This window comes from Pseudonocardia sp. DSM 110487 (genome assembly GCF_019468565.1).
GTDB lineage: Bacteria > Actinomycetota > Actinomycetes > Mycobacteriales > Pseudonocardiaceae > Pseudonocardia.
Map to the genome: position 1 here is coordinate 2,555,902 of NZ_CP080521.1, position 224,237 is coordinate 2,780,138.

At 71.5% G+C, this 224,237-nt stretch carries 221 protein-coding genes and 2 pseudogenes (2 of these 223 only partly in view); 115 read left to right on the forward strand and 108 right to left on the reverse strand.

What is annotated here, in order from left to right:
- A protein-coding gene (locus tag K1T35_RS11645; protein WP_220260177.1) for an AAA domain-containing protein crosses the window boundary here: on the forward strand, window positions 1-234 show its 3' end. Its footprint begins 2,658 nt before the window's first position; only the last 234 of its 2,892 coding nucleotides appear in the window; its start codon lies beyond the left edge, outside the window; the stop codon is at window positions 232-234.
- Here the strand turns inward: K1T35_RS11645 and K1T35_RS11650 are convergent.
- A complete protein-coding gene (locus K1T35_RS11650) occupies window positions 227-1,243 on the reverse strand; it encodes an ABC transporter substrate-binding protein (RefSeq protein ID WP_220260178.1) in 1,017 nt (338 codons plus the stop codon). The genes K1T35_RS11645 and K1T35_RS11650 overlap by 8 nt on opposite strands.
- A gap of 100 nt (window positions 1,244-1,343) precedes the next feature.
- Between K1T35_RS11650 and K1T35_RS11655 the strand changes: the two genes are divergently transcribed.
- The gene (locus tag K1T35_RS11655) at window positions 1,344-2,234 is read left to right on the forward strand and encodes an ABC transporter substrate-binding protein (RefSeq protein WP_220260179.1); all 891 of its coding nucleotides are present in this window, start codon (window positions 1,344-1,346) and stop codon (window positions 2,232-2,234) included.
- On the opposite strand, the gene K1T35_RS11660 is transcribed toward K1T35_RS11655, so the two are convergent.
- The gene (locus tag K1T35_RS11660; RefSeq protein ID WP_220260180.1) at window positions 2,210-2,932 is read right to left on the reverse strand and encodes a TIGR02206 family membrane protein; all 723 of its coding nucleotides are present in this window, start codon (window positions 2,930-2,932) and stop codon (window positions 2,210-2,212) included. The two genes, K1T35_RS11655 and K1T35_RS11660, sit on opposite strands and share 25 nt — an antisense overlap.
- Before the next feature lie 166 nt (window positions 2,933-3,098).
- Between K1T35_RS11660 and K1T35_RS11665 the strand changes: the two genes are divergently transcribed.
- The gene (locus K1T35_RS11665) at window positions 3,099-4,361 is read left to right on the forward strand and encodes a YeeE/YedE family protein (protein ID WP_220260181.1); all 1,263 of its coding nucleotides are present in this window, start codon (window positions 3,099-3,101) and stop codon (window positions 4,359-4,361) included.
- 59 nt (window positions 4,362-4,420) lie between these two features.
- Here K1T35_RS11665 and K1T35_RS11670 read toward each other — a convergent pair whose 3' ends face one another.
- On the reverse strand, window positions 4,421-6,040 hold the full coding sequence (locus K1T35_RS11670) for an MDR family MFS transporter (RefSeq protein WP_220260182.1): 1,620 nt from the start codon (window positions 6,038-6,040) through the stop codon (window positions 4,421-4,423).
- Between the two features lie 137 nt (window positions 6,041-6,177).
- Here K1T35_RS11670 and K1T35_RS49750 point away from each other — a divergent pair.
- A pseudogene (locus K1T35_RS49750) lies at window positions 6,178-6,738 on the forward strand (TetR/AcrR family transcriptional regulator); the annotation flags it as partial.
- A gap of 159 nt (window positions 6,739-6,897) precedes the next feature.
- A complete protein-coding gene (locus K1T35_RS48800) occupies window positions 6,898-7,140 on the forward strand; it encodes a transposase (RefSeq protein WP_255622581.1) in 243 nt (80 codons plus the stop codon).
- On the opposite strand, the gene K1T35_RS11680 is transcribed toward K1T35_RS48800, so the two are convergent.
- Complete coding sequence (locus K1T35_RS11680) at window positions 7,126-7,695, reverse strand: ABATE domain-containing protein (protein WP_220260184.1); 570 nt, start codon at window positions 7,693-7,695, stop codon at window positions 7,126-7,128. The two genes, K1T35_RS48800 and K1T35_RS11680, sit on opposite strands and share 15 nt — an antisense overlap.
- Before the next feature lie 52 nt (window positions 7,696-7,747).
- On the opposite strand from K1T35_RS11680, the gene K1T35_RS11685 reads away from it, so the two are divergent.
- Window positions 7,748-8,638, forward strand: a complete 891-nt coding sequence (locus K1T35_RS11685) for an alpha/beta fold hydrolase (protein ID WP_220260185.1) — start codon at window positions 7,748-7,750, stop codon at window positions 8,636-8,638.
- On the opposite strand, the gene K1T35_RS11690 is transcribed toward K1T35_RS11685, so the two are convergent.
- From K1T35_RS11690 to K1T35_RS11710, 5 genes are all read right to left on the reverse strand, one after another.
- Window positions 8,589-9,020, reverse strand: coding sequence for a hypothetical protein (locus K1T35_RS11690; RefSeq protein WP_220260186.1), 432 nt, complete (start codon window positions 9,018-9,020; stop codon window positions 8,589-8,591). The two genes, K1T35_RS11685 and K1T35_RS11690, sit on opposite strands and share 50 nt — an antisense overlap.
- The gene (locus K1T35_RS11695) at window positions 9,017-9,712 is read right to left on the reverse strand and encodes a hypothetical protein (RefSeq protein ID WP_220260187.1); all 696 of its coding nucleotides are present in this window, start codon (window positions 9,710-9,712) and stop codon (window positions 9,017-9,019) included. Before K1T35_RS11695 ends, K1T35_RS11690 begins: the two co-directional genes overlap by 4 nt.
- 8 nt (window positions 9,713-9,720) lie before the next feature.
- Window positions 9,721-10,749, reverse strand: a complete 1,029-nt coding sequence (locus tag K1T35_RS11700) for a hypothetical protein (protein ID WP_220260188.1) — start codon at window positions 10,747-10,749, stop codon at window positions 9,721-9,723.
- A gap of 176 nt (window positions 10,750-10,925) precedes the next feature.
- On the reverse strand, window positions 10,926-11,954 hold the full coding sequence (locus tag K1T35_RS11705) for a methyltransferase (RefSeq protein WP_220260189.1): 1,029 nt from the start codon (window positions 11,952-11,954) through the stop codon (window positions 10,926-10,928).
- Window positions 11,955-11,963: 9 nt separating this feature from the next.
- A complete protein-coding gene (locus K1T35_RS11710) occupies window positions 11,964-12,578 on the reverse strand; it encodes a hypothetical protein (RefSeq protein WP_220260190.1) in 615 nt (204 codons plus the stop codon).
- 259 nt (window positions 12,579-12,837) lie between these two features.
- Here K1T35_RS11710 and K1T35_RS11715 point away from each other — a divergent pair, with 259 nt between their 5' ends.
- Entirely contained in the window at window positions 12,838-14,544 is a 1,707-nt protein-coding gene (locus K1T35_RS11715) for an ATP-binding protein (protein WP_255621784.1), read from the forward strand.
- A 56-nt stretch (window positions 14,545-14,600) separates the two neighbouring features.
- Here the strand turns inward: K1T35_RS11715 and K1T35_RS11720 are convergent, their stop codons facing one another.
- On the reverse strand, window positions 14,601-14,975 hold the full coding sequence (locus tag K1T35_RS11720) for a VOC family protein (RefSeq protein ID WP_220260191.1): 375 nt from the start codon (window positions 14,973-14,975) through the stop codon (window positions 14,601-14,603).
- Window positions 14,976-15,151: 176 nt separating this feature from the next.
- Here K1T35_RS11720 and K1T35_RS11725 point away from each other — a divergent pair, with 176 nt between their 5' ends.
- The 7 genes from K1T35_RS11725 to K1T35_RS11755 all read left to right on the forward strand — a co-directional run bounded on the left by K1T35_RS11725 (window position 15,152) and on the right by K1T35_RS11755 (window position 24,603).
- Entirely contained in the window at window positions 15,152-15,625 is a 474-nt protein-coding gene (locus K1T35_RS11725) for a DUF6220 domain-containing protein (protein WP_220260192.1), read from the forward strand.
- A 4-nt stretch (window positions 15,626-15,629) separates the two neighbouring features.
- Window positions 15,630-17,111 (forward strand): multicopper oxidase family protein, encoded by a 1,482-nt coding sequence (locus K1T35_RS11730; RefSeq protein ID WP_255621785.1) that lies wholly within the window; start codon window positions 15,630-15,632, stop codon window positions 17,109-17,111.
- Between the two features lie 243 nt (window positions 17,112-17,354).
- Entirely contained in the window at window positions 17,355-18,512 is a 1,158-nt protein-coding gene (locus tag K1T35_RS11735; RefSeq protein ID WP_220260193.1) for an exonuclease SbcCD subunit D, read from the forward strand.
- The gene (locus tag K1T35_RS11740) at window positions 18,512-21,901 is read left to right on the forward strand and encodes an AAA family ATPase (RefSeq protein WP_220260194.1); all 3,390 of its coding nucleotides are present in this window, start codon (window positions 18,512-18,514) and stop codon (window positions 21,899-21,901) included. The genes K1T35_RS11735 and K1T35_RS11740 overlap by 1 nt, the downstream gene beginning before the upstream one ends.
- Before the next feature lie 163 nt (window positions 21,902-22,064).
- Window positions 22,065-23,024, forward strand: coding sequence for a hypothetical protein (locus tag K1T35_RS11745; protein WP_220260195.1), 960 nt, complete (start codon window positions 22,065-22,067; stop codon window positions 23,022-23,024).
- 73 nt (window positions 23,025-23,097) lie between these two features.
- The gene (locus tag K1T35_RS11750; RefSeq protein ID WP_220260196.1) at window positions 23,098-23,616 is read left to right on the forward strand and encodes a bifunctional nuclease family protein; all 519 of its coding nucleotides are present in this window, start codon (window positions 23,098-23,100) and stop codon (window positions 23,614-23,616) included.
- Between the two features lie 96 nt (window positions 23,617-23,712).
- Window positions 23,713-24,603, forward strand: a complete 891-nt coding sequence (locus tag K1T35_RS11755; protein ID WP_220260197.1) for a DUF4118 domain-containing protein — start codon at window positions 23,713-23,715, stop codon at window positions 24,601-24,603.
- Here K1T35_RS11755 and K1T35_RS11760 read toward each other — a convergent pair.
- From K1T35_RS11760 to K1T35_RS11795, 8 genes are read right to left on the reverse strand one after another with little or no spacing between them, the layout of a single operon-like run.
- Window positions 24,578-26,677, reverse strand: coding sequence for a hypothetical protein (locus K1T35_RS11760; protein WP_220260198.1), 2,100 nt, complete (start codon window positions 26,675-26,677; stop codon window positions 24,578-24,580). The genes K1T35_RS11755 and K1T35_RS11760 overlap by 26 nt on opposite strands.
- A gap of 7 nt (window positions 26,678-26,684) precedes the next feature.
- Window positions 26,685-27,494, reverse strand: coding sequence for a carbohydrate ABC transporter permease (locus K1T35_RS11765; protein WP_220260199.1), 810 nt, complete (start codon window positions 27,492-27,494; stop codon window positions 26,685-26,687).
- A 2-nt stretch (window positions 27,495-27,496) separates the two neighbouring features.
- The gene (locus K1T35_RS11770; RefSeq protein ID WP_220260200.1) at window positions 27,497-28,420 is read right to left on the reverse strand and encodes a carbohydrate ABC transporter permease; all 924 of its coding nucleotides are present in this window, start codon (window positions 28,418-28,420) and stop codon (window positions 27,497-27,499) included.
- Window positions 28,420-29,667 carry an ABC transporter substrate-binding protein gene (locus tag K1T35_RS11775; RefSeq protein WP_220260201.1) on the reverse strand — a complete coding sequence of 416 codons (1,248 nt, stop codon included), beginning with the start codon at window positions 29,665-29,667 and terminating at the stop codon, window positions 28,420-28,422. The genes K1T35_RS11770 and K1T35_RS11775 overlap by 1 nt, the downstream gene beginning before the upstream one ends.
- Complete coding sequence (locus K1T35_RS11780; protein WP_220260202.1) at window positions 29,664-31,442, reverse strand: class I mannose-6-phosphate isomerase; 1,779 nt, start codon at window positions 31,440-31,442, stop codon at window positions 29,664-29,666. Before K1T35_RS11780 ends, K1T35_RS11775 begins: the two co-directional genes overlap by 4 nt.
- Entirely contained in the window at window positions 31,435-32,316 is an 882-nt protein-coding gene (locus K1T35_RS11785; protein WP_220260203.1) for an ROK family protein, read from the reverse strand. Before K1T35_RS11785 ends, K1T35_RS11780 begins: the two co-directional genes overlap by 8 nt.
- A gap of 54 nt (window positions 32,317-32,370) precedes the next feature.
- The gene (locus tag K1T35_RS11790) at window positions 32,371-33,414 is read right to left on the reverse strand and encodes a LacI family DNA-binding transcriptional regulator (RefSeq protein WP_220260204.1); all 1,044 of its coding nucleotides are present in this window, start codon (window positions 33,412-33,414) and stop codon (window positions 32,371-32,373) included.
- A gap of 21 nt (window positions 33,415-33,435) precedes the next feature.
- The gene (locus K1T35_RS11795; RefSeq protein ID WP_255621786.1) at window positions 33,436-34,125 is read right to left on the reverse strand and encodes an SDR family oxidoreductase; all 690 of its coding nucleotides are present in this window, start codon (window positions 34,123-34,125) and stop codon (window positions 33,436-33,438) included.
- A gap of 71 nt (window positions 34,126-34,196) precedes the next feature.
- Here K1T35_RS11795 and K1T35_RS11800 point away from each other — a divergent pair, with 71 nt between their 5' ends.
- Both K1T35_RS11800 and K1T35_RS11805 read left to right on the forward strand, forming a co-directional pair.
- Window positions 34,197-34,790 carry a TetR/AcrR family transcriptional regulator gene (locus K1T35_RS11800; RefSeq protein ID WP_220260205.1) on the forward strand — a complete coding sequence of 198 codons (594 nt, stop codon included), beginning with the start codon at window positions 34,197-34,199 and terminating at the stop codon, window positions 34,788-34,790.
- 86 nt (window positions 34,791-34,876) lie between these two features.
- Window positions 34,877-35,695 carry an SAM-dependent methyltransferase gene (locus tag K1T35_RS11805; RefSeq protein ID WP_220260206.1) on the forward strand — a complete coding sequence of 273 codons (819 nt, stop codon included), beginning with the start codon at window positions 34,877-34,879 and terminating at the stop codon, window positions 35,693-35,695.
- A 573-nt stretch (window positions 35,696-36,268) separates the two neighbouring features.
- Here the strand turns inward: K1T35_RS11805 and K1T35_RS11810 are convergent.
- On the reverse strand, window positions 36,269-36,712 hold the full coding sequence (locus K1T35_RS11810) for a helix-turn-helix domain-containing protein (RefSeq protein WP_220260207.1): 444 nt from the start codon (window positions 36,710-36,712) through the stop codon (window positions 36,269-36,271).
- Between the two features lie 84 nt (window positions 36,713-36,796).
- On the opposite strand from K1T35_RS11810, the gene K1T35_RS11815 reads away from it, so the two are divergent.
- Window positions 36,797-38,002, forward strand: a complete 1,206-nt coding sequence (locus K1T35_RS11815) for an MFS transporter (protein ID WP_370645348.1) — start codon at window positions 36,797-36,799, stop codon at window positions 38,000-38,002.
- Between the two features lie 25 nt (window positions 38,003-38,027).
- Window positions 38,028-38,834: a DNA-formamidopyrimidine glycosylase family protein gene (locus K1T35_RS11820; RefSeq protein ID WP_220260208.1), complete on the forward strand. Its 807-nt coding sequence runs from the start codon at window positions 38,028-38,030 to the stop codon at window positions 38,832-38,834.
- Here K1T35_RS11820 and K1T35_RS11825 read toward each other — a convergent pair.
- Window positions 38,803-39,522, reverse strand: a complete 720-nt coding sequence (locus tag K1T35_RS11825; protein WP_220260209.1) for a TetR/AcrR family transcriptional regulator C-terminal domain-containing protein — start codon at window positions 39,520-39,522, stop codon at window positions 38,803-38,805. The two genes, K1T35_RS11820 and K1T35_RS11825, sit on opposite strands and share 32 nt — an antisense overlap.
- A 101-nt stretch (window positions 39,523-39,623) precedes the next feature.
- Here K1T35_RS11825 and K1T35_RS11830 point away from each other — a divergent pair, with 101 nt between their 5' ends.
- On the forward strand, window positions 39,624-41,054 hold the full coding sequence (locus K1T35_RS11830) for an MFS transporter (protein WP_220260210.1): 1,431 nt from the start codon (window positions 39,624-39,626) through the stop codon (window positions 41,052-41,054).
- Entirely contained in the window at window positions 41,051-42,007 is a 957-nt protein-coding gene (locus K1T35_RS11835; RefSeq protein ID WP_220260211.1) for an isopenicillin N synthase family oxygenase, read from the forward strand. The genes K1T35_RS11830 and K1T35_RS11835 overlap by 4 nt, the downstream gene beginning before the upstream one ends.
- Before the next feature lie 51 nt (window positions 42,008-42,058).
- On the opposite strand, the gene K1T35_RS11840 is transcribed toward K1T35_RS11835, so the two are convergent.
- The 3 genes from K1T35_RS11840 to K1T35_RS11850 form a co-directional block, all read right to left on the reverse strand.
- A complete protein-coding gene (locus K1T35_RS11840; RefSeq protein ID WP_220260212.1) occupies window positions 42,059-42,427 on the reverse strand; it encodes a hypothetical protein in 369 nt (122 codons plus the stop codon).
- Window positions 42,428-42,490: 63 nt separating this feature from the next.
- Window positions 42,491-43,441, reverse strand: coding sequence for an aminoglycoside phosphotransferase family protein (locus K1T35_RS11845; protein ID WP_255621790.1), 951 nt, complete (start codon window positions 43,439-43,441; stop codon window positions 42,491-42,493).
- A 41-nt stretch (window positions 43,442-43,482) separates the two neighbouring features.
- Window positions 43,483-46,065 (reverse strand): alpha-L-rhamnosidase, encoded by a 2,583-nt coding sequence (locus K1T35_RS11850; RefSeq protein WP_255621791.1) that lies wholly within the window; start codon window positions 46,063-46,065, stop codon window positions 43,483-43,485.
- A 102-nt stretch (window positions 46,066-46,167) separates the two neighbouring features.
- Here K1T35_RS11850 and K1T35_RS11855 point away from each other — a divergent pair, with 102 nt between their 5' ends.
- The 3 genes from K1T35_RS11855 to K1T35_RS11865 all read left to right on the forward strand — a co-directional run bounded on the left by K1T35_RS11855 (window position 46,168) and on the right by K1T35_RS11865 (window position 49,107).
- Window positions 46,168-46,998, forward strand: coding sequence for an NAD(P)-dependent oxidoreductase (locus K1T35_RS11855; RefSeq protein ID WP_220260213.1), 831 nt, complete (start codon window positions 46,168-46,170; stop codon window positions 46,996-46,998).
- Entirely contained in the window at window positions 46,995-48,455 is a 1,461-nt protein-coding gene (locus K1T35_RS11860; protein ID WP_220260214.1) for a DUF4038 domain-containing protein, read from the forward strand. The genes K1T35_RS11855 and K1T35_RS11860 overlap by 4 nt, the downstream gene beginning before the upstream one ends.
- A gap of 466 nt (window positions 48,456-48,921) precedes the next feature.
- Window positions 48,922-49,107, forward strand: coding sequence for a DUF5605 domain-containing protein (locus tag K1T35_RS11865; RefSeq protein ID WP_220260215.1), 186 nt, complete (start codon window positions 48,922-48,924; stop codon window positions 49,105-49,107).
- 13 nt (window positions 49,108-49,120) lie between these two features.
- Here the strand turns inward: K1T35_RS11865 and K1T35_RS11870 are convergent, their stop codons facing one another.
- From K1T35_RS11870 to K1T35_RS11880, 3 genes are read right to left on the reverse strand one after another with little or no spacing between them, the layout of a single operon-like run.
- A complete protein-coding gene (locus tag K1T35_RS11870) occupies window positions 49,121-49,966 on the reverse strand; it encodes an SDR family oxidoreductase (protein ID WP_220260216.1) in 846 nt (281 codons plus the stop codon).
- 10 nt (window positions 49,967-49,976) lie between these two features.
- Window positions 49,977-50,741, reverse strand: a complete 765-nt coding sequence (locus K1T35_RS11875) for an SDR family NAD(P)-dependent oxidoreductase (protein WP_220260217.1) — start codon at window positions 50,739-50,741, stop codon at window positions 49,977-49,979.
- A 19-nt stretch (window positions 50,742-50,760) separates the two neighbouring features.
- Window positions 50,761-51,609 carry an SDR family oxidoreductase gene (locus K1T35_RS11880; protein WP_220260218.1) on the reverse strand — a complete coding sequence of 283 codons (849 nt, stop codon included), beginning with the start codon at window positions 51,607-51,609 and terminating at the stop codon, window positions 50,761-50,763.
- 146 nt (window positions 51,610-51,755) lie between these two features.
- Between K1T35_RS11880 and K1T35_RS11885 the strand changes: the two genes are divergently transcribed.
- Together K1T35_RS11885 and K1T35_RS11890 are read left to right on the forward strand one after the other, a co-directional pair.
- Window positions 51,756-52,637, forward strand: coding sequence for a helix-turn-helix domain-containing protein (locus K1T35_RS11885; protein WP_220260219.1), 882 nt, complete (start codon window positions 51,756-51,758; stop codon window positions 52,635-52,637).
- Between the two features lie 251 nt (window positions 52,638-52,888).
- Complete coding sequence (locus K1T35_RS11890; protein WP_220262539.1) at window positions 52,889-53,107, forward strand: hypothetical protein; 219 nt, start codon at window positions 52,889-52,891, stop codon at window positions 53,105-53,107.
- Here K1T35_RS11890 and K1T35_RS11895 read toward each other — a convergent pair.
- Window positions 53,070-54,095: a LacI family DNA-binding transcriptional regulator gene (locus tag K1T35_RS11895; protein WP_220260220.1), complete on the reverse strand. Its 1,026-nt coding sequence runs from the start codon at window positions 54,093-54,095 to the stop codon at window positions 53,070-53,072. The genes K1T35_RS11890 and K1T35_RS11895 overlap by 38 nt on opposite strands.
- Before the next feature lie 125 nt (window positions 54,096-54,220).
- On the opposite strand from K1T35_RS11895, the gene K1T35_RS11900 reads away from it, so the two are divergent.
- From K1T35_RS11900 to K1T35_RS11915, 4 genes are read left to right on the forward strand one after another with little or no spacing between them, the layout of a single operon-like run.
- Window positions 54,221-55,564: an ABC transporter substrate-binding protein gene (locus tag K1T35_RS11900; RefSeq protein WP_220260221.1), complete on the forward strand. Its 1,344-nt coding sequence runs from the start codon at window positions 54,221-54,223 to the stop codon at window positions 55,562-55,564.
- A gap of 14 nt (window positions 55,565-55,578) precedes the next feature.
- Window positions 55,579-56,475 carry a carbohydrate ABC transporter permease gene (locus K1T35_RS11905; protein ID WP_220260222.1) on the forward strand — a complete coding sequence of 299 codons (897 nt, stop codon included), beginning with the start codon at window positions 55,579-55,581 and terminating at the stop codon, window positions 56,473-56,475.
- Window positions 56,472-57,398, forward strand: coding sequence for a carbohydrate ABC transporter permease (locus tag K1T35_RS11910; RefSeq protein WP_220260223.1), 927 nt, complete (start codon window positions 56,472-56,474; stop codon window positions 57,396-57,398). Before K1T35_RS11905 ends, K1T35_RS11910 begins: the two co-directional genes overlap by 4 nt.
- Entirely contained in the window at window positions 57,395-58,231 is an 837-nt protein-coding gene (locus K1T35_RS11915; RefSeq protein WP_220260224.1) for a sugar phosphate isomerase/epimerase, read from the forward strand. The genes K1T35_RS11910 and K1T35_RS11915 overlap by 4 nt, the downstream gene beginning before the upstream one ends.
- A gap of 15 nt (window positions 58,232-58,246) precedes the next feature.
- Here K1T35_RS11915 and K1T35_RS11920 read toward each other — a convergent pair whose 3' ends face one another.
- The 5 genes from K1T35_RS11920 to K1T35_RS11940 all read right to left on the reverse strand — a co-directional run bounded on the left by K1T35_RS11920 (window position 58,247) and on the right by K1T35_RS11940 (window position 63,031).
- Window positions 58,247-59,125 carry a TIGR01777 family oxidoreductase gene (locus tag K1T35_RS11920; RefSeq protein WP_220260225.1) on the reverse strand — a complete coding sequence of 293 codons (879 nt, stop codon included), beginning with the start codon at window positions 59,123-59,125 and terminating at the stop codon, window positions 58,247-58,249.
- Entirely contained in the window at window positions 59,122-59,577 is a 456-nt protein-coding gene (locus K1T35_RS11925; RefSeq protein WP_220260226.1) for a hypothetical protein, read from the reverse strand. The genes K1T35_RS11920 and K1T35_RS11925 overlap by 4 nt, the downstream gene beginning before the upstream one ends.
- A gap of 337 nt (window positions 59,578-59,914) precedes the next feature.
- A complete protein-coding gene (locus K1T35_RS11930) occupies window positions 59,915-60,817 on the reverse strand; it encodes a carbohydrate ABC transporter permease (RefSeq protein ID WP_220260227.1) in 903 nt (300 codons plus the stop codon).
- Between the two features lie 11 nt (window positions 60,818-60,828).
- A complete protein-coding gene (locus tag K1T35_RS11935) occupies window positions 60,829-61,710 on the reverse strand; it encodes a carbohydrate ABC transporter permease (protein WP_220260228.1) in 882 nt (293 codons plus the stop codon).
- A 1-nt stretch (window position 61,711) separates the two neighbouring features.
- Window positions 61,712-63,031, reverse strand: a complete 1,320-nt coding sequence (locus tag K1T35_RS11940) for an ABC transporter substrate-binding protein (RefSeq protein ID WP_220260229.1) — start codon at window positions 63,029-63,031, stop codon at window positions 61,712-61,714.
- 283 nt (window positions 63,032-63,314) lie between these two features.
- Here K1T35_RS11940 and K1T35_RS11945 point away from each other — a divergent pair, with 283 nt between their 5' ends.
- A complete protein-coding gene (locus K1T35_RS11945) occupies window positions 63,315-64,067 on the forward strand; it encodes an SDR family NAD(P)-dependent oxidoreductase (protein WP_220260230.1) in 753 nt (250 codons plus the stop codon).
- Between the two features lie 9 nt (window positions 64,068-64,076).
- Complete coding sequence (locus K1T35_RS11950; RefSeq protein WP_220260231.1) at window positions 64,077-64,484, forward strand: carboxymuconolactone decarboxylase family protein; 408 nt, start codon at window positions 64,077-64,079, stop codon at window positions 64,482-64,484.
- On the opposite strand, the gene K1T35_RS11955 is transcribed toward K1T35_RS11950, so the two are convergent.
- Window positions 64,430-65,332: an SMP-30/gluconolactonase/LRE family protein gene (locus K1T35_RS11955; RefSeq protein WP_220260232.1), complete on the reverse strand. Its 903-nt coding sequence runs from the start codon at window positions 65,330-65,332 to the stop codon at window positions 64,430-64,432. The two genes, K1T35_RS11950 and K1T35_RS11955, sit on opposite strands and share 55 nt — an antisense overlap.
- Before the next feature lie 61 nt (window positions 65,333-65,393).
- On the opposite strand from K1T35_RS11955, the gene K1T35_RS11960 reads away from it, so the two are divergent.
- Window positions 65,394-66,404: a LacI family DNA-binding transcriptional regulator gene (locus K1T35_RS11960; protein ID WP_220260233.1), complete on the forward strand. Its 1,011-nt coding sequence runs from the start codon at window positions 65,394-65,396 to the stop codon at window positions 66,402-66,404.
- A gap of 19 nt (window positions 66,405-66,423) precedes the next feature.
- Entirely contained in the window at window positions 66,424-67,389 is a 966-nt protein-coding gene (locus K1T35_RS11965) for a TauD/TfdA family dioxygenase (protein WP_220260234.1), read from the forward strand.
- Here K1T35_RS11965 and K1T35_RS11970 read toward each other — a convergent pair whose 3' ends face one another.
- Both K1T35_RS11970 and K1T35_RS11975 read right to left on the reverse strand, forming a co-directional pair.
- Complete coding sequence (locus tag K1T35_RS11970) at window positions 67,390-68,217, reverse strand: CPBP family intramembrane glutamic endopeptidase (RefSeq protein WP_220260235.1); 828 nt, start codon at window positions 68,215-68,217, stop codon at window positions 67,390-67,392.
- A 31-nt stretch (window positions 68,218-68,248) separates the two neighbouring features.
- On the reverse strand, window positions 68,249-69,151 hold the full coding sequence (locus tag K1T35_RS11975; protein ID WP_220260236.1) for an N-acetylmuramic acid 6-phosphate etherase: 903 nt from the start codon (window positions 69,149-69,151) through the stop codon (window positions 68,249-68,251).
- A gap of 114 nt (window positions 69,152-69,265) precedes the next feature.
- Here K1T35_RS11975 and K1T35_RS11980 point away from each other — a divergent pair, with 114 nt between their 5' ends.
- Genes K1T35_RS11980 through K1T35_RS12000 form a run of 5 tightly spaced genes read left to right on the forward strand, consistent with a single transcriptional unit; the run spans window position 69,266 to window position 75,041 of the window.
- Entirely contained in the window at window positions 69,266-70,600 is a 1,335-nt protein-coding gene (locus K1T35_RS11980; RefSeq protein ID WP_220260237.1) for an ABC transporter substrate-binding protein, read from the forward strand.
- Between the two features lie 25 nt (window positions 70,601-70,625).
- Window positions 70,626-71,489, forward strand: coding sequence for a carbohydrate ABC transporter permease (locus tag K1T35_RS11985; RefSeq protein ID WP_220260238.1), 864 nt, complete (start codon window positions 70,626-70,628; stop codon window positions 71,487-71,489).
- Window positions 71,486-72,307, forward strand: a complete 822-nt coding sequence (locus tag K1T35_RS11990) for a carbohydrate ABC transporter permease (protein WP_220260239.1) — start codon at window positions 71,486-71,488, stop codon at window positions 72,305-72,307. The genes K1T35_RS11985 and K1T35_RS11990 overlap by 4 nt, the downstream gene beginning before the upstream one ends.
- Complete coding sequence (locus K1T35_RS11995) at window positions 72,304-74,325, forward strand: alpha-N-acetylglucosaminidase (protein WP_220260240.1); 2,022 nt, start codon at window positions 72,304-72,306, stop codon at window positions 74,323-74,325. The genes K1T35_RS11990 and K1T35_RS11995 overlap by 4 nt, the downstream gene beginning before the upstream one ends.
- Before the next feature lie 5 nt (window positions 74,326-74,330).
- Window positions 74,331-75,041: a GntR family transcriptional regulator gene (locus K1T35_RS12000; protein ID WP_220260241.1), complete on the forward strand. Its 711-nt coding sequence runs from the start codon at window positions 74,331-74,333 to the stop codon at window positions 75,039-75,041.
- 555 nt (window positions 75,042-75,596) lie between these two features.
- Here K1T35_RS12000 and K1T35_RS12005 read toward each other — a convergent pair.
- The 4 genes from K1T35_RS12005 to K1T35_RS12020 all read right to left on the reverse strand — a co-directional run bounded on the left by K1T35_RS12005 (window position 75,597) and on the right by K1T35_RS12020 (window position 82,691).
- On the reverse strand, window positions 75,597-79,817 hold the full coding sequence (locus tag K1T35_RS12005) for an NACHT domain-containing NTPase (protein WP_220260242.1): 4,221 nt from the start codon (window positions 79,815-79,817) through the stop codon (window positions 75,597-75,599).
- A 595-nt stretch (window positions 79,818-80,412) separates the two neighbouring features.
- On the reverse strand, window positions 80,413-81,678 hold the full coding sequence (locus tag K1T35_RS12010; RefSeq protein WP_220260243.1) for a glucarate dehydratase family protein: 1,266 nt from the start codon (window positions 81,676-81,678) through the stop codon (window positions 80,413-80,415).
- A gap of 140 nt (window positions 81,679-81,818) precedes the next feature.
- Window positions 81,819-82,211, reverse strand: a complete 393-nt coding sequence (locus tag K1T35_RS12015) for a DUF805 domain-containing protein (protein ID WP_255621793.1) — start codon at window positions 82,209-82,211, stop codon at window positions 81,819-81,821.
- A 168-nt stretch (window positions 82,212-82,379) separates the two neighbouring features.
- Window positions 82,380-82,691 (reverse strand): ATP-binding domain-containing protein, encoded by a 312-nt coding sequence (locus K1T35_RS12020; RefSeq protein WP_255621794.1) that lies wholly within the window; start codon window positions 82,689-82,691, stop codon window positions 82,380-82,382.
- 87 nt (window positions 82,692-82,778) lie between these two features.
- On the opposite strand from K1T35_RS12020, the gene K1T35_RS12025 reads away from it, so the two are divergent.
- The gene (locus K1T35_RS12025) at window positions 82,779-83,297 is read left to right on the forward strand and encodes a pyridoxamine 5'-phosphate oxidase family protein (RefSeq protein ID WP_220260245.1); all 519 of its coding nucleotides are present in this window, start codon (window positions 82,779-82,781) and stop codon (window positions 83,295-83,297) included.
- Window positions 83,298-83,394: 97 nt separating this feature from the next.
- Here K1T35_RS12025 and recD read toward each other — a convergent pair whose 3' ends face one another.
- Genes recD through recC form a run of 3 tightly spaced genes read right to left on the reverse strand, consistent with a single transcriptional unit; the run spans window position 83,395 to window position 91,843 of the window.
- On the reverse strand, window positions 83,395-85,218 hold the full coding sequence (recD, locus tag K1T35_RS12030) for an exodeoxyribonuclease V subunit alpha (RefSeq protein ID WP_220260246.1): 1,824 nt from the start codon (window positions 85,216-85,218) through the stop codon (window positions 83,395-83,397).
- On the reverse strand, window positions 85,215-88,571 hold the full coding sequence (locus tag K1T35_RS12035) for a UvrD-helicase domain-containing protein (protein ID WP_220263336.1): 3,357 nt from the start codon (window positions 88,569-88,571) through the stop codon (window positions 85,215-85,217). The genes recD and K1T35_RS12035 overlap by 4 nt, the downstream gene beginning before the upstream one ends.
- The gene (gene recC, locus K1T35_RS12040) at window positions 88,568-91,843 is read right to left on the reverse strand and encodes an exodeoxyribonuclease V subunit gamma (protein ID WP_220260247.1); all 3,276 of its coding nucleotides are present in this window, start codon (window positions 91,841-91,843) and stop codon (window positions 88,568-88,570) included. The genes K1T35_RS12035 and recC overlap by 4 nt, the downstream gene beginning before the upstream one ends.
- Before the next feature lie 307 nt (window positions 91,844-92,150).
- On the opposite strand from recC, the gene K1T35_RS12045 reads away from it, so the two are divergent.
- The 4 genes from K1T35_RS12045 to K1T35_RS12060 all read left to right on the forward strand — a co-directional run bounded on the left by K1T35_RS12045 (window position 92,151) and on the right by K1T35_RS12060 (window position 96,033).
- Window positions 92,151-92,546 carry a hypothetical protein gene (locus K1T35_RS12045; RefSeq protein WP_220260248.1) on the forward strand — a complete coding sequence of 132 codons (396 nt, stop codon included), beginning with the start codon at window positions 92,151-92,153 and terminating at the stop codon, window positions 92,544-92,546.
- Window positions 92,547-92,603: 57 nt separating this feature from the next.
- Complete coding sequence (locus K1T35_RS12050; RefSeq protein WP_220260249.1) at window positions 92,604-93,425, forward strand: NmrA family NAD(P)-binding protein; 822 nt, start codon at window positions 92,604-92,606, stop codon at window positions 93,423-93,425.
- Window positions 93,426-93,651: 226 nt separating this feature from the next.
- Window positions 93,652-95,277: a phosphoglucomutase (alpha-D-glucose-1,6-bisphosphate-dependent) gene (gene pgm, locus K1T35_RS12055; RefSeq protein ID WP_220260250.1), complete on the forward strand. Its 1,626-nt coding sequence runs from the start codon at window positions 93,652-93,654 to the stop codon at window positions 95,275-95,277.
- 213 nt (window positions 95,278-95,490) lie between these two features.
- Complete coding sequence (locus K1T35_RS12060) at window positions 95,491-96,033, forward strand: RICIN domain-containing protein (protein ID WP_220260251.1); 543 nt, start codon at window positions 95,491-95,493, stop codon at window positions 96,031-96,033.
- Window positions 96,034-96,044: 11 nt separating this feature from the next.
- Here K1T35_RS12060 and K1T35_RS12065 read toward each other — a convergent pair whose 3' ends face one another.
- A complete protein-coding gene (locus K1T35_RS12065) occupies window positions 96,045-96,485 on the reverse strand; it encodes a helix-turn-helix domain-containing protein (RefSeq protein WP_220260252.1) in 441 nt (146 codons plus the stop codon).
- Between the two features lie 76 nt (window positions 96,486-96,561).
- On the opposite strand from K1T35_RS12065, the gene K1T35_RS12070 reads away from it, so the two are divergent.
- A complete protein-coding gene (locus K1T35_RS12070; RefSeq protein WP_220260254.1) occupies window positions 96,562-97,239 on the forward strand; it encodes a hypothetical protein in 678 nt (225 codons plus the stop codon).
- Here the strand turns inward: K1T35_RS12070 and K1T35_RS12075 are convergent.
- Window positions 97,223-97,699: a DUF2127 domain-containing protein gene (locus K1T35_RS12075; RefSeq protein ID WP_220260255.1), complete on the reverse strand. Its 477-nt coding sequence runs from the start codon at window positions 97,697-97,699 to the stop codon at window positions 97,223-97,225. The two genes, K1T35_RS12070 and K1T35_RS12075, sit on opposite strands and share 17 nt — an antisense overlap.
- Before the next feature lie 116 nt (window positions 97,700-97,815).
- Between K1T35_RS12075 and K1T35_RS12080 the strand changes: the two genes are divergently transcribed.
- On the forward strand, window positions 97,816-98,760 hold the full coding sequence (locus tag K1T35_RS12080) for a hypothetical protein (protein WP_220260256.1): 945 nt from the start codon (window positions 97,816-97,818) through the stop codon (window positions 98,758-98,760).
- Here K1T35_RS12080 and K1T35_RS12085 read toward each other — a convergent pair.
- Entirely contained in the window at window positions 98,714-99,733 is a 1,020-nt protein-coding gene (locus tag K1T35_RS12085) for an AraC family transcriptional regulator (RefSeq protein ID WP_220260257.1), read from the reverse strand. The genes K1T35_RS12080 and K1T35_RS12085 overlap by 47 nt on opposite strands.
- 145 nt (window positions 99,734-99,878) lie before the next feature.
- Between K1T35_RS12085 and K1T35_RS48805 the strand changes: the two genes are divergently transcribed.
- Together K1T35_RS48805 and K1T35_RS12090 are read left to right on the forward strand one after the other, a co-directional pair.
- Window positions 99,879-100,001 carry a hypothetical protein gene (locus K1T35_RS48805; RefSeq protein ID WP_255621795.1) on the forward strand — a complete coding sequence of 41 codons (123 nt, stop codon included), beginning with the start codon at window positions 99,879-99,881 and terminating at the stop codon, window positions 99,999-100,001.
- A 36-nt stretch (window positions 100,002-100,037) separates the two neighbouring features.
- Window positions 100,038-100,811 (forward strand): SDR family oxidoreductase, encoded by a 774-nt coding sequence (locus K1T35_RS12090; RefSeq protein ID WP_220260258.1) that lies wholly within the window; start codon window positions 100,038-100,040, stop codon window positions 100,809-100,811.
- Between the two features lie 35 nt (window positions 100,812-100,846).
- Here the strand turns inward: K1T35_RS12090 and K1T35_RS12095 are convergent, their stop codons facing one another.
- The 4 genes from K1T35_RS12095 to K1T35_RS12110 form a co-directional block, all read right to left on the reverse strand.
- Entirely contained in the window at window positions 100,847-101,614 is a 768-nt protein-coding gene (locus K1T35_RS12095; protein ID WP_220260259.1) for a hypothetical protein, read from the reverse strand.
- A 61-nt stretch (window positions 101,615-101,675) separates the two neighbouring features.
- Window positions 101,676-102,794, reverse strand: a complete 1,119-nt coding sequence (menC, locus tag K1T35_RS12100; protein WP_220260261.1) for an o-succinylbenzoate synthase — start codon at window positions 102,792-102,794, stop codon at window positions 101,676-101,678.
- Entirely contained in the window at window positions 102,795-103,445 is a 651-nt protein-coding gene (locus K1T35_RS12105; RefSeq protein ID WP_220260262.1) for a MurR/RpiR family transcriptional regulator, read from the reverse strand.
- Complete coding sequence (locus K1T35_RS12110; RefSeq protein ID WP_220260264.1) at window positions 103,442-104,182, reverse strand: GNAT family N-acetyltransferase; 741 nt, start codon at window positions 104,180-104,182, stop codon at window positions 103,442-103,444. Before K1T35_RS12110 ends, K1T35_RS12105 begins: the two co-directional genes overlap by 4 nt.
- A gap of 97 nt (window positions 104,183-104,279) precedes the next feature.
- Between K1T35_RS12110 and K1T35_RS12115 the strand changes: the two genes are divergently transcribed.
- Window positions 104,280-105,401 carry a M20/M25/M40 family metallo-hydrolase gene (locus tag K1T35_RS12115; RefSeq protein WP_220260266.1) on the forward strand — a complete coding sequence of 374 codons (1,122 nt, stop codon included), beginning with the start codon at window positions 104,280-104,282 and terminating at the stop codon, window positions 105,399-105,401.
- A 109-nt stretch (window positions 105,402-105,510) separates the two neighbouring features.
- Here the strand turns inward: K1T35_RS12115 and K1T35_RS12120 are convergent, their stop codons facing one another.
- Window positions 105,511-106,908 carry an MFS transporter gene (locus K1T35_RS12120; RefSeq protein ID WP_220260267.1) on the reverse strand — a complete coding sequence of 466 codons (1,398 nt, stop codon included), beginning with the start codon at window positions 106,906-106,908 and terminating at the stop codon, window positions 105,511-105,513.
- Between the two features lie 82 nt (window positions 106,909-106,990).
- On the opposite strand from K1T35_RS12120, the gene K1T35_RS12125 reads away from it, so the two are divergent.
- Window positions 106,991-107,551: an ABATE domain-containing protein gene (locus tag K1T35_RS12125; protein WP_220260268.1), complete on the forward strand. Its 561-nt coding sequence runs from the start codon at window positions 106,991-106,993 to the stop codon at window positions 107,549-107,551.
- 13 nt (window positions 107,552-107,564) lie between these two features.
- Here K1T35_RS12125 and K1T35_RS12130 read toward each other — a convergent pair whose 3' ends face one another.
- The 3 genes from K1T35_RS12130 to K1T35_RS12140 all read right to left on the reverse strand — a co-directional run bounded on the left by K1T35_RS12130 (window position 107,565) and on the right by K1T35_RS12140 (window position 110,217).
- Window positions 107,565-108,242, reverse strand: coding sequence for a DedA family protein (locus K1T35_RS12130; protein WP_220260269.1), 678 nt, complete (start codon window positions 108,240-108,242; stop codon window positions 107,565-107,567).
- A 126-nt stretch (window positions 108,243-108,368) separates the two neighbouring features.
- Window positions 108,369-109,301, reverse strand: a complete 933-nt coding sequence (locus K1T35_RS12135) for an AEC family transporter (RefSeq protein WP_220260270.1) — start codon at window positions 109,299-109,301, stop codon at window positions 108,369-108,371.
- Between the two features lie 34 nt (window positions 109,302-109,335).
- Window positions 109,336-110,217, reverse strand: coding sequence for an NAD(P)-dependent oxidoreductase (locus K1T35_RS12140; protein WP_220260271.1), 882 nt, complete (start codon window positions 110,215-110,217; stop codon window positions 109,336-109,338).
- 56 nt (window positions 110,218-110,273) lie between these two features.
- Between K1T35_RS12140 and K1T35_RS12145 the strand changes: the two genes are divergently transcribed.
- Window positions 110,274-110,948 (forward strand): TetR/AcrR family transcriptional regulator, encoded by a 675-nt coding sequence (locus tag K1T35_RS12145; protein ID WP_220260272.1) that lies wholly within the window; start codon window positions 110,274-110,276, stop codon window positions 110,946-110,948.
- A gap of 328 nt (window positions 110,949-111,276) precedes the next feature.
- Here K1T35_RS12145 and K1T35_RS12150 read toward each other — a convergent pair whose 3' ends face one another.
- A complete protein-coding gene (locus K1T35_RS12150; RefSeq protein WP_220260273.1) occupies window positions 111,277-111,666 on the reverse strand; it encodes a hypothetical protein in 390 nt (129 codons plus the stop codon).
- A gap of 319 nt (window positions 111,667-111,985) precedes the next feature.
- On the opposite strand from K1T35_RS12150, the gene K1T35_RS12155 reads away from it, so the two are divergent.
- Both K1T35_RS12155 and K1T35_RS12160 read left to right on the forward strand, forming a co-directional pair.
- Window positions 111,986-112,279, forward strand: coding sequence for a hypothetical protein (locus tag K1T35_RS12155; protein WP_220260274.1), 294 nt, complete (start codon window positions 111,986-111,988; stop codon window positions 112,277-112,279).
- Window positions 112,279-112,623, forward strand: coding sequence for a DoxX family protein (locus K1T35_RS12160; protein ID WP_220260275.1), 345 nt, complete (start codon window positions 112,279-112,281; stop codon window positions 112,621-112,623). The genes K1T35_RS12155 and K1T35_RS12160 overlap by 1 nt, the downstream gene beginning before the upstream one ends.
- Here K1T35_RS12160 and K1T35_RS12165 read toward each other — a convergent pair whose 3' ends face one another.
- Window positions 112,624-113,610 carry a LacI family DNA-binding transcriptional regulator gene (locus K1T35_RS12165; protein WP_255622582.1) on the reverse strand — a complete coding sequence of 329 codons (987 nt, stop codon included), beginning with the start codon at window positions 113,608-113,610 and terminating at the stop codon, window positions 112,624-112,626. It abuts the gene before it with no gap.
- Between the two features lie 111 nt (window positions 113,611-113,721).
- Here K1T35_RS12165 and K1T35_RS12170 point away from each other — a divergent pair, with 111 nt between their 5' ends.
- The 5 genes from K1T35_RS12170 to K1T35_RS12190 all read left to right on the forward strand — a co-directional run bounded on the left by K1T35_RS12170 (window position 113,722) and on the right by K1T35_RS12190 (window position 119,453).
- Window positions 113,722-115,026: an extracellular solute-binding protein gene (locus tag K1T35_RS12170; RefSeq protein WP_220260277.1), complete on the forward strand. Its 1,305-nt coding sequence runs from the start codon at window positions 113,722-113,724 to the stop codon at window positions 115,024-115,026.
- Complete coding sequence (locus tag K1T35_RS12175) at window positions 115,023-115,958, forward strand: carbohydrate ABC transporter permease (RefSeq protein WP_220260278.1); 936 nt, start codon at window positions 115,023-115,025, stop codon at window positions 115,956-115,958. Before K1T35_RS12170 ends, K1T35_RS12175 begins: the two co-directional genes overlap by 4 nt.
- Window positions 115,955-116,875, forward strand: coding sequence for a carbohydrate ABC transporter permease (locus K1T35_RS12180; protein ID WP_220260279.1), 921 nt, complete (start codon window positions 115,955-115,957; stop codon window positions 116,873-116,875). Before K1T35_RS12175 ends, K1T35_RS12180 begins: the two co-directional genes overlap by 4 nt.
- Window positions 116,876-116,888: 13 nt before the next feature.
- The gene (locus K1T35_RS12185; protein ID WP_370645351.1) at window positions 116,889-118,412 is read left to right on the forward strand and encodes an alpha-N-arabinofuranosidase; all 1,524 of its coding nucleotides are present in this window, start codon (window positions 116,889-116,891) and stop codon (window positions 118,410-118,412) included.
- A 114-nt stretch (window positions 118,413-118,526) separates the two neighbouring features.
- The gene (locus tag K1T35_RS12190; RefSeq protein WP_220260280.1) at window positions 118,527-119,453 is read left to right on the forward strand and encodes a LysR family transcriptional regulator; all 927 of its coding nucleotides are present in this window, start codon (window positions 118,527-118,529) and stop codon (window positions 119,451-119,453) included.
- A gap of 85 nt (window positions 119,454-119,538) precedes the next feature.
- Here the strand turns inward: K1T35_RS12190 and K1T35_RS12195 are convergent, their stop codons facing one another.
- Both K1T35_RS12195 and K1T35_RS12200 read right to left on the reverse strand, forming a co-directional pair.
- Entirely contained in the window at window positions 119,539-119,904 is a 366-nt protein-coding gene (locus tag K1T35_RS12195) for a RidA family protein (protein ID WP_220260281.1), read from the reverse strand.
- Between the two features lie 707 nt (window positions 119,905-120,611).
- Window positions 120,612-120,887 carry a DUF6247 family protein gene (locus tag K1T35_RS12200; RefSeq protein ID WP_255621798.1) on the reverse strand — a complete coding sequence of 92 codons (276 nt, stop codon included), beginning with the start codon at window positions 120,885-120,887 and terminating at the stop codon, window positions 120,612-120,614.
- Between the two features lie 51 nt (window positions 120,888-120,938).
- Here K1T35_RS12200 and K1T35_RS12205 point away from each other — a divergent pair, with 51 nt between their 5' ends.
- Window positions 120,939-121,442 (forward strand): carbonic anhydrase, encoded by a 504-nt coding sequence (locus tag K1T35_RS12205; protein ID WP_220260282.1) that lies wholly within the window; start codon window positions 120,939-120,941, stop codon window positions 121,440-121,442.
- Window positions 121,443-121,452: 10 nt separating this feature from the next.
- On the opposite strand, the gene K1T35_RS12210 is transcribed toward K1T35_RS12205, so the two are convergent.
- On the reverse strand, window positions 121,453-121,785 hold the full coding sequence (locus K1T35_RS12210; protein WP_220260283.1) for a hypothetical protein: 333 nt from the start codon (window positions 121,783-121,785) through the stop codon (window positions 121,453-121,455).
- 59 nt (window positions 121,786-121,844) lie between these two features.
- Entirely contained in the window at window positions 121,845-122,114 is a 270-nt protein-coding gene (locus K1T35_RS12215) for a hypothetical protein (RefSeq protein WP_220260284.1), read from the reverse strand.
- Window positions 122,115-122,337: 223 nt separating this feature from the next.
- Between K1T35_RS12215 and K1T35_RS12220 the strand changes: the two genes are divergently transcribed.
- Both K1T35_RS12220 and K1T35_RS12225 read left to right on the forward strand, forming a co-directional pair.
- Window positions 122,338-122,586: a hypothetical protein gene (locus K1T35_RS12220; RefSeq protein WP_220260285.1), complete on the forward strand. Its 249-nt coding sequence runs from the start codon at window positions 122,338-122,340 to the stop codon at window positions 122,584-122,586.
- Window positions 122,587-122,619: 33 nt separating this feature from the next.
- Window positions 122,620-122,838 (forward strand): hypothetical protein, encoded by a 219-nt coding sequence (locus K1T35_RS12225; RefSeq protein ID WP_220260286.1) that lies wholly within the window; start codon window positions 122,620-122,622, stop codon window positions 122,836-122,838.
- 87 nt (window positions 122,839-122,925) lie between these two features.
- Here the strand turns inward: K1T35_RS12225 and K1T35_RS12230 are convergent, their stop codons facing one another.
- Window positions 122,926-124,614, reverse strand: coding sequence for a hypothetical protein (locus K1T35_RS12230; RefSeq protein ID WP_220260287.1), 1,689 nt, complete (start codon window positions 124,612-124,614; stop codon window positions 122,926-122,928).
- A 213-nt stretch (window positions 124,615-124,827) separates the two neighbouring features.
- Between K1T35_RS12230 and K1T35_RS12235 the strand changes: the two genes are divergently transcribed.
- From K1T35_RS12235 to K1T35_RS12255, 5 genes are all read left to right on the forward strand, one after another.
- Entirely contained in the window at window positions 124,828-125,274 is a 447-nt protein-coding gene (locus tag K1T35_RS12235) for an excalibur calcium-binding domain-containing protein (protein WP_255621799.1), read from the forward strand.
- 127 nt (window positions 125,275-125,401) lie between these two features.
- Window positions 125,402-125,692 (forward strand): hypothetical protein, encoded by a 291-nt coding sequence (locus K1T35_RS12240; protein ID WP_220260289.1) that lies wholly within the window; start codon window positions 125,402-125,404, stop codon window positions 125,690-125,692.
- A 749-nt stretch (window positions 125,693-126,441) separates the two neighbouring features.
- On the forward strand, window positions 126,442-126,954 hold the full coding sequence (locus K1T35_RS12245; protein WP_220260290.1) for a MarR family winged helix-turn-helix transcriptional regulator: 513 nt from the start codon (window positions 126,442-126,444) through the stop codon (window positions 126,952-126,954).
- The gene (locus K1T35_RS12250) at window positions 126,951-127,835 is read left to right on the forward strand and encodes a DMT family transporter (protein WP_220260291.1); all 885 of its coding nucleotides are present in this window, start codon (window positions 126,951-126,953) and stop codon (window positions 127,833-127,835) included. The genes K1T35_RS12245 and K1T35_RS12250 overlap by 4 nt, the downstream gene beginning before the upstream one ends.
- A complete protein-coding gene (locus tag K1T35_RS12255) occupies window positions 127,832-128,437 on the forward strand; it encodes a DJ-1/PfpI family protein (protein WP_220260292.1) in 606 nt (201 codons plus the stop codon). The genes K1T35_RS12250 and K1T35_RS12255 overlap by 4 nt, the downstream gene beginning before the upstream one ends.
- Window positions 128,438-128,502: 65 nt before the next feature.
- On the opposite strand, the gene K1T35_RS12260 is transcribed toward K1T35_RS12255, so the two are convergent.
- On the reverse strand, window positions 128,503-129,534 hold the full coding sequence (locus K1T35_RS12260; RefSeq protein WP_220260293.1) for a LacI family DNA-binding transcriptional regulator: 1,032 nt from the start codon (window positions 129,532-129,534) through the stop codon (window positions 128,503-128,505).
- A gap of 95 nt (window positions 129,535-129,629) precedes the next feature.
- On the opposite strand from K1T35_RS12260, the gene K1T35_RS12265 reads away from it, so the two are divergent.
- Genes K1T35_RS12265 through K1T35_RS12300 form a run of 8 tightly spaced genes read left to right on the forward strand, consistent with a single transcriptional unit; the run spans window position 129,630 to window position 137,535 of the window.
- Window positions 129,630-130,850 carry an amino acid ABC transporter substrate-binding protein gene (locus tag K1T35_RS12265; protein ID WP_220260294.1) on the forward strand — a complete coding sequence of 407 codons (1,221 nt, stop codon included), beginning with the start codon at window positions 129,630-129,632 and terminating at the stop codon, window positions 130,848-130,850.
- The gene (locus tag K1T35_RS12270) at window positions 130,844-131,731 is read left to right on the forward strand and encodes a branched-chain amino acid ABC transporter permease (RefSeq protein WP_255621800.1); all 888 of its coding nucleotides are present in this window, start codon (window positions 130,844-130,846) and stop codon (window positions 131,729-131,731) included. The genes K1T35_RS12265 and K1T35_RS12270 overlap by 7 nt, the downstream gene beginning before the upstream one ends.
- 46 nt (window positions 131,732-131,777) lie before the next feature.
- Window positions 131,778-132,785, forward strand: coding sequence for a branched-chain amino acid ABC transporter permease (locus K1T35_RS12275; protein WP_255621801.1), 1,008 nt, complete (start codon window positions 131,778-131,780; stop codon window positions 132,783-132,785).
- Window positions 132,782-133,531 (forward strand): ABC transporter ATP-binding protein, encoded by a 750-nt coding sequence (locus K1T35_RS12280; protein WP_220260296.1) that lies wholly within the window; start codon window positions 132,782-132,784, stop codon window positions 133,529-133,531. The genes K1T35_RS12275 and K1T35_RS12280 overlap by 4 nt, the downstream gene beginning before the upstream one ends.
- A complete protein-coding gene (locus K1T35_RS12285) occupies window positions 133,524-134,282 on the forward strand; it encodes an ABC transporter ATP-binding protein (RefSeq protein WP_255621806.1) in 759 nt (252 codons plus the stop codon). Before K1T35_RS12280 ends, K1T35_RS12285 begins: the two co-directional genes overlap by 8 nt.
- 7 nt (window positions 134,283-134,289) lie before the next feature.
- The gene (locus tag K1T35_RS12290; protein ID WP_255621807.1) at window positions 134,290-135,417 is read left to right on the forward strand and encodes a Gfo/Idh/MocA family protein; all 1,128 of its coding nucleotides are present in this window, start codon (window positions 134,290-134,292) and stop codon (window positions 135,415-135,417) included.
- A gap of 58 nt (window positions 135,418-135,475) precedes the next feature.
- Window positions 135,476-136,645, forward strand: a complete 1,170-nt coding sequence (locus K1T35_RS12295) for a dihydrodipicolinate synthase family protein (protein WP_220260297.1) — start codon at window positions 135,476-135,478, stop codon at window positions 136,643-136,645.
- Window positions 136,642-137,535, forward strand: coding sequence for a sugar phosphate isomerase/epimerase (locus K1T35_RS12300; RefSeq protein ID WP_255621808.1), 894 nt, complete (start codon window positions 136,642-136,644; stop codon window positions 137,533-137,535). The genes K1T35_RS12295 and K1T35_RS12300 overlap by 4 nt, the downstream gene beginning before the upstream one ends.
- Before the next feature lie 75 nt (window positions 137,536-137,610).
- Here the strand turns inward: K1T35_RS12300 and K1T35_RS12305 are convergent, their stop codons facing one another.
- Together K1T35_RS12305 and K1T35_RS12310 are read right to left on the reverse strand one after the other, a co-directional pair.
- Window positions 137,611-137,961, reverse strand: a complete 351-nt coding sequence (locus K1T35_RS12305; RefSeq protein ID WP_220260298.1) for a VOC family protein — start codon at window positions 137,959-137,961, stop codon at window positions 137,611-137,613.
- Window positions 137,961-138,569: a class I SAM-dependent methyltransferase gene (locus tag K1T35_RS12310; protein WP_255621809.1), complete on the reverse strand. Its 609-nt coding sequence runs from the start codon at window positions 138,567-138,569 to the stop codon at window positions 137,961-137,963. Before K1T35_RS12310 ends, K1T35_RS12305 begins: the two co-directional genes overlap by 1 nt.
- 71 nt (window positions 138,570-138,640) lie before the next feature.
- On the opposite strand from K1T35_RS12310, the gene K1T35_RS12315 reads away from it, so the two are divergent.
- A complete protein-coding gene (locus tag K1T35_RS12315) occupies window positions 138,641-138,964 on the forward strand; it encodes a hypothetical protein (protein ID WP_220260299.1) in 324 nt (107 codons plus the stop codon).
- Here K1T35_RS12315 and K1T35_RS12320 read toward each other — a convergent pair whose 3' ends face one another.
- Genes K1T35_RS12320 through K1T35_RS12340 form a run of 5 tightly spaced genes read right to left on the reverse strand, consistent with a single transcriptional unit; the run spans window position 138,965 to window position 143,617 of the window.
- Complete coding sequence (locus K1T35_RS12320) at window positions 138,965-139,594, reverse strand: proteophosphoglycan 5 (protein WP_220260300.1); 630 nt, start codon at window positions 139,592-139,594, stop codon at window positions 138,965-138,967.
- A gap of 31 nt (window positions 139,595-139,625) precedes the next feature.
- Window positions 139,626-139,943, reverse strand: coding sequence for a hypothetical protein (locus tag K1T35_RS12325; protein WP_220260301.1), 318 nt, complete (start codon window positions 139,941-139,943; stop codon window positions 139,626-139,628).
- Window positions 139,940-141,373, reverse strand: coding sequence for an Nramp family divalent metal transporter (locus K1T35_RS12330; RefSeq protein WP_220260302.1), 1,434 nt, complete (start codon window positions 141,371-141,373; stop codon window positions 139,940-139,942). The genes K1T35_RS12325 and K1T35_RS12330 overlap by 4 nt, the downstream gene beginning before the upstream one ends.
- A gap of 28 nt (window positions 141,374-141,401) precedes the next feature.
- Window positions 141,402-142,277, reverse strand: a complete 876-nt coding sequence (locus K1T35_RS12335; RefSeq protein ID WP_255621810.1) for an NAD(P)-dependent oxidoreductase — start codon at window positions 142,275-142,277, stop codon at window positions 141,402-141,404.
- The gene (locus tag K1T35_RS12340; RefSeq protein WP_220260304.1) at window positions 142,274-143,617 is read right to left on the reverse strand and encodes an NAD(P)H-dependent oxidoreductase; all 1,344 of its coding nucleotides are present in this window, start codon (window positions 143,615-143,617) and stop codon (window positions 142,274-142,276) included. Before K1T35_RS12340 ends, K1T35_RS12335 begins: the two co-directional genes overlap by 4 nt.
- 112 nt (window positions 143,618-143,729) lie before the next feature.
- Between K1T35_RS12340 and K1T35_RS12345 the strand changes: the two genes are divergently transcribed.
- From K1T35_RS12345 to K1T35_RS12355, 3 genes are read left to right on the forward strand one after another with little or no spacing between them, the layout of a single operon-like run.
- Window positions 143,730-144,743: a LacI family DNA-binding transcriptional regulator gene (locus K1T35_RS12345; RefSeq protein WP_220260305.1), complete on the forward strand. Its 1,014-nt coding sequence runs from the start codon at window positions 143,730-143,732 to the stop codon at window positions 144,741-144,743.
- Between the two features lie 9 nt (window positions 144,744-144,752).
- Window positions 144,753-145,064: a putative quinol monooxygenase gene (locus tag K1T35_RS12350; protein WP_220260306.1), complete on the forward strand. Its 312-nt coding sequence runs from the start codon at window positions 144,753-144,755 to the stop codon at window positions 145,062-145,064.
- A gap of 45 nt (window positions 145,065-145,109) precedes the next feature.
- Window positions 145,110-146,078 (forward strand): NADPH:quinone oxidoreductase family protein, encoded by a 969-nt coding sequence (locus K1T35_RS12355; protein WP_220260307.1) that lies wholly within the window; start codon window positions 145,110-145,112, stop codon window positions 146,076-146,078.
- A 147-nt stretch (window positions 146,079-146,225) separates the two neighbouring features.
- On the opposite strand, the gene K1T35_RS12360 is transcribed toward K1T35_RS12355, so the two are convergent.
- The 3 genes from K1T35_RS12360 to K1T35_RS12370 all read right to left on the reverse strand — a co-directional run bounded on the left by K1T35_RS12360 (window position 146,226) and on the right by K1T35_RS12370 (window position 149,629).
- On the reverse strand, window positions 146,226-147,974 hold the full coding sequence (locus tag K1T35_RS12360) for a BCCT family transporter (protein ID WP_220260308.1): 1,749 nt from the start codon (window positions 147,972-147,974) through the stop codon (window positions 146,226-146,228).
- Window positions 147,975-148,151: 177 nt separating this feature from the next.
- Window positions 148,152-148,619, reverse strand: a complete 468-nt coding sequence (locus tag K1T35_RS12365) for a DUF4262 domain-containing protein (protein WP_220260309.1) — start codon at window positions 148,617-148,619, stop codon at window positions 148,152-148,154.
- 101 nt (window positions 148,620-148,720) lie between these two features.
- Complete coding sequence (locus tag K1T35_RS12370) at window positions 148,721-149,629, reverse strand: proteasome assembly chaperone family protein (RefSeq protein WP_220260310.1); 909 nt, start codon at window positions 149,627-149,629, stop codon at window positions 148,721-148,723.
- 128 nt (window positions 149,630-149,757) lie between these two features.
- Here K1T35_RS12370 and K1T35_RS12375 point away from each other — a divergent pair, with 128 nt between their 5' ends.
- Window positions 149,758-151,053, forward strand: a complete 1,296-nt coding sequence (locus tag K1T35_RS12375; protein ID WP_370645500.1) for a nitrate/nitrite transporter — start codon at window positions 149,758-149,760, stop codon at window positions 151,051-151,053.
- Here K1T35_RS12375 and K1T35_RS12380 read toward each other — a convergent pair.
- Both K1T35_RS12380 and K1T35_RS12385 read right to left on the reverse strand, forming a co-directional pair.
- Window positions 151,050-151,829, reverse strand: coding sequence for an alpha/beta fold hydrolase (locus K1T35_RS12380; protein ID WP_220260312.1), 780 nt, complete (start codon window positions 151,827-151,829; stop codon window positions 151,050-151,052). The genes K1T35_RS12375 and K1T35_RS12380 overlap by 4 nt on opposite strands.
- The gene (locus tag K1T35_RS12385) at window positions 151,829-152,206 is read right to left on the reverse strand and encodes a DUF1330 domain-containing protein (RefSeq protein WP_220260313.1); all 378 of its coding nucleotides are present in this window, start codon (window positions 152,204-152,206) and stop codon (window positions 151,829-151,831) included. The genes K1T35_RS12380 and K1T35_RS12385 overlap by 1 nt, the downstream gene beginning before the upstream one ends.
- Before the next feature lie 78 nt (window positions 152,207-152,284).
- Between K1T35_RS12385 and K1T35_RS12390 the strand changes: the two genes are divergently transcribed.
- Window positions 152,285-152,887 carry a TetR/AcrR family transcriptional regulator gene (locus tag K1T35_RS12390; protein ID WP_220260314.1) on the forward strand — a complete coding sequence of 201 codons (603 nt, stop codon included), beginning with the start codon at window positions 152,285-152,287 and terminating at the stop codon, window positions 152,885-152,887.
- A 74-nt stretch (window positions 152,888-152,961) separates the two neighbouring features.
- On the forward strand, window positions 152,962-153,912 hold the full coding sequence (locus K1T35_RS12395) for an AAA family ATPase (RefSeq protein WP_220260315.1): 951 nt from the start codon (window positions 152,962-152,964) through the stop codon (window positions 153,910-153,912).
- Window positions 153,913-153,970: 58 nt separating this feature from the next.
- Here the strand turns inward: K1T35_RS12395 and K1T35_RS12400 are convergent, their stop codons facing one another.
- On the reverse strand, window positions 153,971-154,657 hold the full coding sequence (locus tag K1T35_RS12400; RefSeq protein WP_255621813.1) for a PadR family transcriptional regulator: 687 nt from the start codon (window positions 154,655-154,657) through the stop codon (window positions 153,971-153,973).
- Between the two features lie 146 nt (window positions 154,658-154,803).
- On the opposite strand from K1T35_RS12400, the gene K1T35_RS12405 reads away from it, so the two are divergent.
- The gene (locus K1T35_RS12405) at window positions 154,804-154,974 is read left to right on the forward strand and encodes a hypothetical protein (protein WP_220260316.1); all 171 of its coding nucleotides are present in this window, start codon (window positions 154,804-154,806) and stop codon (window positions 154,972-154,974) included.
- A gap of 1 nt (window position 154,975) precedes the next feature.
- Here the strand turns inward: K1T35_RS12405 and K1T35_RS12410 are convergent, their stop codons facing one another.
- A complete protein-coding gene (locus tag K1T35_RS12410) occupies window positions 154,976-155,470 on the reverse strand; it encodes a hypothetical protein (protein WP_220260317.1) in 495 nt (164 codons plus the stop codon).
- A 208-nt stretch (window positions 155,471-155,678) separates the two neighbouring features.
- On the opposite strand from K1T35_RS12410, the gene K1T35_RS12415 reads away from it, so the two are divergent.
- Both K1T35_RS12415 and K1T35_RS12420 read left to right on the forward strand, forming a co-directional pair.
- Window positions 155,679-155,957, forward strand: a complete 279-nt coding sequence (locus K1T35_RS12415; RefSeq protein WP_255621814.1) for a YkvA family protein — start codon at window positions 155,679-155,681, stop codon at window positions 155,955-155,957.
- 62 nt (window positions 155,958-156,019) lie between these two features.
- A complete protein-coding gene (locus K1T35_RS12420; protein WP_220260318.1) occupies window positions 156,020-156,406 on the forward strand; it encodes a tautomerase family protein in 387 nt (128 codons plus the stop codon).
- A 19-nt stretch (window positions 156,407-156,425) separates the two neighbouring features.
- On the opposite strand, the gene K1T35_RS12425 is transcribed toward K1T35_RS12420, so the two are convergent.
- Window positions 156,426-158,126 (reverse strand): hypothetical protein, encoded by a 1,701-nt coding sequence (locus K1T35_RS12425; protein ID WP_220260319.1) that lies wholly within the window; start codon window positions 158,124-158,126, stop codon window positions 156,426-156,428.
- 232 nt (window positions 158,127-158,358) lie between these two features.
- Here K1T35_RS12425 and K1T35_RS12430 point away from each other — a divergent pair, with 232 nt between their 5' ends.
- Window positions 158,359-158,883 (forward strand): TrmH family RNA methyltransferase, encoded by a 525-nt coding sequence (locus tag K1T35_RS12430; protein ID WP_255621815.1) that lies wholly within the window; start codon window positions 158,359-158,361, stop codon window positions 158,881-158,883.
- 33 nt (window positions 158,884-158,916) lie between these two features.
- On the opposite strand, the gene K1T35_RS12435 is transcribed toward K1T35_RS12430, so the two are convergent.
- A complete protein-coding gene (locus tag K1T35_RS12435; RefSeq protein WP_255621816.1) occupies window positions 158,917-159,882 on the reverse strand; it encodes a sigma-70 family RNA polymerase sigma factor in 966 nt (321 codons plus the stop codon).
- Between the two features lie 18 nt (window positions 159,883-159,900).
- Between K1T35_RS12435 and K1T35_RS12440 the strand changes: the two genes are divergently transcribed.
- The 5 genes from K1T35_RS12440 to K1T35_RS12460 all read left to right on the forward strand — a co-directional run bounded on the left by K1T35_RS12440 (window position 159,901) and on the right by K1T35_RS12460 (window position 165,195).
- Window positions 159,901-160,467 carry a dihydrofolate reductase family protein gene (locus K1T35_RS12440; protein WP_220260320.1) on the forward strand — a complete coding sequence of 189 codons (567 nt, stop codon included), beginning with the start codon at window positions 159,901-159,903 and terminating at the stop codon, window positions 160,465-160,467.
- Window positions 160,468-160,532: 65 nt separating this feature from the next.
- Entirely contained in the window at window positions 160,533-161,942 is a 1,410-nt protein-coding gene (locus K1T35_RS12445) for a 3' terminal RNA ribose 2'-O-methyltransferase Hen1 (protein WP_220260321.1), read from the forward strand.
- Window positions 161,939-164,464: a polynucleotide kinase-phosphatase gene (locus K1T35_RS12450; RefSeq protein ID WP_220260322.1), complete on the forward strand. Its 2,526-nt coding sequence runs from the start codon at window positions 161,939-161,941 to the stop codon at window positions 164,462-164,464. The genes K1T35_RS12445 and K1T35_RS12450 overlap by 4 nt, the downstream gene beginning before the upstream one ends.
- 45 nt (window positions 164,465-164,509) lie before the next feature.
- Entirely contained in the window at window positions 164,510-164,788 is a 279-nt protein-coding gene (locus K1T35_RS12455) for a type II toxin-antitoxin system Phd/YefM family antitoxin (RefSeq protein ID WP_220260323.1), read from the forward strand.
- The gene (locus tag K1T35_RS12460) at window positions 164,785-165,195 is read left to right on the forward strand and encodes a PIN domain-containing protein (RefSeq protein WP_220260324.1); all 411 of its coding nucleotides are present in this window, start codon (window positions 164,785-164,787) and stop codon (window positions 165,193-165,195) included. The genes K1T35_RS12455 and K1T35_RS12460 overlap by 4 nt, the downstream gene beginning before the upstream one ends.
- On the opposite strand, the gene K1T35_RS12465 is transcribed toward K1T35_RS12460, so the two are convergent.
- On the reverse strand, window positions 165,192-166,034 hold the full coding sequence (locus tag K1T35_RS12465; protein WP_220260325.1) for an LLM class F420-dependent oxidoreductase: 843 nt from the start codon (window positions 166,032-166,034) through the stop codon (window positions 165,192-165,194). The genes K1T35_RS12460 and K1T35_RS12465 overlap by 4 nt on opposite strands.
- 65 nt (window positions 166,035-166,099) lie before the next feature.
- Between K1T35_RS12465 and K1T35_RS12470 the strand changes: the two genes are divergently transcribed.
- Window positions 166,100-166,993 carry a LysR family transcriptional regulator gene (locus K1T35_RS12470; RefSeq protein ID WP_220260326.1) on the forward strand — a complete coding sequence of 298 codons (894 nt, stop codon included), beginning with the start codon at window positions 166,100-166,102 and terminating at the stop codon, window positions 166,991-166,993.
- Here the strand turns inward: K1T35_RS12470 and K1T35_RS12475 are convergent.
- Complete coding sequence (locus tag K1T35_RS12475) at window positions 166,990-167,349, reverse strand: MerR family transcriptional regulator (RefSeq protein WP_220260327.1); 360 nt, start codon at window positions 167,347-167,349, stop codon at window positions 166,990-166,992. The genes K1T35_RS12470 and K1T35_RS12475 overlap by 4 nt on opposite strands.
- A gap of 64 nt (window positions 167,350-167,413) precedes the next feature.
- On the opposite strand from K1T35_RS12475, the gene K1T35_RS12480 reads away from it, so the two are divergent.
- On the forward strand, window positions 167,414-168,379 hold the full coding sequence (locus K1T35_RS12480) for an aldo/keto reductase (RefSeq protein WP_220260328.1): 966 nt from the start codon (window positions 167,414-167,416) through the stop codon (window positions 168,377-168,379).
- A gap of 38 nt (window positions 168,380-168,417) precedes the next feature.
- Here K1T35_RS12480 and K1T35_RS12485 read toward each other — a convergent pair whose 3' ends face one another.
- The 9 genes from K1T35_RS12485 to K1T35_RS49755 form a co-directional block, all read right to left on the reverse strand.
- Window positions 168,418-168,624 carry a hypothetical protein gene (locus K1T35_RS12485; RefSeq protein ID WP_220260329.1) on the reverse strand — a complete coding sequence of 69 codons (207 nt, stop codon included), beginning with the start codon at window positions 168,622-168,624 and terminating at the stop codon, window positions 168,418-168,420.
- A 115-nt stretch (window positions 168,625-168,739) separates the two neighbouring features.
- Window positions 168,740-169,660 carry a sulfite exporter TauE/SafE family protein gene (locus K1T35_RS12490; RefSeq protein ID WP_220260330.1) on the reverse strand — a complete coding sequence of 307 codons (921 nt, stop codon included), beginning with the start codon at window positions 169,658-169,660 and terminating at the stop codon, window positions 168,740-168,742.
- Between the two features lie 404 nt (window positions 169,661-170,064).
- Entirely contained in the window at window positions 170,065-170,916 is an 852-nt protein-coding gene (locus K1T35_RS12495; RefSeq protein WP_220260331.1) for a sirohydrochlorin chelatase, read from the reverse strand.
- A 9-nt stretch (window positions 170,917-170,925) separates the two neighbouring features.
- Window positions 170,926-172,224 carry a sulfate adenylyltransferase subunit 1 gene (locus tag K1T35_RS12500; RefSeq protein WP_255621817.1) on the reverse strand — a complete coding sequence of 433 codons (1,299 nt, stop codon included), beginning with the start codon at window positions 172,222-172,224 and terminating at the stop codon, window positions 170,926-170,928.
- Complete coding sequence (gene cysD, locus K1T35_RS12505) at window positions 172,208-173,131, reverse strand: sulfate adenylyltransferase subunit CysD (RefSeq protein WP_220260332.1); 924 nt, start codon at window positions 173,129-173,131, stop codon at window positions 172,208-172,210. The genes K1T35_RS12500 and cysD overlap by 17 nt, the downstream gene beginning before the upstream one ends.
- Complete coding sequence (locus K1T35_RS12510; protein WP_220260333.1) at window positions 173,128-173,829, reverse strand: phosphoadenylyl-sulfate reductase; 702 nt, start codon at window positions 173,827-173,829, stop codon at window positions 173,128-173,130. The genes cysD and K1T35_RS12510 overlap by 4 nt, the downstream gene beginning before the upstream one ends.
- Window positions 173,826-173,993: an Insertion element protein gene (locus K1T35_RS12515; RefSeq protein ID WP_220260334.1), complete on the reverse strand. Its 168-nt coding sequence runs from the start codon at window positions 173,991-173,993 to the stop codon at window positions 173,826-173,828. The genes K1T35_RS12510 and K1T35_RS12515 overlap by 4 nt, the downstream gene beginning before the upstream one ends.
- A gap of 6 nt (window positions 173,994-173,999) precedes the next feature.
- Window positions 174,000-175,685 carry a nitrite/sulfite reductase gene (locus tag K1T35_RS12520; RefSeq protein ID WP_220260335.1) on the reverse strand — a complete coding sequence of 562 codons (1,686 nt, stop codon included), beginning with the start codon at window positions 175,683-175,685 and terminating at the stop codon, window positions 174,000-174,002.
- Between the two features lie 91 nt (window positions 175,686-175,776).
- Window positions 175,777-175,860: a putative leader peptide gene (locus tag K1T35_RS49755; protein ID WP_370645501.1), complete on the reverse strand. Its 84-nt coding sequence runs from the start codon at window positions 175,858-175,860 to the stop codon at window positions 175,777-175,779.
- 122 nt (window positions 175,861-175,982) lie between these two features.
- Between K1T35_RS49755 and K1T35_RS12525 the strand changes: the two genes are divergently transcribed.
- The 6 genes from K1T35_RS12525 to K1T35_RS12550 all read left to right on the forward strand — a co-directional run bounded on the left by K1T35_RS12525 (window position 175,983) and on the right by K1T35_RS12550 (window position 180,390).
- Window positions 175,983-176,672 (forward strand): hypothetical protein, encoded by a 690-nt coding sequence (locus K1T35_RS12525; RefSeq protein ID WP_220260336.1) that lies wholly within the window; start codon window positions 175,983-175,985, stop codon window positions 176,670-176,672.
- A gap of 41 nt (window positions 176,673-176,713) precedes the next feature.
- On the forward strand, window positions 176,714-176,998 hold the full coding sequence (locus K1T35_RS12530; RefSeq protein WP_220260337.1) for a hypothetical protein: 285 nt from the start codon (window positions 176,714-176,716) through the stop codon (window positions 176,996-176,998).
- Window positions 176,905-177,756, forward strand: coding sequence for an amidohydrolase family protein (locus K1T35_RS12535; RefSeq protein ID WP_220260338.1), 852 nt, complete (start codon window positions 176,905-176,907; stop codon window positions 177,754-177,756). Before K1T35_RS12530 ends, K1T35_RS12535 begins: the two co-directional genes overlap by 94 nt.
- A gap of 97 nt (window positions 177,757-177,853) precedes the next feature.
- Window positions 177,854-179,023: a radical SAM family heme chaperone HemW gene (gene hemW / locus K1T35_RS12540; RefSeq protein ID WP_220260339.1), complete on the forward strand. Its 1,170-nt coding sequence runs from the start codon at window positions 177,854-177,856 to the stop codon at window positions 179,021-179,023.
- Between the two features lie 77 nt (window positions 179,024-179,100).
- Window positions 179,101-179,790, forward strand: coding sequence for a helix-turn-helix domain-containing protein (locus K1T35_RS12545; protein WP_220260340.1), 690 nt, complete (start codon window positions 179,101-179,103; stop codon window positions 179,788-179,790).
- 57 nt (window positions 179,791-179,847) lie between these two features.
- Window positions 179,848-180,390 (forward strand): dihydrofolate reductase family protein, encoded by a 543-nt coding sequence (locus K1T35_RS12550; RefSeq protein WP_220260341.1) that lies wholly within the window; start codon window positions 179,848-179,850, stop codon window positions 180,388-180,390.
- Window positions 180,391-180,479: 89 nt separating this feature from the next.
- Here the strand turns inward: K1T35_RS12550 and K1T35_RS12555 are convergent, their stop codons facing one another.
- The gene (locus tag K1T35_RS12555) at window positions 180,480-182,618 is read right to left on the reverse strand and encodes an HNH endonuclease signature motif containing protein (protein WP_220260342.1); all 2,139 of its coding nucleotides are present in this window, start codon (window positions 182,616-182,618) and stop codon (window positions 180,480-180,482) included.
- 190 nt (window positions 182,619-182,808) lie between these two features.
- On the opposite strand from K1T35_RS12555, the gene K1T35_RS12560 reads away from it, so the two are divergent.
- Window positions 182,809-184,029 carry a hypothetical protein gene (locus K1T35_RS12560; protein ID WP_220260343.1) on the forward strand — a complete coding sequence of 407 codons (1,221 nt, stop codon included), beginning with the start codon at window positions 182,809-182,811 and terminating at the stop codon, window positions 184,027-184,029.
- 152 nt (window positions 184,030-184,181) lie between these two features.
- Here the strand turns inward: K1T35_RS12560 and fdhD are convergent, their stop codons facing one another.
- The 7 genes from fdhD to K1T35_RS12595 form a co-directional block, all read right to left on the reverse strand.
- Window positions 184,182-185,030, reverse strand: a complete 849-nt coding sequence (fdhD, locus tag K1T35_RS12565; protein ID WP_220260344.1) for a formate dehydrogenase accessory sulfurtransferase FdhD — start codon at window positions 185,028-185,030, stop codon at window positions 184,182-184,184.
- The gene (locus K1T35_RS12570) at window positions 185,018-186,337 is read right to left on the reverse strand and encodes a molybdopterin molybdotransferase MoeA (RefSeq protein ID WP_220260345.1); all 1,320 of its coding nucleotides are present in this window, start codon (window positions 186,335-186,337) and stop codon (window positions 185,018-185,020) included. Before K1T35_RS12570 ends, fdhD begins: the two co-directional genes overlap by 13 nt.
- Entirely contained in the window at window positions 186,334-186,558 is a 225-nt protein-coding gene (locus K1T35_RS12575; RefSeq protein ID WP_220260346.1) for a formate dehydrogenase subunit delta, read from the reverse strand. Before K1T35_RS12575 ends, K1T35_RS12570 begins: the two co-directional genes overlap by 4 nt.
- Window positions 186,558-189,383 (reverse strand): formate dehydrogenase subunit alpha, encoded by a 2,826-nt coding sequence (gene fdhF, locus K1T35_RS12580; protein ID WP_220260347.1) that lies wholly within the window; start codon window positions 189,381-189,383, stop codon window positions 186,558-186,560. The genes K1T35_RS12575 and fdhF overlap by 1 nt, the downstream gene beginning before the upstream one ends.
- Complete coding sequence (locus K1T35_RS12585) at window positions 189,380-190,921, reverse strand: NADH-quinone oxidoreductase subunit NuoF (RefSeq protein ID WP_255621818.1); 1,542 nt, start codon at window positions 190,919-190,921, stop codon at window positions 189,380-189,382. Before K1T35_RS12585 ends, fdhF begins: the two co-directional genes overlap by 4 nt.
- Complete coding sequence (locus K1T35_RS12590) at window positions 190,918-191,403, reverse strand: formate dehydrogenase subunit gamma (protein WP_220260348.1); 486 nt, start codon at window positions 191,401-191,403, stop codon at window positions 190,918-190,920. Before K1T35_RS12590 ends, K1T35_RS12585 begins: the two co-directional genes overlap by 4 nt.
- 72 nt (window positions 191,404-191,475) lie before the next feature.
- Window positions 191,476-192,042 (reverse strand): ASCH domain-containing protein, encoded by a 567-nt coding sequence (locus K1T35_RS12595; RefSeq protein ID WP_220260349.1) that lies wholly within the window; start codon window positions 192,040-192,042, stop codon window positions 191,476-191,478.
- Between the two features lie 85 nt (window positions 192,043-192,127).
- Here K1T35_RS12595 and hrcA point away from each other — a divergent pair, with 85 nt between their 5' ends.
- The 8 genes from hrcA to K1T35_RS12635 all read left to right on the forward strand — a co-directional run bounded on the left by hrcA (window position 192,128) and on the right by K1T35_RS12635 (window position 201,938).
- Window positions 192,128-193,147, forward strand: coding sequence for a heat-inducible transcriptional repressor HrcA (gene hrcA, locus K1T35_RS12600; RefSeq protein WP_255621819.1), 1,020 nt, complete (start codon window positions 192,128-192,130; stop codon window positions 193,145-193,147).
- Between the two features lie 62 nt (window positions 193,148-193,209).
- A complete protein-coding gene (dnaJ, locus tag K1T35_RS12605; RefSeq protein ID WP_220262554.1) occupies window positions 193,210-194,367 on the forward strand; it encodes a molecular chaperone DnaJ in 1,158 nt (385 codons plus the stop codon).
- Window positions 194,364-195,152 carry an alpha/beta fold hydrolase gene (locus tag K1T35_RS12610; RefSeq protein WP_220260351.1) on the forward strand — a complete coding sequence of 263 codons (789 nt, stop codon included), beginning with the start codon at window positions 194,364-194,366 and terminating at the stop codon, window positions 195,150-195,152. Before dnaJ ends, K1T35_RS12610 begins: the two co-directional genes overlap by 4 nt.
- A gap of 25 nt (window positions 195,153-195,177) precedes the next feature.
- Complete coding sequence (locus tag K1T35_RS12615; protein ID WP_220260352.1) at window positions 195,178-195,915, forward strand: 16S rRNA (uracil(1498)-N(3))-methyltransferase; 738 nt, start codon at window positions 195,178-195,180, stop codon at window positions 195,913-195,915.
- A 196-nt stretch (window positions 195,916-196,111) separates the two neighbouring features.
- Window positions 196,112-196,864, forward strand: a complete 753-nt coding sequence (locus K1T35_RS12620; RefSeq protein WP_220260353.1) for a S9 family peptidase — start codon at window positions 196,112-196,114, stop codon at window positions 196,862-196,864.
- A 125-nt stretch (window positions 196,865-196,989) separates the two neighbouring features.
- Window positions 196,990-199,446 carry a protein kinase gene (locus K1T35_RS12625; protein ID WP_220260354.1) on the forward strand — a complete coding sequence of 819 codons (2,457 nt, stop codon included), beginning with the start codon at window positions 196,990-196,992 and terminating at the stop codon, window positions 199,444-199,446.
- 58 nt (window positions 199,447-199,504) lie between these two features.
- The gene (locus K1T35_RS12630) at window positions 199,505-200,278 is read left to right on the forward strand and encodes a cyclase family protein (RefSeq protein WP_220260355.1); all 774 of its coding nucleotides are present in this window, start codon (window positions 199,505-199,507) and stop codon (window positions 200,276-200,278) included.
- Between the two features lie 34 nt (window positions 200,279-200,312).
- Entirely contained in the window at window positions 200,313-201,938 is a 1,626-nt protein-coding gene (locus K1T35_RS12635) for a thiamine pyrophosphate-binding protein (protein ID WP_220260356.1), read from the forward strand.
- A 78-nt stretch (window positions 201,939-202,016) separates the two neighbouring features.
- On the opposite strand, the gene K1T35_RS12640 is transcribed toward K1T35_RS12635, so the two are convergent.
- Window positions 202,017-202,517, reverse strand: a complete 501-nt coding sequence (locus tag K1T35_RS12640; protein ID WP_255621820.1) for a DUF2269 domain-containing protein — start codon at window positions 202,515-202,517, stop codon at window positions 202,017-202,019.
- 339 nt (window positions 202,518-202,856) lie between these two features.
- Between K1T35_RS12640 and K1T35_RS12645 the strand changes: the two genes are divergently transcribed.
- Window positions 202,857-203,513: a response regulator transcription factor gene (locus K1T35_RS12645; protein ID WP_220260357.1), complete on the forward strand. Its 657-nt coding sequence runs from the start codon at window positions 202,857-202,859 to the stop codon at window positions 203,511-203,513.
- Window positions 203,514-203,554: 41 nt separating this feature from the next.
- Window positions 203,555-204,694 (forward strand): cell wall metabolism sensor histidine kinase WalK, encoded by a 1,140-nt coding sequence (locus tag K1T35_RS12650; RefSeq protein ID WP_220260358.1) that lies wholly within the window; start codon window positions 203,555-203,557, stop codon window positions 204,692-204,694.
- A 43-nt stretch (window positions 204,695-204,737) separates the two neighbouring features.
- On the opposite strand, the gene K1T35_RS12655 is transcribed toward K1T35_RS12650, so the two are convergent.
- Entirely contained in the window at window positions 204,738-205,256 is a 519-nt protein-coding gene (locus K1T35_RS12655) for a hypothetical protein (RefSeq protein WP_220260359.1), read from the reverse strand.
- Window positions 205,253-205,708 (reverse strand): MarR family winged helix-turn-helix transcriptional regulator, encoded by a 456-nt coding sequence (locus K1T35_RS12660; RefSeq protein WP_220260360.1) that lies wholly within the window; start codon window positions 205,706-205,708, stop codon window positions 205,253-205,255. Before K1T35_RS12660 ends, K1T35_RS12655 begins: the two co-directional genes overlap by 4 nt.
- A gap of 200 nt (window positions 205,709-205,908) precedes the next feature.
- Here K1T35_RS12660 and K1T35_RS12665 point away from each other — a divergent pair, with 200 nt between their 5' ends.
- Entirely contained in the window at window positions 205,909-207,501 is a 1,593-nt protein-coding gene (locus K1T35_RS12665) for an MFS transporter (protein WP_220260361.1), read from the forward strand.
- 77 nt (window positions 207,502-207,578) lie between these two features.
- Here K1T35_RS12665 and K1T35_RS12670 read toward each other — a convergent pair whose 3' ends face one another.
- From K1T35_RS12670 to K1T35_RS12700, 7 genes are all read right to left on the reverse strand, one after another.
- Window positions 207,579-208,478 carry a cyclopropane-fatty-acyl-phospholipid synthase family protein gene (locus K1T35_RS12670; protein ID WP_255621821.1) on the reverse strand — a complete coding sequence of 300 codons (900 nt, stop codon included), beginning with the start codon at window positions 208,476-208,478 and terminating at the stop codon, window positions 207,579-207,581.
- Between the two features lie 212 nt (window positions 208,479-208,690).
- Window positions 208,691-209,284, reverse strand: coding sequence for a hypothetical protein (locus K1T35_RS12675; protein WP_220260362.1), 594 nt, complete (start codon window positions 209,282-209,284; stop codon window positions 208,691-208,693).
- 109 nt (window positions 209,285-209,393) lie between these two features.
- A complete protein-coding gene (locus K1T35_RS12680; RefSeq protein ID WP_255621822.1) occupies window positions 209,394-209,813 on the reverse strand; it encodes a nuclear transport factor 2 family protein in 420 nt (139 codons plus the stop codon).
- Window positions 209,814-209,856: 43 nt separating this feature from the next.
- Window positions 209,857-210,690: a carbohydrate ABC transporter permease gene (locus K1T35_RS12685; RefSeq protein WP_220260363.1), complete on the reverse strand. Its 834-nt coding sequence runs from the start codon at window positions 210,688-210,690 to the stop codon at window positions 209,857-209,859.
- Window positions 210,687-211,562, reverse strand: a complete 876-nt coding sequence (locus K1T35_RS12690) for a carbohydrate ABC transporter permease (protein WP_220262558.1) — start codon at window positions 211,560-211,562, stop codon at window positions 210,687-210,689. The genes K1T35_RS12685 and K1T35_RS12690 overlap by 4 nt, the downstream gene beginning before the upstream one ends.
- Window positions 211,563-211,627: 65 nt before the next feature.
- On the reverse strand, window positions 211,628-212,935 hold the full coding sequence (locus K1T35_RS12695; RefSeq protein WP_220260364.1) for an ABC transporter substrate-binding protein: 1,308 nt from the start codon (window positions 212,933-212,935) through the stop codon (window positions 211,628-211,630).
- An 88-nt stretch (window positions 212,936-213,023) separates the two neighbouring features.
- Window positions 213,024-216,035 carry a glycoside hydrolase family 38 C-terminal domain-containing protein gene (locus tag K1T35_RS12700; RefSeq protein WP_220260365.1) on the reverse strand — a complete coding sequence of 1,004 codons (3,012 nt, stop codon included), beginning with the start codon at window positions 216,033-216,035 and terminating at the stop codon, window positions 213,024-213,026.
- A 132-nt stretch (window positions 216,036-216,167) separates the two neighbouring features.
- Here K1T35_RS12700 and K1T35_RS12705 point away from each other — a divergent pair, with 132 nt between their 5' ends.
- A complete protein-coding gene (locus tag K1T35_RS12705; protein ID WP_255621823.1) occupies window positions 216,168-217,226 on the forward strand; it encodes a PhoH family protein in 1,059 nt (352 codons plus the stop codon).
- Between the two features lie 30 nt (window positions 217,227-217,256).
- On the opposite strand, the pseudogene K1T35_RS12710 reads toward K1T35_RS12705, so the two are convergent.
- Window positions 217,257-218,263 (reverse strand): annotated as a pseudogene (locus K1T35_RS12710) (aldo/keto reductase).
- 101 nt (window positions 218,264-218,364) lie between these two features.
- Between K1T35_RS12710 and K1T35_RS12715 the strand changes: the two are divergent.
- Entirely contained in the window at window positions 218,365-219,213 is an 849-nt protein-coding gene (locus K1T35_RS12715) for a helix-turn-helix transcriptional regulator (protein ID WP_220260367.1), read from the forward strand.
- Here K1T35_RS12715 and K1T35_RS12720 read toward each other — a convergent pair.
- Window positions 219,203-220,162 (reverse strand): amidohydrolase family protein, encoded by a 960-nt coding sequence (locus K1T35_RS12720; RefSeq protein WP_220260368.1) that lies wholly within the window; start codon window positions 220,160-220,162, stop codon window positions 219,203-219,205. The two genes, K1T35_RS12715 and K1T35_RS12720, sit on opposite strands and share 11 nt — an antisense overlap.
- A gap of 91 nt (window positions 220,163-220,253) precedes the next feature.
- On the opposite strand from K1T35_RS12720, the gene K1T35_RS12725 reads away from it, so the two are divergent.
- The 4 genes from K1T35_RS12725 to K1T35_RS12740 form a co-directional block, all read left to right on the forward strand.
- On the forward strand, window positions 220,254-221,795 hold the full coding sequence (locus K1T35_RS12725) for a bifunctional 3-(3-hydroxy-phenyl)propionate/3-hydroxycinnamic acid hydroxylase (RefSeq protein ID WP_220260369.1): 1,542 nt from the start codon (window positions 220,254-220,256) through the stop codon (window positions 221,793-221,795).
- A 37-nt stretch (window positions 221,796-221,832) separates the two neighbouring features.
- A complete protein-coding gene (locus tag K1T35_RS12730) occupies window positions 221,833-223,053 on the forward strand; it encodes an MFS transporter (RefSeq protein WP_220260370.1) in 1,221 nt (406 codons plus the stop codon).
- Window positions 223,054-223,060: 7 nt separating this feature from the next.
- Window positions 223,061-223,861, forward strand: a complete 801-nt coding sequence (locus K1T35_RS12735) for an IclR family transcriptional regulator (protein ID WP_220260371.1) — start codon at window positions 223,061-223,063, stop codon at window positions 223,859-223,861.
- A gap of 96 nt (window positions 223,862-223,957) precedes the next feature.
- Window positions 223,958-224,237: the 5' end (the start) of an NDMA-dependent alcohol dehydrogenase gene (locus tag K1T35_RS12740; RefSeq protein ID WP_220260372.1), read on the forward strand. The gene runs 830 nt beyond the window's last position; 280 of the gene's 1,110 nt are visible here — the first part of the coding sequence; it begins with the start codon at window positions 223,958-223,960; the stop codon falls past the right edge of the window.

The window sequence follows — 224,237 nt, forward strand, 5'->3', positions numbered from 1 at the left end:
CTCCTCGGAGCAGGGGAGCGCACGATCGCGATGACCGGGACGGCGTTCGCCGGCCGACTGCTCGCCGAGCTGCAGGCGGAGTGGACCGGCGAGCCTCGGACGTGCGGCGGGTGCGGCGAGCCCCTGGAAGTCCGGCGGGGCGGTACCGCGGACGTCCAGTGGCAGTGCCCCGGATGCCACGTCGGCATCCCCGAGCAACGGCACGAGGCAGCGGCGAGCCCGGCGGTCAGCTGACGACGTCGTCCCGGGCGGCCGTCACCGTTGCGGCGAGGTCCTCGAGCACGGCGGCGAAGCCGCCTGCGGACAGGCGCGCCTCGGCGCTCCACCTCCCGACCTGGCCGGCCTGCACCGCGGGCAGTGCGATCCAGGTGGGGTAGGCGGTGAGCTGGTCGGGCTGCAGGCTGAACGCGCGGGTGTCGTGGAGGATGAGGTCCGCCGGGTACCGGCCGGCCTGCTCCCAGCTCAGGGTCTCGTAGTACTGCTCGCCGCCGTCGGGCTCCACGAGGTCCAGGCCGAGCGCGCGGAAGCTGAGCAGGTCCGGGAACTGGCTCGGCCGGGCGATCGACAGGCCTTCGGAGTCGGCGTAGGTCACCAGGACGCGCAGGTTCGGCTTGGCCGCGACGGCGGTCCGCGCGGCGGTGGTGGCCTGGTTGAGCCGCACCCTGGCGTTCATCAGCTCCGGGGTGTGGGTGTCGGCGCCGAGCAGCCGGGCGAACCGCTCGTAGCCCGCGACGATCTGCTCGGCCGGTGCGCCGTAGCCCTCGAGCGCCACGAGCGGCGCGATCCCCGTGACGCGGTCGACGGCGTCGTCCCCGATCACCCACATGACGTTCGGGCTGGTCATGCCCGTGACGACCAGGTCGGGCCGGAACGCGGCCAGCGCCTCGAAATCGAGGGCGTCGTAGCCCTCACCGGCCGATCCGACCGAGGTCAGATCGATGCCGCCGACTGTGCTGTCCGGGGAGCCGTCCTCGCGGCGCTGCGGCCCGAAGATCCCGACAGGGCGGACGCCGTAGTCCCAGAGGACCGCCGCTACGCCCGCGTACGCGACGACCCGCTCGGGGCGCCGCGGGAGTTCCACCTTCACCCCACGCGCATCGGTGAAGCTCCAGCCCGGTGCCGGGGCCGCGGGCGTGGCCGCCTCGTCGGAGCCGCAGGCGGGAAGGCCCAGCAGTGCGCCGAGGGCGGCCGAACCGGCGAACAACCGGCGCCGGCTGATGCCGGCGGCGTGCGTCGTGACCACGGGTGACCTCCGGGGTTCATGCTGGGTTGCCTACCCTAAGTTGCGGGAGCGATCATGGAAAGCCTGGAATTTAGTGACCTGTGGTAACTAATGTGGGAGCGTGACCTTGCTGCGACGTCGGACGCTGCTGGGATACGCAATCGGCGCGGTCGTCGCCGGCTGTGCCGGGCCTCCACCATCGGCGTCAGAGCGGACCGTCGATTCCGCGCACGGACCGATCGCGGTCCCCGAGCGCGCCGAACGGGTCGTCTGCCTGGATCTGTCCAAGATCCAGCGCATGCTGGACGTCGGTTGCGTGCCGATCGGTGTGCTCGACGGCTGGCAGCCGGTCGCCGAGCACGCCGCGTGGTACGCGTCCGTCGCGCGGACCGGCACCCAGTCCGCTCCCGACGTCGAGGCGATCGCCGCGCTGCGTCCCGACCTCGTACTCGGCAGCCCTCAGGGAGTCGACGACGCGCTCTACGGCCGTCTGTCCGCGCTCGCCCCGACCGTCGTGCTGGCGGCCCGCGGGCTCGGCGCGGGCTGGAAGGAACTGTCCGAGGCGGATGCCATTGCCGCGGGCCGGCAGGACGGCCTTGCGGCTGTCCGCGAGCGCTACCTGGGTCGGGTCGCCGAGCTGCGCACGACGCGTGCCGCGGCGCTGCGGGAGCGTTGGATCGGCTTCTACGGGATCCCCGGCGGTGCCTACGCCCTCCTGCCCGAGTCGGGCCCCGGCGTCGTGCTCACCGACCTCGGTGTTCCGCCGGTCGGGCAGGTGAGCGGGATCTTCCAGGAGGTGTCGTACGAGGAGCTCGGCCGCTACGCGGGCGCCGGCCTCGTGCTGCTCGATGCCCAGGCCGACGGCTCCCTCACGCCGCCGACCGCCGCGCTGCGTGCGCAGCCCACGTTCGCCTCACTCGCGGACAGGGCCGTGGCCGCCTCGCACCTGCTCGTCTTCTCCTACGGGGAGGCGCTCGCCCTGCTGGATCAGCTCGACGTCGCGCTGCGGTGAGTGGCCGACCGGGTCCACGGCCAGGTCAGCAACGCCCACGCGCCGAGCCCGACCACGAGTTCGACACCGAGGTACCACGGCCATTCCCCCATGAGATCGAGGAGCGAGGGATTGTCCGGCCTCCTGCTGACGAACAGGTAGTTGGTGCCGGCGGCCTCGTTGAACGCCAGCATCGCGAGACCCCAGGCGACCGTGACCGCGGCGGCGATGGCGAAGCCGCGCCAGGTCGGCCGCATCCCGGCCCACCAGGTCAGGTACACGGCCGCCCATACCACGAGCAGGTGCTGCCCCCAGAAGCTGACGAAGTCGATGCTCAGTGCCTCCGGGCCCTCGAGGGCCGGCGTGATGAGCGCCTGCGGGACCAGCGTGAGTCCCCAGTAGTAGGTCAGCGCGTAGGCCCAGTGCCGCTGGGACCACAGCGCGTAGGCGGCCGCCATCCAGGCGAGGTCCGAGATCTGGAACGGGAGCGAGTGCTCGATGTCGAACCGGGCAGGCGACAGGTCGTAGACCAGGATCGGAACGTGGAAGGCGACCAGAACGAGGGCGAGCACACGGCCGACCGTCCGGACGGCGGGCGTGCCCCGGTAGCGGGAGCCCAGCACGGCGAGGACGAGTACGCCAACGGCCAGGACGATCAGGACGATCCAGTGGGAGGCGCCGTAGGCGGCGAACGATCGCTGTGCCGCCAGCGGGTTCACCGATCCAGGCTAGTACCCCTGCGCCGGTGCGGTGAGCCGCGCGAGAAGTTAGCCTAGGCAAGTGATCCTCACGCGTCGGCGCCACGTCGACCACTGCACGCAGCGCGCGGCGGCCTGTCGACCCTGACGACCCGCCGGCCCACCCCTGCGTACCCGAGGTTTCGTCGTGACGACCACCGCCCCTGCTCGCTCCTTCCTCACCCCCGCGCCCACCTGCGCGGCCCCGCCCGTCCCCGATCCCGCCGCGCCGGGGCAGTGGCGCCCGCTCGCCTCGATCGGTGTGCTCGGCGCCGCGCTCATCACGTACGTCGGGCTGGCGCACGGCGCCCGGCAGGCCGTCCTGCTCGCGCTCGGCGTCGGGCTCGGTGTCGCCCTCTTCCACTCGCGTTTCGGCTTCACCTCGGCATGGCGCCAGCTCGTGGCCGTCGGCAACGGGGCGGGCCTGCGCGCGCACGCCGTGTTGCTCGGCACGACGGCCACGCTGTTCGCGCTGGTCATCGGCACGGGCACCGGACTGTTCGGCTCGGAGCCCGCGCCGTCGGCAGGGTCGCTCGGGGTGGGACTCGTGCTCGGCGCGTTCCTCTTCGGGATCGGGATGCAGCTCGGCGGGGCGTGCGCATCCGGCACGCTGTTCGCGGTCGGGTCCGGGCAGGGCACCGTCGTGCTCACGCTCTTCGGTTTCATCGCGGGCTCGGTGCTCTACACATGGGCCTACCCGCTGGTCGCCGACCTGCCTGCGTTGCCGGCCGTCGTGCTGTCCGAGCACATCGGCTGGTTCGGGTCGTGGGCCGTCACGATCGTGGCGCTGCTGGCCGTCGTCGCGATCAGCCGGGCCGTGCAGGCCCGCCGCAACCCGCCGCCCACCGGCGTGCCACCCACGGCGCGCGGCGTGGCCCGGATCCTGCGTGGTTCGTGGCCGATGTGGGTCGGCGCGGTGACGCTCGCCGTGCTCGGGGCCGGCGTGCTCGTGGTCTCGGGCGGCGCGTGGGGGATCACGAGCGCGTTCGCGCTGTGGGGTGCCAAGGCGTTGCAGGCGATCGGCCTGCACCCCGAGACGTGGGCCTACTGGCAGCAGCCCGCGCAGGCCAAGTCACTCGCCGGCCCGGTGCTCGCCGACAAGACCTCGCTCACCGACATCGGGATCATGATCGGCGCGGCAGTCGCGGCCACCGCCGGTGGCGCCTGGGTGATGCACCGCTCCATCCCGTGGCGCACGGCGCTGGCCGCCGTGATCGGCGGGATCGTCATGGGGATCGGCGCCCGGCTGGCGAGCGGCTGCAACATCGGCGCCTACCTGGCCGGCATCGCGTCGGGCAGCCTGTCCGGCTGGATCTGGGGCCTGGCGGCGCTGGCCGGCACGTGGGTGGGCCTGCGTGCAAGGCCCCTCTTCGGCCTGGCGAACCCGAAGCCGTCCGACTCGGTCTGCTGATTCCGACGAACGGCGCGTTCGTCGGAACCTATCCGACAAACGCGCCGCTCGTCGGAACGTCAGTGGGCGACGGGGCGGTCTGCGCCGTCTGAGGGCTTGCCGGAGCGTAGGAACAGCGCCAGGAACACGCCGACCAGCGTGAGCGAACCGGCGATGAAGAACCCGCTGCCGTAGGCGGAGGCCTGGACCTGCCCGGCCACCTCCTCGTACAGCGGGAGCACGCCGGTGAGCCCCTGCTGCTGCACCTCGGTGAGCTGTGGGCTCGATCCGGCTTCCAGCAGGGTGGACCGGTCGGCCATGTACTGCGCGCTGTTGTCCTGGACGAGCGCGGTCATCATGGCGAGGCCGAGCGCCGCGCTCACGCGCTGTACCAGGGTGTTGAACGCGCTGCCGCTGTCGGCGACCTCGGGCGGGAGGACCGAAAGGCCGCCGGTCATGATCGGCATCATCCCCAGTGCCATCCCGGTGGCCATGACGACCATCCCGAGGATGAGCTCGCCGCGGGTGATGTCGACGTTGATCCGGGACAGCAGCAGGATCCCGGTCCCGACCAGCGCCAGCCCGACGACGGCGGGTATCCGAGCGCCGATCTTGTCGTACAGCACCCCTGCGAACGGCATGAGCAGCATCATCGCGAGCGCCTGCGGCAGCAGGGTTATGCCGGTGTTCAACGGTGTCCAGCCCTGCGCGTCCTGCAGGAAGGACGGCACGTAGAACAGCACCGCGAACAGGCCGATCGACATCGCGCTGATCAGCATGAGCGAGTTGACGAACGGCCAGTACTTGAAGATCCGCACGTCGAGCACGGGGTGTTCGACGTGCAGCTCGACCACGATGAAGAGCGCCATGAACACGGCCGCGGCGATGAACAGCATCACGGTGCGGTAGTCGGTCCAGCCCCAATTGTCGCCCTCCTCGAGCGCCAGCAGCAGGGAGAACAGGCTGGCGGCGATGCAGAGGAACCCAATGAAGTCGAAGGGCTTGCTCTTCTCGGCCGGGAACTTCGTCAGCCAGAGGGCGGCCGCGATCGCGCCGAGGATGCCGACCGGCACGTTGATCAGGAAGATCATTCGCCAGTTGGTGTGCTCCACGAGGTAGCCGCCGAGCGTGGGCCCGATGCCCGGCGCGACGACGATGCCCAGCCCGTACATGCCCATGGCGGCGCCGAGCTTCTCCTTGGGCACGATGCGGAACAGGATGGTCATGCAGGTGACGGGGAGGACGCCGCCCGGGATCGCCTGCAGGATCCGGAACCCGATCAGCCCGCCCAGCCCGGTGGACACGGCGCACAGGAGCGACGCGATCGTGAAGAGCACGATCAGCGCGACGTAGAGGCGCTTGAGCCCGAACCGCGCACCCAGCCACGCACTGGCGGGCACCATGACGCCCTCGGTGAGGCTGTACGCGGTGCTGATCCACTGGACGCTCTCGATGCTGGCGCCGAGGTCCCTGCGGATCGACGGGATCGCGACGTTCACGATGCTGAGGTCGAGCACCGACATGAACATGCCCGTGATCAGCACGGCGAGCGGGAGACCCCACCCCGTCGCGGCGGGAGCGGGCGGCAGCGGATCCCCCACCGGGGTCTTCCGCGGCGGGGCCGGGCGGGAGTCGCCCGCGCGCCGCTCGTCCGCGCCGGCATCCGCGCGCACGAGCTCGTCGTCCAGCGACTTGGTCATGAACTTGCCCCTCGATACCGGAGGTGTTGCCGCGCGACACTGCCCGACAGATGCGGGGGTCATTCCCCGGTGAACTGCGGACACTGTACCCGCAGAATCGGAGGGGCTGCCACGCTTTGTTGATATAATCACGGATGATGTCTGCTCCCTCCGGCGCCCGCCCGGGCCTGCGCAGCGACGCCCGGCGCAACCGCCGTCGCCTGCTCGAATCCGCCCGCGAGGTGATGCGCGAGCAGGGCCTCGATGCCTCGCTCGGGGAGATCGCGCGCCGCGCCGGTGTGGGCAACGCCACTCTGTACCGGCACTTCCCGACGCGGGAGGCGCTGTGCGAGGCGGTCTTCGCGGAGTACGGCAGCGAGCTGGAGCGGATCCGTGAGCGGGTGCTGCGGATCCCCGACCCGTGGGACGCGCTGACGAGCTGGCTCGAGGAGAGCTGTACCGCGTTCGCCACCGACCAGGCGTTCGCGGACCTGGTCATGCGCGGGATGCCGCAGTCGCCCGCGCTCAACGACCTGTGCATGCGCGCGATCGGATTCGCCGAGACCCTCTTCCGCGACGCGCAACGCCGGGGTGCGATCCGCTCGGACGTCGAGCTGACCGACCTGATGGTCATCATGTACTCGTTGCAGCAGATGGTCGCCGCCACGGCACAGGTGGCTCCCGACGCGTGGCGGCGCCATCTGGCCATCACCCTCGACGGACTCCGCCCGCGCGCGGGCGCTGTCCTGCCGCCCGCCGCGATCACGTTCGAGCAGCTCCTCGCGCTCGGGGAGTGTCCGCAGCCGCGCCGCCCCATCGAGCACGTCTTCGATGCCGAGCCCCGTCTCCCGGTTGGCGAGGGTGAGCGCGGCCCTGCGATCAGCGACGAGCTGTGGGAGCTCATCGAGCCAGAACTCCCGTCGAGCGCAGGGCGCAGGGGACGGCCGTCGCGGGACCACCGCCAGACCCTCGAGGCCATCCTCTGGCGTTACCGCACGGGGTGCCCGTGGCGGGACCTGCCCGCCGAGTTCGGCCCGTGGCAGACGTTGTGGAAGCGCCACCACCGCTGGTCCGCCGACGGCGTGTACCAGCGGATGCTGGAGCGGCTAGTCCAGAGCTGACCGCCTGGCGTGGTGGCGGCTCGCCTTCGCCCGGTTGCCGCAGCGGCGCATCGAGCACCACTGCCGGTTGCGGCCGGGTGAGCGGTCGAGGAACCGCAGCCCGCACCGCTCGTGCGCGCAGACCCGCACCTGCTGCGCGACCGCACTGGCGGCGACCAGCGCGACGGCGTCGGCCGCGATGAGCGCCAGCGCGCGCTCCGCGCCGTCGGCGCCATGAGGAACCTCCGCGTGCACGCGGCCCGCCTCGTCGAGCCGGAGCCGAGCCGGTGGTGGGACGGCGCGGCGGCCCCACCCGTCGACCAGTGCGACGTCCTCGGGGCGCGGCCGATCGTTGCGGAGCACCCGGTCGAGGGCCTCGCGCAGCTCGCGCGCCCGCGCCAGCAGCTCGGCGTCCACCTGCGGAGAGCGGTCGACCAGCTCGGCCGCCTGCAGCCACTCCGCGAGGTCGGCCGGCGCGGCGAGCAGCTCGCGCGGCGTGGCCGACCAGCGCTCCCGCAGGGTGTTGACCAGGTCGAGGCACGGCCGACCCCCGTGCCAGATCCAGTCCTGTCGCATCCCGCCATCCTCCTGCTAGCTTCTAACCATCTTAGAGGGTTAGGAGGCCGGGATGGGGCAGGTAGCGGTCGTCAACGGGCTGCGGATCCACTACGAGCACGCCGGCTCGGGTCCGCCGGTCGTGCTGCTACACGGCTGGCCGCAGACTTCGCACTGCTGGCGGCACGTCATCCCGCGCCTCGCGGAGCGGCACACCGTGATCGCCCCCGACCTGCGCGGATACGGCCTCACCGACAAGCCGGTCGGTGGCTACGACAAGCGCACGATGGCCGTCGACGTGAGCGGGCTCGTCCGGGCCATGGGGTTCGAGCGGGTCGCCGTGGTCGGGCACGACAGGGGAGCCCGGGTGGCGCACCGGTGGGCGCTCGACCGTCCTGACGAGATCGACCGGCTCGTGCTGCTGGACATCGTCCCGACGCGGGCGATGTTCCGCCGTGACATGACCGTGGCCCGCGGCTACTGGCACTGGCTCTTCCACCTGCAGCCCGACCTGCCCGAGGTCCTGGTCGGCGACCGCGTCGAGGAGTACCTGCGGTGGTTCTTCGAGCGCTGGACGGTCGACCGCTCGGGAGTCGAGGAGGCCGTCGAGCACTACGTCACCGCGTTCCGCCGGCCGGGCGCGTTGCGCGCCGGGTTCGACGACTACCGGGCCACGTTCCCCGACGACATCCCGCACGACGACGCCGACGCCGAGCGGGGCAACCGGCTACGGGCGCCGCTGCTGGTGCTGTGGGGCGAGGCAGGCCTGCCGGCGGGTCTGCCCGTGGTGGAGGTCTGGGAGGAGTACGCCGACGACGTCCGGGGCGAGGTGCTGGCGGGGTGCGGGCACTTCGTGCCAGAGGAGCGGCCCGACCTGCTGGTCGAGCACCTGCTGGCGTTCCTCGGCGGCGGGGTCAGTTCGGAGCGCAGACCGTCCAGCGGTCTCGTTCCCGGCGCAGGCTGAGCGTTCCCGGTTCCCGTCCGGGTGTGGTGATGAGCGCCGTGGCGCTCTGCCCGTCGGGCGTGATCCGGACGTCGGTGACGTCGAATTCGGGCACCGCGGCGTCGACCGGTTGGGCAGCCGGGTCGTAGTCGTCGTCCTCGGTGATCCCGGTGGCTTCCTCCGTGCAGAGCAGATCGAGCAACACCGGATAGTCCTGCCGTTCGACCGAGGTGGCGAAGTCGGTGACGACACGGCGGATCTGGGCCTCGTCGGTGTTGCCGAGCCCGAGGTATACCCCGCCACCTGCGACGGCGATGAGCAGCACGGCAGCGGCGGCGACCATGCGGTTGCGCAGTCTCGATGGTGCCTGCTGTGCGATTTCCCGCCATGGCTGGGTGGTCATCCGAGATCGAACCTTTCCGCCATGAGCTGGTCGAGCTCGCGCCCGATGTCGGCCTTGACATCGATGTCGCCCTCGTAGACGAGCGCGACGCTTCCCTGTGGGAGTTCCGGCGATACGCAGTAGTGCAGCAGGCCGCTGTCCCGGGTGACGAACATCAGCTCGGTGGACGGGATGCGGCCGTCGTCGTCCCAGCCGGGGATCGGGCCGTCGAACCCGGCCCACGCGGCATAGGTGAGCATTCCGGCGGGGCGCGTGAGCCCGTAGGACTCTCCGTCGGGAGCGGTGAATCCGGCGTGCACGTCGACGAGGAACGTGCGCAGCGGTTCCGGAAGCGTCTCCCAGAAGACGGGACGGGACGCGCCGAAGCTCGCCGGATCCCACCCGATCCACGTGATCTGCTCACCGGTACGGGCCGCCGCGATGTAGGCGAGCGCCCAGTCGCCGCGCAACCGGCACACCCGCACGTCGATGAGGTTGTCGGTCAGGCCCCCGCCGAATGCCGGCACAGCGGCGAGGAATTCCGGGTTCCACAACGTCAACGCCGCCTCACGGCGATCCGCGTCCTGAGCTGCTTCCGCGATCGGTCGCCATGCGGGCGGCAGCTGCGCCAGCCCGGTGGTGCCGGGCGCGGGGAATTCGACCGGGCCGTCCCCGGCATCGGCCACGATCTTGTCGAGGTCGGGCTCGCTCATATCGCCTCCTAACGTTCTCCCTGGCTGTACACCAGGAAGGTGATGAGATCCCGCAGCTGAGCCCGCACCTCGTCCTCCAGCGCCCGCTGGTCGCGCTTCCATTGCGCGTCGGCCCATGGGATGTCGGCGGCGCTGCGGGAACTCTTCGCGACGTTGGCCCGTCCGGACAACCACTGCAGGTTCAGCGGCGCGTTGGCGACCGCGTACATGTTGTCCGGGCTCAGCAGGGTGAAGCCAGGCGTCTGCACCAGCTCGGCCAGCGAGATGATGTGGTCGGGCGATGCGTTGACGCTCCCGGTAGTGCGTCGACCCACGGTTGACCCGGGGTCGGCGGGGTCGGGATCGTCGGCCCGCGGACGCGGCACCCCGCGCAGCCGCACGTCCCCGATGTCTCCGGGATTCCTCTTGCGGAGGACGTCGTACATCGGTCTCACCGGCGAGCTCGCGTCGACCTGCCAACGGTCTCCCGGGGCGGGAGCAGGCGGCGGCATCCAGCCGGGACGCACGTTCCGCTTGGCCTCGTCGAGCTGCCGGCGGACGTTGTCGGGGGCGGTGGTCTGCACCGGCGGTCCGTCGGGTCCCGCACCGGCGAGTGCCGCGAGCGCCCGGGTGCGTGCGGCGTTCTGCAGGCAGATCTCGAGGTTTGCGACCGCGGTCTGCTGGGCCGAGTTCAGCTGTCCGGCTTCGGCGTCGTATGCCGCGGCCTGGGCAGCCTGCGCGGGCAGCCGGAACAGGTGCGGCCGCGCGTTGTGGGCATCGATCCGCTGCTTGACCGCGAGCAGTGCCGCGTGCTGCGCCTGGCATTCCGGCGGCGGTACGAACTCCGGCGGAGGCGGTTGGTTCGGCGCCGCACGCGACGGCGGCGCGGCGGTCGCGGCCGGCTCTGCGGCCGACGCCATCGACGGCACGGGCTGGCCGACGACGAGAAGCGCGGCGGTCAGCAGCGCCGAGACGAGCCCCGCTCGGGGCGGGCCGGTCGTGGCGGCGATCTCGGTCGCCCCTGCCGGCGGCTTGCGGCGGCGTCGGCCGATCAGCATGTCGTCCCCCTGGGTCGGCGCCGTGTCTCATCGGCTCTTACGAGCCCCGGCGGACGCAGGGGGTTGGGGTCGACTTCCGGGAATCCCCGTCAGCTGAGGTGGTGCCTGCATGCGGGTACTTCGTGCCCGAGGAGCGGCCCGACCTGGTGGTGGAGCACCTGCTGGGGTTTCCTGGGTTAGCCGGGCTTGCGGGCGAGCAGTACGCCACGGTCGCCTGCCGTCGGCCGGTGCTCGACGTCGACGAACCCCGAGCGCTCGGCCATCTCGGCCAGCTCGCGCACCGACCAGCACTTGCCCGGGGTCGAGTGCATCAGGAGTACCGAGTACTCGGCAACGGCGAGCGGCCCACGCTTGTCGGCGTCGACGTGGGTGTCGTGGTCGATCAGCCACCCGCCGGGCGGGAGCGCCGTGAACGACGCGGCGAGGAGCCGCTCGACGCGGGGCGCGTCCCAGTCGTGCAGGACGTGCGAGTACAGGTGCGCGTCGAACCCGCTGGGGAAGGGGTCGGCGAACATGTCGCCGCCGATCACCTCGATGCGGTCGGCGAGCCCGCGGGCGCGCAGGAGCGTCCGCGCGGCCGTGTCCACCGGCGAGCGCTCGAACACCGCGGCGCGCACGTCGGGGCGGGCGGCCAGCACGGCGGCGGCGTAGCCGCCCGAACTGCCCGCGACGTCGAGGAGCGCCGTGATCGGAAGGTCGGGGATCGCCGCGGCGAGGGCCGGGGCGAGGAAGGCGCCTCGCGCGTCCATCGCGGCGGTGATCCGCTCGGCGAATGCAGGGTCGTCGAGCCGGCCCGACCAGTCGGGCTCGTTGTGCGCGCTGGACCATGCCGCGGGCGTGCCGGTCCGCAGCACCTGTGCCAGCTCACGAACGGTGGGCCGTTCGGCCAGTGAGCCGTAGTAGGCGCGGAGGTCGAACGGCGAGCCGGCGACCAGGTGCAGGCGGCCGAGCTCGGTGAGCGCGATCCGGTCGCCCGCGTCGAGGTCGCGGTCGACGAGGCCGAGCGCGGCGCAGTAGGTCAACAGCACGTCGGCAGGGCGCTCGGCCAGCCCGAGCCCGGCGCACACGTCGGTGGCGGGTGCGGGGCCGTGCGTGGCCAGCCAGGTGAAGAGATCGAGCTCGGCGACGGCGGCGATGAGGAGGTCGCCGGCGTAGACGCCGTCGCGCAGGCGGTAGAGGACCGTCGGATCGGGGATGTCGATCATGCCCGCAGGCTATGTGGCGGCCCGCAGCTCCGCGTGGCGCTTCTTGAGCCCGTGGTCCTTGTTGATCGGGTTCTGCGCCTCGTCCGGCTCGACGCCCGCGTCGACGGCGATCTCGTTCATCCGGCCCAGCATGCGGACCAGGTGGGCGATCCGGGCCTCGTCCGCGTCGACGGGCCGGGTCGTGCCCGCGGCGAGCGCGAGCGTGCGGTCGACCCAGATCGTCTCGGCGTGCAAGCCTGCCTCCCGCAGGACCCCGCGCAACCGCTGCGCGAGCTCGCGCGGTGGCAGGTCCTGCCAGCCGGCGAGTGTGTGGGCGGCGACGGGGAACAGGCGCCCGCGGTCGCGCAGGTAGATCAGCTCCAGGGCGAAGGCGTGGCCGTAGGCGCAATACGTGCAGCCGTTGTGCAGTGAGATGGCGGCGGCGGCCAGGTGCGTGCGCAGCGGGCCGAGGGCGCGCATGGTCCACAGCAGGCGGGGCATGTTGGCGGCGAACCAGATCACCGAGTGGCCAGGACCCAGGTTGCGGACGATGTGCGGGATCATCCGTGGCGCGAACCCCCACATCACCCGGCACAGGGATTCCAACATCCGGGTGACGAACCGCTCGAGCTCGTCGCGCGACATCCGAGCTCCTCACGACAGGTGATCGGCAGACTACCGAACGACAGCAATCGCAGGTAGACCGCCGGTCTCGGGATCCCGCACTTTCCGACGAACGGCGCGTTCGTCGGATAGGTACCGACCAACGCGCCGTTCGTCGGAACGGGCTGCGCCGCGCCGGGCGGGGTGTGGGAGAGGTGGGGCCGCCGGTCGCTATCGTCGACCCGGCTGTCCGAGCCTTGGAGGAGCCCTGTCCGACGCATCCGCCCCCGCCGTCGGCCGTGTGGTCGGCACGGAGGACTCCACGCCGCTGCAGTTCAGCGTGGCGCTCGCGCCCGAGCAGTACCTGCAGCTGGACGACGTCGTGGTCACCGTGCGCCCGGTGCCGGGGATCGGGCCGGTGATGACCGCGGGCGTCGTCACGGAGGTGCGGGCGCGGCACGAGGGCGCGACGTTCGGCTCCGACGTCTTCCTCATCGCCGACGGTGTGCTGCCCGCGCAGGTGCAGGAGATCGCCGAGATCACCACCACGCGGGTGGAGCCGGAGTGCTACGTGCCGCCCACGCCCGGCTCGATCGCCTCGCGGGCGACGGGTGAGGAGCGGGCGCGGGCGCTCTACTTCGACCAGATGGACCTCAAGGTGCCGGTCGGGCTGGGCCGCGACGGCTCCCCGATCTACGTCAACCTCGAGTTCCTCGACGGCACGCGCGGCGGGCACGTCTCGATCAGCGGCATCTCCGGTGTCGCGACGAAGACCAGCTTCGCGCTCTTCCTGCTCTACTCGATCTTCCGCAGCGGGGTGCTCGGACGCCGGTCGGTGAACGCGAAGGCGCTGGTCTTCAGCGTCAAGGGCGAGGACCTGCTCTTCCTCGACCACGCCAACACCAAGCTGGACGAGGACCTGGTGTCGGCGTACGCGACGGTCGGGCTGCCCGCCGGACCGTTCTCGTCTGCCGGGTTCTTCGCGCCGCCGACGCCCGACGACCTGTCGGGGCGCCCGTTCGTCTCGGGGCGCACCAGCGGCGTGAGCGCGTTCTGGTGGACGCTCGCCGAGTTCTGCGCCGAGGAGCTGCTGCCCTACGTCTTCGCCGACGCCGAGGACGAGCGCAACCAGTACACGATGGTGATCCACCAAGTCGCGGCCCGGCTGCGGCGGGAGGCCACGCCGGTCGGCGACGGGGGAGTGGTCGTCGGCGGCCAGGTGCTGCGCACCTACGACGATCTGATCGAGTTCGTCTCGGACCGGCTCACCGACGAGGACGAGCGGCGCGACTGGGCGGGCCCGGTCACCGGCACCGGCACGATCAACGCGTTCCTGCGTCGGCTGCGGTCGAGCCAGCGTCCCCTGCGCACGATCGTCCGCGGCGATCTGACGGACTCACCGGGCCGCCGGGTCAGCACCGACGCCCACCAGGTCACGGTCGTCGACCTGCACAACCTCCCCGAGCGCGCACAGCGCTTCGTCGTGGGTGTCGTGCTCGCGGCCGAGACCCGCAAGAAGGAGGCCGCCGGGCCGGGCGGGCTGCTCTTCACCATGATCGACGAGCTGAACAAGTACGCCCCGCGCGAGGGCTCCAGCCCGATCAAGGAGGTGCTGCTCGACATCGCGGAGCGCGGGCGCTCGCTGGGGATCATCCTGATCGGCGCGCAGCAGACGGCGAGCGAGGTCGAGCGGCGGATCGTGTCGAACTCGTCGGTGAAGGTCGTCGGGCGGCTCGACCCGGCCGAGGCCGGGCGGCCCGAGTACGGGTTCCTGCCGCCGTCGCAGCGCCAGCGGGCCACGCTGGCCAAGCCGGGCACGATGTTCGTCTCGCAGCCGGAGATCCCGGTGCCGCTGGCCGTCGAGTTCCCGTTCCCGGCATGGGCCACCCGGCTATCGGAGTCGGCAGGGCCGCCGGTGGCGGCGAGCACCAACGGCTCGGCCCCGCGCGACCCGTTCGCCCGCCTCCCCGCCGCCCCGGCGGACGAGGACGACGACGCGCCGTTCTGACGGGCAGTCGTGAGTGGATACGCGCGCTATGGCTCGCGTATCCACTCACGACCAGGTCAGGTGGTCTCCCAGAGGCCGAGCGTGTTGCCCTCGGGGTCGGTGAAGTAGGCGTACGCACCCATCCCGGGGATCTCGGTCCGCTCCTTGACGGTCCGCCCGCCGGAGGCCTCGACCTGCTTGAGCGCCTGGTCGATCGACTCGACGTCGATCGTGAGCACCGGCGACGGGGTGTCCTGGCTCCGGCGCATCAGGCCGCCGTTGATCGCCCCGGGCGCGGTGGGCATCTGGTTCTCGTCGACCGCGGTGGTCTGGACGATCGTGTACTCCATCTCCGGCATGTCCTGCAGCTGCCACTCGAAGACGGACCGGTAGAACTCCTTCGCCCGTGCCACGTCATCGGCTGGGATCTCGAAATGCACGACGCTGCGCATGCCGTCGCTTCTACTCCTGTCGCGCGGCGTTGAACAGGCCCGTTCAGCCCTTGACGCCCCGGCCGGGGTTCGTCCCGCTACCGACACGATCGGGTTACCGCTGCTCAGAGCGGTTAACGGCGGTGGGGCCACCCGCGAGTTTCCTGCGCACCATCCCTGTGGCCGAAGGGACCGCCATGAAGTCCGTCTACCGCGTGCTCGCCTACCTGATCGCGCTCGAGGTCGTGATCCAGGCGTCGGTGATCGCGTTCGCCATCGCCGGTCTCGGCAAGTGGATCCACGAGGGCGGGGTGCTCGACGCCGCATCGATGGAGAGCGAGACGACGGATTTCACCGGCGTCGCCGGATTCATGATCCACGGCATCAACGGCCAGATGATCGTGCCCCTGATCGCGCTGCTCCTGCTGATCTCCTCGTTCTTCGCGAGGATCCCGGGCGGCGTCCTGTGGGCCGGGCTCGTGCTGGCGACCGTCGCGGTCCAGGTGCTGCTGGGGATCTACAGCCGCGGCGGCGAGCCGGTGCTCGGGCTGATCCACGGTGCGGTGGCGTTCGTCCTGTTCACCTTCGCGGTGATCGCGGCCCGCAAGGCCGAGGCCGCGCTGGGCGGGCTGGAGCGCAGCCCGGCGCGCGGCACCGCGGGCGTCGCATAGACCGGTGCTCGCCCCTCCCGAGGCCGCCACGGCCCCTCCCGTGGCCCCGCGGCGGCGCGAGCGGCGACGTCTGATCGTGGGCGTCGCCGCCGCGCTCGCCGTGCTCGCGCCGCTCGCATGGCTGTGGCAGGCGAGCCTGCTGCCCGACACCTACTCGGTGACGGACATGGGGCTCGTCGACGACGGGCGGGGCGGCGGGCACGCGGGGCACGGGGTCGCCACCGGCGGTCGCGGCGTGGACGCGCTGACCGAGCCGTCCACCGCGCCCGCCGACGTCCGGGTGGAGCTGGTCGCGCGCGAGGGGTCCTTCCGGCTCGCGTCCGGCGAGGAGGTGACGGGTTACACGCTGAACGGCACCTCGCCGGGCCCTGCCATTCACGCCGAGCTCGGCCAGCTCGTGGAGGTGCACCTGGTCAACGAGTCGGTGCCCGACGGCGCGACCCTGCACTGGCACGGCCTCGACGTGCCCAACGCCGACGACGGGGTCGCCGGTGTCACGCAGGACGCGGTGCCGGTCGGCGGCTCGTTCACCTACCGGTTCCGGGCGGATCAGGCGGGCACGTTCTGGTACCACTCCCACCAGGTCTCGCACGTGCAGGTGCAGCGGGGGCTCCTCGGCGCTCTCGTGGTGACGCCGCCGGGCGGGGTGGGCGCCACCGACGCGCTCGCGCTCGTCCACCTCTACGAGGGCACGCGCACCGTGAACGGGCGCAGCGGGGAGACCCGGGTGGAGGCGGCGCCGGGCGAGCGGGTGCGCGTGCGCGTGGTGAACACCGACAACGCGCCCATGTCCGCATGGGTACCCGCCGCGCCGTTCCGGGTGCTCGCCGTGGACGGCACCGAAGTGCACGAGCCCGGACCGGTGCGCGACGTCGCGGTCGAGGTCACCGGCGGGGCACGGGCCGACCTGGAGGTCGTGGCTCCGGCCCGGATCGAGCTGGGTGGCGCGTCCGTGCTGGTCGGCGAGGCGGTGCCCCCACCGGCGCCCCGCCCGGCCGCCGCGCTGGACCTGCTCACCTACGGCACGCCTGCCCCGCTGGGCCTCGACCCGGCCGCGGCCACCCGGTCGTTCGACTACGTGATCGGCCGCAGCCCCGGCTTCCTCGACGGCGTGCCCGGCATGTGGTGGACGGTCAACGGCCGCATGCACCCGGACGTCCCGATGTACATGGTGGCCGAGGGGGACGTCGTGCGGATGCGGGTGGAGAACCGCAGCGGCGAGGGACACCCCATGCACCTGCACGGCCACCACGCCGTGGTGCTCTCCCGCGACGGCGTGCCTGCCACCGGCAGCCCGTGGTGGATCGACTCGCTGCAGGTCGGCGACGGCGAGACGTACGAGATCGCCTTCGTCGCCGACAACCCCGGCATCTGGATCGACCACTGCCACAACCTGCCCCACGCGGTGGAGGGCCTTGTCGCACACCTGATGTACGAGGGCGTGACGACGCCCTACCGCATCGGCGGCCCCAACACCCCGGAGTAGCGCCGGCCCCGCTCCCGGTGGTCGAGTAGCGCCGGCCCGCCAGGGCCGGCGCGTATCGAGACCACATGCCTGTCTCGGTTGTAGTGGTCTCGTCGGGGGTAGTGGTCTCGATACGGTCCGGCGCCGGGGCGCCGGCCCTACTCGACCACCGGGGCGGCCTCTCGGCGCACGCGAACGTCTGTTCGGCCGACGCGCCGACGCGCGTCCCCGGGACCGCCGGGCATCACCCTTACGATCCGCTCGATGCGACTGCTGCACACGTCCGACTGGCACGTCGGCAAGACGCTCAAGGGTCGCTCCCGGCTCGACGAGCAGGAGCAGGTGCTCCGCGAGATCGTCGGCATCGCGCGGGAGCACGAGGTCGACGCGGTGCTCGTGGCCGGCGACCTCTACGACACCGCGGCGCCGTCGGCGCAGGCCCAGCACCTCGTGGTCCGCACCTTGATGGGCCTGGCGCGCGACGGGGTCAAGGTCGTCGCGATCGCCGGCAACCACGACCACCCCGCCGCCATCGACGCGTACCGGCCTCTCGCGGGCGCGGCCGGCATCACACTGGTCGGCACCGTGCGCACGGCCGCCCGCGGTGGCGTCGTGGAGTTCACCGCGAAGTCGACGGGGGAGCGGGCCACCCTCGCCGTGCTGCCGTTCCTGTCCCACCGCTACGCGGTGCGCGCCGCCGAGCTGGTGGCCAACACGCCCGCGGAGAACACCAACGAGTACGACCAACACCTGCGCGACATCCTCGGCGCGCTCACCGCAGGCTTCCGCGACGACTCCGTCAACCTCGTGATGGCCCACCTCACCGTGCTGAACGGCGTGTTCGGCGGCGGCGAGCGGGCCGCCCAGTCGATCTTCGAGTACGCGGTGCCCGCCACGATCTTCCCGATCGAGTCGCACTACGTCGCCCTCGGGCACCTGCACCGCCGCCAGCGCATCGACGCCCCGTGCCCGGTGCACTACTGCGGCGCGCCGCTGGCCATCGACTTCGGCGAGCAGGACAACACCTCCGTCGTCTGCCTCGTCGAGGCGTCGCCGGGCACGCCCGCGCAGGTCACCGACATCCCCATCACGTCGGGGCGCAGGCTGCGCACGCTGCGCGGCACAGTCTCGGAGCTGGCGGCGCTCGCGGAGAAGGTGGGCGACGACTTCCTCCGCGTCTGGGTGCGCGAGCCCGCCCGCGCAGGGCTGCGCGAGGAGGTGGTCGCGTTGCTACCCAACGCCCTCGAGGTGCGGATCGACCCCGAGTTCGCCGCGCCCGTCGCCGCGTCCCGCCCCGCCGCGGGGCCCGAGCGCACGCCGTCGGAGCTGTTCCGCGAGTACCTCGGCACCCGCAACGTCGCCGACCCGCGGGTCGAGCAGCTGTTCGCCCGGCTGCACGACCGCGTGACGGGAGCGAGCTGATGCGTCCTGTCCTGCTCGAGATTGCGGGCTTCGGCTCGTTCCGCGAACCCACCACCGTCGACTTCACCGGCGCCGACTACTTCGCCTTCGTCGGCCCCACCGGCGCCGGCAAGTCCACGGTGATCGACGCGCTCACGTTCGCGCTGTACGGGTCGGTGCCGCGGTGGGACAACAGCCGCACGGTGGCGCTCGCCCTCGCGCCCACGGTCAACCGCGGTACCGTCCGCCTCGTCTTCGACGTGGGCGGCGCCCGGTATGTCGCGGCGCGCGAGTTGCGGCGGGCGGCCAGCGGCGGCGTGTCGGTGCGCGGGGCCCGGCTGGAGAAGCTGCGCGATCCGTCCGGCCTCGGCGGCCCCGACGAGGAGAGCGAGCCGCTCGCCGACGGCGCCGGTCCGGTCACGAAGGCCGTCGAGGAGCTGCTCGGGCTGCCGTTCGGCGACTTCTGCACGTGCGTCGTGCTGCCGCAGGGCGAGTTCGCCGAGTTCCTGCACACCGAGCCGCGCAAGCGCCAGGAGAAGCTGGTGCGCATCCTCGGGCTCGGCGTCTACGACGTGATCGCGCGCGAGGCCAACAGCGAGGCCGCGGCGCAGCGTCAGCGTGCCGAGGTGCTCGGCGAGCAGCTCGCGGGCTACGCCGACACCACCGACGAGGCCGAGCATGAGGCCGCGGCGCGGGTCGCCGAGCTCGCGGAGCTGGCCGAACGCGTCGACGCGGCGGTACCGGAGCTCGCGGCGGCGTCGGCGGCCCTCGACGTCGCCGAGGCGGGCGCCGGGCAGCTGCGCGCCGAACGGGAGCGCCTCGCCGCGCTCGCCGTGCCCGACGGCCTCGCCGACCTGGACACCCGCCACCGCAGCGCGGCCGAGCGACGGACGCTCGCCGCAGAGCGGGCGGGCGCCGCCGAGACCGCCGACACGGCCGCCCGCGAGCGGCTCGCCGCCGCCCCCGCCCGCGGGCCGTTGGAGCAGGCGCGCCGCGACCACGCCGAGCTCGCCACGATCACCGCCGAGCTGCCCGGGGCGCGCGAGCGGCACGAGAAGGCCGCCGCGGCCTACACCACCGCCGCGAACGACGCCGCCGACGCCCGTGCGGGCATGGAGGAGAAGCGGACGGCCCGCGACTCCGCCGCCGCACTGCTGGCCGAGCGGCAGGACGCCGTGCGCAGGCTCGTCGCGGAGCGCGACGCCCTCCGCGCGCTCACCGTGCCGGCCGGGCTGGACGCGCTGCAGCAGCGCCGCGCGGCCGCCGACTCCGCGCTGGCCGATGCCACGTCCGTGGTGCGGGCCGCGGAGGCCACCGACGCCGCGGCCCGCGCCGCGCTCGCCGCCGCCCCCGCCCGCGGTCCCCTCGAACAGGCGCTGCGCGACCGGCGCGAGCTCGACCGCGCCGTGGCCGAGCGCGCGGCCGCGGCGGCGCGGGCCGCCGAGGCCGAGCAGGTGGCGCAGGCGGCAGTGGCCGCAGTCGCCGAGGCGAAGCATCGGCTCGACCACGCCCAGGAACGGCACGCGCGCGCCCTTCGCGCCGATCTCGCCGCCTCGTTGCGGCCCGCCCTCACCGTCGGCGACCCGTGTCCGGTGTGCGCGCAGGCGGTGGCCACCCTGCCGCCGCCCGCGGAGGCCACGGGCGACCTGGCTGCCGCGGAAGCCGCGGTCGCCGAAGCCAACCGCGCCCACGACGAGGCGCGCCGGGACGAGGTCACCGCGATCTCCGTGCGGGACCGCGTCCGAGGCGAGGTGGAGCGGCTCGACACCACCTCCACACGGCTGCGCGCCGCACTGGCAGGCGCGTACCCCGCTGAGGACGGTGGGCTCTTCCCGGTGACGACCGACGGGCCGAGCGACCCCACCGCGTCCCTCCCGACCGCCGAGCTACCCGCCGTGGCCGATCTCGAGGCGGCCCTCGCCGACCTCACGCGCATCGTGCACGAGGCCGACGACGCCGCCGAGGCCGTTCGCGTTGCGCGCCGGGCCCGGGACGCGGCAGCCGCCGCGGTCGAGGAGCTGCGCGGCGAGGTCGCCGCCGCCGCGGCGGGCCTGCGCGCCGCGCGCGACCCGCTCGTCCCGTTCGGCGCCCCGGCACCGGCTGACACCGACGTGCTCGCCGGCTGGACCGCGCTCGTCGACTGGGCCCGCGCCGAGGGCGCCGCCCGCGAGACCGCCCTGCCCACCGCTCGCGCTGCCGTCGCGGAGGCCGAGGGGCAACGCGACACCACCGAGAAGGCGTGGCGAGCCGCCGAGCGCGCCGCCGCAGAGCGCCACCGCGACGAGACCGCCGCCGCACGGGCCGAGCAGGAGGCCCGCAGCGCCGTCGACGCCGCGGAACGGCGGGCCGCGCAGCTACAGGCCGTGCTGCGCGACGCCCCGTCCGACCACGATGCCGCGGCGTCACTGGAACGGCTGGACGCGCTCGAGGCCGCCGTCCGCGAGGCCGACGCCCAGCTGCGCACAGCCCGCAGCGCATTGCGTTCCGCGGAACGGACCGCCGCCGACGTCGCCCGCGAGGTCACGGCCGCATGGGACGCGTTGCGCGCGGCCCGCGACCCGCTCGTGCCGCTCGGCGCCCCCGCCGTCGGCGGGGACGAACTGCTCGTCGCATGGAGCGAGCTCATCGGCTGGGCACACCGGGAGGCCGAGGCCCGCGCTGCGCGACTGACCGGCGCGGCGACCGCGGCGCGGGACGCCCGTGCGGCCCGCGACGCCGTCGAGCGCCGGATCGCCGACGACCTGGACGCCCACCACGTGCCCGCCGCCGCCCCGCTGGGTGGCACGGCACCGGCGGCCGTCGCCGCGGCGCTCGCCAGAGCGCGTTCGGCGCAGGAACGGGTGGCGGAGCGGCGGGCCGCCGCGGCGCGGATCCGCGCCGACCGCGACGAGGCCGAGTCGGCCCAGCAGGTCGCGAAGCTCCTCGGCAGCCTGCTGCGCTCCGACGGCTTCCCGCGCTGGCTCGTCGCGTCCGCCCTTGACGCGCTAGTGGCCGATGCGTCGGAGAGCCTCGCCGAGCTGTCGGGCGGCCAGTTCGCGCTCACCCACGAGGGTGGGGAGTTCCTCGTCATCGACCACGCCGACGCCGACGCACGGCGCCCGGTCAAGACCCTCTCGGGCGGCGAGACGTTCCAGGCGAGCCTCGCGCTCGCGCTGGCGCTGTCCGCGCAGATGGCGGGGCTGGCCGCGCAGGGAGCCGCCCGCCTGGAGTCGATCTTCCTGGACGAGGGCTTCGGCACCCTGGACGAGGCCAACCTGGACGTCGTCGCGAGCACCCTGGAGAACCTCGCCACGCGCGGTGACCGGATGGTCGGCGTGGTCACGCACGTTCCCGCGCTCGCCGAGCGCGTGCCGGTGCGGTTCGTGGTGAGCCGCGACCAGCGCACCTCCTCCGTCATCCGGGAATCCTAGTGCCCCCCGCCGAAAGTCCACCACGTGTCTCGACGGCCCAGCTTCCCGCTGGGCGTACCGGCGAACCGGCCGAGTACGCCCGGTACGAGGCCGGGTCGCCGGCACACCCAGCGGAAACCTGGATCCGCCGATACACGCACCGGACTTCCGGCGGGGGGCACTGGTGAAGTTCGCCGTCGACCCGTGGGACCCGACCTACGGCACGAGCCTCGGCACCGAGCTCGGCGAATCGGCAGCACAGGTCGCGCTGGACGTCGAGCTGCCGTCCTCCGAGTGGCAGCCGATCGACCCTGATCCCTGGGTCGTCCCGCCGGACGCCGTGCTGTTCGTCGACGGGGTGCGCCGGGTCGACGCGCAGGTCTGGGTGGACGACGGGGGCGCGGAAGCGGCGCCCGCGTTGTGCGCCTCGTACGCGGCCGGCGTGGTCTGCTGCTGCAAGGACGGAGCTCACCTGCTCACCGCCGACGTCCGCCGCGGCCTGTTCACCACCGCCGACGCCGCGGACGATGTCCGCACCACGGCCGGGACGTACCGGGCCACGCGCACGGCGCCCCACCCCGATGTCGCGCCCGCGCAGCTGCTCAGCCTCGCCTTGCAGCGCGAGCTGGCCGACACCGAGCTGGCCGCCGCGGCCGCCGCCCGCGGCGGGCACGACAGTGTCCATGGCGGGGCCGACGACCTCCTCGTCATCGACGGACCGCTGCGGGGGCGCCAGCACCTGCCGAGGGCGATCGGCTTCGTCAAGTCCCACCGCAGCGACTACCTGCCGCCCCAGCTGGGCGGGGTGGTCGCCGCGCTGCGCACGGGGCAGCGCACGCCGGTGTTCCGGCTGGGCAGCTCGTGGGAGCGGCACACCTGGTACCTGCGGCTGCCCTGCCGGCCGGGGGCGCCGTGGGCGGGCGTCGTGCGGGTGGAGTGCAGCGCCGACCTCTCCGCCGGTGAGGCCGTCGGGCACGCCGCGCGCAGCCAGGCGACCCTGCCGAGGTTCGCCTCCACGGAGTACAAGGACTCCCGCGCCCCGCAGAACCTCTATCCGATCGCGGGGCTGGAACGCGAGCTGCGTCGCCGGTTGGGTGAGCCGAACCTCCTCTACCGAGCGCTCCGGAGGGCCGCAGCTGCCTGACGCCGGTTGACGCGGCGTGCCGGGCGGGGAACCGTGGTGTCCGGAGCCTGGAAGGGCCCGGAAGGGGGTCACTGTGCAGGAGATGCGAGTGGTCGCGCTCGGCAGGGACCCGATGGCCGTGCAGCCGGTGCTGCTGCTGCAGGAGACCGGTGGCAGGCGACGCGTGCTGCCGGTGTGGGTGGGCGTGCCCGAGGCGACGGCCATCGAGCTCGCCCGCCGCCGCGTCGAGCTGCCGCGCCCGCAGACCCACCAGCTGATCCTCGACGTCGTGCGGTCCTTCAAGCGGGAGCTGCAGCTGGTGCGCATCACGATGCTGCGCGACAGCGTCTTCCACGCCGAGCTCGTGTTCGACGGCGACATCCGCGTGTCGGCGCGGGTGAGCGACGCGGTGGCGATGGCGCTGCACGTCGACGCCCGGATCGAGGCGGAGGACGCCGTGCTCGACGAGGCCGCAGTGGCTGAGGTGGGCATGGTCGGCCCATCCGGGGAAGACGACGTGGAAGGCGAGACCCCCTCGGAGCACGAGGAGCTGGAACGCTTCCGCCGCTTCCTCGACAACGCCTCACCCGAGGACTTCGGCAGCTCCAGCTGACCGTTCGCCGCCTGCATCCGGCAGCGGTGTATCGCGCGCGGACCCCGGCGGGTCAGTAGTGGCGACCCAATGGTGCCTTCGGGGGCGGTGTGGGCGATGGCAGATCATCGATCTGCGGTGGCGGGCGATCGGTTGAGCTGGGTGTTCGCCGGCACGCTGCTGGTCGCGGCCGTCACCGGGGCGGTCGCGCTGCTCGCGCCGCATCTCCACGGGGCGCTGGGCATGCCCGTGCTGTACCTCCTCGCGATCCTGCCGATCGCCTACAGGTGGGGATCCGCGGCAGGCATGGTGGTGGCAGCGGCGAGCACCATGATCTTCGGGCTCGTCATCGTCTCCCCGAGGCTGGGGTTCGTCGTCGACGGCGGGTACGCCGTCTCGCTGGGTGCCTTCCTGCTCACCGCGTGCGTGGCGGCGTACATGGCATCGTGCCCGCCGTGGGAGGCCGGCCGGCTGCTCGAGGAGCAGGCCGCGGTGCGGCGGATCTCCAGGCAGGTCGCGCAGGGCGCGTCTGTGGAGGCCGTGTTCGCGTCCGTCGCCGACGAGGCCACCCGCCTGCTCCAGGCCGACGTGACGCTCCTCGCTCGCGTGCACGACGGGACCGGCACGTTCGTGGCGATCGGCGGCTGGGCGGGTGGTCCGGTCGGTGCGGACTTCGCGGTCGGCCAGCAGTGGGGCACCAGCGCGATCCGGATCGACGACGTGCCGATCGCGGCCGTCGGCATCCCGCTGCGCAGCAGCGTATGGAGCCCGGTCACCGTGGCGGGACGGCACTGGGGCGGGATCGTCGTCGGCCTGCTGAACGGCCTGTTGCCCGCCGACACCGAACAGCGGCTCGGCAGCTTCGCCGAGCTCGCGGGCCCCGCGATCGCGAGCGCGCAGAGCCACGCCGAGCTCGCCGCGCTGGCCGAGCGGTACCGCGCGCTCGACGCGAAGGTCGATCGCGACGGCGGCCCGGAACGATCTATCGGCCCGGGGCTCGCGCAGTGACCGTTCCGTCGGCGTGGATGTCCACCAGCCGGTCGCCGACCCGCAGGTTCCTGAGTACGGCACCGGGGTCGACGAGCCGCACGCAGCCGTCGACCGAGAGCGTCCCGTCCAGCCGCGGCCGCGCGCCGAAGAACGACTCGATCACCAGCGTGACCCACGCCCCGGCCGACGAGCAGGCCCAGTCGAGGATGTAGGGCAGCTGCGGGGGCGCCTTCCGGGCGCCGCCGTCGATCGCGGGCTGCGCCTCCTCGACGAAGTGGCCCTGGCCGGGCGGGCCCTGGTTCGCGGACCGGACGAGGCCCTCGATCCAGCCGGCCGCCACGTCCGGTGCCCCGAGCGCGACGAGGGCGCGGGCGGCGTCGGCGGGCCATGCCGGGTACGCGCCGTTCCACTGGTGGTCGGGCCGCACGCTGTAGCTCGCGTCCGGGTCCCACGGGGAGAGCGCCCGCATCCAGTTCGGGGTCTGCAGCTCGCGGCGGAAGAACTCCACCATCTCGGAGCGGATCTCCGCGGGCACGTCCGCGGCGATCGTCGAGCCGACGATCGCGAAGTCGTAGCAGTGCCGCACCGGCAACCGGGAGCCGTCGGGCTGGCGGGCGGCGAAGAAGCCGGAGCCGGGCTCGTACAGGGCGAGGACCTCCGGGACGAGCGCCGCCGCCTCGTCGCGCAGTGCCTGCGCCGCGGCGGTGTCGCCTGCGAAGTCCGCGGCGTCGGCGGCGACTCGCATTGCCCATACGTTCGCCGCGTTCAGGCTCGCCACCTCGTGGGTGTAGGAGCTCACGCACTCCAGGAGATTGTCGATCTCGCCGTAGTCGGCAAGCGCTGAACCCTTGCGCCGGTCCCGCCACGCCGTCGCCCACCCCCGCAGGTGTTCGCCGACCTCCGACAGGTAGTCGGTGTCGCCGGTGAACCGGACGTAGTCCGACACCAGCCGCGTCATCGCGTAGTCGTTCACCGAGTACCACCGCCCCACCGGGCCGCCCGTCAGCGAGGAGGTGCCGAAGTGGGTGCCGGTGTCGCTCGCGATCCAGTGGTCGATCTGGCGGCGCATCGTCTCGGGGTCGAGCAGGGCGTGGGTGAGCGAGCTCAGGCTGAAGTCCCAGATGAAGGTGGTGGTGGCCCAGTAGTTGGGCATCAGCGTGTCGTAGCTGCGGCCGAGCTCGTTGCCGGGGAAGTCGCGCCGGAACCACAGCACGCCGAGCGCGCCCCACCAGTACAGCCGCCGGAGGGCCTCGGACGAGGTCTCCAGCACCGGGAGGTGGCCGGAGAACTCCGCGTTCCCGGGGGTGAATGCGGCGGCGAGCTGGTGGTCCCAGAACTCCTCCGCGGCACGGACGGCCGCGGGCACGTCGGCGACCACGCGCTCGTACGCGGCGGTCGCGGCACCCGCCGACGTGTCCACGGCGTGGACGTAGCCGAACCGGCCGCTCGCGCCTCCCGCGATGTCGAGTGCAACGGTGATCTCGCCCCCGCGCCCGGTCCCGCCGATCCCGGCCTCGAACCCCTCGGCAGGCGTGGGTGCCACCCCGGCGAGGTGCACGGCGGCGTCCGCCGCGTCGACGCCCTGGACGCTCCACCCCGTGCCGCCGTCGAACGTCAGCCGCCCCGGCCCCGCGGTGGCGGTGTTGGTGGCGCTCGGCGACTCCGGCTCGAGCCACGCCTCGCCCGTCACGGTCGCCCGCGCGTTCAGCGCGAGCGTGAGCGGCACGGCCCGGGGTTCGGCGCCGGTGTTGTGCACGGTGATGTCGATCGCGACCGCGGGCTCGCCGGGCACGCAGACGGTGGTGGTCTCGATGCGCAGGCCGGGCACCTCGGCCGAGCGCACCACGCGGTCCGGGCGCCACGCGTGCGTGACCGGCACGCCGTACGACTCGAACACGCGGCCGTCGACGAACAGCACGGCCGTGGTCGTGCGGCCCTGGGCGACCGGCGGGAACGTGACGGCGCCGATCGCGGTCAGGTCGTGGCCGACCAGCACGGTCCCGAGCAGGTTGGTCAGCCCGGGCGCGGCGATCATGTCGTCGTAATGGTGGGTGACGGGGTCGGCGGCGAGGTCGTCGACGGTGGGGATCACTGGTCTCCTAGTACTGGCCGAGTGCGAGCCCGCGCGCGAAGAAGCGCTGGGTGCACAGGAACAGCACGACGGTGGGGAGCGACACGACCAGCGCGGCCGCGAGGATGACCGACGGCTGGGCGCCGCCGTAGGTGTTCTGCATCGCGGCCAGGGTGGTGACGATGGGGCGCACCTCGTCGGTCTGGGTGAGGGTGAGCCCGAGCAGCAGGTCGTTCCAGATGAACGTCGCCTGGAGGATGAACACGGCCGCGAGCGCGCTGGTGGCCATCGGCAGGTAGATCCGCGTGAAGATCCGCCACGTCGTGGCGCCGTCGAGCACCGCGGCCTCGAACACGCTGTGCGCCACGCCGGAGAAGAAGTTGCGCATCACGAACGCCGAGAACGGCACCGAGATCACCGTGTAGACGAGCAACATGCCGGCCCGCGAGTCGTACAGCCCCGTGCGGGAGAAGCCGTCGAAGAGCGGCAAGAGGATCATCTGCAGCGGGAACACCGTGCCGCCGAAGATCACCACGAACCACGCGAACCCGTGGCGCAGCCGTAGCGCGACGATCGCGAATCCCGCCGCCGCGCCCACGAGCACGGCGAGCGCGGGTGCCACCAGGCTGTAGATCACGGTGCTCACCAGGCTGTCGGCGAGACCGGTCAGGCGCAGCGCAGCCAGTACGTTCGGCACGAGGGCGAAGCCGTCCGGCAGCCACGCCTCGCGCGTGTCGTAGTCGGTGGGCGCCTTGCTGCCGTTCACGGCCAGCACGTACACGGGCAGCAGCCAGACGATGCCCGCGACGGCGACGACGGCGGTCCGGAGGGTTCTCACGGCTAGACCTCGAGCTTCTGCGACAGCTGCCGGCGCAGGTACAGCACGGACGCGAGCAGCGTGACGATTGCGAGCAGCAGGGCGATCGCGGACCCGAGCCCGTAGTCGCTGTTGACGAACGTCTCCTTGTACATGGTCAGCGCGAGGGTCTCGGACGCCCTGCCGGGCCCGCCCTTCGTCATGACCTGCACGAGGTCGAAGGTCTTGAGGCTCGCGACGATCGAGAGCCCGACCACGACGGTGGTGAGGGGGCGCAGCATCGGCCAGACGATGCCGGTGAACAGGCGCAGGCCGGTGGCGCCGTCGAGCCGGGCGGCCTCGAGGGGCTCCTTCGGGATCGAGTGGAGCCCGATCGTGAACAGCAGGGCGTTCACCCCGACCCCCTGCCAGGCGGCCGCGACGATCATGACGATCGTGTTGAGCGGCGCGTCGACCAGCCAGCGCGGAGGCGCCTCGATCCAGAAGAGCCCTCCGAGCGCCTGGTCGAGCGCACCGCCGCCGGACAGGATGAACGACCAGACGGTGGCGACCCCGACCCCGGACACCGCGTAGGGCAGCAGGAACGGCAGCTGCAGCCATGCCCCGCCCGGCAGGTTCCACGTCAACAGGGCGAGGACGAGACCCAGCCCCACCGGGATCAGCAGTGTGCCCGCCACCCAGAGCAGCGTGTTCCCGAGCGACCCGAGGAACCCGGGGTCGGCGAACATCTCGCCGAAGTTGTCGAGGCCGACCCACTCGGGGTCGCCGAGCCCGTCGTAGGAGGTGAAGCTCAGGAAGACGGTCCAGAGCAGCGGCAGGTAGAGGAGCACGGCCACCAGCAGCACGCCCGGGGCGACGAAACCCCGGGCGGACCACTGATAGCCCCGACTCCGCCCCGTCGGCGCGGGAAGGGGCCTGACCTCGGGCCTCGTAGCCGTGAGCGCCATCAGCGCTGCTCGGCCCAGTACTTGTCCGCCTCCGCCTGGATCGCCTCCAGGTACGGCATCGGGTCGGACGGGTTGGCGTTGAACGCGCCGAACTGCTCGAGGGCCACGGTGAGGATCGGGGTGGGGGTGGCCTCGTAGTAGCGCTCGACCTGGCGGTGGCCTGCGCTCACGATCTCCTGCCCCAGCTCCGCGAGGCGCGGGTTGGCGACCTGTGCCTTCGGGTTGAACGGGACGTCGCCGCGCGCGGCCGACCACGCCGTCTGGGCGTCCGGCGACATCCACCACTTCGAGTAGGCGAGCCCCATCGACTTCTGCGCCGATCCCTCCGCGACGCAGAGCGGGCCGGACTCGGTGGCCACCGGGGTCACGCCGAGGTCGGGGTTCTTCGCGGGGATCACGAAGAAGTCGTAGTCGACGCCCTGCTGCAGGCCCGCGCCGTCGAGGGAGCCGTTGTAGAAGCTCCCGAAGATCATCATCGCGTACTCGCGCTGCTTGAATCCGACGGCCGGGTCGACGGTGCTGCCGGCGTCGCTGAACCAACCCTTCTCCTGCTGCTGCAGCCACTCCTGCATGACCGCGACGATCCGCGGGTCGGTGTAGGAGACCTGGCCGGTGGCGAGGCCCTCGAAGAGGTCGGGGTCGGTGCCCATGACCATCTGCTGGAACCACGGGAACGCGAACAGGATGCTCGTCTGGTAGTACGGCGTGACGCCAGCGGCCTCGAGGGTGGCCGCCACGGTGTCGAGCTCGGCCCACGTCGCCGGCACGGAGATCCCGTGCTCGTCGAAGATCTTCTTGTTGTAGTACATCACCCAGTAGGCGATGTTCATCGGCACGCAGTACTGCTTGCTGTCGTAGGTGTAGCGCTTGCGCAGCTCCTCGCTCACCCAGCCCTGCGCGACGGCCTCGGTCCAGATGTCCGTGGTCTCGGCGACCAGCCCGTCCTCGACGAGCGCGGCGAGCGTCGGCCCGGTCTGCCAGGTGAACAGGCCCGGGCTCTCCTTGGTGCGGAACGACTGCTTGATGAACGCGTCGTACTGGTTGGCGTCGGAGTAGCCGGTGGTTTCCAGGGTGATCCCGGCGCCGGGCTGCGACGCGGCGTTGAGCTCGTCGAAGTCCGGCTCCCACGCGGCCTTGTTCGTGAAGAACTTCAGGGTGCCGGTGGTGGCGCCGGTGTCCTGCGCCCCGCCGGAGCAGGCGGTGAGCAGGACGGCGAGGGCCGCGATCGCCGCGAATCGTCTTCTCATCGTGAACTCCCTTGTTCAGTGCCCCGTTGTTCTGTCCCTCGGACGGAGGCCTTGACGGTGGCGAAGCGCTCGCTCGCCGACGCCGGCGAGCGGCGGATCACGTACTCGCCGACGGCGGCCGGGACGATGAACGTCTCGGCGTAGTGCACGGGGAAGGGCGCGAAGGAGCCGGTCGGGCTCACGACCTCGACCTCGTCGCCCTCCACGAGGTTGAGGACGTTCACGGTGCCGCGGGTGTGGTGGCGGGCCTCTTCGGTGAACCAAAGCCTGCGTACCTCGATGAACTCCAGCTCGTGCAGCCCGGTGCGCTCCTCGCGCACGCCGTCGGCCTCGGAGATCAGCTCGGGCCCGCACAGCAGGTTCTCCCGCACCCACGCGGTGTCGCGGTCCCACTGGATGTTGCGGGACCCGTGCTCCAGGTGGACCGGGCGGGGGACGCCGTCGAGGCCGACGCGGCCCCAGTCCCACAGCTTGAAGGTAAAGATGTACGGGGTGGCCGAGATCTCCAGGACCATCGAGTTGGCGCCCGAGCAGTGCACGGTGCCCGCGGGGATCGAGAAGTGGTCGTGCTTGCGGGCAGGGAACGCGTTGACGAACCGCTCGGCGTCGAACGCCGGTCCGCCCGCGGCCGCCGTCTCGAGGGCCTTGAGCATCTCGTCCGGGTCCGTGCCGTCCTTCAGACCCAGGTAGACCACCGCGTCGTCGCCTGCGTCCAGCAGGTAGTAGCTCTCGTCCTGCGTGTAGTGCATGCCGAAGGTGTCCTGGATGTACCCGGTGAGCGGGTGCACCTGCAGCGAGAGGTTCCCGCCCTCCATCGTGTCGAGGAAGTCGAACCGGATCGGGAACTCCGGGCCGAACCGCGCCTCGGTGAGCGCGCCGAGCAGGGCCGTCGGCTGCATCAGCACGAGGTCGAGCGCCGGGATCTCGACGATGCCTCCCTCGCCTTCGAGCAGCAGCGAGTTCTCCTCCGGCACGCAGTCGAAGCACCATGCGTAGTTGGGCGCCGACGGGTCGAGGCCCAGCTTCCGCTTCATCCACTGGCCGCCCCATACGCCGGGGTCGAAGAACGGGACGACCCGCAGCGGCGCCCGCGTCGCCGCGTCGAGCGCGGCGCGGAGGTCGGCGCCCTCGACCATCCCGCCCGCGTTCCCGTCCAGCAGGAAATCGACGACGCCGAGGAGGCGCCGCTTGTGCCGGTCGGCGATCCGCCACTCGACGAAGAACCCGCGCTTGTACTTCCGCAGCGGGTCCTCGTCATGGTTGGCGCAGCGCCAGTTCGGCGCTCCGGCGCGCTGGCGCTGCTGCAGCTCCCACCTGGCCATGTCCACCACGACGAGGGCGTCCGGCTCCGGAGCGGCGAGTGCGGCGCCCCAGCCGACGAGGACGGTCGGCGCGACCGCGGCGCGCACCCGGCCCGACAGCGCGGCGAGCGCGTCGGGGGAGTAGAGCGCGTCGATCGTGGCGTGGCTGAGCACGCCGAAGACCCGGTCGTCGGTGAGGTTGTCGGCGAACCGGCGGTCGATGTCCTCGATCGGGAGCGCGGCGGCCTCCTCGACGTCGACGATCTCGTGGCCGGGCAGGGCCGCCGCGATCTCGGCGCGCAGCCAGGCGAGGTCGGTGCCCGGGTAGGCGTCGACCACGACGACCGGTGCCCGCTCGCCCGCGCGCCGCGCGGCCAGCGCGGCGACGGCGTGCCATGCCGCGGCGCCGTGGCGGACGACCGCGCCCGCAGGCAGCGGCACCGTCGGCTGCCGGTCGTACGTGGGCTCAGGCATCGAGATCCTTTCGCGCGATCACGGCGAGGCCGCGGAGCACGGACAGGTCGGGGCGGTCGGGCACGACGACCTGCGGACGGTGGGCCGACGACCACATGTGCCGCTCCAGGTGGGCGGTCAGCCCCGGGACGATCGCCTCGCGGGCGGCGAGGACGCCGCCGGAGACGATCGCGACGGCCGGGTCGTAGGCGTGGCACAGGGTCACGAGCGCGGCACCCCACACCCGGACGAAGCGGTCGAGGACGTCGCGGGCGCCGCGGTCGTGGCCCGCCGCCTCGACGAGGGCGCGCAGATCCGGATGGGTGCGCAGATCCGGATGGGTGCGCAGGGCCCACGTGCTGGCCAGCGACTCGGCGCAGCCGACGTTCCCGCAGTTGCAGGGCCCGGCGTCGACGTCCACCGTGACGTGGCCGCCGAGGATGCCCGCGTGGTCGGTGGCCCCGCGCAGCACGATCCCGTCCATCATCGCGGCGGTGCCGATGCCGGTGCCGATCGTCATCAGCACCGCGTCGCGGGCGCCTGCGGCGACGCCGTGCACGGTCTCGCCGACGAGCGCCGCGCGCGCGTCGTTCTCGATGGCGGCAGGCGCGCCGAAGGACTTCTCGGCCCACGCCCGTACGTCGACACCGGCGAGGGAGGTGTACTTGTCGTGGGCGCGCACGAGGGTCCCTGCGCGCCGATCGACCACGCCGGGCAGCGCGACCCCGATGGCTTCCGGCCTCGTCCCGGCGATCAGCTCCCGCGCGGCGATCTCGGCGCGCCCGAGCGGATCGCGGCGGTCGACGGGGATCTGCGTGGTGGCGAGCGGCGAACCGGTGTCGAGAACCCCGATCTTGACGGCCGTCCCCCCGAAGTCGATGCACAACTCGGTCACGGGCCACCCTTCGTTGGTAACGTTACCTGAACGCTGACACCGGCCTTCCCCGCACTATGGAGCCATCGCGCCCCGGTCCGGAGGGCGCAGGCGTACCGGGAGTTCCAGGGTTCTCGCCGCGGCCGGGGCGTCCGCGGCCAGGCGCTCGAACAGCAGCTGTGCCGTCTCCCTGCCGAGCTGGCGGGCGTCGTGGTCGAGCACGGTGACCGGGACGGGCATCAGGCCGGACAGCTCGAAGTCGTCGAAGCTCACGATGGCCGGGAAGCCGGCGGCGTCGGCCCCGTGGCGCATCCGGCGCCCGATCTCCTCCAGCGCGCCGATCGTGTTCCGGTTGTTGGCGCAGAACACTGCGGTCGGCGGGGTGTCCAGGTCGAGCAGTGCCCGCATCGCCGCCCGCGCCGAGGCGACGTCCTGCTGGCCGCGGTGCACCAGCCCCGCCTCGGGGGTCAGGCCGCGCTCGGCCAGCGCGCGCTCGAACCCCTCGTAGCGGCGCCGCCCGGTGAACACGGAGGCGGCGTTGCCGAGGTAGGCGATGCGGACGTGACCCGCGTCCAGCAGCGCCGCCGTGCCCCGGTAGGCGCCGCCGACGTCGTCGACGAGGACGGTGTCGACGTCCAGCCCGTACACGCGGCGGGAGGCGAGGACGAGCGGGGTGGTGCCGAGCCGCTCGGGGCGCAGGTGGTCGGACGCGCCGCCGGACGGGACGAGGATCAGCCCCTCGACCTGGCGACCGATGAAGTCGTCGATGAGCTGCCGCTCGCGCGCCGGGTCCTCGCCCGTGTTGCCGAGGATGATCCGCTTGCCGTGGGCGGCGGCCACCTCCTCGATCCCCAACGCGAGGTTGCCGTAGTAGGGGTTCGCGAGGTTGGTGATCGCCACGCCGATCAGCCCGGTGGCCTGGCCGGGGCGGAGGCTCCGCGCGTTCTCGTTGCGGTGGTAGCCGAGCTCCTCGACGGCCGCGAGCACCTTCTCCTGCAGCTCGGGGCGCACGTTCGCGCCGCCTGCGAGGGTGCGCGACACCGTCATCGGGCTCACGCCGGCCAGGGAGGCGACCTCCCGCACCGTCGGCTGCCGCGGCCGACGCCCTGCCTGCGTCACGTTGGTAACGTTAGCAACGCCTCACGAGCCGACGAAACCCCCGTCCACCGGGAGAATCGTCCCGGTCACGTACGTCGCGCCGATCACGTAGCTCACGGCGCGGGCGACGTCGTCCGGCTGCCCGATCCGACGGGCGGGGATTCCGGCGACGGCCGCGTCGAACTGGCTCTGCCGCTGGTCGTCGGGCAGGAACGACCACCACGGCGTGTCGATCACGCCGGGCGACACCGCGTTGACCCGCACCGGGGCGAGCTCGGCGGCGAGCGGCGCAACCATTCGCTCGATCGCCCCGTTCACGGCCGCGAGCGCGACCGTCCCCGGCAGCGCCGCTCGTGCGCTCGCCGCGGAGATCAAGGTGATCGAACCGGTGACGCGTGCGTGCCGGATCGCCGCGAGGTAGCCGAACAGCTTGCCCTCGAACGCGGCCCGGACGGCGGCGGGCCCGGTCTCCCGGATCGGACCCACACCGATCGACCCGGGGCTGAACGCGAGCACCAGGTGGTCGAACTCGCCCGTGCGCTCGAAGAACGCGGCGAGCTCCTCCTCGTTGGTGCCGTCGACCTGCTCGGCGGCGGACACGCGGTCCTTCACCGCCGCGAGCTTCTCCGGGTCCCGCCCCGTGACGACAACCGTCGCGGCGCCCTCGCCCGCCAACCGCTCGGCGGTGGCGAGCCCGATGCCCGATGTGCCTCCCATGACCACGACGCGCACGCCGCACCTCCCATTTCAAGACGTTGCGTCTCGATACTAAACCAAGACGTCGCGTCTTGTAAATTGCTCGCATGACCGGAGACCGACGGCCGGGCCGACCGCGCAGCGAGGCGACCCGGAGGGCGATCGAGGCGGCGGCCCTCGACGAGCTGCGGGAACGGGGCTACGCGAGCCTCACGATCGAGGGCATCGCGGCCCGGGCGGGCGCCGGGAAGCAGACGATCTACCGCTGGTGGCGGTCCAAGGCCGACCTCGTGCTCGACGCCATGACCGATTTCGCGGACGCCACCGTGCCGATCCCCGACGAGGGATCGCTGCCCGGCGACCTGCTCGCGTTCCTCGTCGCGTCGTTCCGCCAGCGCGGTGCCCGCCCCGCGCTCGTCGGCCTGATGGCGCATGCGGTGCTCGACCCGGAGTTCGCCCCCGCGTTCCGCGAGCGGTTCCTCTTCGCCCGGCGCGCGGCGCTGCGCGGGATCCTCCAACGCGCCGTGGCTCGCGGCGAGATCGACGAGGCCGTCGACCTCGAGCTCCTCCTCGACGTGGTCTTCGGGGTCCTGTGGTACCGGCTGCTCGTCGACCACGCTTCGCTGGACGACGCGGCCGCGCGCGACCTCGCCGCACTTGTCGTGCGCGCCGCTTCCCTCAATCAGGTGGCCGCTCAGTAACAGCCGGTCATCGCACAAGGTCGAGTCGGATCGGTCGGCGGTTGTACGGTGCGGGTGACGCACCGTGACAACGGGAGGCCACCGCCGTGACCGATGCCCAGTCTGCATCTGACGACGTGACGGCGAGGCTGAACATCGAAGTGCCCCATTCGGCACGTGTGTGGAACTACTGGCTGGGGGGCAAGGACAACTATGCCGCCGACCGGGCAACCGGCGACAAGGTGCGCGAGACGTATCCCGGCGTCGTCGACGTCGCGCGCCAGGCGCGTGCCTTCCTCGTGCGGGCCGTGACGTACCTGGCCGGAGAGTGCGGTGTCAGCCAGTTCCTCGACGTCGGGACCGGGTTGCCCACCGCCAACAACACCCACGAAGTCGCGCAGGGCGTCAACCCTCGAGCTCGTATCGTCTACGTGGACAACGATCCCATCGTCCTCGCACATGCCCGGGCGCTCCTCACCTCGACGAACCAGGGAGTGTGCGCGTACATCGACGCAGACGTGCGGGACCCCGGTTACATCCTGGAGCGGGCCGGTAGAACGCTGGACTTCACTCAGCCGGTCGGGCTGATGATGCTCGGCATCCTCGGCAACATTTCCGATTACGGCCAGGCGAACGCCATCCTCAAGATCCTTCTGGACGGGGTCCCTTCGGGTAGCTACCTCGTCCTCAACGACGGCACGAACGTGATCCGGCCCGAGGCTGCGGCGGAGGCGGCCCGCATTCGCGCGGAGGCGGGCGACCCGTACTACCTGCGTACCCCCGAGGAGATCACAGGGTTCTTCAGTGGCCTGGAACTGCTGGAGCCCGGCGTGGTGTCCACCTCCCATTGGCGGCCCGGCCACCTGTGGGGCGAACAGTTGCCGCCACCTGTGAACTCCTACTGCGGGGTAGCCCGCAAGCCGTGAGCGAGATCGATCCGACCGTTCAACACCCTGCCTGGTACTCCAGCCGGACTTCGTGATCATTCGTCTGGTCGCAGGGCTCGGCCACATCTCGGCGCGGCGGAGCCGCTGACGCATCCCGTGTCGGCCGACGCAGCCCGTCGCAGGTCAGACACCCCGTCGACCGGGCGCGCCGCCCGAGAACGAGCGCGCCGGGCTCCACGGTGCCGGGCTGGGTGCCGGACGCTTTCGTGGGCGCGCCGTTCCCGGCCCCAGCCACCCCCGCAAGGCGATGGGTCGAGGCAACCGGCGGACACGCACGCGAAGACCGGATCACGCGGTGGGCGCCGGCTGGCCTCGGCGGGGAACGGCGCGCCCACCGGCCGGTGCCTGACCGGGCCGACCCGATGGATCGACACGATCGTGCCCCGACAGCGCAGCCGCCCGACCGGCGGCGGTCAAGATCCGAAGTATCGGTTGTCCACGGCTGCTCTCACGACCATGAGCACCCGCTACGTCGGATCATGGGCGCGGCCACCGCCGAACGGGACCCAGCGGCAGCGCCGAACACCATGATCACAAAATCCGGCTGTAGGACTAGCCGAACTTCCGCACCGAGGTCGTTTCGCTCGTCAGCGGCCGTCCGTCCGCGGCCACGGCGACGACCTGCGGAACGACCGCGCCGTGCTCGTCGACGAGGACCGAACGGGTCTCACCCGCCTCGAAGGCGTGGCGCTCGCCCCATTGCCGAAGCGTGACGATCACGGGGAACAGGTCCTTGCCCACCGCGGTGAGCGTGTACACCCTGCGTTTGCCCGACGGGGCCTCGACCTGGGCGATCAGGCCGTGGTCGACGAGCTTGCGGAGCCGGTCGGCGAGGATGTTGCGGGCGATGCCCGTGCGCTGCTGGAAGTCGGTGAACGAGCGGGCCCCGTCCATCGCGTCCCGGACGATCAGCAGGCTCCACCGATCGCCGATCACGTCCACGGCTCGCGCGACCGGGCAGTTCGGGTCCGTCCACGACGCGGCGTCGCGTGCCATCACCCCTCCAAAGAGTTGCGCAATGAAACCATTCTGGCCTAGCCTCCAAAGAGTTGCAATCTGCAACCAAACGAGGAGGTGCCCGTGGGCCGAGGGACGAGACTGCTGCTCGCGGTGGTGTGCGGGGTGGCGGTCGCCAGCGTCTACGCGGGGCAGCCGCTGCTCGGACCGATGGGGCACGACCTCGGCGTTCCCCGCGATTCGGTCGGCTGGTTCGTGGCCGTGGGGCAGCTCGGCTACCTCGCAGGCCTGGTGCTGCTGGTGCCGCTGGGCGACATGGTCGACCGCAGGCGCTTGATCGCGGCCCACCTGGGGCTGGTGGCGGTCGGCCTGGCGGTCACCGCTGCCGCACCGGTCGCCTGGGTGGCGTTCGGCGGCCTCGCCGTCGCGGGCGTGTTCGCGGTGGTGGTGCAGACCACGGTCGCCTACGCGGCGTCGATCTCCCCGCCCGGCGAGCGCGGACGCAACCTCGGCGTCGTCACGTCCGGTGTGGTCGTCGGCATCCTCGGCGCCCGGATCGTCACCGGCGCCATGGCGGACGTGTGGGGCTGGCGCAGCAGCTACCTCGCCCTCGCGGTTCTCGCCGCCACCGTCTGCGTGCTCGGCCTCGCGGTGCTCCCGGCGGACGTCCGCGCAGGCACCGAACGGTACGGGCAGGTCATCCGATCCCTCGGCGGGCTGTTCACCCAGCCGACGTTCCTCGGCCGCGGGCTGATCGCCTTCTTCCTCTTCGCCTCCTTCGGCACCCTCTGGAGCGGCATGGCGCTGCCACTGGCCGTGGAGCCGTGGCACCTGAGCGAAGCGCAGATCGGGCTGTTCGGCATCGCCGGGCTCGCCGGCGCACTGGGGGCCGCTCGATCCGGCCGCTGGGGCGACGCCGGGCACCCCAGCCGGGTCACCGGCATCGCGCTCACCCTCCTGCTCGGCTCATGGCTCGCGATCGGGAGTCTCGGCTGGTCGCTGCTCCTGCTGATCCTCGGCGTGATCGTGCTCGACTTCGCCGCCCAGGCGGTGCACGTCAGCAACCAGCACATCCTCACCACCGCATACCCCGACCGCACCAGCAGCACGATCGGCGGGTACATGGTCTTCTACTCACTCGGCTCCGCGTTCGGAGCGATCGCGACCACCGCGTTGTTCGACGCCGCGGGGTGGACGGGCCCCACCGTCCTCGGCGCGGCACTCGCGCTCTGTGCACTCGTCACATGGGTGCTCGCCGACCGCGTCGGGATCTCCGCGAGACGTACGACCCCGCGGCGAGGTGCTGCTCGCCAGGACGTCTGCGCCTGACGGTGGTTGCGGCCAGACTGGTGGGGTGCCGGAGCTGCCAGAAGTGGAACGCGCACGCCAGGCGATCGAGGCTGCGCTCGACCGCGAGATCCGGGCCGTCGCCGACGGCGACGAGTGGGTCTGCCGCCCGCACCGGCCCGGTGACATCGCGCAGGTCCTCGTCGGCGGGCGGCTCGTGGCCGCCCACCGGCGGGGCAAGACGATGTGGTGCGACACGGCCGGGGCGGACGGCGAGCCCGGTCCGCGGCTCGGCGTGCACCTCGGGATGGGCGGCTGGATCGTCGTGGAGTCCGACGACGGCGAGCACGTCGGCGGGGAGCCCGACCGCCCCGAGCCGGACGCGGTCCGGCCGGAGTGGGAGCGCTTCTCGATCACCTTCGCCGACGGCGGGCGGCTGCGGTTGCTCGACAAGCGCAGGCTGGGCCGGGTGCGCCTCGAACCGGACCTCGACGGACTCGGTCCGGACGCCCTGACGATCTCGAAGGCCGAGTTCCGGGAGCGCGTCGGGCGCGGCAAGGCGCCGGTGAAGGCGCGGTTGCAGGACCAGGCCGTGCTGGCGGGGGTGGGCAACCTCCTCGCCGACGAGGTGCTCTGGCAGGCCCGCGTCGCGCCGCGCACGCCGGTCGACCAGCTCGGCGACGAGGCGCTCGACCGGCTGCACGCTGCGATGCGGCGCACCGTCGAAGCGGCGATCGCGAACGGCGGCGCGCACACCGGGGAGGTGATCCCGTTCCGGAAGGCGGGCGCCACCTGCCCCCGCTGTGGCGCGCCGATGGAACGGGGTCAGGTCGGCGGGCGCGCTACCTGGTGGTGTTCGGCGGAGCAGTCGTGAGGCGGTCGAGCTGGACCTGGAGCCCGTCGAGGAGGTAGTCCAGGCCGACGGTGTAGCTGGTGTCCCAGTCGTCGTCGTAGAGGTAGCCGCCCGTGGCCAGCGTCGGGTAGCGGTCCTGGTCGGCCTGGAGCTGCTGCTGGCCCACCCGGCGTTCCTCGTCGGAGATCCGCAAGGCGGCCTCGGAGGCCGCCGACCCCATCACGTGGTTGTAGAGCGCCCACGTCGCGGCGGACCGGTCGGTTCCGCCGAACCCGGCACGGGCCAGCGTGGCCTGCAACAGTTCCATCCAGGCTAGGAAGTTCGGCCCGAGCGTGGGCCGTTGCCTTGCCGGTACGGCGGTAGCCCAGGGATGGCGCAGCATCGCGGTCCGCCACGCCGCGAGCACGGCGCTGACGTCGTCGCGCCACTCGGCGGCTGACCCGACACCGGGGGGTACCTCGCCGAAGATCGCGTCGACGGCGAGGTCGATCACGTCGTCCTTCGTGTCGACGTGCCAGTACAGCGACGGGGCGACCACGCCGAGCCGCTCGGCGAGCCGGCGCATGGTGAGCCGCTCGATCCCCTCCTCGTCGAGGAGCGCGACGGCGGCCTCGACGATCCGGTCGCGGGTCAGCGGGGGCTCGCCCCTGCCGGTTCGGCGCGGCCGCAGCCAGACGCTGCGCACCCCGTCGCTCGCGACCTGCGTCACAACCCACCACCTAGATCGTCCGGACCGCCCCGCCGAGTGTAGTACGTTGATCGTCGAATCGAACGACGTTCGGGAACCTCAAACAACGTTAGGGAGGCCTGGTGGACGACTCACGGCGGTGGTGGACGCTGCCGGTGGTGAGCGCGGCGCAGCTGCTCGTGGTCCTGGACGGGACGATCGTGAACATCGCGCTGCCATCGGTGCAGCAGGCGCTGGGCATGTCCGACGCCGGCAGGCACTGGGTCGTCACTGCGTACGCTTTGGCCTTCGGCGGGCTGCTGCTGATCGGTGGGCGGGTCAGCAGTGCCCTCGGCCACCGGCGCGCCTTCATGATCGGGCTGGTCGGGTTCGCCGCCGCATCGGCGCTGGCCGGGGCCGCGGCCGGTCCAGGGATGCTGTTCGCGACGCGGGCGTTGCAGGGCGGGTTCGCCGCCCTGCTCGCACCGGCCGGCCTGTCGTTGCTGACCACGACGTTCACGGAGTCCCGCGAGCGCGCCCGCGCCTTCGGCGTGTTCGCGGCGGTCGGCGCCGCGGGTTCGGCCGTCGGCCTGGTGCTCGGCGGCATGCTGACCGAGTACACCAGCTGGCGGTGGTGCCTCTACATCAACGTGCCCATCGCGCTGCTCGCGCTGCTCGGCACCACGCTCGTCCCGCGCGACCGGCGCGCGCCATCCCGTGACGGGCGGCTCGACGTCCCGGGCGCCGTGCTCAGCTGCGCCGCGTTCGTCGCCGTGGTGTACGCCTTCAACCAGGCCGAGCCGCTCGGGTGGGGTTCGCCGATCGTGCTGGCGCTGCTGGTCGTCGGCGTCCTGTTGCTCGTGGGGTTCGTCGCCGTCGAACGGCGCGTGTCCCACCCGCTGCTGCCGATGCGCGTGCTCGCCCATCGGGTCCGTGCGGGCGCCTTCGTCGCGATCACCCTCATGTTCGCCGCGATGTTCGGCTTCTACCTGTTCATGAGCTACTACACGCAGACGGTGCTCGGCTACTCACCGGTCCAGTCCGGGCTGACGCTGATCATCAACGCGCTGGCGGCCCTCGTCGGCTCGATGTTCATCGCCGGGAGGCTCCACGGTCGCGTCCCGCCGGCGGGGTTGATCGTGTCCGGGCTGATCGCCGCCGCCGCGGGCGTGGCGATCGTGACGCTCCTGACGCCGCAGAGCTCGCACGTGCTGCCGCTCTACCTCGCGCCCGCGCTGGTGCTCACCGGGCTGGGCCTCGGCTGTGTCATGTCCCCGACCGCGAGCCTCGCCACCGCGGGCATGCCACCACAGGACATCGGGGCCGCATCGGCGAGTTACAACGCCGCCCAGCAACTCGGCGCGGCGCTCGGCACCGCCCTGTTCAACACCGTCGCGACGAGCGCCGCCGCCGCGCACATGGCGACAGCCACGCGCTCCGCGGCGTCCGTCCACGGCTACACCACGGCGCTCACCGTCGGCGCCGGAATCCTCGTCGTCACCGCATGCCTCACCGCGGTGCTGATCACCGTCCGCACCACCGTTCACCGAGAAATGGAGAAGGACGCATCATGACCGTGACCGTCGTCGACGGCTTCGTGCCGGTAATCGACCTGTCCTCCCGCGGCAGCGCACACGGACGCGCCGCCATCGCCGACGCCATCGGACGGGCCTGCTCCGGTTCGGGCTTCTTCACGATCGTCGGCCATGGGATCCCGCAGCCGCTGGTCGAGCGCATGTACGCCACCACGAATGCGTTCTTCGGACTGTCCGATGCGGAGAAGGACCTCGTCGCGAGCCGGCCGGGCGCATCCGGGTTCCGCCGCTCCGGCGGGACGACCGCGCAGAGCATCGACCAGAAAACCCCTCCGGACCTGTGCGAAGCCTTCGGCGTGCACGTCACGGGCGAACTGGGTGAGCACGAACGCGGGGAGCTCGGCGACTACTGGGCGCCGTGGAAACTCGCCAATCTCTGGCCGACCCGTCCCGAGGACTTCGCGCCCACGTGGCACGAGTACATGGCGGCGATGGCGCGGCTGGCGAGTGACCTCACGCGGCTGCTCGCACTCGCGCTCGGGTTGGACGAGGACTTCTTCGGCGACAGGTTCGACCACCACACGTCGTCGCTCACCGCCAACTTCTACTACCCGCAGCTGAAGCCGCCGCTGCCCGGGCAGCTTCGGAGAGGGCCGCACACGGACTTCGGCGCGCTGACCATCCTCTACCAGGAGGACGACCTCGGCGGCCTCCAGGTGCGCACCCCTGACGGGGACTGGCGCGACGTTCCCGCGCTCCCGGGAAGCTTCGTGGTCAACATCGGTGATCTGATGGCCTTGTGGACCGGGGGACGCTGGGTGTCGACCATGCACCGGGTGATGAACCCGGAACGCGGGAACACGTCTTCGCGCCTGTCGATCCCGTTCTTCTACCAGCCCAACCACGACGCCCCCACCACTCCCGTCCGGTCGGTCGACGCGGGGCGGTGGATCGCGACGAAGATGCAGAAGCTCTTCGCGCCTGCGTCATAGCGCACCGCGGGCCGGGCCTCCAGTGGAGGCCCGGCCCGCGACACCCCCGCGCTACGGGACGAGGACGATTGAGTTGATCGGCGTCAGATCCTTGTTCACGAACGTCTTCGGGCCCATGAGGCCCTGGCAGTCACCCGTGCCGTTGAAACCGGTGCACGTGCGCGCCTTCGCGCCGTCTACCTGGTTGTTCGAGACGACGTGCATCCCGAACTGGTTCTCGATGTTGTGGGCGCCGTAGCTAAAGAAGGCGTGGGACGGGCGCCCGGAGTTGAACCCGGCGTCCTCCGGGTAGATGCACACGGCGCCTGCCGGGCAGCCCTCCCACGTCTCGACGGCCTGGGCGCTGGTGGCCCCCAGCATCACCAGCACTCCCGTGACGAACGCGACCGCGGCCAGCCTCCGGAACTTGTTCATGATCATTTGCTGTCCTCCCCCGAGGATACGAACTGACACCGGTACACACGGGCGTCAGCGGCAGGGGGTTCAGGAGCGAGTGGCGGTGACCTCGTCGTCGAGGAGGCGGTCGAGCGTGCGCCTGCCCAGGCTGCTCATGCTCGGGTTGGTGTCGACGTAGTACCAGACGAGACCCATCGCCTGCGCGAACGCCCACGCCTTTCCGCGTTCCCACTCGAGGTCGTCGCACCCGAGATCGGCGCGCAGCAGCGGGCGGGTGCCCGCGTCGAGCAGGTGCCATGCGCCGACGAGGTCGAGGGCCGGGTCGGCCGCCGCCAGGCCGCTGACGTCGAGGATCCCGGCCAGCCGCCCACCCGAGACCAGCACGTTCCCCGGGATGAGGTCTCCGTGGTTCATGACGTCCGGTGCGGAGCGCGGCAGCTCGCGAAGGCGGCCCCAGAGCCTGCGCAGCCGGGGGACGTCGAGCAGGTGCCCGCTGCGCTCGAAACAGGTCTGCATCCACGCGTCCTCGGAGCGCAGGTCACCACCCCTGCCGTGCCCGGGGAACGTCCGGCCCCGCGTGTCGATGCCGCGGACGTCGGCGATGAACTCGGCCAGATCGTGGGCGAACCCCTTCGAGTCGCCCGGGTCCTCGTCGGTGGCGGTGGTCCCGGGCAGCCAGGTCTGCACCGACCACGGGAGCGGATAGCCGTGCCCCGGCAGGCCCAGCGCCACCGGCTCGGGCACCGGGAACCGCGTGTGGCGAGCCAGCTCGGCCGCGGCGTCCGCCTCGGCCACGAGCATCCGCCGCGTCCCGTCGACGTCGCCCGGCCGGAGCGGGAACCGCGCCGCGAGCCGGTCACCGACCCGGAAGATCGCGTTGACCGTGCCTTCGGAGACCACTGCTGTGATCGGTAGCCGCGCCCACTCGGGGAACTGCTCGTGAACCAGCGCGCGGACCGTCTCTGTCGGCACGGCCAGCTGGTCGGCGTGCATCGGCCGGCGGGGGTCCGCGGCCGGTACACCCTTGCTGCTGATCACCGAGCCATCATCGGGGCTGATCCTGGAGCTCGGCCAGCCGGTTACGGCACGGCAGGGAGCCCGACGGCGACGCGGTGGCGGTGCGTTCCGGGGCCCAGCGGTTGCGAGGGCTCGCCGTCGAGATCCAGCACGCCGGTCGTGCCCGTCGGCAGCTCCGTCACCACCGTCAGTTCGCCGTCGACCAGCTCCCAGCTGATCCCGACCATCCCGTACGGCGAGCGGTGGCGGGCCTCGGCGCGGGTGAGGCCGCCGCCGGGCCGAGGGGCGAACCGCACCTCCCGGTAGCCCGGGGCGGCGGGAGTGAGGCCTGCGACGACCCGGTGCAGCCAGTCGGCAACCGCGCCGAGGGCGTAGTGGTTGAACGACGTCATCGAACCCGGGTTGACGCGGCCGTCGGGCAGGAGGCTGTCCCAGCGCTCCCAGATCGTGGTGGCACCCTGCGTCACCGGGTAGAGCCACGACGGGCACTCGCGTTCCAGCAGCAGGTCGTAGGCGGTGGTCAGCTCGCCGGTGGAGCTCAGTGCGTCGGTGACGAGCGGGGTGCCGACGAAACCGGTGGCGATCCGGTTCCCGGCCGCCGCCACGAGCTCGGCGAGGCGCGCCCCTGCGGTGGCGCGGGCCTGCGCGGAGGGCAGCAGGTCGAAGCCGATCGCGAGCGAGTAGGCGGTCTGGGAGTCGCTGACCATCCGCCCGCCGGGCAGTACGTACGCCGCGCAGAACGCCTCGGCCACGGCGTCCGCGAGCTTGCCGTAGCGGTCGACGCCCTCCTCCCGGCCGAGCACCGCCGCCATCCGCGCCACCGCCCGGCTCGACGCCGCGAAGTACGCGGTGGCGACGAGGTACTTGTCCGTCATCCCGGCGGCCGGGTCGTCAGGGGGCGCCGACGGGTCGAGCCAGTCGCCGAGCTGGAATCCGGTGTTCCACAGGTGGTCGTCGCCCGCCAGTCGATCGACTAGGTCGACCCACGCCCGCGCGGACTCGTACTGGGCCTCCAGCAGGCCCGTGTCGCCGGTGCGCTCGTAGAGCGCCCACGGCGTCAGCGTGGCGACGTCACCCCACGCGGCGCCCGGCCGGATCGGCGTCCACATCTCGTGGGCCGGGATGACCGGCACGTACCACGGCACGGTGCCGTCGGGCAGCTGTTCGGCCGCGACGTCGCGCAGCCACGAGGAGAGCATCCCGGTCACGTCGTGGAGGAACGCGGCCGTGGGGGCGAAGACCTGCAGGTCACCGGTCCAGCCGACCCGCTCGTCGCGCTGCGGGCAGTCGGTCGGGATGTCGACGAAGTTGCCGCGCATGCTCCAGACGACGTTCTCGTGCAGCCGCTCGAGCAGCGGGTCGGAGCAGGAGAACCAGCCGGTGCGCTCCAGGTCGGAGTGGTAGACGCGGGCGATCGCGTCGAGGTCGTCCGGCCCCTCGATCTCGGCGTAGCGGAAGCCGTGGAAGGTGAACCGCGGTTCCCACTCCTCGCCCTCCGGACGGCCGGCGAGGACGTAGCTGTCGGTGGACCGGGCATCGCGCAGCGGCCGCTGGTACAGCTCGCCGTCCTGGAGCACCTCGGCGGTGCGGATCACGACCTTCGCGCCGCGCTCGCCGCGGACCCGGATGCGCAGGCGCCCGACCAGGTTCTGCCCGAAGTCGAGCACCCGCTTCCCGCTCGGCGTGGCCAGCACGGCGACCGGTGTGATCTCCTCGGTGCAGCGCACCGGCGGGCCCGTCGGGGCGACGAGGGTGGCAGGGTCGCGCTGGCGCACGGCGACCGGCGTCCAGCCGACCGGGTCGTAACCGGCGCTCGACCAGCCGGCCCGCTCGTCCCGCGCGTCGTAGTCCTCGCCGTCGTAGTTGCCAGTGCGGACGATGGGGCCGGTGGCGGCGAGCCAGTCGGCGTCGGTGGCGACGGTCTGCGTGCGCCCGTCGGCGTAGTGGATCTCCAGCTGCGCGATGAGGGAGAGATCGGGGCCGAACAGGTTGCGGAACCCGCCCCGCCAGCCCAGCCGGCCGCGGTACCAGCCGTCGCCGAGCCAGCCGCCGATCACGTTCTCCCCGCCGCGGAGCAGGGCCGTGACGTCGTACGTGTAGTAGCGCAGCCGCTTCGGGTAGACGGTCCAGCCAGGCGAGAGGGCGTCGTCGCCCACGCGGGCGCCGTTGATCTCCAGCTCGTAGAGCCCGTGGGCGCTGGCGTACACGCGCGCGCTGACGATCTCGCCGCTGACGTCGAACGCGCGCCGCACGAGGGCGGGGCGGCGGTCGTCGGAGTCGGGATCCTCGGGCCATGCGCCGCCGACCGGCCGCGCCGACCAGTCGGCGGGATCCAGCAGCCCGGCCTCGACCTCGGTCGGCGGGCTCCACTCCGACCGGCTCCCGTCCGCGCCCTCCACCCGCACCCGGATCGTGGCCCGCTCCCGGGATGCGAGGGGTTCCTCCGGCCATGGCAGGAGGATTTGCTCGGCCGACCGCACGACGTGCGTGCGGATCTCCGAGCCCCGGACGATCTCCAGCTCGTACCCGGCCTGGCGCCACCAGGGCGGGGCTGAGATCGTCCAGGAGATCCGGGGGCGCGCCTCCCCGATGCCGAACGGCTCACGGTGGTGCTCGACGACGGGGCGGGACGGCGGGAACGCCAAGGGGCACCTCGATCCGGCGAGAATTGACACGATTCAAGCGATCCTAGCCGCAAGGAACGGTCACTGTTGACACGTTTCAAGGAAGGATCGAGGATCGGTCGCATGCGCATCGCCGTCACGGGCAGCAGCGGCAAGCTGGGGCGCGCCGCCACCGCGCGGCTGCGGGACGACGGCCACGACGTGGTCGGGTTCGACCTCGACGGGGCACGCGGCCCGGGTTTCACCCGCGTCGAGCTGCGGGACTACGGGCAGACCCTGGACGCGCTCCTCGGCGTGACCGCACGCCACGACGGCGTGGACGCCCTTGTCCACCTCGCCGCGATCCCCGTCAACGGGCTCGTACCGGACGCCACCACCTTCCACCACAACATGGCGGTGTCGTTCAACGTGCTCTACGGCGCCCACCGGGCCGGGATCAGGACGATCGTCTACGCCTCCAGCATCACCGCGATGGGTTTCCCTTTCGACGAGCCGCCGCCCTACCTGCCGCTCGACGAGGAGTACACCGCCGCCAACAACACGTACGGGCTCGTGAAGGTCCTGGAAGAGGCGATGGTCGGGCAGCTCGTGCGGTGGGACCCTGCCTTCTCCATCACGGCGCTGCGCTTCACGAACATCGTCGACGAGTACTCCTCGTTCGTGCGGGCGGGCGAGCCGGACTATCGGCGCGACCTGCTCGGCTCCTACGTCGACGTCCGCGACGGGGCGCTCGCGATCTCGCTCGCGCTGGCGAACGCCACCCCCGGCTTCGAGGTCTACACCGTCGCCGCGTCGGACACCGGGCTGACCACGCCGTCCGCCGAGCTCGCCCGCACCTGGTTCCCCGGCGTTCCGCTGCGCAAGGCACTCGGCGAGTTCGAGACGCTGCTGTCGATCGACAAGGCTGCGAAACGGCTCGGATACGTGCCCCGACACCTGTGGAGGGACCAATGACGGAACGCTGGGGCGTGTTCGAGGCGCGCTTCCCGGGGCCTGCGGGTGCCGGCTTCGAGGCCCGCTTCACGCACGGCGACCGGGCCGTGCGCGTCCCCGGCTTCTACGACGGCGACGAGACGCACGTCGTCCGGTTCTCGCCCGACGTCGAGGGGGAGTGGGCGTACTCGACGACGTACGGGCACACCGGGACCTTCGACGTCGTCGCGCCGACGCCCGGTAACCACGGGCCGGTCGGCGTCTCCGGCACCTTTCACTTCGCGTACGCGGACGGCACGCCGTACCGGCCGGTCGGCACCACCGTCTACAACTGGTTGCACCAGCCGGAGGACCGCTACCGCGAGACGCTGAAGGCGGTGGCCGCGGCCGGCTTCACCAAGCTGCGCTTCCTCGTGTTCCCGCAGGGCGGCAACCACGTGGGACATGTCCCGGACGCGTTCCCGTTTGCGAGGGACGGCGACGGGTGGGACGTCTCGCGGACCGACCCCGCGTTCTTCCGGAAGATCGACCGCGCCGTCCGCGACCTCATGGACGTGGGCGTGCAGGCCGACGTCATCCTCTTCCACCCCTACGACTCCGGGCAGTTCGGCCTCGACGGCCTCACAGCCGGACAGGACGACGTCTACCTGCGCCATCTCGTCGCGCGACTGTCGGCGTACCGGAACGTCTGGTGGTCGCTCGCCAACGAGTACGACATCCTCGACCGGCCCGAGGAGCGGTGGGACGGTGCCTTCCGAACGGTGCAGGAGGCCGATCCGCACGGGCGGCTGCGCTCGATCCACAACTGGATCCGGCTCTACGACCACAACAAGCCGTGGGTCACGCACGTTTCGCTGCAGAACGGTTCCGCGGTGACCGAGTTCGGCCGTGCCCTGCTCTACCGCGACGCCTATCGCAAGCCGATCGTGCTGGACGAGATCAAGTACGAGGGCAACACCGCCGAGCGATGGGGCAACCTGTCGGCCCGCGAGCTCGTGCACCGCTTCTGGATCGCGACGGTGAGCGGCACCTACGCCAGCCATGGCGAGAGCTTCCTCGTGGACGGCGGCACGCTCTCGATCGTCGCGGGCGGGCAGTTCCGCGGCGAGAGCCCGGCCCGCCTCGCGTTCCTGCGCCGAATCCTCGATGAGGTCGGCAGGGCAGGCCTCGACCCGATCGACAAGTGGGACGACCCCACCTACACCGCCGGCATCCCACGGCAGGTCTACTTGCAGTACCTCGGCCAGGATGCGCCTTCGTCCTGGACGTTCCGGCTGCCCCAGGGTGTGGTGGGCGAGCGCCTGCAGGTGGGCGACCGGTTCGTCGTCGACGTGATCGACACCTGGAACATGACGGTGGAGACGGTCGATCGTGAGTTCATGCTGACCTCCGTGGAGCGCAACACGGCCACCGCCGATGCGGAGCCCGTGGAGCTCCCCGCAGGCGCGGCACTGGCGCTGCGGATCCGGCGGGCTTGACCTCGACTCGACCCGAGGGTCGGCCCTCTGATCGCAGGGCTCGGAGAGCATCTCGCAGGGCGGAGCCGGGGCGGCGGCGCAACCAGTGCCGGTCGACGCACCTCGTCACCGGTCAGACACCCCATCGACCGGGTGCGTCACCCGAGAACGAGCGCGCCGGGCGACACAGGCGCTGGGGCACCGGGCTGGCGGCGGGCATGATCCGAAGTACCGGTTGCTCACGGCTGTCGCCACGACCATGAGCACCCGTAACTCCGGATCATGGAAGCGAAGATCGCACACAGCGGTTGCTCATGGCTGCCGGCACAGCCATGAGCAACCGCTAGTTCGGATCATGGGCGCGGCCGCCGCCGAACGGGCCCCGGCAAGAGCGCCGAACACCCATTCGCGTGAACGGTCCGCCCCGTGCCGCACAGATCGATTGTGTCGTCCCCGATCGCGGACGCAACCCGACCTGCGCCGCCCGGTGGGCGACCGGTTCGTCGTCGACGTGATCGACACCTGGAACATGACGGTGGAGACGGTCGATCGTGAGTTCACGTTGGTGTCCGTGCAGCGGAACGAGGCAACGGCCGACGCGGAGCCCATCACGCTCCCGAGGGGCGAGGCGCTGGCGCTGCGCATCCGTCGGGTCGACGTCGACGCGGGTTGAAATTCGACCGCGCTCAGGCGTGGGTGTCGTCGTAGGCCAGCTTGCCGCCCAGCTTGCGTGAGGCCTCGGCCTGGGCGAGGAGCTCCCGGGCCTTGGCCTGCCCGGCCTCGATGGCGTCCGCGCCGGCGATGAAGCGCTGCAGTGGCTTTTCCTGGTCGGCGATGGCCAGCAGGGCGCGGGCGAGCTTGGCCGGGTCGCCGGGCTGACGGCCGTTCATGCTCCTCATGCCCTCGATCCTCGGGGCGGTCCGCGGGGCGTAGTCGTCGATTGACAGCTCGGGCCATGTGGTGGAGCCGTCCACGAGCAGCTCGGTGCGGAAGTAGCCGGGCTCCACGACGGTGGTGTGGATGTTGTACGGCTCCACGTCGTGGCGCAGGGACTCCATCCAGCCCTCTTCGGCGAACTTGGAGGCGGCGTAGGCGGCAGTGAATTCCATGCCTACGAGGCCGGCGGTCGAGGTGATGGTGATGACGTGGCCGGCACGCTGTGCGCGCATGAGTGGCAGGACGGCGCGGGTGACGTTCATCGGGCCGAAGAGGTTGGTCTCGAACTGCTGGCGCATCTGAGCGGGCGAGATCTCCTCGAAGTAGCCGGTGAAGAGGTTCCCGGCGTTGTTGATCAGGACGTCGATGCGGCCGAAGCGGTCGACAGCGGCCTGTGCGGCGGCCTCGGCGTCCTCGAGGCTTGTGATGTCCAGCTTGGTGACCAGCAGGTTGTCCTGAGGTCCGCCCAGGGTCTTCTCGACCTGTTCGGGGCGGCGGCCGGTGGCGACGACCTGGTGGCCTGCGGCGAGGGCCTCGCGTGCGATGTCCGTGCCCAGACCACGTCCGGCACCGGTGACGAGAATGACCTTGCTCATGGGGTTCCTTCTAGGCCTGCTCGGTGGGCATGATCCACAGCTCGCTGATGGAGGCGTGGCGGGGCCGGGTGACCATGTAGGCGACGCCGTCGGCGATGTCGTCGGCGGCGAGGATCTCGGTCGTCTCCACGAAGGGGGTGATGATCGCGGCCTGGATCTCGGAGTTGTTGTGCGAGCCCAGTTCGGTGTCCACACCGCCCGGTTCGAGGACACCGACGCGGACGTGCCGCCGGGTGACTTCCTGGCGCAGGCTCTCGGTGAAGCCGTTCACGCCGAACTTGGTGAGGTTGTAGACGCCGTAGCCGTTCCAGGCGACGCGGCCTGCGATGGAGCTGATGTTGACGATGTCGGCGACCCGGCGCGGACCGTCCTCGGCGGCCTCGAGCAGGTGCGGGAGGGCGGCGCGGGTGGTGGACAGCAGGCCCTGGACGTTGACGGCGATCATGCGGTCCCACTCGTCGGCGTCCGCGCCGACGATGGGGCCCAGGAGCATCAGCCCGGCGTTGTTGACCAAGGTGTCCAGCCGGCCGAAGCGCTCGACGGTCTGCTGTACGGCGTCCTCGGCCTGGATGCGGTCGGTGATGTCCGCCTCCACGACCAGCGCGGTGCCGCCTCCCTTCTCGATCTCGGTGGCCAGGTCGAGCAGCCGGTCCTTTCGGCGGGCCACGAGCGCTACGGCGGCGCCGTGTTCGGCGAGCCGGCGAGCGGTGGCGGCGCCGATACCGCTGCTCGCGCCGGTGACGAGCGCGACGGTGCCGGTCAGGGTCGATGCCATGGGGTGGGTCCTCTTTCCGTCAGGCATGTGCGTCGTCGTGTGCGAGCGACGAGGACAGCGCTCGGTGGGCGTCGACCTCGGCGATCAGCCGCTCGGCCTTCTGCTCGACGGCCTCGACGGCGTCGGCACCTGCGACCCAGCGCAGCGGCGGCTCGTCCTGACCGGCGAGCCCGACCAGCGCCGTGGCCAGCTTGGCGGGGTCGCCGCCCTGCAGCCCGTTCATGCCGTTCCAGGTGGTGACGGTCTGCGTGGTGCGCTCGGCGTAGTCCTCGATCGAGGGCTCGGCGTAGCTGGTCGACTCCGGGGTGAGCAGTTCGGTGCGGAAGAAGCCGGGCTCGACGAGCATCGTGCGGATGCCGAACGGGGCCACCTCTGGGGTCAGCGACTCGATCCAGCCCTCGACGCCGAACTTCGACGCGGCGTAGGCCGAGACGAACTCCCCGCCGACGATGCCGGCCGTCGACGAGATCGCCACCACCAGCCCCGATCGTTGGGCGCGCATCACGGGCAGCACGGCGCGGGTGACGTTCAGCGGGCCGAACAGGTTGGTCTCGACCTGTGCCCGGAAGTCCTCCGCGCTGATCTCCTCGAAGAACCCGGCGTAGAAGTTGGCCGCGTTGTTGACCAGGACGTCGATGCGGCCGAACCGGTCCACGGCGGCCCGGACCGCGGCCTGCGCGTCGGCCGGGTCGGTCACGTCGAGCTGCACCGCAAGCAGGTCATCGGACTCACCGACCGCCTTGGCCACCTTCTCCGCGTCACGGCCGGTAGCCACGACCGCGTGCCCGGCCGCAAGGGCCGCCTGCGCGATGTCCGCGCCCATCCCCCGGCCGGCACCGGTGACCAGCCAGACCTTCTTCTCAGCCATGTCCTCTTCTTCCATCAGGTTCTCGAGTGCCGCGTCAGCGGCGTCGAACCTCATGCAACCCGGCGCCGGAACCGCGAAGAAGTTGCTGCTGAAAGGCGTACTGGCAGCACACCCCTCGTCCTCGGATCTGCGCCTAGCCTTCAGAGGTGGACAACCGCGCCGAGGTCAAAGAGTTCCTCAGCTCCCGGCGGGCCAAGATCACGCCGCAGCAGGCAGGCCTGGCGATCTTCGGCCGCAACCGGCGCGTGCCGGGACTGCGCCGCAGTGAGGTCGCCGACCTGGCCGGGGTCAGCGTCGAGTACTACGCCCAGCTCGAACGGGGCGACCTCCGCGGCGTCTCCGACAGCGTGCTGGAGGCCCTGGCCCGCGCCCTGAAGCTCGACGAGGCCGAGCGGGCGCACCTGACCGACCTCGCCCACGCCGCCGGCCCTGCGCCCCGCACCCGCCGCAAGCCCCCGACGCAAGCGGTCCGGCCGAGCGTGCAGCGGATCCTCGACGGCATGACCGAGGTGCCTGCCTTCGTCCTCAACGGACGCCTGGACGTCCTCGCCGCCAACCCACTGGCCGTGGCGCTGTTCGCACCCGTGTTCGCCGACCCTGCCCGGCCGGTCAACCACGCCCGGTTCAACTTCCTCGACCCCCGGGCCCATGACTTCTGGATCGACTGGGAACGCGCCGCCGACGACGCCGTGGCCACGCTGCGCACCGCAGCCGGCCGCAACCCCTACGACAAGGAACTGACGGACCTCGTCGGCGAACTGTGCACCCGCAGCGACGCCTTCCGCGTCCGTTGGGCCGCCCACGACGTCCACCTGCACCGCACCGGGATCAAACACATCCGGCACCCCGTGGTCGGTGAGCTGCACCTGTCCTACGAGGTCATGGAACTGCCCGCCGACCCGGGCCAGGCCCTTGTCGCCTTCAGCGCCGAAAAGGGCACGCCCGACGACGACGCCCTCCGGCTCCTCGCCAGCTGGGCCGCCACCCACAACCCGGCCGACGCGCTGGCGCCACCGGCTACCCCTTGATCGAACCCGCCCTGAGGTACAGCGATGCGGGTTCCGCAAGCTCGCCGAAGCGCACCTCGCCTGTCCCCTCGCGGCTCAGCCTTCCGGGTGGTCGACGCTGCGGGTGAGGCCCCGCCACTCGTCGAAGGCGGCCCGCAGGGAGTCCAGCCGTGCCGCGGCGATGTCGTACGCGGCCGTGCCCAGCAGCAGGCGCAGCGGCGGGTGCTGCGCCCCGACCGCGGTGATGAGGTGTCTGGCGGTACTTCTTCGGCCTGAACACCCGGGTCCGGCACACCCCGGAGGCCGAGGGGCCGTTCAAGGCCGCCCTGGTGGCCGACCTGCGCGCCGCCGCGGGCCGGTACCCGGCCGATCAGGCGCTGCGCCGGCTGGTCGCGGAGTTGCGCGCGAACAGCGCCCGGTTCGCCGAGCTGCGGTCGAGGCGATCATGGTCCGCTATCCGCGCACCGGCCCGGTGGACTCGCGCACGGTGAGGTGGGTCGGCAGCCGCTCCTGACCCCGGCTCCCGGAGCGGCCCGTGCCGCGTCCGAGCAGGTCCAGCAGCATGTCGGTGGCAACCCGGCCGGCCCGTTCGATGGGTGCGGTGAGGGTGGTGAGCGTGGGGTGGCAGAAGTCGGCGCCGAAGATGTCGTCGCAGCCGACCACGCTGATGTCGGCCGGCACCCGCAGCCCGCGTTCGGCCAGGCGCTTGAGCATGCCGATCGCGAGCAGGTCGTTGAACGCGAGCACGGCGGTGGCGTCCGCGTGCACCGCGGCGTCGGCCGCGGCGGCCCCGGAGTGGACGAACGGGGTGAACGGCCCGAGGCGCACCGCCGACAGGCCGAGCCGCTGCGCGGTGGACCGCACAGCCCGCCAGCGCCGTCCGTTGGACCACGAGCTGGTCGGGCCCCCGGCGTAGGCGAGACGGCGGTGGCCGAGCGACGCCAGGTGCTCGACGGCCTGCGCCGTGCCGCCTGCGCTGTCGATCAGGACCGCGCTCACGCCGGGGATGCTGCGGTTGAGCGCGACGAGCGGGATCGTGGTCGCGGCGCGTCCCAGCTCCGCGTCGGGCAGCCGGGAGGCCGCGAGGATCAGCCCGTCCACCGACTTCCGCAGCCGGTCGATGTGGCCGGCCTCCACATCGGCCGACTCCTCTGTGTCCACGAGCAGCTGGGCGTACCCGGCCGCCGCGCTCTGCTGCTGGGTGCCGCGGATGACGTCGAAGAAGAACGGGTTGGTGATGTCGGGGATCAGGAGGGCGATCGTCTCGGTGCGTCCCGACAGCAGCGAGCGGGCCCGCGGGTTGGGCTGGTAGCCCAACTCCTCCGCGGCAGCCACGACCCGCAGCCGGGTGGCCTCGCTGACCCGACCGGGCCGCGTGAGGGCCCGCGAGACCGTCGAGACGGCGACGCCGCAGCGCGCGGCGACGTCGCTGATGGTGGGCGACCGGCTCGGGGACGCCGGTCCGTTGGCGGGGGCCATCGATCCCTCCCCTCGGGCCCGCAGGATGCCAGCCCTTGGCAACTCTTGGCAAAGGGTTGCCACGCTCTCGGGTGAGTCCTAGCGTTCCGCCAACGACAGCGGTGTCGCCGGACAAGGAGGTCCAGATGGGTGCGAACCGGAGAACCGTCGTGCTGGCCGTCGGCGCGGTCTTCTCGCTGCTCGCGCTGGCCGCGTGTGGTGGAGGGGGCGGACAGGGCGGCGGCTCGGGCGGGGGCGGCCAGCTGGACGTGCTCGTCGGGGCCAACTCGAACTATCCCGAGCAGCAGCAGGAGTGGTTCACACACATCCAGGACGCTTTCCGCGCGCGCACCGGTGCCGAGGTCCGGTTCGAGACGTTCGCTTCTGCCGCCGACGAGCAGAAACGGATCCAGACGGCGGTCGTCTCCGGCGAGGGGCCCGACGTCTACTCGCTCGGCACGACGTTCACCCCGGTCGCACAGGCCACCAGGGCTTTCGTCGAGCTCGGCGACGCGGAGTGGGCCGCGATCGGTGGGCGGGAGCGGTTCACCCCCGCGACCCTCGCGATGTCCGGGCCGGACGCCACCCACCAGGTCGGAATCCCGTTCCTGTCCCGGCCGTTCGCGATGGCCTACAACACCGAGCTCTTCGCGCAGGCCGGCCTCTCCGGCCCGCCCACAACCTGGGACCAGTTCGTCGAGTACGGCAAGCAGCTGACCAAGGACGGGGTGTACGGGGCCGCGATCGCCTACTCGGACGACTACGACCCGTGGAAGTTCATCTGGATGTTCGCCAACCAGTACGGCAACAAGCTGGTCGACGGCGACCGGGTCCGCCTCGACGACCCCACCGTCCAGCGGGCGTACCAGGAGTACTTCGGGTTCCTCACCGAGGACCGCATCGTCTCGCCCGAGGCGGTCGGGTGGAAGAACCCGCAGGCGCTGGCCTCGTTCGCCGAGGGCAAGGCGGCGATGATGCTGATGACGACGCCGACGTCGATCCCCACGCTCGAGAAGTCCGCCGTCGCCGGGAAGTTCGCGTACGCGCCGATGCCGGCCGTGCCACCCGGGGAGAGCGCGCTTGCCCCCGGTGGCGTGCCCGCGACGACGATCGTCTCTGGCGACAACATCGCCATCGCCGACTACTCCGACAACAAGGACCTCGCGCTGCAGTTCGTCGAGCTGGTGACGAGCGAGGAGGAGCAGCTGCACTACACCGAGGTGTTCGGCGACCTTCCGACCAACGCCGCGGCGGCACAGAAGGTCACCTCGTCGAACGCGCAGCTGGCCCCGATCCTGCAGGCAGGCGCCACCGCGGTGCCCACGCCGTTCACCGGCGCATGGTCGGAGGTGCAGCTCGCGCTCACGAACGTCACCGTGCAGTCGCGCGCCGAGCTCGCCGCCGGCGGGGTGCCGCCGGAGGTCATCGCCGCCCGGCTCGCCGAGGCGCAGGGGACGTCACAGGCCGCTCTCGACCGGGCCGGGCAGTAGGCGGGGGAGAGGCCGTGACGAGCGCCGCAACCGCCCGCCGGGGACGTCCGCTGTGGCTGATGGCCCCCGGCGGCGCCTTGCTCGTGGTGATCATCGCCGTGCCGGCGGTGCTGGCCGTCTGGATGTCGCTGCTCGCCCTCGACCAGTACAGCCTGCGCGAGTGGCTCGCCGCGCCGTTCATCGGAGTGGAGAACTACGGCGAGGCGTTCACCGGAGGGCGGCTGCTGCACGCGGTCTGGGTGAGCGTCGCGTTCGGCGTGCTCACGACGCTGCTCACGCTGCCGCTCGGGGTCGCGGCGGCGCTCGCCGTGCACAACCGGTTCCGCGGACGCGGGCTGGTGCGCTCGATCTTCCTCGTGCCGTTCGTGCTCCCGTCGTTCGTCACGGCGACGATCTGGCGAACGTTGTTGCAGCCGAGCGGCGCGGTGAACCACACGCTCGGCGCCTTCGGCGTGGACGGCGGCATGTGGCTGATCGGCGAGCGCAGCTTCTGGACGCTGGTGCTGGTCGACACGTGGGCGGCGTGGCCGTTCGTCTACCTGATGGCCCTCGCCGGGCTGCAGGTGATCGACCGCGAGGCACACGAGGCCGCGGCGCTCGACGGCGCGAGCTGGTGGCAGAAGCTGCGCTGGGTGGTGCTGCCGTACCTGCGCGGCCCGCTGGCGCTCGCAGTGATCATCGCGACGCTGCACCACATCAACAACTTCACGCTGCCGTTCGTGCTGTTCGGCAGCCCGGCGCCGCGCCCGGTGGAGGTGCTGCCGATGCTGACCTACACCACGTCGTTCGAGACGTTCCGGTTCGGGCTGGGCTCGGCGATGGCGATCCTGTCGATCGTCCTCATCGCGATCCCGCTCTTCGTCTACCTGCGGGCCGTCCGGCTCGACACCGGTGAGCGGGGTGCGTCGTGACCGCCGTCGACACGCCGAGCCCACCCGCGACGACCGCGCGACCGCCGGCGCATGTGCCGCGCTACCGCCAGCCCGACGTCACCGCCATGCTGCCGCGCTGGCTGCGCGCCGCCGTGCTGGCCCTGCTGCTCGCGCTGGTGCTCGTGCCGGTCGGCTACATCGCGCTGGCCTCGTTCATGCCCGACGTGGACGTCGCCAACGGACAGGTCGTGCCCGACGAGATCACGGTCACCAACTACGTCGACATGTGGACCACCGTCGACCTCGGGGGCGGGCTCGCGAACAGCCTGCTCGTGTCCGGGGCGGTCGCCGTGGTCTCCGCGCTGCTCGCCGTCGTCACCGCGTACTGCCTCGTGCGGGTCGCGTTCCGCGGCCGGCTCGCCATCCTCCGCGCGCTCGTGGCGCTGCAGAGTGTGCCCGGCACCCTGTTGCTGCTGCCGATCTTCGTGCTGTTCTCCTCGGCGCGCACCTACCTGGACATCACGATCGTCGGCACCCGCTTCGGCCTGATCGTCACGTACCTGACCTTCGCGCTGCCGTTCTCCACCTGGGTGATGGTCACCTACCTGCGTGGACTGCCCCGAGAGCTGGAGGAGGCGGCGATGATCGACGGGTGCACCACGATCGGGGTGCTGCGCCGGATCGTGATCCCGCTCAGCTGGCCGGGGATCATCGTGGCGGCGGTGTTCGCGTTCCTGCTCGGCTGGAACGACGTGTTGTTCGCGTCGGTGATGACCCGCCCGGAGACCCAGACCGCCGCCGTCGTCCTGCAGGTCTTCGGGCAGACCCAGGAGGGCGGCGCGCTGCCGCTCTACGGCCAGCTGATGGCATCTGCGCTGGTCTGCGCGCTGCCCGTCGTCGTGCTCTACCTCGTCTTCCAGCGCTACCTCGTCGGTGGCCTCACGGCAGGAGGAGTCAAGTGAGGTTCTCGGTGTTCACGGCCGCCACCCCGGACTGGACCCCGGAGGAGGCAGTGACCCGGCTGGCCGACCAGGGCTGGGAGGGCGTCGAGTGGCGGGTGGTCGACCAGCAGGACGCCCCCGAGCCGGGCTTCTGGGCCGGCAACCGCTGCACCTGGCCGCTCAGCTCGCTCCGCGGCGACGTCCCGCGCATCCGGAAGCTGACCGAGGAGGCAGGCCTGGCGATGTCGGGTATCGGCGGCTACGCCTCCTGCCACGAGCGCGACGACGTCGAGACGCTCCTCGCCGCCACCGCGGAGCTCGGCGCAGGCCGGGTGCGCGTGCGCACCCCCGGGCTCGACGGGACGCCCTACCCGGAGCTCTTCGACGGCGCGCGGCGGGCGTTCGCGTGGGTCGCGGAGCGGGCCGCCCACCACGGCGTGAAGGCCCTCGTCGAGCTGCACCACCAGACGATCGTGTCGAGTGCGTCGGCCGCGCTGCGGCTGCTGGACGGGCTCGACCCGGCGGCCGTTGGCGTCATCCACGACCTCGGCAACCTCGTCATCGAAGGCGGCGAGGACAACCGCGCCGGGCTCGAGATGCTCGGGCCCTACCTCGCGCACGTGCACGTCAAGAACTGCTCGTGGTACCCCGTCGAGACCGGCGACGACGGCACCGTGCGGTGGGAGCACCGCTGGGACGAGCTCCCCACCGGGCAGGTGGACGTGCACGGCTACCTGCGCACCCTGCGGGAGGTCGGCTACGACGGCTGGGTCACGCTCGAGGACTTCTCCACGGCCCGGCCGCTCGCCGAGCGCACCGCCCGTGATCTCGCCTACCTCCGCGCCGGGTTGTAGTCCATCTTCGTGGGTTCACTGCTGGAGCGCGGCGCGGAGAGCCGAGTCCAGGTCGGGGTGGCGGAACGTGAAGGCGCTCCTCGTGAGCCGGTCGGGGAGGACTCGCAGGCTGCCGAGTACTTCGGGTGCGACCTCGCCCATGACGAGGCGCAACGGCCAGATCGGAAGCCGGAGCATGGCCGGCCTGTCCAGTTCGCGGGCTAGGGCGGTGGCGAACTCGCGGCTGCGCGCCGGGTTCGGGGCGGTGATGTTGTACGGCCCGCGCGCCTGGGGATCCGCGGCCAGGAAGCGGATGGCACGGATGGTGTCGTCCAACGAGACCTGGCTCCAGAACTCGCGGCCAGAGCCGATCGTGGCTCCGAGCCCGGATCGGAACCACGGCAGGAGCTGCGGCAGGACGCCGCCCTCCCGGGAGAGTACGAGGCCCATGCGGAGGTGACACACCCGGACGCCGGCATCCTGCGCCGGCCGAGTTGCCGCCTCCCAGCGTTGGGCGACGAGGGGAAGAAAGCCACGTGAGACGGGGGCGGATACCTCGGTCAGCGGTTCGTCGCCCCGGTCGACGCCGTACCAGCGCATCCCGGAAGCGGAGATCAGCACGGCGGGGCGGGCCTCGGCGCACAGCTCGGCCAGCGCGGCGGTCGTCTCGATCCTGCTGTCGAGCAGCACCTTCTTGTAGGAGGGCGTCCACCGGCGGTCGCCGAGGCCCGCGCCTGCGAGGTTCACGACCAGGTCGGCGCCGACGAGGTCGTCCTGCGTCGGCGGCCACCGGACTTCTCCGGGCGCCCGCGGCGCGCGCCGGACCAGGCGCGTGACGACACAGCCGTCCCGCTCCAGCGACCGGCACAGCGCGGTGCCCAGCAGGCCGCCGGCCCCGGCGATCACCACGTTCATCCGGTGCTCACGCTCAACGTCGTCAGGAAGGCCGCGCCGACGAGCCCGAGCATCGTCCACGCGAGCTGTCGGAGGCGGCGTTGGAAGCCCGGCAGCTCCTCCGGCAGCGCGAACACCCGTGCGGGCCAGTGCCGCCAGGACACGTGGACGAACACGGCGCCGGCGAGCAGGTACAGCACGAGCGCGATGCAGTAGCCGAGCCGGACCTCCGGTCGGCTGACCAGCACCGCCAGGTCGGTGGTCAGCAGCGCCGCGACCAGTGCGACCACCGGACGGCGGTTCCCCTGCGCCAGGGTCAGGAGGAACTCCTCGCGGTGCACGTGGTCGGGGAAGAACCGGTCGACGCGGGGTTGCACGACCGTGAGGCTGTAGATCATCGACCCGAGCCAGACCGCTGCCAGTGCCAGGTGGGCGACCGTGACCGCCGTCGCCACGGCGGCGGTATCGATCATGGACTGAGATTAGCCGGGCTCGAGCCGGCGAGCACGAGCACCCGGACTCGTGCGCGAGGTATGCCGGCCCGAGCCGGGAACGGCGCGCCCGACGACAGTTTCATCGCACGGGAAACCATCCACAAGCTCGAGATCGACCTGAGGGTTCTCGGTCGAAGATCGAAAAGCCCTGAGGTCGACGTCGACCGTGTGGATGGTTTCCGCGGCCGGTCACCGATGAAAGGCGGGAACGCGTCGACCACCCCTCACCCACCATGATCCAGACTGGTCTCGGTTGCTCATCGCTCTCGCTGCGGCCATGAGCACCCGATACTGAGGACCTTGCAAGGCGCGACCGCTAACCCTTGATCGAGCCAGCCGTGAGCCCCTGCATGATCCGCTGGTTGAGGAAAAGGTAGAGCACGAGCACTCCGGTCACCGTGATGCAGATGGCCGCCATCAGCGGGCCGTAGTCGAGGGCGCCGTACTCGCCGCTGAAGTTCAGCAGGCCGGCCTGGATCGTGTTGAGCTCGCGGCGGTTGGCGAAGGTGATGGCGAAGAGCAGGTCGTTCCAGATGAGGAAGAACTGCACGAGTGCGACGGTGAGCACGGCGTTGCGCACCATCGGGAACCCGATGGAGAAGAAGGAGCGGACGATGCTCGCCCCGTCGATCGTGGAGGCCTCGAAGATCTCGCGCGGGATCGCGCGGAAGTAGGTGGCCATCATGAGGATCGTCAACGGGAGGCCGTGGGCGGTGTAGGTGATGATCAGCGGCCACAGGGTGCCCGTCAGGCGCAGGTTGAAGTAGATCGTGAAGAGCGGGAGCAGGATCATCTGTCCGGGGATCATGATGCCGGCCAGCACGGTGAGCAGCACCGTGTTGCGGCCTTTCCACACCATCACCTCGAGCGCGAACCCGGCGGCCACCCCGAGCAGGATGATGAGCAGGAGCGAGGGGACGGTCGCCACGACGCTGTTGCGGATCGTCGTGGCGAGCGAGCCGGTCTCCCACGCCGTCGCGTAGTTGTCCCAGCGGAACTCGGCGGGGAGTGCCCACGACGGCGTGCTGATGAACTCCTGGCTGGACTTCAGCGAGTTCATGAACAGCCAGAACAGCGGGTACAGCTCGATCACCAGCAACACGGCGATGCCGATCGCTACCGGTACGCGCCGCACCAGCTCGCCCACGCTCCGGCGCCTGCGCCGGTTCCGGACCGGCTCGGCGGTCAGGGTGGGCCGGGGATCGGTCAGGGTGGCCACGTCTCCTCCCCTCAGGCCGTGATGTCGCGTCGCGCCGAGCGGAAGACCACGACCGTAACGGCGAAGCACATGATCGTGAGTAGCAGCGCGATCGTGCTCCCGTATCCGTAGTCGCCGTAGGCGAAAGCGGTGCGGTACATGTACAGAGTCAATGGCGTGTTGCTCGTGCCCGGTCCGCCGTTGGTGAGCGCGAGCACGGAGTCGAACACCTTGATGGTGCCGTTCAGGCTGAAGATCACCGACGACAGCAGGATCGGCAGTGACAGCGGCAGCACGATGTGGCGGAAGAGCGACCAGCGACGTGCGCCGTCGAGCCTCGCCGATTCCAGGATGTCCTCCGGGATGTCGAGCAGCCCCGCGTAGATGAGCACGCCGTAGAAGCCCATCGAGCGCCACAGGTCCATCACGATGATGACGATGAACGCGGTGTCGCCCGCGCCGAGCCAGTCGACGCCGCCGAGGCCGACGTTCACGAGCAGCTCGTTCACCACACCGTCGCGGGGCGCCGACTGGAACAGCTTCTGGTAGAGCAGCGCGATCGCCACCGTCGGGATGACGACCGGGAAGAACACGAGCGTGCGGACGAACGACGAGAGCCTGCGCAGCACGAACACGTAGAACAGCGCGAGGGCGTAGCCCACCACCACCTGTCCGAGTGACATGAGCGCCGCGTACTTCACGGTGAACGCGAACGCCTCGTGCACGTCCGGATCGGCGACGAGCCGGGCGAAGTTGTCGAACCCGGCGAACCGGAAACCCTCGAGCGCGTTGCCCTTGAAGAACGTGTAGCCGAGCGACCACACGACCGGCACGAGCATCGCGAGCGTGTACACGAGAAGGGCGGGGCCGAGCAGGATCGCAATGGCCCTGCGGTCGCCGAGTACGGATCTCATCTCAGCCGGCGTCGAGGTCCGTCTGGAGCATCTGCATGAACTCCTCCGGCGACAGCTGGCCCGTGACGAGCAGCGGTGCGTTGTTCGACGAGTCCTGGCCGGCCTTCGCGTTGAACAGGGCCTCGAACCACAGCACGCTCTCCGTGCTGTTCGAGATGCGCTGCTGGACGTCCTGCGTGATCGCGGGCTGCTCGGGGACCTCGCCCTGGATCTTGAACCCGGAGATGGTGTTCTCCTCGACGAGCGAGCGTTCCCCGAAGTTCTCGGTCATGCACTTGAGCCAGTCCGCGACCCGCGGGCTGAAGGTCTCCGAGCCGAACGTCGACGGCAGGCCGACGTTGGAGGGGTACTGGTCGATGGACCCGGCCCCGCCCTCCACCGCCGGGAACGGCATGAACCCGACGTTGTCCAGGCCGATCTGGTTCTTCTCCGGGTTGTTCACGGCCGACAGCGCCCAGGTGCCCATGTAGTACATCGCCGCGTTGCCGTTCAGGAACTCGTTCTGCGCGCTGTCGAAGTCGAGCGACGTGACGTTCTGCCCGAGGTAGCCCTTTCGGCCGAGATCCGCGATGACGGCGGCCGCCCTCACGTACTCCGGATCGGTGAGCTTCGCCGTGCCATCGGCGACGGCCTGCAGGGCGTTCGGGCCGAGTGAGCGGTAGAGGTAGCCGCTGATCAGGCGAGTGATCGGCCAGCCCTGCTCGCCGGAAGCGGCAAAGGGCTGGATCCCCTTCGCGGCGAAGGCGTCGGCGATCCGCATCAGCTCGCCCCACGTCTTCGGCTCCGAGAAACCGTTCTCGGCGAAGTAGGCCTTGTTGTAGAAGATGCCCTCGATGTTGAACTGGAAGGGCAGGAAGTTGAACGCCCCGCCGTAGAGCTTCTTGATCGTCGAGATCGCGGCCGGTTCGATCCGGTCGAGCACGCCCAGCTTCTGCAGCTCCTGCTCGAAGTCGACGAGCTTGCCCGCTTTCCACAGCTTCACACCCTCGGCCGGCGTGCCACCCGCGGCGAACATGACGGGGAGCGCGTCCTGGCCCGCGAGCAGCTGGATCTGGGCGTCGAGCTCACCCTGCGGGATCGAGCTGATGTCGAGCGGCAGCGCCGCGTTCTGCGCGGCGCACTTGTCCTGGGCCAGCGACTCCAGCACCGGCGCGATGTTGCCGTTCTCGACGTTGTAGAGGTACGTCAGCTTGCCCGGGTCCTGTGCGGCCCCGCCGCTCTCGCCGCCCCCGCCGCAGGCGGCGAGCAGTACGGCGGACGTCATCGCCGCGCCGACGACGATGCAACGACGCCATGGGCGCCGACGATGAGCCGTGGTCACAGTTCCTCCTCGAACGCGACGCGCCGCTTGAGACGTTTCAAACGAGGGGAGGTTATCCACGGTGCAAAGGGGGTGTCAAGGCAGGTGGGGCCCACCAGGCTCGCGTTCTTCCGACGAACGGCGCGTTGGTCGGAACCTATCCGGCGAACGCGCCGTTCGTCGGAAAGGGTCGGTTACCTGGGGCTATGAGCTCGTGGGGTCGATCACGGCGCCCGCGGCTGTCGACACGGCCACGGCCGTCGCGCTACCGTCGTTGAAACGTTTCGAGAGCCGAGGAGGACTCGTGGGCTCGTTCGGCGGGAGGCGGGTGCTCGTCACGGGTGGGGCGGGGGCGCTGGGGAGCGTCATCGTCCGCTCGTTCGTGGCCGCGGGCGCGGACGTCGCGATCCTCGACCTCGACGCGGGGCGAGCGGGGGCGCTCGCCGACGAGCTGGACGGGAACGGGCAACGGGTTCGACCGGTCGGGGCCGACCTCACCGACCACGACGCCACGCTGGCGGCGATCACACCCGTGCTCGACGGATGGGGCGGGATCGACATCCTGGTCAACGCGGCGGGCGGCGGCACCGTGAAGCCCTTCGCCGAGATGGACGCGGCGACGTGGCGCGTCCAGATGGCCCGCAACCTGGACTCGGTCTTCCACGCCACGCGCGCCGTGCTGCCCGACATGCTGGAGCGCCGCGACGGGCGCATCGTCAACATCGCCTCGGTGGCCGCGATCGCGGGTGGCCGGCTGGTCCGCGGCGCCACCGCGTACGCGACGGCGAAGGCGGGGGTCGTCGGGCTCACGAAGGCGCTCGCCATCGAGGTCGCGGAGCGGGGCGTGACCGTGAACGCGCTGGCACCGGGCGCGCAGGCGACCCCTGGCCGCGACAACGACACCCCAGAGCGGCGGGAGGCCCTGCTCGCGCAGATCCCCACCCGGCTGCTGGGGGAGCCGCAGCACCTCGCCGACGTGGTGCTGTTCCTGGCTTCAGCGTCGGCGGTCAACATCACCGGTGTCGTCCTGCCGCTCGATGGCGGCCACTCGATCTGAGGAGAGGGCATGACTGAGCGGCTGGAACGCGGCAGGCGGTGGTTCGAGGAGGTCTACGGCCCCGGCACGTCCGACGGTCTCCTCGAGATGCAGCAGGGCGTGGCCAAGGACCTGGCCCGGTTCGGTGTCGAGTTCAACTTCGGCGACATCTACTCGCGGCCGGGTCTCACGCTCCAGCAGCGGGAGCTGCTCTCCCTCGCCTCGCTGGTGACGATCGGCGGGCTGGAGCCGCAGCTGCGCGGGCACACCCGCGGCGCGATCCGCGTGGGCTGCACCCCGACCGAGATCCTCGAGACCGTCATCCACGTCGTGCAGTACTGCGGCTTCCCCAGGGCGCTGAACGCGATCCGGGTCGTCACCGATCAGCTCGTCGAGCTGGGCCTCGACATCCCGCCTGCGACCGGCCGTGAGGCCTGAACCGTCGCGGTGCGGATCCGGTAGAGGCTCGTGCTCGCGGTGATGTAGAGATCGCGTCCGTCGTCGCCGCCGAAGCACACGTTCGATACGACCTCCGGTACGGGGATCTTCAGCAGCAGTTCGCCCGCGGGGGAGAGGACCTGGACGCCGTCGCCGCTCGAGGTCCAGATCCGACCCGCCTCGTCGACCCGGAACCCGTCGCTCGCGCCCGGCTCGACGACCGCGAACACGCTGCCGGCCCCGCCGGCGGCCGGGTAGGCCTTGAGGTGCCGCGGCCCGTCCGGCACCTGCAGGAACCCGGTGTCGGCGACGTAGAGCACCGACTCGTCGGGGGAGAACGCAATGCCGTTCGGGTGCACCATGTCGGTGATCACCGGCTCGGTGTCACCGGTGGTCTCGTCGTGCCGGAAGACGTAGCAGGCGCCGTAGTCGGAGACGCCCGGATGGCCCTCCCGGCCGCTCTCGTGGATCCCGTAGGGCGGGTCGGTGAACCAGATCGCGCCGTCGGAGGCCACCACCACGTCGTTCGGCGAGTTGAACCGGCCACCGGCCCACCGCTCCACCACGGGCGTGACCACGCCGTCGTGCTCACGCTCGATCCGGCGCAGGCCATGCGAGCACTGCACGACCCGTCCGTCGAGATCGACCGTGCGGCCGTTGACGAACTCGACCCCGGATCGGTGCACGGCGGTGCGCCCCGTGGCCGGGTCGTACTCGAGGATGCGGTCGTTCGGGATGTCGCTGAACCGAACACTCCGGGTGGAGGGCAGCCAGGCCGGCCCCTCGCCCCACTCCGTCCCGCTGAACAGCCGTTCGAGCTCCGCCCCCGGCTCGACCAGCGCGTTCATGTCGTCAGCGTGCCAGAACACCGGCTAGATTGAAACGATACGACGGCGCGAGGAGATCAGAATGGGCCGCGTGACGATCCGCGACGTCGCGCTCCACGCCGGGGTGGCGGTCGGCACCGTGTCGCACTACCTCAACCACCCCGACAAGGTGTCCGACGAGAAGGCGCAGCGCATTCGTACCGCGATCGACGCGCTCGGCTTCGTCCGCAACGACGCGGGCCGCCAGCTGCGCCTCGGCCGGAGCACGGCGGTCGCCTACATCGCGCCCGACGTGAGCAACCCGTACTTCGCGGCGATCGCGGAGGGCGTGGAGCAGCGGGCGTCGGAGCGGGGGCTCGCCGTCTTCATCGCCAACTCGCGCCGCAGCCGGGAGCGGGAGGACGCCTACCTGCAGCTGTTCGAGCAGCAGCAGGTGAGCGGCATGCTGGTGGCCTCGCACGGGCCGATCGAGGACCGACTGGCCCGCATCCGGTCGCGCGGCACACCGTCGGTGCTCGTCGGGCAGGCCGCCCAGTCGCCGGAGCAGCCATCCCTGTCGATCGACGACGTCATGGGCGGGCGCCTCGCGGCCTCGCACCTGATCGGGCTGGGCAGACGCCGGGTGGCGTTCGTCGGCGGGCCGTTCGGGGTGCGGCAGGTCGCCGACCGGCTGACAGGGGCGAGCGACGCGGTGCACGCGAACCCCGAGGTCACCCTCGAGGTGATCGACGCGCGGGACCGGACGATCCGCGGCGGAACCGAGGTCGGCAAGGCACTGCTCGCCCGACCGGAGGCCACCCGGCCCGACGCGATCTTCGCGGTGAACGACCTGCTCGCGCTCGGCATCATGCACGTGCTGGTGGCGGGCGGGGTCCGGGTGCCGGAGGACGTCGCGCTGATCGGCTACGACGACATCGAGTTCGGCGAGGCGTCGCTGATCCCGCTCAGCTCCGTCCGGCTGCCCCACGAGGCCTTCGGCTTCGCCGCCGTCGACCTGCTGCTGGACGAGATCGCGGGCACGGTCGGCGAGCGGCACCTCGTGTTCGACCCGGAGCTGGTGGTTCGGGCGAGCTCGGTGGCGTCAGGCCCGTGATCACACGTATGGAGGGTGCATGACGAGGGACCCAGGAACGGTGGAGCAGGCAGCCGGGATCGAGGTGAATCCGGTCGCCGGGTACATCGGGGCCGAGATCACGGGCGTCGATCTGGCGGACGACCTGGACGACGCCCAGGTCGCGGCGATCAGGGCGGCGGTGCTGCGCTGGAAGGTCGTGTTCTTCCGGGGGCAACGGCTGGACCACGCCGGGCACGTGGCGTTCGCGCGGCGGTTCGGGCAGCCCGTCGCGCTGGGCAGGCGCGGGAGCGCGTCCCCTGCTGACTTCCCGGAGATCGAGACCACCGCCGACCGGTTGGAGCTGGGCGGGCGGTTCGGCATGGAGCACGACGAGTGGTTGGAGCGCCGCAGGCACACCCTGCTGCGCGGCTGGCACTGCGACCACGGCGCTCGGGTCGACCCGCCGGCCGCAACCATTCTGCGCGCCGAGGCGGTGCCGCCCTACGGCGGTGACACCATGTGGTCCAACCTGGCGGTGGCGTATGCCGGGCTGTCCGCGCCGGTGCGGGAGTTCGTGGCGGGCCTGAGGGCCGAGCACCGGCTCGGCGTCGGCTACCAGCCCCGACCAGGCGATGACGCCTACGCCCGCCACCTGCTGGACCACCAGGTCGCATCGGTGCACCCGCTGGTGCGCGTGCATCCCGAGACCGGGGAGCGGGTGCTTCACGTCAACGGCTACTACGTCGAGCGCATCGTCGACGTCTCGCGCGCGGAGAGCCGGGCCATCCTGGACATGCTGCTGGAGCAGGCCGTCCGGCCCGAGTACACGGTCCGCTTCCGATGGGAGCCGGGGAGCGTGGCCTTCTGGGACAACCGCGCCACGATCCACCTGGCCCCCAGCGACCACGCCCACCTCGGTGCCCCGAGGATCATGCACCGGGTGATGCTGGCCGGTGAGGTGCCCGTGGGTGTCGACGGCAGGCCGTCCGAGCCGATCATCGGCAGCGAACCCGGGTGCTGGTGACTAGGGAACCCGGAAGTCACCTGCCCGCCGCGTCAGCAGGTACACCGCCATGACGAGGACGATCAGCAGCGTCACGACGCCGGTCTCCGTCGTCGTGTAGGCCATCGCGGCGGGTGAGGTGGCGATCACCACCCGGGGACCGCCTTGGAGGACACTGTTGAAGGCGCTGTGGGCGTAGCTCACGGGCCAGATGGAGCCCGACCACAGCCGCAGCCAGCCGTACCAGACTCCGGCGAGCGTCAGCGTCGCCATCACCATCGGCACGACGATCCACCGGCTCCCCTCCGCCTGGTACGTCGTGGTCAGCGTCAGCAGCGGCAAGTGGAAGGCCGCCTGGCAGGCGCCCGTGGCCAGTACTGCGCGGCGGCCGGACATGACGGCACCGAACCTGAGCAGCAGGAACCCGCGCCACCCGATCTCCTCGCCGAGGAGGACCACCCCGAACACCACGAGCGTGAGCACCAGCTCGAGCACCCAGCCTCCGATGCCGCCGTCCGGGGCCGTGAAGCGGACGACGCCGACCGCGGCGGCGATCGCGTAGCTCAGGGCGAGGACGGCCATCGTCCCGACCACACCGACGAGCATCGATCGCCATGGCGGGCGCCCGAACCCCACGGCGGCCCAGGCCGCTCGCCGCTCACCACGGGGGAGCATGACGGGCACGGTGATCGCGACCGCGATGACCGGCACGAGGATGCTGATCAGCGGGGCGATCCCGGCTCGGGGAAGCGCGAGCGCGATCGCCAGCGCGAGCGCGTATGCGATCCCGAGGAAGACCCCGGCCTCGCGGAGGGCGGACGAGCGCGTCGACGAGCCGGACCGGGTCATGCGGGGTAGCTCGGTGCGGCTGGTGGGTTGGTTAGCTCAACGCTTTCCGGACGTGACCGCCCGCGGCCTGCAGGCGGACGCGGGCGGCCGGCGGGTCGTCGCCGCGCACCAGCATCACGAGGGCCACCGCCGTGTCACCCGAGGCGGCGTCGAGCGCGCCGGCCGCCCGGTCCGCGGTCACGCCGGTGATCTCCTGCACGATCCGCGCGGCCCGGCGGCGCAGCTTGTCGTTGCCTGCCTGTACCCCGACCATCCAGGCCCCGTAGGTCCGGCCCCGGTGGATCATCGCCGCCGTCGACAGCACGTTCAGTGCGATCTTCTGCGCCGTGCCTGCCGTCAGGCGGGTGGAGCCGCCGACCACCTCGGGCCCGGTCAGCAGCTCGACGCGGTGGTCTGCGTCGCGGGCGACGGGGGTGCCTGCGTTGTTCGTCACGGCGATGGTGCAGGCGCCCGCCGTGCGGGCCGCGGCCAGTGCCTCGACGACGAAGGGGGTGCGTCCCGATGCCGTGAGCCCGACGACGACGTCCCGGTCGGACAGTCGCAGCTTCGAGAGGCTCTCCCGAGCGGCCTCGGCGTCGTCCTCGGCCTCCTCGAGCGCCCGGCCGGCCGCCTCCACCCCGCCTGCCACCACGGCCACGACGGTGCCGTCGGGCACGCCGAACGTCGGCCCGCACTCCACGGCGTCGAGCGCCGCGATCCGGCCGGGCGTGCCGGCGCCGACGTAGACCAGGCGCCCGCCCTGTCCGAGTCGCTCGGCGATCGCCGCCGCCGCGACGGCGAGCTCGGCCCTGGCGGCGTCCAGCGCTGCTGCGACGCCTGCCTCGGCGGCGAGCAGCTCACCGACGACGTCGTCGACGGGCCGGATGTCGAGGTCCTCCAGGCCCGGCCGCACCTGCTCGGTGGGCAGCAGGTCCAACGCGACGGGGTTGTCCATGAGGCTCCTAGGTATAGACCTGGTTAGCGGTGCCGCCCACCTTAGAGCACGACAGTTGCTTGCAGGTCTAGTCCAGATCCTGCACACTGCCGCAAAGCGGAGAGGGGTGGACGGATGGCGTTCAAAGCAGGCCTCGGCCGGTGGGGAGTGGCCGCGTCGGTGGTGCTCCTGGCGGGGTGCAGCGCGCTGACCCCCGGCAGCAACTCCGCGCAGAACGGTGCGAACGAGCCCGCGCGGGCCGTGTCGACTGTCCTGCCGAACGAGCCGGTGACGCTCCGGCTCGCGTTCACCGACGGGCCCGAGATGGTCGAGCGGCTCGTGGCGGCGTTCGAGGCGAAGCACCCGCAGGTGACGATCGAGCCGCAGTACACGGAGTTCAGCGACTACACGAAGAGCATCAAGCTCACGATGACGTCGAACTCGCCGCCCGACATCGCGCAGTACAGCGTGGCGATGAAGGACCTCATCGGGAGCGGCCACATCCTCGGGCTCGACGCCTACCGGGACGCCTACGGCTGGGGGGAGAAGTTCCCGCCGAACGGTCTGAGCCAGTTGACCTCGGACGAGAGCGGCAAGGTGGCGGGCACCGGCAGCCTCTACGGCGTCCCCGCCGGCCTGTCGCTCACCGGCGTCTTCTACAACAAGCAGCTCGCGGCGCAGGCCGGGATCAGCGCCCCGCCCCGTACCCTCGCGGAGTTCGAGCAGGCGCTCGCCAAGGCACGGGACGCCGGGCTCACCCCGCTCGCCGTCGGGGCGCTGGACTCCGGCGCCCTGCACCTCTGGGCCGCCCTGCTCAACGTCATGGTGCCGACGCAGGAGTACCGCGACTGGGTCAACGGCCAGCCGAACGGATCGTTGACCGGGCCTGCGGCGCTGGCCGCCACCGAGAAGGTGGCCGAGTGGGCCCGCAACGGCTACATCACCGAATCCGCCAACGGCACCGGCCAATCCCAGTCCACCGCCTCCTTCGCGAGCGGCGACAGCGTGTTCCTCATGAACGGCAACTGGGCCGCGGCGCAGATCGCCGCCGAGCTGGGCGAGGGCGCCGGGTTCTTCCTGATGCCCGGCCAGAGCCCGGACGAGCCCGCCACCGGGTCTGGCTTCAGCGTGTCGTACACGATCTCGCCGGCGAGCCAGCACCCCGATGTGGCCGCGGCGTTCCTCGACTTCCTCGCCTCTCCCGAGGCGGCGGCGATCGAGAGCGCGGGCGGGTTCCTGCCGCCCAACGTCGACGCGGCGCCCGCGCAGACCGGGGTGCAGGGCGACCTGCAAAACGCCTATGCCCGCGTGATCGAGGCGGACGGCCTCAACGCCTACCCAGACTTCGCGGCGCCCGCCGCCTACGACCGCATGGCATCAGGGCTGCAGGCGCTGATCGCGGGTGAAGGGGACCCGCAGGCGTTCCTCACGCAGGTCCAGGAGATCCGTGACGACTACCAGGCGAAGTAGGCCCGAGGTCAGAGCCGCGCCGCCGGTGGCCCGCCGCCGGTCGCCGCGCGGCTACCTCTTCGTCCTGCCAGCCCTGCTGTTCTACGTGACCTTCGCGATCCTCCCCGCACTGCATACGGCGTACCTGTCGCTCTTCGACTGGGACGGGATCACCCTTGCCACGTTCGTCGGGCTGGGCAACTACCTGGAGGTGCTCACCGACCCGGACCTGCGCGCGGCCGTGGTGCACGCCCTCGTCCTGGTGGTGTTCTTCTCCTGGATCCCGATCGTGCTCGGCATGCTGATGGTCGGCCTGCTCGCCCGGCACCGGCAGCGGGGCATGACCGCGTTCCGGGTGCTGTACTTCCTGCCGCAGATCGTGCCGCTGGTGGCCGTCGGCATCACGTGGCGCTGGATGTACGGCGAGGACGGCGTCGTCAACCAGGTGTTGCGATTCGTCGGGCTCGACGCCGTCACGCGCGCCTGGCTGGGTGACTTCGACGCCGCGCTGATCGCCGTGGGCCTGGTCGGCACCTGGGCCATGAGCGGGCTGTGCATGATGCTGTTCCTGTCCGGCGTCCAGAAGGTCGACACCAACCTCTACGAAGCCGCGCGGCTCGACGGCGCCGGGCCGGTCCGCGAATTCGTCACCGTGACGCTCCCGGCGCTGCGCGGCGAGGTGGCCGTCGCCATGACCGTGACGACGGTGGCGGCCCTGGCCAGCTTCGACATCGTCTACGTCACGACGAACGGCGGGCCTGCCGACCGCACGACGGTGCCCGGGCTGCTGGTGTACCGCCTCGCGTTCACCGAGAGCGAGGTCGGCCTCGCCGCGGCACTGGCCACCGTGCTCGCCGCGCTGATCCTCGTGGTCGTCTTCGCCATCACCCGGCTGTCGAGGTCCGAATGAGCTCCCGCGTCGAGCGATACAGCGGTTTCGCCATCCTGGTGGTGCTGGCGACCGGCATCGTGATCCCGTTCCTGTCCATCTTCCTGGCGTCGATGCAGCCGTCCGGGAGCGCGGTGACCGGGCTGTCCTGGCCAGAGCAGTGGAGCCTCGAGAACTACCGGCAGGCGTGGACGGTGGCCGGCTTTTCCGGGCTGCTGCAGAACAGCCTGGTGGTCGCGCTGGTCGTCGTGCCGGTTTCCTTGATCATCTCGACGCTCGCGGGCTACGCGCTGGGAACGATGGACCTCCCCGGCGGCAACGCCGTGTTCCTGTTCTTCGTGGCCGGTCTGACGATCCCGGTCGAACTGATCGTCATCCCGCTCTACTTCGACCTGCAGCTGGTGGGGCTCACCAACTCGCTCTGGGGCGTGGTACTGGCCGAGATCGCCCTGTTCATGCCGTTCAGCGTGTTCTGGATGCGCACCCATTTCCGCGCCACCCCGAAGGAGCTGATCGAGGCCGCCCGGATCGACGGCGCGTCGGCGGTGACGATCCTGCGCCGCGTGCTGCTGCCACTGGCCCGGCCGTCGCTGACGACCCTCGCGGTGCTGGTGTTCATGTGGTCGTGGAACCAGTTCCTGCTGGTCCTGATCCTGATCCAGGACCCGGATCGCCGCACCGCGCCCGCCGGGCTGGGCTTCTTCGTCGGCCAGCACACGACCGACATCCCGGTACTCTCGGCCGGCACGGTGATCGTGATCCTGCCGATCCTCGTGCTCTACCTGGTGTTCCAGCGCAGCTTCATCGCCGGGCTCCTGCAGGGAGCGCTGAAGGGATGAGCGCGCGTGAGCTGCTGGAGCGCGTGCTCGGTCCGCGCGCGGACGAGTTCGACGTCGAGATCACCGACGGCCCGGACGCGTTCGAGGTCGAGGCATCGGGTGGCCGTGTTCTGCTGCGAGGCACCAACGGAGTCGCGATCGCGTCGGCGCTGCGGCACTACTTGAAGGCCTGCGGCTGTCACGTCACCTGGGACGACCCGGTGCCTTCGTTGCCGGCACGGCTGCCGCCGCTGCGAGCGCAGGTCACGAGCCCGTGGCGCTACCGGTACCACTTCAACTTCTGCACCTTCGGCTACTCCACCGCGTTCTGGAACTGGGCGCGGTGGGAGCGCGAGATCGACTGGATGGCGTTGCACGGGGTGAACCTGCCGCTGGCCGTCGTCGGGCACGAGGCGATCTGGCTGCGGGTGCTCGCGAGGTTCGGCCTCGACGACGCCGCGGCGCGGGCGCACGTCGGTAGCCCGGCGTTCTTCCCGTGGACATGGATGGGCTGCGTCCACGACCACGGCGCGCCGGTCACCGACGCGTGGGTCGACGCGCACGTCGAGCTGGGGCACAAGATCCTGGAGCGCCAGCGCAGCCTCGGGATGATCCCGGTGCTGCCCGGGTTCCCCGGGTACGTGCCGGCCGCGCTGGCCGGCGACCGCGGCGTCGACGTCGACTGGATGGGTTTCCGGAACCGCGCGCTGTCGCCCCGCGACCCGCTGTTCCACGAGTTCGGACTCGCGCTGCTGCGCGAGCAGGAACGCGAGTTCGGCTCGGACGGCTTCTACGCGGTCGACCCGTACATCGAGGGCTCCCCGCCCGACGGCGACCCGGCGGCGATCGCCGACCTCGCCGGCGCGATCGCCGCCACCCTCACCGCCCACGACCCCCGCAACGTGTGGGTCCTGCAGGGCTGGCCGTTCGGCTACCGGGCCGACTTCTGGGACGCCGAGCGCATCGAGGCATTCCTCGGTGCGATGCCGCGCGATCGCACGCTCGTACTGGACCTGTGGGCCGACCACGAACCGGTCTCGGGATCCTTCGCCGGCCGACCGTGGCTGTGGTGCATGCTGCACAGCCTCGGCGGCCGCCCCGGGATGCACGCAGGGCTGGACGCCGTGGCCTCCGAGCCCGGTCGGCTCTCCGCTGGGCTCTCGGGCATCGGGGCTACCACGGAGTCGCTCGACCGCGACCCGGTGGCGTACGAGATGGTTGCCGACGTCGTGTGGCACGGCCGGATCCCGTCGATCGACGACTGGTTCGACGAGTACGCGCGGCTGCGCTACGGCCGGCGCGACGAGCGGCTGGAGAAGGCGTGGCGGCTGCTGGCCCCCGCGCTCTACCTGCGCTCGGACCGGCCGGGCCCGGCGATGTCGATCGTGATGTGCCGGCCCCGCCTCGATGACGACCTGCGCCCACACCGGCCGGTGAACCTCGCGGCGCCGTTCGGGTCGCCCGACCCCGCGTTGGTCGAGGCCTGGGACCTGATGGTCGACAGCGCCGTCGAGCACGGCGCGTCGCCCGGCCTCGCCCGTGACCTCGTCGACGTGGGGCAGGAAGTGCTCACCCGCCTCGCGAAGAGCGCCTACGACGCCGTGGTCGCGGGCTCCCGGTCCGGCGCGGACTTCCTCGCGTGCCTCGAGTTGATCGATCGGCTGGCAGCCACCCGCCGCGACTACCTGCTCGGCACGTGGGAGCGGCAGGCTCGCGCGTGGGGCGGCCCGGCGCTGCAACAGGACGCGCGCCGGTTGCTCACGTCCTGGGTCGAGCCCGGCCACGTGCTGCAGGACTACGCGGGCCGCCACTGGGCCGGCCTGGTCGGCGGGTACTACCTGCCGCGCTGGCGCCTCTGGTTGCGGGCGTTGGAGGAGGGCTGGGACGTCGCGCGCTTCGAGGCCGGGCTGCGCGCGTTCGAGGAACGCTGGCTGGCGGACCCGCGGCCCTCGCCGGACGAGCCGCTGCCAGACGCGGTCGCCGTTGCCGCGGCGGTGCGGGACCGGTACCACCACCTGGCGGCGGAAGCGCAACACTGAACGCGATGGCTCACACGACGAAGCACCAGGAGGTGCGCGAGCGGGTGCTCGCCGAGGTCGTCGCGACGATGGCCCCGGACGACATGCTGCCAACCGAGCGCCAGCTGTCCGAGCGCTTCGGGGTGAGCCGCATGACCGTGCGGCAGGCCCTGAACGGGCTGCGCGCCGACGGCGTGCTGCGCTCGGTGCGCGGGGTCGGCACGTTCGTCGCGCAGCCGCGGCTCTCCAAGGGCCCCGCGCTGACGTCGTTCTCCGAGGACCTGAAGTCCCGCGGGTACCAGCCGACCACCCGGGTCATCGCGGGCGAGGAGATCACCGCCGAGACGCACGTGGCCATCGAGCTGGGCATCCCGCCCGGCGCCCGGGTGCTGCGCATCGAGCGGCTCCGGCTCGCCGACGGCAGCCCGATGTGCCACGAGGAGGTGTTCCTGCCCGCCTCCCGGTTCCCCGGCCTGCTGACCGAGGACCTGACGCACTCGATGTACGCGGTGCTGGACGCGAAGTACGGCGTGCGGCTGCGGCGGGCGCAGCAGCGGATCCGCGCCATGAACGTCGATGCGCGGCTCGCCGAGCTGCTCGGCGTCGAATCGAACTCCGCCGCGTTGCTCGTGACCCGGATCAGCACCGACGAGGCCGGCCGGATCGTCGAGCGCGGCCAGTCGATCTGCCGGGGGGACCTCTACGACTTCTCCTTCGTGGTGACCCGGCCCGATTAGGCCGTGTCTCGTGGATCTTGGGCGATGGGATTCGTGATCCTGGCCGTCCCTGGCAAGTGCGAAGGCAGATTTGTTCCCATACGCTCTAAGGTATGTCAGTAGATCCGGAGGTTAGTGCAGGTCAGGCGCCCGCGTCGCCGGTCTTCGACTCCTACGGGCGCGTGTAGTTGCGACTATCACTGGTTCGCCAGGGCTTGAGCTAACGCGCACGAGTACTGCCTGCACGGCTGTAGAGATCGAGATCAGCGAGAGCGATCTCAGCTCGGTCGATGCAGCCGCTACATAGAAGCAAGGCGTTATCGGCCGGCGCCGTTCCGATGCTCGGGGCACACACGTAGGCGCCGCACGTCCCGCACGTTACTAACGCACTGTCGGCATCTCTGGTGTCATCGCGAACGCACCACCGGCCTTGCGGCGGCTCGTCTCTCGTGCGACGTCCTCGCGAGGGCTCCTGGCCCCGCGTCACCTGCGTACCGGTCAGGACATGCCCTCGCCGGGCCGACAGATCTCGGGGATGCCAGGGCCTGTCGGCATGTGTGGCTGTGGCCGGTCGGGTCAAGGACCGGTCGGTCCCTGCGGAAATCCACGCCGCGCCAACGGCAAGGAAAGTTCGCGGGCAGCGGAAGCCAAGCTCTGATCACTGCCTTCTAGCACTCGAACGAGTGCATCGCGCACTCGAGCCGAGAGATCACCGAAGAGTCTTAGCGGTAGGAGATCGGTAAGAACGGCCGCCCACAATCCATGACGCCTCTCTTCTCCAAGACCATCGATCTCCATCAGTCGGACTAGTAGGTCCTCCTCCAAGTGACTCTCGCACCGGACAAATAGGAGTCGCAGAATCTCAAGATCCGGTGAACCCCAGTTCTTACGGATCGAGAACATCGCAATTCCGGCCATTCTACACTCCGGATCATCACTCTTGCACAGTTCCCGATGAATCTCTGCTAGACCACTAAATCGAGGCGGCTTCAGTGAGCGTTCAAAAGCGAACGGGAAGCAGATAGCTCGCACCAATCGCAGCGCTCCCCGTCTCACATTCTCATCGGCGGAAGATCTGCCATAATTCAGCAATTGCCGAAAAATGGCCGTTGTCGATCTCGATCCGCTCGCCAAGGGTGCATACTGAAAGCGAGGTGATTCCTGACCGATCAGTCGCAACCCATCTTCCACCAGGCCGGTTTCCCGAGCTGCCGGTCGACCGAGAAGGACGACCAGTATCGCACGGATCAAGTTTGAATCAGTCCGATGTAAATCAGACTCAATCAGGCGCTTCAGTACGTCTTTCTCCAGGTCTACGCCGGTATCATCAGTCCATCGAGCCGCCCAGAACTTGATCAAGTTGCGCTTAGCTTCTGTTGCGTATGGCGTCGCAAAGAGGGCACCGACAAACTCATTGTGAGACTCGAACAACTCTATAGCACCCGGAGGATAACCATCGAGCGCGTAGAAGAGTAGATCGATGTCTCCGGCCCGCTCGGCTAGCTCTGCATGGCGACGCGCCCAGTTGTACGACCCGCGAATTGATTCATCGTTGTGCCGCGCGCCACGCTGGGCTCGTCGTGAACGCATAACGCCTTCTTCGACGGACCGCCTTACATGGTTCGCGAAGTCGGCCCACTGGCGTGTTCCCGAAAATCCGCACCAACGGCTAACACTGTGCATAATCGACTCGACATCGTCGTTGTTCTCGAGTCGAGATGCCACGTAGTCAGGAACTGGAGTTAACCCGTTTCTAAAGCGTAGCATATATGGAACTGCCTCAACGCTGCTTGTGCGCCCTTCTTTGAAGTAAGCCAGTGCACGAGTAATTGTCTCGGTCGTGCAATTGCCAAGAAGAAGGTGCAGCATCCAGAATGGCCCGAGGAGCGGATGCGAAATAGAGGCCAAGCCTGCAATTTTCGCGAATTCGTGCGAAGTGCCTCGCAGAATCGCAGGGTGCAGCCGTTCTCGCATCAAATCAAGCACGTCCCCCTTCTCGGAGTCCGAAAAGCGGCGCCTACCTGAATCGAAGCTTGAGATAAGAGCGACGACCGAATGCGCCGTGCGTAACAGCAGCTCCGGACCGGTCTCGACCCAATCACGAGGCCAGATTGCACGGAGGCCTCTACCGGTCATTGCCCTATCAGGGTAGTAGGTGCTGGCTAAGGCACTGAGTAGATCGAGATGAACAGTATTCGGAACATCGAGCCGCAGAACGAGCTTGATGATACTGGCGATCTCGCGGAAATCACCGCGACCCATCCGCACAATCTCGTCGCACAGTTGCTCGACTGTAAGCTGGCTGATTAGATCGGGAATCAGGTCCTTTGCCTCTGATTGAGATAGTGCGGTGCGCAGCAGAGGTGCAGCGGCCGCTTTGCAAAGGTCCAAGTCCGCTGACATCATTCGTCGAAATGCTGGCACTAGCTCGGCGTTCGTTTGGTCCAAAGTCGAAAGCACTAGTACGCTGTTATAGAGCCGTTCCGGGGCGAGCGTTTGCACCCTACGCTCAAGGATGGGAATGATGTGATCAGAAATGTCTTCATCAGGCATCTCAGAGATAACGTCTCTAATTTTCTCCAGACGCTCTTCCGACAGCGGCGCGTCGAGCATTTCTAACGCGAACTCAATTACGCTGTGCTGGAGCCAGCGGTCCGGGAGAAACGCGCGGTCAAACGCTATATTCAATGCGAGTTGGGCGCCGCGTCGGATGTGAACATCTGGCACAGTTCTATCAATTCTACGACATACCTCGATGATCGCCGCAGCTTCACCCTGGAAGTTGCGGCCGACTCTTCCTGCAAAGAATAGCGCTACGTTCTGCCAATGTGGCAACCGTGCAATTGCCTCAAATCTACGGTACCGCTGATCAGTATTTCGTGAGGTATCAACCAGGTGGCAGGCCGCAAAAAATTCTTGTAGAGAGCGGAGTTCAAATCCGAACCGACCAGAGTATGGCTCGACAATCAGGACTAGTCGCTCTCCCGCCTCGACCGTTATCGATTTGAGCCGGGCGGCGCGCTTCAACTCAGACGAAAATGGATCATTCCAGTCGAGGAACTCTTCGACGAGCTGGGTGTAGTCGGCCTCTGATAATGTAGCGTCCGTTGCAGATGCGCGAGTTGCTCGCTCTTGAAGTTCGTACCCGATGTACTTGTGCAAGTCAACGAGCAGTTCCTTGCTAGTTGTCAGAATATCTATACCCTTGTTCTGTTCCCGCTTGTAGATGACCTCAAGGTATTGATTGAACAGGCCTTCCCGCTGCCTAGGAGGAGTACCGCCGGAAACGACAATCAGTACAAGAATTGTAACCTGCAACGGAGTGTTCATTAATAGTTTAACTTGCCGATCGCTTAGACAGTCCTCGATCCCTCGCTTCAGTCGTGCTGTGCGAGCGTCATCAAGCTTACGGGCAGTCGCATACCGGTGAACAAAACTGCGAATCTGCGGTGGCTGTACGTCGGAAAGCTCAAGATGCACGTACGACTCAGGATTGAAGTGGTCGTTGTAGCCGTTAGGTCGGGTCGTGGCCAAGACTTGGAGATCTGCCTTGAGAACACGCTCAGCTCGGTCGATGAACTCTTCAGCGCGATCTGTCACGTCCTTCTTGAGGACAGGGTCTGTAATTTCGTCGAGCCCGTCGAGGATCAGAATTGCAGGATTCTGTTTCATCACGTCATGAAGAACATCCGGCGTGATGCGGCGTGACGTAGCCTTGAGAATCTCGTAGCAGATGTACTCTTCTAGTGTTGTCGAACCGTGATGCGCGGAGTGTTGCTCCGATACCCACTGTCCAAATTCTCTTAGAATGACCCGAAAGGGTAGGCGAGGAAATGCCGGCTCGTACTCTTCGGATATTGCAACTCTTGCGGCGTCGCCGAGAAGTTGAGCGCGATGAAGTTGCGCAAGGTACTGACCTGCGGTCGACTTCCCTTCGCCCGGCCCTCCAACAAGGACCGTCCGTATGCCTGGTAGATCCAGAAACATTTGCACTACCGGCACGCGTGCCTGACGGCTGGCTGCCTGCATTCCAGAAGCTTTGCGTGCGTACGCAAGAACCAATTCAGAAGATTTGCTTAAATCCACGCGATCGTTGTACGCTCGCAAAGTCGGCTTAGCGTGAAGCTCAAAGAAAACCTGTTGCAACTTGACAGGCTCCTCGGACATGTCGCCAGCTTGATCGAGTTGGGCGTATTGCTCTCGAGTAAACGTACTTCGCAAATAGGATTCGATTGTCGTGGCGGTGGCGTCGTATTCTCTCTGCTGTTGGTCCAGGAGGGCGCTGATTAGGTCTCCGGCTACAACTAGATGCAGGTAGGAGGTTCGAACACTTCTGTACTTCTCCAGTAGGCGGTTGATATCATCCGCACCCCAGATATGGAAATTTCGACCTTCCGAGTCGAACTTCCTGAACAACTTGCTGATGACGTCGTGTGTGCCGGATTCGTGAACGCCAGAAAGCGCAACGTTCGTTGCGAAGATGTAGTTCTGAACGTCTCGATTGTATTTGTTGAAGGTCTTGTCGAGTTCCTCCTCGATGTCGTTGATCAGAGACTTCCGGCATTTATCGATTCCCTGCAGCTCGATATCGTGAAACTTGACCTGGAATACCCAGTTTCCGCTCCACCGTGTAGAGTCGCTCGGGTACGATGCAGTACCGCTAAAGGTGGCTTCTCTGCCGCCATCTGCCCCTGCGCCGAACGTGATTGTGCCGTCTCCGACAACTTCCTTTAGTAGCGCCTGGATCAGGTTCTCGAATTCAGCGGCGCCAAGGCGATTGAGTTCGTAGCGCGGCACAATCGATTCCTTCCGGTTCTACATATCGCTATTCGGTCACAGCCAAGCGCGATGACGTGGTGCCTGGCGAAGGTGCTGCCAATCCTGTCGCTCATGGTGTCGTTGTTGTTACGCCCTGGATTTCGGATAACCAGCTGGGGCGGGGCCGGACTGCACTGGACGGCGATGCAGGGGCTCGCTCTCGCTCCGCGCCGCACCGATGTCGGTGCGGGCCCTCGGCTCGTGCGGATCTGGAACATCGGTACCACTGCGGGGGTTGGCCCCTCCGAGATCCTGGACGTGGGACGCGTCGAACGCCGGTTGATCATGGCCGGCACAGGCATGCGGCGTACGAGCTGACCGGTGGTTCGAACCACGACGCGCCATCGGTCCCCGCGCGCTGCCCCCCTTTGGTGCTCCGCGCGAATCTGAACCACGCCGGCGGACCGTAGCCGGAGGCGGGAGCGGCTCGGAGCCCGACCGCGGTAGAACAAATGGGTCATACCTAGGCGGGAGGCCCGAGCCGTTGTATTGGAATACGCGGTCGGGCCGACAACGCAGCCAGGGGCGGCCTGGGCGCGAATACCGCGGTCAAGATCCGCGAGACACGGCCTAGCTACCAGGTGGCGAGCCTGCGCTGGAAGTCCGGCTGGAAGCGGCGCATGTAGCCGGTGTCGTCGCGGCGGCGCAGCCCGCACCGCAGGTACTGCTCGTGCAGGGCGGCGAGCGCGTCCTCGTCGACCTCGACGCCGAGCCCCGGCCCGGACGGCACCGCGACGGCCCCGTCGACGAACTCCAGCACGCCCGGGCGCACGAGGTCCTCTGTCTTCCATGGCCAGTGCGTGTCGCAGGCGTAGGTGAGATTCGGCGTGGCGGCGGCGAGGTGCGTCATTGCGGCGAAGGAGATGCCGAGGTGGGAGTTGGAGTGCATCGACAGTCCGATGCCGAAGGTGTCGCAGGTGCCGGCCAGTAGCTGCGAGCGGCGCAACCCGCCCCAGATGTGGTGGTCGCTGAGCACCACCTGGACGGCGCCGGCCGCGACGGAGGACGGCAGCTGGTCGAACGCCACCACGGCCATGTTGGTGGCGAGCGGCATCGGTGCCTCTGCCGCGACCCGGGCCATGCCGTCGATGCCGGGCGACGGGTCCTCCAGGTACTCGACGAGCCCATCCAGGGCCTTCGCCACGCGGATGCCGGTCTCGGGGGTCCACGCGGCGTTCGGGTCGAGGCGGAGCGGCACGCCGGGGAACGCGGCGGCGAGCGCGCGGGTGGCCTCGATCTCGTCGTCGGGTGGGAGCACACCGCCCTTCAGCTTGATCGCCGGGAAGCCCCAGCCGTCGATCATGCGGCGGGCCTGCGCGACGAGCTGGTCGGGGGTGAGCGCCTCGCCCCACTCGTCGGCGTCGGCTCCGGGGTGCGCGGCCCACTTGTAGAACAGGTACGCGCTGTACGGCACGGCGTCGCGCACCCGGCCGCCGAGCAGGTCGACGACCGGCCGCCCGATCGCCCGGCCCTGCACGTCCAGGCAAGCCACCTCGAACGGCGAGAACACCCGGTCCACCGCGCTGGCGCCGGTGATCATGCCGGCGACGCCGTCACCCCCGTCCGTGCCGGACCCGAGGACGCTGACGACCACCTGCCGCAGGCGCCCGGTCTCGAACGCGTCGTGGCCAGGCAGCGCGGCCGCGACGGCGATCAACCGCTCCAGGTGGACGTCGTCGGCGTACGTCTCGCCCCAGCCGATCAGGCCCTCGTCGGTGTCGACCCGCACGATCGCTCGCAGCGCGAACGGCTCGTGCACGCCGACCGAGTTGAGCAGCGGCGGGTCGGCGAACGCGACGGGGGTGACGGTGACCCGGCTGATCCGGGCGGTGGCACTCATGCCGACGATCCTGTCACCCGTCCCGCCGCGGAAAGAAGACCGCCGAGGCAGGATAATGATCTCCGGAAGTGGTGTGGCAGCGACAGATCTGTCGCCCTCACACCACTTCCGGAGATCATGCCGCGGGAACGGCTCCCCGGCTACGCCGCTGCCGGGTTGACGGCCGATGCCTTGGGGTCCGGCCCGTAGGAATTCGAGCCGACTGCGCCCGGGGTCGCGAGGAAAACGATGAGCACAATCGCCCCGACCAGCGGGATCAACCCGATGAGCAGCCACCACCCGGTACGGCCCGTGTCGTGCAGCCTCCGGATGCTCACGCCGAGGCTGGGCAGGAGAACTGCCAGGGAGTAGATCAGGCCGAGCACCCCGGAGCCGGGGATGACCGCCAGTCCTAGCAAGTTGTCCAGTACGGCGAGCACGATCGCGATGATCACGCTGACCAGCGTGAACATCCAGTACTCCGTGCGCCGGGCACGGCCGGTGAAGACCGTGTACTGGCGCAGCACGTGCAGATACCATTGCATGACCTGCATGACGACCCCCCAAATGGTCAAAGCGGTCGGTTCGTTCGACCGCGGGCGAGATCATGGCATACGGGATCGGTGGGTGATGACACGATCGGGTATCGGTTTTTTCGTCCGCGATGTTCGGGTGCAAGGTGGCGAACAAATGGCTGATACCTGACGCATCCGTGAACTGTCCTAGCTCCCAAGCCGGTGGCGGAGGCCGCTGGCTCGGCTGACCGGGCGGGCCACTGCGGCGCGCACCGCCTCTTCGGTGCCGACGACCCGGACGAACTCGGGGGCCCGGGTGACCGCCGTGTACAGCAGCTCCCGGGTGAGCAGCGGGGACTCGGCGGGCGGCAGCACCACCGTGACCCGCCGGAACTGGCTGCCTTGGCCGCGGTGCACGGTCATCGCGTGGACGGTGGCCACCTCGGACAGCCGGGCCGGCGGGTGCAGGGTGGGCACCGCGCCGCGGGCGAGCTCCTGCGACCATCTCCCGGAGACCACGTACCGCGATCGTCGACGCCGTGGCCCCACGGGGATCGGACAGCTGATCGGATGTCGATCCGGCGGTGTCCCGATTGTCGAAGGGGCATGACCCCTTCGAGGCATCCCACTCCCATACCCGAGCTGAACGAGGCGTTTAGCGAGCCGGACGTCGCCGCCCCGTCGTGGAGCGACGTCGAGGCTGAGCTGTCGGCGGCGGAGATGTTCTGGCTGTCGACAGTCCGCCGCGACGGGCGACCGCACGTCACACCGCTTCCGGCGATCTGGCTGGAGGGGGCACTCCACATCTGCGTCGGCCGACACGAGCAGAAGGCGAAGAACCTCGCACGCGATTCCCGCTGCGTCCTGACCACGGGCACGAACCGGCTCCGGTCCGGGCTCGACGTCGTCGTCGAAGGCGCGGCAGAACGCGTGACCGACCGATCCCGGCTGCTTCGGCTGGCGGAACTGTGGCGGACGAAGCTCGACTGGCACTTCGAGATCGGCGACGGAGCGTTCCGCGACCCGGCCGGCCGGGAAGGGCTGGTCTTCCGTCTCGCCCCAGCAAAGGTGCTGGCGTTCGGGAAGGCGCCCTTCACCCAGACCCGCTACCGGTTCCCGGCCTGACCTCGACGATGCGACGGCGATGTTTCCCGGCCGCCCGAGCCCGGGTCGTGGCGTTCCACGGAACGCCCCGAAAGGCACCGCCGTTGCTCGCCCGGGATCATGTGACGTGGGTGGACGCGAGCCGGTGGCGCAGGCCGCTGGCTCGGCTGACCGGGCGGGCCACCGCCGCGCGCACTGCCTCCTCGGTGCCGACGACCCGGACGAACTCGGCGGCCCGGGTGACCGCCGTGTACAGCAGCTCCCGGGTGAGCAGCGGGGACTCGGCGGGCGGCAGCACCACCGTGACCCGCCGGAACTGGCTGCCCTGACCGCGGTGCACGGTCATCGCGTGGACGGTGGCCACCTCCGACAGCCGGGCCGGCGGGTGCAGGGTGGGCACCCCGCCGCGGGCGAACGCGACCCGCAGGCCCTCCGGCATGGCGACCGCCACGCCGGTGTCGCCGTTGAACAGGCCCACGTCGTAGTCGTTCGCCGTGACCAGCACGGGCCGGCCCGGGTACCAGGGCCCGGCCGGCGCGTCCGGCAGGGCGGCACGCAGCCACCGCTCGATCTCCGCGCTCCAGCGCGTGACGCCGTACGGGCCCCTGCGGTGGGCACACAGCACGCGGTGGCGCTCCAGCGCGGCGAGCGCGGTGGGGACGTCGCCGCGCAGCGCCGCCTCGGTGAGCTCACGACCGGCGGCCACGACGTCCTTGCGGGTTCCGTTCACGTCGTCGGGTTCGACGAACTCCAGGTCGGGGTGGCCGCCGCGGAGCAGGGCGACCGCGGCGTCGGCGTCGGCGGCCTGCACGGCCCGGGAGAAGTCTGCAATCGCGCCGCCGAACCGCCACACGTGCCGCAGGGTGACCACGCCGTTGATCACGGAGCCGCCGACGAGGCCGCCCGGCACTCCCGCGGCATCGAGTGCGGCGTCGAGGCTCGCCTCCGGCCGCCCCGGAGCGCGCGCCAGGTCGCCGAGGACCGCGCCCGCCTCGACCGAGGCCAGCTGGTCGGGGTCGCCCACCAGCACGAGCCGGGCCTCCGGCCGCACGGCCTCCAAGAGCCGGGCCATCATGGTGAGCGACACCATGGACGTCTCGTCGACCACCACCACGTCGAACGGCAGTCGTTGGGTGCGGCCGTACCGGAAGCGCCCACCCGGCCGCCAGCCGAGCAACCGGTGCAGGGTGGCCGCCTCCGGCGTGCTGGACCGCAGTTCGGCGGGCAGCTCGGCCGCGACCGCCTCCTGCAGCCGGGCGGCCGCCTTGCCGGTGGGCGCGGCGAGCGCCACCCGCGGCGGCGGGCCCGGCTGGTCGTGCAGCAGCGCGAGCAGCCGCGCCACCGTGGTGGTCTTGCCGGTGCCCGGACCGCCGGCGAGCACCGTGACCCGCCGCAGAACGCTCACCGCGGCCGCCAGCTTCTGCCGCTCCGAACCCGGCGCCGAGAAGTACCGCTCCAGCCCGGCCCGCAGCCGTGCGACGTCGACCTGGGGCGGAGCGGCCGCGGCCCGCTCCGTGAGCGAGCGGCGCACCACCTCCTCCTCGCCCCAGTAGCGCGCGAGGTAGAGCAGCCCGTCGACGAGCCGCAGCGGGCGCCCGCCCGGTTCGTGCGGCCCGTCGGCCACGACGGTGCTCGCCGCGCACGCCGCGAGCCAGCGCGGCGGGTCGGGCCACGGGAGCGCGGAGACGTCCACGATCTCCTCGCCCTCGCCGAGCACGGTGTGGCTGACCGAAGCGAGGTCGACGCACACCGAGCCGAGGCGCACCGCGCGCACGGCGAGCGCCACCGCGAGCAGGACGTCCTCGTCGGTCTCACCGCCGAGGCGCCCGATTCGCGTGGCCACGTGCACGTCGGCGGGATCGAGCACGCCCGCGGAGTTGAAGACGCCGAGCAGGCCGTCGGCCGCGCGGGCGAGCCTCACATCGCCGAGATCGACCGTCATATCGCACCGTCCAGCAGCTGCGAGAGCTCCACCACGAGCGGGGCGGGCGGCGCCCAGCTGAACACCCCGCACGGCACGCCGTCGACCACCGGGGTGTCGGGGCCGCACATCCCGCGCACGAACAGGTACAGCACCCCGCCGAGGTGGCGCTCCGGCGCGTATCCGGGCAATCGCCAGCGCAGGTAGCGGTGCAGCGCCACGCTGTAGAGCAGCGCCTGCAACGGATAATGGGCGGCGATCATCGCCTCGGCGAGCCGTGGCGGCGTGTAATGGGCGGACGTGAGCGGCTCGCGTCCCTCGGGACCCATCGGGCCGAGCCAGTTGGTCTTGTAGTCCACCACCGCGAACCGCGAGCCGGGCAGCCGCAGCACGGCGTCGATGCTGCCGGTGAGGTAGCCGCGCAGCGGCTGCTCGTCGAGCCCGTCGAGCGCGTCGGGGTACGGGTGCAGCGGGTCGTCGGCGGGCAGGTGCGTGCGCAGCAGCGGTGCGACGGCGCCGAGGGCGACCGGTCGGCCGGGGGTGTCGCCGCCTGCGAGGGGGAGCTCGAAGTCGAGCTCGGCGAGCCGGTCGCGCGGCGCGATGTCGGCGAGGCGCAGGCCACCGGCAAGGGGGCCGAGCGGCGTCTGCACGGCCGGGAGCAGTGCCGCCCCCAGCTGCTCGGCATCGACGCCCGGCACCGGGTGGTGCACGACTTGCTCGCGGGCGCGGGCGATGAGCTCGCCGGGCAGGTCGGCGGCCGTGAGGTCGGCCGCCTCGAAGATCCCGTGCACCAGCGTGCCGAAGCCGGCCCCGAGCGGCAGCTCGGCCATCGGCGACGGCACGCCGGCGAGGTCGGAGCCGGTCTCCAGCTCGACCGCGGCCTCGTCGTCGATCCCCGGTGCCTCGGGCTCGCTGCCGACGCCCGGCCCGTGACCGTGGCTCGCGCTGGCCGTGAGCGCGCTGTAGGACGTGCGCCGCCATGCGATGTCGAGCCGGCGGGAGAACCGCGCGGCACGCAGCTCGCCCCCTACCGGCTCGTCAGCGGAGAACGTGAGCGCGCTCCGCGAGAACCCGATCTCCTCGACCGAGATCCTTTTGGCTGAGATCCGGCTCCCGGCGAGCTCACGCAGCGCGTGGAGTGCCGCGTTGTCGGCGGGCACGCGGTAGACCTCCGCGGGGTCGCGGCCCGCGGGGGGCCGCCCGATCAGCAGCCGGTGCAGCGGCGACGTGGCCGTGGTGGTGGCGGGCACCCACCAGGTGACCACCTGGCAGCGCGCCCGCGTGAGCGCCACGTAGAGCAGCCGCAGGTCCTCGCCCGCCTCCTCAGCGCGGTGCCGAGCGACCCGCTCCTTCCACCCGTCGCCGGACTCGCCGCCCACGTCGAGTACCCGGGCGCCCGTCTCGTCGTGCAGCAGCGGAACGTCCGGGTCGCGGACGTTGCGATCCCACGCGAACGGCACGTAGACGACGGGGAACTCGAGGCCCTTGCTGCGGTGGATCGTGATGATCTGCACGGCGTCCGCGTCGGACTCCAGCCGCCTGCTCCGCTCGACCACGACGTCCTGGGCGGCGTCGGCGATGCGGTGGCGCAGCCACTCCACCAGCGCGGCCGGGCCGAGGTGCTCGGACACCGCCGCGGCGTGCAGTGTCTGGGCGATGTGGCGCAGGTCGGTGAGCAGCCGCTCCCCGTCGGCGACGCCGAGCAGGCGGCCGGGCAGCCCGGTGCCGGTGGTGATGGCCTCCAGCAGCGCGGCGATCCCGCGCTCGTGCAGCACCACGGCCCACGCGCGCAGCGTGGCGCCGACTTCGTCGAGCAGCGCCTCGGCGTCGGGCCCGCAGAGCTCGGCGACCGTGTGGCCGAGAAAAGGGGTGAGCGCGGCGGCCCGCACCCGGGCGGCCCGCGGCTGTTCGAGGGCCTCCAGCAGCGTGAGCCACTCCCCGGCGACCGGGGTGCCGAACACGCTCGCGGTGCCGGACAGCACAGCGGGCACCCCCTCGGCGGCGAGGGCATGGCGGATCATCGCGCCCTGGTCGTTGGTGCGGACCAGCACAGCGACGTCGCCGGGCGCCACCGGCGCGCCCTCGATCGTGGCGGCGCTCGCGAGCAGCGCCGCGATGTCGGTGGCCGCGTCGCGGGCCACGAGCTCGCGGGCCGGGCCGACGATTGCGAGGTCGCGCCGCGGCGCCTTGGGGAGCCCGGCCCGCGATGCCACCCGCAGCCGCAACGGCGTGTCGACGGGTGCGCCGCGCAGCCGGCTGCCGGGGTGGGCGGACTCCACGGGATGCACCGTGATCCGCGAGTCGCCGAGCGCCGCGCCCGCGAACACCGTGTCGAGCGCCTCGAGCAGCGGGGCGTCGCTGCGCCAGTTGCGGGCCAGGGTGGCGTGGTGGTCGGCGGCGTCGGTGGCGTCGAGGTAGCTGACGACGTCGGCCCCGCGGAACGCGTAGATCGCCTGCTTCGGGTCGCCGATCAGCACCAGGGTGGTGGACCCGTGGAAGGCCTTGCGCAGGATCTGCCACTGCACCGGGTCGGTGTCCTGGAACTCGTCGACCAGCACCACCCGGTAGCGCGCCCGCAGCCGCGCGGCCGCCCCCCGCGCCGGGTCGGCCAGCGCGTCGGCGAGCCGGGTGAGCATGTCGTCGTAGGTGTAGATGCGCCGCACCCGCTTGCGCCGCGCGACCTCGGTGCGCACGGCCATGGCGAAGCGGTAACGGACGTGGGCGGCGGTGCCCGGCTCGGCGTCGCGCGGTTCGAGCCGCGCCTGCCCGTCGTGCACGGCCCGGCGGGCGAGGGCGAGGGCCTCGCTCCGGCTGAACGCGGGCGTGCCGGCTCCCCGTGCGCCGTACTTGCGGACGTAGAAGTCGTCGACGACCTCCGTGAGGACGTCGTCGATCGACTCCACGAACACGGCGTCGCGATCGCCGTCGCCCGCCACGCCGAGCCCGGCGAGCATCTGCTGGCAGAACTGGTGGGTGGTGGCGATGGTGGCCGCGTCGAACTGGATGATCGCGCGGGCCAGCCGGGCGCGGCGGGCCGCGACCTCGGGATCGGGCGCGTCGGCGAGCAGCGCGACCACCGAGTCGCTCCCGGCGCGGGCGGCCACGGGGTCGGCCAGGCCGCGCTCGGCGGTGACGAGGCGCTCCCGCACGCGCTCGCGCAGCTCCTGGGTGGCCTCCCGGCCGAACGTGACGAGCATGAGCTCGGGCAGCGCCGCGTAGCCCTCCGCGACGTAGCGGGTGGCGAGCGCCGCGATCGTGAAGGTCTTGCCGGTGCCGGCGCTCGCCTCGAGGACGGTGGTGCCGGTGGGCAGCTCGCCGCAGACGTCGAACGCGGCGGGTGCGAGCACCGGGGCGGGGAACGGGATGACGGTCACAGCCGAACCACATCTTCTGCCGCGAGCAACGGGGACCAGACCTGCAGCGCGAGCGTGCCGAACCGGGTGGGTTCGCCACCGGGTGGTCCGGCCGCGGTGAGCACCTCGGGGCCTGCGGCCGGGCCCCATGCCTTGACGTGCGCGGTGTCGGCGCGCTCGGCCCCGGCGCCGCTCGTCCACTTGCGCAGCGCCTCGTCGAGCGCGCCCGCCGGGTCGGCACCGCCGCGGCGGACGGACGCGTAGGTGTGGCCGGCGACGGTGGGCAGCGGCAGCGGCTCGCGCAGCCCCGAGCGCCGCAGCGCCACCAGTTCGGCGAGCTCGGCGGCGGCGCGGTCGGGGTCGAGCGGGCCCGCGGTGGCCATCTGGAGGCCGAACTTCTGCCCGCGCCCGATCGTGACCGCGCGCCATGGCTCCCGGGTGGCCGCGGTGAGCGCGAGCAGCCGCACCCAGGCCCGCACCCGCTGCTTGGCCGCGAGCCGGGAGAACTCGACGCGAAGGAGCACGTTCCCGTGCAGCCCGCCGATCGTGCCGACGACGCGGGTGCCGTCGGGCAGCGTGACGTCGACGTCGCGGTCGCCCGCCTCGCCCGCGAGATGGGGCTGGGCGGCGGCGACGATCGGCTCGACGTCGTCGAGCACCCGGAAGAGCACCTGCTCGCCCAGCGCGCCCGGCGGCAGCTCCCCGCGGCGCCACTCGGCCTGCCTGCAGAGATCAAGGGGCCGTCCGGCGAGCCGGTCGCGCAGCAGCCGGTCGCCGATCGACCAGATCGCGAGCCCGTCGAGGTCGACCGGCAGCGAGTCGGTGTCCTGCTCCTCAGCGGTGAACAGCGAGAGCCCCACCCGTTGGCGCAGGAACTCCTTCACCGGGTGCTCGACGAACGACACCAGCTCGTCGAGCGCGATCACACCGTCGTCCCCGGCAGGGGGCAGCGGATCGACCAGGAACGGAGCGGGCGGGGCCTTCGCGTTCGTGGCCGCCACCGCCCCCGCGAGCTCGGCTCGGTCGAAGCTGAACGGCGCCGGCCCCGCGAAGTTGCGCGGGTCGAAGGGCTGCAGCGGGTGGCGCACCACCACCTGGTCGAGCGCCTCCGCGCCCGCGGTGGCCGCGATGGCGTCGAGCAGCTCCCCGAGCGGCACGGCCGGTGGCCTGCGGGCGCCGGTGCGCTCGTCGGCGCCGGAGTGCACCACGACGAGGTGCTCGGTGGCGGCGCGGATCGCGTCGAGGAAGAGCTGGCGGTCCTCGCTGCGCGGGTCGCGTTCGCCGACGAGCGGGTCGCGGGCGAGCAGGTCGTCGCCGTCGGGCACACCGGCCCGTGGGAAGGCGCCGTCGTCGAGGCCGAGCAGGCAGATCACGCGGTGCGGCACCGACCGCATCGGCACCAGCGTGGCGACGGTGAGCGTGCCGGTGCGGAAGTTGGCCCGGGTGGGCCGGCCGCGCAGCCGCTCGGCGAGCAGCCCGCGGACGTCGGCGAGCCCGAGCTCGACCGTGGCGGCGTGCGGCCCCGCCGCGCGGACGGCCGCGGCGAGCTCGGCCCGCGCCTGCGTGCCCTGCCACTCGTCGGTGCCGGTGACGAGGGTGAGCGCGTCGAGGCCGTGCTGGAGCACCGCGACCCACCGGTCGAGTGGCTGCTGCCCGGCCAGGTCCGCCAGAACGGCCGCGACCCGCTCGACGAACTCCGCGAGCCGCCCGAGCCGGGCGACGTCGCCGGACTCGACCTCGTCCAGCGGCAGTGCCGTGCCGAGCCACTCGTGGTCGGCGCCGGACATCGCCACGCCGAGCAGCAGCCGATCGAGGCCCGCGGACCAGGTGTTCTGCGGGAACCCGTCGAGCTGGAACGGCGCCCGGTGCGCGCCGTCGAGCCCCCACCGGACCCCGGAGCGGACCACGAGCTCGCGCAGCCGCTCGAGGTCGGCGTCGTCGAGGTCGAAGCGCCCGCGCACCGGCGCGCTGGCGAGCAGGTCGAGCAGCTGCGAGGTGGTGGCGCGGGAGTCGGCCAGCTCCAGCAGCTGCGCCACCGTGTCGAGCAGCGGGTTGACCTGGCGCAGCGCGCGGTCGGCGATGCGGACCTGCAGGCGCTGGCCAGGGTGGGCGTCGGGCCCGTCGGCGAGCCCGAAGCAGGCCGAGACCAGCGGCGCGAACGTCTCGACGTCGGGGCACATCACCAGCACGTCGCGCGGTTCGAGGGTGGGGTCGGCCTCGAGCAGCCCGAGCACGATCTCCCGCAGCACCTCGACCTGCCGGTCGGGGCCGTGGCAGGAGTGCACCTGCACGCTGCGGTCGCCGGGCGCCACCACGAACCCGCCGTCGGGCGCGCGGTCGTCGCGCAGGTCGGCCTGGAGCCGCTGCAGGAGCGTGACCGGCGGGCCCTCGTCCGCCGCGTGGTGGGTGTCGACGCACTCCGCGGGGAGCCGGAGCTGCAGCTCACGGGCGTCGCGGCCGAGGGAGCCCAGCAGCGGGTGGCGGGGTGTGGCGGCGGTGGGATCGGCGCGCCGGAGCGGGATCTCGGGCGGCGCCACGACGGCGGCCCACAGTGCGGGGGAGGGGTGGGGCAGCCACAGGTGCACGTCGCGGCGCTCGGCGAGCGCCGCCAGTACCGCGAGGTGCTCGGCGGGCAGGCGGGTGGGGCCGAAGATCGACACCCGGGCCGGCAACGGGACGACATCCGGGTCGGCGCGCAGGACCGCGCACGCCGCCTCCAGGCGCTCGGCGGGGGAGGGGGCGCCGATCCGCTCGCGGAGCCGCCGCCACAGCTCCGGTTGCCACGCGAGGTCGGCCGCGCCGCCCTCCGGATCTCCGGCGCCGGCCAGCCATGCGGTGAGCAGCGCGGGCCGGTGGGTGGCGTAGGCGGCGAAGAGATCGGTGAGGTGGCGCGCGACGGCGTACCGGCGGCCCCGCCCCGCGTCACCCACGTGCGCACCGAGCGGGGCGCACCACTCCTCCCCGACGCTCGCGTCGATCACCTCCAGCAGCGGCCACACCGCTCGCTCCGGCTGCCACGGGTCGTCGTCGGGAGCCAGGCCGGTGGCCGCCGCGACGACCTCGGCCACCACCGCGGCGGGCGAGGGGAAAGCCACGCCGGCGCACACGCCGTCGCCGCCTCCGTCGGCCGACCCGAGCCGGTGAGCGAGCCGCTGTGCCAACCACCGCTCCACGCCCCTGGCCGGTACCGCGACGACCTCGGCGGCGAACGGGTCGGCCGGCGGCTCACCCAGCAGCTCGCCCAGCGCGCGGGCCAGCGTGTCGGCCCGTTCGGCCCGGTGCAGGTGCCACATGGCTGTGCCCCCCTCGTTCACGTTCTGCGCACACGCTAAGGGCGGGCGGTGACAGACCCCGACGGGGGCGCGCCGGTTGTCCACAAGTCACGCTGCGCGCGTGAGATGCCTCGGTGGCGCGAATCAGCAGTGGGACCGGTCCTTCCACGGACGCGGCGAGACGCTGGGTGATCATGCACCGGCCCGGGCGCTACCGAGCGTGATCAAGTCCGAGAATCAACACGATGGTGTTATCCCGATTCCGCTCCGCTAACGGGAAGCTGGGACCCGCGCGATCACCGGGTACAGGACGCGGAGGAGGGATCACGTGAACGCCGACAGGAACGACGCGACGACCGGACCGATGGTGCCGGAGCAGCGAGGCGTGCGTGACCAGGCCCGGGCCGAGGTCCTCTGCCGCCACGCCCGCCTGACCAAGGCCGGGCGTCCGATCTTCTGCCGGCCCAGCCGTGCCGAGATCGAGGGCTGGGCGCCACCGCGCCAGGGGCCGGGCTCCGACGGCAAGGTGATCTACTCGACGCGCGAGGACGCCGAGGCCGCGGCGCGCGAGCTGGAGGCGCTCGGCGCACGGCCGCTGCGGTCCTACATCTGCGCTCGATCCCGCGGAGGCCACTTCCACCTCACCACCGACTCGACCCAGCGCACCGGGCACCTGCCGCTGCACCTGCGCATCCCGCAGCAGCGCATCCCGCTCTCCGCGTAGGTTGACCTGAAGCCAAGTTGAACTCCTAGCGTCGTCCGCGACGAAAGGAGTTCAACTGTGACGACACTTGTCACGGGCGCCACCGGGAACACCGGCCGCCATGTGGTGGCCGAGCTGGTTCGCAGAGGCGAGCGTGTTCGCGCGTTGACCCGGAACCCGGCCGCGGCCGCCTTCCCGGCCGAGGTGGAGACCGTTGCCGGTACGCACACATCGCCTGCGGAGCTGGGGTCCGCACTCGACGGCGTCAGCCGGCTGCACATCACGGTGACGGCGGGGCTCGCCGAGGTCGGGCCCGAGCTGGTGCGCCGGGCGGTCGATGCGGGGGTACGGCGCATCAGCGTGGTGTGGGGTGGCTGGGTGGGGCCGGTCGAGCAGGCCGTTGCGGAGTCGGGCGTGGAGTGGACCCGCCTGGAGCCGCAGGAGTTCATGTCCAACACGCTGACGTGGATCGACTCGATCCGGACCGAGGGGGTCGTGCGGGAGCCGTACGACTTCCCCAGCGCGCTGGTGCATGAGGCCGACATAGGCGAAGTGGCAGCCGTGGCCCTGCTCGAGGACGGCCATGCGGGACGCGCCTACAACCTCACCGGACCCGAATCGCTGACCACGCGGGAGAGGATCGCAATCCTGTCCCGAGCGATCCGCCGCGACATCACCTTCGTCCCGATCACCCACGAACAGGCCGTCGAGAGGCTGATGGCCACGGGCGTGTCCCGGGCGGATGCCGACTACGTGATCGGCTGGTACGCCGCTCCCACCGATGACGCCACGACCGTCGTCGACACCGTCGAGAAGGTGACCGGCCATCCGGCGCGCACGTTCGCGCAATGGGTGGCCGAACACGCGCAATGCTTCGCGACGCCCCGCGTCACGGCGTGATCCGCGCGTTCCCGGTGCGCTGATAGTCACTTCACAGACCCAGTGGCCACTTCACACAAGGCCGGCCTTGTGTGAAGTCCGTACTGGGTGTGTGAAGTCGGTCTGTGGCGGCGCCACCGAAGGCTCTGGTGAAGCGGCCGACTCCTGCACGGAGCTGCGGCTGCGCGCCTGCCGTCCGCGGTGGCAAGGTGACCGGGAACCCGCCGCAGCACCCCGGGAGCGCGACATGCCGAACCACCCCCGTGCCGGAACGCCCGCGCAGCCCGAGGACCTCGTCGATATCGGGGCCCTGCTCGCCGCGTACCACGACCGCACGCCGGATCCGGACGACCCGGCGCAGCGGGTGGCGTTCGGGACGTCCGGCCATCGCGGCTCGTCGTTGCGCACCACGTTCAACGACGCCCACATCGCCGCCACCAGCCAGGCGATCTGCGAGTACCGGGCATTCCAGCGCACCGACGGGCCGCTCTTCATCGGGCGCGACACGCACGCGCTGTCCGAGCCGGCGTGGGCCACCGCGATCGAGGTGTTCCAGGCCAACGGCGTGCACGTCCTCGCCGACGCGGACGATGCGTTCACCCCCACGCCCGCCGTCTCGCACGCGATCCTCACCCACAACCGCGGCCGGACGGGCGGGCCCGCCGACGGGGTCGTCGTCACGCCGTCGCACAACCCGCCCGCGGACGGCGGGTTCAAGTACAACCCGCCCAACGGCGGCCCGGCCGACACCGACGCCACCTCCTGGATCGCCGACCGGGCGAACGAGCTGCTGCGCGCCGGTCTCGCGGGTGTGCGGCGCACGCCGCTCGACCGGGCAGGGCTCGCCCGCTACGACTTCCTCGGCGCGTACGTCGCCGACCTGCCCTCTGTGGTGGACCTGGACGCGATCCGGACCGCGGGGGTGCACATCGGCGCCGACCCGATGGGCGGGGCGAGCGTGGCGTACTGGGGCGCGATCGCCGAGCGGCACCGGCTCGACCTCACCGTCGTCAACCCGGCCGTCGACGAGCAGTTCGGGTTCATGACGCTCGACTGGGACGGCAAGATCCGGATGGACTGCTCGTCGCCGTACGCGATGGCGTCGCTCGTGCAGCGGCGGGGGGAGTTCCGCATCGCCACCGGCAACGACGCCGACTCCGACCGGCACGGCATCGTCACCGCCGACGGCCTGATGAACCCCAACCACTTCCTCGCCGTCGCGATCGGCTACCTGTACGCCCACCGCGCGGGCTGGTCACCGGATGCGGGCGTGGGCAAGACGGCCGTCAGCTCGTCGATGATCGACCGGGTCACCGCCGACCTGGGCCGCAAGCTCGTGGAGACGCCCGTCGGGTTCAAATGGTTCGTGCCCGGCCTGCTGGACGGCTCGATCGGCTTCGGCGGCGAGGAGAGCGCGGGCGCGTCGTTCCTGCGCACCGACGGCGGCGTGTGGACCACCGACAAGGACGGGATCATCCTCGCGCTGCTCGCCTCGGAGATCACCGCGGTGACCGGTCGCACGCCGAGCGAGCGCTACCGGGAGCTCACGGAGCGGTTCGGCGAGCCCGCCTACGCGCGCACCGACGTCGCCTGCAGCCCGGACGACAAGGCGAAGCTCGGCAAGCTCTCCGCCGACGACGTGCGCGCCACCGAGCTGGCGGGGGAGAAGATCACCGACCGCCTGACCAGCGCGCCGGGCAACGGTGCCCCGCTAGGTGGGCTCAAGGTGGTCACGGAGGGCGGCTGGTTCGCGGCCCGCCCATCTGGCACCGAGGACGTCTACAAGGTCTATGCCGAGAGCTTCCACGGCCAGGAGCACCTCGCCCGGATCCAGGATGAGGCCCGCGAAGTGGTGGCAGCGGCGCTGAGCTGACTGCGACGTCCGCAACAAGATCTTTTCAGAACGCTCGCCGTCCTCCTAGACTCGCCGCCGCTGCGCCGCTCCCCGGTGGTTCTGCCGGCCTGCGCGATTCACGATGCGGAGGCCGGAAAGCCTGCTCAGGTCTCGTCCTGCCCGTGTTGCGGCAATGCGCCCGTCCCGACACCAGGGACGTTGTCGACATGGGGGGAATCCATGATGAGCAAGATGCGTAGATGGTCGTTGGCGGTCGGGCTGGGAATGGCGCTGACCGTGTCGATCCCGGCCACGGCGGTGGCCGCGCCGCCCGCCGGGGAGGCAGCCGACGTGGTGACGACCAGGGTGCAGAAGGACACGCCCGACAACATGTGCCTGACCGCGAGCGGGGGCACCGGAAGTCAGGTGTACCAGGACCCGTGCGGCACCGAGGAGGCCCAGTACTGGGAGTTCGTCGGGCCCTACTACGCGGCGCAAGGTGGCCTCTACTACCTCATGCGGAACCGGGCGACCGGCCTCTGCCTCGAGGAGATGGCCGGCAGCGAGACGGGCTCGCCCGTCGTGCAGCAGACCTGCGACACCGCTGAACCGCCTCGCAACTCGCAGGCATGGGGGATCACGAGCGGCGACTTCCAGATGATCGGGAGCCGCACGTCCGACCTGCAGATCAGGTTGCCCGGTTCGACGCCCGGCGCAGGAGCCGTCTACTCGGCGTTCGTGGAACCGCACGACGAGCTGGCGTACAAGTTCCTCGACGAAGCGCCCGAGTGGTAGGTCCCGCACCGTCATCCCGACGCGCGGGAGTTCCCCCGGAATCGCGTCGGTGAGATGCCGACCCAGGCCACGATCGCCTGCCGGAGCGACTCAGCGGAGCCGAAGCCGCACCGGCGGGCGATCGTGGTCACCGGCTCGCGCGTTCCGGTGAGCAGCTGGGAGGCCGCCTCGAGCCGGCCGACGCCGAGGTCGCCGTCGAGGTTGCTGATCACGTGTTCGATGACCCGCCGGACCAGGACCTGGTCGGAGTGCGGGATCGTGGTGAACAGGCTGATCTGCGCCTGGCTGCCGGGCCGTTGCAGGTAGGTGACCATGGCCAGGGCCACCCGCCGGGCGATCTCGGCCCCGTGATCCTCCTCGATGAACGACAGGATGAGATCGAGTGAGGCCGTGATCCCGCCCGACGGGACCGCGCAGTCCCGCACGAAGATCGGCGTGGGATCGACCTGCACCCGCGCCCAGTGGATCGGACACCCGATGCGGCCTGTCCGCCGTGTGTTCGCCGGCGCGTCCGGCAGACTCCGGCCGGTGAACCGGAACGGATCGGAGCTCGTCCCCGCATGGGCGCGGCGGACGCGCGGCGAGCACCGCTGGCCTGCCGCGGTGGCCGTGGCCGGAACGATCGGGCTCCAGCTGCTCATGCCCGCGGAGGTGGTGCCCGAAGGCCGCTACGTCCTCCCGGCGCTCGAACTCGCCGTGCTCGTCGGGTTGCTGGTGGTCAACCCGTTCCGGGTGGATCGTGAGTCGACCGTGCTGCGCACGGCCGGCCTCGTCCTGACCGGGCTCGTCGCGCTGGCGAACGGGTGGTCGGTCGTGCTGCTCGTCAGCGACCTGCTCACGGGACGTCCGGCGACGCCCGCCGAGCTGCTCGGCGCGGGAGGCGCGATCTGGCTGACGAACGTGCTGGCGTTCGGGCTCGTGTACTGGGAGCTCGACCGCGGCGGGCCGGCGGCGCGGGCGGTCGCTGCCCACGACCGACCCGACTTCCTGTTCCCCCAGATGCAGATCCCCGAGATCGCGGGCCGGGACTGGGAACCGGGCTTCGTCGACTACGCCTACCTGTCGTTCACCAACGCCACGGCCTTCAGCCCCACGGACGTGCTGCCGCTGTCGCGGTGGGCGAAGCTGACGATGGCCGTGCAGGCGGGCGTGTCGCTCGTCGTGGTCGTCCTCGTGGTCGCCCGCGCGATCAACGCGCTCGGCTGAGCAGCCGGTACTCCCGCAGGACCAGCACGATGACCAGGACGTCCAGCGCGGCCAGGAACGGCAGCACGAGCGATCCGGTGCGGACCGCGCGCAGCAGCTCGTAGCCGACGAACACGCCGAGCACGACGGCCGCCACCGGGTAGGCGGGGCGCCACTTGCGCAGCAGCGCCCACACCAGTGCGAGCTTCACGACGCCGTGCAGCCCGAGGTAGACGAGCACGAAGGTGCGGTTGCCCGACGCGAACTCCGCGGTACCCGCCACGAGGTGACGGGTGAGGAAGCCGTCGGGCGGGCCGAGCAGGTCGCGGCTCACGACATCGGCGACCAGCCGGTGCACCGTTGCGGCCGGGACGAGCAGCAGCGCCACGGCACCGAACAGCTCGACGGCGCCGTCCAGGCCCTTCACCAGCAGCGCGGCCTTGAACCACCGTTCGGTCCGGCGCGCCCTGACATCGGCCATGGACGACTTCTACCAGCGTGTGCGACAGAAACCGCAGCGATCTGGACAAGTTGCTACCACCGCACCCCCGTTCCCCCGATGCTTCGGATGTGCTCGACAGGACCAGGTGGCCGGACATGCGGGAGTGGCACCGCCCACTGCTGCTGGTCGCGGCCGCCACCGCGCCGTTCGTCGTGGTCTCGCTCGCCGGCATGCTCCTCGACGGGCGCGTGCTCGTGGGGGCGCCGATCTGGTTCAAGCCGTTCAAGTTCGCCGTGTCGATCGTGATCTACGCGGTGACTTGGGCCTGGCTGTACGCCTACCTGCCACGGAATCGCGCCGTGCGCTGGTCCACCACGATCATCGCGGCGATGCTCGCCATCGAGTACCTGGTCATCCTCTGGCAGGTGGCGCGCGGAAGGCAGAGCCACTTCAACGTCGCCACCGTGCTCGACGCCGCGCTATGGGCCACCATGGCGACCTCGATCGTCGTGCTCTGGATCGCCAACCTCGTGGTGGCCGGGTACCTGCTGGGCCGGAAGGTCGGTGGGCCGTCGCTGACGTGGGGCGTCCGGGCCGGAGCGGTCATCTCCCTGTTCGGCGCCGCTGTCGCCTTCATGATGACCCGGCCGACCGCCGCGCAGCGGGCGTCGTTCTCCGACGGTACCTTCGCCGGCCTCATCGGCGGACACAGCGTTGGCGTGGTCGACGGTGGGCCGATCATGCCCGTCACGGGGTGGAGCACCACCGGCGGCGACCTGCGGATCGCCCACTTCGTCGGCCTCCACGCGCTGCAGGGGCTGCCGCTCGTGGCCGTACTGCTGGCGTTGCTCGCCGGTCGGGTGGCGCTGCTGCGCGCCGAGGCGGTCCGCACGCGGCTGGTCGTCGTCGCGTCGGCGGGGTACGCGGCGCTGACCCTCCTCTCGCTGTGGCAGGCGCTGCGCGGTCAGCCGCTGACCAGCCCGGACGGGCTGACGGTCGTAGCCACCGGCCTGCTGGTGGTGCTCGTCGTGGCCGCGGCGGTGGCCGTGCTCGTCACGAGCCGCCGCGGATCCCAGCGCTCCCCGGAGACAACTGGCTGATCACGTCGGTCCGGAACCGGCCAGGGGGGTGGCCGGTGGTGCGCTTGAACGCACGGGCGAACGCGAACTCGGAGTCGTAGCCCACGCGGTGGGCGACCTCCCGCAGCGATCCGCGCTCCTCGCGCAGCAGCCGCGCGGCGACCGACATCCGCCAGGCCGCGACGTACGCCATCGGTGCCTGGCCGGTCAGGGTGCGGAAGCGGCGGGTGAAGGTGGCGCGCGGGGCGCCGGCCGCGCGGGCCAGCAGGTCCACGCTCCATGGCCGGGCCGGGTCGTCGTGGATCAGCGCCAACGCACTGCCCACCACCGGGTCGTACAGGGCCCGCACCCACCCCTCGCCGGACTGGTGCTGCTCGGCCAGCCAGGCGCGCAGGATGTACACGAACAGCAGGTCCAGCAGCGACGCGACCACCGCCGGTGCGCCGGGGTCGGCGCGCTGGACCTCGCAGGAGAGCAGTTCCACCGCGGCGGCCAGGCCGCGGTCCCTCGCCTGCCCTGCGCCGATGTGCACCACGGGCGGCAGGATGGCGGTCAGCGGGTGCGGCGGGCCCGGGGCCAGCACGAACGCGCCGACGAGCAGCCTGGTTACCGGACCGTCCCCGTCGATCGCCAACCTGCGCGGCATGCCGTCCCCGAGCGGACCACCGATCAGCTCCTTCAGCGGCCGCGCCGCCCGGCCGGGCTGGTCGGCGCAGACGTGGGCGACGCCGGACGGCAACAGGACCACGTCGCCCTGGACGAGCTGGACGGGCTCGAGGCCCTCCGGCATCAGCCAGCAGGTGCCGGAGGTGATGACGGTGACCCCGGCGACCCCACCTTCCTCCAGCCCGATCGCCCACGGAGCGCGGAATCCGGCGACGCAGTAGAGGGGGCTGCCACGCCGGACGGTGGCGACGACGTCGGCGACGATGTCGGCGACCGCGTCACCTGAGCCGGACGGGACGGCCGGGAGGTCGAGATCGGTGACGGTCATGCTCCGACGCTACGCCGCTGTCATGTCCAGATGACAAGCGTCGTGAGCCGATCGGACATGGATCCGCGCTGATCTGTCATAGCTCATCTCGGCACCGTCTCCCTAGGGTCGATTCATCCGAGGAATCGATCGACCGGCCGTCACGATGACCGTCCTGGTGACGGGCGCGACCGGCAAGACGGGCCGCCGGCTTGTCCTCCTGCTCGTCGAGCGCGGCGTGACCGTCTTCGCGGAGTTCGCCGATGCCGCCGCCAACGCCTGGCGCTGATCACCCTTCATCCCCACCAACCCACGGAGATCACTCATGACCGCGACAAGCTCCTCTCCCGCCGCCCTCGTCACCGGCGGCACCACCGGCATCGGTCTCGCCACCGCCCGCGTCCTGCACGAAGAGGGCTTCGGGGTGCTCGTCACCGGCCGCAACCCCGACACGCTCGCCGAGGCGCGGCGCAACCTGCCGGAGGAGGTCGCCGTGCTGCGCGCCGACGCCCGTTCGGTCGAGGACGCCAAGCTCGTCGCCGACGAGCTCGCGGAGCGGTTCGGCAAGGTCGACGCCGCCTTCCTGAATGCGGGCGTCGCCCGGGTGACGCCACTGGAGACCCTTGACGAGGTGCTGTTCGACGAGCTGTTCGACGTCAACGTCAAGGGCCACCTCTTCACCCTGCAGGCGATCCTTCCCCTGCTCGGTGAGGGCAGCACGGTGGTGTTCACCAGCTCGACCGCCGCCCGGCGGGGCGTGCCCGGCCAGTCGGTGTACAGCGCCACGAAGGCGGCGGTGAACTCGCTGGTCCGCTCGCTGGCGGTCGAGCTGGCGCCCAGGGGCATCCGCGTCAACGCCGTCAGTCCCGGCCCGGTGGAGACGCCTGCGCTCGGCAAGCTCGGCATATCCGAGGATCAGCTCGAGGCGGTCCGGACGCAGATCGTCGGCCTGCTCCCCATGGGCCGGTTCGGCTCCGGCGAGGAGATCGCCCGCGCGGTCGCCTTCCTCGCCTCACCGGCCGCGAGCTTCATCACCGGGGCGAACATCGACGTCGACGGTGGCATGGTCGCGCAGTTCGGTTCGCGAGCATCAAGCTGAGAGGCCGGGCGAACAGCTGCCCCTGTCGGCGCGCGTCAGCGGGCGCCGAGCCGGGCCAGGTCGCGGCAGGTCGCGGCGAGCAGGTCGCGCAGGAGCGGGCCCGCAAGCGCCTCGTGCACGTCGATCACGGGACGGCCGGCGCGCAGGTCCTGCTGGTAGCGGTCGCGGTCGGCGACGTAGGGGAGGGCGGTCAGCGCGGCGACGACCACGGTCTCCCCGCCCCGTTCCGCGACGGCGACGGCGTGGGTGCGCAGCACCGTCTCGTCGGCGTGGCCGATCCAGCCCGCCTTCACGGCGACGGACGCCGCGGGAACCCCGAGGGTGTCCGCCACCGCGTCCGGGATCCCGAACGCCTGCTCGGGGGCCACGGCGCGCATCCAGTTCACGACCCGCGCCGCACCCGGATCGCGCGCGAGCGCCCCGTAGGCGGTGACGAGCTCGGTGGCGCTCACCTCCACCCCGCCGAACCAGTCCGGGTCGGCGCCCGCCGTCCGCCAGCGCACCCCGGTGGCGCCGGCCAGCCGGTCGAGGAGCCGGGGCGGCGGGCCCGCGTGCCAGATGCGGTTTGTGGCTGCGTTGTCGGAGAAGCGGATCGCCTGCTCGCCGTCGTCGGTGCGTCCGCTGCCCGCCACCCACACGATCAGCGGCTTCAGCACCGACGCGCAGCGCAGGCGGGCGCCGCCCCTGCGGGCGGCGACGGCCCGCAGAGGTGCCCCGCCGTACTGCGGTGTGCCGAACACCTCGCCCGCGACCTGCGCGGACGCGCCGTCGGGGAGCCCGGCGAGCACATCAGCGGCCGTCACAGGTCGATCCCGATGCGGCCCGGCTCCAGCTCGTAGGCGTCGGCACGGTCGGTCCGTTCTGTCATGCGGTCCCCTCGTGGGTGCGGGTGGCGTTCGCCCGCACGAACTCCTCGTCGACGTCGTGCCCGAGGCCGGGGCTGTCCCACGGCACGGCGACGATGCCGTGATCGGCGCGGATCGGCTGCGTCACCACGTCGCGCGCGTAGTACTTGTCCGAACCGGAGACGTCCGACGGCAGTACGAACCCGGGGAGGCTGGACAGCGCGACGTTGGCGGCGCGGCCCACGCCGAACTCGTGCATGCCGCCGCACCACACCGGGATGTCGTGCTCGCGGGCGACGTCGTGGGCGGCGACGGCGGCCGTGAGCCCGCCCATCCGGGAGGCCTTGATGTTCAGCACGCGGCATGCCCCGACGGCGAGCGCGGTCTCGAGGTCGTGCCCGTCGACGATCGACTCGTCGAGGCAGATCGGGGTGTCGATCACCGCCTGCAGCCGGGCGGCCGCCATGAGGTTCCGGGGCGCGAACGGCTGCTCGATCATGACCAGCCCGGAGCCGTCGAGGGCGCGCAGCGCGGTGAGGTGCTCGTCGTCCTCGGTGTAGGCGCCGTTCGCGTCGACGTGCAGCTGCAGATCGGGGAACGCGGCGCGCACGGCCGTGACCGGCTCGACGTCCCACCCGGGCGCGATCTTGAGCTTCACCCGCGGGTAGCCGGCGTCGACCTGCCGGGCCACCTGCTCCACCAGCGCGTCCACTCCTGCCTCGATGCCGAGGCTGACGCCCGCGACGACGGTCTGCCGTTCCCCGCCGAGCGCCCGGGCCAGCGGTACGCCCTCCACTACGGACCAGAGCGCCCAGCACGCCGCGTCGAAGCCTGCCTTGGCGAACTCGTTGCCCCGCACCTTGCCCCACAGAGCAGGCGCATCCCGTGGGTGCTCCCACGAAGCGCCCACCAGCGCCGGCACCAGGTACGAGGAGCCGATCGTCCAGCACGTCTCGACGGTCTCGGCCGTGTAGAACGGACCTGATGGCGAGGCGACCTCGCCCCAGCCGACGGCCCCGTCGGCGTCCTCGACGCGCACGAGCACGTGTTCGAGGTAGGACTTGCGGTGCGAGCTGGTCTCGAACTCGTGCACCAGCGGCAGCCGCACCTGCAGCAGCTCGATCCGATCGATCCGCACTTATCGGTCTCCGTCCGCGTAGATGCCCAGCCGCGCCGTGAGCACGTCGCGGCGCGCGAGCCGCCTCCGCGCGCCCTTCGCGCTGGCCGCGGCGAGGGTGGCGATGATGTGCACGACGGCGGCGACGGCGGTGGGGGAGTCGGCGTAGGACGCGCTGTCGGTGCTCACCACGACCGCGACGTCGGCTACCCGCGCCACCGCGCCGTCCGCGTCGTCGGTGACCCCGACGACGGCGCCGCCCGCCGCGGCGAACTCCTCGGCCGCGGCGATCGTCGAGCGTGCGTAGCGGCGCAACGAGAACGCCACGAGCACGTCGCCCGGCCGCACGTCCGAGAGCACGTCGACCGCGCGCACCACGGTGCCGTCGATCAGGGTGACGTTGGCCATGCTGGCGGACAGGTCGGTGGCGAGCAGCGAGGCGTAGGACCACGACTTGGACCCGCCTGCGACGAACCGCCGCTTGGCCGCGACGATCCGGCGGGCGGCCTGCTCGAGCGAACCGTCAGCCTGCAGGCGCTCCAGGGTGGCGGACAGGTTGGCGGTCTCCTGGGCGACCACCTGCTGCAGCAGCGCGGTGGCGGTCGAGCGGCGCTGGAGGCGGGCGCCGTAGCGCTCGTCCGGGGTGCTCAACTGCTTGTTGTCCGGGATCACCGATTCCCCAGGCAGTACAGCGCGGTGCGGTCGTCGACGCGCCGGCACGACAGCAGCGCCTGGCCCGACCCGAGGAGCCTGGCGAGCTCGTCGGCGACGCGGTCGCGCACCTCGACGGCCCGGCCGGTGCGCCGAAGCTCGTCGCCACCGACGGGCACGGCGAGCCAGCCGACGTCGCCGTCCGCACGGCACTCGCCCCAGTCCGGCACATCGGGTGGCAGGGGCGGGACCGGGACCGGGGTCTGCGCCTCGAGGACCCACTCGACGACCACGCGATCGGTACGGCCGTTGTGGTCCTCCATGTCGTAGAGGTCGCGGTGGAACCAGCGGCCGACGGCGCCGAGGACGTCGAGGTTGAAGTGGGCGTTGCGGGCCTGCAGCGGGTCGTACGCCCAGCGCATCGTCCGCACGCCCGTGCGGCGGGCCACCTCGGCCTGTGCCCGCTTGAGCTGCCGGCCCACCCCGCGGCCCTGCGCGGCCGGGTCGACCGCCGCCGTCTGCGAGTAGTGGTAGGGCGTGCCCTGATCGAGGCCCACGAAGCCGTAGGTGAAGCCGATCAGCCGCTCGTCCTCGTCGAACGCGCCGAGGGCCGACCCGCCCGCGTGCTGCAGGGCCGCCAGGAGCTTCGGCGTGAACGCGGGGTCGTCGCCTGTCAGTCCGAACACCACCCGGTACAGCCGGACGGCGGCGAGCCGCTCGGCGGTGGTGGCGAGGGGCCGGGTGGTGCTCCCGGGCATGCTGCTCCCAACGGTGATACGCAACGTATGTGTGAAGGTCCTACCGCCGCAGAAGCAGGGTGTCAACACGAGGTTGCGAAAGATATAGTCCGTATCCATGTCCGACTTCTCCGGCGCCGCAGCCGCTCTCGCCGACGACGCGGTGGGGCGGCTGATCGCTTACGCACGGCACGAGACGCCGACCGGCGACGCACCGGCGCTGAACGCACTGGCGGACGTCCTCGAGGAGCGCTACCGGGAGCTGGGCGCGCGCATCGAGCGCGTCGCGCAGGGGACGGGTGATCACCTGGTCGCGCGGTGGGGCGATGCCGACGCACCGCACGTGCTGCTGCTCGGCCACCACGACACGGTCTGGCCGACCGGCACGCTCGAGTCGATGCCGCTGACCGAGGCGGACGGCGTGCTGCGTGGCCCTGGCGTCTACGACATGAAGGGCGGACTGGTCGTCGCCGAGCTGGCGTTCGAGGTCCTCCGGCGCTGTGATGCCGCGCCCGCCCGGCCCGTGCGTCTCGTCGTGGTGGCCGACGAGGAGGTCGGCAGCCCCACGGCGCGCCCGCTCGTCGAGGCGCACATGGCGGGCGCCGTCGCGGTGCTGGGCCTGGAGTCGCCGCACCCCGGCGGCGCGCTGAAGACCGCGCGCCTGGGCAGCACGCGCGTGCGGATCGAGATCGCGGGCCGCGCCGCCCACGCCGCGCTCGACCCGGAGTCGGGGGTGTCGGCCGTCGACGAGCTGGTGGACCAGCTGCTCGCGGTCCGCGAGATCATGGCGAGCGAGCCCACGGTGCTGTGCAACGTCGGGACCGTCGACGGGGGAGGCCGCACCAACGTCGTGCCCGACCGTGCGGCCGCCGACATCGGCCTGCGGTTCACCGACGTCGCCACCCAGCAGCGGGTGCTCGGCGCACTGGGGCGGCTCACCCCCGTGCGGCCGGGGGCCGAGGTCGTCGTGCGGACGCTCACCAGCAGACCCGCGTGGTCCGACCCGGCCGACGACCTGCTCGCCCGGGTGGCGATGGCCGGCACCGCCGTCGGGCAGGAGATCGCCGGCCGCCCGGCCGCGGGCGGGGCCGACACCAACATCGCCGGTGCCGCCGGCATCCCCACGCTCGACGGCTTCGGCCCCCTCGGCGGGGGCGCCCACGCGCCCGACGAGCGGATCGAGACGGCGACACTGCCGGCGCGCGCGGCCCTGCTCGCCGCCATCCTGACGACGCTCTGACCCCCAGCGGGCCGCCCGAAGCGGCCGGGCCGGCCGTGCACACCGTGAGGCCGGCGTGCACACGGTGTGCGGTGTGCACGGTGGCCAGCCGGTGTGCGCGGTGGACCCGTCAGCTGTCGTCTCGGTGCCGGGCACCGGGGCGTCGGGCGAGGGTGAGGACGAGGCCGGCAAGGGGGAGCGCCGCGAGCACGGCGAGGGCCACCGGCACCGGCACGATGCCGGACAGGCCCGCGACGGAGGCCGGCCCGATCCCGCCACCCAGGAAGATCATGAAGTTGAGCAGGCCCTGCGCGGCGTCGGCGTCCTGCGCGGCGACCAGCTCCGGTGCGAGGCCCGCCAGGACGGCCTGGGCGCCGGCGAACCCGCACACGGTCAGCGCCGTGCCGACGACGACCGGGATCGGTCCGGTGAGCACCGCGACCACGAGCACGCCGACGACGGTGAGCGCCGCGAGCCCGGCCAGCACCTGCCAACCGGCGAATCGGCCGGCCCACCCGACCAGCCGCCCCGCCAGCACCGAGCAGGCGGCGGCCGGGACCAGCAACGCGCCGGCCTCGAGGGCCCCACCGCCCGTGGCGTGCTCGATCAGGGACGGGGCGATGAACAGCACCCCGTAGTAGCCGGCGAAGACCGACGCGCCGACGAATCCGGCTGCCATGAACCCGCGGGTTGTGATCAACCGGTGGGGCACGAACCCGTCGGGCGTGTGCCGCACGCGCCGCCACAGTCCCACGGCGGCGATCACCCCAGCGGCGCCCACGGCGAGCGTCACCGGACCGGGTAAGCCCACCGAGTGGGCCTGCAGCAACGTGATCAACGAGCCGGCGAGGACCGACAGCACGGCCGCGCCGAGAACGTCGAAGCGCCCGCTCGAGCGGTCGCGCCCGGTCGGCGGGAACGTGCGCCTACCCGCCGACGCCGTCAGTAGGAGCGGCAGTGCGAGAAGGGGCAGTGCGAGGACCGGAACCGCGAGCACTGCTCGCCACCCCAGCCACGTGGTGACCGCCCCGCCCAGGAGCGTGCCGCACGCGGACGCCGTCCCGCTGGCGGCCGCGATCATCCCCAATGCGCGCAGCCGTTCCCGCCCGGGAAGGGCAGCGGCCGCGGCGAAGACGGCGATCACGGTGGCGCCCGCCCCGACGCCACCGATCAGGCGACCGACGATCACGATCGGCAGTGTCGGGCCGACCGCCGCCACCGCGGAGCCCGCGGCGAGGGCAATCACTCCGGCGACGAGTACCCGGAAGGCGCTCCACCGGCCGATCAGTCGGCCCGCGATCGGCATAGCGAGCGCCGAGGTCAACGACCACGCCGTGAGGATCCATGCGGTGGCCCCGAACGGCACCCCGAGCGCGCGGCCGATCTCCGGGAGCGCCACCGACGGCGCCCCCAGCGCGACGAACATGGGCAGCACTAGCGCCCCCAGTACCAGCCCCAGCCGGCGTCCGTCCGGGGCGTCCGTGGATGCGCCGCTCGGGGCTCCTGCGGACGGAACGGTCTGCGGCATCGTCGTCTCCACCGAAGGTAGGCTGTGACACGTGACAGCTGATATGGGTGTCACGCTACGGACGGGCGAGGAGACACGTCAAATGCTTGATGCGTGTTACGGATCACCGGCGGTCGAGACGGCGGTCGATCTCGCCAACACCCTGAAGCCGATCAAGGGCGAGGACGCGCTCGAGGCCGTGGAGCAGCTCAGGGCCTTCCTCGACGGCCATTCCTCGGCTGGACCGGACGAACGTCGGCGTCTCACCCGCGCCGACCTGGAGGAGGTACGGGCGGTGCGCGAGACGGTGCGTGGCGTGCTCGAACGGGCGAGCACCGACGCGGCCGCGGCCGCGGCCCTGATCAACGACGGTCTGCGCCGCAGCCGCGCCACTCCGGTGCTGCGCCACGACAACGACCGCTGGTGGACCGAGGTCACCTCCGACACCGGTAGCTGCGCGTCCCACCTGGCCGCGACCACGCTCAGCGCGCTTGCTGCCGTGATCGCCACGCTCGGTCCGAACCGTCTCGGCGTATGCGCCGGGCCCACCTGCCGGTCCACATTCGTGGATCTCTCGCGCAACGGCTCCAAGCAGTACTGCACCCGAACCTGTGCACACCGCGCCAGCGTCGCGGCCTACCGGAGCCGGCAGACCGCGCGCTGAGAGGTCCTGGACGTCACCTGATGATGCCGATGCCGGCGGTGACCCGCCTCCTGGCCCATTGCCACCCGATCATGACGGCCACGATGCCGAGCGACACCCAGATGCCGTTCGCGGAGATGGTCTCGGCGAGGTCGACGGCCGGCTGCCCGATGGCGTACCCCATGCCCGCGTAGATGCTCGCGCGGACCAGCGACCCGATGCCGTCGAGCACGAGGAACGTGCGCAGCCGCATCCCGGTCCACCCCGCCGCGGCGTAGATCAGCGACGACGGGATCGGCGTCCACGGCGCCATCGCGACGGCCGGCCACAGCATCCACGGGCTGAGCGAGTCCGCCTTGCCGGCGAACCACATCGCCCACTTGCTCCTGCGCGCGAACTTGTCGACGATCCCCGCGCCCCAGAGCGTGCCGGCCCACCAGATGATCGCGTCGAACTTCATCATCCCGACGACGGCCGCGGCCACCGCGACCACGAGCGGAACCGAGCCGACGCCCGCGAACGCTCCCGCCGCGATGACCGACTCCTTCGAGCCGGTGAGGATCTCCAGCAGCACGGGGTTCGAGCCGATGAGGAGCGGTCGCACCGGCCACATCGCGGTGTAGAAGACCGCCATCCCGGCGATCGCGTACCAGCAGAGCAGGTCCTCGCGTCGGGGGCTTCCGTCCCACGGCACCCAGCGGCTGCTCGTCATGATCGCCTCCGTTCGTCGCTGAGTCCATGCTCAGCGGCGCCGGTGCGCGCCGGTATGGCGATCTGTCACGGTCGACCCGGGCGGTTCGCACGGGTCGAGGGTGCTTCCCGAGCGTGGCGGCACGCGTCACACCATGGCCAGCGTGGCCACGAGGGGGACGGTCGCGACGCTGGCCAGCGTGGAGAGCACGATCACCGTAGAGACCTGATCGGCGTCGGCCGAGTAGCGCTGCGCGACGACGTAGACGTTCCCCGCTGTGGGCAGCGCGGCCATCAGCACTCCCGACTGGACCCAGAAGGGATCCACCCGCAGTAGGTGGGCCAGCACGAACCAGACCAGCGCGGGGTAGGCGAGGAGCTTAGCCGTTGTGACCGCGGCCGCGGAGGCGACGGTGCCGCGGTCGATGTGCTGGGTGGCGAGCGCCCCGCCGAGCGCGAAGAGGGCGGTCGGGCCGGCCGCGCTGCCCAGGAAGCCGAGGAACCGGTCCAGCGGGCCGGGCACCGCCAGTCCGGTGGCGGCGAGTGCGGCGCCCATGAGGATCGCCATGACGATCGGGTTCAGCACGGTTCCGCGGAGCACGAGGGAACCGACTCCCGCGCGATCACCGTCCCGGGCCGCGCTCATGATCACGGCGCCGACGGAGAGCAGCACCATGATCTCGGCCAGGATCGCCATCGCGAGGGGGCCTGCGCCGCGTTCGCCGAAGAAGGTCAGCATCAGTGGCGGCCCGAGGAAGCCGAGGTTGCTGACGGTGGCCGCGGTGGCGCGGGCGCCTGCGGTGGCAACGGCGGGCCGATCGAGGATCCGCGAGAGGATGAACGCGAACGCGAAAACCAGACTGCCGCTCAGCAGGTAGCCACCGTAGAACGCCGGGTTGAGCGAGCCGGCGAGCGGCTGGCTGCTGACGAGCCGGAAGACCAGTGCCGGCAGGGCGAACCGAAATGCGAACGCGCTGAGCGCATCCAGTGCCGTCGGGGGCGTGAGGTGGGTCCGGATCGCCGTCCAGCCCAACGCGATGACGCCGAAGATCGGGAGGGTGAGCTGGGCGATCTCGCTCACCGTTCGCCCCGATGATGCGCTCGCCGACGCTCGCTCACCCGAGCGCGGCGGTCCGTTGTTCGATCGCCCGGATCACGGCGACCATGTCGGTTGCCCCGAGGCCGAGGGAGTGGGCCTCGCCGAAGAGGGCACGGCAGACGTCCAGCAGCGGCGAGGCGATGCCGGCCTGTCGCGCCGCGTCCGCGATGGGATCGCAGTTGTTCTCCAGCACATCCGCGATCGCGGCCTGAACCCGGAAATCCCGGTCCACCAGCTTGCGCACCTTCACCCGCGACACGCTGCTGGCCATCGGACCCACGTCCAGCACACCCATGAACTGCTGCATGTCCAGGCCGTGCCGGTCGGCGAAGTGCGCGGCTTCGGCCAGGCCGGTCACCATGGTGACCAGGAACAGGTTGACCGAGTACTTCATCAGCAGCCCGTTCGGCACGGGCCCGCACACGATCGTCTCGCGGCACATCGGGCCGAGCACCGGGCGGACGTCCCGCACCGCGGCGGGCTCGCCGGCCAGCATGGCCACGAGCTCCCCCGCCTCGGCCGGTGTCCGCGAGCCGGAGACAGGGGCTTCGACGTACTTCCCGCCGGCAGCGCGAACGTCGGCTTCCAGCCGACGCGAGAAGCCGGGCGGAGTCGTTCCCATGTGGACGATCGTGCGCCCGGCGACATCGACGTCGAACCCGGCCGGACCACGTCCCAGTGCGGAGTCGATCGCGTCCCCGCCGGCCAGCATGAGGAGCACCACGCGGGCTTCGTCGAAGACCTCGGCGGGGCTGATCGCCACCTTCGCCCCGGCCGCACGCAGCGGATCACACTTCTCGGCCGAGCGGTTCCAGACCACGAGCGGTGTCCCCGCCTCTGCCAGGTTGAGCGCCATGGGTCCGCCCATGACGCCGAGCCCGAGGAACCCGATGCTCATCGTCACCTACTATGTCGTGTGTCATACAGGTCGTCTTTCGGAGAGCGGGGTGCGCCATGCCCAGCCCGGAGCGCCGCCCTCGGGACCGCATGGTCTACAGCGCGGCCCAGCTGATCCGCGCTCGCGGAGTGACGGCAACGGGCGTGCGCGACGTGGTCGAACACGCGAGCGCCCCGCGCGGTTCGTTCCAGCACTACTTCCCCGGCGGGAAGGACCAGCTCGTCGGGGAGGCCGTCGCGTGGGCGGGGGACTTCGCGGCACGGTGGGTGGCCTCCTACCGCCGGGCCGAGGCCGCACCGTCACCGGACGGGCTGTTCGCCCACGTCGTCCGGCCGTGGAAGGACGAGTTCTCCGCGCGTGGATACGAGCGCGGGTGCCCGGTCATGGCGACCGCCGCCGACCTGGCGGGCGGTGAGTCCGCGGTCAACACGCAGCTGCGGCGCGCGCTCGGGCAGTGGGAGCACGCCGTCGCCGACGAGCTCGTGGGAATGGGCGTGCTGCCGGCTCGCGCCCGCAGCCTCGCCGTCCTGATGATCAGCGCTCTCGAAGGCGCGATCATGTGGGCCAGGGTGGACCGCGACACGACGCCACTGGACATCGTCGTCACCGAGCTCGCGCCACTGCTGCAGGCGGCTGGGCGTGAGGCGACCCTGTCGGGTTGCCACGACGAGGGGGCGCCGGGTGGAACGCTACCGGGCGAGCCGGCCGAGGACGTCACCCGACATTGCTAGCATGACAGCTGTCATAGCGGAAGCCGCAACCCGGTCCAACCGCCACCCCAACGTCGAACCGAGACTTCGCACGGATCGTCCGCGATCCGGGTATGTACGGGTATGGACACGGCGAGCATCACCATGACGTCCGCGCCGGCGTGCACCGAGCCGCCACCGGTGCCGCCGCCCGAACCGGAGCCCGCGCCTCCGATCCCGCCACCCGGCCCGGACCCGGCGCCACCGATCCCGCCCCCTGGCCCGGGTCCGATCGACCCGCGGAGCTAGGCCGAGCACGACAACGGCGCCGGACCCGAAGGCCCGGCGCCGCTGTGGAGAGATCCGAAGATCAGTCGTCGATCGAGGCGCTGTCGCCCGACTTGGCGGCCGCCTTGCAGGAGTCGTCGATCGTGTTGTCGCCGTCGGAGTCGGCGTCGGTGTCGGCACTACCCGCCGCGCCGAGGCCGAGCGCACCGGTCAGGTCGGCGAGGATGTGCGTGCCGTTGAGCGGCACCTGGACGCCCAGGACGTTCACCGGGACCTGGTTGTCACACGCGTTCACCGGCACCGACAGGTTGTTGCCGGCGACGTTGAGCAGGCCGCCGTGGTTCGAGCCGTCGATGTGGTTGACGTCCTCGACCTTGGTCTTGCCGTGGTCGTCGCCTGCGAAGGCGAGCGGGCTGACCGCGAGCAGACCAGCGGCGGCCGCAGCCACGACGATTCCAGCCTTCTTCAGCACAGTTGTCTCCTGATCAGTGAATTCAATGTCAGCGTCGATGACCGGGGAGCCCGCACTGACTGCGAATAAACCTAATGGGTCACGCCCGGTCGGAACAAACCGCATGCCCCTATCTGGTGAATCGATTGCACGGCGTTTGGTTACGCCCCCTTTCGGGTGACATGCGGATCGACTTGGAAGCGCCTCGCGAATCTCTTCGTCACATGCAGTTAGAGTTGATCACTCGGTTGTGTGCGTATCCTTTCGCGCCGCCGGTGCCGGTCACCTCCGCGGGGCGCGCTCCGTCATACCGGTGACGACCTCACCCAAGGAGGACCCGATGACCGTGCAGATCGTCCGCTTCACCGCCGACCCGACCGACGTCCCCGACATCGAGGCCGCGATCGAGACGATGATCGCCGCCATCCACCGCGAGCGCCCGCCCGGTGTCCGCTTCACGTCGTGGAAGCTCGCCGACGGCGTCACGTTCCTCAACGTTCTCGAGCTCGCGGACGGGGTGGAGAACCCGATGCCGGCGATCCCGGAGTGCCGGGCGTTCCAGCAGAAGCTCGCGCAGTGGGTCGCGGAACCGCCGAGGCCGCAACCCGTGACCGTCGTCGGGGCCTACGCCTGATGCACACCGCATACGTGGTGGTCACGCTGCTCGCAGTCGTGGCCAACCTCGCCATCGCGCTCGCGGACGTCCTGCGCGCGAAGTTCGTGCTCGCCAACTCCGCGAGCGTCGGGGTGCCGGAGTCGTGGCTCGTGCCGCTGGGCCTGGTCAAGGCGGCCGGAGCGGCCGGCCTGGTGCTGGGTCTGCTGGGAGTGCCGCTGATCGGCACGGTCGCCGCGGCCGGCCTCGTGCTGTTCTTCGTCGGCGCCGTGCTCACCCACCTGCGGGCGCGCAACTACGCGTTGGGGTTCCCGGGCGTCTTCCTCGCCCTCGCCGCGGGGGCGTTCGTGCTCAGCCTGGCGTGATCACGCACTCTCCCGCACGACGAGGCGGTGCGGGGCCGTGAGGTGCCGGGGCGGGAGGGTCGGGTCGGCCAGCCGGGATGTGATCATCTCCAGCGCCGACCCGACCACGAACGCCCTGTCGATCGCGACGGTGGTGAGCGGGGGAGTGGTGAAGCGCGACTCGGGCACGTCGTCGACCCCGACGACCGCCACGTCGTCGGGCACCCGTCGCCCGTGCCGGTGCAACGCGCTGAGCGCGCCGATGGCGAGCACGTCGTTGGCGGCGAAGACGGCGTCGATGTCGGGGTGCTCGGCGAGAAGCGCGTCGACGGCGTCGGCGCCGGGTTGGCGGTTCCACTCGGACACGTCGCGGATCAGGGCGCGGTCGACCGGCAACCCGGCCGCGCGCAGTGCCTGCGTGTAGCCGAGCATCCGCTGCTGCATCACCGGCAACGGCCGGGCCTTCTTGTAGCCGATCATCGCGATGCGCCGCCTGCCCGCGGCCGCGAGATGGGTGGTGGCCAGGGCGCCGATGGCGACGCTGGCGATGGTCACGTGGTCGACCGCGGCCCCACCGCCGTGCTCCCCGATCAGCACCATCGGCGTGTCGTGCCGCGGCGCCTCCAGCTCCGACGGGGGCATCGAGAGCGGGCTGAAGATCAGCCCGTCGGCGAACCGGACGGGGAAGCCAGCGGCCACCTCGCGCTCGCGTTCGATGTCGCCGTCGGTCTGCTCGACGACGACCGTCAGCCCCCGCTCGCGGGCCGCGCTCACGAGCAGGGCCGCCAGGTCGGCGAAGTAGGGCACGTCGATGTGGGGGACGGCGAGCGCGATCGCACCGGTGCGTCCCCGGCGCAGCTGCCGGCCGACCGCCTGCGGGCGGTAGCCGAGCTCCTCGACGTACCGCCGGACGAGGGCGCGGGTCTCGGGCCGGACGTGCACGTAGTCGTTCACGACGTTGGACACGGTCTTCGGCGACACGCCCGCGGCGAGCGCCACGTCGCGCATCGTCACCGGTCGTCGCTGTGTCCCCACCCCTGCAGTCTCCCCAACCCTCCCCCTTGACAGGCAAGCGCCTTCCCGCAAGGGTTTTACCACGATGTAAAGGGGGAGTGGTCGATGACGACCTCGCACCGCCTCTCGCGCCGCACCCTGCTGCGCGCAACGGCCGCCGCCGGCGGCGCCGCCCTCCTGTCCTCGTGCGCGGGGGGCTCGGGGAACGCCGTCGACCTGGCGTACTGGAACTTCTTCGGAGGCAGCGACGGCAAGCTCATGGTGGAGCTCGTCAACCGCTTCCGGGCGGAAGCGCCCAACGTCCGGGTCACGGCCACGACGCTCATGTGGGGCCCGCCGTATTACACGAAGCTGGCGATGGCGTGTGCCGGCGGCCGGGCGCCCGACCTCGCCACGATGCACGGGTCCCGGCTGTCGACGTTCGGCCGTGACCTGCTCGACGAGTGGGACCTCGACGAGCTCGCCGCGCGCGGCGTCTCGCTGGACGAGTTCCCGCAGCCCGTCCTGGACCGGGTGCTGGTCGACGGCCGGTTGATGGCACTGCCGCTCGACACCCACCCGCTCGTCCTCTACTACAACACCGACATCTGCGAGAAGGCCGGGCTGCTCGCCCCGGACGGCACGCTGGCGCCGATCCACGGGGCGGAGCAGATGCTCGACGCGGGGAGGCGGGCAGCCGAGGTCACCGGCGCCATCGGCATCGCGCTCGGCTCGCTCCACGAAGCGCACATCTGGATGCCGTTCTGGTCGGGGTACCGCCAGCTCGGCGGGCAGATGCTGCTGCCGGACGGTGGCCCGGCCGAGGTGGACCGGGACGCGATGGTCGGTGCGATGACGTTCCTGCGCGACCTGTGCGATGGCACCATCTGCTCACCGAGCCTCGACGGCCAGTCCTCGCCCGCCGCGTTCGCCAGCCAGCAGGCCGGGTTCCTGTTCGTGGGCCCGTGGGAGGTGACCTCCGCGCGCACGGCCGAGATCCCCTTCTCGATGACGCAGTTCCCCGCGCTCTTCGGCGACACCCCATACGTGCGGGCCGACAGCCACAGCTTCGTGCTGCCGACGCAGGCCCAGGTCGATCCGGCGGCGCGCAGCGCCGCCTACGACATGGCGGTGTCGATGCTGCGCAACAGCCTCGCATGGGCGGCGGGCGGCGGCCACATCCCGGCGCTGTCCGCGGTGGCCGACAGCCCCGAGTACCTGGCCGAGAAACCGGTGTCCAACTATCGGGGGGCGGCGCAGGTGGTGGCGTTCGACCCGGAGGCCTACTTCTCCGGATCCGGATCGACGTTGATGGCGCGGGCCGGGCAGAGCCTGCAGGGCGTCACGTCGCGGGCGCTCACACCCGAGCAGGGGGCCGACGACCTGATCGGCTGGCTCGACGACCAGCTCACCCTGGGGAGCCCGCTATGAGCGCCGGGACGGTCGCCGCGCCGGGTCGCGTCGAGCAGCCCACCGCCCCGCGGCGAGGGCCGAGCCTCGTGGGCGGGCGCGGCGGGATCTGGTTCGTCCTGCCGTTCATGGCGGTCTACGCCGCGTTCGTGCTGTGGCCACTGCTCTACGGCCTCGGCCTGAGCTTCTTCGACACCAGCCTGGTGCGGGCCGAGTCGCGGTTCGTCGGGTTCGACAACTACGTGCGCCTGTTCGCCGATTCCGAGGTCTGGCGCACGCTGGGCATCACGGTCCTGTTCACGATCGGCAGCACGATCCCGCTGGTCGTGATCGCGCTGGTGATGGCGCTGCTCGTGCAGACCGGGGTGCGGGGCCAGTGGTTCTGGCGCTTCGTGTACTTCGCGCCGTTCCTGCTGCCGGTGGCCACGGTCGTGCTGATCTGGCAGTGGCTGTTCTCCGGCGACTACGGCTTGATCAACGCGGCGCTGACGGGGATCGGGCTGCCCGAGGTGGGGTGGCTCACCGATCCGGCCGTGGGTCTGTGGTCGGTCGTCCTGCTCACCGTCTGGTGGACGATCGGGTTCAACTTCCTGCTCTACCTCGCCGCCCTGCAGGCCATCCCGGCCCAGCTGTACGAGGCCGCCGAGATCGACGGCGCGGGCGGATGGCGCCGGCTGTTCGGGATCACGCTCCCACTGCTGAACCGCACCACCGGGCTGGTGATCGTGTTGCAGGTGCTGGCCTCGCTCAAGCTGTTCGACCAGGCCTACATCCTCTACAGGGCGAACGGGGGGCCGGGCGGGTCGGCGACGCCGATCCTGCAGTACGTCTACGACACCGGGTTCACCGACTACCGCTTGGGGTACGCGTCGGCCATCTCCTACGTGTTCTTCGTGCTGATCATCCTGATCGCCCTCGTCCAGGCCCGGCTCAGCCGCAGGAGCGAATCGTGACCACCGCGAACACGACAGCCGATCCCGCCACGGCGCCCGTCCTGCCCCGGGCCCGCCGGTCGCGCGCCCCCGAGGGGGCGGACATCCGGCGGTACACGCCGCTCGCCCGCGCCGGGCTGATCACCGCGCTCGCGGTGCTGGCCGTGCTCTGGCTGGCCCCGCTCTTCTGGGCGGTGGTCACATCGCTCAAGCACGAGGCCGACACCACCGTCGTGCCGCTGGAGGTCGTGCCCGACCGCGGGTTCACGCTCCAGGCCTATGCCTCGGTGCTCGCCGACGGGAACCTCGTCACGTGGTTCTTCAACAGCACCCTGGTCACGGTGGTGATCACGGTGCTCACCGTCGCGCTCTCCGCGGCCGCGGCCTACGGGTTCTCGCGCACCCGCTTCCGGGGCCGGAACGCGCTCTTCGCGCTGACGATCGCCGGGATCATGGTGCCGCCGCAGATCCTCATCGTGCCGCTGTACCGGCAGATGCTCGCGATGGGCCTCGCCGACACCTACGCCGGGATCATCCTGCCGCAGCTGGTGCTGCCGGCGATGGTGTTCATCCTCAAGAAGTTCTTCGACGGCATCCCGCGCGAGCTGGAGGAGGCCGCCCGCGTGGACGGCGCAGGCCAGCTGCGGATCTTCCTGCAGATCGTGCTCCCGCTGTCGCGGTCGATCCTCGCCGCCGTGTCGATCTTCGTGTTCATCCACGCGTGGAACAACTTCCTGTGGCCGTTCATCATCACCTCCGACCCCGGCCTGATGACACTCCCGGTGGGGCTCGTGCAGGTGCAAAGTGCCTTCGGGGTGCGGTATGCACAGGTGATGGCCTCGGCGATCCTGGCGGGGCTGCCGCTGATCGTCGTGTTCATGCTGTTCCAGCGCCAGATCATCCGCGGGGTCGCCACCACCGGCCTCGGCGGGACGTAGAGAGAGGACGCACTTGCCCCGCGCACGCCTGACCATCGACCCCGACTTCACGATCGCACCGGTTCCCCGGCGCCTGTTCGGCTCGTTCGTCGAGCACATGGGCCGCTGCGTCTACACCGGAATCTTCGAGCCCGGCCACCCGAAGGTCGACGCCGACGGCCTGCGCACCGACGTGCTCGACCTGGTGCGGGAGCTCGGCCCCACCGTCGTGCGCTACCCGGGCGGCAACTTCGTCTCCGGCTACGAGTGGGAGGACGGCGTCGGCCCGAAGGACCAGCGGCCACGGCGCCTGGACCGGGCGTGGCGCTCGATCGAGACCAACGAGTTCGGGCTCGGCGAGTTCGCGCGCTGGACGAAGGCGGCCGGCGTCGAGCCGATGATGGCGATCAACCTCGGCACCCGCGGCATCCAGGAGGCGTGCGACATCCTGGAGTACGCCAACCACCCGGGCGGCACGAAGTACTCCGACCTGCGCCGCGCCCACGGCAGCGCCGAGCCGTTCGACGTCAAGCTGTGGTGCCTGGGCAACGAGATGGACGGCCCGTGGCAGGTGGGGCACAAGACCGCCGCCGAGTACGGGCGCCTCGCCGCCGAGACGGCGCGGGCCATGCGGCTGGTCGACCCGACCATCGAGCTGGTCGCCTGCGGAAGTTCCAACTCCCGCATGCCGACGTTCGGCGAGTGGGAGCGGGTGGTGCTCGAGGAGACCTACGACCAGGTCGACTACATCTCCGCCCACGCCTACTACCAGGAGCACGACCACCCGGGCGACTTCCTCGCCTGCGCCCGCGACATGGACGTCTTCATCGAGTCCGTCGTCGCCACCGCCGACGCCGTGCGCGCCCGCGGCAAGCACCGCAAGCGGATCGACGTCTCCTTCGACGAGTGGAACGTCTGGTACCAGTCGCGCCACCACGACTCCGCGATCGCCAAGGGCGAGAGCGGGTGGGAGGTGGCGCCGCGGGTGATCGAGGACGAGTACTCGATCACCGACGCCGTGGTCGTCGGCACCCTGCTCAACTCCCTGCTTCGCCACGGCGACCGCGTCACGGTGGCCTGCCAGGCGCAGCTGGTCAACGTGATCGGGCTCCTGCGCAGCGAGCCCGGTGGGCCGGCGTGGAAGCAGTCGATCGCGCACCCGTTCGAACAGGTCCGCAGGCGCGCAACCGGGGAGATCCTGGACGTCCGGGTGCACAGCGACCGCTACGAGACGCCCCGCTTCGGCGACGTCGACCTGGTGGATGCGTCCGGTACGTGGGACGCCGAGAACGGGGTGGTCGCGCTGTTCCTGGCCAACCGCGACCAGACGGATGCGGCCACGGTGGAGGTCGGCGTGCGCGGCTTCGGCGAGCTGCGCGTGCAGCACGCCGCGGTGCTCGCGGCGGCCGAGGGGCAGGACCGCCACACGACCAACGACGAGCAGCACCCCGACCGGGTCGGCCTCCGCCCGCTGGACGGCGTGGAGGTCGCGGACGGGCAGGCGACGATGACGCTGCCGCCGCTGTCGTGGGCGGTGGTGCAGCTGTCCCGCGCCTGACGATCGGACGAACGGCACTTCCGTACCGCTTTATCGGACGGAAGTGCCGTTCGTACAACTGAGGTGCGGGAATTGGTGTCACACGACCCCGGCTGTGGGGGCAGGATCGCCGCTGTGGTGGAGATACGCGAGATCGAGGCGCTGATTGCCGTGGCCGAGGAGCTCCACTTCGGTCGGGCCGCTGCACGGCTGCGGTTGGCCACCGCGACCGTGAGCCACACGATCCGCGGCCTGGAGCGCCGGGTCGGCGGACGGTTGTTCGAGCGGACCAGCCGCCGAGTGCGGCTGACCCCGCTCGGCGAGCAGCTTGTCGGCGATGTGCGCCCTGCTCACGAACAGCTGCGACGGGCGTTCGCTGAGGCGCGGCAAGCCGCTGCGGCACGTACCCGGGAACTGCTGATCGGATTCAGCCGCTCCATTCCGCCGTCCCTGATCGAGGCGGTTCGGGTCAAAGTCGAGAAGATGCAACCGGGCACCCGAATCGTTCAGGTGGACGTCACCCAGTTGGACGTCCTCCAGTACCAGAAGCGGGTCGGGCTCGGCTTGGACGCTGTTGTCGGCTGGTTCCCACCGGGCACTCGCGACCGTCCAGCCACCGGAATGCGCGCCGGCCCGATCATCGCCCTCGACGAACCCGCCGTGCTCATCCACCCGGCCCACCCGCTCGCATGCAGCAGCCCGCTGAACATCGAGCAGCTGACCGACCTGACCTTCATCGACGTGACCGGCATGGAGAGCATGAGTGCGCCCTGGGTGCCATATACCACACCCGCAGGCCGACCGATCGAGCGTGAGCACCGCGACCTGCGCTACAACGAGGAACTCTTCGTCCACCTCGTCCGCGAGCACGGCCGCCTGGCGCACCTGACCACCCAGGGCCTTTCAGCTGCCTGGCCACTCGGTGAGCTGGTGCTCGTGCCGGTTGACGGCTGGAAACCATTTGAAGCCCGTACGATGTGGCCGGCTACCGCCGAAACATCCGCGATCAAACAGTTCGCGCAACTGGCCGGTTCCATCGGCCGAGGATCGCACCAGTCCTGATCCCGCGGCTGAACGGCGAGGTGGCGGCAGGCCGCCGGCCTGACGCGCTCGATCAGGTCGGCGGTCTCCGCGCGGCTTCGGGAGATCAGTCAGGCAGAAGCGCCGTGCATTTGATCTCGGCGAACAGTCCCGGCATGGCCAAGGCGGCCACGCCGAGCGCGGTCCAGGTCGGCAGCCGGTCCGGATTCGTGAAGAACCGATCCTTCACGTCGATGAAGAGCTGCAGGTCTCGCATGTCCGTGTGGTAGCTGATCATGTCCACGACATCGTCGAACGTGGCCCCGGCCGCACTGAGGACCTTCTCGACGTTCTCGAACGCCTGAGCGAACTGCGCCTCCTTGTCCTCGACCACGTTCAGGTGTTCGTCGCGCCCCAGTTGGCCGGCCATGAACAGGAGAGGCCCGGCCTTCACGCCGGGCGAATACCGAAAACGCTCATGAACGTCCTTCATGTCCTCGGGAACGACAGTCTCTCGTCCGGGCATTTCTCTGGTTTCCCCTCCGTAGTGCAGCTGACGTCATACAGCGCGCGCAGATCGACGTTGTGATCAACGGCGGTGAGCTATTGACACCCTTCGTCAACGCCCTGGCCCTCCCGCGAGCGTCGGCGTGCAGAATTCGGCGATTCGGTCCAAGCCCGGCACGTACGGGGGCCTCATCGTTCTACGCGGGTTGCGATCGCTCGATCAATCATGACTGCCCGCACAATCGCGATCAACGGTCAGTGGGCTCACGACCGTACGACGACATCTAACGATCTGAGGGACACCGGTGGGCCCGGGTAGGCTTCAGCTCATCTGAGATCGATCATGAGCGCGGCGGTGCAGCCGTCCCGCGCCTGACGGCACGGGCGCACCCCGTTCCGGCTCACGCCCCTCGTCGACGGGGTGGGTCGGCCGACACGGGTTGCGGGCCCGCAAGATCGTTCCGAAGTGCGACCCAGGGGCCCGGAAGGCTGTCCCGGGCGTGCCGCGAGCGATCCGGGCCTCAGCCGCCCAGCCGGAGCACGTCGAGCAAATCGACCCGGCGGTCTCGCTCCGGGATCAGATGGTGACGAGGCCTTGTCCGTGAGGGCCGAACACAGCGGTCCGGACGGGAGTTGCGTGCGAGCGCCTCGATCTGAGGCTGGGACTGCTCGTGGGTGGTGAGTCGGTACAAGTCAGATGCCGGCGCGGCGACGCGTCTCGGCCAGCGGCTCGTCGGCGGGCACTTCGTGGCCGGTGAGGCGTTCTGCCGCGCGACGGGCGATGGAGGCGAACCGCGACGGGTCCCGCTGCAGCAGCGCGACACGTCGCCAGCGCTCCAGGCACGCGAACAGGTCGGTGAGGTCGAGGTTCTCGCGTGCGGCGGTCAGCGCTGAGGCGTAGGCCTCGTCGAACGCACTGGCATCTACGGGGAGCAGCGGCGGGCGACCCGACAGTGAGATCGCCCGCAATCGGCGGGCGCAGGATCGGCCGATCGGGGCGGGCCGTGGTTAATTGTCGCCGTGAGTGCCGAGGAGCTGATCAAGCGGTACGAAGCGGGCGGCGGGCGGCTCGCCGCCGCGAGCGCCGAGGGGCTGGCAGTGCCGCCGTCCCTCCACACGGCGGTGGTGACGTGCATGGACTCCCGGATCGACGTCTTCGCCCTGTTCGGCATGAACATCGGCGAGACGCACGTGCTCCGCAACGCGGGCGGCGTGGTCACCGACGACGTGATCCGCTCCCTCACGATCAGCCAGCGCAAGCTGGGCACGCGCGACGTGCTGCTCGTCCAGCACAGCGGCTGCGGTCTGGCCACGTTCACCGACGACGAGTTCTGCGAGGAGCTGGCGGCCGAGACCGGGATGCGGCCGTCCTGGCGCACCCACGCGTTCCGGGAGCCCGCGCAGAGCGTGCGGCGCGACATCGCCCAGCTGCGTCACGATCCCTTCCTGCACCCCGACACCCGGGTGCGCGGGTTCGTGCTCGACATCCAGGCGTTCGTGCTCGACGAGGTCTTCGTCGACTGAACCCGGCCGATCAGGCCTTCTCGCACTCGACCGTGATCCGGAGGATCTCCGTCTTCCCGGTGAACTCGGGCTGCACCTGGACGCCGGTGCCGTCGGCCTTCTCCCTGGCCTCGGCCACCAGGTCCTCGTCGTTGACCTTCCAGTCCCGCATCATGTCGTCGTTGTGGCAGCTGACCTCGATGACGTCGTCCTCGACGGAGGGCACGATCCGCGGATCGCCGTTCACGTAGGTGAGCTTCCACGAGCGGCTGATCACGTACGTCTCGTCGTCGGCAGCCGCTGCCACCCCGTGCAGCAGGAGCGTCGAGGCGGCGGCGACGAGCAGGGCGACGATCGTCCGCATGACCACCTCCAGGGTTCGCACCTGATTGTGATCCCCGTTACAGGGGATTGTGAACCTGGTCAGCGGAGGGATGTTCCCTGCGCGGGAGGTGTCTCGGGGCTCGTCATCGCGCTTCCCGTGCCGATGACGATGAGCGCCGCGAGGGCCACCGCGAGCGCGATCGCGGCCACGGCCAGCTCGCCGCGCGAGACCCTGCCGGGCTCGCCGCTCTGCTTGCCGCCCGCCGCGTCGAGCTCGTCCGGTCCGGGTGGGCCGTTGCGTTGCGCCGGGACGTGTACCCAGTGCTTCGGCGCCCCGGACCAGTGCTGGTAGGGGTCGGGCGTGGCCACGTCGGGCTCCTTGTCTCGGCGCTCCGGCTCTCGGCGCTCGGGTCGGATGCTGCTATTCGCATCCGTAGTCGCGCGGCCGCGCCACGCCGTCACAGTGTGGCAGCGGTGTCACCCGATCGTGTGGAGAGGATGGCTGCCTCCGAAGCGGCGGTGAAACGCCAGTGAGAGGCCCGTTCCCGAGCATGGTCCACGTCATCACGACCGACCATTCGAAGGGGACGACGTGTCTCGTTCAGCGCGAATCGCCGCAACGATCGTGGGCCTGGTCGTCGCGAGTCTGCTCGCCACAGGCGTGGGGCTGGCCGTCGCGGCCGACGGCAACCACATCTCGCTCGGTCCGTACGACGAGGAACTGAGCTGCCTGATGGCCGGCAACCGGGGGTTCGAGGACAACGGGTGGTCGGACTACGAGTGTGTCGGCGGCCCCGGCGCCTGGTACATCGAGCCCGTCCCGGTGGAACCCGTGCCTTAGTGGAACACCAGTACCGGAGCGGTCATCCTCCTCATGGGAGGCCCCGCCCTGGGATGGGTCGTGGTGTTCGCGCTGGCGCGGCTCGTGCCCGTCGGCTGGGCGTTCGGGTCCAGTTCCGGCAACGATCCGGCCCTCTCTGGCGGCGACGGCGGAGATTCCTCCGACGGCGGCTGGAGCTTCTGGGGCGGCGAAGGTGGCGGAAGCTCCGGGGACGGTGGCGGCGGGGGCGGTGACGGCGGAGGCGGAAGCTGAACCGCGAAGCCGCGCCGCGGTTGCGATCAAGGACCGCTCAACCGGCGTCCGCCGCTTGACCCGATGATCTGAGGTTGGGGTGCTTCCTCAGGGCCGCGCGAGCCGCGCGTCGCACTCGACGCGGGGCTGGGCGCCGCTGGACGGCGCCCGCAGCGCGGCGCTCACGCGGGCCCGCCAGCGGCTCGTCTCCCGCCCCGGCGCGCCGCAGCGCGACAGCGCGAAGAGCGCCAGCTCGCGGTGGACAGGCACCTCGACCCGCTGCAGGTAGCGCATGATCTCGTGGCTCGCCGTCCGGCCGGAGCGGGCGCGCACCCATGCGGCGAGCTCGGCCTCGGCCACTTCCCGGCTCAGGCCGGCCATGCGCACGCACACGTACTCGATGTCCTCGTCGGCGAGCTCGCCGACCAGCGGGGCGTGCACTCCCCGCTCTACGAGCATCTCCCGCACCGCCCAGATCCCGATCGGCGTGAGCGCGACGAGGGTGGGGTCGGGGTCGTCCCGCCCGGCGAGCGCGATGAGCTCGGCCATGTCCTCGCCGTCCTCCACCCCGGCCGTCTCCGACAGCTGGACGGCGCCGAGCAGCTCGAGGGCGTCGAGCAGCGCGGTGACGTCGCGGCGCCACAGCCGGTGCTCCACGTCGCCCGCGAGGTCGTCGACGACGCAGCCCATCCGCTCGTTCACGGTCTCGCGCACGGCCCGGTGGAACCGCTCCACCGGGATCGGCTCTCCACCCGCGGCGTAGAGCTGGTACAGCAGGATCGGGTAGGCCTCGCCGAGGCTCATCCCGAACAGCGACGGCGCCCCGAACACGTTGCTGCCGCCGAAGTGCTCACCGATCCCGCCGACGGCCTCGAAGGCGCGCTTCCACAGCTCGATCGGCCGCGACAGCAGCGGCGCGGCGCTGCGGACCTGCACCAGTCGCCCGCGCACCACCCTGACGAGGCGGGCCTGACGGGCCCAGTGCAGGAGCAGGCTGATCTCGGGCATGTCGTCGCTGGTGCGGGCCCGGTCGCGGGAGAAGTGGTCGAGATCCAGCGCGTCGGCCACGGCGCGGGCGTCGGTGAGCAGCAGCCGTCCCTCGCGGGTGAGCGCGCGGCCTGCGCGGACCCACCGCGTGAACGCGCGCAGCCGGGCGAGCGCGACGGACGAATCGGCGGCCGCGAGCATGTGTGCCGCGCTCGGCGGGAGCACCGGGGGCAGCTCCGGCTGCGGCGGCTCCTGCCTCTCGTCCGCGTGCCGGCGCTGGATCTCCTCCAGCGCCCCGCGGTCGATCTCCAGCTCGCCGGCGTGCACCTGCTGGAGGAACCGCGCGACGGCCGTCGGATCGGCGGTGGCCACGCCGTGGCGCAGCATCTGCACGGCCCAGAACGTGCCGAGGTCGTGGTTGCGCTCGTCGTCGAGGGCGTCGTGGAGCGCGGGCGTGGAGTCGCGGATCTGCTCGTGGAGCTCTGCCGCGGGCGCCGAGCGCGAGTCCAGCCAATCGTGTTCGTCGAGGAAGCCGACGAGGGCGTGCAACGCGGTCGGAACGGCGTCGCGGTCGTCCTCGAGCAGCGCGACCGTACGCGGGAACCACACGGCCAGCGCATCGGCGACGTGCCGGCGGGTCCAGTGCCCGAGCCGGCCGTCGACGCTGTGTTTGTGGTCCAAGGCTGCCGCTACGAGCGACGGCTCCACCGCGATGCCTCGCCTGCGGGCCCACGCGACGATGTGCAGCCGCAGGCGGTCGCGAACGGCGGAGTACTCCTCCAGATCGTCGGGGCCGAACACGAGTCGCACTCGGCCCACCTTGGCAGGTCCGAAAGTTCCCGATCGAGGGGGGCCCCGCAAAGATCGCTCGACCGTGATGTGCTGAGCGTAACGCGCCGCTCGCCCTGAGCGAGAACTGCTGCGCAACCCGGCCGCTGGCCGGTCGCTCCCCGTTTGCATCACGTCCACCGTCCCTTCATGGGACGGCGCGTCGTGCTGCCCAGATCCAGGAGGTATCCCGTCATGGCAGCGAAGTGGGTCGGTGGTGTTGCCGCCGTGGTCGCCGTCCTCGCCCTCGCCGCGCAGTGCGGCGGCACCGACGCGCCGGTGTCCGGCACCGCGCAGATCGCCCCGACCACCGGTCCCGCGCCGATTCAGCCGGCGCTCGCCGCGCCCGCCCCGACCACCGCCGCAGGCGCGACGACGGCCCGGCCCGCGCCAACCACGACACGTCCCGCTCCGACCCCAACGCCGGGCCCGCAACCCGCACCGCGTCCGCAGCCCCGCCCCCAGCCCCAGCCCGCTGCCGAGGAGCGCGATGACGACGAGGACAGCGGCGGCGGGCCCGTGTACTACAAGAACTGCGACGCGGTGCGCGCTGCGAACGCCGCTCCGATCCGGCGGGGCGAGCCCGGCTACGCGTCCCACCTGGATCGGGACCGCGACGGCACAGGCTGCGACCGCGGCTGATCCAGCGAGCAGCCGGGGCCGAGATGGCCGTGAGCGCGGTTAGGGGAAGATCGGACAGCGCTGGATGCCATCTCGGCGGGTGCGCGGGGCCACCGAGCTGGGGGAGCCCTCGCGGAGGGAGGGCAGGATGATCATCGCGGTGTTCGCCCGACGGCTGCGGCCAGGGGTGTCCGTCGAGCAGTTCGTGACGGCCTGGGCACCGGATGGGGGTGAGCCGTACCCGGCGGGAGCCGAGGTCGCGCTGGATCCCGCTGACGATCGCCGGATCCTGACCGTCATCCAGTTCAACGGCGGGATGTCGGCGTTCCGGGCGGCGATCCCGCGGCTGATCCACCCCGAGTCGCGGGCGCGGCTCGCAGAGCTCGTCGAGTCGACCGAGTTGGAGGGCGTGTACGAGACCGTGGACGTCGCCCCGTGACGGCAGGCGGCCACCGCGACACCGAACTGGCTCGTCTCGAGCGGTCGGGGTGGTGTCGCATAGACCCGCTGTCGGAGGCGCTGGCCGGCATCGATCCGGTCACGTTCCTGCGCGGCCGCCCCCCTGGGCGTGCTCGGTTGAAGATCCGACGTACCGGGTGCTCATCATCGCAGGGGTAGCGATGAACGACCGATACTCGCGACCACGGCCGGCGTGACCGCGGTATCGATCGTCCACGGCTGTCGCGGGGTGGTTACGAGCCCGGGGCGACGGTCCGGCGCACGCCCAGGTCGCCGCATGCCTCCAGTGCCGCCTCCCACTTCGCGGGATCGACGCCGTCGGGCGCAGGCGGCGCGTTGCGCGGGTCACGGGCGCGCCCTGCTGCTGGCCCGGCTCGCCAGGACCGGGGCCGGTGATCCTCGTTCCCCCCTGTGGTGCCGGCACCCCCTGCTCCGTCATGCACTCGGCGAAGGCGTCGGCCGATGCCGTCGAGGTCGGGTCGGTGGCCGGAGCCGTGCTGTCGCCGCCGCCGCACGCGGCCAGTGCGACCAGGCCGGCCGCGGCGAGGGGTACGGGGAGCCACCGACGGCCGGTCCGCAGAACCAACATGTCCTTCATCTCCTGATCCGGCCGCGGTCCCTCGCCGCGGCCGGCGCTGACCTTGTCGGCGGTAGCTGGGAACGAGCTGTCGATCCGATCTGTGGGAGCTGGGCGTTGACGGATATGTAATCAGGTTATATAACTGACTCATGTGTTCTCGGACTGCAAACCTCCTCGGCGCACTGGGCATCGCCCTCGCCGACGCGCAGATCGCCGAGCTCGCGGCGTCGTCCGGTCTCGCACCCACCGACGCGGCGGCCCTCAACGCGGTCGGGGTGGCACCCGGCTGCAGCATCGGTGCCGTACGGGTCGCGCTCGGGATCACGCATCCCGGCACCGTGCGCACCGTCGACCGGCTCGCCGCGGCCGGGCTCGTCGAGCGTCGCGCCGGCGTGGACGGCCGCACGGTCTCGCTGCACCTCAGCCCCGCGGGGGAGGAGGTGTGGCAGCGGCAGGCCGACGCCCGCATCGACGGGCTGGAGCGCACGATCGAGCGGCTCGCGCCCGCCGAGCGCGCTGACGTCGAGCGGATCGTCTCGGCGCTCCTCGTCGCGGTCACCGGCGACGAGGAGTCGGCGGAACGAATCTGCCGGCTGTGCGACGAGTACCGCTGCCCGCAGGACCGGTGCCCGGTCACCCTCGCGATCGGAGCGGGCGCGTGAGGGCGGGCGGGCCGCTGCTGATGGTGGCGAGCGCCGCCACGTGGGCGGCGGGTCTGGTCCTCACGAAGGTCGCGCTCGACGTCACGGGGGCGGCGCCCGGCTCGGCGCTGGTGGTGCAGCTGGTCGCCTCCGTCGGCGTGCTGGCCGTCGCCTGCGCGGCCACGGGCGCCGGGCTCGCGGGTGCATGGAGGCACGGGTGGGTCGGGCTGCTCGAGCCCGGGATCTCCTACCAGTTCGCCCTTGCAGGGCTCGCGCTCACCAGCGCGACCAACGCGAGCGTGCTGGGGAGCCTCGAGCCGGTGTTGGTGCCGCTCATCGCTTGGGCCCTGCTGCGCCAACGGCCGCGGCCGCGGCTCCTCGTCGTGATCGCCGCTGCGACCGTGGGGTCGGCGCTGGTGTCGTTCTCGGCCGGCGGGGGCAACGGGTCGTGGGCGGGCGACGGGCTCATCTTCGCGGGCGTCGTCGCAGCCGCGCTGTACGTCGTGGTGGCCTCGAAGCAGGTCGTGGCCGTCGAGCCGCTCCCCGCCGCGCTCACGCAGCAGGTGTGGGCGCTCGGCTTCGTGATCGCCTGCCAGTTCGTGCTGGCCGGGCCGCTGCTCTCGGCGACCCCTGGTCAGCTCCTGCTGATCGCCGCGGCCGGCGTGCTCAACTACGCGCTGCCGTTCTGGCTCTACCTCACCGCCCTCACCCGGATGCCGGTCGCGCGGGCGGCCACCTACCTCACGCTGATCCCGGTCTTCGGCGTGCTCGGCGCGGTGCTCGTGCTGGGGGAGCGGCTCACGTGGCTGGACTTCGTCGGCGGCGCGCTCGTGGTCGGCAGCCTCGTTGCCGACGCACGGTCCGCTCCCGCGAAGGACGACGTGGCGGAGGCGCGCCGGTGACCACGTACGGGATCCTCGTCTTCGACGGGGTGCAGGAGCTCGACTTCGTCGGACCGTGGGAGGTGTTCCACGGATCCTCGCGCCGCCGCGGCCGCGCCGACACGGTGGTGCTCGTCGCCGAGCGTCCTGGCCTCGTCCGGTGCGCCAACGGGATGCGGGTGGTGCCCGATCACACGCTGGCCGACCACCCGCCGCTCGACGTGCTGCTCGTCCCCGGTGGGGCGCATTCGCGGATCGAGGCGGAGATGGCCAACCCCGCCGTCATGGGCTGGATCACGAGCACGGCCGCGACCGCCGAGTGGGCCACGAGCGTGTGCACCGGCGCGTTCCTGATGCATGCCGCCGGCGTGTCGCGTGGCCGCCGGGTGGCCACCGAACGCGCCCTCGAGGACGAGCTGGAGCGACTCGGGGACATCACAGTCGTACGCGACGCCCGGTACGTGGTCGACGGCAACCTGGTGTCCAGCCAGGGCGTGTCCGCGGGGATCGACATGGCGCTGTGGCTGGTCGGGCGCATCCACGGCCGCGAGCACGCCCGGGCGGTCATGCGGACGATCCAGTACGAGCCTGCTCCGCCCTACCTGGCCGACGAGCCGGCCTGACCACTGCGCCGAGTACGTCCAAGGTCGGATGGAGCGTGACATGGGATCGAGGGAGCGCCGCCGGTTCAGCGCGGTGCCGGGCCCGTCGAGTCGCGCACGATCAGTTCGTGGCCGGTGTTCTTGCGCCTCCTGCGGGCCGAGGGCGGTTTGAGCGCCATCGTCAAGGCCAGCTCGCCCATCTCGGTCATCGGGAGCCGGACGGTGGTGAGGCTGGGGGCGAGGTCGGCCGCGACCGCGACGTCGTCGATTCCGGCCACGGACACCTGCCCCGGCACGGCGATCCCGCGGGCGCGCAGCGTCGACAGCACCCCGATCGCCATCAGGTCGTTCAGCGCGATGAGCGCGGTGAGGTCGGGGTGCTCGGCCACGAGCCGCTCGGCCCCGGACGCGCCGCCGTTGCGGGTGAAGTCGGTGTGCAGCACCGGCACGTCGTCCAGGGTGAGCCCGTGGGCGGCGAGCGACCGTCCGACGCCGGCCAGCCGGTCGGCCACCGTGGTGAGGATGGGGGGACCGGCGATCACCCCGATCCGGCGGTGGCCGAGTTCCAGCAGGTGTGCGGCCGCGGCGGCGCCCGCCGCCTCGTTGGCGGGGCGCACGGCGTCGGCCGCGAGGTGGTGGCGCCCGATGACGGCCACCCGCCCGCCGGACTCCTGGAACGCGCTGAGCACGGCGTTCGACTCCGCCTGCATCGCGGGCTCGGTGTAGCCGGACCCGGCCACGATGATCGCGTCGGTGCGGTGGGCGATGAGCGTGCGGACCTGGTGCAGCTCGTTGCGGGGGTCGCGCCCCGAGTGGCAGATCTGCACGGAGAACCCGCGCTCCGCCGCCACACCGATCACGCCGCTCGCGATCTCGGAGAAGTACGGGTCGCCGATCTCGTGGACGATCAAGCCGACCGTGGACGTGGCGCCGCCCGCGAGCGTACGAGCGTGGACGTTGGCGACGTAGCCCATCCGCAGGGCCACCTCGCGCACGTGCGCGGCGACCGTCTCGCTCACGCCCTCGCGGCCCGCGAGCGCCCGGGACGCCGTGGCGATGGACACGCTGGCGCGTGCCGCGACGTCGGCGAGGCGCGGCGCCGACCGCGGTTTGGGCATCGGTGCCTCCCTTGCCAGCCCGCTAGGCCGACCGTAGTCTACGCAAGCGCTTACGGAAAGCGCTTACGTTCCTCGACGAGGAGGAGATCCCCACGATGAACGCCCGCACCGCACTCCGGCTGGGATGCCTCGCCGGCGTCTCGGCGCTGGTCCTCACCGCGTGCTCCGGCGGAGGTGAGACGGGTGGCGGCAACCCGTCAGAGCCGATCAGGGTCGGCATCTCGCTGCCGCTCACCGGGGATTTCTCCGAGCCCGGCAAGGGGGTCCAGCGTGGCTACGAGGCGTGGGCGGCCGCGGTGAACTCGACCGGTGGCCTGCTCGGCAGGCAGGTCGAGCTGCGCATCCTCGACGACCAGTCCAACGCAGACCGCGTGGTGGCCGACTACGAGCAGCTGATCGCCCAGGACCAGGTCGACCTCGTGTTCGGGCCGTTCTCCACCCGCCTCGTCGTGCCGTCGGGGCGCGTGGCGAAGGAGTACGGGATGCTTTTCGTCGAACCGGCCGGCGCCGCCGCCCAGGTGTTCGAGCAGGGCTTCGACAACCTCTTCTACGCCGCCCCCGCCGTCGCGAACGACCACTACAACCACCTCGCCGAGGCGATCACCGCGATGCCGGAGGGCGAGCGTCCCCGCACGGCCGCCTACGCCGCCATGGACGACCCGTTCGCGCAGGGCACGGCCTACGGGCTGAAGGAGAAGCTGGAGGCGGCCGGCGTCCAGACCGTCGTCGACCTGGTCTACCCGCCCAACACCACCGACTTCAGCGGCATCGCGGCGCAGATCGCCAACTCGCAGGCCGACGTCATGGTGGGCGGCACCCAGTACCAGGACGCGGTGAACATGATCGTCGCGCTGCGGCAGCTGGGCTACCAGCCGAAGCTCGCCGCGTTCAGCACGGCGCCGACCAACCCGGAGTTCCCCAACGCGATCGGCGGGGCCACCGAGGGCATCGTCTCGCCCACCGGCTACACGCCGGAGGCGCCGTACCCGTCGAACGTCGACTTCGTGCAGCGCTACACGGCGCAGTTCGGCTCCCCGCCCACCGAGGACGAGGCGAACGCGTACACAACCGGGCAGGTCGTCGCGGCCGCCGTGCAGGCCGTGGGGTGTGCCGAGCAGGGCGACTGCCAGCAGCGGCTCGTCGACTGGCTGCGCACCGCCACCGTCGACACCGTGGTCGGCCCGCTGAACTGGGACGCCCAGGGCCGCCCGCAGAGCGCCCACCTCATCCAGCAGTACGTCGACGGTCAGATCCGGATCGTCCTGCCGAAGGAGACCGCTGAGGCGGAGTTCACCTACCCGAAGGCCCCATGGTGACCGGTTCCCTGTTCTTCCAGAGCCTTGTGCTCGGCATCCTGCTGGGCGGGCTCTACGCGTTGCTGGCCGCAGGGCTCACGCTGTACTTCGGGGTGATGCGGGTGGTGATGATCGCCCACGCCGCGTTCCTCGTGCTCGCCGCCTACCTGGCGTGGGACGTCCACCAGCGCTTCGGCATCGACCCGCTGCTGTCGCTGATCGTCACCGTGCCGCTGTTCTTCCTCGCCGGCGTCGGGTTCCAGCGGCTGCTGATCTCCCGGCTCCGCCCGGCGACGGTGACGATGATGTCGGTGCTGCTGACGTTCGCGGTGGCGCTGGTCATCGAGGGCATGCTCGGGTTCGTCTACTCCGGCACCCAGCGGCGGGTGCAGCTGTCCTACAGCGCCGCGAGCATCCAGGTGTTCGGCGCGCAGGTGGCCGTCGTCAAGCTGATCGCGTTCGGGCTGGCCGCGCTCTCGCTGCTCGCGCTGTTCCTGCTGCTCACCCGCAGCCGGTTCGGACAGGCGCTGCGGGCGACGATCCAGCACCCGCAGGCGGCGCGGCTGATCGGCATCGACACCGACAAGGTGGCCGGCTACGGCTTCGGGCTCGGCCTGGCCACCGCCGCGGTCGGCGGTGCGGCGCTCTCGCTCGACTCCACGATCTACCCGTCGTTGCACTGGCACTGGATCGGCCCGCTGATGGCGATCATCGTGGTCGGTGGGCTGGGCAGCATCCCGGGCGCGGCGATCGCCGCCATGGTCCTCGGGATCATGCAGAGCCTCCTGCAGCTGCCGATGGGCACGACGTGGGCGCAGACGGTGTTCTACCTCGCGCTCTTCGCCACCCTGCTGGTGCGGCCGCAGGGCTTCTTCGGAGGTCGCCTTGCGCAACGTTTCTAGGCTCGCTGCTTTTAGGCTCACTGCGCTGGTCGTCGGCGCCGCCGCGGTGCTGTCGTTCCCGCTCTGGAGCCCGAACCCCTACATCCTGTCCGCTGGCATCGTCGTGCTCTCGTACGCGGTGCTCTCGACGTCGTGGAACTTCGTCGGCGGGTTCACCGGCTACATGTCGCTCGGCCACGCGGCCTGGTTCGGCCTCGGCGCGTACGGCACTGCGCTGCTGATCGCGCGGGCCGGGGTGCCGAGCTTCCTCGCGCTCGGGCTGGCCGGCGTGATCGTCGCGGTGCTCGCGGTGCCGATCGGCATCGCCGCGCTGCGGGTGCGCGGGGCGTCGTTCGTGATCGTGTCGATCGCGCTGGTGCTCGTGCTGCTGCTGGTGTTCCAGAGCTGGCGGGACTTCACCGGCGGGTCCGACGGCCTCACCGTCCCGAGGCCCTTCCCGGACCTGCTGCGGCCCCAGCACCACGCCGTGTTCTTCTACCTCTTCGCCGCACTGCTGGGCCTGGCGCTGCTCGCCTGGTGGACGATCGACCGGTCGCGATTCGGGCTCGGGCTCAAGGCGATCCGCGAGGACGAGGACAAGGCCCAGTCGCTCGGCGTGCCGACCTTCGCCTACAAGCTCGTGGCCTTCGTCGTGTCCGCGACGTTCACCGCGCTCGGCGGCGGGATGTACGCGCTGTGGTTCGGCGACCTCGACCCGATCTTCCAGTTCTCGATCCTGATCGGCTCCTACATGGTGCTGATGGCGCTGCTGGGCGGCGTGCGGCACCTGTTCGGGCCGCTGCTCGGCGCTCTGGTCGTCGGCACCGCCATCGAGTACTTCAAGGTCTCCTACGGCGACACCCAGTTCCACCTGGTCGCCACCGGGCTGCTGCTGGCGGTCGTCGTGCTGTTCATGCCCGACGGCGTGATCCCGGCGGTGGCCGGCCTCGTCGCCCGCTTCCGCCCCCAGCAGGGGTCGATCCGTGAGGAGACGGCCGCCGAGCTGCTGGAGCGGGACCGCTCGTCGGCGTCGCCGCCAACGCAGCGTCAGAACCGTGCGGAGGTGCGGCGGTGACCATCACGACCACCGAGCTGGGCATCGCGACGGTCGGCCTCACGAAGGCCTTCGGCGGGGTGCGCGCCGTCGACGACGCGAGCGTCGAGTTCCGGCACGGGAAGATCAACGCGGTGATCGGGCCGAACGGCTCGGGCAAGACCACGTTCTTCAACTGCGTGACCGGGATGATCCGGCCCGACTCCGGCACCGTGAGCTACCGGGGCCGTGACGTCACCGGCAAGGCGCCGCACCGCATCGCCGCGGCGGGCATCGGGCGCAGCTTCCAGCTGTGCCGCATCTTCCCGCGCATGACGGTGCTGGAGAACGTGCTGGCCGCCTCCCGCCCCCGCGGCATCGCGGCGCTGCTCGGCTCGGCACGTGGAACGGCGGAGATCAAACGGGCCCGCGGGTGGTTGCGCCGCGTGGGCATCGACCACCTGGAAGGCGTCGAGGCGCGCGACCTGTCCTACGGCCAGCAGAAGCTGCTCGAGCTGGCAGGCGTCCTGATGGCGGAGCCGGAGACGATCATGCTCGACGAGCCGGCGGGTGGCGTGAACCCCGCCCTGATCGAGCGGATCGCCACGCTGGTGCGCGAGCTCAACGCGGAGGGCCGGACCTTCATCGTCGTCGAGCACAACATGGAGCTGGTGATGAGCCTGTCCGACCACGTGGTCGTGTTCGACCGCGGGCGGCCGATCGCAGAGGGTCCGCCGGACACGGTCCGGGCCGACCCAGCGGTGCTGGAGGCGTATCTCGGTGTCTGATTCAAGGGCGGCTGAACCCCTTCTGGAACTGCGCGACATCGAAGCCGGCTACGGCCGCGCCGCGCTCGTGCTGCGCGGGCTGTCGGTCAGCGTGCCGGCGGGCACGGTCGTGTGCCTGGTCGGCCCGAACGGCGCAGGCAAGTCCACCGTGCTCAAGGTCGCGAGCGGGCTGCTCGCGCCGCGCTCGGGTGCCGTCCGCGTCGACGGGCAGGACGTCACCGGGCTGTCCCCGCAGCGGATGCTGGCCGCTGGCGTCGCCCACGTGCTGCAGGGGCACAGCGTCTTCCCCGAGATGACCGTGGCCGAGAACGTCACGCTCGGGGCGTACACGGTCACCGACAAGGCCCGGATCGCCGAGCGGGTTGCGTTCGTGCAGGGCCTCTTCCCGGTGGTCCGCGAGCGTTGGCGCTCGCTCGCAGGCCTTCTGTCGGGTGGCCAGCAGAAGCAGGTGGAGTTCGCCCGCTCGCTGATGGTCAGCCCCAAGGTGCTGCTGCTCGACGAGCCGTCCATGGGCCTGGACCCCAAAGCCACCGCCGTGGTGTTCGAGCAGGTCGTCGCCATGCGCGAGGCCGGGCTCGCGATCCTGCTCGTCGAGCAGAACGCCCGGCGCGCGCTGGAGACCGCCGACCTTGGCTGCGTCCTCGACCTCGGCCGCGTGCACATCAGCGGCCCCGCAGCGGAGCTCCTCGCCGACCCGCAGCTCGCCGAGCTGTACCTCGGCGGGCGTCCCACCGTCACAGAGAGAAAGTAGGAAGTGCATGCGCATCGTCATGAACGGCGTGACCGGGAGGATGGGCTACCGCCAGCACCTCGTGCGGTCCATCCTCGCGATCCGTGACGACGGCGGTGTGCTGCGCCCCGACGGCACCCGCCTGCAGGTCGAGCCGGTGATCGTCGGCCGCAACCGCGAGAAGCTCACCGAGATCGCCCGCAAGCACGACATCGAGACCGTGCACACCGATCTCGACGCCGCCCTCGGCGAGGACGACGCACCCGTCTACTTCGACTCGCTCGTCACCAGCGAGCGCAAGAAGACGATCCTGCGCGCGATCGCCGCCGGGAAGCACGTGTTCACCGAGAAGCCGATCGCGGAGTCGGTGGCCGAGGGCGAGGAGCTGGTGGAGGCCGCGAAGGCCGCCGGCATCGTCGACGGCGTGGTGCACGACAAGATCTTCCTGCCCGGGCTGATCAAGCTGAAGCGGCTGATCGACTCCGGGTTCTTCGGGCGGATCCTGTCGGTGCGCGGCGAGTTCGGCTACTGGGTGTTCGAGGGCGACCTGATCCCCGCGCAGCGGCCCAGCTGGAACTACCGGGCCGAGGACGGTGGCGGCATCGTCCTCGACATGTACTGCCACTGGAACTACGTGCTCGAGCACCTGTTCGGTGGCGTCGAGGCCGTGATGACGAAGGCCGTCACCCACATCCCGGAGCGCTGGGACGAGAAGGGCGAGCCCTACGAGGCCACCGCCGACGACGCCGCGTACGGGATCTTCGAGCTGGCCGGTGGCGTGATCGCGCAGATCAACTCGTCGTGGGCCGTGCGGGTGGACCGCAAGGAGCTCGTCGAGTTCCAGGTGGACGGCACGCACGGCTCCGCCGTCGCGGGTCTCTTCGGCTGCCGCGTCCAGCACCGGGTCCGCACGCCGATGCCCGTCTGGAACCCGGATGTGCCCACCGACCAGGACTTCCGCGGGCAGTGGGAGCAGGTGCCGGACAACCAGGAGTTCGCCAACGGCTTCCGCGCGCAGTGGGAGCAGTACCTGCTCGACGTCGACGCCGGGCGCCCGCACCCGTACGACTTCGCCAGCGGCGTCCGTGGGCTGCGGCTGGTGGACGCCGCACTCAAGTCCAACGCCGAGGGCGTCCGGGTGGAGCTGGGGTCGTGAGCGGATACGACGGCCATGGCGCGCGTATCCACTCACGACCTATGGGGAGGAGGCCCTGATGACCGCCGTTGACACATCCATCGAGGTGCCCGCCGCCGGAGGGGGGTGGCGGACCGTCGAGCTGGCGCCGCCGCGGGAGTGGGCGGCCCACCCCGAGCCGTACCGCAGCCGGGTGGCGTTCGCCGCCGCGCACGTCGTGGGCGACCCGTGGGGCGAGAACGTGCCGGGCGCGCCCGCCGTCGTCGACTGGGAGTCGACGCTGGCGTTCCGCAGGCACCTGTTCTCCTACGGCCTTGGCGTCGCCGAGGCCATGGACACCGCGCAGCGCAACATGGGCCTCGACTGGCCCGCCGTGCAGGAGCTGGTGCGCCGCAGCGCCGAGCAGGCCCAGACGCACGGGGCCCGCATCGCGGCAGGCGCGGGCACCGACCACCGCACCGACCTGACCACGGTCGACGACGTGCTGGCCGCCTACACCGAGCAGGTCGAGTACGTCGAGGGCACCGGCGCGCAGGTGATCCTGATGGCGTCGCGGCAGCTGGCCGCCGTCGCCGCGGGGCCGGACGACTACGTGCGCGTCTACGAGGCACTGCTGCGTCAGGTGCGCGAGCCGGTGATCCTGCACTGGCTCGGGGAGGCGTTCGACCCCCAGCTCGCCGGCTACTGGGGCTCCGCCGAGGTCGCCTCGGCCACGGACACGTTCGTGCAGCTCGTCGAGGCGCATGCGGCGAAGGTCGACGGGGTGAAGGTCTCGCTGCTCTCGGCGGAGCACGAGATCGGCCTGCGCGCCCGGCTGCCCGAGGGCGTGCGGCTCTACACCGGCGACGACTTCAACTACCCCGAGCTGATCCGCGGCGACGGCACGCACCACTCCGACGCGCTGCTCGGCGCGTTCGCCGCGATCGCCCCTGCCGCATCGGCGGCGCTGGCCGCGCTCGACGATGGCGACCTGGAGCGCTACGACTCCGAGTTCGCGCCCACCCTCGAGCTGTCGCGGAAGGTGTTCGAGGCGCCGACCTTCTACTACAAGACCGGGATCGCGTTCCTGTCGTGGCTCTGCGGCCACCAGCCAGGGTTCACGATGGTGGGCGGGCTGCAGTCGGCGCGGTCGGTGGTGCACCTGTCGGAGGTGTTCGCGCTGGCCAACGAGGCTCGGTTGCTGCCGGACCCGGAGGCGGCGGCTGCGAAGCTGCGCAGCCTGCTCACCGTGGCCGGGGCGGTGCGGTGACCGTTCTCGACATCCCCAGCGGGATCCCGGCCCACGTCGACACCCCCGCCCCCGGCGACCCGCGACTGGCCCGGCTCTCGCTCAACCAGCGCACCACCGCGAACTGGAAGCTGCGGGAGGCGGTCGACGGCGCCGTCGGCGCGGGGCTGCCGGCGATCGGGCTGTGGCGCGAGCCGGTGGCCGAGGTCGGCGTCGACGTGGCCCGCCGCATCGTGGACGACGCGGGCCTGCGCGTCTCCTCGCTGTGCCGAGGTGGCTTCTTCACCGCGGCCGATCCGGCCGCGCGCGGCGCGGCGCACGAGGACAACCTGCGTGCCCTCGACGAGGCCGCCGGCCTCGGCACGACGGCGCTGGTGCTCGTCCCCGGCGGGCTGCCGCCGGGCGACAAGGACCTCACCGGCGCCCGCACCCGCGCCGCCGAGGCGATCGCCGCGCTCGTCCCGGCCGCCGTCGAGCGTGGGGTGACCCTCGGTATCGAGCCGATGAACCCGATCTACGCCGCCGACCGCGGCGTGATCTCCACGCTCGCGCAGGCGCTCGACATCGCCGAGCGGTTCGCGCCGCACGAGGTCGGCGTCGTCGTCGACACCTTCCACCTGTGGTGGGAGCCGGGAGTCCACGCCCAGATCGCACGCGCGGGGGAGCGGATCGTGTCGTACCAGGTGTGCGACTGGATCACCCCGCTCCCCGCCGACTCACTGCTCGCCCGCGGGATGATGGGCGATGGCCACATCGACTTCCCGGCCTTCACCCGCGCCGTCGCCGCCGCCGGGTACACCGGCGACGTCGAGGTGGAGATCTTCCACGCCGACGTGTGGGCGGCCCCTGGCGAGCAGGTCATCGCCACGATGGCCCGCCGCTACATCGAGCTGGTCCAGCCCCACCTCTGACTCAGTCACCCCGACACGGCCGCACCCAGAGCGCGACTCGCGTGCACGGAGACCGCGACTCGCGGGGTGAGCGCGTCAGAGGTCGTAGGCGACCGGGTGGCGCGGCTCGTAGATCGACAGGGGAGTGCCGCTCGGCAGCCTGATCGACGCGAGGACGCCCCACCCCTGGTCGCTCGCCGGTTCGACGACCGCGACGCCTTTCGCCGCGCACTCGCTGAGCACCTTCTCGATGTCCGAGCACATCAGGTAGAACTCGTGCTTCGGCTCCGCGTCGGTCGGGTGCACGGCGACCTCGGCGGGCGGGAGCCTGAAGATCAGCCAGCCGTCGCCCGCGTCGACGTGGGGGAAGGCGAGCGTGTCGCGGAGGAACGCCCGGTCGGCGTCCGCGTCGCGGCTGTAGAGGATCACATGTGCGCCGTTGAACATCATTCCTCACCATGGATGGGTCGGCGGGCCTCGTGGACGATCGCGGGCGGAACGTTGCGCCACACCGTGCGACTGGTCGTCACCTCGGCGAAGTGGGCCCGCAGGTCCGCGAGCTGGCGCCGGGCCGGTGGGGCCCAGCGGGTCCAGGTGTACCCGAACTGCGTGAACACACCCGTCGGCGCGAGGACCTCGGTGATCACGGCGTGCAGGCCGCGGCCGTCGGGTCCGGGGGTGTATGCCACCCATGGCAAGCCGCTCACCACGGCGTCCACGGCGGTGATGCCGCGGTCGGCGAGCAGGCGGGGCAGCTCGCGGGCGTCGGCCTGCACCACGTCGACCTCGGGGTGGCGCTCGGTGAGCAGCCGCGCCCACCGCCCGTTCAGCTCGACAGCGACGTGCCGCGCCCGCCCGCCGGTGCGCTCCTGGATCGCCCGGGTGAACGCTCCGGTGCCGGGCCCGAGCTCGACGACGACCGGTGCACCGGCCGCCGGGATTGCCCGCACCATCGCCGCGGCGAGCGCCCGCGAGCTCGGCGTCACGGACGCCGTGTGAAGGGGGTCGCGCACGAACTCGCGAACGAACCGGCCGGTGTCCACCCATGCCGTCACGGCGCAAGGGTAGGGCCGAGGGCTTCCCCAGCGGAGGGTCGGCGCTTACGGTCAGTGGTGATGCCCGTCACGTGAGGGGGACCGCCGTGCATCCACACCGGCTGCAGCAGCTCGTGGGGTCCGTGCCGGACACCATCGACGCCGATCAGCGCGCCAAGCTGCTCGCCCACGTCCAGGCCTCGGATCGCTGCCGGGTGCGGATCGAGCGCGTGAACGCGGAGCTGGACAGGCTCCTCGACGGCGTCGGGAGCTCGGATCGGGCCGTGGACCTCGCCCGCGAGCTCGACGGCCTCGAACGAGTGCAGCAGCGCATTGACCGCAGGCTCACTGCACTCGTGGAGGAGCTCACGAGCGCGCCGCGCGCCGTGACCTACGACGACGGCGTGCCCGCCTGATCACACCCGGAGGAACGCCCGCGCCGCGGCGGCGCCCGCGGCCGGGTCCCATCCGGTCGGGCCGATCACCGCGCGCACGTGCGCCTCGGTGACGTCGGCGTCGGCGGCGATGAGCGCGTCGACAGCACGAGGGTCCGGCTCCCCACCGGCCAGGCCGGGTGCCTCCTGCGTGAACTCGACCACGAGCTCCCGGCACCGCTCGTCGTCGACTGCGGGGAGGCCGACGGACGCGAACCCGTCCGACACCTCGTACTCGGCGCGGCGCCAGACGCCGTGCTCGTAGCCGTACACGAACCCGACCCACAGGCCCCGGTCCATCGCCGCTCGTGCCGGGGGTGCCCACCAGCCGGGCGCCTCGGCCAGCAGGTCGGTCTCCGGCTCCTGGAAGTACTCCGCGGCCGCCGCGAAGTAGGTGTCGGAGTACTCGTGGTCGTGCCCGACCAGCACGGCCCGCCCGCCGTCGACGTGGTGCAGGTCGGCCCAGTTGCCGCCACCGTCGTCGAAGTGCCACACGGCGTCGGTGGCGTGGCAGCCGCGACCCCATCCGCGGGCGGCGAGTACGGCGGCGAAGGCCGCCCACCGGCCGCGCATGTCCCGCGGCTTCGGAAGGTCGAGCGTGACGAGTCCCATCCCGGCCCCTTCGAATCCGCCGTCGCGGGCGTCATGCTCGCACGGCGGTCCGGGCCGCCCGCAGGCAGTAGAGGGCGACGACCGCGGCAACGAGCCCGAGCGCAGGCTGCACGACGAGCAGCACGGCGCTGAGGACGCAGGACGACACGGTGAGCAGCCGCCACGTCGACGCCTGCCGCGGCCGCGCCTCACCCTGCGCCCCGGGTGCCGACCGGAACCTGGCCCCGAGGACGACCTGTGCGAGCGCGGCGAGGGCGAACACGCCTGCCCACACCCACGACCCCTCGACGGCCCGCATGCCGGCGAGCACGAGGAAGCAGCACGCGGCGAGCAGATGACCTGGGCTCACCGCAGCACCCCCACGTACTGGAGGAGCGCGACGAGCCCTGACCCGAGCAGCACCACCGACGACACGGCGACGAGCACGCGCGCGGCAGGCCTCGTGCGCAGCGCCGCGGGGAACACCCGCCGCTCCAGCACGAGCAGGCCCAGCCCGTAGATCCCGCAGGCCACCGTGCCACCCACGATGTTCGCCGGCGTGATCAGCGAGACGAGGTCGGCGCCGGTGAGGATCAGCGCGGTGCCGCCGAGCAGCACGTAGGCGTAGACGACCGTGCGCGTCGTGCCGATCCCGGCGTTGCGGACCCTCGCCGAGACCGCGGACAGCGACTCGTACGCGGTGCGGGAGTAGACCTCCCAGATCGCGTACATGGTGCCGAAGAAGACCATGATGATCGCGACGACGTAGAAGTAGCGGAACACCGGGTGGATCACCCCGAGCACGTCGCCCTGGTAGGTCAGCACGTTCTGGCCGCTCGGCACGTTGTGCGCCGCGCCGAGGATCTCCGTGCCGGTGATCACGAACGCCACCGCGGTGAGCGCCATCGCCGCGAAGCTGAGCACCACGTCGCCGAGCGGCGCCCGCGACCACCCGCGGACCCGCACCCGCTCCTCGGGGGTATCGGTCAGCGCGAGCGGCTGGGCCACCGCCCGGTCGCGCCCCGGCAGGCCGAGCGCGCCCCACCGCTTCTCGCGCATGAGGCCGGCGTAGCCGATGTAGTCGTACATGCCGCCGCCGAGCCCGCCCATGAAGACGACCGCCTCGATCCACACCGACCGGTTGGCGATCTCCGGGTACTCGGTGAAGACGAAGGGCGCGTAGCCGAAGCCCTGCGGCACGAACCCGGCGATCACGTCCAGCCACTGCGGCTGGGCGGCGAACACGGCGACGACCACGAGGGCGACCTTGATCGAGACGATCGCCACCTGGGCGCGTTCCAGCAGCGCGTACCAGCCGAACCAGGCCAGCGCGGCGGCGAGGACCAGCAGCACGAGCCCCCAGGCAACGGCCGGGCCGCCGAAGACGATGTTGAGGTAGCTGCCGATGCCGGTGGCGAGCGCGCTCGCGACGAACGGGAACGACAGCACCGCGAGGGCCCCGATCAGCGCGGGGAACCAGCCGCGCGGCCCGGGGATGGCCCGCGCGAGGCCGCTCATGGGGTGTTCGCCGGTGAGCACGATGTAGCGGTTGGAGGCGTAGATGATCGCGGCTTTCGTGACCGCGCCGACCACCACCAGCCACAGGATCGCGTAGCCGAACACGGCACCCAGCCGCGAGGCGAGCACGGTCTCGCCGCTGCCCACGGTGAGCGAGGCGATGATCGCTCCCGGGCCGAAGAACAGCACGATCGTGCGGAGACTCAACCGCCGCCTGGACAGCTCCCGCGGCACCTCGGGCAGGAGGGGCGACCTCGGCCCGGCTTCCTCTGGACGCACCATTGCAGACCCTTCTTCTCGTGGACGTGCCTCAGGTCCCCGCGGCGATCGTGCGCAGGAGACCGGAGTGGTCGAGCTCGCCGTCGCCGGCGGCGACCATCCGGTGGAACTGGTCGTGGAGCAGCGCCGTCAGCTCCGACGGCGCCTCGGCCGCGTTCGCGGCCTCGCGGGCGAACCGGAGGTCCTTGAGCTGGTTGCGCGCGCTGCCACCGCCGGTGAAGTCCTCACGCAGCCACCGCTCGCGCTTCTGGTCGAGCACCGTCGATCCGGCGAGCCCACCTGCGAGCGCGGCCAGCAGGTCGGCACGGGACAGGCCGTACCGGTCGGCCAGGCAGAGCGCCTCGCACAGCGCCGCGATCGTCCCGGCCACCACCACCTGGTTGCACGCCTTGGCGAGCTGCCCCGAGCCGCTCGGACCGAAGTGCACGACGGTGGACGCGATCGGGGCGAACACCGGCGCCAGCGCCTCCACGTCCGCCGGGTCGCCGCCGACCATGAGGCTCAGCTCGCCCCGCTCCGCGCCGGGAACGCCGCCGCTCATCGGGGCGTCGACGACGCGCACCCCGTGCTCGCGCCGGAGCCCCTCCGCGAAGGTCCGCATCGCGACCGGGGAGACCGTCCCGTGGACGACGAGCACAGGCTCCGGCATGCGGTCCCGCCGCCAGCCGGCGAGCAGCCCTTCCCGACCGTGCAGCACCGACTCGACCTGCGGCAGATCGGGAAGCACTGTGAGCACGACGTCGGCGGCGGCATCGGCGGGGGACGCGGCCCGCCGGGCGCCCAGCGCGACCACCTCGTCGGCCTTCCCTGGCGTGCGGTTCCAGACGGTCAGCGCGCCGAGCCCGCGGACGAGGTTCGCCGCCACGGGAGCGCCCATCGGTCCCAGGCCGAGCAGGGAGACCTTCACGGCGTGCCGAGGAGGCGCTCCGTCTCCCGCCGGAGCTCGAGCACCTGGCCGAACGCGGCCTCGTCCAGTTCCACGTCGTCCCAGGTGACGATCGCGCCCTTCTGGACGTCGCGCTTCAGCTCGACGTGGTGGGCCAGCGCGATCGGGAGCGCGCCGCGCTCGACCGACGCCCGCGCGGAGATCAGCTTCCCCCACACCGTGTAGCCGCCCTCGCCGTCGAGCACGTCGCCCGCCGCAAGGTCCTTCTTCGCCGTGGCCACGACGTCGGCGGAGAACCCCTTCGGGGCGCCGGTGGGGATGCCGCGCAGTACGGCGTTGGCGATCGACATCCCGAGCTCGAGGCCGACGTAGTGGTAGGGCCGGTACAGCGCGGCGTACTGCTTTGTGGGGTCCGGGTGCCACGGGTACTCGGCGAAGCAGCCGGAGACGTAGGAGTTGGTCGCTTTCACGACCACGAACACGCCTTCCTGCGTGTTGTGCGGGATCCAGTCCCCGTCGCGCGTGACGCTGGACATGACGTCCACCGACCCCTCGTGGGCCAGCACACCACCCACCTCGCGCGGGCGGCAGACCGTGGCGATCTGCTCGACGTCGCCCGGGGTGAAAGTCAGCCCCTCGTCCGACGGCACGAGGCAGGCCGCGTTCGCGACCGCCGCCATCTCGATCGCGGCCTTCGTGCCGTCGCGGAACGCCGTGTGCATGCGCGGGTTGAGCTGGCCGGAGTCGGTGAGCTCCTTCGAGAACTCCCAGTGCTCCCACACGTTGTCGGGGTTCATCTCGTGGTAGTGCTCGAGGTACTTGGCCCCCTTGCCTGCGCACACCACGTCGAAGCCGGACGTGCGGGCCCAGTCCACCAGCTCCATGATCAGCGCGGGCTGGTCACCGTATGCCATCGAGTACACCAGCCCGCGCTCCGCGGCACGGCGCGCGAGCGCGGGGCCGACCACGGCGTCCGCCTCGACGGTCACCATGATCACGTGCTGGCCGGCGTCGAGCGCCGTGAGCGCGTGCGACGTGCCGATGATCGGGTTGCCGGTGGCCTCCACGACGACGTCGATGGCGTCGGTGAACAGGGGTGCCGCGTCGGGGAGCACCGCGGTGGTGCCGCCGGCCAGCGCGGAGCCGAGGTCGTCGATGACGGCGTCCTGCGGCCAGTCGACGAGCTTGAGGGCCTGGTGCGCCCGGTCGAGGTTGATGTCGGCGATCGCCGCGACGTGGATCCCCGGGGTGTTGCGCGCCTGGGCGAGGAACATCGTCCCGAACCGGCCTGCGCCGATGAGCCCGACCCGGATCGGGTCGCCGTCGCGTTCACGGGCCTGCAACAGGTCGTGCAAGTTCACCGAGGACTCCTCGACTGGTAGAGTGGTACCGGTACCAGTTTTGTACCACGGGCGTTTCGGCAAGGTCAACGGTCGGGATGGGGTTAACTGACGCCTCGGTGGAGGGGGGAGCATGAAAAAGGCGGCCACCATCCGGGACGTCGCCGCTCGCGCGAGGGTCTCCGTCTCGGTGGTGTCGCGCGTGCTCAACGGCACGGGGCCGGTCGCCCCGGCGAAGCGCGCGCAGGTCCTCGATGCGATCGAGGCGCTCGCCTACCGGCCGCGCGCCGCCGCACGGGAGCTCTCCCACGGGCGCAGCGAGACGATCGGCCTGCTGCTCGCCGACCTCACCAACCCGTTCTTCGCCCGCCTCGCCGACCGCGTCGTCGCCGAGGCGCGCTCGCGTGACCTGCAGATCCTGCTCATGACCACCCAGGAGGACCCGCACCTGGAAGGGCAGGCCCTCGACACGCTGCTCGACCGCTCGGTCGGCGGCATGATCGGCACCCCCACCAGCCACAACGTCGCGCGCTGGGAGAAACTCGCGGCCCTCGACATCCCGGTCGTCTTCGTCGACCGCGCCATCACCGACCTCGACCAGGTCGACGTCGTGAGCATCGAGAACGTCGACTCGGCCGCCACCGCCACGCGGCACCTGCTCGACCGCGGGCACACCCGGATCGCGATCGTCTCAGGGCCGCTCGACACCACCACGGGCGTCGAGCGCGTGCAGGGCTACGAACAGGCCCTTCGCGAGCACGGCGTCGCGCGCGACGACCGGCTGGTGGGTCCCGCGCCGTTCCGCGGCGACCGGGGCGCCGAGGTGGTGGCCCAGATGCTCGCGCTCGACGACCCGCCCACCGGGCTCGTCGTCGCCAACACCGCGCAGGTGCGCGTGGTCCTGCGGATGCTCTCCCAGGCCCGCATCGCGATCCCGGACGACCTGTCGGTCGTGGTCTTCGACGACAACCCGTGGACCGAGCTCATCCGGCCCCCGCTCACCGCCGTCCGCCAGCCGATCGACATGCTCGCGTTGCACTCGGTCGAGCTGGTGCACGCCCGGATGCGCCAGAAACTCCCGCCGGGCCCCCGGCGGGTCAGGGTGGCCGCCGAGTTCCTGGAGCGGTCCAGCACCGCACGAATCTGAAGGAGAGACATGCCAGTCGTCGTAACCGCCGTCTTCCGCCCGCTCCCCGGGCGTCACGGCGACGCGCGGGCGGCCATCGAGGGCGCGCTCCCCGGCGTCCACGCCGAGGACGGCTGCCTGCTCTACGCCCTGCACGACGCCGCGGACGGCACGCTGGTGCTGCTCGAGAAGTGGGAGTCGCAGGAGCTGCTCGACGCGCACTCCGTCGGCGAGCCGGTCAAGCGGCTCGGCGCGGCGCTCGACGGGCTCCTCGAGTCCCCCGCGGCCGTCGTGACGATGACGCCGCTGCCGGCCGGCGACCCGGTCAAGGGCCGTCTGTAGAAGTTAGGGTCCCGAAGAAGGGACGGCCGACGAAGGGGTCATCGGGTGCGCGCGGTGCAGGTGGTGCGGTTGGACGGGCCGGCGGCGGTCGAGGTGCGCGACGTGCCGGAACCACATCGGGAACCCGACCAGGTGCTCGTCGACGTGCGGGCGTCCGGGGTCAACTTCCCCGACGTCCTGCAGTCCAAGGGGCTCTACCAGTACAAGCCGGACCTCCCGTTCACGCTCGGGTCCGAGGTGGCCGGTGTCGTGCGCGAGGCGCCGGACGGCTCCCCGCTGCGCGCGGGCGACCGCGTGGCCGCGTTCACGACCACCGGCGCGTTCGCCGACGTGGTGGCGGCGCCCGCGGACGTCGTCCTTCCGCTGCCCGACGGGATCGGCTTCGCGGCGGGCGCGTGCCTGCCGATGAACTACCTCACCGCTCACTTCGCTCTCCTCGTGCGCGGTCACCTGCGCGATGGCCAGACGGTGCTCGTGCAGGGGGCCGCGGGCGGGGTGGGCACGGCGGTGATCCAGCTCGCCGTGGCACTCGGTGCTCGGGTGATCGCCGTGGTGTCGACCGAGGAGAAGGCGGAGGTGGCCCGCGCCGCAGGCGCACACGAGGCCGTGCTCGCCGACGGGTTCAAGGACGCCGTGAAGGGGCTCACCGGCGGCGCGGGCGTCGACCTCGTGGTGGACCCGGTGGGCGGGGATCGCTTCACCGACTCGCTGCGCTGCCTCGCCCCCGAGGGGCGCCTGCTCGTCGTCGGCTTCACCGCGGGGGAGATCCCCACCGTGAAGGTGAACCGGCTCCTGCTGGGCAACATCGACGTGGTGGGCGTCGGCTGGGGCGCGTACGCCTTCGCCCGTCCCGGCTACCTGCAGAAGCAGTGGGCCGAGCTGGAGCCCTACCTGCGCTCCGGCGCCCTCGACCCGGTGATCGGCACCACCCTCCCGCTCGACCGCGCCGCCGAGGCGCTCGCGATCATCGACGAGCGGCGCGTCACCGGGAAGGTTGTGCTGGAGACGGTCTAGCGCGCCCTCTCCTGGTTCGCGGGGATGGTGCGAGCCGTGATCAGCGGTCCGGCGCGAGAACGGGCGAGATCCGCCCGTACTCGCGCCGGCTTACCGATCATCGCGCCGCCGGCCGCCGCCGGGGACATGACGAGCTACGGCTGGAGGTTAGGTCTGCTCACCCGCGTCCGTGCGCGACGACTCTCCGCTGCGCGGCGCGTCCGGGTGCGGCTTGACGGCCACCACGAACTCGTCGCCGTAGGTCTTCGTGCCGTGGTCGACGGCCTGCTCTACGGCCGCGGCCGCGCGCCGGTCGCGGCGCATCAGCGGGTCGTCGTGCAGGTCCTTCGCCAGCGCGATGCAGAGCGCGACCATGACGAGGGCGAACGGGGCCGCCGAGATGATCGTGATGTCGCGGATCCCGTTGAGCGCCTCGTCCTGCTCGCCCTCGCCGGCCTGGGCGGCCCCGATGGCGAGCATGATCGCCGCGATCGCGCCCATCACCACGCCCCAGAACACCACGACCCAGCGGGTGGGCCGGATCGTGCCGTGCTGCGAGAGCGTGCCGGTGACCACGGACGCCGCGTCGGCGCCGGAGACGAAGAAGATCGCGACGAGGACCATGGCGATGACGCTCATCACCCCGCCGAGCGGCATCGAGTGAAGCAGACCGAAGAGCTGCCCCTCCGTGTCGGCCGACGCGAGGTCGGTGCCACTGCGCTGCGCCTGGATCGCGGCGCCGCCGAAGATGGCGAACCACAGCAGGCTCACCAGGCTCGGGATGAGCAGCACCCCGACGACGAACTGCTTGATGCTGCGGCCGCGGCTGATGCGGGCGATGAACATCCCGACGAACGGCGTCCAGGAGATCCACCAGGCCCAGTAGAAGACCGTCCACCCGGACAGCCACTCCGCGGTGGCATCGCCGCCGGTGGCCGCCGTGCGCGCGGCCATCTGGGCCATGTCCCCGAAGTAGTCGCCGATGGAGGTGGGGATCAGGTTGAGGATGAGGATCGTCGGGCCGGCGACGAACACGAAGAGGGCCAGGATCCCCGCGAGCACCATGTTGATGTTCGACAGCCACTGGATGCCCTTTGCCACCCCGGACACCGCTGAGGCCACGAACGCGATCGTGAGCACCGCGATGATGCCGAGCAGCAGGGGAAGCTCTGCCGGCGGCAGACCGTTGGCCTGCAGACCCGCGCCGATCTGCAGGGTGCCGAGGCCGAGCGAGGCCGCCGAGCCGAACAGGGTGGCGAAGATCGCGAGGATGTCGACGAACTTGCCGAACGCGCCGTCGGTGCGGCGCTCGCCCAGCAGCGGCGCGAACGCCGAGCTGATCAGCGACCGGCGGCCGCGACGGAACGTGCTGTAGGCGATGGCGAGCCCGACCACCGCGTAGATCGCCCACGGGTGCAGCGTCCAGTGGAACAGCGTGGTGGCCATGGCGACGTCGAGCGCCTCGGGCGTGCCGGCGGCCACCGTGCCCGGCGGCGGGTCGGTGAAGTGCGTGAGCGGCTCGCTGACGCCGTAGAACATCAGGCCGATACCCATGCCGGCGCTGAACATCATCGCGATCCACGAGACCGTGCGGAACTCCGGCCCCTCGTCGTCGCCGCCGAGCGGGATCTTGCCGTAGCTGCTGAACGCGAGCCACAGCGCGAACACGACGAAACCGCTTGCCACCAGGACGAACGCCCAGCCGCCCGCGTTCATGATGCCGGCGAGCACCGCGGAGGAGACGGCGCTCAGGGTGTCGACCGAAGTGACGCCCCAGATGATGAACGCGACGACGAGGCCCGCGGCGATCCCGAATATTGCCCAGTCGACCGGCTGGCGCTGCTCAGCGGTGGTGATCGGTGCCGCTGGATCCGGTAGCGGCGTGTCGATTGTGTTGTCTTCCTTGTGAACGGTCATGTGGTGTGACTCAGGCGTGGGCCCGAGCCTGCCCCCTTCCCACGACGCACGATTGGGGCCACCATCGATCCACGGGGCCTCTGCGTCAACTCGAAAGGGCAGATGGGGACCGCCTCGTTACCCGCGCGATCTGCGGCGATACCCGGAATCATGATCAGACCCACACTGTGGAACTGATCAAGCCCCGCGAGGACCGAGCACGGGTTGGCCGCCCCGCCGACCGCGGAACCCGCGCTCCCACGGCCACCCGCCGTGGTCGTCGGCCCACACCACCTGCAGCCCGCGCACGTGCGGCCCGTACAGAGCGAGCGCCGTGAGCAGGTGGACGTCCGGATGCTCGACCGGCACGAACTCCACGAGCGGTCCGTCGATCAGCTGCATCCGCTCGCCGGATGCGGGCGTCGCACCGCGGAGCAGGTGTGCCGCCATCCTGTTCAGCAGGTTCGCGGAGCGGCGCAGCGGCAGCCCGGTGATCAGCAGTTCCGGCCGTCCGCGTGGCGTGAGGCCGACCGTGTAGGCCCATGGCGGGCGGTGCCGCTCGCGCTCGATCCCCTGCACCGCCCAGCCGTACTCGTCGGCGGTGCGTGCCATCCTGGCCAGGTACTCGGGGTAGGTGAGCGTCGGGTCGTCGCAGAACGCACACATCGATGTCTCCTCGGTCGTGGATCCGACCGGGAAACCGTCACCCAGGGCACCGACACGAGCGGCGTGCTGACGGCGAGTTGTCCACAACCCGCCGGTAACCGTCAGGAGGGCCCGTTGTCGTCCTCTCCGCGGAGGAATCGCTCCACCTCAGCGGCGAGCTCGTCCGCGCTGGGCAGCTCGCCCGACAGGCCCATGCTGGAACGCTCGGCACGGCCGGAGGCGACCATGTCGTACTGCTGTTCGAGCGCTTCGACCACCTGCCTCACCTCGTCCGAGCCCGCCACCTGCTCGGCGATCTCCGCCTCGGTGCGCTCCGCGGCCTTGGTGATGGACTCGGTGGGCAGGTACAGCCCCGCGGCGAGCCCGACGTGGTCCAGCAGCACCCGCCCTGCCTGCGGGTACTCGGCGCGGGCGAGGTAGTGCGGCACGTGCACGGCGAACCCCATGGCGTCCAGCCCGGCCTCACCGAGCCGGAACTCCATCAGTCCGACCGCGCTCCCCGGCACGTGCGCCGTGGTGAACCAGGCCTCGTGGCCCTCGGTCAGGTCCGGGCGGGTGCCGTGCGCCGTGACGCCGATCGGCCGCGTGTGCGGCACCGCCATCGGGATGGCGGTCAGGTTGATCACCAGCCGCACCCCGAACCTCCGCACGATCTGCTCGACCGCCGCGCAGAACCGCTCCCACTGCATGTCCGGCTCAGGGCCGGCGAGCAGCAGGTAGCCGGTGTCGCCGGTGTCGGTGAGCGCCACGACGTCCAGCTCCGGACGGCTGTACGCCGCCCACCGATCGGTCTCGAAGCGCAGCGGCGGGCGCCGGGAGCGGTAGTCGATGAGCTGGTCGACGTCGAAACGCGCCACCAGGCGCTGCTCCCGTTCCTCCACGAGAGCCTCGGCCGCCAGTCGGGCCGCGCCGCCCGCGTCCACGAACCCGTCGAGCGCCACCAGCAGCACGGGTTCGTCCAGCTGTGGCGCATCGGGCGCCACCTCGTACAGGCCGGCCGGATCCAGCACGACACACCTCCGCCTTCCGACGGGGCCCTCGGCCCCGCCCGTCGCACATCTGTCCGGGTGCAACGTGAGTCTGCCCGCACAGCATCCCGTTTCCGTGCCCACGGGGGCACCATGGGTTCGAGATGAAGATGCATCATCGCCTGTGGCTTGTCTGGTCCGTCGGTCTGGCTGCCTACCTGGTGGGGGTGATGCACCGCACGTCGTTCGGCGTGGCAGGGCTCGACGCCGCGGCGCGCTTCCACGCCGCCCCGGCGGCGCTCGCCGGGTTCGTGGTGCTGCAGCTACTTGTCTACGCGATCCTGCAGGTCCCGGTGGGTGTGCTGCTCGATCGTTTCGGCGCCCGCAAGCTGATCGTCGTCGGTGCGTTCACGATGGCCGCCGGACAGCTCGTGCTGGCCGTCGCCACCGACCTGCCGCTCGCGATCCTCGCGCGGGTGCTGGTCGGCGCGGGCGACGCCCTGACCTTCATCAGCGTCCTGTCGGTCGTCACGAGCTGGTTCCCGCCGCGGCGGGTACCCGTGATGACCCAGCTGACCGGCCTGATCGGGCAGCTCGGCCAGGTGCTGTCCGCCGTACCGCTCGCGGCGGTGCTGCACGGTCCCGGCTGGACCCCCGCGTTCGTCTCGGCCGCGGCGCTCGGCGTGGCGGTGGGGCTCGCGGCCCTCGCCGTCGTGCGCAACCGCCCGCCCGGCGTGCCCGCCCCGTCCCCGGCGGCGTCGCCCCGAGAGGTGTTGCACGGGCTTGCCTGCTCATGGCGTGAACCGGGCACCCGGCTGGGCTTCTGGACGCACATGGCCACCCAGTTCTCCGGTCAGGTGTTCGCGCTGATGTGGGGTGTGCCCTACCTCGTGGCCGGGCAGGGGTTCTCGACGGGTGCGGCCGGCGCGATGTTGACGCTGCTCGTGGTGGCAGGGATCGTCGCCGGGCCGCTCTTCGGCGAGTTCACCGCCCGGCACCCGTTCCGCCGCTCGTGGCTCGTGCTTGCCGTGATCGGTACGACGGTCGTCGCGTGGACGGCCGTGCTCGCCGTTCCGCCGCCCACGCCGCGCTGGCTGCTCGCCGTGCTCGTGGTGGTGCTGGCGCTCGGCGGGCCCACATCGATGATCGGCTTCGACTACGCGCGCACCTTCAACCCCGGCCACCGGCAGGGGGCCGCGGTCGGGATCATCAACATGGCCGGGTTCACCGCGACGCTCACCGTGTCGCTCGCCGTCGGGGTGGTGCTCGGGATCGCCGGGCCGGGCGGCTACACGCCGGAAGCGTTCCGGGTGGCGTGGACCGTGCAGTACGCCGTGTGGGCGCTCGCGCTGGGCGGCGTCCTCGTCGCGCGCAGGCGGGCTCGGCGCAAGATGGCGGCCGAGGGCGTCGTCGTGCCGTCCCTGCGCAGCGCGCTGGCAGCGCGGCGGGCCACGCCCATGCGTTAGGGCGAGTTCCACTCGCTATCCAGGGACGCCCAGAAGTCGATGAGGGCGCGGGCGCCCCGGCCGGGGTCGTGCGTCATCCACCAGTGGCCGAGCCCGTCGAGGGTCGCGACCCGGGCACCGGCTCGGCGGGCGGCGCGGCATCGCTGCTCGACGGTCCCGCCCACGTGGTCCTCGGTGGCGAGCACCGCGAGTCCCGGCCGCCCCGCCGCGCGTTCCAGGTCGCGGCCGAGGTCGGCCATCACCGGCTGCACGGCGGAGCGGTAGAGCCCGAGCACCGCCCGGCCCATCGTCGCGTCCTGGCCATGGGCGACCTGCTCCGCCACCGCCTCGCCCATCCCGCGCTCCACGAGCGTGGCGACCCTCTCCGCGACGGGTGCGTCGAACCGCGCGGCCACATCGGCTTCTCCGACCCCCGGCGTCTGCCACCGCTGGGCGAGCTCGTGCCAGACGTAGTCGACGTCGAAGATCCCGATCGCGTCGCTGACCCAGCTCCGTACGAGGTCCGGACGGCTCATCACCGCATTGAGGACGTGCCCGCCGCCCCAGTCGTGGCCCACCAGGTCGACGGGCTCGGCGAAGCGCGTCAGCTCGTTGATCAGCCAGTCGCGATACTCACCGACGGTTGCTCCGAACCCGGCCGGAAACGGCGCACCGAACCCGGGCGGGGACAGCCGGATCAGGCCGGGCCGAGCCGCACCGGCGTCCTCGAGTTCGGCGATCAGCAGATCCCAGACCGCCGCCGTCTCGGGATTGCCGTGCACGAAGACCGTGGGCATCAGGCCGCGACGCCCGTGAGCGGCACGGTCGGCTGCAGGACCGACTCCACCAGCGCCGCACTGCGGAAGTGGGACACCGCCCGGTATTCGGGGTCGCGGATCATGGCCGCGAACGCCTGCCGGCTCGGGTAGCGCACCAGCACCACCATGTCCCAGGCCTGGCCGTCCTCGGCGACCAGCGCCCGTTCGCCGTCCCCCAGGTACTCCACCTGCCCCCCGTACCGCGGGTTGATCGCCGGCCGGAGCGCCTCGGCGTAACGCTGGTAGCTCTCCCGGCCACCGTCCGGACGGAACCGCAACAGGTTCAGCATCACGACGGGTCCACCCGGGTCGTCGGCCAGCAGGGCATCCAGGGCGCGCTCGTCAATCTCGATCATCGGAACCTCCACTCGGACAACGACAACAGCCTCGCACATTTGTTGGTCAGCTGACAAGTTTCTAGTAGAGTGCTCCGCATGACCACCGTCCGTCGCACCCAGAAGGAGCGCCGCGAGCAAGCCGAAGCCGCGTTGCTCGGCGCCGCCGCCGAACTGGTCGTCGAGCAGGGAGTCCGCTCGTTGACGCTGGCGCGCGTCGGTGAGCGGGCCGGCTACAGCCGCGGACTCGTCACCCACCACTTCGGTTCCAAGCAGGCGCTCCTCGAACGGCTGGCGCGCGCGTCGCAGGCCGGTTTCGTCCCGGGGGTCCACGGCCTGCCGCCCGGCCTGGACCGTCTCCTGCGGCTCATCGACGGATACGTTGGCGCGCTCGGCCAGGTGGGCGTGCTGAACCGCGCGTTCCTGCTGTTGTGGGCCGAGGCCACCACGGCGCCGGATCTGGCCCCGATCTTCCGCGAGCGGGACGCGGCGTTTCGCGCCGATCTGCGCGAGGACGTCGCCGCCGGGATCGCCGACGGCACCATCCGGCCTGACGTCGTGCCCGACGAGGTCGCGATCGCAGTTGTCGGGCAACTCCGCGGAGTCGGGCTGCAGCGGCTTCTCGATCCCGGGGTCATCGACACGGAACGGTTGCGGCGGTCGGTCACCGAGCACTGGCGTCGGGCGCTGGCGAGATCGTGACCCGTTCCCATCACCCAATAGTGGCAATGATTATCATCTGCCCTGGGTTTCCGGCGGAGGCGAGAGGAGGCGGCGTGCGCATCGCGTTCGTCGGCAAGGGTGGCAGCGGGAAGACGACCTCGGCGGCGGTGTTCAGTCGCTACCTGGCCGAGCTGGGCAAACCGGTTCTCGCGATCGACGCCGACATCAACCAGCACCTCGGTCATGCGCTGGGGCACGACGGGCGGCCGCCGCGCGCGCTCGGCTCCGACCTGCCGTGGCTCAAGGACCACTTGCGGGCCACCAACCCGCGCATCGCGAGCGCCGACGCGATGATCAAGACGACACCACCCGGCCGCGGCTCGCGCCTGCTCGACCTCGAACCCGAGGGTGAGCTGCTGGCCCGCCACTCGGCGGTGGCCGGCGGCGTGCGCTACCTCGTGACCGGCGAGTTCGACGAGGCCGACATCGGTGTCTCGTGCTACCACTCGAAGACCGGCGCGGTGGAGCTCTACCTCAACCACCTCGTCGACGGCCCCGGCGAATACGTGGTGGTGGACATGACCGCGGGCGCCGACGCGTTCGCGTCGGGCCTGTTCACCAGGTTCGACCTCACCGTGCTCGTCAGCGAGCCGACGCGGCGCGGGATCGGCGTGTACCAGCAGTACGCCGAGCACGCCCGCGGTCACGGGGTGGAGCTGCGGGTGCTCGGCAACAAGGTGGCCGACGCCGACGACGTCGCGTACCTGCGTGAGCAGGTGGGCGATGCGCTCCTGGGGTGGTTCGGCCAGTCGGCGTGGGTGCGGGCCGCGGAGCGCGGCTCGGTGGCTCCGGTCGGCGCCCTCGAGCCCGAGAACCTCGCCGTGCTCGACGCCGTGCTCGTCGCCCTCGACGCGCGCGAGCGCGACTGGGACGCCTACCACCGCGGCACCGTGGAGTTCCACCTGCGCAACGCGGCGGCATGGGGCAACCGCGCGGTCGGGGCCGACCTGGCTGCCCAGATCGACCCCGACTTCGTCCCGGGGATGCCCACGGTCCGCGCGTGACAACTCGTGAGCGGCTACGCGCGCTAGCACGCGCGTAGCCGCTCATGACCCCCCTTTTTTACTCGGCCAGCAGGCGGTAGATCGCCTTGCGGGCCTCGGTGATCGTGGCGGTCGCCGTCGCGATCTGCTCCGGCGAGCCGGCCGACATCACCTGCGCCGCGGCCGCGTGCAGCTGGCCCAGCTGCTCCCACAGCTCCACGGCGCCCTCGTCGTCGGCGTCCCGGCCGACCGACGCCCAGACGGCGTCCAGCTCCTCGCGGTGCTCGTCGACGTAGCGCGTGCCCTCCTCGGTGAGGTGGACGACGCGGCGGCCTTCGGCCTGCTCGACGCGGACCAGGCCCTCGTCCTCGAGCTGCGAGAGCGTGGGGTAGACCGAGCCGGGGCTCGGCCGCCACGCGCCGCTGGTGCGGTCGGCGATCTCCTGGATGATCTCGTACCCGTGCCGTGGCTGCTCCGCCACCAGCGCGAGCACCGCCGTGCGGATGTCGCCGCGCGACGTCCGGCGGCCGCGCCTGCCGCGCGGGCCGGGGAAGCCGCGCATCCCGGGGCCGAAGGGCGGCCCGAAGCCGGGGCCGAACGGGTGCCTGCGGTGGCGATGCCCCCGCAGCGCTTCCTCGCCCTCGGCGGGGCCGGCGAACGGCGGCACGGGCGGCCCGTCCGGACGGAACGGCCCTCGGCGTGATCCTCGTCGGCCGCGGAACCCGAACTGCGGGCCGGGCAGCCATGGAGTGTTCTGCTCGTTCATGTCGAACTCCTTGTTCGTAGATGAGCCTGACTGGCTCGTGTGCCATCACGATATATCGCGATAGTCGAGTTGGCAAGTCTCGGCGTCAGGCGGGAACTTCGCGGGTCGCTCGCACGTCGGATCGGTGAGGCGAGGAGGCAGGGCCGATGGTGCTGAAGGTTCTCGGGGGCGTGCTGCTCGTGTGGCTCGCGTTCACCGTGCTCGGGGCGCTCTTCGAGTTCCTCACGTGGGCGCTCGTGATCGGCGCCATCGTGTTCGTGGGCGCAGCCGCCTACACGGCCGTGAAGGGCCGCAACCGCCGCGCGCTGGGGCGGTGATTCAGCGGCGGGTGCTGGTGGCGCCCGTGCAGTTGCGCTCGACGTAGGCGCGCACCCGCTCGCCCGCCCCCACGAACTCGGGGGAGTTGAGCCGGTTCACCAGGTCGGTGTCGCGGGAGAGCGCCGTCTGGTCGCCCCCGTTCTCCACGAGCACGTCCAGTTGCATGTCGAGCGCTTGCACCGTGCGCTCCACATCCGAGCGAATGTCGTCGGGAGCGGCGAAGACCATGTCCTGCCCTGCCCTGCGGACGGCGGCCACGGTGTTCGCCAGCTCGTCGCGCGGCACCTGACCCTGCGCCACGAGCCCGTTGAGCGGGCGGATCGCCTCGAGGTTGGCCTGGGCGGCGGCGCAGAAGGGGTTCGCCGGTGCGGGGGCCCTGCGCGTGGGATCGGGGGCGTCGGCGTCGGCCACCGAGCCTCCGCCGCACCCGAGCAGCACCGCTCCGATCATGGCGACGAGGGCGGCCGACGCGCCCGCGCGCGAGATGAGGCCCATCGGATGTTCCCCCGAGATGCGTCGTGGTGCTCTGACTCGACAGTAGCCCGTGCTCGCATGGGTAGCTCGATCCGGGCATGCCGGAAGGAACTTCGCGCGGCCCGCCCGCGTTTTAGGGAACGTGGCGAGTATCGGGCCGCGTCGAATCGCGGCGTTCACCGCGCTGTGGCGCGCAGTGTCGCAGTTGCGCCGTCCAGGGGCGCCGGGCGTGTCAGAGCGGCTCCGTGCGGTCCCGCGGATGCTGGGAGGCGCCGTCACGGGCCGCTACCCGGCGCTGTCCCGCGGCCGGCTCGGGCTGATCGTGCTGGGGTTGGCCTACCTGGTCTCGCCGATCGACCTGCTGCCGGAGGTGTTCCTCCCGCTGATCGGTTTCGCCGACGACGGTGTGATCGCGCTGTGGCTGGGTGGGGCCTTCCTGGCCGAGACCGAACGCTTCCTCGCGTGGGAGCGGCAGCAGCCCGCCGTCGTGGACGCGCCGTCGCGCTAGGTCGACCCAATCGCAACATCACGGATCTTGTTCGGCCACCGGCCGCTCCATACGGTGTGCGCATGCCGGTCCTGGAAGTGCACCTCGTCGAAGGGCTGCACACACCCGCTCAGCACGCGGAACTGCTCGTCGCCCTGAGCACCCGCTACGCCGAGGTCACCGACGTGCCTCTGGACCGGGTGCGGGCCCACGTCACGCTGCACCGGCCCGAGCTGTGGGCCACCGGTGGCATCCCCGCGGACGGGCGGTCGGCCCCGTACTTCACGGCCGTCCTGTTCGCCGATCGCCTCGCCGAGCTGCGGCGCCGGTTGCTGGGCGCGCTCACCGACCTGATCGTCGACGTGCTCGGCGTCGATCGCAGGCTCGTGCACGGGGAGGTCATCCCGGTGCAGCCCGACGACTGGGCCATCGGCGGCGTGTCCGCGCGAACCTCCCGGCGGGCCTCCTAGCCCTGCGGTTGGGTGCCGCCTAGTGCTGCCGGGAGGCGACACCGAGGCGGGGGGCGGTCCAACCGGCCCCGAACCGCAGCCACGTCCAGAGTCCGGCGGCCGCGACGAGGTAGACGCCGAGCACGACGCCGAGCGCTCCCGCCCTGTCGGCGACCGCGTCGGCCGCCGGTCGCACCGCGAGGTGCACGAACGCGAAGCCACCGGTGCAGGCGAAGAGCGCCCACAGCCCCGGTGACCAGCGCAGCAGCGCGGCACCGGGCAGGAACGAGTGCGGCACGAGCGCGAACAGCAGATTGGCCGCGGCGCTCACCGCGGTGGCCGTGAGCGCGGTGGCGACGACGTCGGCGAGGAACGTCCCCGGCGCGCCGGCCGCGGCGACGAGCGGCTCGCGCACGATCCACGCCGTGCCGCCGAGGGCCGCGAGCGCGGTTGCGGCGAGGGCGACCGCGGGACCCTCCTCGTCGGCGCGCAGCGGGCGGGCCGTGCGGAAGGCGATCAGCGTGCCCAGCACGAGCCCGGGCTCGAGCCCGACCGCGCGGGAGAGCACGACGCCGACCGCGCCGAGCAGGAGGAAGCCGGGAACCGGCCCGACGTGGCAGCGCACCCCCCACCAGCGCGCCACGTACAGCAGTTGGGTGCCCTGCTGCGCCGCCGTCACCAGGAGGAACGCGACGGCGAGCCCGACGAGCAGCGCGGGCGCCGACGTGTCGAACGGGAACTCCGGGGTGAGGAACCCGAGCATCACCGCGCCGGCCACCGCCGTGATCGCGACGGCGGTGAGGAACGCCCCCGGTGCGGGACGCCCGGTGCCCGGTGGGACCCGCAGCCGTGCCAGCAGGGCTTCGACCCGGTCGGGTTGCTCGGCGGCGGCGCGGTTGATCAGGCCGACGGGGAGCGCGAGCGCGGCGAGCAGCAGCAGCGTCAGCGCCAGGCTCGGCAGGACCGCTCCGACGTTCCAGCGTGCCTCGATCGGTGAGGGGAACGACGTGGCGAACGCGACGGCGGCCAGGTCTGCGGTGCGCTCGGTGGCGGCGGGCGGGGCCGGCGGCACGGGAGGCGCGACGACCTCCCGCGCGGGTGTGTCGTGGACGGGCGCGGGGCGCGGCTCCTCCGGAGCGGCGGGGCGGCGCGTCTCGAGGGCGCCGGTCCAGTCCAGGCCGGGGGACTTCTCGCGGTCGACCGCGTTGCCGACCCCGGGGAGCATCGCGGCGCCGACGGCCGCGCCCGCACCGGAGCTCTCGGCAGGGGCCTGCCCGGTGCGCGCTTCGGCGTCCTTCGTGCCGGAGTCGTCCGTGTCGTCGTCGGAACCCTCGACGGCGGCCGCCGCGGTGTCTTCGGAGTCGGAGTCGGCGTCCCCGGACTCGTCCGGCGCCGAGTCCTCGGAGTCGGCATCTCCGGAGTCGGCATCGTCGGAGTCGTCGGAATCCTCGTCGGATGCGTCGTCCGACTCCTCGTCGGGCTCGTCGTCCTCGTCGTCGAGCCCCGGGTAGTCGGGGAAGTCCGGGAACTGCGGGTTGAGCAGGCTGCCGGGGGTGAGAACCTGGTCCGGCTGCTCCTCGGTGCAGTCCCGGCCGTGCAACAGCGCCTCGACCGGCCCGACATCGGGGCAGCTCGCGTCGCCATCGCCTGCCCCGGCCAGTGCGGGGGCCGTGACGCCCACGGCGATCAGGCAAACCACCGCACCGGCCAGAGCAGCCCTGACCAGCGTGGCACTGCGCACCGTCATCTCCACCCGATCGACGTTCCCTCGCCCGGTTGGCCGAGCCACCGGCGCCCGCACGGGGTGCAACGAGCAGGACCGGAAGGAGTCACGATTCACTCGAAAGAGATCTTCTTCGTTCGGCGAGTACGCTTGCAGGCGTTCCTCCGTCGATGGTTCCGGCGCACCGCGAAGCGTCCTGCCCCATGAACCGGAATTCGTCCCTCGCCCGCGGGAGCCACCCCGCCGCGCGGTGACCCGCCCCGGCGCGCCACGGGCGCGCACCCGCTCCGACCTGCGCCAGCAGCGCAGACCTCGCAGCCATCACTGCTGGGACCACATCCTGCTCGCCCCGCTCTGGCCGAAGCACGACGCGAATCTCGGCACGCTGTTGCGCACCTGCGACGCGGTCGGCGCCTGTCTCGTCGTGACCCGGCAGGCGTGGGTACGGCGCGCGCTCGAGAAGGGCAACACCCTGCGGCGGAGCAGCTGCGTGCACCGCGTCGCCGACCCGCTGCACTGGCTCGAGGCCCAGCGCAACGCCGGCAGCAGGCTGCTCGCGGTGGAGCTCGCCGACGAGGCGATCCGCGTCGGTGACCTCCCCGCGGCCCGGCAGCGGACCGTGGTGATGCTCGGTCACGAGAGCGACGGGGTCCCACCGGAGGCGCTCGCGCTGGCTGACGACGTCGTCGAGATCCCGATGATCGGCACCGGGCTCAGCCTGAACGTCGCGGTCGCCGGCTCGCTGGTGGCGTACAAGCTGGCCGGGATGCTGTAGCGGTCGGTGCAACAGCGGTCGGTGCAACAGCGGTCAGTGCAACAGCTCGAAGACCGACGGGTCGACGAACGCGTACACGTGCTCGATTCCTTCGGTGCTGACGTCGAGTACCTGCAGGAACGCAGGTCGAAGGGAACCGTCCGGTTCCAAGGTGTAGGTGGCGAACGCGGGCTGGGCGTTCATCTCGACCGGCACCAGACTCGCTTGGCCCGGCCGCACCGGGCAACGGTCGGCGAGGTGGCGGCCGATGTGCTCGGCTCCCCGGTACCACGCGGCCAGCGGCGGCATCTCCCAGACCGCGTCCTCGGTGAACAGCGCAACGATCGCGGGGACGTCCTTCGCCTCCCACGCGGTGACGTACCGGTCCAGGAGCCGGCGCCGCTCCGGCTCGGTGGGCTCCGAGACCGGCTGTGCACGGATCGCCTGCTCGCGGGCGCGACGCACCCCGCTGTTGACCGCGGTGGTGGTCGTGTCGAGGATCTCCGCCGTCTCCGCGGCGGTGAAGCGCAGGACGTCGCGCAGCAGCAGGAGTGCCCGCTGACGAGGGGGAAGTGTCTGGAGCATCGCGACGAACGCGAGGCGCAGGCTCTCCCGTTCTATCGCCGCTTCCTCAGGGCTGACCCCGCCGATCCGATACGTCGGGAGCGGCTCGAGCCACGGGACGTCGGTACGCTCGGTCGGCTCGTCGCTCGGGACGGACGGCGGCCAGAGCTGCATCGGAAGCGCCCGTCGCCGCGCCGCGTCCACGGCATTGAGGCAGGCGTTCGTCGCGATCCGGTAGAGCCACGTCCGCATCGAGGACCGGCGTTCGAACGAGCCGAGCGCTTGCCACGCGCGCAGGTACGTCTCCTGCACGAGGTCCTCGGCGTCGTGCGCCGAGCCGAGCATGCGGTAGCAGTGCGCGAACAGCTCGTGCCGCAGCGCTTCGGTCTGCGCCACGAACTCCGCGTCCGGCGACTTTCGGGGCCCGGGGCTGTCAGTACGGACGACACCCACCACCCTTCGGAGGATAGCCAGATGGATCGCAAGCTGTTCCTGCAGATCAACATGACCGTCGACGGCTATGTCGAGGACTCGAACGGCGACATCGACTGGCACTTCGCCGACGACGAGTTCGACGCGTTCATCCTCGACACGTTGCGCTCGATCGACGGCATGGTGTTCGGCCGGGTCGCGTTCGAGAAGCTCGCGACGTACTGGCCGACCGCCGAGCAGGCGGCGCAGAGCGCTGCCCAGCGCGAGACGGCGGTGCTGATGAACGAGCTGCCGAAGTACGTCGTCTCGCAGACGCTCACCGGCAGCACGTGGCGCAACAGCCACATCGTCGCCGGTGGCGTGTCGGCGGCGATCCAGCAACTGAAGGCCCGGCCCGGCAAGGACTTCGCGCTGTTCGCCGGTGCCGCCGCCGCTCGCTCGTTCGTCCGGCTCGGGCTCGTCGACGAGCTGCGGCTGATCGTCAACCCGCTCCTGCAGGGTGGTGGGACTCGCCTGTTCGATGGGGAGGACGAGCCGCGGCGGCTCACGCTGACGAGCGCACGACCATTCACCAGCGGCGCCGTCGTGCTGACGTACGCACCGGCCTAGTGGGGCCGCCCGTCCGTCCGGAATATCGGACGGACGGGCGGAGGCCTTCCGGCAGACTGCCGGACGTGCTCCTGACCCTCACCACGACGGCTGAACCTGCAACCGATCTCGGCTACCTGCTGCACAAGCACCCCGACCGGGCGCAGACGTTCCCCGTCGCGGCCGGGTCGGCGCACGTGTTCTACCCGCGGGCCGAGCCGGAGGTGTGCACGGCGGCGCTGCTGCTGGAGGTCGACCCGGTCGCACTGGTCCGCGGCAGGTCGGACGCCTTCGCGCTCGGGCAGTACGTCAACGACCGGCCGTACGCCGCCGGGTCGATGCTCGCCGTGGCCCTCGGCGCGGTGTTCTCCTCCGCGATGAAGGGCCGCTGCACCGCCCGTCCGAAGCTGCCGTCGCGAGCGATCCCGCTCACCGTGCACGTCCCGACCCTTCCCTGTCACGGTGGTGCGGAGCTCGTCGAGCGGCTCTTCGCCCCGCTCGGCTGGCGGGTCGAGGCGGCACCGGTGCCCCTGGACCCGCAGATCCCCGAGTGGGGCGACTCGCGCTACCTCGATACCACGCTGACCGGGGAGCTGCGCCTCGCCGACGCGCTCACCCACCTCTACGTCCTGCTGCCGGTGCTCGACGGCGCCAAGCACTACTGGGTGGACGCCGCCGAGGTCGACAAGCTCCTGCGCGCGGGCGGCGAGTGGCTGGCCGCCCACCCGGAGCGGGAGCTGATCACCAGGCGCTACCTGGCCCACCGCGGCGCCTACGTCCGCACGGCGCTGGAGCGCCTGGCCGAGGCCGACGACACGGAGGTCGAGGCCCTGGACAACGCGCTCGAGGCCCCGGTCGTCCAGCCTGACGACCCCGAGAAACTCGTTCCGCTCGCCCTGCAGCGGCGGGGGAGCGTGATCGCCGTCTTGCGGGCCGCCGGGGCGCGGCGGGTGCTCGACCTCGGGTGCGGCGGCGGGGCGCTACTGCGCGACCTGCTCGCCGACCCGCGGTTCACCGAGATCCTCGGCGTCGACGTATCGGCGGGTGCCCTCGAGGCCGCGGCCCGGCGGCTGCGGCTGGACCGGCTCCCGGAGCGGCAGCGGGAGCGGATCGCGCTGCGCCAGTCCGCGCTCACCTACGCAGACGCCTCCCTCGCAGGCTACGACGCGGCCGTGCTCATGGAGGTGATCGAGCACGTCGACGAGGTGCGGTTGCCTGCGCTGGAACACGCCGTGCTCGGGGTTGCCCGGCCGGGCACGGTCGTCGTCACCACGCCGAACGTCGAGTACAACGTGCGCTTCGAGACGCTCGAACCCGGCCGGTTCCGGCACACCGACCACCGGTTCGAGTGGACGCGCGCGCAGTTCCGCGAGTGGGCGGCCGCCGCCGCGAGCCGGCACGGCTACCGGGTGCGGTTCCTGCCGGTCGGCCCGGACGACCCGGAGGTCGGTCCGCCCACCCAGCTGGCCGTGTTCGAGCGGGAGGTGGTGTCATGAGCATGTTGCGCATCCCGGACATGGCGCTGGTCGTGCTCCTCGGCGCGTCCGGGTCCGGCAAGTCGATGTTCGCGCGCCGGCACTTCCCGGCGACCGCCGTCCTGTCCAGCGACGCGTTCCGCGGCCTGGTCGCCGACGACGAGAACGACCAGTCGGCCACCGGCGCCGCCTTCGAGGCGCTGCATTTCGTGGCGGGCAAGCGGCTCGACGCCGGCCGGATCACCGTCGTCGACGCCACGAGCGTGCGGCGCGAGGACCGGGCACCGCTCGTCGCGCTCGCCCGGGAGCGGCACGTGCTGCCGGTGGCGATCGTGCTCGACCTTCCCGAGTCGGTGTGCCTCGAGCGCAACGCGGCGCGGGCCGACCGCGACTTCGGCCCGCACGTCGTCCGCCGGCAGCGCGACTACCTGCGCCGATCGCTCGGCTCGCTCGGGAAGGAGGGTTTCCGGCGCGTGCACGTGCTGCGCTCGGTCGATGAGGTCGACGCCGCGACGGTCGAGATCGAGCCGCTCCTGAACGACCGGCGCGGTGAGACCGGCCCGTTCGACCTGATCGGTGACGTCCACGGCTGCCGCGCCGAGCTGGAGGAGCTCCTCACGGCGCTGGGCTACGCCATCGCCCGCGACGGCGAGGGGCGACCGGTCGGCGCGCGGCACCCGGAGGGCAGGCGCGCGGTGTTCGTCGGCGACCTCGTCGACAGGGGGCCGGACACGCCCGGCGTGCTGCGCATGGTCATGGGCATGGTCGGCGACGGCGAAGCCCTCTGCGTCTGCGGCAATCACGAGCAGAAGCTCGTCCGGGCGCTGGCCGGCCGCCAGGTCCGCGTGTCCCACGGGCTGGCCGAGTCGCTCGCCCAACTCGCCGCGGAGCCGGAGGAGTTCCGCAAGCAGGTCCACGCGTTCTGCGACGGCCTCGTCGCGCACTACGTCCTCGACGGCGGCCGGCTGGTGGTCGCGCACGCCGGGCTGCCCGAGCGCTTCCACGGTCGCGCGTCCGGGGCGGTGCGCAGCTTCGCGCTCTACGGCGACACCACCGGCGAGACCGACGAGTACGGCCTTCCGGTGCGGCTGCCGTGGGCGAACGACTACCGCGGCAGCGCCACCGTGGTCTACGGGCACACGCCCACCCCCGACGCGGAGTGGGTCAACAACACGATCTGCCTCGACACCGGGGCCGTGTTCGGCGGCAAGCTCACCGCACTGCGCTACCCGGAGCGGGAGCTCGTCGACGTCCCGGCACAGGAGGTCTGGTACGAGCCGGTGCGCCCGCTCGCCCCGGCCCCCGATACGAGCCGGCACGGTGACGTCCTCGACATCGCCGACGTCACCGGCAAGCGGATCATCGAGACCGGGCACCACGGCAGGCTGACCGTGCGGGCCGACCAGGCGGCCGCAGCGCTCGAGGTGATGAGCAGGTTCGCGGTCGACCCGCGCCTTTTGGTCTACCTGCCGCCGACGATGGCGGCCACCGCGACGTCCACCCGCGACGGCCTGCTGGAGCACCCCGCTGGGGCGTTCTCCGGATACCGGGCCGACGGCGTGCAGCAGGTCGTGTGCCAGGAGAAGCACATGGGCTCGCGGGCGGTCGTGCTCGTGTGCCGGGACGGCGGGGCGCGCCGCTTCGACGGGCCGGGCACCGTCGTGACCCGCACGGGCCGCCCGTTCTTCGGCCCTGAGCTGACCGAGGCGCTGCTGGCCCGCGTGCGTGCCGCGGTCGACGCGGCGGGGCTGTGGGATGAGCTCGCGACCGACTGGCTGCTGCTCGACGCCGAGCTGCTGCCGTGGAGCGTCAAGGCCGGCGCGCTGATCCGCGACCAGTACGCCGCCGTCGGCGCTGCCGCGACCGCGGGCCTCGCCGCCGCCGACGCGGCGCTGAGTGCCGCCGGGAACCGCGGCGTCGACGTGGGTGACCTCGCCGCGCGCGTGCGCAGGCGAGCCGTCGACACGGCGGCGTTCCGCGACGTCTACCGCCGATACCGCTGGCCGACCGACGGCCTGGCCGGGGTGCGGCTCGCCCCGTTCCAAGTGCTCGCCGCCGAGGGTGCGGCATTCCACAACCGCCCACACGACTGGCACCTCGCGCTCGCCGACCGGCTGCACACCGCCGACCCCGAGCTGATCCGCCGCACCTCGACGGCGATCGTCGACACCACGGACGACGAGTCCGTGGCCGCGGCAACGGCGTGGTGGGATGAGCTCACGGCGGCCGGCGGCGAGGGCATGGTCGTCAAACCGATGGCGGGCCTGGTGCGCGGCACGAACGGGCTGGTGCAGCCCGGGGTGAAGGTGCGCGGCCGGGAGTACCTGCGGCTGATCTACGGGCCGGACTACACCGCACCCGAGCACCTCGACCGGCTGCGGCAGCGCGGGCTGGGCCGCAAGCGCGGCCTCGCACTGCGGGAGTACGCGCTCGGTGTCGAGGCCCTGGAGCGACTGGCGCGCGACGAGCCGCTCTGGCGGGTGCACGAGTGCGTGTTCGCGGTGCTCGCGCTGGAGTCGGAGCCGGTGGACCCGCGGTTGTGACAGAGACTATCCTGAAGTCATTCCACGGGCAGGAGTCCTCAGGACATGACCGAGCAGATCGGCGTCGCCGACGCCAAGCGACGGTTCTCCGAGCTGGCCGACCGGGTCGGGAACGGGGAGTCCTTCCTGATCGTCAACCGCGGGCGACCGGTGCTCGCCCTGGTGCCTCCACAGCGGCTGGCCGAGGACGAGGTGCGCCCGGTGGGGCTCGCGGCCTTTGCCGGTGCGCTCGCCGGGGAGTGGGACACGGTCGAGGACGACATGGAGGAGATCGTCTCCGCGCGCCAGTACGTCGCTGATCGACCACCGCCCGACATCTCGTGACGGCCTACTGCTTCGACACGGACATCATCAGCGCGACGATCAAGCCAACGCCACCGCTACATCTGATCCGCAGGCTGGCCACGGTGCCGGCGGCTGATCAGTTCACGACGTCGATCACCGTAGCGGAACTGGTCTACGGCGCCCGGCGATTGGGACGGGATGCGCTCACTGCGCGGGTCGAGGCTGTGGTGAGGGGGGCGCAGGCAGTGCTTCCGTTCGACACCACCGCCGCCCGCAGGTTCGGTGAGCTCAAGGCTGAGCTCGAGCGGTGCGGGGAGCGGTTGGCCGAGCCCGACCTGCGCATCGCGGCGATTGTGGTGTCCCGTGAACTCACACTCGTCACACGGAACGTCCGGCACTTCCGGCGAGTCCCGGGGCTCGTCGTCGAGAACTGGATCGACGACTAGACGATCTCTGCCGGCGCGTTCCGTTCGAGGAACCGGAGCAGCGCGTCCGCATTGGCGTCCGGGCGTGGGGCGACGATCAGGCGGTCGGCGCCCGCGTCGGCGTAGGCCCGCACGGTGGCCGGGTCGAGCCGGCGTTCCGGCGTCACCGAGACGTGCAGCGGGCGGTCCCGGCCGGCGTCCGCGGCGGCCTTGCGCAGGGCGGCGACCTGCTCGGCGGTCGACTCCGGCGAGTGCATGTAGCCGTACCAGCCGTCGGCGTCGCGAACCGCACGCCGGTGGGCCGCCGGGGCGCGGCCGCCGATCACCACGGGGAGGGGACGTTGCACGGGCCGCGGATGGGCGTCGACGCGGGCGAAGCGGACGTGCCGGCCCGTATAGGCGGGCGCCTCGGACGTCCAGAGCGCCCGCATCGCAGCGAGGTACTCGTCGGTGCGTGACCCGCGCTCGGCCATCGGCACGCCGATCGCCGTCAACTCGGGCTCCAGGTAGCCGGCGCCGATCCCGACCACGAGCCGGCCGCCGGACACCACGTCGAGGCTGACCAGCTGCTTGGCCAGGACCAGCGGGTTGCGCTGCGGCAGCACGATCACCCCGGTGCCGAGCCGCACCCGTGACGTGTGGGCGGCGAGGTGGGCGAGCAGGACGAGCGGGTCGAGGATCGGCTCGTCGGGCTCCATCGGAGACGGCGCAACGCGGGGACGGGGCACCACCACGTGCTCACCGGCCCAGAGCGAGTCGTAGCCGAGCTCCTCGGCGTGCCGGGCCACCCGAACGGCGACCGCCGGGTCGGACTGGACGGCGGCGTTGTGCAGGAACAGACCGATGGTCGGGGCACTCACACCGCCTACGGTAGGCAGCGGCGACGCATGCGAGTAGCGACATCTCGGAAGGGCTGGCATTCCCGATGGACATGGATCCGGCCGATCTGCGGTTGCTCGTCGCCGTCGCGCGGCACGGCTCGTTCACGGCCGCGGCCGGGCGGCTCGGGTACACGCAGTCGGCCGTGTCGCGCCGGGTCGCCGCGTTCGAGCGGGCCGCGGGTGTCGCCCTCTTCCAGCGCGACGCCCGCGGTGTGCGGCTCACGGCCGCGGGCGCGGTACTGCACCGGCACGCGCAGATCGTGCTGCGGGCCATGGACGATGCGGTCGCGGCGCTCGGCGCGGTCCGCGACGGCACGGCGGGGCCGCTGCGGCTCGGCGCCGTCCCCACGGCCAACGCGACGCTGGTACCACGGGCCCTTGCGCGGCTCCAGGCGGACCACCCGCAGGTGGAACCGCGATTGCGGGAGGGCGGCAGCATCGACCTGGCAGGTGCCGTCGCGACGGGCGACCTCGACATCGCGGTCGTGTTCGCCGTTCCGGTCGAACCCGCCCCGGCAGGCGTCGAACTGGTCGACCTGGTGCGTGACCCGCTGCTCGTCGCGATGCCGCGAAGCCATCGGCTGGCGGGCGCCCGCGAGGTCTGGCTCGCGGACCTGGCCGGCGAGCGCTGGGTGCAGGGCACGCCCGACATGGCCGACGAGCTGTTCGCGGTCGCGGAGCCCGCGCCCGAGCACGTGTTCCGGGTGCGCGAGTGGACCGCGAAGCAGGGGTTCGTGGCCGCGGGGCTCGGCCTCACCGTGGTCGCGTCGCTCGCCGCTGAGGGCGTGCGATCCGACGTCGTGCTGCGCCCGTTGCGCGGCGCCGGTTCGGCGCGCAGGGTGGCGGCGGTGCTCCCACGGCCCGCACCGTCCGCCGCGGCCGCACGCATGCTGGAGCTCCTGCGCGCGGTCGCCGCGGAGCTGGAAGCGATGCGCTAGCGCGAGGTCGAGGCGGCCGCGTCGATGTACCTGGTGAGGGCCTCGCGGTGGTGGGCGAGCTTGTCCATGCGCGCCTCGATGTTCTCCAGCACCTCCTGCAGGAGGACGGAGAGGCTCGGGCACGCGTCGAACCGGGGAGGCTTGCCCTCCGCACAGGGGAGCACCTCGCGGATCACCTCGGTGGGCAGGCCGGCGTCGAGCAGAGCCCGGATCTGACCGACGATCAGCGGGGCGTCCGCGGCGTAGGCGCGGTAGCCGTTCGACAGCCGCGCCGAAGTGAGCAGCCCCTGCTGCTCGTAGTAGCGCAACAATCTCGGGCTCACCGCCGTGAGCCGGGCGAGCTCACCGATCAGCATGTGACCCACTCCACGGCCGGAACATTGGACGTTGGCATCAATGTCAGAGTTTAGCGTCGGCCGCATGCAGTACACGTATCTCGGCAGAACCGGGCTGCAGGTCTCGCGGCTCGTGCTGGGCACGATGAACTTCGGACCGGACACCTCCGAGGCCGACAGCCACACCATCATGGACCGCGCACTGGACCTCGGAATCAACTTCTTCGACACGGCCAACATCTACGGCTGGAAGCTCGGCGTGGGCTGGACCGAGCAGATCGTGGGTCGCTGGCTGGCGAGGTCGGGGCGGCGGGACGAGATCGTGCTGGCCAGCAAGGTCTACGAGCCCATGGGCGAGGGGCCGAACACGCGCGGTCTCTCGGCCCGGCACATCCGCCAGCAGGTCGAGGGGTCGCTGCGCCGGTTGCAGACCGACCACCTCGATCTCTACCAGGCCCACCACGTCGACCGGCACACGCTGTGGGACGAGTTCTGGCAGGCGATGGACACCCTGGTGGCCCAGGGAAAGGTGCTCTACGTCGGGTCGTCGAACTTCGCGGGCTGGCACATCGCACAGGCGAACGAATCGGCCCGGCCGCGCAGTTCGCTGGGTCTGGTCAGCGAGCAGCACCTCTACAACCTGGCCGAACGTTCCGCGGAACTGGAGGTGTTGCCGGCCGCTCGGGACTACGGCTTGGGTTTCATCCTGTGGTCGCCGCTGTACGGCGGAATCCTGGGTGGAATCCTGCGGAAATCCCGCCGCCGCGACAGCGGCGCCGATCTCACCGCCACCCGCCTCGCCGCGAACCGGGACCGCGTCGAGGCGTACGAGTCGTTCTGCGACGAGATCGGGCACCATCCCGCCACCGTCGGACTGGCCTGGCTGCTGCGGCAGGACGGCGTGACCGGTCCGATCGTGGGCCCCCGCACGGTGGAGCACCTCGAGCACGCCCTCACCGCGCTCGACGTCGACCTCGGCCGGGCCGAGCTCGCCCGCCTCGACGAGATCTTCCCCGGACCCGGCCCGGTGCCGGAGGCCTACGCCTGGTGAGGTTCCGAGATCGGCGCAGTGAGTTCGGCGCAGTGAGATCAGCGCAGCGGCGGATGGCGGTGGAGGGCGCTGCGCGCCACCGCCAGCTCGTGCGCGACCTCGGCGGCGATGAGCTCGGCATGGAGGGCCGACTCCTCGGCGGCGTGCAACCCGAGCGCCCGGTGGCGGCGCACCAGGTCCTCGAGGGAGTTCAGCAGCCGGTCGGCGACGGAGCGACGGATGGAATCACGGGTCGGGCTGGACACGGGTGCCTCCTGGGCGGGGTGGGATCGGCCGGGGTGGAGCGAGCCGCGCGACAGCGGTCGCTCGCGTCCCGGCCGTGGTCCCGGTCCCGGCGCCTGGTCAGCACCCGTTCCCCCCTCAGTCCCGCGCCGCGACGGTGGCCGGTTCGGCGTCGGTGGCCTCGGCCGGCTCCTCGGCGGCCGCCTGCCGCAGCTTCGCGACGGCGATGGCGACGGCGGCGACCCAGATGCCGACGATCGCCAGGTAGATCGGGGTGCGGGCGCCGTCGGCGACGTCGAGTGCGCGCAGGATCGAGCGGGTGTTGGTCAGGACGATCAGCCCGCCCACCGCGGTGCCGAGCACCGGCGCGGGGATCTTGGTGACCAACCACGCCGCCACCGGGGCGGCGAGCACGCCGCCGAGGAGGAGACCGCCGATCGTCCAGGGGTCGAGCACCGTGGAACCGAGACCGAGGAGGAAGCCGATGCTGGCCGCGACGGCGACCAGGAACTCCGACGTGTCGACGGAACCGATCACGGTGCGTGGGGCGGTCTTGCCCGCGGTGAGCAGCGCGGGGGTGGCCACCGGGCCCCAGCCGCCTCCGCCGGACGCGTCGACGAACCCGGCGATCAGCCCGAGCGGTGACAGGAACTTGGAGCGGTGCGGCGAGACCCGCGCCGTCGACACCCGCGGCGGGCGCACCGAGAACCGCACCAAGATGTAGACGCCGAGCGCGAGCAGCACCCCGGACATGTACGGCGCGGCGTCCTCGGTGGACAGCGCGGACAGCACGGTGGCGCCGAGGAAGGCGCCGATCGCGCCCGGCACGCCGAGGCGCAGCACGAGCTTCCAGTCGACGTTGCCGAACCGCCAGTGCGACGCCCCGGCGGCCAGCGTGGTGCCGACCTCGGCGAGGTGCACCGACGCGCTGGCGGTTGCGGGGTTCGTGCCGGCGAGGAGCAGCAATGACGTGGACGTGACGCCGTATGCCATGCCGAGGGCCCCGTCGACGAGTTGGGCGCCGAAGCCCACGAGGGCGAAAACGATGAGGGTGCGCATGCGAAGGGGCTCCGGTGGGAGGTGGGCTGTCGGGGGAGGCAGGGCGCGCGAATACACACGGCCGCACGGCGGCCGGATCAGTTCGGCGGAGAGGAGCTCAGCAGCGACAGAACTCGTCGAACGCGTGGCAGCGCCGCGAGGGCCAGAACCGTTCGAGGTCCGGCAGGAGGCTGGCCGTCATCGACGACTCACCCGCGGAGCGAGCGGGCGGCGCAACCTGCGCGGTCGATGACACCACTCCATCGTGCGTCGTCGTCTGATCGACTACAAGCTGGTGTCCGCGCTGCGGGACCAGCCGAGAAATGTCCGGACTTCTGCAAACGCACAGGTCGGGCCGGGGTTGAAGGTCGTGGTCGACGGAAGGTGACGAGGCTCTCGCGCTCGGGATTGCAGCAAAGCCACTTTCACGCAATGAGATTGCGGGAAAGTGGCTTTGCTGCAATCTGGGCGTCGTATCGGGCGAGGATCGCGCGGGCTACATCGGGGTCGGCGCCCAGCGCGGCGGTGACGGAAGCCCCTGCCGCCGTGGCGTCGCGGATGATCCGATCGGGCAGTAGGCCCGGCGCGAGGATCCACTGGGCGACGGCGACCCGGCGGGCGCCACTGGCGCGGAGGTCGGCCACCGCCTGGGAGACCGTGGGCGCGGTCGTGGTCGCGAACGCGGCGCTGCCGCCGTGCCAGCCGAACCGGCGGGTCCAGCCGGCCACGAGATCCGCCACGGCGGCGTTGGCCGGTGCGTGCGAGGACCCGATCGCGGCGAGTACGACGCCGAGGCCCGGGTCGTGCAGCGGGCCGGTGACCGCCGACCTGCTTGCAGGGTCGGCCATCAGCGCCGCCGACCTGCTTGCAGGGTCGGCCATCAGCGTCGTCGACCTGCGTGCAGGGTCGGCCGTCAGCGCGGCGGAGAGGCGGCGCAGAGCGGCCGTCGAGAGGCCGCGGTGCCCGCCGAGCACCGGGCTGATCGTGATGTCCAGGCCGGGCAACCGGGCCGCGGCCTGGGTGACCGCGCCCGGCACGTCGACTCTCGCGTGGAACGCGTGCCCGAGCAGCAGCGGCACGACCACGGCGCTGCGGTGTCCGTCGGCGGCCACCGCGTCGAGGACGTCCGGCAGCCGGGGCGCGGACAGATCCAGGAAGGACAGCCGCACATCCAGCCCGGGCCGCTGCCGGCGCACCTCGTCGACCAGCGCGGCCACCGTGGCGGCCGAGCGCGGGTCGCGGCTGCCGTGTGCGACGGCGACGAGTGCTGAAGACATGCCTGGCGCCTACGGCGTCACCGCGAGCGGCGTGCCCACCAGCCCGGCCGCGAGGGTGTTGCCGGTGGGCGGGTCGATGAGCAGGAAGCTGCCGGTGGCGCGGATGTCGGCGTACTCGTCGACGGGCAGCGGGTCGGCCGTCCGCAGCGACGCATGCGCGATGTCGTTGATCCCCAGCTGCTCGGGGGCCGGCTCCCATGCCGGGACCTCGGAGTCGAGCGACAGCCGCTCGCCGACCGCGCCGACGATCACCGGCGTGGTGCGGGTGCCGTGTTTGAGCAGCAGCCGGGCGCCGGGGCGCAGCGGCTTCTCGGCGAGCCAGCAGAGGGTGGCGTCCAGCTCGTCGGTGACCCGCGGCGGCTCGGCGGCCGAGGCGATCACGTCGCCCCGGGAGATGTCGATGTCGTCGTCGAGCAGCACGGTGACGCTGCGGCCCGCGCTCGCAGCCGGTAGCGGCCCGTCGGCGGTCTCGACGGCGGCGACCGTGGTGCGCGCGCCACCGGGCAGCACGACCACCTCGTCGCCGGGCGAGACGGTGCCGGCCGCGATCTGACCCGCGTAGCCGCGGTAGTCGTGCAGCTCATCGCTCCTGGGACGGATCACGTACTGCACGGCCATCCGGAACGGCGCGCCGACCTCGGGGCCGGTGACCGGCACCGACTCCAGGTGCCCCAGCAGCGTGGGGCCCTCGTACCACGGCGTGCGTTCGGAGCGCTGCACGACGTTGTCCCCGACCAGCGCCGAGACCGGGATCGTCACGACGGCGTCGTCGCCGAACCCGAGCGAGCGGGCGAGGCCCGCGAAGTCCTTCGCGATCGCGTTGAGGACGCCCTCGTCGTAGTCGACGAGATCGATCTTGTTGATGGCCAGCACGAGCCGGGGGACGCGCAGCAGCGCGAGCACCGCGGCGTGCCGGCGCGTCTGCTCCACCACGCCGTTGCGAGCGTCGACGAGCAGTACGGCCAGCTCCGCGGTGGACGCGCCGGTGACCGTGTTGCGCGTGTACTGCACGTGGCCGGGGGTGTCGGCGAGGACGAACTCGCGCTTCGGGGTGCCGAAGTAGCGGTACGCGACGTCGATCGTGATGCCCTGCTCGCGCTCGGCGCGCAGCCCGTCGACCAGCAGCGACAGGTCCGGTGTCGACAGGCCCTTGTCGACCGAGGCGCGCTGCACGGCCTCGATCTGGTCGGCGAGCACCGACTTGGTGTCGTAGAGCAGCCGTCCGACCAGCGTGGACTTGCCGTCGTCCACGCTGCCCGCGGTGGCGAAGCGGAGAAGGTCGCGTGCCACCTCAGAAGTACCCTTCACGCTTGCGGTCCTCCATCGCGGCTTCCGACAGCCGGTCGTCGGCACGGGTGGCCCCGCGCTCGGTGAGCCGCGACGCCGTGACCTCGGCGATGATCTCGTCGAGCGTGGTGGCGGTGGACTCGATGGCCCCGGTGCACGAGCCGTCGCCGACCGTGCGGTAGCGCACCGACTTCTGCTCGAGCGCCTCGGCGCCGCGCGGCCCGCCCCACGGCCCCTCGGCGAGCCACATCCCGTCGCGGCGGAACACCTCGCGCTCGTGGGCGTAGTAGATCGACGGCAGCTCGATGCCCTCGCGCTGGATGTAGCGCCAGACGTCCAGCTCGGTCCAGTTGGAGATCGGGAACACGCGGACGTGCTCGCCGGGGGCGTGCCGGCCGTTGTAGAGGTTCCACAGCTCGGGGCGCTGCTTGCGGGGGTCCCAGCGGCCGAACGCGTCGCGGAGGCTCATGATCCGCTCCTTGGCCCGCGCGCGTTCCTCGTCGCGGCGCCCGCCGCCGAACACGGCGTCGAAGCGGTGCTCGTTGATCGAGTCGAGCAGTGGAACGGTCTGGAGCGGGTTGCGGGTGCCGTCCGGGCGCTCGACGAGCCTGCCGTCGTCGATCCAGTCCTGGACGTGGGCGACCTCGAGGCGCAGGCCCAACCGCTCGACGAGCCGGTCCCGGAAGTCGATGACCTCCGGGTAGTTGTGGCCGGTGTCGACGTGCAGCAGCGCGAACGGCACCGGGGCCGGCGCGAACGCCTTGACGGCGAGGTGCACCAGCAGCGTGGAGTCCTTGCCGCCGGAGAACAGGATCACCGGGCGGTCGAACTCGCCCGCGACCTCGCGGAAGATGTGGATGGCCTCGCTCTCCAGCGCGTCGAGCGCGTCGAGAGCGGGGGCAGTGGGGACGGGCAGCGTCGCGGTCATGAGACGTGCAACCCGCACTCGATCTTGCCGGTGCCCGCCCAGCGCCCGGAGCGCTTGTCGGCGCCCGGGGCAGGCTTCGCCGTGCACGGCGCGCAGCCGATCGACGGGTATCCCTCGGCGACCAGCGGGTTCACCAGCACGTTGTGCTCGGCGATGTAGGCATCCATCTCCTCGTCGGTCCACGCGGCGATCGGGTTGATCTTCACGAGGCCGAACTTCTCGTCGTAGGTGACGAGCGGGGTGTTGGCCCTGGTCGGCGCCTCGACCCGGCGCACGCCGGTGACCCAGGCGTCGTAGCGCGCCAGGGTGTTCTGCAGGGGCGCGACCTTGCGCAGGGCGCAGCACTGGTTCGGGTCGCGGGCGAACAGGTCCTTGCCGAGCAGCGAGTCCTGCTCGGCGACCGTGTGCTCCGGCGTCGCGTTGACGATCCGCACGTCGTAGACGGTCTCGACCGCGTCGCGGGTGCCGATCGTCTCGGCGAAGTGGTAGCCGGTGTCGAGGAACAGCACGTCGACGCCGGGGCGGGCCTTCGCCGCCAGCTCGACGAGCACCGCGTCCTGCATGTTCGACGCGACGATCAGGCGGTCGAACGTCGTGGCGGCCCAGTCGAGCACCTGCTGTGCCGTCGCGTCCGGGCCGAGCTCGGCGGCGCCACGCTCGGCGAGCGCGCGCAAATCGACTTCCGTGGCCACGCTCATCGACTGACCTCCGGGATTCCGATACCGATCATCTTCAGCGAGAAGGTGCGCAGGCACGCCGCGCAGTACCAGGCGCCGTGTGGCACGCGCTCGGTCTGCTCCGCGGGCCGCAGGTCCTCCTCGCCGCAGTACGGGCAGTAGAAGGGCACGGCGCGCTCAGACATTCCGATTCACTTGAGGTCCTCCTCGGCGGCCCGGGTGACCCACTGCGCGAACCGCTCGCCGTCGGTGCGCTGCTCGAGGAACCGGCGCACGACCCGGTCGACGTAGTCGCCCAGCTCGGCGCTGGTGACCTTCAGGCCGCGCAGCTTGCGGCCGAACCCGGCGTCGAGCCCGAGGCCGCCGCCCAGGTGCACCTGGAAGCCCTCGACCTGGTTGCCCTCTGCATCGGTGACGATCTGGCCCTTGAGCCCGATGTCGGCCACCTGGGTGCGGGCGCAGGCGTTGGGGCAGCCGTTGAGGTGGATGGAGATCGGCACGTCGGGGCTCACGTCCGCGAGGCGCTTCTCCAGCTCCTCGACCAGCCGGATCGCCCGCTCCTTGGTCTCGACGATCGCGAGCTTGCAGAACTCGATGCCGGTGCAGGCCATCGTGGAGCGCCGCCACGGCGACGGGTCGGACTGCAGGCCGAGTTCGTTCAGCTGCGCCTGGAGGGTGCGTACCTTCCGGTCCGGAACGTCGAGGACCACGATCTTCTGCTGCGCCGTGAGCCGCACGCGCCGGGATCCGGCGGCCTCGGCGGCGTCGGCGAGCGCCAGCAACGTGGCGCCGGAGACGCGGCCCGCCGCGGGGGCGACGCCGATGTAGTTGCGGCCGTCCTTCTGCCTGTGCACGCCGATGTGGTCGACCGGTCGCTCCTGTGCCGGCGGCGGGGGCCCGTCGATCAGCTTGCGGCCGAGGTACTCGTCCTCCAACACCTGGCGGAACTTCTCCGCGCCCCAGTCGGCCACGAGGAACTTGATGCGCGCGCGGTGACGCAGCCGCCGGTAGCCGTAGTCGCGGAAGATCGAGATGACGCCGGCCCAGACCTCGGGGACCTCGTCGAGCGGCACCCAGGTGCCCAGGCGCTGGGCGATCTTCGGGTTGGTGGACAGACCACCGCCGACCCACAGGTCGAAGCCGGGGCCGTGCTCGGGATGCACCACGCCGACGAACGAGATGTCGTTGACCTCGTGCGCCACGTCCTGCTGCCAGGAGATCGCGCTCTTGAACTTGCGCGGCAGGTTGGAGAACTGCGGGTCGCCCACCCACCGCGAGACGATCTCGTCGATCGCAGGCTTCGGGTCGATCTCCTCTTCGGCGGCGATGCCGGCCACCGGGGATCCGAGGATCACGCGCGGGGTGTCGCCGCAGGCCTCGGTGGTGAGCATGCCGAGGCCCTCGAGCTTGCTCCAGATCGCCGGCATGTCCTCGATCTGGATCCAGTGGTACTGGATGTTCTGCCGGTCGGTGACGTCTGCGGTGCCGCGGGCGTGGTCGACGGAGATCTCACCGAGCGCGCGCAGCTGCTCCGTGGTGAGTGCCCCACCGTCGAGGCGGACCCGGAGCATGAAGTAGCGGTCGTCGAGCTCCTCGGGCTCGAGCACGGCGGTGCGGCCGCCGTCGATGCCGGGGCGGCGCTGGGTGTAGAGCCCCCACCAGCGCATCCGGCCCCGCAGGTCGGCCGGGTCGATCGAGTCGAAGCCGCGCTTGGAGTAGATGTTCTCGATGCGCGCCCGGACGTTGAGGCCGTCGTCGTCCTTCTTGGTGCGCTCGTTGGGGTTGAGCGGCTCGCGGTGGCCCAGCTTCCACTGGCCTTCGCCGCGCTTGCGCTTCGCGGGTGCGGTGGTCGCACGGTCGGACGTGGTGGGGGGCAAGGCTCAAGCCTCCGGATCGCAGCCCGGCCGCGCCGCGCGGGACAGGGCGGCAGGGCTCGGCGCTGAGGTGGTGGGGTCGGGGGGCGCGAGATCAGCGAGGCCGACAGAGCGCGCTGCTCACCCGGCGCAGATCCACGTGGCGACGAGCCACGAGTCGCAGGGTCAGCGCATGCATACGTGCAAGGGTGCCACTTGTCCGGTCCACGATCCATCGGCGTCCGCATCCTGGGAGCGGGCTCACACGAGTTCAGCCGAACCGGCCCGCTGCGACCCCCTCTCGCCCTACGCTCGATTGTCGTGGCGCCGAACGAGATCGACCTCAGGGCTCGCACCCGATCCGCGCGCATCCTGCGGTCGATCGGCCACGTGTTCGCCCTGCTGGTCGCCGCGGGCTGCCTTGCCTCGTTCGTCGCCGGACCGGAGGAGATGGCCGTCCGGCTGATCGCCGGCGCCGCGGGCCTGGTGATCGCGCTCCTCTACGTCTGGGCCGTGTTCTTCCGGCGAGGGCTGCCCCGCCGGATGGTGGTGGACAACGAGGGGATCCGAGTGCTGGACGGGCGCGGGAGAAAGCTCGTGCGTCTGGCTTGGACCGAGCTTTCCGGTGTGGGCGTCATGACGAACCAGGTCGCGCTCTTCCGCAAGCGGTTCGCGGACAGCCTGGACGGGGTGGGGCCCAGCGCGGCTTCGGTCTCGATCTGGCTGGAGCTGTACCCGGCGGACGCCGACGCGGTGGCCCGGCATCCGGAGCTGAACTGGGCGTGGGGACTCGGTAAGGGCACCGCTCCGGGGGAGAAGCAGCGGTGGCTCGTGCGCATCGGTGACACGCTCGGCCAGGACTTCCCCATCGGCGATGCCGTGGAGCGGTGGCGCCCCGGCCTGTGGCGTGGACACCGATCGGGATCGCTGACGTTGGGCAGCCACGAGGCGTGGCTCTCGTACATCGCGGGGCAGGAGCGGCGGGCCGAGCCCGACGGCGAGAGCAGGTAACCAGAGACCGTTCGGGCGCGACCCTTCACCCGGGAGGCGGGATGAGGTGGATCGCGATTCGGGCGGCGATGCTGTTCGACGGCACGGGACTGGTCCGGGACCCGCTCGTGCTCGTGGGCGACGGCCGGATCGCCGAGATCGTCTCCGGGCCGCGGGCCGTTGCCCCGCCGGATGCAGAGCTGGTGGACCTGCCCGGCGCCACGCTGTTGCCCGGGCTCGTGGACACGCACGAGTGCCCTCCGGGCGTGGTGATGGGCGGACCGGCGGCGAGGATCGTGGGCAGCGGGCCCGGTACCGCGCCGTCTCGCAACTTCAGCGCGAGGTAGGCGCGGTCGCCGAGGTCGCGCACTTCCTTGGCGGCGAGGCGTCCGGCGTCGACGGCGTGCGCGCCGCGGTGCGGGAGCGGGCGGAGCGGGATGTCGACGTCGTCAAGGTGATGGCGAGCGGTGGCGAGCTGACGCCCGGTTCGATGCCGTACGAGCCCCAGTTCACGCCCGACGAGCTGTGCGCGCTCGTCGACGAGGCACACCGGTGCGGCCTGCCCGTCACGGCCCACTCCCACGCGGTCGAGGGGATCCGGAACGCGCTGGCAGCAGGGGTGGACGGCATCGAGCACTGCGTCTTCCGCACCAGCGATGGCGTCGAACCGCCCCCCGAGCTCGTGGCTGCGCTCGTGGAACGGCAGGTCGTGGTCGGGTTCACGGCCGGGATCGCGCCGTCGGACGTGCCGCCACGGCCGGAGATCCTGCGGTTGATCCCCGCGTTCACCGCGCTGTTCACGCGGCTGTGGCGGGAGGGCGTGCGAATCGTCGTCGGCACCGATTCCGGGATCGCCCCCGTCAAACCGCACCCCACGCTCCCGTACGGGGTCGCGCACCTCGCCTCGCACGGCGTGCCGGCGGCCGACGCGCTGCGGACGTGCACCGCGACCGCGGCCCAGGTGTGCGGCCTGGGGGACCGCAAGGGCCGGATCGCGCCCGGCTACGACGCCGACGTCCTCGTCGTTCCCGGCGACCCGCTCGCCGACCTCTCCGTGCTGCACCACCCGCTCGCGGTGTTCGCCCGCGGCGAGCGCGTTCGCTGAGCGACGCTTGCGGAGCGAACAGACAACGCTGAGCGACGCTTGCGGAGCGAACAGACAACGCTGAGCGACGCTTGCGGAGCGAGCCGACAACACCGAGGTGGCAGACTTGTCGTTCGTGCCGCCCTTCGGGATATATGTCCACGTGCCGTTCTGCGCGGCGCGCTGCGGCTACTGCGACTTCAACACCTACACGGCCTCGGAGCTGGCTGGGTCCGGTGCATCGCCGGACGGGTGGTTCGCCGCCGTGCGGCGGGAGCTCGACATCGCCGTCCGTGCGGTCGGGCGGCGAGCCGTCGACACCGTGTTCGTGGGCGGCGGCACGCCGTCGCTGCTTGGCGCCGCCCGGCTCGGCGAGGTGCTCGGCGCCGTCCGGGACGCATTCGGGCTGGCGCCTGGTGCGGAGGTCACCACCGAGTCCAACCCCGAGTCGACGTCGCCGGAGTTCTTCGCCGAGCTGGCGGCGGCCGGGTTCACCCGGGTCTCGCTGGGCATGCAGTCGGCCGCGCAGCACGTGCTGCGCGTGCTGGAACGGCGACACACACCGGGGCGGGCGGTGGCGGCGGCCATGGAGGCGCGCGCGGCCGGGATCGCCCACGTCAACCTGGACCTGATCTACGCAACCCCCGGTGAAACCGACGACGACCTGCGTGCGTCGCTCGACGCGGTGCTCGCCGCCGAGGTGGACCACGTCTCCGCGTACTCCCTCATCGTCGAGGACGGCACCGCCCTTGCCCGCCGGGTGGCGCGGGGCGAGCTCCCCGCCCCCGACGACGACGTGGCCGCCGCCCGCTACGAGATGATCGACGACCGCCTCACCGCAGCCGGCTTCGACTGGTACGAGGTGTCGAACTGGGCCGCCTCGCCCGAGGCCGCCTGCCGGCACAACATCGGCTATTGGCAGGACGGCGACTGGTGGGGCCTCGGCCCCGGCGCCCACTCCCACCTCGCGGGCGCGCGGTGGTGGAACGTCAAGCACCCGGCGCGCTACGCGTCCCTCCTGGCTGCGGGGGAGTCGCCGGAGGCCGACCGCGAACTGCTCACCGACACCGAGCGGCACACCGAGCGGGTGATGCTGCAGCTGCGGCTCGCCACCGGTCTCCCCACGCACCTCCTCGACGGCCTTGGCACGGCGGCCGCCACGCGAGCGGCGGCCGACGGCCTGCTCGACCCGGCCGCGTTGGCGGCGGGCCGGGCGGTGCTCACCCGGCGGGGCCGTCTCCTCGCTGATCGGGTGGTGCACGACCTGCTGGCCGGGGCCTCTGTCTGACAATCGGGCCACCCCGTGCGCTGAGACCAAGGCCGGGCAGTGATGTCGGGCAGTGATAAGGCCTAGGATCGCGCCGGATGGGACTGATCTTCAACGCCGTCGCCGGCGAACTCCCGCTGGTGCAACGGGTGTGGTCGGCGAGCTGTGACGCCGCGACCGGCTTCACCTCGGCGGCCAAAGCCTCATCCATGATCGCGTTTGCGTGGAGCGATGGCCGGTTGACGGTGCACCTCCGCGGACCGGAGACGATGGGCACATCGCTGACCTGCCCGGAGGGCTGTGAGTTCTTCGGCGTCGAGCTGCGGCTCGGTGCTTATCTGCCGCTGTATCCGCCCTCCGGTCTGACCGACCTCAACGATGCGCTGTTGCCGACCCTGCCGGGTGGCCGGATCTTGCTGGACAACCGGGACTGGGAGATGCCGACCGAGCAGAACGTCGACGTCTTCCTCAACCGGCTGGTGCGTGCCGGTTTGTTGATCTTCGACCCGCTCGTCGACGAGATCCGGCACGGCGAACGACCACGCGGCATGTCGGAACGGATCGCGCAGATCAGGTTCCGCCGGGCCGTCGGGATCTCGCACCGCAAACTCGTCAGCATCGAACAGGCACAGCACGCCGCGCAGCTCCTCATGGCGGGGAGATCGATCGCCGACGTGGTGACCGCCAGCGGTTACTACGATCAGCCGCAGCTCGCGCGGGCGATGCGGTGGGCGACCGGTCACACCCCAGGCGGGTTGAGGTCCGGCATCTCGTTTCTGGCGTTGTGATGCGGGCTTCGGTTCGGTACAAGACGAACTGATCAGCCGGATGGTTGGCTCCCGGGCGTGCGAAAACTGATCGAATACAACCACCTCTCGATCGATGGGAGGTTCTCCGGCGACGACTTCTGGGCCGGGCAGATGAAGGTCGCCCCCAACGACAACCAGTTCGCCTATCAGCTCCAGCTGCTGTCCTCGGCGGTCGGCCTCGTGCTCGGCCGGGTGACCTACGAGGGCTTTGCCGGAACCTGGCCGACCATGACCGGTGATCTCGCCGACAAGATCAACTCGCTACCCAAGCACGTCGCCTCGACCACGCTGACCGAGACCACGTGGAACGCCGAGGTGCTTCCCGGCGATGCGGTCGACGCCGTCGCCCAGCTCAAAGACTCCGGCGACGGCACATTGGTGAAGTACGGCAATGGCCCGTTCAGCCGGGCTCTGGTCGAGGCGGGTCTGCTCGACGAGTTGCATCTGAGTATCTCCCCATTCGTCGCTGGGTCCGGTGAGTCGATGCTGTCCGGCATCCGCACTACCGCCATGGAACTGACGGGAGTGACTGAGATCGGCAACGGCGCGGTGGTGCTGACCTATACACCGAGTCGGTAGCCGGGCACCTCGAAGCTGGCGGCCTCGGCAGGTTCGATCTTCTCGACTTGGATCGATCTATGGCAGACAGGCGGTGACTCCCGCACCGCTCAGAACGGTGGCTCCTCCTCGGTGTCGGGTTTCGGTGGTGGTGGGGCCGGGTTGTTGCCGTCGCGCCACAGGATGCGCAGCTGGTGTGGGTTTCCCGGCTCGGTATCGGGGTCCTGGCGTTGGTCGGTTCCTTCTGGTGGTGGGTCCGGGTCGGGTAGGTCGGGTCGGATCGGTTCGCCGCGGGTGCGGTAGGTGCGTCCGAGTGGGGAGATCCACACGAAGTGCCCCGGTCGCGGCTGGGTCAGGGTCCAGCCGCGGTCTTTGTCGGGGTGGTGGCGCCAGCAGCCGGGTCCGATGTTGGCCTGCACGGTGTCGCCGCCGTGGGCGTGGTCGATGGTGTGGTCGAGTTGGGAGCGCCGTGCCGGGCGGTCGCAGCCGGGTCCGACGCAGCTGCGGTCGCGGATCCGGACGTGGTCGGCCAGGGCGCCGCGGGCGAACCGGGCCCGTGGATCCTTGCCGAGTTCGCGCCACGTGCGGTGGCGGTCGGCCCACTGGTCGGCGATCTCGGCGATCAGCCCGGTCCAGTCCCCGGTCAGGTCGGGGTCGGCGGCAAACCGGCGCAGCTCGGCCAGGGTCAGGTGCAGCTCGACCACCCCGCCGCGTACCCGGTCCGGCGGTCCCGCGCCGGGTGGGTGGCCGGGTCGTGGTCGGCGCCGCAGCGGCCCGGCCAGTAGCAGGTAGCCGTGGGTGTCGAGGATGGCGAAGTGCCACCGCGCGCCTCGGCGTTGCCGGGCGGCCACGGTGCGGGCGGTCTCGGCGTCGACCGGGCCCAGGCCGGGGATCTCGGCGGGGCGCTGGTCGCAGCCCAGCATTGTGGCCAGTCCGACCCGCAGTTCAATTCCTTGGCGGATGCCGATCCGCTCGCCGCGCCAGCGGTCCTCACCGGTGCGGGGCGGCATCGCCGCGGTCCCTGTCGCGCCGGTCCCTGTCGGGCTGGCCGACTCGTCGCCGGTGGACCTTTCGCCGGTCGGGCTTTCGCCGGTCGGGCTCTCATCAGCCCGGTTCCGACCGCCCGGCTCTGCGTGGCCTGGCTCTGCGTGGCCTGGCTCTGCGTGGCCTGGCTCTGCGTGGCCTGGCTCTGCGTGGCCTGGCTCTGCGTGGCCTGGCTCTGCGTGGCCTGGCTCTGCGTGGCCTGGCTCTGCGTGGCCTGGCTCTGCGTGGCCTGGCTCTGCACCCGTCGACGCTGCGCCGCTCGACGCTGCGCCGGTTGGCTCCCACCCCGCGCCGGCCTCGGCGTCGGCAGCCTCGCTGCCGCGTTCCGAGTCGCTGGTGTCCCCGATGCCGGGATCGGTGTCGTCGCGGTCGTCGGGCCGGCGGCTGGTGAGCAGCCGGTCGAGGATCTGCGCCTCGGTGAGCCCGTGGAACGCCCCGTCCAGCATGCCCAGGTATAGGTCGGCGGTGATCTGGCCGAGCCGCCCGGGGTGTCCGGCCCGCTTCGCCGCCTCCGCCAACCGATCCAGGCGGGCGGCCGCGGCGGCCGCCTCGTCCGGCGGGAGGCCGTCCCCGGACAGGGTGGCGGTGCCGTCCCGGTTCAGGAACAGCACCACCCCGCGTTCGCGGAGCCCGCGCCGGTAGCGGCGGCGGTGGTAGTCGGGGTCGATGGCCTGGATCGCGGCCAACAGGCGTCGGGACAGCTGGCGGGCGGTCCACCGGGAGGCCAGCGGCACGAACCGTTCGCACAGCCGCCGGATCTGGGCCGGGGTGAGTTCCCTCCGGGCCGGGTCCAGGTGATCGCAGAAGATCTGCGCTTTGCCCCGGTCGATCAGGCCCTGTTCCAGGGCGGTGAACACCAGCGGCAGCCCGCGCAGTGTCAGGGCGAAGGCCAGTTCGCGGTCGGCGGTGGTGGGGGTCCAGGTCAGCGCGGCGGCGATCTCGTGGGAGGCCCACTCAAAGTCCTCGTCGGTCCGGGAGACCGCCGCGTCGGGCAGTCCGGTGACCGGGGTGGCGCGGGCGATCTCGGCCATGCCGGCGAACAGGCACGCCTGGTCGTGGGCCAGCTGCCGGGATCGGGCCTGCAGGACCTCGACCAGCCGCGCGTTCGGCACCTGATTCCACGGCAGGTCGGCGAGCAGGGTGGCCAGCCGGGGACCGGGCGGTAGGTCCACCGCCTGGTCGATCAGCTCCGCCACTCCCGGCATGATTCGAACATACGATCGACCCCCGACCGTTTCGGCTCGCCTGCACGCGCTCCCAGCGAGATCACCGGAATGGCCCAACCGTTGGCTCGGCTTACGTCGATATCAAGGAGGCGCCGCGAGACTGCGGCAGCGCGCGCCATAACCCCCGACTCGGACACGGACCCCCAATCACATGAGCCCAACTCTCACGATGAAGAACCGCCGAACGATCGCGATCGTGGGGATGGCGGTCGCTGCGATCGTCATCCTCCTGCTCTTCGTGATCTTCTCGAACAGGGGTGGATCGGTCCCGGACCTGTCTCCGGAGCCGGAGCCGGGAGCTCAGCAGCTCTACGTGAGCCCGACCGGCGCCGACGGGAATGACGGCTCGCAGGGCGCGCCGCTGCGCACCATCCAGGCTGCCCTGGACGAGGTGGAGGCGGGCGGGGTGATCAACCTCGCGCCGGGAGAGTACCGCGAGCAGCTCACGACCCAGCGCGACGGCGAACCCGGCGCGCCAATCACGATCAGGGGCCCGGAGAACGGGAAGGACCCGTCGGGGCGCAACCAGGCCGTGCTGTACGGCACGGGTCGCATCGTCAACATCGATCACAGCCACTACACGCTCGAAGGGTTCACGATCGACGGGCAGGAGCGGCTGACCGCCCAGCAGCTGCCCGCCGACCTCGGCGCGGTCGACGCGTTCAAGAACGGCGCGCAGCCGCAGATCGAGGACAGCAAGCTGATCTACGTCGGCTCGGCCGACACGGCCAGGGACGTCACCGGCATCACGATCCGCAATATGTTCCTCACCGAGGCCGGCACGGAATGCGTGCGCATGCGCAACAATGCGAACGGCAACACGATCGCGGACTCGGTGATCCAGTACTGCGGCCTGCGCGCCGGGAGCACCGGCGGCGACGACGATGACGACGACCGGTTCCCGTACCACAACGGCGAGGGCGTCTACATCGGAACGAGCCCGAACTCGGACAACCAGCCGATGGCCGACAACGACACCAGCTCGAACAACACGGTGACCGGCAACGTCATCCGGACCTTCGGCTCGGAATGCCTCGACGTCAAGGAGAACGCGCACGACAACGTGTTCGAGAACAACGAGTGCTCCGGCAACACCGAACCCCGCGAGTTCAACGGCAGCAACGTCGAGCTGCGCGGCCACGGCAACATCGTCCGCGGCAACGTGATCGCCGACAGCGCCGGCTGGAACATCAAGATCCAGGCCGACGACGAGGACGACTACGACAACGGCGGGAACGTCCTCGAGAACAACACGCTCTCCGGGGCGGCGGCGGAGCCGGTGCGCATCGGCTCGGACGCCCAACAGGGGGCGTTCTGCGGGAACCGGGTCACGGCGCCCGTGCCGGTCGACGGCCCGTCGCCCGGGGACATCGCCGCGCCGTGCCCCTGAGGCCACCCACCGGCTGATTCGTCGGGCTTGTGCTCGCTCCATACGGCCGGCCACGCACCCCAACCGATGATCACTGGTCGCTGCCAGAGCTCGTGATCAGCGGAAGTGGTGCCAGAGCGTCAAATCTGTCGCTCCGACACCACTTCAGGCGATCACGATCCGTGGGTCCCGGCGTGGACGTGGGCGACCCGCTCGCTGTGGCTGTAGACGTTCATCCGCCCGTCGCGGACGAACCCGGCCAGCGTCAGGCCGCACTCGACGGCCAGCTCGACCGCGAGCGAGGACGGGGCGGAGACGGCGGCGAGCACGGGCACCCCGGCCATCACGGCCTTCTGCGCCAGCTCGAACGACGCGCGCCCGGACACGACGAGTACGGATCCGATGGCCGGCACCCGGCCCTGCATGAGTGCCCAGCCCATGACCTTGTCGACGGCGTTGTGCCGCCCGACGTCCTCGCGCACCACGAGCGGCTCGCCGGTTGCCGTGAACAGACCGGCGGCGTGCAGGCCGCCGGTGCTGTCGAACACGCGCTGCCGGTCGCGGAGGATGTCGGGGAGGGCCGTCAGCACCTCGGGTGCCACGCGCATCGGATCGTCCGCGGGGGAGTACCGGGAGCGCAGCCGCACCGCGTCCAGCGACGCCTTGCCGCACACGCCGCACGATGACGTCGTGTAGAAGTTCCGCTCCACGCCCGGCGCGGGGGCGGGCACGCCCTCGCTGAGCCGGATGTCGAGCACGTTGTAGGTGTTGCGGCCGTCCTCGTCGCGGGATCCGCAGTAGCGGGCGTCGCGGACGTCCTCGACGGCGCCGATGACACCCTCGGTGAGCAGGAAGCCGTGCGCCAGCTCGACGTCGTGACCCGGCGTCCGCATCGTCACGGCGAGCGCGCGGCCGTCGACGCGCAGTTCGAGCGGCTCCTCGACGGCGAGGGCGTCCGGCCGGCGGCTCGCGCCATCGGGGGTGAGTCGCAGGACGGGGCGGCGGGCGATCAGACGGCCCATGGACGTGCTCCCGGGTCGAGGGGGAGGAGGCGGGCCGCGATCGCGTCCGCCGGGCCGGGGTCGACCACCGCGAAGGCGTCGGCGGCAGCCGCGCCCCGCAGCATCGCCGATCCCGCGTGGCCCACCGGCACGGCCCCGGACGGGTCGACGGCCACCGGGACGAGCCGGGTGTGCAGGGGATGCCGGGCGATCCCGCCAGGGATCGGCACCGCCATCAGCCCCGGGAGCGGTTCCCCGCGCAGCCCCGCCAGTGCGGGGACGGCGACGGTCAGGAACGCGGCGAGGGCTGCGAGCGGGTTGCCCGGCAGGCCCACCACGAGGGTGTCGCCGAGTCGAGCCAACGCCTGTGGATGTCCGGGGCGGCAGCGGACGCCGTCGACGAGGAGTTCGGCGCCGAGCTCGGTGAGCGTCGCACGCAGATGGTCGGCCGGGCCAGCCGCGGAGGATCCCGAGACGAGCACCATGTCCGCAGGCTCGCCCGCACCCACTGGAACCCCAGGCGCCCCGAGAGCCGGGCCGACATCGCCGTGGACCGGCATCCCGGCCGCCGCACCCAGCGCGGCGCGCAGGAGGCCGCGGTCGTCGGGGACGGCAAGCGGCTCCGCGGGCCGAGCACCCGCGCGCGCGAGGAGTCCGGGGAGCATTGGCCCGATCGCGTCCCGGACCTGGCCCGGCCCGGGACGTCCGCCGCTGACCAGCTCGTTCCCGGTGACGAGCGCGACGACGCGCGGCAGCGGCCGCACGAGCAGGCTGTCGTAGCCCAGTGCGGCGGCGAGCCCGAGCGCGGCCGGAGTGACAAGGGAGCCCGCTGGCAGCACCTGCTCGCCTGCCGCGCACTCCTCGGCGACGGGGCGGATGTGGCGCCCCGGCGGCGCCGCGCCGCTCAGCAGATCCCCGTCCCGGACCGCGTCCTCGTCGGCCAGAACGGCCGTCGTGCGCGCCGGCAGGGGCGCGCCGGTGACGACGGCGCACGCCTCGCCCTCGGCCAGGCTGCCCAGCCACGTCGTTTCAGCAAAGCCACTTTCGGGCAACGTGCTTGCGTGAAAGTGGCTTTGCCGCAATTCGGGGGTGAGCACCCGCCATGGCGGCGCACCGCACACGGCGTAGCCGTCCATCGCCGAGCGGGGCACCGGTGGGTGGTCGGCCACCGCGACCAGCGGCGCCGCGAGCACCGTGCCGTCCGCGTCGGCGAGGGCGACCTCGCGGGGCGGAAGCGGCGTTGCGGCCGCGTGTGCGACCTCCCGCGCCGCGTCCCACGCGAGCGTTCCGGTCCTGGCCGCCGCGTGCCGCACGTCCGCACTGGTCATCGGACACCGGCCGGGCGGAGCAGCTCCGCCGCCTGCAGGGCGATCGGGTCGAGCCCCGCGCCACCCGCGGCGAGGTGCTCGAGGAGCGCGGTCCGCATCCGCGGGTCCCAGAACGTCCGCACATGGGCGGCAACGGCGTGGGCGGCCTCGTCGAGCGGCCGGTGTGCGAACTGCACCGCGATGTCGTTGGCCAGCCGCACGTAGGTAGGCGTGCCGTCCATCACTCACCCGCCGCGGGGACGGGCCTCGCGGCGAGCTCCTCGCGTACCGCGGCCTGTTCCGGTGCGAGCGCGACCTGCACCGCCGTGACCTTGTACTCGGGGCAGTTGGTGGCCCAGTCGGAGTTCTCGGTGGTCACGACGTTGGCGCCGGTGACGGGATGGTGGAAGGTCGTGTAGCAGACCCCGACCGGCATGCGCTCGGCGATCACCGCCCGCAGCGTCGTGCGGCCGACCCTGCTGGAGAGCACGACCATGTCGCCGTCGCCGATGCCGCGCACCTCGGCGTCGTGCGGGTGCAGCTCCAGCAGGTCCTCGGGGTGCCACGCCACGTTGGCGGTGCGCCGGGTCTGCGCGCCCACGTTGTACTGGGACAGGATCCGGCCGGTCGTGAGGATCAGCGGGAACTTCCGGGTGCTGCGCTCGCGCGTCGGCACGTACGTGGTCTCCACGAACTTGCCCTTACCCCGTACGAAGCCGTCTACGTGCATGATCGGTGTGCCCTCTGGGGCGTTCTCGTTGCACGGCCACTGCACGCTCCCGACCTTGTCGAGGTGGTCGAACGACACCCCGGCGAACGTGGGGGTGGTGAGCGCGATCTCGTCCATGATCTGGGCGGCCGAGTCGTAGTGCATCGGGTAGCCCATCTCCTGGGCGATCTCGCTGACGATCTGCCACTCGTGCTTGCCGGTCTTGGGCGCCATCACCGGCCGGACCCGGTTGATGCGGCGTTCGGCGTTGGTGAACGTGCCGTCCTTCTCCAGGAACGACGTGCCGGGCAGCAGCACGTGCGCGAACTTCGCCGTCTCGTTCTCGAACAGGTCCTGCACGACGAGCAGCTCGAGCGCGGCGAGCGCGGCGTGCACGTGCTGGGTGTTCGGGTCGGACTGGGCGATGTCCTCGCCCTGCACGAACAGGGCGCGGAACGATCCGTCGATCGCGGAGTCGAACATGTTGGGGATGCGCAGCCCCGGCTCGTCGAGGATCGGCGTGCCCCACAGCTGCTCGTAGATCTCCCGGGCGCCGTCCTCGGAGACGTGCCGGTAGCCGGGCAGCTCGTGCGGGAACGACCCCATGTCGCAGGCGCCCTGCACGTTGTTCTGGCCGCGCAGCGGGTTGACGCCGACGCCGTCGCGGCCGATGTTGCCGGTGGCCATCGCGAGGTTGGCCATGCCCATCACCATCGTCGAGCCCTGGCTGTGCTCGGTGACGCCGAGGCCGTAGTAGATGGCGGCGTTGCCGGCGCTCGCGTAGAGCCGGGCGGCTGCCCGCAGCTCGGCGGCGGGTACCCCGGTGATCTCCTCGACGGCCTCGGGGCTGTGCTCGGGCCCGGCGATGAACGCCTCCCACTCCTCGAACCCCTCGCAGCGGGCGGCGACGAACTCGCGGTCGGCCAGCCCCTCGGTGACCACCACGTGCGCCATCGCGTTGACGACCGCCACGTTGGTGCCGGGGGCGAGCTGCAGGTGGTGGGCGGCCTCGATGTGCGGGGACCGGACGAGGTCGATGCGCCGCGGGTCGAGGACGATCAGCTTCGCGCCCTGCCGCAACCGCCGCTTCATCCGGGAGGCGAACACCGGGTGCCCGTCGGTCGGGTTGGCCCCGATCAGCAGGATCACGTCGGCCTTCGCGACGGACTTGAAGTCCTGCGTGCCCGCCGACGTGCCGAAGGTCTGCTTGAGCCCGTAGCCGGTGGGGGAGTGGCAGACGCGGGCGCAGGTGTCGACGTTGTTGTTGCCGAACACCGCGCGCACCATCTTCTGGACCGCGTAGACCTCCTCGTTCGTCGTCCGGGACGAGGTGATCGCGCCGATCGAGCCCGGCCCGTGCCCGGCCTGGATCTCGCGGAGCCGCCGTGCCGTGAACGAGATGGCCTCCTCCCACGACACCTCGCGCCAGGGGTCGGCGATCGAGTCGCGCAGCCGCGGCGTCATCACCCGGTCCGGGTGGCTGGCGTAGCCGAACGCGAACCGGCCCTTCACGCACGAGTGGCCTTCGTTCGCGCCGCCGTCCTTGTACGGGACCATCCGCACGAGCTCGTCACCGCGCAGCTCGGCCTTGAACGAGCAGCCGACGCCGCAGTAGGCGCAGGTGGTGACGACGCTGCGGGTGGGCATGCCGAGCTCGACGACCGACTTCTCCTGCAGGGTGGCGGTGGGGCAGGCCTGCACGCAGGCGCCGCACGAGACGCAGTCGGACTCCATGAACGACACGCCGGCGCCCGCGGCCACCTTCGAGTCGAATCCGCGGCCCTCGATCGTCAGGGCGAGGGTGCCCTGCACCTCGTCGCAGGCGCGGACGCAGCGTGAGCAGGCGATGCACTTGGAGGCGTCGAAGTCGAAGTAGGGGTTGGACGTGTCCTTGAGCAGATCCATGTGGTTCGCGCCTGCGTCCACGCCCGAGCCGTAGCGCACCTCGCGCAGCCCGGTGACGCCCGCCATGTCCTGCAGCTCGCAGTCGCCGTTGGCCGAGCAGGTGAGGCAGTCGAGCGGGTGGTCGGAGATGTAGAGCTCCATCACGCCGCGGCGCAGCTTGCCGAGCTTCTCGGTCTGCGTGCGGACCACCATCCCGGGGGCGACCGGTGTCGTGCACGAGGCGGGGGTGCCGCGCGCCCCGTCGATCTCGACGACGCAGAGCCGGCAGGAGCCGAACGCCTCGAGGGAGTCGGTGGCGCACAGCTTGGGGATGTCGAGGCCGGCCTGCTTGGCCGCCCGCATGACGGACGTGCCGGGCGGGACGGCGACCGCGACCCCGTCGATCGTGACCTCGACGGTGGCGGCGCCTTCGCGCGCCGGGGTCCCGAAGTCCGGTTCCTTGAGCAGACTCATTTGGCGAAGTCCTCCCCGAAGTGGCGCACCGCGCTGCGCACGGGCATGGGGGTCAGCCCGCCCATGGCGCAGAGCGACCCGTCGGTCATCAGCTCGCACAGGTCCTCGAGCAGCACGAGGTTCTTCTCCCGCTCCTGGCCGGTGCGGATCCGGTCGATCGTCTCGACGCCGCGCACCGCGCCCACCCGGCACGGCGTGCACTTCCCGCACGACTCCTCGGCGCAGAACGAGAACGCGAAGCGGGCCATCGCGGCCATGTCGACGGTGTCGTCGAAGACGACGATCCCGCCGTGCCCGAGCATCGCCCCGGCCGCGGCGAACGCCTCGTAGTCCATCGGCAGGTCGAACTTCTCCACGGGCAGGTAGGCCCCGAGCGGGCCGCCCACCTGCACGGCGCGGGCCGGGCGGCCGGACGCGGTGCCCCCGCCGAGGTCGTCCACCAGCTCGCCGAGGGTGATCCCGAACGCGGTCTCGACGATCCCGCCGCGCGCGATGTTGCCGCCGAGCTGGAACACGCTCGTGCCCCGGGAGCGGCCGACGCCCAGCGCGGCGTACGCCTCCGCGCCGTCGGCGAGGATCGCGGGCACCGAGGCGAGCGAGAGCACGTTGTTGACGACGGTCGGGCGGCCGAACAGGCCTTCGAGGGCCGGGATCGGAGGCTTGGCCCGCACCTGGCCGCGCTTGCCCTCGAGGCTCTCCAGCATCGAGGTCTCCTCGCCGCAGATGTAGGCCCCCGCCCCGACCCGGACGTGCAGGTCGAAGGTGAGGTCCGAGCCGAGGATCCGTTCGCCGAGCCAGCCGCGGGCCCGTGCGGCCTCGATCGCCTCCGTCAGCGTCTCGACCGCGTCCGGGTACTCCGAGCGCAGGTAGACGTAGCCCTCGCTCGCGCCGACGGCGTGCGCCGCGATCGTCATGCCCTCGATGAGGGTGAACGGATCGCCCTCGATGAGCATCCGGTCGGCGAACGTGCCGGAGTCGCCCTCGTCGGCGTTGCAGCAGACGAACTTGATGTCCGCGTCGGCGCCGAGAACCGTGCGCCACTTGATCCCGGTGGGGAAGCCGGCCCCGCCGCGGCCGCGCAGGCCGGAGGTGACGACCTCCTCGACGACGTCGGCCGGGCTCATCCGCAGCGCGGTCCGGAGGCCGGCGAGGCCGCCGTGGGCCTCGTAGTCCTCGGGCGAGCGGGGGTCGACGATCCCGACGCGGGTGAAGGTCACCCGTTGCTGCCTGCGCATCCACGGCAGGTCCTCGACGACGCCAATACTCTCGCCCTGCCCGTCCAGCAGGCCGGCCGCGACCAGCCCGTCGACGTCCTCCGGGGCCACCGGCCCGTACCCGACGCGGCCGGCCGGGGTCTCCACCTCGACGAGGGGCTCCAGCCAGAGCATGCCGCGCGAGCCGGTGCGCACCACCTCGGCACCTGCGGCGGCGATCCGCTCGGCCACCGCGTCGGCGCCGACGGAGCGGGCCGCCGAGTCCCGAGGGACGTAGACGCGGCGCTTGCCCGCACTCACCCCGCCGGCTTCCATCCCCCTCATCGGGCCACCTCTCCGAGCAACGCGTCGAGCCGGGCGGGACTCACCCGGCCGTGCAGCCGGCCGTCGACCTGCACCGCGGGTCCGAGGGCGCAGTTGCCGAGGCAGAAGACCTCGTCGAGGGTGACCGCCCCGTCGGAGGTCGTCTCGCCGAACTCGACGCCGAGCCGGCGGCGGGCGTGCGCGCCAAGCGCTTCCGCCCCGACCGCTTGGCAGGCCTCGGCCTGGCAGATCCGCATGGTGGCGCGCCCGCCGGGGGCGCGGCGGAAGTCGCGGTAGAACGTGACGACCCCGTGTACCTCGGCGGCGGAGAGGTTGAGCACCTCCGCGATCACCGGGACGTCCGCCTGATCGATGTGGCCGAGGTCTTCCTGGACCGCGTGGAGTATCGGGATCAGGGGGCCGCGCAGGTCGCGACGTGCAGTCGCGATCTCGCGGATCCGCTGCACCCGCACTGCGGCGAGATCGGTGACGTCCGTCGTCATACTGTAGACAATCACGACCTGACCTCAGGTGGGTCAAAGCAATCTTCGTGATCCCTTGATAAACGACATCTATCAGCCGCGGCGATACGCCCGCCCGCGCGGCGAGAGCCGGTAGCCGACCTCCAGGCTCTCGGTCAGTCCCAGCTCCTTGAGCTTGCGGACGTCGCGCTTGAACGGCAGCGTCTCCCGGCCCATGCGGGCAGCGAGGTCGGGGGCGCGCACGCCCGGGTTCTCCGCGATCAGCTCCAGCACCGCGGCTGTCCACGGTCCGTGGGGCGCGGTGCGGTCCATCCGCGCCAGCCGGGTCTCGATCTCGGCGCGGTCGGCCTTCGACAGCCGCCGCTTCGCCCGCAGCGCCACGCGCGGGTCGGGTCCGGCCAGCCGTAATCCGATGCGGTAGAGCACGCCGTCGCCACGCTGGGCCCGCTGCAGCGCGGCGAGATCGGCGAATCCGGCGGCGCCGGCGTCCTCGGGCGTCAGGCCCGCCTCGTCCACCGGATCGACCGAGGTGATCTCCAGGACGCCGACCTGGGTGCGCTGCGTGCCGCCTACGCGCACGCGCGGCCGGTCCCACCGCCGGAACACGCACGTGACCGTCCCGGCGGCGATGGCGTCGAGGACGGGGCGACGGATCAGCACACGCACATCGTGCCTGCGCTGCCGACAGGGCAGAACACATAGACTGGGGGAAGTCCACCGGAAAATCGCGGGGAGGAGCGCTGCCGTGAACGCCGACGAGCGTCGCTTCGCCGTCCTGCGGGCGATCGTCGCCGACTACGTTTCCACCCACGAGCCCGTCGGTTCCAAGATGATCGTGGAGCGGCACAACCTGGGCGTCTCCAGCGCCACCGTGCGCAACGACATGGCGGTGCTGGAGGACGAGGGCCTGATCGCCCAGCCGCACACGAGCGCGGGGCGCGTGCCCACCGACAAGGGCTACCGGCTGTTCGTCGACCGGTTGACCCAGGTCAAGCCGCTGTCAGGGCCGGAGAGGCGCGCCGTGCAGGCGTTCCTCGACGGCGCCGTCGACCTCGACGACGTGCTCCGGCGCAGCGTGCGGCTGCTCGCCCAGCTCACCCGGCAGGTCGCGGTGGTGCAGTACCCCACGCTCACCCGCTCCACCGTGCGCCACTGCGAGGTCGTCTCGCTCACGCCCGCCCGGCTGATGCTGGTGCTCATCACCGACAGCGGTCGCGTCGACCAGCGGGTCGTCGACCTCGGCGACGTGATCACCGACGACGACGTGGGGCAGCTGCGCACCCTCGTCAACGGCGCGCTGGTGGGGCGGCCCCTCGCGGCCGCGTCCGCCGCCGTCGCCGAGCTGCCCACCACGGTGCCCGCCGACCTGCGCGACGCGATGATCGCAGTGTCGACGGTACTGATCGAGACGCTCGTCGAGCACCCGGAGGAGCGGCTGCTCCTGGGCGGCACGGCCAACCTCACCCGCAACGTGGCCGACTTCCCGCACTCGCTGCGCCAGGTGCTCGAGGCCCTCGAGGAGCAGGTCGTGGTGCTCAAGTTGCTGGCGTCCGCCCAGGAGCGGGGCACGGTCACCGTGCGCATCGGCGAGGAGAACGAGGCTGAGGAGATGCGCGACACCTCTTTGGTGTCCATCGGCTACGGGCCGGGCACCGTGCTCGGCGGTATGGGGGTCGTGGGACCCACGAGGATGGATTACCCCGGTTCGATCGCCGCGGTGCACGCGGTGGCCCGATACGTGGGTGAGATCCTGGCTGGACGCTGACGCGCGGCGAAGAGCCGCATCCGGAGCAGTACTGATCGAGAAGGACCATGGGGAACGCGCACGTGGTACGGGATTACTACGGGACACTCGGCGTCGCGCCAGACGCCGGCCCTGACGAGATCAAGCGGGCCTACCGCAAGCTGGCGCGTGAGCTGCACCCCGACGTGAACCCGGACCCGGAGGCGCAGGAGCGCTTCCGCGAGGTCAGCGCCGCGTACGAGGTGCTGTCCGACCCGGAGAAGCGGCGCATCGTCGACCTTGGCGGCGACCCGCTGGGCAACGGCAGGGGCGGCGGGGCAGGCCAGGCCGACCCGTTCAGCGCGTTCGGCTTCGGCGACATCATGGACGCCTTCTTCGGCGGCCAGGGCGGTCCGCGCGGCCGTGGCCCGCGCAGCCGGGTGCAACCGGGTGGCGACGCGCTGATCCGGATGCGACTCACCCTCGAGGAGTGCGCCACCGGCGTCACCCGCGACCTCACGGTCGACACCGCCGTCCTCTGCAGTGAGTGCAGCGGCTCGGGCTGCGCGCCCGGCAGCGCTCCCACGATGTGCGACATCTGCAACGGTCGTGGCGAGGTGCAGAGCGTGCAGCGCTCGTTCCTCGGCCAGGTCGTCACCTCGCGGCCCTGCCCCAACTGCCGCGGTTTCGGCGAGGTGATCCCCGAGCCGTGCCGGCAGTGTGGCGGCGACGGGCGCGTGCGCTCGCGGCGCACGGTCGGCGTGCGCATCCCGCCGGGTGTCGCCGACGGCATGCGCGTCCGGCTGGCCGGGCAGGGCGAGGTCGGTCCGGGCGGCGGTCCCGCGGGTGACCTGTACGTGGAGGTCGAGGAGGAGCCGCACGAGCTGTTCACCCGCGACGGCGCCGACCTGCACTGCAGCGTGCCGCTGCCGATGACGGCCGCCGCGCTGGGCACCACGCTGCCGCTGCCCACCCTCGACGGCGCCGAGGAGCTGCACATCGAGGCGGGCACACAGGCGGGCACCGTGATCACGCTGCGCGGCAAGGGGATGCCACGGCTGCGGTCCACGGGCCGGGTCGACGGCCATGGCGATCTGATGGTGCACGTGGACGTCGTCGTGCCCACCAAGCTCGATGCCCGGCAGACCGAGCTGCTGCGGCAGCTCGCGGAGCTGCGGGGCGAGGAGCAGCCGGATCTCGCGGGTGGCAACCGCAACGGGCACGGGATCTTCTCGCGGCTGCGCGACTCGTTCGGTCGATGACGGGTTCCCTCGTACCCGGATCCTTCGTCACGGTCGGCGGGCACGCCACCTGGCACGCCGAGTACGGCAGCGGGGAGCCACTGGTCTACCTGCACGGCGGGTTCTCCAGCTCGCGCGAGTTCGTGCCGGTGCGGCAGGCGTACGCGGAGCGGTTCCACGTCTTCACGCCCGACCGGCGCGGCCACGGCCGCACCCCTGACGTCCCCGGCCCGTTCAGCTACGAGGTGTACGCGCGGGACGCCGTCGCGTTCCTTGAAGAGGTCGTCGGCGGTCCCGCGCACCTCGTGGGCTACAGCGACGGCGCGATCACCGCGCTGCTCGCGGGGCTCGCCCGCCCCGATCTCGTGCGCCGGATGGTGCTGATCAGCGGCCAGTTCCACCAGAGCGGCCTGCTCCCGGCATTCTTCCACGGGCCGGACGCGGTGACCGAGCTACGGGCGACCCCGCTCGCCGCCTGGTACGCGGAGGAGTCCCCGGACGGCGGCGAACACTTCCCGGTGGTCGCGGCGAAGATCATCGAGAGCGCGCTCACCGGGCCGACGCTCACCGCGGAGCAGCTCGCGGGCGTGCCGGCGCGCACGCTCGTCATGTCGGGCGACGACGACGCGGTGGCCCTCGAGCACACGGTCGAGATGTACCGGTCGTTGCCGGAGGCCGAGCTGGCGGTGGTGCCCGGCACGTCGCACCTGCTGTGCATGGAGAAGCCCGCGCTGGTCACGCAGCTCGTGCTCGACTTCCTGACCAGGGACCCCGTGCCCACGATCATGCCCATCCGTCGCGCATGAGCCCCCCTGTCATGAGCCCCCTGTCATGAGTACAGCGCCACTCTTCCTGCTCGACACCCTGCCGGCCGCCGGGGCCGCCCGGCTGGAGGGGCCGGAGGGCCGGCACGCCGCCACCGTCAAGCGGCTGCGGCCCGGCGAGGCCGTGCTGCTGTCCGACGGCCGTGGCGGGCTGGCGCACGCCGTGGTCGACGCGGCGGGTCGCGACACCGTCGACCTCACGATCACGGGGCGGGCCGATGCCGACCCGCCCAGCCCTCGGGTGCTGCTCGCACAGGCTCTCGTGAAGGGCGACCGCGGTGAGCTGGCCGTCGAGCTCGCCACAGAGGCCGGCGTGGACGGGATCCTGCCGTGGCGCGCCGCGCGGTGCGTGGCCCGCTGGGAGGACGGGCCGCGTGGGGAGAAGGCACTGGCCCGCTGGCGCGGCACCGTCCGTGAGGCCGCGAAGCAGGCCCGCAGGCCGTGGCAGCCGGTCGTCGAGGAGCCGGTCTCCACGGCCGTGCTCGCCGGCCGCGTCGCCGCGGCCGACCTCGCGGTCGTGCTGCACGAGGCCGCCTCCGCACGGCTCGCCGACCTGCCGCTGCCACCGCGCGGGGAGCTGCTGCTCGTGGTCGGTCCGGAAGGCGGGATCACCGACGGCGAGCTCGAGGCGCTGGTCGCGGCCGGCGCGCGGCCGGTGCGGCTGGGCCCCGAGGTGCTGCGCGCATCGACAGCGGCCGCGGTGGCGCTGGGCGCATTGGGGGTGCTCACCGCGCGCTGGGGGTGACGTGCCACCGTCATCCGGGTGAGACCGGGTTCGCCCTGGTCGCGGCGGGGGTACCTTTCGCCTATCACGGATCGTGCCGCGGGTGTTCGCACCCACGGGGCCGCCGGCCTGTTTCCCCCAGCCGGCGGAGCCACGCCGTGGTGGGTGTACCCCCCACGTCCACCGCGGCGTGGCAACCAAGTGCGATGCTGGCCGCGTGCCGACTCCGCTCCGGATCGCCTATGGCGACCACCCCAGCCAGTTCGGCGAGCTCACCCTCCCTGATGGCGATCCCCGCGCCGTCGTCGTGGTGGTGCACGGCGGCTTCTGGCGCCGGCGCTTCGGCCTCGAGCTCGGCAGGCCCCTCGCCGCCGACCTCGTCGGCGCGGGCTACGCGGCCTGGAACATCGAGTACCGGCGCGTCGGCGGGGACGGTGGCTGGCCTGCCACGTTCGACGACGTCGCGGCGGCCGTCGACCTGCTCGCCGAGCGCGATCTGCCGCTGGACCGGGTGGTGGCCGTCGGGCACTCGGCCGGCGGGCACCTCGCCGCATGGCTCGCGGCGCGTCCCGGGCTGCCGACGGACGCTCCCGGTGCCGCTCCGGCCGTGCGGCTGCACGGGGTCGTGAGCCAAGCAGGCGTGCTCGACCTCGTCGACGCCGAGCGGCGCGGCGTGGGCAACGGCGCCGTCGCCGACCTGCTCGGCGGCGTACCGGACGACGTACCCGACCGGTACGCCCTCGCCTCCCCGGTGGAGCGGCTGCCGCTCGGCGTTCACGTGGTGTGCGTGCACGGCACCGCCGACGTCAACGTGCCGATCCGGCAGAGCGAGCGGTTCGTCGCGGCGGCGGGCGACGAGGCGGAGCTTGTGGCCCTGCCCGGGGTAGAGCACTTCGCGGTGATCGACCCGGCGACGCAGGCGTGGCACGTGTGCCGGGACGCGGTGGAACGGCTGTGCCGAACGGCGTGACCCGATCGCTACTGAAAGGAATTGGTTCGACACATAGGGCAAGCGACGCACCGGTTTACCTTAAAGATTAGTGGGTTACCTTAGAGCTTTGTGACAAGGCGCGCCGTCCGTGCCAAGCTCGAGGTGTGAATCAGCCTTTCCGGAGCTCGAACCATGAAGAGCTGTTCGGGCCATACCGCCTCGAGGCACTGCTCGGCCGCGGCGGAATGGGTGAGGTGTTCCGCGCTTTCGACACCGAGTACGAGCGGGTCGTCGCCCTCAAGCGGTTGCCCGCTCGACTGACGGATGATCACGAGTTCCGCGCCCGGTTCGAGCGGGAAGCGCAACTGGTAGCCGGCCTGCGCAACCCGCACATCATTCCCATTCACAGGTTCGGTGACCTCGACGGATGCCTGTTCGTCGACATGCGCTTCGTCGACGGCCTCGACGTCGCCGATTTGATCAAGGCGGTCGGGCCGGTCTCGCCCGAGCGGGCCGTCGCGATCACCGAGCAGGTGGCCAGCGCACTCGACACCGCGCACGCCGGAGGGCTCGTCCACCGCGGGGTCAAGCCGTCGAACCTGTTGATCGACCGGAATGTCGCCGAGTCGTTCGACGAGTCACCCAGCGGCCACGTCTATGTAGTGGACTTCGCAATCACTCACGCTGATGCCGCCACCCGGAGCTATTCGTTGGGCCATACGGACGCATTTCTCGGCGGCTTCGAGTACATGGCCCCCGAGCAGTTCGACGGCGTGATCGACAAACGTGTCGACATCTACGCGCTCGCGTGCGTGCTGTTCGAACTGGTCACCGGGCAGAAGCCGTTTCAAGCCACCGGATCCGGACTTCCTCAGTGGGCACATGCGCATCTCCACGTCGCGCCAACCGTCCCCTCGCAGATCCGGCCAGAACTGGGAACGGGGCTCGACGAGGTCATCGATCGTGCGCTGGCGAAGAAGTCCGAGGATCGGTACGAGAGCGCAGGCGAGTTGGTCGTCGCAGCCAGAGAGGCACTTGCCGCGACCGGAGAACCGTCCACCGAGGTGGCAGTAATCGGGCTTGACAATCGGGCGGACGAGTACGCCGACGTCGCAGAATGCGCGGAGCGCAAGCCCATCGAGCGGGCGGCCGGACTCGACGTGCTCGAGGACGGTGCCTCGCCGGATCCGTCGGCCGCGACGGTGCGGGTCGCCGATCTTCCTCGTCAGTGGGGCGACACGTCGGTCGAGGTGCCCGGGGCGCTCTTCATCCCGGCCGGCGACGAGGAGGCCCGGTCCGCAACAGACTCGGTGATCGAGATCGTGGACGACGCCGAGAACTACGAGGCACCACCCGCCGGCACCGTGGTGTCCGGCGAGGAGGCTGACCCGCAACCGGGCAGGGCAGAGCAGCGGGCGGCCGCGGACGACCGGCGGGAGCCGCAGGCCGGCGCCGCTGAGAATGTGTTCGAGAAGCGCGGAGCGGCCCGCCCAGGACAGCCGGGACCTGCTGGATCACCGGCGTCTGCTGCCCACAGGCTGGTTTCGCGAACACGTTCGTCCGCACGATGGTGGCTGGCGGTCGTCGCGGTCATCGGCGTTCTGGCCGCTGGGGTCGGAACCGTCGTGACCATGTCGGAGGACGACCCGGCCGATGCCGCCGAGTCGGCCACGCCTCCTGATACGCCCGAGGCGATGCCACCGGAACGGGTCGCTCCGTCCGACGCCACCGGCCCGACGGTTCGGACGGTGGTGCCGGTCGGGCAGGCTCCGCAGGGTCTCGCCGTCTCCACGCGCGGCGGGCCGGTGCTCGTCGCCAACGTCGGCTCGCGGACCGTCTCGGTCATCGACCACGATGTCGCGGCCGTGTCCGCAGCGATGCCGATGCCCGGCACGCCGCGCTACGTCACGGTCAGCCCGGACGGACGCCGCGCGTACGTCAGCATGTACAGCGGCGAGGGCGCCGACAGCGCGGTGGCGGCCGTCGACATCGCCAGCGGCTCGGTCTCGGCGCTGGTGCCCAGCAGCCCGGAGCCGTACGCCCTTGCCGCCGCCCCGACCGGAGACGTCTACGTGCCGAGCCACGGCTCGGCGAGCGTCGCGATCCTCGACGGGCAGACGCTGGAGTTCGGCACGTCCGTGACGGTCGAGCCGAACCCGCACAGTGTCGCGTTCTCCCCGTCCGGAGGGCGCGCCTACAGCGCGAACCACGAGTCCGACAGCGTCTCCGTCATCGACGTTGCCTCGAACACCGTGGTGACCACGGTCGACGTCGGGCGCAGCCCGCACGCCCTGGCGGCCTCGCCCGACGGACGCCTCGTGGCGGTCGCGAACTACGACGACGGCACCATCTCGTTCGTCGAGACCGTCGACAACCGGACGACCATGACGGTTCCCGTCGGCCCGACGCCGCAGCATCTGACGTTCTCCGCCGACAGTCGGCGCCTGTACGTCGTCAACGAGGACACCGATGCGCTCACCACGGTCGACGTCGCGACCGGCGCGGTGGTGGCCACCACGCCGGTGGGGCGGAGCCCCCGTTTCGTCGTCGCGACATCCGACGGCACGTTGTACGTGTCCAACAGCGTTGACGGGACGGTGAGCGTCCTCGACGTGTCGTGACATGCGCGGTTTCCCATAAGTTGGGCTCGTCCACTGCGCAGAGCCCCGGGAGGAACCCATGTCCGTGCTGTCCGACCTGCTCGCCGCGCTGCGCGACCGCACCGTCGAGGTCGTCGACCTGACCGCCCCGCTGCAGGCGGACACCCCGGTGCTGCAGCTGCCGCCGCCGTTCGCCAACGCGTCGGCCTTCGGGCTCTCCGAGATCAGCCGCTACGACGACCGCGGCCCGGCCTGGTACTGGAACGACATCCACACCTCCGAGCACACGGGCACCCACTTCGACGCGCCGATCCACTGGATCACCGCGAAGGACGGGGAGGACATCGCGCAGGTCGCGCCGCAGAAACTGCTGGCGCCGGCCGCGGTGCTCGACTTCGCCGACCAGGCGGCCGCGAATCCCGACTTCCTGCTCGAGATCGAGCACGTGCGGACATGGGAGAAGGAGCACGGGCCGCTGCCCGAGGGTGGCTGGCTCCTGTACCGCACAGGATGGGACGCCCGCAGCGAGAACGCGGCGGCGTTCCTGAACGCTGACGACACCGGTCCCCACACCCCGGGCATCTCCGTCGACTGCGCGAAGTGGCTGGCCGAGGAGTCGCCGTTGATCGGCCTGGGCGTCGAGACCGTCGGCACCGATGCGGGCACTGCCCATTCCTTCGACCCGCCGTTCCCCTGCCACAGCTTCCTGCTGGGCGCCGGCAAGTACGGGCTCACCCAGCTGCAGAACCTGGCCCAGCTGCCGCCCACCGGGGCGGTGGTGGTGGCGGGCCCGCTGCCGATCGTCGGCGGCTCCGGCAGCCCCGCGCGCGTACTGGCGCTGGTGGAGCGGTGAGGCGCGCCGACGTGATCGTCCCAGCGGAGGCGCCATGAACACCGCGGAGCTGGTCGGACGAGCGCTCGCCGACCTGGGCGTCGGGCATGCCTTCGGGGTGGTGGGCAGCGGCAACTTCCACGTGACGAACGCGCTGCGCGCGGGCGGCGTCCCATACGTCGCGGCGCGGCACGAGGGTGGCGCCGCCACGATGGCCGACGCGTACGCGCGCATCAGCGGGCGCGTCGGCGTGCTCTCGGTGCACCAGGGCTGCGGACTCACCAACGCGCTGACCGGCATCACCGAGGCGGCGAAGAGCCGCACCCCGATGATCGTGCTCGCCGCCGCCACCGGGGCGGGGGCGGTCCGGTCCAACTTCTTCATCGACCAGGACGCGCTGGCCCGCTCGGTGGGCGCGGTGGCCGAGCGGGTGCACTCGCCCGCGACGGCGCTCGCCGACGTCGTTCGCGCGTACCGCACCGCGGTGGAGCAGCGCCGCACCGTCGTGCTCAACCTGCCCCTCGACGTGCAGGCGGCGACCGTGGACGCCGGGCCGGTGCCCGCCGTGCAGCCGCTCGCCCCGGTCCGTCCCGGTGCGGACGCGGTCGAGGCGCTCGCCGGGCTGATTGCGAGGGCGGAGCGGCCGGTGTTCGTCGCAGGCCGCGGTGCCCGGGGTGCGGGTCCGCAGCTGCGGGAGCTGGCGGCCGCCTCGGGGGCGTTGCTCGCCACCTCCGCCGTCGCCGCGGGACTCTTCGCCGACGATCCCTGGTCGCTGGGCATCTCCGGTGGTTTCGCCACCCCCCTTGCCGCCGAGCTGATCTCCGGCGCCGACCTCGTCGTCGGGTGGGGCTGCGCGCTGAACATGTGGACGATGCGCCACGGCGCGCTCATCGGCCCGGAGGCCACCGTCGTACAGGTCGACCTCGATGCCGATGCGATCGGCGCCAACCGGCCGGTGCACCTGGGCGTGCTCGGCGACGTCGGTGCGACGGCGGTGGACGTTCGCGCCGCACTCGACGGACCGCGCACCGGCTACCGCATCCCCCAGGTCGAGACCGCGATCGCCGAGCGCGGCCGCTGGCGCAACGAGCCGTACAAGGACCTGACCGGCGCCGACGGCATCGACCCCCGCACCCTCACGATCGCGCTCGACGACCTCCTGCCGACGGAGCGGACGGTCGCGGTGGATTCGGGCAACTTCATGGGCTACCCCAGCGCCTACCTGCGGGTCCCCGACGAGCACGGCTACTGCCTCACCCAGGGCTTCCAGTCGATCGGGCTGGGGCTGGCCACCGCGATCGGCGCCGCGTGTGCCCGGCCGGACCGGCTCGCCGTCGCGGCGCTGGGCGACGGCGGCGCCCTGATGTCGGCGGCCGAGCTGGAGACCGTCACGCGCCTCGGCCTCGCAATGGTGGTCGTGGTGTACGACGACCGCGGCTACGGCGCCGAGGTGCACCACTTCACGGGGGAGGACCACGCCACGGTCGCGTTCCCGGACACCGACATCGCGGCCATCGGCCGGGGCTACGGCTTCGACGCGGTCACCGTGAACGCGCCCGCGGACCTCGACGCCGTGGCGCACTGGGTGGCCGGGCCCCGCGACGCGCCGCTGCTGGTGCACGCCCGAATCGCCTCCGACGGCGGCTCGTGGTGGCTGGCGGAGGCATTCCGGGGTCATTGAGCCCTAGTGTCGAGCCGGCGGGGCAGCCGTCGGATCCGGTAGCCGTCGTCATGGACGAGGCGGTGATGAAACCGCAGATCAGGTGCGGCGTTCTTGCTGCTTGCGCCACCCGTAGCGGGTCAAGCCGCGCGGCTTGAAGACCGATAACACCGCGGCCGTGAGCAGTACCAGCAGCCCGCCGGCGGAGTGCACCAGCGTGCTGGGTAGCTCCCGTGGGTCGGCCTGTGCCACGGCGAGAGCGGCGAGGCGGCCGACCACCGACGCCTCCTGCAGCAGGATGAGAGTGGCCATTACCGTGAGGACCAGCTTGGCCAGCACCCAGTAGTGCCGAACCAATCCCCACGTTGTGCCCAGCGCGTTGATCGTTCCGATCAGCACGGCAGCCAGCGCGAGCGGGATGATCGCGTATCGCACGATCAGGTCCATCGCGATGTAGGCGCCCCGGACGGTGGTCATGTCCTCGCCTGCGACCGCCACGACATCGAGAGCGAGGTAGGCGACGACCGAACCGAGCCAACCGACCGATGTGGCGACATGGGCGGTGAGTACGGCCTTGCGCAGCCGTGGAGGCATGATCATCCGGCGTCACCGGCCGCTGTGGCCGTCGGTACCGGTTCGGCCAAAGCGTGACGTCCCGGGCCGTGCTGCACCCCGAACAGGGGCAACACGACGAGCAGCAGCAAGAGCAGGGCCCCGATGACGATCAGGGACCATTTCACCCAGCGTGGCATCGCAGGCGGCGATCCACGATCGGCGGCTGCGTCAGCATCATCCGGAGAACGGGGCGGATCAATCACTCGCGACACCTCGCATTCGCAGTTATCGGATATCGCTCGCAGTCCACTCACCCGCTCGTTGGAACGGCGCTAGGCAAAACCCTCACAACGCCCTAACAACACAGCCGGCCATGATGAGCCGGTGCGGGTGCTGGTCGTGGAGGACGAGGCGTTGCTGGCAGACACCATCGCCGGCGGCCTGCGCCGGCACGCCATGGCCGTGGACGTGGTCTACGACGGCGACACCGCCCTCGAGCGTCTCGCAGTCAACGACTACGACGTCGTGGTACTCGACCGCGACCTGCCGATCGTCTCCGGCGACCGGGTCTGCACGGAGCTGGTGAGCTCCGACAACACCACCCGCATCCTCATGCTCACCGCCGCCACAGCGGTCAGCCAGCGCGTCGCCGGGCTCGGCCTCGGCGCCGACGACTACCTGACCAAACCATTCGCGTTCGCCGAGCTGGTCGCGCGCATCCAGGCACTCGGGCGCCGTGCCCGGCCGGCCGCGCCGCCCGTCCTGGAGCGCGGCGGCGTCCGAATGGATACCCACCGCCGCCATGTCCTTCGAGATGGCCAGCCGGTGACGCTGTCGCGTAAGGAGTTCGCGGTCTTGAGCGAGCTCCTGCGTGCCGATGGCGGTGTCGTCTCGGCAGAACTGCTCCTGGAAAAGGCCTGGGACGAACACGCCGATCCGTTCACCAGCGTCGTACGGTTCACCATCATGAACCTGCGGCGCAAACTCGGCGATCCACCGATCATCGAGACCGTCGCCGGTACGGGCTACCGCATCCCATGAGCGTCTGGCGGCGCCCGCTGCCCTCCACGATCCGGGCTCGCATGACGGTGCTCTACGCCGCAGTGTTCTTCGTTGCCGGGGCGGTGCTCGTCGCGCTGATGATGCTCTACCTCGCACACGCCCTCGACGGGCAGATGGCCGCACGGATCGGTGCCGCGGAACAGGCCGTGGAACTCCCGCCACCGGTGCAGCAGGAACTACGCGTCCAGTTCCAGCGGGACCGAGATCACGTGCTCGCCGCCATGCTCACGGCCTCGCTCGCCTCCCTGGGCGCCATCGGAGTCATCGCCGCTGCGCTGGGCTGGTTGGTCGCTGACCGCGCGTTGCGCCCGCTGCAGCAGATCTCCGCAACCGCCCGCCGCACCGCCGATCGCAACCTCCACGAACGAATCGCTCTGACCGGCCGCGACGACGAGATCAAAGATCTCGCCGACGCCATCGACGCCATGCTCGATCGGCTCGACCGCTCGTTCGACAGCCAGCGCCGGTTCGTCGCCAACGCCTCCCACGAACTCCGCACGCCGCTGACCCTCAACCGCACCCTCATCGAGGTCACGCTCGACGACCCACACACCTCCGAGGCCGTCCGGCAGCTGGGCACCACGTTGCTGGCCGTCAACGACCGTCACGAACACCTCATCGACGGCCTGCTCACCCTCGCGAGCAGTGAGCAGCGCATCGCGCAACCCGCCCCTGTCGACCTCGCCGAGATCGCCCGGCATCTCACCAGGGAGCGGCAGGCCGACGCCGACCGCGCCGGCATCGACATCAGTACCGACCTGCGGCCTGCGCCGGTCACCGGCGATCCGGTCCTCTTGGAACGCCTCGCACACAACCTGATCGACAACGCGATCCGCTACAACCGGCGCAGCCACGGCGTGATCACCATCGCGACCGGCACGGTCGATGGCCGCGCCCGCCTCACCGTCGGCAACACCGGCCCAGCAGTGCCCTCCTACGAGATTCCGACGCTGTTCCGGCCGTTCCGGCGGCTTCCCACCACCGAACGACTCGCCGAACCGGTGGGCTCCCGCCACCGCGGAGCGGGCCTCGGCCTGTCCATCGTCGCCGCGGTGGCGCACGCCCACGGCGGCGACGCTCACGCCCAACCCGGCGACGACGGCGGGCTCACGATCCGGGTGGAGATTCCGACCGCGCCGGATCCCTTGGCGGCACACTGATCGCCGTTCTCGCGCAGTTGCAGCCGCTGGCTCTGTTCCGCGATCAGCCGGCGTGCCCTTGGTGATCGGATGTCTGCGCAGCGAACCAGTCGTGCAGGGCATCGAGGACGGCCGGGTCGTCGGTCCGGTACCGGAGTTCGCCGCCATCGGCGCGAGTACCGAATGTGACGTTCAGCCGGGCGAACCCGGCTCGCAGCGTCGCCAGGCCCGGCATCTCCGCTCCGTGGATCTGCGCGGGGTCGCCGAACTCGCCGCGCCCGAAGGCGGCCGCCTCGTCGCGCATGTGCTGCTGGATCAGGTCGATCTGCCGGCGATCAGTGGGATCGTCGGCGACCACGGTCTGCAGCCCGCCATCCGATGTTGGCTCGAAGGTGTGAGTGGTGGCGGCGAGGTCGAAGGGCATGACCTCGGCACTGCGTTCCGCGATGAGCTGCTCACGGCTCGAGCCCGGACTCACAGCGACGACGACGGCCGCGGCGCCGACGATGACCGCTCCAGCAGCGAACAGCACGAGTGCGACGCGACCTGGTCGCCGCCGCAGCAGTGGCAGAGCTGTACTCACGTCAATCCTCCATGCTCCCGGGCTGCGAGGGTCAGCAGCCGAATCGCGTCGACGACCTCGTCCCGCCGGTCGGCGGGCACCGCCTCGAGCAGGGCGGCGAACCGCTTCGCCCTGGCGTCGGCGACATCTGCGGCGACCCGCCGCCCTGCGGACGTCGGAAGGAGTCGCACCGTGCGCCGGTCCGGCCCGTCCGCCCGCTCCACCCAACCCCGCGCGACCAGCCGATCGACCAGGCGGCTCACCGAGCTGCGGTCGAGGCGAAGCCTGTCGACGAGCTCGCGCTGGGTCAGGCCACCGTCGGACACGATCTCGGTGAGGGCGTGCGCATCCGACGGCGCCAGCGGCTGCCCGCACGGCGTCCGGTCGGTCGACAGCAGACCGAATGCCCGAATGAACCCGATCACCTCCTGCTGCAGCCGGGCGGTCGGCGGGACCTGGTGCTCGACATCCACTGATGCAAGGTACATCAGTTGCATTGCACACCGCTAGGCTGACGCCCAACCCTCGCTCCATACGGGTAGGGGGCATTGCGAAGATCGGGTGATTCATCGGCCTGCACCGGACATGACCCTGCTAGTCTTCGCGCCGGATACCCCTACAGGGTATAGGTAGAGGCACCGGCAGAGTTGCTACCGACGGAGAGAGGCTTTCGATGTCGCTCGAGGACCGCGCGCCCGCCCCGCGGGCGGGCCGGCGGGAATGGCTGGGCCTGGCGGTCCTGGTGCTCCCGTCCACGCTGCTGTTCATGATGTTGACGATCCTGTTCCTGGCCATCCCGCACCTGGCCCGGGAGCTTCAGCCGAGCAGCGCCCAACTGCTGTGGATCCTCGACATCTACGGGTTCCTGATGGCCGGCTTCCTGGTCGCCATGGGCACCCTTGCGGACCGGATCGGGCGCCGCCGTCTGCTCATGGCCGGGGCGGCTGTGTTCGGCATCGTCTCGGTGGTCGCTGCCTACACGAACGACCCCGGAATGATGATCGTCTGGCGGGCGGTGCTCGGTGTCGCGGCCGCCACCCAGATGCCCGCGACCCTCGGCCTGATCTTCGCGATCTTCCACGACGCGCGCCAGCGCGGTGTCGCCATCGGCGCGTGGGCGGGCGGCATCTCCGCCGGGGTCGCCCTCGGGCCGCTGCTCAGCGGGATCCTGCTGGAACTGTTCTCGTGGCGGGCAACCTTCCTCGTCGCCACTCCGGTGATGGCAGTGGTGCTCATCGGAGCACCACTGCTGCTGCCCGAGCACCGCGACCCGAATCCCGGCCGGCTCGACCTGATCAGCGTCCTGCTCCTGCTGGCGACCGTGCTGCCGTTCATCTACGGCATCAAGTCGATCGCTCAGGATGGCTCGGTGCCGGTCGCGCTCGCGTCGATCGTGGCGGGTGTGCTGTTCGGGGTGCTGTTCACACTGCGGCAGCTGCGCTCGGCAAGCCCGTTGTTGGACGTGCGGTTGTTCGCCAACCGCACGATCCGCGGTGCGCTCACCGTTTTCGTCCTTGCGGCCACCGGGCTGGGCGGGGTGTATTTCCTGTTCACCCAGTACCTGCAGCTCGTCGTGGGACTGTCGCCGATGCAGACCGCACTGGCGATTCTGCCCGGTGCGCTCGTGCTGATCGCCGTCTCCACCTTCTCTCCCGTCTTGGCGCGCCGCGTGCGACCGGGAAACGTGATCGCGATCGGGCTGGGTGTGCAGGTCATCGGGTACCTGCTGCTCACGCTGGTCGACAGCACGTCCGGGCTCCCGCTGCTGATCGCCGGGTTCGTCGTCCTCTACCCCGCCGTCGCACCGTCGATGGCGCTCACCACCGATCTCGTCGTGGGCTCGGTCCCGCCGGAGAAGGCCGGCGCCGCGTCCGGCCTGAGCACCACCGCGAGCGACCTGGGGATCTCACTCGGTGTTGCGGTCATCGGCAGCATCGGCGCGGCTGTCTACCGCGGCGCGATGGCGCAGTCGATGCCCGCGGGGCTGCCGCCGGAGGTCAGCACGTCAGCCGGTGACACGATCGCCGGGGCTGTGGAGGTGGCTGGCCGCCTCCCGGCCGACGTCGCCGGCGAGGTCGTCGCCGCGGCGCGCACGGCGTTCACGAGCGGGTTGAACGTGGGCGCGGTCACCGCCGCGGGGATCGCCGCCGTCGCGGCGGTGCTGGCCGCGACGCAGCTGCGCCACGTGGCACCTACCGGATCCCCCGCACCCACCGGCGGGGCACCCGCGAACCGCAAGCCGACGCCGCACCGGCAGGAAGGGTGACCGATGGAGACCGCCGTGGCCTTGCGTCTGGGTGCCCGATGCGTCCACATCGTGTCGCACCCGCCGGCGGAGCCCTTCTACCGGTCGCTCGGCGCACTGCGGGTGGGCGAGGTGGTCCCGTTCGGGCGGATCGCCTGGCCCCGCCCGCTGCTGCGGCTCGACATCGCGCCGCCGGGTATGTCCGGCTTCATCATGACGAAGTAGGCGTAGCGTTCGTCCAGCTCGTCCTCCGGAACCAGTTCGACGTACCGGGGCTCGAACCCGCAACGCACGGCCAGCTCCCAGAAGTCGTGGATCGGGTAGGTGGTCGTGTTCCCGGGGCTGAACCGGTAGGACAGCCGGCGCGGGCGGGTACGCCAGGCCCCGGTGTCGTACTTGATCTGGACCAGCGCCAGTCCGCCGGGAGCGAGCAGCTCCTGCGCGATGTGCAGGATTCGTTCCCCGTAGGCGGGACTCGGGATCAGCTCGAAGACGTAGACGCACAGGAACACGTCGCACGGCTCGGTGATGTCGCGGAGGGCTGCCTCCGGATCCCGCACGTCCACGAGCACCGGGCGGAACGGTGTGTCGCATCGAGCTGTGACCTGCCGGGCACATTCCTGGAGGCTCTCGGACGACACATCGACACCGATGAACTCCCGAGCGACCGGCGCGATCTGCACGGCGTTCGCGCCGCCGCCGCATCCCCACTCCACGACCCGGCCGAAAGCCGGTTCCGCATCGAGCAGTCGGGCCGCCCGGCGCAGCATGCCGAGATGGCGCACGCCGATCCGCGTCCACAGGTCACCTTCGGCGAACCTGGCGGTGCTCTTCCAGTGTGAGCCGCGGCCATGGTGCGACTCGGTCCAGTAGCGCTGCGAGGCGGACTCGATCGCCGCCTCGGGCTGCCGGACGCCCATGCTCTGCAGGACTCGGAGGAGACCTCCGTGGGCGGTCCTCCACGCTGCCTGGATGGACGGTGTCAGCCCGCCGGTCACGCGGACCACCTGGCCAGGTATCGGTCCCCGCACGTACCGGTGACATGGCAGAACGTTCTCTCGAGAGTCATCGTCGTCGTCCCTGTGAACAGAACGCACGCAGCGGGCACGACGTGGCAAGCACGAGGTGCACGGCGTGCGCGGAGCGGATGGAGGCTCCCCCGCGCACGTGGGCAGGGCGCGTTCAGCGACCGCGCGGCGAGGAGGAGGTGTCAGGCAAGCGCGAGGTTCGGCGGACCTCGTCGCGCCGCCTGGATGCTCCAGCCGCACCAGCGCAGCATCGATCCGTGGCGCCGGCCGGACCGGCGGGCCGGGGTGCGCACGTGCGCCGGGGGCGGTGGCCCGGAGACGAGCAGCAGCCGCACGGGTCGGCGTAGCGCGGTGAGCAACAGTTGTGCGATGCGCCCGCTCGTTGCGACGGCGATGACGATGGCCGCGGACACCGCGAGCTGCATCGCGGTGCCCGGTCCGTCGGTGAGGAGCATGTGCAGCAGCCCGCCCGACGCATGGTGCGTCACGCCCGTGTCGAGCTTGGCCGTCGCGTGCAGCACGGGCTGCGCCACGACCGCGCCCGACACGACCGACACGAGCCCCTCGCGCCGCCCGCCGAGCTGCAGACGCAGGGCGGCCACCGCGAGGGCCACCAACGCGAGCGCGACGGTGTGCGTCGGGTGCTCGCCGGCGAGCACGTCGAACGTGATCGCGGCGACGAAAGTGACGATTGCGCCGATCACGAGCGGCAGCCGACTGCCGATCTCGGCCCGACCGGGCCGGGCACGACGCGAGGCGTGGCGCGCTACGGCCATCCGCCTCGCCTCCTCCGAACGTGGACCCCGGATGGTTCCACCGTCGGAGCGAGCATGCACGCGCTGCGCTGTGACGAGGCTGAAGCAGCCGCACGGGGCGCGCGGATGTTCAGGCGCAGGCCTCGGCGATCGCGGCGGTGTCCCAGTAGAACGGCCAGACCTCGGCGATGCGCCCTTGGGCGACGCGCACCGTCTGCAGGATCGGGAACTCCAGCTTCCGGCCGGTCGCGCGGGCCGTGGCGCGCACCTCGGTGCGCACGACGACGACGTCGCCCGCGGGGTGGAACTCCTGGTCCAGCATCTCGAACGACTCCCAGGCCGCGCTCATCGCCACGAAGAACCGCTCCATCCCGGCGTGCCCGCGCCACGTCCCGCCGTAGGGCAGCGCATCGGCCTGGTGCAGCACCACGTCGGGGGCGAAGAACGGCGCCAGCGGCTCGAAGCTCGCGCGCCCCGGCCCGCCGGCGTCCAGGTAGACCTGCTCGGCCGCGTACATGCCCTTCAGCACCGTCAGTGCGTCGTCGGTCATGCGGCCGAGTCTCGCCGTCGGAGCCCGCGGCGGCTGGCGGAGTTCAGCCCTTGATGCCGGTCTCCGCCACGCCCTGCACGAGGTAGCGCTGCAGGAACACGAACACCAGCACCAGCGGCACGATCGAGATCAGCGCGGCCATGAACACCTGGTGCAGGTTGATCGTCTGCGCCGTCATCAACGTCGAGAGCGACACCTGCACCGTCCACATCGACCGGTCCTGCCCGACGACGAGCGGCCACAGGAACTGGTTCCACGAGGCGATCACCGTGATGACCGAGATGGCCGCGAAGAACCCGAGCGAGTTCGGCACGACGATCCGCCAGAACACGCCGAGGTAGCCAAGGCCGTCGATGCGGCCTGCCTCTTCCAGCTCGCGCGGGAAGTTGAGGAAGTACTGGCGGAAGAGGAACGCGGTGAACCCGCTGAACAGCACCGGGACGATGATCCCCTGGTAGGAGTTCACCCACCCCAGCCGGGACACGATGATGAAGCTCGGCACGAACGTCACCGCGGGCGGCACCATCAGCGTCAGCAGCACTGCGTAGAAGATCGGCGTCGCGTACCGGAACGGGATGCGGGCCAGCGCGTACCCCGCCATGGACGAGAGCAGCACCGTGCCGGCCGTCTGCGCGACCGCGATGACCGCCGAGTTGAACAGGCTCCGCGCGAAGTTGGCCGACGAATCCTCGAAGACCTCTTCGACGTTGCCCCACCGCAGCGAGCCCGGGAAGAGCGTCCAGTCGACGCCGGTGATCTCCCGGTCGGTCGCCAGCGCGTTGCGCAGCATCAGGTAGAACGGCAGCAGGAACAGCACGGTCGCGACGACCAGCGCGCCGTACCGCGCCACGGTCACGGAAACCCGGGACTGCCTCATGTCTCGGCCTTCCCGAATCCGTAGATGCGGCTCTGCGCCAGCGTCACCAGCACGATCAGGGCGGCGAGGATCATCGCGCCCGCGCTGCCGTGGCCGTAGTCCTGGTTGCCCTGCGCGGTGTAGTAGAGGTAGACGAGCGGCGGCCGGGCGAGCGAGCTGTTGCCAAGCAGGTTGTAGAACTCGTCGAACGCCTGGTAGGCCGCGACCAGGTTGAGCAGGAGCACCGCCACCGACGTCGTCCGCAGCTGCGGCAGGGTGATGTGGCGGAACGTCTGCCAGCCGGCCTTGGCCCCGTCGACGTAGGCGGCCTCGTAGAGCTCGGGGGAGATCCGCTGCAGCCCGGCGAGGAACAGGATGATGTAGAAGCCGAGCTGCAGCCACAGCCGCACCGTGGCGATCACGAGCCAGTACCACGGCGGGCTCACCGACGACAGCCACGCGATGTTCTCCACCCCGAACACCGAGAGCACCTGGTTGGCCAGCCCGAACCGCACACCGTTGAAGATCGACAGCTTCCAGATCAGCGATGCCACCACGTAGGAGCACGCGGTGGGCAGGAAGAAGGCCGACCGGAAGAACGCCCGCGCCACCGTGATCTGGTTGAGCAGCACCGCGAGCAGCAGCGACAGCACGAACGTCAGCGGCACGATGATCGCGGCGAAGATCGTGAAGGTCCAGAGGCTGTCGAGGAACGGGCCGGGGCCGAGCAGGTCGAGGTAGTTCTGGATTCCGATGAACTCGCGCGGCTGCACCGTGTTCTGCGCCCGGTTGAAGCTGAGAACGAAGCTCCAGGCGATCGGCAGGTACACGAACACGACCAGGCCCGCGAGGAACGGCCCCATGAAGAGCCAGAACGCGGGCGTCGCCCCCATGCTCCCGCGGCGTCGCAGCCGGGCGCCGGCCGCGTGACGGGGCGCAGGCGGTGCCTCGACGGAACTCACGCCGAGAGGCGGGCCAGTTCCGCCTCGACCGCCTGCTGCGCCTTCGCGAGCTCGGCGTCGATGTCGCCGCCGCCGCGCACGATGGCGGTGGCGGCATCGGCGAACGCGGACTTCATCTTCGGGGTCCACATCGGGTTCGGCGCCACCGCCGACTCGTTGAAGATGCGCAGGGCCTCAGCCGCGACCCCTTCCTGCAGCTTCTGGGCGCGCGCAGCGAGGCTCTTGCGCGGCGGGATGTGGAAGCCGTACGAGAGGTTGAAATCCTCCTGCGCCTCGGCGTTGTCGATCCACAACCACTTGACGAAGTCCTTGGCCAGGTCGACGTCCCGCGCCTTGGCGCTGACGAAGGAGGTCCAGCCGCCGAGGAAGGTGACCGGCTTGCCGACGGTCGCGCTCAGCGCGGGCCACGGCACGATGCCGAAGTCGTCTCCAAAGGCCTCTTCGATCTTCGGCATCGCCCAGAGCCCGCACCACTGCATGGCGGCGAGCTCCTGGGTGAATGCCGACGGGTCCCAGAAGTCGGTGGGCGCCCCGAGCAGGATCGAACCGCTCTCGGCGAGCTCGCGCAGCTTGCGGAAGGAGTCCTTCGCCTCCGGCGTGGTGAAGCCGATCTGGCCGTCTGCGGTGATGTTCGCCGTGCCTGCCGACCACAGCACGAGGTCGAGCAGCGCACCGCCGCCGAACGCAGGGGTAACCCCGGCGTCGTTGCCGATGAACAGGCCCTTGACGCCGTCCCGGTTCAGCGCGCGGGAGGCGTCGATCAGCTCGTCCATCGTGGTGGGTGGCTGCACGCCCGCCGCGGCGAGGAGGCTCTTGCGGTAGTAGAGGAAGCCGGTGTCGTCGACGATCTTCACGCCGTAGATCGAGCCGTCGAGCGACGTGGCCGTGATGTCGGTGTCGGTGTAGTCGCCCCGCACCGGGCCGACGATGTCGTCGAGGGGGACGATCTGCCCGCTGCGGACCATGTCGACGTTGAGCTGGTACTCGAAGACGTCCGGGCCGCTGTCGGACAGCAGCCCCGACGACAGCTTCGACTCGTAGTCGCCCGGCGTCCACTGCACCTCGACGGCGGCCCGTTCGTAGCCCTGGGCGTAGCGCTGCACCGCCTGTTCGGTGCCCGACTCGCCGTAGAGGTGGTACCACTGCTTGAGCGTCGGCTTCCCGCCCCCGGACCCGCCGCCGCTGTCCAGGCCGCCGGTGTCGCCTCCGCACGCCGCGAGCGCGCCGCCGACGCCGAGCGCACCCACGAGGGACAGGAACGTGCGGCGGGTGGACACCGGCAGGTGGGACATGTCCGCAGGCATGCGTGGACCTCTCGTCGTCGCTGACGGGGGGCGGAAAGCCTTTACTGGTGATCGACGCTATGACCGCCGTCACACGGGTGTCAATGGGTCATGACCGGCGATACCGGAGCGTGACGATCCGGAACGGGCGCAGCCGCAGCGTGCCGTCGGCGGACAGGGAGACCGGCTCGGTGAGGGGTCGCTCCATGAGGTCCGTCTCGACCACCCCCGAGTGCTCGAAGCCGGCCGTGATCCGGGCGCTCGCCCGCCCGCCGTGCGCCTCGTAGAGCCGCACGACGACGTCGCCGCTGCCGTCCTCGGCGAGCTTGACGGCCTCGACGACCACGGCCGGGGAGTCGACGCTCACGAGCGGGGCGATCGGCGAGCTGCCGCGGACGGTGCGCAGCGGCAGGTTCAGCCGGTAGCCCTCGGCGACGGCATCGGCGATGCCGGCGCCGACGCGCAGGGACACCCGCAACCGGTGCTCGCCCTGGTCGGCGGTCGGGTCGGGGAAGAGCGGAGCGCGCAGCAGCGAGAGCCGCACCACCGTGGTCGTGCCCCCGTCCGGTCGCGTGGAGCGGGTGACGTCGTGGCCGTAGGTCGAGTCGTTCGCGACGGCCACGCCGTAGCCGGGCTCGCCGACGTGCACCCAGCGGTGGGCGACGGTCTCGAACCGGGCGGCGTCCCACGAGGTGTTGGTGTGGATCGGCCGGTGCAGGTGCCCGAACTGGATCTCCGACGTCGCCCGCTCGGCGTGCACGTCGACCGGGAAGGCGAGCTTGAGCAGCTTCTGCCGCTCGTGCCAGTCGACATGCGTGTCGACGTCGATCGACGCAGCCCCTGCCGCGAGCGACACGACCTGCGTGATCGTCGACGCGCCCGCCTTGCGCACGATCCGCACGGCAGCCCGCTCCGGCCCGCGCTCGAGGACCGACAGCTCGGCGACGTCGACGAGGTCGCGGCCGTGGCGGCGGTAGTGCTCGTCGATGTCCCACGCGTCCCACTGCGTGGGGGTGTCGCGGTGCAGTTGCAGCAGGTTCGCGGCCGCGCCCGGCGGTACCAGCTCGCGGTCGGCGGCGACGTCGTACACGGAGGTGAGCAGGCCCCGCCGGTCGATCACGGCGCGGACGACGCCGTTGTCCAGCACCGTGCCGTCGCTCTCCTCGACGCGCACCGGCGTGGCGACCGCGGTGATCGAGCCGCCGCCCAGTGCGGGCACGCCGTCGACGGGGTACGGCCCCGCGTTGACGGCCACCGCGCCGTCCCCGTCTCCTGCGAGGGCGGCGAGCGAGCGGGCGATCACACCTTCGAGCTCCTCCGCGACCCGGGCGTAGTTGCGCTCGGCCTCCTGGTGCACCCACGCGATCGAGGTGCCGGGCAGGATGTCGTGGAACTGCTGCAGCAGCACCGTGTGCCAGCAGCGCTCCAGCACGTCGGCGGGGTAGGGCAGGTCCGTGCGGACGGCCGCCGTCGTCGCCCACAGCTCGGCTTCGCGCAGCAGGTGCTCGCTGCGGCGGTTGCCCCGCTTCGTGCGGGCCTGCGACGTGTAGGTGCCGCGGTGGAACTCCAGGTACAGCTCGCCCGTCCACACGGGTGGCCGCGGGTACTCGGCCTCTGCGGTGGAGAAGAACTCGGCGGGCGTCGTCATCCGGACGGTTGGTGAGCCCTCCAGCGACTTCGTGCGAGCCGCGGCCGCGAGCATCTCGCGGGTGGGCCCGCCGCCGCCGTCGCCCCAGCCGAACGGCACGAGCGAGGTGTTGGCACGCCCCTTCTCGGCGTACTGGCGTTGCGCGCGGGCCAGCTCGTGCTGGGACAGCTCGGAGTTGTAGGTGTCGATCGGCGGGAAGTGCGTGAACACCTGGGTGCCGTCGATGCCCTCCCAGCGGAACGTGTGGTGTGGCATCACGTTCGTCTCGTTCCACGAGATCTTCTGGGTGAGGAACCAGCGGGACCCGGCGGCCTTGATGAGCTGCGGGAGCGCGGCGGTGTAGCCGAAGGAGTCGGGCAGCCACACTTCGAGGGGCTCGACGCCCAGCTGCTCCATGAAGAACCGCTTGCCGGCCACGAACTGGCGGGCCAGTGCCTCACCGCCGGGCATGTTGGTGTCGGACTCCACCCACATACCGCCGACGGGCACGAACCGGCCCTCGGCCACGCGCCGCTTGACGCGCTCGAACAGCTCCGGCTGGTGCTCCTGCAGCCACGCGTACTGCTGGGCCGATGACGCGGCGAACACGAACTCGTCGTCGGTGTCCATCAGGTCCAGGACGTTCGCGAACGTCCTGGCGACCTTGCGGACGGTCTCGCGCACCGGCCACAGCCACGCCGAGTCGATGTGGGCGTGGCCGACCGCGTGCAGCCGGTGCGCGCTCGGCCACGCGGGGCTCGCCAGTACGTCCGCGAGCTCGGCGCGGCCCAGCTCGGCGGTGCCCGCCACGTCGTCCGGGTCGACGGCGTCGACGGCCCGCTCCAGCGCTCGCAGCACCTCGGCGCGCCGCGGCAGGTCCGCAGGCAGCTCGGCGACCAGCCCTGCCAGCGTCCAGACGTCCTGCGCCAGCTCCCAGACCGGCACGTCGAGGAGCGCGATGTCGGCGGTGACGAGCCGGTAGAGCGGGTCGTCGCCCGCCGTGGCCGGATCGCCCATCCTGGTCGGGGCGTAGGTCCAGTCGGCCGCGACGCCCGGGTTGGACGCCGCCTCGACGTACATGTCGACGGCGGATCCCGGGCCGCCCGCGATCCGGACCTGCGCGTTGCGCGGCTCGACAGCGGCCACGACCACACCGTCGGGGGTGTAGGCGAGCCCTTCGGACTGGAACCCGGGCTGCACGCCGGCGAACCCGAGGTCGATGGCGAGCTCGGGGCGCGTGCCCGGGTCGGTCCAGCCGGCCGGCACCGTGCCGGTGGCGTGGAACCAGACCGTGCCCCACGGCCTGCCCCACGGCGAGCCGACGTCGAACGGCGTGAACTCCTGCCGCACCGCATCGGCGAAGGGCACCGGTTCGCCGGGCGCCGTCCACGCGGTGACCTCGAGCGGCACTCGCTCGCGGTACATCGCCGGGACGAGCCGCTCGCGGACGAACCGGGCGATCCGCTGCTGGACCAGCTTCGAGTCATCGTGCACGGGATTAATCCCATCTGTGGAGTAAATGCGCTGTCAAGAGCGGAGCGGGGAAACGGCAGGCGTTCTGTCGGGTTCAGGCGGTACCATCGATCGCGTCCCACCGGCAGAGGCAGAAAGCAGGCGGCACACCCCTTGACCCATCCGGATTCCGTCCAGTCCCGAATGGCCGTTCCGGACGCCGCTCTGCTCGCGCTGCTGGGCTCGCGCGACGAGAGCCTGCGCGTCGCCGAGGAGATGCTCGAGGCCGACGTCCACGTGCGTGGCAACGAGCTCACCCTCACCGGGATCCCGGCCGATGTGGCCTTCGCCGAGCGCGTCTTCACCGAGCTGATCATGCTGGCCGAGCGAGGCCAGCAGGTCTCGCCCGACGCTGTTCGGCGCACCGTGCAGATGCTCGGCGACGGTGAGGCCGACGAGCGCGCCCGCATCGGCGAGTCGCCTGCCGAAGTGCTCTCGCTCGACATCCTCTCGCGGCGCGGCAAGACGATCCGGCCCAAGACGCTCAACCAGAAGCGCTACGTCGACTCGATCGACGCCCACACCATCGTCTTCGGCATCGGCCCCGCGGGTACGGGCAAGACCTACCTCGCCATGGCCAAGGCCGTGCAGGCGCTGCAGGCCAAGATGGTCAACCGGATCATCCTCACGCGCCCGGCCGTCGAGGCGGGGGAGCGGCTGGGCTACCTGCCCGGCACGCTCTACGAGAAGATCGACCCGTACCTGCGTCCGTTGTACGACGCGCTGCACGACATGCTCGACCCGGAGTCGATCCCGAAGCTCATCGCCGCGGGCACCATCGAGGTGGCGCCGCTTGCCTACATGCGTGGCCGCTCGCTGAACGACGCCTTCATCATCCTCGACGAGGCGCAGAACACCACGCCCGAGCAGATGAAGATGTTCCTCACCCGGCTCGGCTTCGGCTCGAAGATCGTGGTCACCGGTGACATCACGCAGGTCGACCTGCCCGGCGGCACCCGCTCCGGGCTGAACGTCGTCCGCGAGATCCTCGGCGACGTCGACGACGTGCACTTCGCGCAGCTGACCAGCACCGACGTCGTGCGCCACCGGCTCGTCGCCGACATCGTCGACGCCTACGCCCGCTGGGACGCGAGCAGCGAGCGCCCCAACCTGCGGGCCGCGGCGCCGCGCAACGGCCCGCCGCAGGACCACCGCAGGCGCAACCGCCGCTGACCGGAGGTCAGCGGCGGTCGGCGGGCGGACTCAGTTGCCGACGCCGAGGCCGGACATGAACGCCGACGGGTAGCGGTCGCCGCGCGCCGCTCCGGCGGGCACCGCCTTCTCGATCTCGGCGAGGTCGTCCGCGGTGAGGTCCAGCTCCGCCGCGGGCAGCGCCTCCGTCAGCCGCTCTCGGGTGCGGGCGCCGACCAGCGGCACGACGTCGCCTGCGTCGGAGCCCTGCGCGGCCACCCAGGCGATGGCCAGCTGGGCGACGGTGCAACCCTTCGCCTCCGCGATGCGGCGCACCGCCTCCACCAAGGCGAGGTTGTGCTCCACGTTCTCGCTGGAGAACCGCGGGCTGATGGCGCGCATGTCGCCGGGGCCTGCGACGTGGCCTGCGCTCCAGTGCCCGGAGATGAGGCCGCGGCCAAGGACCCCGTACGCGGTCAGGCCGATGCCCAGCTCCCGCAGGGTGGCAGGACCTCGGCCTCCACGGCGCGGGACAGCAGCGAGTACTCGACCTGCAGGTCGGCCACCGGGTGCACGGCGTGGGCCCGACGGATCGTCGCCGCGTCGACCTCCGAGAGGCCGAGGTGGCGCACGTACCCGGCGTCGATCATCTCCTTGACCGCGCCCACCGTCTCCTCGATCGGCACCGCCGGGTCCAGCCGGGCCGGGCGGTAGATGTCGATGTGGTCGACGCCGAGTCGGGTCAGCGAGTAGGCCAGGAAGTACCGCACCGCCTCGGGGCGGTTGTCCTGCGGGCCGATCACGTACCCCGGCCCGCGCATCTGGCCGAACTTGACGCTCAGCACGTAGCTGTCCCGATCCCGCCCGTGCAGTGCTTCGGCCAGCAGCAGCTCGTTGTGGCCCATGCCGTAGAAGTCGCCGGTGTCGATCAGCGTGACGCCGGCCTCCAGTGCGGCGTGCACGGTGGCGATGCTCTCCGCACGGTCGGCCGGGCCGTACGCGCCCGACATGCCCATCGCGCCAAGGCCCAGTGCTGAGACGACCGGACCGGTGCGGCCGAGGGTTCGTGTCTGAATCATGTCCCCACTGTGTGCGGGTGGGACGCGTCGCGGGAGCGGAGCGTTCATCATGGGAGAGCCGCTCCCTGGATCGGGCCGCCTGTCGCGGGGAGCATGGGGTCGTGCAGCGTGACCAGCTCGCCGACTTCCTGCGCCGCCGCCGTGAGGCGATCCGCCCGGCCGAGGTCGGCATCGCCGACGGCCCGCGCCGCCGCACCACCGGTCTGCGTCGGGAGGAGGTGGCGATGCTCGCCGGCATGTCCGTCGACTACGTGGTGCGCCTCGAGCAGGGACGCAGCAGCCAGCCCTCGACCCAGCTGCTCGGCGCGCTGGCCAGGGCCCTGCGCCTGTCCGAGGACGAGCGCGACCACCTGTTCCACCTGGCAGGCCACCGGCCCCCGCCCGCAGACGGGGCGGCCCGTCTGGCTCGCGCCGGCCTGCTGCGGATGCTCGACCTGCTCGGCGACACCCCGGCGCTGGTGGCGTCCGACCTGGGCGAGGTGCTCGCCCAGAACCGGGCGGCCGTGCTGATGGCCGGAGACCACGCCGGCTTCTCCGGCGATCGGCGCTACCCCGTGTACCGGTGGTTCACCGAACCCGCGGCTCGCGCAGGCCGCCCGCCCGAGGAGCACCAGCACCACGCCCGTTCGCTCGTGGCCGACCTGCGCGTAGCCGCGGGCCGCCGGTCCGGCGACGCCGACGTCGCCGGGCTCGTCGAGCGGTTGCGAGCCGCGAGCGCCGACTTCCGCCGGCTCTGGGCCGAGCACGAGGTGGCGGTCCGGCGCGCCGACCGCAAGACCTTCCTGCATCCACGGGTGGGTCCCTTGCTGATGGACTGCGAGACCCTCGTGACTCCCGACCATGGTCAGCAGCTGCTGGTGCTCACTCCGGCGGACGCCGATACCCGCGAGCGGCTGGAGCTGCTGCGGGTGCTCGGCGTCGAGGAGTTCCCTCCGAGCTTCACAGCTTGAGCAGGCGTTCTGCGTTGGTGTGCGCGATCTTCGCCCGGTCGCCCTCGTCGATCGGGGCGGTGCGCAGGAACTCGGTCGCCACGTCCATCTCCTCGAACGGGTAGTCCGTGCCGAACAGCACGTGGTCCGGGCCGAGCGCGGCCAACGCGCACTGCAGCGGCGGAGCGGAGCAGACGCCGCTGGTGGTGATGTAGAGGTTGTGCCGCAGGTACGCCGAGGGGAGGCCGCGATGCAGCTCGATGCCGTGGTGGTTGTGGAAGCCCCACCGCGAGTCCAGCCGCCACAGCACGTAGGGCAGGCCCTCGCCCATGTGCCCGAGCAGCAGCTTGGCCCCGGGGAAGTCGTCGAACACCCCGCCGAAGACCAGCCGCAGTGCGTGGGATGCGGTGTCGGTGCCCCAGCTCCACATCGGGCCGATCAGTTCGGGGTGCCCGGACAGGACGTGCGCGGCGTCGACGCCGTTGGCCGGGTGCAGGTACAGCGGGACGTCGAGGCCCTCGGCGTGCTCCCACACGACGCGCAGCGCTGGATCGTCGAGGTAGCGGCCGTGGGTGTGGGCGTTGACCAGCGCGCCCCGGAGCCCGAGCTGGGTGACCGAGCGCTCCAGCTCCTTGGCCGCGGCCTGCGGGTCCTGCAGGGGTAGCGCGGCGAAGCCGGCGAACCGGCTCGGGTGTGCCTCGATCGTCGCCGCGAGCAGGTCGTTGACGGCCGCGGCGCGCGAGACGGCGACGCCCAAGTCCGGTTCGGCCTGGATGCCCGGCGAGTTCAGGGACAGGACCTGGACGTCGAGACCGGCTGCGTCCATCGCCTCCAGCCGCTCACCCGTGAGGTCGAGCAGCCGTCGCGAGGCCTCGGCCCACCGGCCGGGCTGCGCGACGGTCGCGGTGCCGGCCCCGTACCCCTCCAGTTCTGGCGTGACGAAGTGCTCCTCGAGACCGATCGTCCGCATCCTGATTCCCTTCACCATCGTGCATTGACTTCACGAATGATGAAATCTACCGTCCTCCCCGTCAAGGCTCGTCGGCGAGTGGAGGTGGGCGGTGGGCGCGACGGATCAGGCGGACGTCGTGGTCGTCGGGTACGGCCCGGTCGGGATGGCGATGGCCGCGCTGCTCGGGCGGGCCGGGCACCGGGTGGTCGTCCTCGAGCGGTACTCGGGGCTCTACAACCTCCCGCGTGCGGCGATCTTCGACGACGAGACGATGCGGACCTTCGCCACACTCGGCATCGCCGACGGCCTGCTCCCGAAGCTGCACGTCCAGCGGAACTACGAATGGCGCAACGGTGCGGGCGAGCTGCTCATCGAGCACGACTTCGCCGAGACGGGCCGCTGCGGCTGGGCCGAGTGGTACATGATGTTCCAGCCCGAGTTGGAGGACGCCCTCGACGGCGTCTGCCGGGCGATGCCGCGGGTCGAGGTCCGGCACAACAGCCCGGTCACCGCCGTGTCGCAGGACGCGGACGGGGCGACGCTGACCGTCGACGGCGGCGGGCGGGTGACCGCGCCGTTCGTCGTGGCCTGCGACGGGGGCAACAGCTTCGTGCGCGAGCACCTCGGGGTTGCGGAGCAGGACTTCGGCTTCGCAGAGCCGTGGATGGTGTGCGACTTCCGGTTCCGGCGCCCGGTCGCCGTGCCGACGGCTCGGCAGGTCGGCGACCCGGATGGCCCGACATCGATCATCTCGCTCGGGCCGCGCCACCACCGGTTCAGCTTCATGCTCGACTCGGCGGAGGACTTCGGGGTCCAGTGCGATCCGGACAAGGTGTGGGCGCGGGTGCGCCGCTACCTCGACCCGGAGGACGCCGAGCTGATCCGGGTGGCCACCTACACGTTTCGCTCCCGGGTGGCCGAGCGCTGGCGCGTCGGCCGGGTGTTGCTGGCCGGGGACGCCGCGCACCAGATGCCGCCGTTCCTCGGCCAGGGCATGTGCTCGGGCGTGCGGGACGCGCAGAACATCGCGTTCAAGCTCGACCTCGTCCTGCGGGGACAGGCCCACGAGACCCTGCTCGACACCTACCAGACCGAGCGCGATCCGCACGTGCGTGCCGTGATCGAGAAGGGCATCGAGCTCGGCAGGCTGCAGACGATCCGCGACCCGGAGCGCGCCGCGGCGCGCGACCGGGAGCTGCTGGCCCGCCGCGCCGCGGCGGTGGCGCCGGACAAGATCCGCTTTCCCGGGCTGGGCCCCGGCATGCTCGCCGCCGGCGGCGGGTCGTTGTCGGTTCAGGGCATCGTCGACGACGGGCGGCGTCGCGGCCGGCTCGACCAGGTCGTCGGCACGGGGTTCCAGCTCCTCGTGGCTCCGGCCGCGCTCGACCGCCTCGGGGACCGGCTGGACGCGCTGCGCCGCGCGGGGGTCGCGGTCGCCGCTCCCGGCCGGCAAGCCGGGCCAGCCCCGCTCGTCGCCGACGTCGACGGCAGGTACGCGACCTGGTTCGCCGAGCTCGGGTGCGACGCGGTCGCCGTCCGGCCCGACTTCTACGTCTTCGGAACCGCGAGCGGAACGGGCGTCACCGCGCTGGCCGAGGACCTGCTCGCCGCCACCGGTCCGCTCGCGACCATCACCCGCCGCACGGCCTGACCACGACGCTCCCACCTGGCAACGAAGGCAGGAACAGATGACCAACCAACGGATCATGCTCACCCTCGCGGCGCTGTTCGCCGCGCTCGAGGGTTACGACCTCGCCTGCTACGGCGTGACCGTCCCGTCCCTGCTCGCCGACGGTGGCATCGGCGCCGACAAGGTCTCCGCCGGCACCGTCGGGTCACTCGTGGCCGTCGGCATGCTGGTCGGCGCCGCCACGTCGGCCGCGCTCATCCGGCGGTTGGGCAGCCGCCGGCTGTTGTTCGGCGGCGCCACCGTCTTCTCCGCCGGGATGCTGGTGTGCGCCGTCGCTCCCACCTTCGCGCTGTTCGGCGCCGCGCGCCTGGTCGTGGGCATCGGGCTGGGCATCGTCCTGCCGACAGTCACCGCCTACGTCGCCGACCTGTCCGCCCCGGAGCGGCGCAGCCGCAACATCGGGATCATGATGGCCGGCTACGCCGGAGGCGCCCTGTTCGCCCCGCTGCTGGGCGCGGCGATGCTGCCGGAGAGTTCATGGCGGTGGATCTACGTCATCGGCGCCGTCCCCGCCGCCGTCCTGATCCCCGCCGCGATCCGGCTCCTGCCCGAGAGCCCTGTCACCCCGTCGCAGGCCACGGCCCGCACCGAGGGCGACCTGATGGGATTGCGTCCGCTGCTGGCCCGCGGGGTCCGCGGGGCGACGCTGCTGTTCTGGGTGATCTCCTTCTGCGGGCTGCTGCTCGTCTTCGGGATCAGCACCTGGTTGCCGACGATCATGCAGACGGCCGGGTACTCCCTGGGCTCGTCCCTGTTGCAGACCGCCGCGATGTGGGTGGGAGCCGGGGTCGGCATGGTCGCGGGCGGCCGGGTGGCCGACAAGGTCGGCGTCAAGCCGGTCGTCGTCGTCGCGTTCCTCGCCGGCTCGGCCGGACTGCTGCTGATGAGCGCCCGGCCCGCGCTGGCGGTCCTGTTCCTGCTGATGTTCGTCAGCGGACTCGGATTCATCGGATCCCAGGTGCTGACCAACGCCTTCGTCGTCACCCGCTACTCCGATGCGCTGCGCGGACCGGCGATCGGCTGGGCGCTGTCGGTCGGCAGGCTCGGCGCGATCACCGGGCCGGTGCTGGGCGCCTGGATCCTGTCCTCGGGTCTGGGCGTGCAGTGGAACTTCTACCTGTTCGCGGTCCCGGGTGTGCTCGGCGCGACCCTCGCGGCGCTCGTGCCGATCATCCGGGCGCCCCGCGCCACCCCGGCGGCTGAGCCCGGCTACGTATAGTTCGCCCGTGGTAGCCGGGGACTCCGACGCGAGGCAGGGCATCCAGTCGGTCGAGATCGCGATGACCGTGCTGCAGGCCCTCGAGCAGGGGCTGGGGCCGATGAGCCTCACCCAGATCGCCGCGGCCGCCGGCATGGGCGCGAGCAAGGCCCACCGCTACCTGGTGAGCCTGAGCCGGGTCGGTCTCGTCAGCCAGTCCCGCAGCTCCGGCCTCTACGACCTCGGCCCGTCCATGCGGCGGCTCGGTATGGAGGCTCTGCGCCGCATGGACGAGGTCGGGCTCGCATCGGAGTTCCTGCCGGGTCTGCGGGACCGCACCACCCACGCCGTGAACCTCGCGGTGTGGGGGGAGGGCGGCCCGGTGGTCGTGCGCTGGGACTACGGCGCTCACGCGCTGCCGATCACGGTGCGGGTCGGTGCGACGCTGCCCATGCTGTCCTCGTCGGTCGGTCGGGTGTACCTCACGTACCTTCCCGAGATCCTCACCGGACCCGTCGTCCGCGGCGAGCTCACGTCGGGAGGACACGCGATCCCCGCCGAGGACGAGCTGGACCGGATCCGCGCCGAGGTCCGCAGCACCGGTGCCGCCGTCACCTCGGGCGGGGTCATTCCCGGCGTCACCTCGGTCGCCGCGCCCGTGTTCGCGGCGGGCGAGTCACTTCCACTGGTCGTCGCCATCGCCATGCCTGCCCGGCAGGCGACCGAGACCGTGCTCAGGGACGTGACCGCCGAGCTGATCCACACCACGGCGACGATGTCGGCCGAGCTGGGACACGCAGGCCCCACCAGCCGGGCGAGCGGCGCCTGACGCCGATGTCGATCGTGTCCAGGATCTGAACACGCACCGCTGCCAGATGCCGGGAGGCTCTCCCGCAACCGGTCAGCGAGCACGGAGGACATGTCGATGAAGACGACCGCGGCAGTGCTGTGGGAACGCGGTGGGCCCTGGAGTGTCGAGGAGGTCGACCTCGACCCGCCCAAGGCAGGCGAGGTCCTTGTCGAGTTGGGCGGCAGCGGGCTGTGCCACTCCGACGAGCACGTGCTCACCGGCGACCTGCCATGGCCGCTGCCGATGATCGGCGGGCACGAGGGCGCGGGCACGATCCTCGAGACCGGCGCCGGAGTCGACTGGCTCGAGCCGGGAGACCGCGTGATCTTCGGGTTCCTCCCGTCGTGCGGCCGGT

Excerpts from the sequence above, each read along its gene's own strand:
- K1T35_RS12245 (WP_220260290.1), top strand. The coding sequence starts at position 126,442 with ATGTGTTCTCGGACTGCAAACCTCCTCGGCGCACTGGGCATCGCCCTC.
- K1T35_RS12130 (WP_220260269.1), bottom strand. The coding sequence starts at position 108,242 with ATGACGAGCAGCCGCTGGGTGCCGTGGGACGGAAGCCCCCGACGCGAG.
- K1T35_RS11895 (WP_220260220.1), bottom strand. The coding sequence starts at position 54,095 with ATGGCCCCCGCCAACGGACCGGCGTCCCCGAGCCGGTCGCCCACCATC.
- K1T35_RS11735 (WP_220260193.1), top strand. The coding sequence starts at position 17,355 with ATGCGACTGCTGCACACGTCCGACTGGCACGTCGGCAAGACGCTCAAG.
- K1T35_RS11975 (WP_220260236.1), bottom strand. The coding sequence starts at position 69,151 with ATGGACAACCCCGTCGCGTTGGACCTGCTGCCCACCGAGCAGGTGCGG.
- K1T35_RS12380 (WP_220260312.1), bottom strand. The coding sequence starts at position 151,829 with ATGCCCACGGTCTTCGTGCACGGCAATCCCGAGACGGCGGCGGTCTGG.
- K1T35_RS12145 (WP_220260272.1), top strand. The coding sequence starts at position 110,274 with ATGCCCAGCCCGGAGCGCCGCCCTCGGGACCGCATGGTCTACAGCGCG.
- K1T35_RS12270 (WP_255621800.1), top strand. The coding sequence starts at position 130,844 with ATGGTGACCGGTTCCCTGTTCTTCCAGAGCCTTGTGCTCGGCATCCTG.
- K1T35_RS11710 (WP_220260190.1), bottom strand. The coding sequence starts at position 12,578 with ATGTCGCGCGACGAGCTCGAGCGGTTCGTCACCCGGATGTTGGAATCC.
- K1T35_RS12175 (WP_220260278.1), top strand. The coding sequence starts at position 115,023 with ATGAGCGCCGGGACGGTCGCCGCGCCGGGTCGCGTCGAGCAGCCCACC.
- K1T35_RS48805 (WP_255621795.1), top strand. The coding sequence starts at position 99,879 with ATGACCGTCCTGGTGACGGGCGCGACCGGCAAGACGGGCCGCCGGCTT.
- K1T35_RS12330 (WP_220260302.1), bottom strand. The coding sequence starts at position 141,373 with ATGGTGCGTCCAGAGGAAGCCGGGCCGAGGTCGCCCCTCCTGCCCGAG.
- K1T35_RS12290 (WP_255621807.1), top strand. The coding sequence starts at position 134,290 with ATGCGCATCGTCATGAACGGCGTGACCGGGAGGATGGGCTACCGCCAG.
- K1T35_RS11860 (WP_220260214.1), top strand. The coding sequence starts at position 46,995 with ATGACGGAACGCTGGGGCGTGTTCGAGGCGCGCTTCCCGGGGCCTGCG.
- pgm (WP_220260250.1), top strand. The coding sequence starts at position 93,652 with ATGCCGAACCACCCCCGTGCCGGAACGCCCGCGCAGCCCGAGGACCTC.
- K1T35_RS11875 (WP_220260217.1), bottom strand. The coding sequence starts at position 50,741 with ATGGCATCGACCCTGACCGGCACCGTCGCGCTCGTCACCGGCGCGAGC.
- K1T35_RS12590 (WP_220260348.1), bottom strand. The coding sequence starts at position 191,403 with ATGACGACGGACGTCACCGATCTCGCCGCAGTGCGGGTGCAGCGGATC.
- K1T35_RS11755 (WP_220260197.1), top strand. The coding sequence starts at position 23,713 with ATGGCAGATCATCGATCTGCGGTGGCGGGCGATCGGTTGAGCTGGGTG.
- K1T35_RS11685 (WP_220260185.1), top strand. The coding sequence starts at position 7,748 with ATGGGGCAGGTAGCGGTCGTCAACGGGCTGCGGATCCACTACGAGCAC.
- K1T35_RS11925 (WP_220260226.1), bottom strand. The coding sequence starts at position 59,577 with ATGATCGATACCGCCGCCGTGGCGACGGCGGTCACGGTCGCCCACCTG.
- K1T35_RS12685 (WP_220260363.1), bottom strand. The coding sequence starts at position 210,690 with ATGAGGCAGTCCCGGGTTTCCGTGACCGTGGCGCGGTACGGCGCGCTG.
- K1T35_RS11780 (WP_220260202.1), bottom strand. The coding sequence starts at position 31,442 with ATGCCTGAGCCCACGTACGACCGGCAGCCGACGGTGCCGCTGCCTGCG.
- K1T35_RS12490 (WP_220260330.1), bottom strand. The coding sequence starts at position 169,660 with ATGCGCACCCTCATCGTTTTCGCCCTCGTGGGCTTCGGCGCCCAACTC.
- K1T35_RS11855 (WP_220260213.1), top strand. The coding sequence starts at position 46,168 with ATGCGCATCGCCGTCACGGGCAGCAGCGGCAAGCTGGGGCGCGCCGCC.
- K1T35_RS11950 (WP_220260231.1), top strand. The coding sequence starts at position 64,077 with ATGACTGAGCGGCTGGAACGCGGCAGGCGGTGGTTCGAGGAGGTCTAC.
- K1T35_RS12635 (WP_220260356.1), top strand. The coding sequence starts at position 200,313 with ATGAACACCGCGGAGCTGGTCGGACGAGCGCTCGCCGACCTGGGCGTC.
- K1T35_RS12025 (WP_220260245.1), top strand. The coding sequence starts at position 82,779 with ATGACCCCTTCGAGGCATCCCACTCCCATACCCGAGCTGAACGAGGCG.
- K1T35_RS12090 (WP_220260258.1), top strand. The coding sequence starts at position 100,038 with ATGACCGCGACAAGCTCCTCTCCCGCCGCCCTCGTCACCGGCGGCACC.
- K1T35_RS11810 (WP_220260207.1), bottom strand. The coding sequence starts at position 36,712 with ATGGCACGCGACGCCGCGTCGTGGACGGACCCGAACTGCCCGGTCGCG.
- K1T35_RS11935 (WP_220260228.1), bottom strand. The coding sequence starts at position 61,710 with ATGAGATCCGTACTCGGCGACCGCAGGGCCATTGCGATCCTGCTCGGC.
- K1T35_RS11690 (WP_220260186.1), bottom strand. The coding sequence starts at position 9,020 with ATGACCACCCAGCCATGGCGGGAAATCGCACAGCAGGCACCATCGAGA.
- K1T35_RS11740 (WP_220260194.1), top strand. The coding sequence starts at position 18,512 with ATGCGTCCTGTCCTGCTCGAGATTGCGGGCTTCGGCTCGTTCCGCGAA.
- K1T35_RS12120 (WP_220260267.1), bottom strand. The coding sequence starts at position 106,908 with ATGCCGCAGACCGTTCCGTCCGCAGGAGCCCCGAGCGGCGCATCCACG.
- K1T35_RS12210 (WP_220260283.1), bottom strand. The coding sequence starts at position 121,785 with ATGCGGACGATCGTCGCCCTGCTCGTCGCCGCCGCCTCGACGCTCCTG.
- K1T35_RS12385 (WP_220260313.1), bottom strand. The coding sequence starts at position 152,206 with ATGATCGAGATTGACGAGCGCGCCCTGGATGCCCTGCTGGCCGACGAC.
- K1T35_RS12305 (WP_220260298.1), bottom strand. The coding sequence starts at position 137,961 with ATGTTCAACGGCGCACATGTGATCCTCTACAGCCGCGACGCGGACGCC.
- K1T35_RS11920 (WP_220260225.1), bottom strand. The coding sequence starts at position 59,125 with ATGAACGTGGTGATCGCCGGGGCCGGCGGCCTGCTGGGCACCGCGCTG.
- K1T35_RS12665 (WP_220260361.1), top strand. The coding sequence starts at position 205,909 with ATGTCGCTCGAGGACCGCGCGCCCGCCCCGCGGGCGGGCCGGCGGGAA.
- K1T35_RS49755 (WP_370645501.1), bottom strand. The coding sequence starts at position 175,860 with ATGCATGCGCTGACCCTGCGACTCGTGGCTCGTCGCCACGTGGATCTG.
- K1T35_RS12360 (WP_220260308.1), bottom strand. The coding sequence starts at position 147,974 with ATGACCGTTCACAAGGAAGACAACACAATCGACACGCCGCTACCGGAT.
- K1T35_RS12010 (WP_220260243.1), bottom strand. The coding sequence starts at position 81,678 with ATGAGTGCCACCGCCCGGATCAGCCGGGTCACCGTCACCCCCGTCGCG.
- K1T35_RS12560 (WP_220260343.1), top strand. The coding sequence starts at position 182,809 with ATGAAGAACCGCCGAACGATCGCGATCGTGGGGATGGCGGTCGCTGCG.
- K1T35_RS11970 (WP_220260235.1), bottom strand. The coding sequence starts at position 68,217 with ATGACCCGGTCCGGCTCGTCGACGCGCTCGTCCGCCCTCCGCGAGGCC.
- K1T35_RS12585 (WP_255621818.1), bottom strand. The coding sequence starts at position 190,921 with ATGAGGGGGATGGAAGCCGGCGGGGTGAGTGCGGGCAAGCGCCGCGTC.
- K1T35_RS12640 (WP_255621820.1), bottom strand. The coding sequence starts at position 202,517 with ATGATCATGCCTCCACGGCTGCGCAAGGCCGTACTCACCGCCCATGTC.
- K1T35_RS12195 (WP_220260281.1), bottom strand. The coding sequence starts at position 119,904 with ATGAAGGACGTTCATGAGCGTTTTCGGTATTCGCCCGGCGTGAAGGCC.
- K1T35_RS11670 (WP_220260182.1), bottom strand. The coding sequence starts at position 6,040 with ATGACCAAGTCGCTGGACGACGAGCTCGTGCGCGCGGATGCCGGCGCG.
- K1T35_RS12000 (WP_220260241.1), top strand. The coding sequence starts at position 74,331 with ATGGCTCACACGACGAAGCACCAGGAGGTGCGCGAGCGGGTGCTCGCC.
- K1T35_RS12630 (WP_220260355.1), top strand. The coding sequence starts at position 199,505 with ATGTCCGTGCTGTCCGACCTGCTCGCCGCGCTGCGCGACCGCACCGTC.
- K1T35_RS12675 (WP_220260362.1), bottom strand. The coding sequence starts at position 209,284 with ATGGCCGTAGCGCGCCACGCCTCGCGTCGTGCCCGGCCCGGTCGGGCC.
- K1T35_RS12650 (WP_220260358.1), top strand. The coding sequence starts at position 203,555 with ATGACGGTGCTCTACGCCGCAGTGTTCTTCGTTGCCGGGGCGGTGCTC.
- K1T35_RS11680 (WP_220260184.1), bottom strand. The coding sequence starts at position 7,695 with ATGCGACAGGACTGGATCTGGCACGGGGGTCGGCCGTGCCTCGACCTG.
- K1T35_RS11965 (WP_220260234.1), top strand. The coding sequence starts at position 66,424 with ATGACGAGGGACCCAGGAACGGTGGAGCAGGCAGCCGGGATCGAGGTG.
- K1T35_RS12695 (WP_220260364.1), bottom strand. The coding sequence starts at position 212,935 with ATGCCTGCGGACATGTCCCACCTGCCGGTGTCCACCCGCCGCACGTTC.
- K1T35_RS12575 (WP_220260346.1), bottom strand. The coding sequence starts at position 186,558 with ATGGACGGCACGCCTACCTACGTGCGGCTGGCCAACGACATCGCGGTG.
- K1T35_RS12530 (WP_220260337.1), top strand. The coding sequence starts at position 176,714 with ATGAGGTGGATCGCGATTCGGGCGGCGATGCTGTTCGACGGCACGGGA.
- K1T35_RS12470 (WP_220260326.1), top strand. The coding sequence starts at position 166,100 with ATGGACATGGATCCGGCCGATCTGCGGTTGCTCGTCGCCGTCGCGCGG.
- K1T35_RS12365 (WP_220260309.1), bottom strand. The coding sequence starts at position 148,619 with ATGTGTGCGTTCTGCGACGACCCGACGCTCACCTACCCCGAGTACCTG.
- K1T35_RS12495 (WP_220260331.1), bottom strand. The coding sequence starts at position 170,916 with ATGTCTTCAGCACTCGTCGCCGTCGCACACGGCAGCCGCGACCCGCGC.
- K1T35_RS12320 (WP_220260300.1), bottom strand. The coding sequence starts at position 139,594 with ATGGGACTCGTCACGCTCGACCTTCCGAAGCCGCGGGACATGCGCGGC.
- K1T35_RS12450 (WP_220260322.1), top strand. The coding sequence starts at position 161,939 with ATGAGCATGTTGCGCATCCCGGACATGGCGCTGGTCGTGCTCCTCGGC.
- recC (WP_220260247.1), bottom strand. The coding sequence starts at position 91,843 with ATGTGGCACCTGCACCGGGCCGAACGGGCCGACACGCTGGCCCGCGCG.
- K1T35_RS11700 (WP_220260188.1), bottom strand. The coding sequence starts at position 10,749 with ATGCTGATCGGCCGACGCCGCCGCAAGCCGCCGGCAGGGGCGACCGAG.
- K1T35_RS12510 (WP_220260333.1), bottom strand. The coding sequence starts at position 173,829 with ATGAGCGTGGCCACGGAAGTCGATTTGCGCGCGCTCGCCGAGCGTGGC.
- K1T35_RS12015 (WP_255621793.1), bottom strand. The coding sequence starts at position 82,211 with ATGCAGGTCATGCAATGGTATCTGCACGTGCTGCGCCAGTACACGGTC.
- K1T35_RS11840 (WP_220260212.1), bottom strand. The coding sequence starts at position 42,427 with ATGATCATGAACAAGTTCCGGAGGCTGGCCGCGGTCGCGTTCGTCACG.
- K1T35_RS11870 (WP_220260216.1), bottom strand. The coding sequence starts at position 49,966 with ATGAGCAAGGTCATTCTCGTCACCGGTGCCGGACGTGGTCTGGGCACG.
- K1T35_RS11980 (WP_220260237.1), top strand. The coding sequence starts at position 69,266 with ATGGCGTTCAAAGCAGGCCTCGGCCGGTGGGGAGTGGCCGCGTCGGTG.
- K1T35_RS12115 (WP_220260266.1), top strand. The coding sequence starts at position 104,280 with ATGTCCGACTTCTCCGGCGCCGCAGCCGCTCTCGCCGACGACGCGGTG.
- K1T35_RS11770 (WP_220260200.1), bottom strand. The coding sequence starts at position 28,420 with ATGGCGCTCACGGCTACGAGGCCCGAGGTCAGGCCCCTTCCCGCGCCG.
- K1T35_RS11955 (WP_220260232.1), bottom strand. The coding sequence starts at position 65,332 with ATGAACGCGCTGGTCGAGCCGGGGGCGGAGCTCGAACGGCTGTTCAGC.
- K1T35_RS12155 (WP_220260274.1), top strand. The coding sequence starts at position 111,986 with ATGACCGTGCAGATCGTCCGCTTCACCGCCGACCCGACCGACGTCCCC.
- K1T35_RS12110 (WP_220260264.1), bottom strand. The coding sequence starts at position 104,182 with ATGCCCGGGAGCACCACCCGGCCCCTCGCCACCACCGCCGAGCGGCTC.
- K1T35_RS12075 (WP_220260255.1), bottom strand. The coding sequence starts at position 97,699 with ATGGCCGATGTCAGGGCGCGCCGGACCGAACGGTGGTTCAAGGCCGCG.
- K1T35_RS12260 (WP_220260293.1), bottom strand. The coding sequence starts at position 129,534 with ATGCCCAAACCGCGGTCGGCGCCGCGCCTCGCCGACGTCGCGGCACGC.
- K1T35_RS11900 (WP_220260221.1), top strand. The coding sequence starts at position 54,221 with ATGGGTGCGAACCGGAGAACCGTCGTGCTGGCCGTCGGCGCGGTCTTC.
- K1T35_RS12400 (WP_255621813.1), bottom strand. The coding sequence starts at position 154,657 with ATGAACGAGCAGAACACTCCATGGCTGCCCGGCCCGCAGTTCGGGTTC.
- K1T35_RS12570 (WP_220260345.1), bottom strand. The coding sequence starts at position 186,337 with ATGACCAGTGCGGACGTGCGGCACGCGGCGGCCAGGACCGGAACGCTC.
- fdhF (WP_220260347.1), bottom strand. The coding sequence starts at position 189,383 with ATGAGTCTGCTCAAGGAACCGGACTTCGGGACCCCGGCGCGCGAAGGC.
- K1T35_RS11720 (WP_220260191.1), bottom strand. The coding sequence starts at position 14,975 with ATGCGCAGCGTCGTGCATTTCGAGATCCCAGCCGATGACGTGGCACGG.
- K1T35_RS12390 (WP_220260314.1), top strand. The coding sequence starts at position 152,285 with ATGACCACCGTCCGTCGCACCCAGAAGGAGCGCCGCGAGCAAGCCGAA.
- K1T35_RS12720 (WP_220260368.1), bottom strand. The coding sequence starts at position 220,162 with ATGCGGACGATCGGTCTCGAGGAGCACTTCGTCACGCCAGAACTGGAG.
- K1T35_RS12265 (WP_220260294.1), top strand. The coding sequence starts at position 129,630 with ATGAACGCCCGCACCGCACTCCGGCTGGGATGCCTCGCCGGCGTCTCG.
- K1T35_RS11990 (WP_220260239.1), top strand. The coding sequence starts at position 71,486 with ATGAGCTCCCGCGTCGAGCGATACAGCGGTTTCGCCATCCTGGTGGTG.
- K1T35_RS12235 (WP_255621799.1), top strand. The coding sequence starts at position 124,828 with ATGGCAGCGAAGTGGGTCGGTGGTGTTGCCGCCGTGGTCGCCGTCCTC.
- K1T35_RS12615 (WP_220260352.1), top strand. The coding sequence starts at position 195,178 with ATGAGTACAGCGCCACTCTTCCTGCTCGACACCCTGCCGGCCGCCGGG.
- K1T35_RS11960 (WP_220260233.1), top strand. The coding sequence starts at position 65,394 with ATGGGCCGCGTGACGATCCGCGACGTCGCGCTCCACGCCGGGGTGGCG.
- K1T35_RS12225 (WP_220260286.1), top strand. The coding sequence starts at position 122,620 with ATGGGAGGCCCCGCCCTGGGATGGGTCGTGGTGTTCGCGCTGGCGCGG.
- K1T35_RS12405 (WP_220260316.1), top strand. The coding sequence starts at position 154,804 with ATGGTGCTGAAGGTTCTCGGGGGCGTGCTGCTCGTGTGGCTCGCGTTC.
- K1T35_RS11835 (WP_220260211.1), top strand. The coding sequence starts at position 41,051 with ATGACCGTGACCGTCGTCGACGGCTTCGTGCCGGTAATCGACCTGTCC.
- K1T35_RS12165 (WP_255622582.1), bottom strand. The coding sequence starts at position 113,610 with ATGCGCGACGTGGCGCTCGCCGCGGGCGTGTCGCCGAAGACCGTGTCC.
- K1T35_RS12060 (WP_220260251.1), top strand. The coding sequence starts at position 95,491 with ATGCGTAGATGGTCGTTGGCGGTCGGGCTGGGAATGGCGCTGACCGTG.
- K1T35_RS11800 (WP_220260205.1), top strand. The coding sequence starts at position 34,197 with ATGACCGGAGACCGACGGCCGGGCCGACCGCGCAGCGAGGCGACCCGG.
- K1T35_RS12375 (WP_370645500.1), top strand. The coding sequence starts at position 149,758 with ATGCATCATCGCCTGTGGCTTGTCTGGTCCGTCGGTCTGGCTGCCTAC.
- K1T35_RS11775 (WP_220260201.1), bottom strand. The coding sequence starts at position 29,667 with ATGAGAAGACGATTCGCGGCGATCGCGGCCCTCGCCGTCCTGCTCACC.
- cysD (WP_220260332.1), bottom strand. The coding sequence starts at position 173,131 with ATGACCGCGACGCTGCCCGTCCCCACTGCCCCCGCTCTCGACGCGCTC.
- K1T35_RS12295 (WP_220260297.1), top strand. The coding sequence starts at position 135,476 with ATGACCGCCGTTGACACATCCATCGAGGTGCCCGCCGCCGGAGGGGGG.
- K1T35_RS12160 (WP_220260275.1), top strand. The coding sequence starts at position 112,279 with ATGCACACCGCATACGTGGTGGTCACGCTGCTCGCAGTCGTGGCCAAC.
- K1T35_RS12515 (WP_220260334.1), bottom strand. The coding sequence starts at position 173,993 with ATGTCTGAGCGCGCCGTGCCCTTCTACTGCCCGTACTGCGGCGAGGAG.
- K1T35_RS12610 (WP_220260351.1), top strand. The coding sequence starts at position 194,364 with ATGACGGGTTCCCTCGTACCCGGATCCTTCGTCACGGTCGGCGGGCAC.
- K1T35_RS11880 (WP_220260218.1), bottom strand. The coding sequence starts at position 51,609 with ATGGCTGAGAAGAAGGTCTGGCTGGTCACCGGTGCCGGCCGGGGGATG.
- K1T35_RS11705 (WP_220260189.1), bottom strand. The coding sequence starts at position 11,954 with ATGATCGACATCCCCGATCCGACGGTCCTCTACCGCCTGCGCGACGGC.
- K1T35_RS12545 (WP_220260340.1), top strand. The coding sequence starts at position 179,101 with ATGGGACTGATCTTCAACGCCGTCGCCGGCGAACTCCCGCTGGTGCAA.
- K1T35_RS12455 (WP_220260323.1), top strand. The coding sequence starts at position 164,510 with ATGACCGAGCAGATCGGCGTCGCCGACGCCAAGCGACGGTTCTCCGAG.
- K1T35_RS12680 (WP_255621822.1), bottom strand. The coding sequence starts at position 209,813 with ATGACCGACGACGCACTGACGGTGCTGAAGGGCATGTACGCGGCCGAG.
- K1T35_RS12690 (WP_220262558.1), bottom strand. The coding sequence starts at position 211,562 with ATGGGGGCGACGCCCGCGTTCTGGCTCTTCATGGGGCCGTTCCTCGCG.
- K1T35_RS12080 (WP_220260256.1), top strand. The coding sequence starts at position 97,816 with ATGCGGGAGTGGCACCGCCCACTGCTGCTGGTCGCGGCCGCCACCGCG.
- K1T35_RS12170 (WP_220260277.1), top strand. The coding sequence starts at position 113,722 with ATGACGACCTCGCACCGCCTCTCGCGCCGCACCCTGCTGCGCGCAACG.
- K1T35_RS12140 (WP_220260271.1), bottom strand. The coding sequence starts at position 110,217 with ATGAGCATCGGGTTCCTCGGGCTCGGCGTCATGGGCGGACCCATGGCG.
- K1T35_RS12555 (WP_220260342.1), bottom strand. The coding sequence starts at position 182,618 with ATGCCGGGAGTGGCGGAGCTGATCGACCAGGCGGTGGACCTACCGCCC.
- K1T35_RS12480 (WP_220260328.1), top strand. The coding sequence starts at position 167,414 with ATGCAGTACACGTATCTCGGCAGAACCGGGCTGCAGGTCTCGCGGCTC.
- K1T35_RS12475 (WP_220260327.1), bottom strand. The coding sequence starts at position 167,349 with ATGCTGATCGGTGAGCTCGCCCGGCTCACGGCGGTGAGCCCGAGATTG.
- K1T35_RS11995 (WP_220260240.1), top strand. The coding sequence starts at position 72,304 with ATGAGCGCGCGTGAGCTGCTGGAGCGCGTGCTCGGTCCGCGCGCGGAC.
- K1T35_RS12350 (WP_220260306.1), top strand. The coding sequence starts at position 144,753 with ATGCCAGTCGTCGTAACCGCCGTCTTCCGCCCGCTCCCCGGGCGTCAC.
- K1T35_RS12730 (WP_220260370.1), top strand. The coding sequence starts at position 221,833 with ATGACCAACCAACGGATCATGCTCACCCTCGCGGCGCTGTTCGCCGCG.
- K1T35_RS12410 (WP_220260317.1), bottom strand. The coding sequence starts at position 155,470 with ATGGGCCTCATCTCGCGCGCGGGCGCGTCGGCCGCCCTCGTCGCCATG.
- recD (WP_220260246.1), bottom strand. The coding sequence starts at position 85,218 with ATGACGGTCGATCTCGGCGATGTGAGGCTCGCCCGCGCGGCCGACGGC.
- K1T35_RS12345 (WP_220260305.1), top strand. The coding sequence starts at position 143,730 with ATGAAAAAGGCGGCCACCATCCGGGACGTCGCCGCTCGCGCGAGGGTC.
- K1T35_RS11695 (WP_220260187.1), bottom strand. The coding sequence starts at position 9,712 with ATGAGCGAGCCCGACCTCGACAAGATCGTGGCCGATGCCGGGGACGGC.
- K1T35_RS11725 (WP_220260192.1), top strand. The coding sequence starts at position 15,152 with ATGAAGTCCGTCTACCGCGTGCTCGCCTACCTGATCGCGCTCGAGGTC.
- K1T35_RS12125 (WP_220260268.1), top strand. The coding sequence starts at position 106,991 with ATGCTTGATGCGTGTTACGGATCACCGGCGGTCGAGACGGCGGTCGAT.
- K1T35_RS12420 (WP_220260318.1), top strand. The coding sequence starts at position 156,020 with ATGCCGGTCCTGGAAGTGCACCTCGTCGAAGGGCTGCACACACCCGCT.
- K1T35_RS12440 (WP_220260320.1), top strand. The coding sequence starts at position 159,901 with ATGGATCGCAAGCTGTTCCTGCAGATCAACATGACCGTCGACGGCTAT.
- fdhD (WP_220260344.1), bottom strand. The coding sequence starts at position 185,030 with ATGGGCCGTCTGATCGCCCGCCGCCCCGTCCTGCGACTCACCCCCGAT.
- K1T35_RS12085 (WP_220260257.1), bottom strand. The coding sequence starts at position 99,733 with ATGACCGTCACCGATCTCGACCTCCCGGCCGTCCCGTCCGGCTCAGGT.
- K1T35_RS12240 (WP_220260289.1), top strand. The coding sequence starts at position 125,402 with ATGATCATCGCGGTGTTCGCCCGACGGCTGCGGCCAGGGGTGTCCGTC.